We start from the raw sequence: 230,084 nt of genomic DNA on the forward strand, positions 1-230,084 counted from the left end.
CCGCGGGCGCGCTGGTCGCCGGCGGCCCAGGCCAGGTCGCCGAAGCGCTGGAAGCCGAAGATCGAGTAGAAGATGAAGAACGGGATCATCGGCTCGCCGTGCGTGCTGTATGACGTGGCCGCGGCGATCCAGTCGGCCATGGCGCCCGCTTCATTGATGCCTTCCTGCAGGATCTGTCCGTCCTTCGACTCCTTGTAGAAGCTCAGTTGCGACGCGTCCTGCGGTGTGTAGGTTTGACCCTGCTGCGACCAGATGCCGATCTGCCGGAACAGGCCTTCCATGCCGAAGGTGCGCGACTCGTCCGAGACGATCGGCACGATGCGCCGCCCCAGAGCCTTGTCACGCAACAGCACGTTGAGGATGCGCACAAAGCTCATGGCGGTGGAGACTTCGCGGCCCTCGCCGCTGGCCTTGAGCTGGGTGTCGAATGCCGACAGCGGCGGCACCGGCAGTTCGGGCCCGGTGCGCCGGCGTGACGGCAGATAGCCGCCCAGTGCTTGTCTGCGCTGGTGCAGGTAAACATGTTCGGGCGAGCCTTCCTCGAATTTCAGGTAGCTGAGATCGGCCAACTGCTCGTCGCTCAGCGGCAGGCGGAAGCGGTCGCGGAAACGCGCGAGTGTTTCTACACGCATGTGCTTTTGCTGGTGCGTAATGTTCTGTGCCTCACCGGCCTCGCCCATGCCGTAGCCCTTGATGGTCTTGGCAAGGATCACAGTGGGCTGGCCCGTGTGGTTAGCGGCGGCCTGGTAGGCCGCGAAGACCTTGTGCGGGTCGTGGCCACCGCGGTTGAGCTGCCAGATATCGTCGTCGGACCAGTCGGAAACCAGCGCCTTGAGCTCCGGCGTATTGAAGAAGTGCTCCCGTACGTAAGCGCCATCTTTCGACTTGAAGGTCTGGTAGTCGCCATCCACGCACGTCATCATCCGCTGCGCAAGGATGCCGTTCTTGTCGCGCGCGAGCAGCGCATCCCACTTGCTGCCCCAGACGACCTTGATCACGTTCCAGCCGGCACCGCGGAACTCCGACTCGAGTTCCTGGATGATTTTGCCGTTGCCCCGCACAGGACCATCCAGCCGTTGCAGATTGCAGTTGATCACGAAGACCAGGTTGTCGAGATGCTCCCGCCCGGCCATGCCCAGCGCGCCGCGCGATTCGGGTTCATCCATTTCCCCGTCGCCGCAGAACACCCACACCTTGCGCGCGTGGTGATCGCCAAAGCCGCGATCCTGCAGATACTTCATGAAGCGAGCCTGGTAGATGCCCATGATCGGACCCAGGCCCATCGACACCGTCGGGAACTGCCAGAAGTCCGGCATGAGCCACGGGTGTGGATAGGACGAGATGCCCTGGCCGCCGACTTCCTGGCGGAAGTTGTCCATCTGCGCTTCGCTGAGCCGGCCTTCGAGGAACGCGCGCGCATAGAAGCCCGGTGCGGAGTGTCCCTGGAAGAACACAAGGTCGCCGCCATGCTGTGAGGACGGCGCGTGCCAGAAGTGGTTGAAGCCAACTTCGTACAGCGTGGCCGCCGATGCGAAGCTGGCGATATGGCCGCCTACGTTGGTATCGCGTCCCGCACGCAGCACCACTGCAATGGCATTCCAGCGAATGTAGGAGCGGATGCGGTGCTCCAGTTCCTGGTCGCCGGGGCTGCGGGCCTGGGTCTCGAGCGGAATGGTGTTCAGGTAGGCCGTGTTGGCGCTGAACGGCAGGTAGATGCCGGCGTCATGCGCGCGCCGGATCAGCTGCTCGATCAGGAAATGCGCGCGCTCCGGACCCTCGTGGGCGATCACGCCTTCCAGCGCGTCCAGCCATTCACGGGTTTCCTGCGCATCGATGTCGTTGTCGGAGGAGGGGATGGGCATTACTGACGCCATGGTGGTCTCCTGTCAGCCCGGCATGGGGCAAGAAGCGCGGGCAACGCCGCGGCAAAGAAGGGGAGGACAGCCGGAAAAGACTAGCACCGCGACGCCGCCAGGGTAAGGTGTGCCGCGGCGAACATGGTGTTCGGCGCCCGGGAACATCGTTGGTTGGGGTGACGGGTTGTTCGGGACTGGGAGGTGCCGCCACGCGCCATCGGCAAACGTATCGACCGGCTTCGCTGCGCGATCGGTGAACAGCCTCCTGACATTCCTGCGGCTGATCATTGCCGAGGCGCGCCGGTTCCCGGAGATCGGGCAAGTCTGGTACACGCGCGGGCCGCTGGCTGCCTGTCAGTACGTGGCCGCATACCTCGCGCAACAGCAGGCCTCGGGCACGAAGCTGAACGCCGCGCCCGAGGTGGCAGCGCAGCATTTTCTGTTCGGTAACGTCGAACGGCGGGTTCTGCCACTGGCTATCACGCTCCCGGCTGTTCCTCACCTATGCTGCAAGGGCTCGCTGCAAGCCGTAGTTGACCAGCGGCGCCACGCGCACCGCATGGCGAGCGTTTGCCCAATTTCCCGGAGACCACCATGGCCAGCGAACCCATCCGCGATCCCCTCAAGGACCACCTGCTCACCCCGCAAAACGCAGCTTTCGTCATCATCGACTATCAGCCGGTGCAGGTGAACTCGATTGCCTCGATGGACCGGCAACTGCTGATCAACAACATTGTCGGCACGTCGAAGGCGGCCATTGCCTACAAGCTGCCGATCATCCACTCGACCGTGAACGTCAAGACCGGCCTGAACAAGCCGCCCATCCCGCAGCTTGCCAAGGTACTGAAGGAGTATCCGACCTACGACCGTACCACCATCAATTCGTGGGAAGACGTGGAGTTCCGTGAGGCCGTGAAGGCGACGGGCCGCAAGAAGCTCATCATGACTGCGTTGTGGACCGAGGCGTGCCTGACGTTCCCCGCGCTCGATGCGCTGGCCGAGGGCTATGAAGTGTATGTCGTGGCCGACGCCGTAGGCGGTACGTCCGTGGTCGCGCATGAAGCCGCGCTGCGCCGGATCGAGCAGGCCGGCGGCAAGATGATCAGCGTAGCGCAATTGTTCTGCGAACTGCAGCGCGACTGGTCGCGTAGTGAAACCGTGCCCGCATTCATGAACCTGTTCATCGAGACCGGCGGCACGGCCGGCATCCAGTTCTCGTACGACCGTACCGAGTAAGTGCCTGCGGGCGGAGCCCGGCGCATCCGTTCCCCGAAACGATGGGGCCGGCTCCCCCACGGGAGTGGGTCCGTGTTATCTCCGTGGTCATTCCCATTTCGCCTGTCAGGTCAGACAGGGGCTTCGGCCGCTGCCCTGCGTTTGCGCGTCGGCGCGGCGCCGCCTTTCTGCCGGGCAAGGTACTGGAGCACCAGGTCGGTGGTGTGCTGGAAATGGTCCGACAGCAGTTTGCAGGCGCGGTCAGCGTTGCGTGCGACCACGGCGCTGACGATGGCCTCGTGTTCCGCCGCCACGTCCCGGCTCCGTTCGGCCTTGGGTACGGCGAGCGAGAGGAACCGATAGCGCGCCGTCTGGTCGCGCAGTACGGCCGAGAACCGCCGCAGCCATGGGGAGTGGCAGCCCCAGATCAGCGCATCGTGAAAAGCCACATGTGCGGCTTCCCACTCTGGGTTCAGCGCGCCGCGTTGGTCGCGCAACACCATCGGGATGCGCGTCAGGCGATGGTGCGCCGCTACCACATCGCTTTCCCAAGCGATGTCCGCGAGCCTGATGGCGTCGCGCAGAGCCTGGCATTCTATCTGCTGGCGCACGCGCGTGACGTCGAGCAATTCCTCGGGGGACAGCTCCGCCACCCGGAAGCCCTTCTGGTCGATTGCCAGTACAAAGCCGGTCGTGCACAACCGGGACAGGGCCTCGCGCAGTGGGATCACACCGGCCTGGTAATGCTCGGCCAGTTCCTTCAGGCGCAGTTTGCTGCCCGCCGGCAGACGCCCGCTGATGATGTCTTCGCGAACCGCCTGTTCGAGGACGGATGCCCACGTGCGCCCGCCGAGGTCCGGCGACTCCTGGACGGCAGTATCAATGGTGACGGGCTTGGCGGGTTTGGCTGGCACAGGGCGCTCGTGGAAATGATAGATGGTTTGCATCATTATATATTTTCACGAGACCCAGACGCCGGGCCGCGGCGCCCGCCCGGTTATGCCGCCTGACGGCGGTCGGCGCTGCTGGACTGCCGGCCCAGGATGCCCCGCATCGCTTCCGACAGCGCGTGCTCGGCATCGGTGCTGCAATCCTGACGGCGCCAGCAGACGAAACGGTCAGGGCGTACCAGGACGGTACCGGCGTCCGTGGTGCCGCGCAGGCTTTGCCAGGTGCCGTAGACGTCGTGGGCATCGCAGTTCGGGCCGCCGATGCTCACCACGTCGATCTCGATGCCCAACTGCTTGCCGACGCGCGCCGCGATGCCGCGCCAGGCCTCTCCGCCCACCCCGGTCAGCAGCGTGAAGCGGCCGTGGCCGACCAGATCCAGCGTGGAGACGCGCTGCTTGTGATGCTCCAGCCATGCATGCGGCACCACGCTGCCCGGCGCAGAGCTCGGGTGATAGTACAGTTCGGGATCGCGCGTGAAGGGTTCGCGTGGGCGTTCGTCCGGCACCACTGCCGCAGACTCGTAGAACTGGCCGAGTTCCACGCCATGGCAGTTGAACTGGTACTTCTGCAGTTCGACGGCTTCCTGCAGGGCGTGCCGGCGCTCGCGGCCGCGTTCGGTATCGCTGAACAGTTCATCGACGTTCTCCCATCCCTGTGCTTCGCTCTGGCCTGGCTCGAACCCCAGCGCCTTCGCGATCGGCAGCATGTTGCGCACCGACTTCATGGCGCGGTCCACCACCTTGCGTGCTACCGGCTGGCGTTCGGCGGAGTAGCTGTCCAGCAGGGCGTCGTCCGCATTGCCGCGGATGACGTGCGCGAGTTTCCAGGCCAAGTTGAAGGCGTCCTGGATCGACGTATTGGTGCCGAGCCCATTGGCGGGCGGGTGCCGGTGGGCGGCATCGCCGGCAATGAACACGCGCCCCTTGCGCATGGTCTTCGCCGCGACATGGTTGATCTGCCACTTGCTGACCGCCTTGACCTTGATTGGCAGCGAGTCGTCGCCGATGGTGGCCCGCGCGCGGCGGATCACGGCCTCTTCGCTCAGGTCGGGTTCGCCTTCGGCGGGGTCGTACATGAACAGCAGCACCCATTCATTCCACGGGCGCACGCAGATGTATGTGCCGCTGCCGACCCAGTAGTTATTGCCGGGCTGCGTCATCCAGTACAGGGTGCCGGGACGTTGTTCGCAGTACTGGGCCAGGTCGACTTCCAGCCAGCAGTTGACCGCTGCGCCCAGCCCCATTTCCCCTTGCATCTCGAAGCCGCATTGGGGCACCACGGTGCTGGCGCCGCCATCGGCGCCAATAGCATAGAGTGCTTTCACCTGAATGGTCTCTCCGGTGATGCGGTCCTGCAGGATGGCGGTGACGTGATTCGCGTCCTGCGAAATCTGCTTCAGCTCCGTGTTGAAGAGGAACTCGGCCCCGCGTTCGCGTGCGCAGGCAAGGATCTCGGGCTCCATCAGGTGCTGCGGCGCATTGCACATCTGCGACGGGCTGGCCAGTGCATAGTCGGCCTGTCGCTGTTCCGAGCCGCCCCAGGCGTGCAGGCGGGCAATCTCTGTACCGGCAAAGCTGGTGGCCCAGATGCAGTGGCTCATCAGCGCATGGGGCGTCGCCACTTGCCGCACGCGCTCTTCGATCCCCAGGTCCCGAAACACTTCCATGGTGCGCTGGTTGGTGATGTGGGCACGCGGGGAGTTGGCGGTGCCCGCGTACTTGGTGATCGTCAGGGTTCGCACCCCATACGTGGCAAGCAGGGCCGTTGCGGTAAGGCCAGCCGGCCCGGCGCCGACCACGAGAACTGGTACTTCAATCGTCTTCATGGATGTCTCCTCCAGATTCGCGTTGCGCGCGGCGCCTTATTGCGCCTGCTCGTCGGCAATCGGATTGGACAGCGTGCCGATCCGTTCAATGCTGACTTCGCACACGTCGCCATGGCGCATCAGCAGCTTGGGCTCGCGCGCCCAGCCGATACCGGACGGCGTGCCGGCCACGATCACGTCGCCGGGTTCGAGCGTGATGGCTTCGCTGATGATCGCAATCAGCGAAGCCACGTCGTACAGCATGTCCGACGTGCTGGCGGACTGGACCACCTGGCCGTTGAGCCGCGTTTCCAGCCGGAGTCCGGTGGCCCCCGGGGGCAGTTCGTCCGCCGTCACGACATAGGGACCAAAGCCGCCGGTTGCGTCGAAGTTCTTGCCGACCGTCCATTGCGGGGACTTGAACTGGTACTCGCGTACCGAGCCGTCGTTGAAGACGGAGTAGCCGAACACATGGCTGAGGGCGTCTTCCCGTGCGATATGCTTGCCACCCTTGCCAATCACGACCGCGAGTTCACCCTCGTAGTCCAACGTGTCGCTGGCGAGCGGGCGCACGATCGCGCCGTCATGTCCCACCATGCTGGTCGGCACGCGCAGGAACAGCGTGGGGTAGTCGGGCTGTTCGTACGGAGACTCCTTGGTATGGTCCGCATAGTTCAGCCCGACGCAGAGGATCTTGCGCGGGCTGATGACCGGCGGCAGCCAGGTCAGCGCGGCGGTGTCCCGCACTGGCACTGCCTGGGCCACCAGGCTGTGCCACTGCTGCGGGCCGAGTCCGGCGTCGATAAGGGCGCCGACGTCCTTGCCCGCAACCGGCGGCAAGGCGAAGACGCCTTCGTCGGATACCAGGCCCACTCGTTGCTGGCCATCCAGCAGAAACGTTGCCAACTTCATTTTCCAGCTCCAGTCGGAATTGATGCCGCCATGCGCGGCGGGAATTGTTGAAAGGTACGGTAGCGGTGCGGGCTGCGGGCGGTGCCGCTCAGGCCTCGGTATTGCGGACGAAGTACTCGGGCACGTCCGGCCCCCACTGGTACAGGGAGTCCTCGGCCGCAAAGTCGCCTGCCGGCCAGGCCTGTCCGGCGGGGATATAGTCGATGTCCGCCGAGTACTCGCAGAACGAGCCCCATGGGTCGAGTACATAGAAGAAGTAGTTCGAGCCGAGCACATGGCGCCCCGTACCCCAGCCCTGCGTGTAGCCCGCCTTCGCCATCTGGCTGGCGCCCTGGCCGACCTCGTTGACGTCCGCGACGTCCCATGCGGCGTGGTGCCAGCCTCTGGCCGAGCTCTTCACGAGCGCAAGCAGATGGTGATCGCTGCCATAAGGGGCATGCGTGAACGCAATGACGTCATCGGATCGGTCGGAAAGGCGCAGTCCCAGCGCGTCGCGGTAGAAGTCGAGCGCACGCTGCACGCTCGGGGTGAACAACAGTACGTGCGACAGGCGGCGTGGCAGCACGCGCTGCACCTGGCTACGCACCACCGCGCCACGCTGACCACCGGGCGCGCCTTCCAGCCGCGCCGGAGACTTGCTGCTCGGCGAAGTCTTGGGGCCGATCTTCACCTGGACCAGGTTACCGTCGGGATCGAAGAACCAGACTCCCGACTTGTCGCCATAGCGCGGGTCCTCGACAAGAGTCGCCCCACTGGCGGCCAACTGCTGCCGGATGCCCGCGAAATCGCCTTCGAAGCAACTGAAGCTCAGGTAGGCGAGGCGCTTGCGTTCGCCTTCGTAGAACCGAGCCCAGCAGCGCTGGTCAGCGGCATAGACCTCAAGGCATTCCGGCGTACGTGCCACGGTCAGCCCGAAGGCGTCGAGGAAGCGCTCGGCCACTGCCAGGTCTGGAACCTCCAGCGCGTAGTGGTCGATCGAGTGCACGGCATGGCGCGGTCTAGCCGCGGGCGCTTGCGAACGCTGGCTCGCATCGGCGCGATGAGTGTCCATGTTTGTCGTCTCCTGCGGTTTTCTGTTTTCTGTAACCGGCCCGCACGCGGCGGGCCGGTTCTTCCGGCTAGGTGAATCTGCCCGTTGGCAGAACTTGGTTAAAAGCTATACTATCCAAAAATATATATAAAAACAAGATTTGAATATTTATCGTGTGTGTGACGGAGAGAGCATCATGGAGTCACCACTGCGCGGGGCTGGGTCCATCCGTGCCGGTGTCGTGACCGGCTTCCGCGCAGCGCGGCGCGGGCCGCGGCGGTGATTGCCTTCTTTCCAACGCGACGTTGCGTTTTCGCATACGTACATTTACGTAATGCTGCAACGCGACAATTCCTTTGCTACAATCAGGGAAAACCCCATGAGGGTAATCCCTGTAAGGAAGGACGCCATGAACACCCAATCCGATATCAAGCTGACCGACCAACTGGAACGCGACCTCATCGATCGTGAACTGGGCTACCGTGGCCTGGGCATTGGCAATGATGTGAAGCGCGCGATTGCGTTTGTGCAGTCGGTGCTGACGCGTCTGCAAATGCAAGCCCGCAAGGCCAAGGTCAGCTACGCCAACGGCTGAGAGATCGCTCCCTGAGCGTGCTGGTCTCCTGATCGAGACCGGAAAAAAGCCGGCTGAAGCCGTCCCTCGGGGCGCTCTTGCCGGCTTTGCCATTTAAGGCCTGGTGACTTCAAGTGATGTGCCCTTGACTTGTGAGCTGCATTCGCAAGCGTTGCCAGACCTTTTCGTTTTGAGCCGGCGTGGCGGAAGGCTATCGTGGAGGCCTTTCCGCAGTTGCCCACACGCCATGCCGCCGCTCGTCCTGTGCTGCCTGCTGATCACCTACGTGGTCTGGGGCACGACTTATCTCGCTATCCGGTTCACGCTGGAGAGCTTCCCGCCGTTGCTGATGATGGGCTCGCGCTTCCTCTGCGCGGGGCTGCTGCTGGCCGCCTGGCTGGCCTGGCGACGCACGCCGATGCCGACTTGGCGCCAACTGCGCAACTGCGCGGTACCTGCGGTATTCCTGCTCGTCGGCGGGATGGGACTGACCGCCATTGCCGAGCAAACCATCTCTTCGGGGGCGACCACGGTGATGATCGGGTCGATGCCGATCTTCGGCCTGTTCTGGAGCGCGTGTTTCGGCACGCGTCCGCGCTGGTATGAGGGGCTGGCGATTGCGATCGGTAGCGTCGGCATACTTGTGCTGACCGCCGGCGCCGAATTCCGCGTCAGCACCGCAGGCGTGGTGGCGCTGTTGCTCGCTGTGGCGAGCTGGTCGTTCGGGTCGCAGCTTGCGCGCCGGATTGAACTACCGGACGGTGCTTCCGCGTTCGCCGCTGAGATGCTGATCGGCGGAGCGATCCTGCTGGTGTTGTCGGCGCTGCGCCAGGAGCCTTGGCCGGCCACGATCAGCACGCAGGCGTGGTGGGCGTGGGGTTATCTCGTGGTGATTGGCTCGCTGGTGGCGTTTTCCGCTTACATGTACCTCGTCGCGAACGTGGGCCAGACGCTGGCCACCAGCTATGTCTATGTGAACCCGCCCGTGGCGCTGGCCGTGGGCGCGTGGCTGGGCGGGGAGCAGGTTGCCCCCCAGACGATATGGGCGATCGTGCTGATTCTTGCGGCGCTGGCGGTGTTGAGCGTGGGCAGCCTGCGCACGGCGCGTGCGGCAGCGGCTGCCTGAGCCGCGCCCGGGCGTCAGGATGACGACTGTTCTTCGATCCAGAGTGACAGCCGCACCTTGTAGGCCTGCTGGATATGGCGGCGCGTGATCTGCTCGGCCAGCGCGGGGTCACGCTTTTCCAGCGCTTCAACCAGGGCAAGGTGTTCCTCGTAGGAGCTGCGAGGCCGGCCCGGTACTGATAGTGTGGTGCGGCCGAGAAGCGCCATGGACTCGTGCAGCGACCGCAGCGTCTTGAGCAGGTAGCGGTTGTGCGCGCAACGATGCAGCGTTTCGTGGAACAGTCGGTTGTTGGCGGCCAGCCGTTCGGGATCGTCGATCATGGAAAGGTCGCGCTCGACGATATCGCGCAGCAGCGAGATCTCGACATCGGTGGCGTGGCGTGCGGCCAGCGCGGCCGCGGTGCCTTCCAGCACTTCGCGCATGACATAGAGTTCGCTGACCATGCTGGCGTCGAGCTGGGTCACCATCATGCCGCGGTTCGGCTCGTTGACGACGAGGCCCTCGGATTCCAGCCGCGACAGCGCTTCGCGCACGGGCGTGCGCGACAGGCCCAGCGATTCCGCCAGTTCGACCTCGCGCAGGCGCGTCCCCGGGGAAAGCTGTCCAGCCTGGATGGCCGCACGCAACTGCTGGTAGGCGCGCTCGGAGCGCGGCAGGGACGAGGCCTGGCCGGCGTCGGTGCCGCCGGCGAATTCGGTGGAGATCATGTGAAGCTGGCTGATTGACCCATGTAAGCGGTCATCATACCCGCTCGCAAGCCGCTGACATCACTGCGCCGCAATACTGTGCAACGCGGCCGGACGCTTGCCAGGCCCCGCAAGCCGGGGCTGCGGCGTGCGGCGCGTCAGGCGCCGTAGGCCGTCTGCGACTGGAACGGGTGGTACTGGTAGAGCCACGTCTCGGACAACGGCTTGCCATCCAGCCGCAGGAACAGCCGCAGATCGACCGGCTCCTTGCCGTCGGCCGTCAGGTCGAACTGGGCGCGCCAATGGCCCGGTACGCCGTTGGGCACGGCCTCGGTGAAGACATAAGAGAACTTGCCGCGCGAGGCGGTCAGCACCGCTTCGGGCTTGACGCCGAACGGTAGCTTCTCAAGCGGGGCGCCCTTGAATTCCACCATGAACTTGCGCACGCCCTTCGGGCGCGGCTGGCCCGGCTGGCCGCCGTTGCCCATGCGCGTGGCGACGCAGCGGGCCAGTGGCGAGGGAAACGGCTCGTCGGCCAGCCAGTGGAGCCGGTAGCGAAGCCGATAGGTGTTGCCCGCGCGCGCGGGCGCCTTGGGCACCCACATGGCGACGATGTTGTCATGGATCTCGTCATCGGTGCGCAGCTCGACAAGCTGCACCGCGCCCGCGCCCCAGCCGTCGCGCGGCTCGACCCACAGGCTTGGTCGGCGTTCGTAGTTGACGCCGTCCTGGTAGTGGTCGAACAGGCGGTCGCGCTGCAGCAGGCCGAATCCGCGCGGGTTGTCGTCGCCGAACGCGGATGCCATGGTCTGCGGCGGGTCATTGAGCGGACGCCAGATATGCTCGCCTGCGCCGTTCCAGATCGCCAGGCCGTCGGAGTCGTGGACTTCGGGGCGCCAGTCCACGGCGGTCCCTTTCATGGTCTCGGAGAACCAGTACATCGACGTAAGCGGTGCGAGCCCGAGCCGCGCCACGTCCTTGCGCAGGAACAGCGCGCATTCGACGTCCATGACCACGGCCTTGCCACGCTGCATGACGAACTTGTAGGCGCCGGTGATGCTCGGTCCGTCGAGCAGCGCATAGACAGTGACCGTGTCGCCCTTGCCCTCGGGCGGTTCGAAATAGAAATGCGTGAAGTTCGGGAATTCCTCCGACTTGCCGGCCTCCGCCACGTCGATGGCGATGCCGCGCGCCGACAGGCCGTACTGGTACAGCTCGCCGATCGCACGGAAGTACGACGCGCCGAGGAAGGCGACCCAGTCGTTCTTCTTCCAGTCACGCACCTTCTGGTCGCCCAGCCGGCTTTCCTGGAAGCGGAAGCCCGCGAAGCCGCTGCCGCGCGGCAGCTTGTGCGCTGGACTGTCGGTGGGCATGTCGAAGTAGCTCTCTTCGTAGACGATTTCCCGTGCGTTGCCCTTGCTGTCCTTGCCGCGCTCGATCACGTGCATGCGCACCGGCGTGCGGAAGTAGGTGCCCAAGTGGAAGAACGTCACCGGGAACTGGCCCGGGCCGTCGGCAAACAGCGCGTTTTCCGGACGGAAGCGAATCTTGCCGTGGGCATCGTAGTCGATGCGATCGAGGATCTCGGGTGGCGGCGCGGGCGGGGCGGCATAGGGTTTGCCGGCCAGCGCGCGCGCCTGGTCGATGAGAGCGTCGAAGCTGAACGGGCGGGCGTCGCCCAGCTTGATCCCGCTGGCGGCCAACGCCGAAGGGGGGATGCCCAGTGCGGCCAGGGCAGCCGAGGCGGTGGCGGAAACCAGCAGGGTGCGGCGGTTCATCATGTGGCGTCAGCGTCCTTCTTCTCATCTTCGGATCAGTGCAGAACTGTAAGAGACGCCATCGCCGGGCGAAAGTTCGGACACCGACTGTTACAGCAGGTGGTTCAGCCGTCACTGTCCGGCGCGTGCGCGGCGCTGCGCACGCCGCTTCCTGGAAACCATGTTCAACCCTTCAACTGCGGCCGAGAACGCCATCGCCGTATAGATATAGCCCTTGGGCACGTGCGTGCCGAAACCTTCGGCAATCAGCGTCATGCCGATCATCATCAGGAAGGCCAGCGCCAGCATCACGATGGTCGGGTTGCGGTTGATGAAGTTGGCCAGTGGCGTGGCGGCAAACAGCATCGCCGTGACTGCGGCGATCACGGCGATGAACATGATCTCCACATGCTCGGTCATGCCGACCGCGGTGATGATGCTGTCGATCGAGAACACGAGGTCCAGCACCAGGATCTGGCCGATGGCGCTGGCAAAGCTCTGCGATGCCCGGGCCTTGCCCGTGTCGTCGCCTTCCGCCTCCCCCGAAACGTGGTGATGGATTTCCCGCGTCGCCTTCCACATCAGGAAAGCACCGCCTGCAATCAAGATCAGGCCGCGCCACGATATGCCGCGCCCTAGTACGGTGAAGAGCGGCTCGGTGAGCGTGACGATAAACGCGATGGTGGCCAGCAACGCGAGCCGCAGGATCAGCGCCAGGCCGATGCCGACGCGCCGCGCCTTTTCGCGCATGTCTGCCGGCAGCTTGTTGGTGAGGATGGAGATGAAGATCAGATTGTCGATGCCAAGCACGATCTCCATGACCACCAGCGTGGCCAGCGCCGCCCACGCGGCGGGATCCTGCAGCAATGCGAGGGACGATTCCATGTCAGCTCCGTTCGAGAGTGGGGCCGATGGAACCGGGCCCGCAAGCGCAGTGTTGCCGACATGTTAGCAACTGCCTTGTGACGAAGGAAATCTAGTTCGCTTGCGAGCGAAAATTAGGGTTGTCGTTCGGCCTTGTGGAATATAGTATGTGATATATCAATGAATACTATCGAGCCATCAAGGAGACAGGCAATGAAAGTGTGCATCTATGGGGCAGGGGCCATCGGCGGCTATGTGGGCGCCCAACTGGCGCGCGCGGGGGCCGAAGTCAGCTTCGTCGCGCGCGGTCCGCACCTGGCGGCCATGAAGGCCAACGGCGTTCGCCTGCTGATCGACGGCGAGGAGCGGGTGGCCAGGGTCAACTGCACGAGTGATCCGCGCGAACTCGGTCCCCAGGATTATGTGTTTATCACGCTCAAGGCGCATTCGGTGCCCGGCGTGGTGGATCTGATGCAGCCGCTGCTGGGACCGCAGACGGCGGTAGTCACGGGCGTCAACGGTATTCCTTACTGGTATTTCTACAAGCATGGCGGCGAACTGGCGGGCAGCACGCTCGAAAGTGTGGACCCGGGCGGCAAGCAGTGGCGCGGCTTCGGCCCCGAGCGTGCGATCGGTTGCGTCGTCTATCCCGCCGCGGAAATCATCGAACCGGGCGTGATCAAGCATGTGTATGGCAAGAAATTCCCGCTTGGCGAGCCGGATGGCAGCCAGTCGGACCGCGTCACACGACTGAGCGAGATGATGATGGCGGCTGACCTGGAAGCGCCGGTGCGAGAAAACATCCGCGATGAAATCTGGCTCAAGCTGTGGGGCAACCTCTGTTTCAACCCGATCAGTGCGCTGACCCACGCCACCTTGGACGTCATCACGGCAAATCCCGCCACGCGGGCCCTGTCGCGCCAGATGATGCTGGAGGCCCAGAGCATTGCCGAGTCATTCGGCGTGAAATTCCGCGTGGACGTCGAGCGCCGCATCAACGGCGCGGGCGCCGTGGGCGCCCACAAGACGTCGATGCTGCAGGACCTGGAGGCGGGCCGCGCGATGGAAATCGACCCGTTGCTCACCGTCGTGCAGGAGATGGGCCGCCTGGTCGGCCATCCGACGCCGATGTGCGATGCAGTACTGGGCCTCATCAAGCAGCGCGACGAAATGGCGCGCCTGGCGGCCTGATCGTCGGCATGACCTACGCCCCGTGCCACAGCCCGCGTGGCCGGGGTGCATTTGATGCATGCAAGTCCGCCGGGAAAGTCACCTTTTCGTGGCTTACCGCCCGGAATGGATATCCATTGTGATATACCATATACGACAGGCCGGGCACCGGGTGGCACGCCGGACTTATAACCGATCGGGTTTGATGCGATCCGGGAATGAGTCCAGATGATTTTGCTAAGCTGTGCAGGAATGCGGAGGGCAGCCATTGTGGCCGCCGCGCCACCGGTCTCACACGAGCTCATTCATGTCTGCGCAAACCCAACCTATCGTCCAGTCACCGGGACTGACCCTCTCCGTGCAACCGATCAACGCCGGCGCCAGCCTGCGCGACCAGGCCTATGCCATGTTGCGCCAGGCCATCGCCGACGCGGATATCTACCAGTCGCGCGACGAGATCCGGCTCGATGAACGCGTGCTGAGCGAGGCCATGGGCGTGAGCCGCACGCCGATCCGCGAAGCCATGACACTGCTGGAGCAGGAAGGCTTCCTGCGCACGGTGCCCCGCCGCGGCATCTACATCATGCGCAAGACCAAGCGCGAGATCGTCGAGATGATCCAGATGTGGGCGGCGCTGGAAAGCATGGCGGCGCGCCTGGCCACGCTGCACGCCACCGACGCGGAAATCGCGCAACTGCGCAGCATGTTCGACAGCTTCCGCGATTCGACGCCGGCCGAGCATATCGAGGAATACTCCGACGCCAATATCGTGTTCCACCAGGCGATCGTGCAGTTGTCGAAGTCGCAGATCATCATGGACACGATCCGCAACATCTTCATCCACGTGAGGGCGATCCGGAAGATGACCATCTCACAGAGCGACCGCGCGGCGCGTTCGATCGTGGATCACTTGCGCATCATCGAGGCGCTGGAAAAACGCGATACGGAACTGGCAGAGCGCCTGGTGCGCCAGCATTCGCTGGACCTGGCCGACTACGTCGAAAAGCACTGCGACTTCCTTGACTGATCGGCTCATTTTTACAGCTTACCGATAAGAACGGCGGACCGAGTCCGCCGTTTTTTGTTTCTGAACGCGGACGTGGGCCGGCTTCACCGTTGGTATGTGATATATCAAGTAGACTGGCGGAAAGGCACCGCCCGGTTGGCCCGATACATCACTTAGTAGCGAGTCAGAAGCCGCCGCTTCAGTGCTGGCAAGGCTCGCTCGGGTGGGGCGTGGTCCGGACGGCGTCGTAATTGTTGCGGTGCACCGACGAAAGTTGAGGCCGAGGTGGGAAAAGAGCTTGCCGTTCTCTGATATATCACATACCGTATGTCATCAAGACGGTCGAAAACGATCGGCAAGAGATAGAAGCATCCAGCGGGCCACCCGCCACCGAATTCAAGTCAAACGAGGAGACCAAGCATGTCCGAAGTCCACGCGAAGCGCGCCGAAAGCCGTACCGCGGAAAACACCCTGAAGACCCTGTACCAGTAAACAGACGCCATCGGAACCGAGGAGACATCGCCATGGAACGAAAAGCACTGGATGGCATCCGTGTTCTGGACATGACGCACGTTCAGGCAGGCCCTTCCGCCACGCAGCTGATGGCATGGATGGGCGCCGACGTGATCAAGGTGGAAATGCCGGGCCGCGGGGATATTACCCGCAGCCAGCTGCGCGACGTGCCCAACGCCGACAGCCTGTACTTCACCATGCTCAACAGCAACAAGCGCAGCCTCACGCTGAACATGAAGACGGCGGAAGGCAAGGCGTTGCTCGAAGACCTGATCCAGCGCAGCGACGTGCTGATCGAGAACTTCGGCCCTGGCGTGCTCGCACGTGCGGGTTTCGACTGGGACCGCATGCAGGACCTGAACCCGCGCCTGATCTATGCATCGATCAAGGGTTTCGGCCCCGGTCCGTACCAGGACTGCAAGGCCTATGAAAATGTGGCCCAGTGTATGGGCGGCTCGGCCTCCACGACCGGCGATGCCGCAGGCGTGCCGACCGTGACCGGTGCGCAGATCGGCGATTCGGGTACCGGCGTGCATTGCGTGGTCGGCATCCTGGCTGCGCTGCTGCAACGCGAGCATTCGGGCCGCGGCCAGCGCGTGGAAGTGGCCATGCAGGATGCGGTGCTGAACCTGTGCCGCGTGAAGCTGCGCGACCAGCAACGGCTCGATGCGGGCCCGCTGCGCGAGTACCCCAACGAGCAGTTCGACGACCACGTGCCCCGCGCCGGCAACGCATCAGGCGGCGGCCAGCCTGGCGCCGCGCTGCGCTGCTCGCCCGGCGGCCCGAACGACTATGTCTACGTCATCATCCAGCCGCAGGGCTGGGAGCCGCTGATGCGCCTGTGCGGCCGCGAAGATCTGATCACCGATCCGGAGTTCGCCTCGCCCGAGGTGCGCCTGAAGAAGCTCGGCGAATGCTTCGGCATCATCGAGCAGTGGACCATGGGACTGACGAAGTTCGAGGTGATGAACGCGCTCAACGAGGTCGATGTGCCGTGCGGTCCGATCCTGTCGATGAAGGACCTGATCGAGGACCAGTCGATGTACGACCGCGGCTATCTGGTGGAGCTGGAGCACCCGACGCGCGGCAAGTACGTGCAGCTCGGTTCGCCGATTGCACTGTCCGATTCTCCGGTAAAGGTGGAACGTGCCCCGCTGCTGGGCGAGCACACCGAGGAAATCCTCGAGTGGCTGGGCCGCACGCCAGCCCAGATCGCCGCGATGAAGCTGGCCGGCGCCGTCTGAGCGTCCGCCTTCCTCTCCTCTTCTTCCCCTGTTTCTCACACCGAGCGGGCGCGCCTGGCGCGTGCCCGCCGGAGGAGTTCGTGCTGTGAAATCCTGGATTCGTTTTCGCCGTCCCGACGGCAGCGTCGGCTACGGCCGCACGGAAGGCGACGGCAGCGACTGCGTCATTGAGTTCGATGGCCCCGGCTATGTCGATCCTCAACCCGCGGGCGCCACTTACAAGCTTGGCGAACTGCATCTGCTCGCCCCGTGCGAGCCCGGCAAGGTCGTGGCGCTTTGGAACAACTTCCACGCTCTGGCACGCAAGCTGGAAAAGCCCGTGCCAACCCATCCGCTGTTCCTGATCAAGCCGGCCACTTCGCTGGCGGGCCCTGGCGATGCCGTGGAGCGGCCGCGCAGCTATGACGGCAAGATCGTCTACGAGGGCGAGCTTGGCATCGTGATCGGCAAGAAGGCGCGCAACGTGTCGGTGACCGAGGCGGCATCGCACATCTTCGGCTACACCGTCGTCAACGACGTGACCGCCGCCGAGCTGATCGCTGCCGACCCGAATTTCCCGCAGTGGACCCGTGCCAAGGGCTTCGACACCTTCGGCTGCGTCGGTCCGGCCATCGTGCCCGGTTTCAACTGGCGCGCGGCCAGCGTAAAGACACGCCTCGACGGCGTGGAGCGGCAGAACTACCCGCTCTCGGACATGATCTTCACGCCCGAAGAGCAGGTCAGCCGCATCTCGCAGGACCTGACGCTGATGCCGGGCGACGTGATCGCTGTCGGCACCTCGCTGGGCGTGGGCTCGATGAAGGATGGCGCGGTGGTGGAGGTGAGCATCGAAGGCATCGGCTCGCTGGTGAACCACGTTCGCGGGTAATCGCGCAATAATCAAAGGGAAAGCCATGCCAATGACAATTGGTGTCCCCCGGGAGGTCCATCCCGGGGAGCGGCGCGTTGCCGCGACGCCCGATTCGGTCAGGGAGCTGACCAAGCTCGGTTATGAGGTGGCAGTGGAATCCGGCGCAGGCCAGCAGGCCTCGTTCTCGGACGAAGCGTATCGTGCCGCCGGCGCAGCCATTGTCGATGCCGCCAGCCTGTGGGCGTCGGTCGACGTCGTCATCAAGGTGCGCCCGCCGCAGGTCCACCCGAGCCTCGGCGTGGAAGAGGCGGCGCTGCTCAAGAAGCACGCCACGCTGATCAGCTTTGTGTGGCCCGCGCAGCAGTTGACGCTGCTGGAGCGGCTGTCGCAACGCGGCGCCACGGTGCTCGCGATGGATTGCGTGCCGCGCATTTCACGCGCGCAGAAGCTCGATGCGCTCAGCTCGATGGCCAATATGGCGGGCTATCGCGCAGTGATCGAAGCCGCGCATGCCTTCGGCCGACCGTTCGCAGGCCAGATCACGGCCGCGGGCAAGATTCCGCCCGCGCGCGCGCTGGTGATCGGCGCTGGCGTGGCTGGCCTTGCCGCCATTGGCGCAGCGCGCAGCCTCGGTGCCGTGGTACGCGCGTTCGACACGCGACCCGTGGTGCGCCAGCAGATCGAAAGTCTCGGCGCCGAATTCCTGACGGTGGAAATCGAGGAAGACGGCAGCGGCAGTGGCGGCTACGCGAAGGAGATGAGCCCGGCGTTCATCGAGGCCGAGATGAAGCTGTTCGCCGAGCAGGCGCGCGAAGTGGACATCATCATCACGACCGCGCTGATTCCCGGCAAGCCCGCACCCCGCTTGCTGGAGGCCGACACGGTGGCGCTGATGCGTTCCGGCAGCGTGGTGGTCGATCTCGCCGCGGAGCAGGGCGGCAATTGCGTGCTGACCGTGCCTGGTGAATCGGTGACGCACAACGGGGTCACGGTGGTCGGCTACACCGACCTGCCCAGCCGCATGGCCGCACAGTCGAGCCAGCTCTACGCCACCAACATCCGGCACCTGCTGACGGAGCTGACGCCCGCCAAGGACGGCCAGCTCGTTGTCGATATGGATGACGAGATGATCCGTGGCGCCACGGTGCTGCACCAGGGCGACGTGACCTGGCCGCCGCCACCGCTGAAGACCTTGCCGCCACCGGCACCTGCAGCGGAAGTGCAGGCGCCCTCCGAACCCGTCGCGCCACCGAGCCGCACGGGCACGACGCTGGCGGCACTGGCTATCGCCGTCATTGCGTTGCTGGCGCTCGGTGCCGTGGCACCACCAGCGTTCATGGCGCACTTCACGGTGTTCGTGCTCGCCATTTTTGTCGGCTACCAGGTCGTGTGGAACGTGACGGCAGCCCTGCACACGCCGCTGATGAGCGTGACCAATGCGATCAGCGGGATCATCGTGGTCGGCGCGCTCGTGCAGCTCGGCAAGCCGTCGCTCGTTACCGCCATCGTCGCCGGCGCGGCGGTGCTGATCGCCACCATCAACATCGCAGGCGGCTTCCTCGTGACGCAGCGCATGCTGAAGATGTTCCAGCGGGACTGAGGAGACAGACATGCCTTCGGGAATCAGCAGTATTGCTTACCTGGGCGCGAGCGCGCTCTTCATCCTCAGCCTGAGCGGGCTGAGCCATCCGGCCAGCGCGAAGCGCGGCAACCTGCTCGGCATCGCGGGTATGGTGATCGCCGTGCTGACCACGGTGCTGGCCGGCAGCCCGGACGGGGTGCCCATCATCATCGGCGCGATGGTGCTCGGCGCGGCGGCCGGCGCGGTGCTGGCCCGACGCGTGGAAATGACGCAGATGCCGGAGCTGGTTGCGGTGCTGCACAGCTTCGTCGGCCTGGCTGCGGTGCTGGTGGGCTATGCGAACTATCTGGACGCGCATGCGCTGACCGGTGCGGAGAAGGCCATCCACGAGATCGAAACCTACCTTGGCATCCTGATCGGCGCGGTGACGTTCACGGGTTCGGTGATCGCGTTCCTCAAGCTGCGCGGCACGCTCGGCGGCAAGCCGACGCTGCTGCCGGGCCGTCACGTGCTCAACGCGCTGGCGCTGATCGTGTGCGTGGTGCTGGCCTACCAGTTCCTCAATGCGCCATCGGTGCAGGACGGGCTGGTGCCGCTGGGCGTGATGACGGTGATCGCGCTGCTGGTGGGTGCACACCTGGTCGCGGCGATCGGTGGTGCCGACATGCCGGTGGTGGTGTCGATGCTTAACAGCTACTCGGGCTGGGCCGCCGCGGCGACTGGCTTCATGCTCGGCAACGACCTGCTCATCATCACCGGTGCGTTGGTTGGCTCGAGCGGCGCGATCCTCAGCTACATCATGTGCAAGGCCATGAACCGCAAATTCCTGTCGGTGATCCTGGGCGGGTTCGGCGTCACGCAGGCCAAGGGCGCGGCGACAGAGCAGGGCGAGGTGTTGCCGGTATCGAGCGACGAGGTCAGCGCGCTGCTGAAGGACGCGAACGAGGTCATCATCGTGCCCGGCTACGGCATGGCGGTGGCGCAGGCGCAGGGCACCATCAGCGAGATCGCAAAGCGGCTGCGTGCGCAGGGCGTCAATGTGCGCTTCGGTATCCATCCGGTCGCCGGCCGTTTGCCCGGGCATATGAACGTGCTGCTGGCTGAGGCGCGCGTGCCGTATGACATCGTGCTCGAGATGGAGGAGATCAACGACGATTTTGAGCACGCCGACGTCGTTCTGGTGGTTGGCGCCAACGATATCGTTAACCCGGGGGCGCTCGAAGACCCCGCCAGCCCCATCGCCGGCATGCCGGTGCTCGAAGTCTGGAAAGCGCGCACCGTGGTGGTGTCCAAGCGCAGCATGGCCGCCGGCTATGCGGGCGTCGACAACCCCTTGTTTTACAAGGAAAACACGCGGATGTGGTTCGGCGATGCCAAGGGCAGCGTAGACGCGTTGTTGCGCCAGCTCGAGGAGGTTCCCGCGTGATTGGCCGCGTTCGTCCGCCGCAAAGCATGACTACGACTTATGTATTAACTTGCAGTCATGCGGCGGATGGCGGCCCAATTGATGCGGAATTCGCAATATATAAACGATCATAAATACATACGATAAAAAAGTTTAAGACTCATCAAATTAAGCATCGGTTAGCATCAATCCCCAGATTTACGTGCCGCAATGACAGGCGCCGATCCCGTTGTGAATAGGGATGCCGAAATAGAGCACCCCAAGCAGTCCCGGCGAGGACGCAGAAAAGCACTAGGAGACAGGTAGATGGCGCATCAAGAAGCGGGAGCCACGTCCGGCAATGGTCGTGGCCTGCAGAATCGTTGGTTTCAGCTGGCCGTAGGCGTGGTTTGCATGGGGCTGGTAGCGAACCTGCAATATGGCTGGACTCTCTTTGTGTCACCGATGGACGCCAAGCATCACTGGGGCACGTCCGCGATCCAGGTGGCATTTTCGATCTTCATCGTCACCGAGACCTGGCTGGTGCCGCTTGAGGGCTGGCTGGTGGACAAGTTCGGCCCGCGGCCGGTGGTGGCGGGCGGTGCACTCTGCGCCGGCCTGGCGTGGGTGATGAACGCGTATGCGACGACGCTGCCGGAGCTGTACGCAGCGGCGGTGATCGCAGGCATCGGGGCCGGTGGCGTGTATGGCACGTGCGTGGGCAATGCGCTGAAGTGGTTCCCGGACAAGCGCGGCCTGGCGGCCGGCCTGACGGCGGCGGGTTTTGGCACGGGCGCGGCGATCACGGTGATTCCCATCGCGAACATGATCCACAGCGCCGGGTACGAAAGTGCGTTCCTGTTCTTCGGCATCCTGCAAGGCGTGGCGATTTTCGCGCTGTCGCTGCTGCTGTTGAAACCGCGCGCGCCGAAGGGTGCCGTGGCGGCGAAGGCGGTGCTGACCAACAAGGTGGAATTCTCTCCCGGCCAGATGGTGAAGACGCCGGTGTTCTGGGTGATCTACGCAAGCTTCGTGGCAGTCGCCGCGGGCGGGATCATGGCAACGGCGCAGCTCGGCCCGATTGCAAAGGACTATGGCTTTGCCTCGATGCCGGTGACGCTGCTGGGCATGACGCTGCCGCTGCTGACGATGACGCTGTCGATCGACAATCTGTGCAACGGCTTCACGCGTCCGCTGTGCGGCTTTCTATCTGACCGCTTTGGCCGCGAGAACACGATGTTCGTGATCTTCATCGGCGAGGGGCTCGCGCTCTTGGGCCTGATGCAGTTTGGCCGCGACCCCTATGCGTTCATCTTGTTCGCAGCGCTGACCTTCCTGTTCTGGGGCGAAATCTTTTCGATCTTCCCGGCACTGTGCGCGGACACGTTCGGCAGCAAGTTTGCGGCGTCGAACGCAGGCACGCTATACACGGCGAAGGGCACGGCGGCGATGCTGGTGCCGCTTGCATCGATCCTGTCGGCGAATGGTGGCTGGGACGCGGTGTTCACCGTCGCGGCGGTCGTCACCATTGCAGCGGGGATATCGGCCAAGCTGTTGCTGGCGCCGATGCGCAAGCGGTTCATCACGGGCCATTCGGAGACGCCCATGCCGGTATCGGACGGGGCCTTCTTTGCGAGTGCATCGGCCAGGCGCGGCGAATAGGCAATAGGCAGAGAGCATTGCCATCGCCGTACTTGTAGCGATGCATTGAAAGATTGTAGAGGCCTGGCGCATGTCGCCAGGCCATCAGGCGCAAGCGTCTGGAGCAGGGCCAGTAAGAGACCTCGAGGACCTCGCAAAGCATTCCAGCGGGCGTCAAAGCGCCTGAAAGTCTGGTATGTAATATATCTTGGTGCCGAACTTCAAAGGCCGCTTGGCCTGTGCATTGGCTTCCTTGATCTGTGCGCGACGCGAATGAATGGCGCACATTGAGGAGTTGCGCTGATTTAGGCACAGATTCGAGCTCGTTTGCTGCAGTGCATCGACGAAAGTTGATGGATAGGTAGGAAAATAGCTTGCCGTTCTCTGATATATCACATACCGTATGTCATCAAGACCGGTCGAATTGATCGGCACAGATTGAAGCAGGGGGCCGAGCCTCATGCACCACGAAGAAAAGTCCAATAGGAGACCAAGCATGTCCGAAGTCGTAGCCAAGCAGCCCGATAGCACCACCGCGGCAGCCACGAAATAACACATTCCCACCCCAGTCAATTTGCATAGAAGGAAGCAACCATGGCAGAAGTCGGAAACGAGCTGCAGCGTCACGCCGCGGAAGAACAGCAGGCACAAACCGATGGTTTCCATCTGGTCATCGACGCGCTGAAGCTGAACGGCATCGAAAACATCTACGGCCTGCCCGGCATTCCGGTCACCGATCTGGCTCGTCTGGCGCAGGCCAACGGCATGCGCGTCATCAGCTTCCGTCACGAGCAGAACGCAGGCAACGCCGCAGCGATTGCCGGCTTTATCTCGCAGAAGCCGGGCGTTTGCCTGACCGTGTCGGCCCCTGGCTTCCTGAACGGCCTGACGGCGCTGGCGCATGCCACCACCAACTGCTTCCCGATGATCCTGATCAGCGGCTCGAGCGAGCGCGAGATCGTCGACCTGCAGCAGGGTGACTACGAAGAGATGGACCAGCTGGCCATTGCCCGTCCGCACGCGAAGGCTGCCTTCCGCGTGCTGCACGCCGAAGACATTGGCGTGGGTATCGCGCGTGCCATTCGTGCCGCCGTATCGGGCCGCCCGGGCGGTGTGTATCTCGATCTGCCGGCCAAGCTGCTGGGCCAGTCGCTGGAAGCAGAGAAGGGCAAGAAGTCGCTGATCAAGGTAGTGGATCCGGCCCCGCGCCAGCTGCCCGCACCGGACTCGGTCGACCGCGCCGTCGCATTGCTGAAGAACGCCAAGCGCCCGCTGATCCTGCTGGGCAAGGGTGCCGCTTACGCACGCGCCGACGAGGATATCCGTGCGCTGGTCGAGAAGACCGGCATTCCGTATCTGCCGATGTCGATGGCCAAAGGCCTGCTGCCCGATACGCATCCGCAATCGGCCTCGGCGGCACGCTCGTACGTGCTGGCTGAAGCCGATGTGGTGATGCTGGTCGGCGCCCGCCTGAACTGGCTGCTGTCGCACGGCAAGGGCAAGACCTGGGGCGGCCCGAAGCAGTTCATCCAGATCGACATCTCGCCGACCGAGATGGACAGCAACGTCGCCATCGCCGCGCCGGTGGTGGGTGACATCGGTTCGTGCGTGTCGGCGATCCTTGGCAAGGTAGGCAACGACTTTGCCAAGCCGCCCGCCGAGTGGTTGAACGCTGTGTACGAACGCAAGGACAAGAACCTGGCGAAGATGGGCGAGCTGCTGAACAAGGAAGTCTCGCCGATGAACTTCCACACCGGGCTGCGCGTGCTGAAGGACGTCATCAAGGCCAATCCGGGCATCTCGTTCGTCAACGAAGGCGCCAACACATTGGACTACGCCCGCGCCGTGATCGACATGTACGAGCCGCGCAAGCGCCTCGACGTCGGCACCTGGGGCGTGATGGGCGTGGGCATGGGCTACGCGGTCGCCGCAGCGGTCGAGACCAAAAAGCCGGTGCTGGCGCTGTGCGGTGACAGTGCATTCGGTTTCTCGGGCATGGAAGTCGAGACGATCTGCCGCTACAACCTGCCGGTGTGCATCGTCATCTTCAACAACAACGGCATTTACAAGGGCATCGACAAGAACCCCACCGGCGGCGCGGACCCGGCGGTCACCACCTTCGTGCCGGGTGCCCGCTACGACAAGATGATGGAAGCATTCGGCGGCGTCGGTGCCAACGTGACCACGCCGGCGGAACTCGAGGCTGCCGTGAACGAAGCGCTGCGCTCGGGCAGGCCCACGCTGGTCAATGCTGTGATCGACCCGTCTGCCGGCACCGAAAGCGGCCGCCTGACCAACCTGAATCCGCAAAGCTCGGCCAAGAAGTAATTCAACCGAATTTCAATCCCGAATTTCACCCGCTTATCCAATAGGAGAACGAAAGTGACCCTCCCACTCAACGGCATCAAGATCATCGACTTCACGCACGTTCAGGCTGGGCCCGCGTGCACGCAGCTTCTCGCGTGGTTCGGTGCGGACGTGATCAAGGTGGAGCGCCCCGGTTCGGGCGATGTTACGCGCACGCAGCTGCGCGACATCCCGGATGTCGACGCGCTGTACTTCACCATGCTCAACAGCAACAAGCGCTCGCTCACGCTGGACACCAAGAAGCCGGATGGCAAGAAGATCCTGGAGCAGCTGATCCGCGAATCGGACGTGCTGGTCGAGAACTTCGGCCCGGGCGCGCTGGATCGTATGGGCTTCTCGTGGGAACGCATCAACGAACTGAACCCGAAGATGATCGTCGCCTCGGTCAAGGGCTTCAGCGACGGCCACCACTATGAAGACCTGAAGGTGTATGAAAACGTGGCGCAGTGTGCAGGCGGCGCGGCGTCGACCACGGGCTTCTGGGATGGTCCTCCGACAGTATCGGCCGCGGCGCTGGGCGATTCCAACACCGGCATGCACCTGGCCATCGGCATCCTGACGGCACTGATCGGCCGCGACAAGACCGGCAAGGGCCAGAAGGTCGCCGTGTCGATGCAGGACGCTGTGTTGAACCTGTGCCGCGTGAAGCTGCGCGACCAGCAGCGCCTGGACCGCCTGGGCTACCTGGAAGAGTATCCGCAGTATCCGCATGGCGAGTTCAGCGACGTGGTGCCGCGCGGCGGCAACGCCGGCGGCGGCGGCCAGCCGGGCTGGGTGCTGAAGTGCAAGGGCTGGGAGACCGACCCGAACGCGTACATCTACTTCACCATCCAGGGCCACGCTTGGGAGCCGATCTGCAAGGCGCTCGGCAAGCCGGAGTGGATCACCGATCCCAACTACAGCACGGCCAAGGCGCGTCAGCCGCATATCTTCGACATCTTCAAGACGATCGAAGAATGGCTTGCCGACAAGACCAAGTACGAGGCCGTGGACATCCTGCGCAAGTACGATATTCCGTGCTCGCCGGTGTTGTCGATGAAGGAAATCGCCGCCGACGAATCGCTGCGCGCGAGCGGCTCGATCACCGAAGTGCAGCACAAGGAGCGCGGCTCGTACCTGACGGTGGGCAGCCCGATCAAATTCTCCGACCTCAAGCCGGAAATCACGGGTTCGCCGCTGCTCGGCGAGCACAGCGAGGAAGTGCTTGCGGGCCTCGGCTACGCTGCTGACGATATCAAGCGGCTGCGCGAAAGCCAGGTGATCTGATCCGGCTCGCCTGTGCCTGAACAGGACTGAGCTGAACCGGACGCCGGAGCGCCGCGCACGCGGTCTCCGGCGTTTTTACTGAAGCGCACAGCTGTGCCAAACTGCATTGCGGCACGTGCCGCGAATCTTTACCGCCAACCTTTACACCCTGCCGCAATGTCCGGCAAAGAGGGGATCCCCATGCAAGCCAGCATCGACTACGAGCAACTGGTTTCCGCCATCGGTGACGCCGTCATCATCTCCGACGCTAACGGCGCCATCACGCTCTGGAACCCGGCAGCCGAACGCATGTTCGGCTACACGCAGGCCGAAGCGATGGGCCAGTCGCTGGACCTGATCATTCCGGAGCGGTTGCGCGGCCGCCATTGGGAGGGCTACGACAAGACCATGGCCACGGGCATCACGCGTTACGGCCACGACCTGTTGAAGGTGCCGGCTGTCGACAAGAACGGCAAGTCGATGTCCATCGCCTTTACCGTGGCGCTGCTGCACGGTGACGATGGCAAGATTTCGGGCATTGTCGCCATCATTCGCGATGAAACCGTGCGTTTCCAGGAAGAGCGGGCGCTGCGCAAACGCATTACCGAACTTGAGGCGCAGTTGAAAGTCGGCGCCTGACGCCGGCATGCGCGGTCAAGTGCCACAACAGCTGGTTTGCGAGAGCCGGGAAGAGTATCTCGTTCTCGCAAGACCGGTGTCAGTCCAGTTCCGACCCAGAGATTTTTTTAGCAATAATGATTTAAATCAATTCATAACTATTCCTTGTTCGAGGGATGTGCGCATAACGCCCTTTCTGTGTGTGATTCGAGGTCCATTTTTCTGGGGAGTCCCTGTTCTATTGCTGCACGGTGCCGGGCAAATCCGTATGTGAAGGCTATGTCCCGCGTGACAGACTAGGTACGTCCGAATGTCAACGAGATGACGGCTCGTTTCGTTTACAAACAATTACGTGCTGAGTAGCGAAGGCGCCGCACGGAGACACAGTGCGGTACCTGGAATAAAGTGAATAGAACAGTGGATGGACAGTTCTTGGGTGGCGATGCTACGGGTTCTTGCAATACAGTTGCAGCCCTATTGATCCACGGTCTCGGCGGTACCGAACATGAGCTTCGGCTTGTCGAGAAGACGCTGAAGGCGGAAGGATACGAAACAAAGTGCGCCGTACTGCCCGGGCATGGTACACGCCCGGAGGATCTGGTCGGCGTAAGGTTCGAGCAGTGGCTTGAGGCCGTATCGGTCGAATATCTCGAACTGCGCGCCAGGCACGATACCGTCCACATCGTCGGCATGTGCATGGGTGCGTTGCTGGCGCTTGCGTTGAGCCAGTTGATCGGCGACAGGCGCGGCCGCGTCGTCGCACTGGCAGCACCTGTATTCCTCGACGGCTGGTCTCTGCCCTGGTATCGCGGCTTGCGGCATCTGGTGTACCGTCTGCCGCGAGCCCGCGACAAATTCCGCGTGAAGGAATCCGAGCCGTTCGGTGTCAAGAACGGCGTATTGCGCGCGGCAATCAAGGCTCGCTTCCTGCGAGGCGACACGTTTCACTATTCGTGGACGCCGCTCACCTGCATCCGCGAACTGGATCGCCTGCGCAGCTACGTCCGCAAGCGCGTACGGCGCGTTAGCCGGCCAGCACTGATTATTCACGCTCGCGAAGATGAGTTGACGAGCCTGCGATCGGCCTACTTTCTCAGCAAGCACATTCGCGCGGCCAAGTTGCTCGTCGTGGACGAGAGCTACCACATGCTGAGCATCGACAATGATCGCAGGCTGGTCGCCAGCACTGTCGCGCAGTTTCTCCGCGAAGACGAGAACAGTGGACAGAACTTCGGCACCGCGCTGAGGGGCGTCTTTGCCGAACCCGCGAACGAGCCATTCGAGGCATTGGTCGGTATCTCCCTGGCCGCCGAATAGTCACGAGTCGCGCAGCAATTGCCAAACGGCCGCCGCAGGCCGTCACCATTTTTCGGCCTCCGCACGTGCTTGGAACAAACTGATAATGATTCCTGTTTGCGTTTGAGGCCGCCTTTACCCTACAATCTTCGATCCCCGACCCGAAGGTAGGCACGAGCCATGATGCTGCAGATTCCGGACGTCCTGTCCAAGGCCCAGGTGGCGCAATGCCGGCAAATGATGGATGTCGTGGACTGGACCGATGGCAATGCCACGTCCGGACATCAGTCCGCGCTGGCCAAGCGCAACATGCAACTGCCAGAGGGCTCGCCTGTCGCGCGGCAAATCGGCGATCTGATCCAGGATGCACTGGGCGCCAACGCGACGTTCTTCTCCGCAGCGCTGCCGCTCAAGGTGTTCCCGCCGCTGTTCAACCGCTATGAGGGCGGCCAGGCGTTCGACAACCACGTCGACAATGCCATCCGCTACCTGCGCGGCACCGGCTTTCGCGTGCGCAGCGATCTTTCCGCGACGCTGTTCCTGACGGAGCCGCAGGACTACGACGGCGGCGAACTCGTGATCGAAGACACCTACGGCCAGCACCGCGTCAAACTGCCGGCGGGCTATATGGTGCTGTACCCGGCCACCAGCCTGCACCACGTCACGCCCGTCACGCGCGGCGCGCGCGTGTCATCGTTCTTCTGGATCCAGAGCATGGTGCGGGACGAAGGGCAGCGCGCCTTGCTGTTCGAACTCGACACGCGGATCCAGCAGGTTGCGGAAGAGATGGGGCAAAAGGATTCGGGCGTAGTAGGGTTGACCGGCGTCTACCATAACCTGCTGCGCCGCTGGGCCGACGCCTGACAGCAACGCAAGCGCCAAAGAGCCTGTTAAAACAACAAAAAACCGCGGGCTCCGGCACAAAAAGCCAAAACCCGCGGTTGCTCGCAACGCTTGAATCCATTCAGCCTCAGAACCTGAAGTTCGCCGTCAGCATACCAAAGCGGCCCGGCGCCAGAGCGCCGTAGTGCGTATGCGCCTTGGTGTAGTACGTCTTGTCGAACAGGTTCTGGATGTTCAACTGCAGCGTCAGGTTCTTGTTCACGCGGTACGCACCCATCAGGTCGAAGCGCCAGTACGACGGCACGTACAGCGAGTTGGCCGGGTTGGCGTAGACCTTGTCGACATAGTAGGCGCCTGCGCCGATCGTCAGCGGTGCCAGTACCTGGTAAGTCGTCCACAGGCTGAAGCTGCTTTTCGGCGTGTTGGGGAACTGGTTGCCGTTGTTGGCGGCGTTCGCGGCTTGCGGGCCGTTATCGATCAGTTCGCTGTCCAGGTGGGTATAGCCGCCGAATACGCCCCACTTGTCGGTCAGGTTGCCGGCGAAGCCCAGCTCGAAGCCCTTCACGCGCTGCTTGCCCGCGTTGACGGTAGTGTTGGCGTCAATGGCCACGCGCGCATTGTTCTTCTCGATCTGGAAGATCGCACCGGTCAGCGACAGGCGGCGCGACAGCAGGTCCCACTTGGTGCCGATTTCGAACGAGCGCGCGGTTTCAGGCTCGAGATTGCGCTGCGCCGCGGTGATGTTGTCCGCGCCGTCGCCATTGGTCGAACCGGGCGGCGTCGACGACGTGCCGTACGACACATAGATGCTGCCGTACTCGACCGGCTTGTACACCACGCCGGCCTGGTAGTTGAAGAAGTGCGACTGGTTGCGGATGTCCACCTGCGCCACGGCCGCGCCGGTGTTCGGGTTGGTGTACGCGTTGGTGAAGGAGTGCGTGTCGTAGTTGTCGTAGCGGATGCCGCCGTTGACCAGCCACTGCTTGGTGATTTCGATCGTGTCGAACAGGTAGACCGATTGCGTATTGGTCGTTGTGGTCTGCGTGTACGGCATCTTGGTGATGCTGCCGCGCCACGGATCGTTCGGGTTCGGATTGCCCAGCGGCGCGCAGTCGAAGCTCGCCAGTAGCGAAGCGTTGCAAGTGCCACCCGATGCGGCCGCGTTGGCCGACACCACGTTGTACGGGTTGTTGTCCGTGTTATCGCGGCTGAACTCGAAGCCGAACAGCAGGTTGTGCTTGAGGCTGCCGGTGTGGAATTCCGACGTCAGGTCGGTCTGGTTGGTCAGGGTCTCGGTGGCCGAGTCGCGGTTCTTGGTGTTGCGCCATACGAAGCCGCGCGGCACGTTGCCGCGGCTGTCGTCGGGATTCGTGACGACGTAGTCGTTCGTTGCACGGCCCCAGCGTGTCGTGTTGCGGAACACGAGGCCGTTGCGGAAATCATGCTGGACCGATGCGGTGGCAATGTCGGACTGCGTACGCTGGAAGTCGCGATCGGTCAGCCCGTAGAAGTTATTGCGGTCGACGCTGGCCGGCGCCGACGGGTTGGCCTTGGTCGCCTGGCTGGACGGGCGCGCGTACGGGATGCTGTAGTCAGGCATGCCGTCGCCCTGCAAGTGGTAGTAGGACAGCGTGACCTGCGTGGGCGAACTCAGGCCGAACGTCACCGATGGCGCAAAGCCCCAAGAGTGCTGGTCGACTTCGTTGCGGCCCGGCACGTCGAAGGACTGGCCCATCGCGTTCAGGCGCACCGCGGTGTTGTCGTTGAGCAGGTAGTTGCCGTCAGCCGTGGCGCGGAAGTACGAATCCGTGCCCACGCCGACCGAACCCTGCACGAAGTTCTCGGCGGTGGGCAGCTTCGACACGAGGTTGATCATGCCGCCGGCCGAACCCTTGCCGCCGAAGGCCGAGCTCGGTCCCTTGATGACTTCGACGCGGTCGATGTTGAACATGTCGCGCGTCTGCGAGGCCGTGTCGCGCACGCCATCGACGTAGATGCTCGACATCGAGTCGAAACCGCGGATGAAAGGACGGTCGCCGATCGGGTTGCCGCCTTCGCCGGCGCCGAACGTGATGCCCGGCGTGGTACGCAAGGCGTCCTGCAGCGAGTTGGAGCCGGTCTGCTGCAGCACTTCGGCCGGCACGACGGTGACGGACTTCGGCGTGTCGAGCAGCGGGGCGGTGAACTTGGACGACTGGGCTTCGTCCACCTTGTAGCCATCGTCCTTCGTGCTCGTCACCGTCACGCTTTGCAGCGTCACCGGCTTCGACGCGGCCGCAAGCTCGGCGGCCGGCTGGTTTTCCTGCGCGCCGGCGCTTTGCATGGCGAACGCCGCGACGGTACCGGTTAGCGCTGCGGCGAGCGGGTTCAAACGGAATTTTTCCTGTTTTCCTTCCACGGTTCTACCTTCCCTTTGTAGTTCTTGACGCGATCAATGCATCGTCATGAAGACAAGTTCAGGCAACGATGAAGCTATTGATGCAAGTCATCCATAACGAAAGGCGATTGTACGTAATTGAAAATAAAAATGCAAATACGAATCATTCGTAATCAATAAAAAAAGTAGACTTCTGTGCATATTGAGTGCTGCATTCCTAAGTCGACGTGCAGGTCCGCAGGTTTCTCGAGGGCCTTTTGTGATGTAGCCCCTGGCGCACAAACCAAAAAAAGCGAGCACGCCCCGTGAGCGCGCTCGCTTCAAGTGGAGATCGGCGTCTCAGCTGTTCAGTTGAGATGACCGACCGCTCGCAGGTATTCGTTTTTCTTGTCGAAGATCAGCTGGCTCAGGAATGCGGCGTCATACGCGGTGAGCAGATGCGTGTGGTGTTCCTCGATGTAGCGGGCCACGCGCTCCTTCTCGCATTCGATGCCGCACAGCCATTCGTACATCGCCTCGTCCCAGCGGAAGCGCAGGCCCAGTTCGATGAACGCCGCGTTGTAGGCGGCGAGCTGGGTGGCGCGCGAAAGCGGTTGGTTGTCACTGCCCAGCGTGGCGGCCGGCTGGCGTTCGATCTCGATCTGGTTCATGGTGTGCCTCCTGTCTTCTCTCTGGCGGTGCGGTAGAGGGAAGCATAGGGGCGGCCATGGATTTACGATAATTAAAGTTTCATCGATAAATCATAAGATATCGTTTATGTATCACGCGTGCCGGATCAGCCCCTCAACGCCTGTGATGCGCTGAATCAGGCCTGCGCCTTCCTCCATCAGGAACTGCTTGAACGCAAGCGCCACGGGCGGCAACCGCTTGTTCTTGCGGTGCACCACATACCAGTTGAGCATGACCGGGAAGCCTTCGATATCCAGGACGGCAAGCTTGCCGGTCTGCAACTCCAGGCCCACGGTATGGGCGGAAAGGAACGCAATGCCCATGTTCGCAATGACCGCCTGCTTGATGGTCTCGGTACTTTTGATCTCCATGGCGATGCGCATGTTCGACAGCCGCCCGGCAAAGCCTTCCTGCATGGAGTTCCACGTATCGGAGCCCTTCTCCCGTGCGACGAAAGCCTCATCGGTGAGCGCGGACAGCGGGATCTTGCGCTGTCCGACCAGGGGATGTGTCGGCGCGGCGACAATCACATAAGGGTGCGGCGCGAACGATTCGTTGATGGTGTCCATGCTTTCGGGCGGGCGCACCATGACGGCGAGGTCCGTGAGGTTGCCAGCCAGCTGGTGCAACAGTTCCTCGCGATTGTGCACCGCAAGATTCAGCGTGACGCCGTCGTGCCGTTCCATGAATTCGGCCAGCAGCCGTGGGAAGAAATAGTCGCCAGCGCTGATCACCGCTACGTTGAGCCGGCCGCCGGAGATGCCCTTGAGCTGCGACATGGCGTCTTCCGCTTCGCGGAATTGCTGGATGATGCTGCGGCTGTAGTGGAGCATCTCATGGCCCGCGGGCGTGAGATAGATTTTCTTGCCCAGTTGCTCGAACAACGGCAGGCCGACGTGGCTTTCGAGCTGCCTGACTTGCGTGGACACGGCCGGTTGAGTCAGGTGCAGTTCTTCGGCGGCACGCGAAAAGCTCATGTGCCGGGCCACGGTTTCAAAGACTTTAAGCTGGCGCAGGGTGGCATTCTTCATCAGTTGTTCCGTGCAATATATAAACGGTCGTCAATGCATATGATAAAAAACTTTAAGCCGTCTGAATCTTAGATTGAAGTAGCATCAATCCCACAGATTTGCATGCCGCAATGTCAGGCGCCGATCTAGTCGTTTAGGGCCCACCCCACAGAGGCCCAGGAAAGCGTCCCGTCGGGGACGCATCAGAACCGCACTAGGAGACAGTTAGATGGCGCAACATCAAGCGGCAGCCGTGTCCGGCAATGGACGCGGCGTGCAGAATCGTTGGTTTCAGTTGGCCGTAGGCGTGGTTTGCATGGGTTTGGTTGCAAACCTGCAGTATGGCTGGACCCTCTTCGTGTCACCGATGGACGCCAAGCATCACTGGGGCACGTCCGCAATCCAGGTGGCGTTTTCGATTTTTATTGTGACCGAAACCTGGCTGGTGCCGCTTGAGGGCTGGCTGGTGGACAAGTTCGGCCCGCGGCCGGTTGTGGCAGGTGGCGCGATCTGCGCGGGCCTTGCTTGGGTGATGAACGCGTATGCGACCACGCTGCCGGAGCTGTATGCGGCCGCGGTGATCGCGGGCATCGGCGCCGGTGGCGTGTATGGCACCTGCGTAGGCAATGCGCTGAAGTGGTTCCCGGACAAGCGCGGCCTGGCGGCTGGCCTGACGGCGGCAGGCTTTGGCGCGGGCTCCGCAATCACGGTGATTCCCATCGCGAACATGATCCAGAGCTCGGGCTATGAGCACGCCTTCCTGTTCTTCGGCATCCTGCAAGGCGTGGCGATCTTCGCACTGTCGTTGCTGCTGGTGAAGCCGCGTGCACCGAAGGGCGCGGTGGCAGCCAAGGCGGTGCTGACGAACCCGGTCGAGTTCACGCCTGGCCAGATGGTGAAGACGCCGGTGTTCTGGCTGATCTACGCGAGCTTCGTCGCAGTCGCTGCCGGCGGCATCATGGCCACGGCGCAGCTTGGCCCGATCGCCAAGGACTTCGGCTTCGCCTCGATGCCGGTGACGATGCTCGGTATGACGCTGCCGCTGCTGACGATGACGCTGTCGATCGACAACCTGTGCAACGGCTTCACGCGTCCTCTCTGTGGTTTCCTGTCTGACCGCTTCGGCCGCGAGAACACGATGTTCGTGATCTTCATCGGCGAAGGCCTGGCGCTGTTGGGTCTGATGAAGTTCGGCCACGACCCGTACGCCTTCATGTTCTTCGCGGCGCTCACGTTCCTGTTCTGGGGCGAGATCTTCTCGATCTTCCCGGCACTGTGCGCAGACACGTTTGGCAGCAAGTTTGCTGCAGCGAATGCGGGCACGCTGTACACGGCAAAGGGCACGGCCGCGATGCTGGTACCGCTGGCGTCGATCCTGTCCGCACGTGGCGGCTGGGATGCGGTGTTCACGGTGGCGGCAGTGGTGACGATCGCGGCCGGGCTGTCGGCGAAGGTGGTGCTTGCGCCGATGCGCAGGCGGTTCATCACGGGCCATGCCGAGGCCGCCGTGCCGGTGTCGGATGCCGCGTTCATGGTACGCACCCATAGGGAAGCCGAATAAACAGGAAGCAGGGAAGGACTGGGGGGGCCGGCTGCATCCGGACCCCAACGCCCCCGGCAAGCGGTCTGCGCACGGCGCAGGCCGCTTGGCATGTGGGCCACGGACACAACAACTCATAACAGGTGGCCTCGCCGCCAAGGAGACAGCCGTGCGCAGACTGAAACCATCCACGCTTGCCGCAGGAACTTCCGCTGCGACGCATCGCGGTACTGCGATGCCGTTGGCGCAACCGAAATGGGACGGAGGAGGAGGGCGGTCATGAACATTTCACTTCCCCAACTGAAGGCATTCGCCGCCGTTGCCCGGCACAAGAGCTTTACGCGCGCCGCGGCTGAGCTGGGCCTCACGCAATCGGCCGTGAGCCGCAGCGTGCGCGAGCTGGAAGAAGAAATCGACCAGCGCCTGTTCGACCGCACCACGCGCCAGGTCGAACTGACGGACGCCGGACAGCATCTGTCGCAACGCATCTGCCACCTGATCGAAGAGGTCGAGCAGACGCTGCGTGAAAGCCAGGGTGCCGCGCGGCCATCGCAAGGCATGGTGCAGATTGCGACGGACCCGGTGCTCAGTTCGATGTCCGTGCCCGCTTGGCTGGCCGGTTGCCGCAAGGCGTGGCCCGCGATCGCCATCCACCTGAAGGACCGTTCGCAGGAATCCGTATTGCAGAGCGTGCGCAGCGGCGAAGTCGACTTCGGCATTGCCACCGATCCGCAATCGAGTGATGACCTCTATTGCGAGCCGCTGTGCGTCGACCCGTATCACGCCGTGCTGCCCGCGCAGCATCCGCTCGCATCGCGTGACGCCATTGCATGGGGCGACCTGTCCAATGCCAACGTGTTCACGCTCGACCAGCAGTGCGGCGTGCAGCCCGTCGTGGAAAAAGCGCTCAGCCACCACCACGTGCGTGCCGGTTCGTTGCAATTGCTTGGGCATTTCGCTGCGGTGTTCGGCATGGTGGCGCTTGGGCTCGGCATCGGCGTAGTGCCATCGCGCGCGCAGGCGGGCGGTCTTCATCCCGCAGCCGTCATGCGGCCATTGCGGCCGCAGGTCACATCCACGGTCATGCTTGTGCGGCGCAAGAGCCGATCGCTGAAGCCCAACGCCGCGGCCATCTGGGATGCGCTGCGCGGACTGGAGTACCGCGATGCCGCCGAACCGGACCGGCAGCCGCCTGTCCCGGTGGAAGTCTAGGATTCAGGGCGGTTCCGGCCGCCGTTGACCGCTGTTGTATTGGAGCAAAACCACCACTGATATATTACATACAGGATATTTACACATACTGCGGCGCAGCATATAATGGAAACTCCTAAACACAAAGCAATGGGAGTTTTCAAATGGAAGTCGCTCTTCTCTTCGTTCTCGGTCTGGGCCTGATCGCTGCCGGTGTCGGCATGACGACCCTGCTGGCTACGCGCCTGCCGATGGACGTGCTGGTGACCGCGCAGGCACATGGCCGCTTCGCAGGGCTGGGTTCGAACCAGGAAAGCGATGGCGTTGGACGCGCTCGCCCGTCGCGTACCGTTGCAGCCGCCGGCGAACTCGCCTACGCCTGATGGCCGCTTGCATCTGGCGCCGTGCCTGACTGAGCGGCGCATCTGACAAGGGCTGTAGCGGCCGGCAACCCTTGGCGCAGTATCCGCATGACGTGTTGTCCCGCAGTTCGCGCTGGCGTTTCGGTACAGCGCTCGCAGCAGCGAAACACGATGAAGCGAAGCCTCGGCCGCCTTCCCTCAGTGGACTGCGTATTCCCCCCGCGCATTCTCTGCCACTGTCCGGCGAACCGCCGGTTCCAGGATGTACCGACGTCTTACTTGTGCAGACAAACGGGTAATGTCTTGATTGTCTCTATCTAGGGACTTTCCCCAGCCCAGCTGTTTTGCCATGTTCCCGTGCTGCGAATCGCGTCATGCTGACGCCTGTTCTGACGCGCGGGATTGATGCGGCAGGACACGGCAACTCCTTGATTTCCAAAGGCTCCGGAAACTTTCGTCTGCCACGTTGATGCGCGTTGCGCACCAGTCGATTCGCCACGCCGCGGCGTGGCGATTTTCCGTGCAAACCGGATGCTGCAGGGCCGCGAAGAATACGCTTGACTTGCGTGATATATCACATACCGTATAGCACTAGAACGGCTCAGCTGTTCGAGAAAGCGCAGTAAGCGAGAGGCGTCAGCAGGCGTCCGCATCTTCCACCACGGGTGGTTTCGACCGCCTAGAAGGAGACATCATGGAACTGCAGCACAAGGAGTCCACGTCGCGCTTTGCGTCGCCGTGGGTACAGCTGGTCTTCGGCGTCATCTGTATGGCGATGATTGCCAACATGCAGTATGGGTGGACGCTGTTCGTCAACCCGATCGATGAGAAGTACCACTGGGGCCGCACCGCGATTCAGGTCGCGTTCACGATCTTCGTCGTGACTGAAACCTGGCTCGTGCCGATCGAAGGCTATCTGGTCGACAAGTACGGCCCGCGTCCCGTCGTCGTAGGCGGCGGCCTGCTGTGCGCAGTGGCATGGGTGCTGAATTCCATGGCGTCATCGCTGCCGATGCTGTACGTTGCGGCGGCCATCGGGGGTGTCGGTGCCGGCGCGGTCTATGGCACCTGCGTGGGCAATGCGCTCAAGTGGTTCCCGAACCGGCGCGGCCTGGCCGCGGGCATCACGGCGGCGGGCTTCGGTGCGGGTTCCGCCATGACGGTGGTGCCGATCGCCAACATGATCAAGTCATCGGGCTATGAAGCCACGTTCCTGTGGTTCGGGCTGGGCCAGGGCCTGATCGTGTTCCTCCTCGGCATGGCCCTGTACCCGCCGTCGGCGAAGATCCTGAGCGAGGTCAAGTCCACGCTGAAGGCAGCCGCCACCTACAACGCCACGCCGCGCCAGGTGCTGAAGTCGCCGATCTTCTGGATCATGTACGCGATGTTCGTGATGATGGCCGCCGGCGGCCTGATGGCCACCGCGCAGCTCGGACCGATCGCCAAGGACTTCGGCTTGCATGACTCGCCGGTATCGATCCTCGGCCTGACGCTGCCCGCACTGACCTTCGCGCTGACCATCGACCGCGTGCTCAACGGCCTGACCCGTCCGTTCTTCGGCTGGATCTCCGACCATATCGGCCGCGAGCGCACCATGTTCTTCGCTTTCGCGGTGGAAGCAGTCGGCATCCTGCTGCTGTCGAAATACGGGCACAACCCGGTGGCGTTCGTGGTGCTGACCGGCATCGTGTTCTTCGCCTGGGGCGAGATCTACAGCCTGTTCCCGGCGACCTGCGGCGATACCTTCGGCCCGAAATTCGCTGCCACCAATGCCGGCTTGCTCTACACCGCCAAGGGCACGGCCGCGCTGCTGGTACCGTTCTCGAGCGTGATCACCGCCGCGACCGGCGACTGGCATGCGGTGTTCGTGCTGGCCTCGGCCATGGCCGGACTGTCCGCGCTGCTTGCACTCTTTGTGCTCAAGCCGATGCGTGAAGCGCATGCCCGCAAGTATGTGCATGCCAATACCACCAGCCCGATGGGATACCGCGCCGTGCCGGAGGACCTGACCTGATCTGATGCAACGATGAAGAGAGCCGTACGGCGTGGCGCTGTCATCACGCAGCACAGACAGCGCAGCCGGTAGCACAATACGAGGAAGACAAGAATGAGAGCGACAGGAAGGCTGCCCGCAAGGGCGTCTTCCTGAACGCCTTTATAGCGACGCCATGATCGCCCCCGCAGGAGACAGAAGACCCATGAATCAGGTTGTCATCCCGATCGAGGCCACCGGCCTTGGAAGGCTGCGCAAGCGCCGCCAGCCCAAAGGCAGGCAGGTGGACGCTGCCGCGCTGGCGGAAGTCCGCGCGGCGCTTGGCGACATGCCGCGCCGCCGAGACCTGTTGATCGAACATCTCCACTGCATCCAGGACCGTTACGGTCAGCTGGCCATGCCGCATCTTGTCGCGCTGGCGCAGGAACTTGGTCTGGCGATGACCGAGGTCTACGAGGTTGCGACGTTCTACCACCACTTCGACGTGGTGCGCGAAGATGCGGACGGCCACATCGCGCCGCCGCCGGCACTGACGGTGCGCGTATGCGAGGGCATTGCCTGCGAGATGGCCGGGGCGCAGGTGCTGATCGACAAGCTGCCCGCCGTGCTTGGCACGGACGTACGTGTGGTGGCCGCGCCGTGCATCGGCCGGTGCGAGAAAGCGCCGGCCGTGCTGGCCGGACAGAAGCCGGTCGATGGCGCGACGGTGGAGGCCGTCGCGAGTTGCGTGGCGGCGGGCACCGTTCGCGATGCCATCGCCGCGCAGAACAGCTATGGCGCGTACAAGGCAAACGGCGGCTATGGCCTGCTCAAAGCGCTTGTGCAGGAAGGCTCGCTCGATCCGGCAGCCGTGATTTGCACGATGGAAGACTCCGGCCTGCGCGGCCTGGGCGGCGCCGGTTTCCCGACCGGCCGCAAATGGCGCATCGTGTCCGGGGAGCCGGCACCACGGCTCATGGCCGTGAACATCGACGAAGGCGAGCCCGGCACCTTCAAGGACCGCGTCTACCTGGAGCGCGATCCGCACCGTTTTCTGGAGGGCATGCTGATCGCTGCCGCTGTGACGCAGGTTGCTGCGATCTATATCTACCTGCGCGACGAATACGCGGGCTGCCGCGCCATCCTGACGCAAGCGCTGCAGGAACTGCACGACGACCCGCCGGTACCGGACCTGCCGCGCATAGAACTGCGCCGCGGCGCGGGCGCCTATATTTGCGGCGAAGAGTCCGCCATGATCGAATCGATCGAAGGCAAGCGCGGCATGCCGCGCCTGCGGCCGCCCTATGTGGCGCAGGTCGGGCTGTTCGGCAGGCCGACGCTCGAGCACAACTTCGAAACGCTCTACTGGGTGCGCGACATCCTGGAGAAGGGGGCCGAGTGGTTTGCGTCGCAGGGCCGGCATGGCCGCAAGGGGCTGCGCTCGTTCTCGGTGTCGGGGCGCGTGCGCCAGCCCGGCGTGCACCTGGCGCCGGCCGGTATCACCGTGCGCGAGCTGATCGATGAATACTGCGGCGGCATGATCGACGGACACACGTTCTACGCGTACCTGCCCGGCGGTGCGTCGGGCGGCATCCTGCCTGCGTCGATGGGCAATATACCGCTCGACTTCGACACGTTGCAGCCGCACGGCTGCTTTATCGGCTCGGCGGCCATCATCGTGCTGTCCGACCACGACAGCGCGGTGGCCGCGGCGCGCAACCTGATGCACTTTTTCAAACACGAGTCGTGCGGGCAATGCACGCCATGCCGCGTCGGCACCGCCAAGGCGCTTGATCTGATCCGCCAGCCGCAATGGGACTTGCCCGCGCTGGAAGACCTGTCCGCCGTGATGCGCGACGCCTCGATCTGCGGGCTCGGACAGGCTGCGCCAAATCCCGTCGATTGTGTGATCCGTTACTTTCCCCATGAACTGCAGGCGGCGCCAGACCGCCCGGAGGCACAGGCATGAACGCGCTGACACGCGCCGAACGCGCGCTGGTGGAATCCACGGAACCATCCGTCACGTTCACGCTGAATGGCCGTGAAGTCAGTGCGCAGCCCGGCGAAAGCCTGCTGAAGGTCGCGCAGCGCGAAGGCTTCGATGTGCCGCATCTTTGCTACAAGGACGGGCTCGACACGGCCGGCAACTGCCGCGCCTGCATGGTCGAGATCCAGGGCGAACGCGTGCTTGCGCCGTCGTGCTGCCGCTATCCGTCGCAGGGCATGACCGTGCAGACGGAGTCGGAACGCGCGCTTCGCGCCCAGCGCACGGTGCTCGAGCTGCTGCAGTCGGACATGCCGGAAACCGACTACACGCGGCACAACGAACTGGACCAGTGGTCCGCACGCCTCGACGTTGGCAAGCCGCGCTTTGCGCCGCGTGAACGCCTGGCGGCGGATCTCTCGCATCCCGCCATCGCCGTCAACCTTGACGCCTGCATCCAATGCACGCGTTGCGTGCGCGCATGCCGCGACGAACAGGTCAATGACGTGATCGGCCTTGCGCTGCGCGGCGATGCTGCACGCATCGTGTTCGACATGGACGACCCCCTGGGCGCGTCCACGTGCGTCGCGTGCGGCGAATGCGTGCAGGCGTGCCCGACCGGTGCGCTGATGCCCGCGCGCGACGCCGCGCTCGCCGTGCCCGATCAACAGGTGGATTCGGTCTGCCCGTATTGCGGCGTGGGCTGCCAGCTGACCTACAACGTCAAGGACAACCGCATCCTTTACGTGGAAGGGCGCGACGGTCCGGCCAACCACGAGCGCTTGTGCGTGAAGGGCCGCTACGGCTTTGACTATGTCCAGCATCCGCAGCGGCTGACCGTGCCGCTGATCCGGCGCGAAGGCGTGCCCAAGCGCGGCGACTTCGTCATGGACCCGGACCATGTGATGGACGTCTTTCGCGAAGCGACGTGGGAAGAGGCGCTCGCCCTCGCCAGCGGCAAGCTTGCGCAGATCCGCGACACGCACGGCAAGCGCGCGCTGGCCGGCTTCGGCTCGGCCAAGGGCAGCAACGAAGAGGCCTATCTGTTCCAGAAGCTCGTACGCACGGGCTTCGGCAGCAACAACGTCGATCACTGCACGCGGCTTTGCCATGCGTCGTCGGTGGCGGCGCTGCTTGAAGGGATCGGTTCGGGCGCGGTATCGAACCCGGTGATGGACGTGGATCGCGCCGAACTCGTGATCGTGATCGGCGCCAATCCCACCGTGAACCATCCCGTGGCGGCGAGCTGGATCAAGAACGCGGTGAAGAACGGCACGAAGCTGGTCGTGGCCGATCCGCGCCGGTCAGACCTGGCGCGCTTTGCCTGGCGCTTCCTGCAGTTCACGCCCGACGCGGATGTCGCGCTGCTCAATGCGATGATGCATGTGATCGTCAGCGAAGGGCTGGTCGATCAGCATTTCATCGACAGCCGCACCATCGGCTTTGAAGAACTGCAGCGCAACGTGGCGGCGTTCAGTCCCGAGCTGATGGCGCCCATCTGCGGCATCGACGCGCAAACCATCCGCGAAGTCGCGCGCGCCTATGCCACGTCGAAGGCCTCGATGATCCTGTGGGGCATGGGCGTATCGCAGCATGTGCACGGCACCGACAACGCGCGCTGCCTGATTGCGCTGGCGCTGATGACGGGCCAGATCGGCCGTCCCGGCACCGGGCTGCATCCGCTGCGCGGCCAGAACAATGTGCAGGGCGCGTCCGATGCGGGTTTGATTCCGATGATGTATCCGGACTACCGCCGCGTGGACGATCCTGACGCCATTGCGAGCTTCGAGGCGCTGTGGGGCATGCCGCTCGACCGCCAGCCCGGCTTGACCGTGGTGGAGATCATGGATGCCATCGGCCGCGGCGAGGTGCGGGGCATGTACATCATGGGCGAGAACCCGGCCATGTCCGACCCCGACGCCGAGCATGCGCGCGAGGCGCTTGCCGCGCTGGACCATCTTGTCGTGCAGGACATTTTCCTGACCGAGACCGCCTATCTCGCGGATGTCGTGTTGCCGGCTTCGGCCTTCCCGGAAAAGACCGGCACCTTCACCAACACGGACCGCACCGTCCAGCTTGGCCGCCAGGCGCTGTTGCCGCCGGGGCAGGCGCGGCAGGACCTGTGGATCATTCAGCAGATGGCGCAGGGGCTCGGCCTCGACTGGCACTACGGCAATGTGGCGGAGGTCTTCGACGAGATGCGGCAAGCCATGCCGAGCATCGGCGGCGTGACGTGGGAACGGTTGGAACAGGACGGAGCGGTGACGTATCCCTGCCATGCCGAAGGTGATCCGGGCGAGCCGGTGATCTTCACCGATCGATTCCCGACTCCCACCGGGCGTGGCCGCTTCGTGCCGGCGGACATCATCCCCGCCGACGAGCGGCCGGATACCGACTACCCGATGGTGCTGATCACCGGGCGCCAGCTCGAACACTGGCATACCGGCAGCATGACGCGGCGCGCGGGCGTGCTCGACGCGATCGAACCTGACGCGGTGGCACTCGTGCATCCGCTTGATCTCGGCTTGCTGGGCGGCCAGCCGGGCGACGTCATCACGCTGGCTTCGCGGCGCGGCGAGGTCTCGCTGTATGCCCGCGCCGATGCCGGCACGCCGCGCGGTGCCGTGTTCGTGCCGTTCTGCTACTACGAAGCGGCCATCAACAAGCTCACCAACGCGGCGCTGGATCCGTTCGGGAAGATTCCCGAGTTCAAGTACTGCGCGATTCGGATGACGCTGGGCGGGGTAGCGCCCGCTCAGTCGAGCTATGGCGGAGGCAAGGTGCTTGGGGCCTGACGATCAGGCCCGGGGCTCAATACTTGATGTCGCGGGCTGTCTGCCGTCCCTGCTGCTTGGAATGCCGCTTGTCCTGGCGGCAGCCCGCGTTGCTCTGGTGGTCGGCAGCACGGCAATCCTGCTTGGTGTGCCGGGCATCCTGGCGCGTATCCTGCCGCACGTCGCGCCCTTCGCGGCGTTGCTGCGCCTGTTCCGTCGCCGAGGCCATGCCTGACCAGGCTGACAGCGCCATGGCAACGGCCAGTGCGGTGAATCGTGGGTTCCATGCACGCATGATGTGATCTCCTGGGAAAGTCATTGACCAGACAGACTCCAATCTAGTCCACCGCGGCCCGGAAATCGCGCCGGGTCTGCCCGGATTCGCGCCCGGCCCGCTTGCGCTTGGCGCGAACGGGCGGCCAATGTCATGATGGCAGGGACGCCGCTTGCGGCGGCACGTCGGCCAAGGCAAAAACCCGGGAGAGAGGTGACTATGCAAGGCAGGGAAACACAAGGAATGTCGCGCGAGCGGCTTGCGCGCATTGAACGTTTCATCGACGAATCCTATGTCGCGAATGGCAAGCTGCCCGGCGCGCTGGTCCAGGTATGGCGCCGCGGCGAACTGGCGCTGAACTCTGTCCTTGGCGTCGCTGACCGGGAACGGCAGGTGCCGCTGGCCGAGGATTCGATCTTCCGCATCTATTCGATGACCAAGCCCGTGACTTCCGTCGCGATCATGATGCTGGTCGAGCAATGCAAGATCGCGCTGGATGACCCGGTCAGCAAGTACATCCCGGCATGGGAGAAACTGGGCGTTCACGCAGGCGGCTTCATGGAGAGCTTCCAGACGAAGCCCGCCGCGCGACCGATGCTGGTGGTCGACCTGCTGCGCCACACCTCGGGCCTGACCTACGGCTTCCAGCAGAACACCAACGTCGACGCGGCTTACCGCAAGCTGAAGCTGGGCGAGCTTGCCACCGAAGGCACGCTCGACGAAATGATCGACAAGCTGGCGGGGCTCCCGCTCGAATTTTCGCCGGGCGAGGCCTGGAACTACTCGGTGTCGACCGACGTGCTTGGCTACCTGGTCGGCAAGGTCAGCGGCATTCCGTTCGAAACCTTCCTGAAGGAACGTATCTTCGAGCCGCTGGGTATGGTGGACACGGGCTTCCATGTGCCGGAAGACAAGGTGGCGCGCTTTTGCGCGTGCTATGCGATCGGCGTGCTCGGTTCGAAGGTCATATCGAACAAGGGGCCCATGCTGCAGGACGACCCGCGCGCCAGCCCATACCTGAAGCCGCCGAGCTTCATTTCCGGTGGCGGTGGACTGGTGTCGACCGCCGCCGACTACATGCGCTTCGCGCGCATGCTGCTGCAAGGCGGAGAACTTGACGGCGTGAGGCTGCTCGGGCCCAAGACGCTGAAGCTGATGACCGCCAACCACCTGCCCGGCGGAGTGGACCTGCCGGCCATGTCGCGCTCGATGTTCAGCGAAGCGACCTATGACGGCGTGGGGTTCGGCCTCGGCTTTGCCACCACCGTAACGCCCGCGTCCACGCTGATTCCCGGCAGCGCCGGTGATTTCTTTTGGGGTGGTGCGGCAAGCACTTTCTTTTGGGTGGACCCGCAGGAGGATCTTATCGGTCTCTTCCTGACCCAGTTGTTGCCGTCTTCGGCATATCCGGTGCGACGACAACTACGCACGCTGGTCTACAGTGCGATCACGGAGACGGGGGCTGCGCCGCGCTGAATGCCCGTGGGGCCGGTCAAAGCTAAAATATGGGTATGTGAACTAGCCGGAAACCGGACACATTGGCATGAGGAAGGCAAACACTCTGATCATCGCGATCACGCTCGCTGCGACGAGCCCGCTCGCGCAGGCGAGCCTCTCCGGGGATGCCCATGCATTCAAGGAAAACGTGAAGACCGCAGGCAAGAAGGGCGGCCATGCCGTGCGCGATGCCACTTTCGCGATCGGCCGCGGCACCAAGGCGGCCGCGCACGGGGTTGCTGATGCGACCAAGCACGGCTATCACGCCACCAAGCGAGCAGTGACTGGACACGATTAAGGCGGGCGTCCCCTATGCGGGGGCGTCGGTGGTTCTGCCTGCCAGCAACCACGTACGCACGTCACCGATCCCCCGGGCCGTAATCAACCCACGTTCTTCCAACAGGAAGGGTTCCGCAAGGCGTCCCCGCTGCAGGCCGTGGCCGCTGCGCTGGTTGAAACGGTCCAGTGACGCGATCATGTCCAACGCCATATGGGCCGCCTGAACGGCGGGGTCGGCTGCGGGAACGGGCAGGCCGGTCGCCCCCATGTAGGCATCGCCGATAGTCTTGATCTTCTCGAGTCCCCGGCGGTCGGCAATGTTGTCAAAGTCGGCAAATATCTCGTTCAGTACCGCCACCAGGCGCTCGGGGCCCATGCTCGGCGAAAAGCGGGTGAATTGCACGAGGTCCGCGAACAGCACCGACACGTCCTCGAACCTGTCCGCGATGACTGCCGGCGGGCCCTCGGCGACGAGATCGGCACGCAGCTTCAAACGCTCGGCGGCGGGAGCGGGCAGCACGTTGAGAAGCAGTTGCTCGGTGACCTGCTGCTCGCGTCCGTTCGCATGTCGGCAATACTGCGTGTTTGCCTGTGTAGTTGTGGCGTAAAGACAACATTTTGATGATTTTGAGTAGCGCGTAAAGCGCTTTATCGCAATGAATCCATAAACAATAACCGTTATCATTTACATTCATGACTTTGTACGTTTGTGCGCTGTTTGCTACAAGGAAGAGAAGTCATGAAGTCGAGCCGATGCGGCAACGAGCCCGCCGCACCCCAGATCGCCCTGCGCGCCACGGCGCTCGCCGTTTCGTTGCTGTGCATGGCGCCATTGGCGTTCGCCCAGAAGGTGGATGCGCAATCGGGGGAGAGTGGCAATGTCGAGCAGGTGCTCGATACCGTGCAGGTCACTGGCAACTGGCTCGGCACCGGGCTGCAGAACAGCGTGAAGACCTTCCCCGGCGCGCGCACCGTGGTGGGAGAAGAACAGATCGAACAGAGCGGCGCATCTAGCATCAGCGACGTCATGCGCCGCGTTCCCGGCGTGCAGTCGACCGATAACTCCGGCACGTCCGGCAGCGCCATTTCCCTCAACATCGGCGTGCGTGGCCTGACCGGCCGGTACTCGCCACGCTCTACAGTGTTGCTTGACGGCATTCCGATGGCAGTCGCCCCGTACGGGCAACCGCAGCTTTCATTTGCGCCGGTGAGCCTGGGCAATATCGACTCGATCGACGTGGTGCGCAGCGGTGGCGCGGTGCGATACGGCCCGCAGAACGTCGGCGGCATCATCAACTTCAACACCAGACCGATCCCCACCAGCCCGGGCATCACCGGGGATGCGTCGATCCGCGAAAACATCTACACCGAAGGCGGCGGCAGCAATACGCAGTACAACGCGTTCGTGGGCACCACGCTCGACAGCGGGCTCGGACTGGCCGTGCTGTACTCGGGCATGACCGGCCGCGAATGGCGCAAGGGCAGCGATGACGACGTCAACGATCTCGCCGTGAAGTTTGCCTACGACATCAACAACACCTCGCAGGTCTACGGCAAGGTCTCGTACTACGACGTGCGCTCGCGCACGCCGGGCGGCCTGACGGTCGCGCAATACAATGCCGACCCGTTCCAGAACACGCGGCCGAACGACTACTGGAGCGGCAACCGCACGGCGTTCGACCTCGGCTACGTGAACACGATCTCCGGCAACCAGGAATTCGAGATCCGCACATTCTTCAACGAGAGCTATCGCCAGAGCACGCTGCAGCAAAGCGCCACCGTGATCGCGCACCAGCCGCGCAACTACACCACGTTCGGCATCGAGCCGCGCTATACGCAGCGCCTGGCGCTGGGGCCGACGACGCATGACATCACCGTCGGCTACCGCTATATCCGCGAACGCGGCGATGACAACGCCTTCAACCAGAATCCGCGTACGGGCGTGGTCGGCCCGACCACCACGTTCGACAACGCCACCGATGCGCATGCCGTTTATATCGACGACCGCATCGCCGTCGGCAACTGGCGCATCGTGCCTGGTGTGCGTTTCGAACATATCGACACCACACGCCAGCAGCGCGGCACGACCACGCAGTTCGACAGCATGAACAACAAGGCACTGCCGTCGATCAACGTCTCGTACCTCGTCAACAATGCGTGGACTGTGTTCACCGACTACAGCACGTCGTTCGGCCCGGTGCAGAACACGCAGCTCAACTCGCAGACACCGAGCAATCCGCTGCAGCCGGAAGTGGCGCGCACGTTTGAAGTGGGTACCCGCTGGACCGACAACCGCATCAAGGCCGAGCTGACGGCGTTCAAGATCAAATTCGACAACCAGCTCCAGCAAGTGCCGGGCCTGTTCCCCGCCACGTTCCAGAACATCGGCGCGACTGACCACGATGGTGTCGAAACCGCGATCGACTACACGTTCGACCGCGCGAGCGTGCTTGGCGGCCTGAACGTCTACGCCAACTACACCTACACGCGCGCGATCCAGAAGTCGGGCGCCACGGCCGGCATGGACGTCCCGTTCTACTCGCGCAATACCGATACCATCGGCGCGCGCTACAACTGGCGCAACTGGACCTTCAACGCTTCGACCACGCACCAGAGCGCGCAGTACTCGGACCTGGCCAATACCATCGCCGAGTCGGCGGATGGCAGCGTGGGCCGCATTCCTGGCTTCCGCACCTGGAACCTGCAGGCGATGTTCACGGTTCCGCAGTGGAAACGTACCGACATCACCATCGGCATCAACAACCTGTTCGACAAGCGCTACTACACGCGTACGACGGACAGCAATGCGGGGCGTCTGGTTGGCGCGCCGCGCATGGTGTATATCCAGGCGCGCGCCGGGTTCTGATTGTCCATGCGGGGCCGGCCAGCGTGGCATACACCGCAGCCGGCCGCCGTCCTGCTAAGTCAGAGCTTGTGCCGCATGCCGAGCAGTACACCGGTCTGTTTGGAACCGGGTTGCACGGTATTCCAGCGCGGGCGCATTGGCGTAGCGCGCCTTCATGCCAGTACGGCGCTACTGTGGCGCCGGCGGAAGCCGTGAAGCAAGATCGCGCGATCCGAAACAACAGCAACTGTCCTGTTGCACTGCGCAATGCCGTGCGGGAGAATTCGTTCCATGGATGCCTTGCCGGCGTTCCCTGCGCGAAACCTTCCGAGAGAGCTTCAAATATGGACCACGCCCTGCGCGCGAGCCTTGCCAACGAGTTGCACGCCAGACCCTTCCTGCGTTTGTCAGGCTCCGTCGCCCTGGCGCACCTGGCAATCTACGCGGGAGACGACGCCTCGGTGCATGAACAGCTCCTGCGCGCATTGTGTGATCTCACCGGCATGCCGTCTCCTGAGCCGGGCAGCACCCACTATGCCGCGCAATGGAACGGCGAGCGCCAGCTCAAGTGGGAGCGCCACACGGAATTCTCCACCTATACGTTCGTCGCCAGCCGGCGCGATACCGAGTATTTCTCCGGCCTGGCGACCGATCACGTGCCCCAGGAATGGTTCGCGCAGATTGCCGGCATGCGCTTCGTGGCAATACGCATGGAGCTGGTTTCCGGCGAGCACGCCGTACAGGCGCGCAAGGACTACGGCCGCTGGATCGACGGCCCGATCAAGGTCGGCAGCCGCGTGCTCGGCAATGGCGAAGTCTATTGCGACTGGACCATCAAGCCTGATGGCTTTTCGCGCTTCCTGGTGATCGACGAAGGCTTCCGCGAAGCGCAAGGTGGCCGCCTTCTGCAGCGGCTGTACGAGATCGAGACCTATCGCATGATGGCCTTGCTCGCGCTGCCCGCCGCGCGCGAGCTCGGTCGTTCGCTCGATGGCCTGCAGCGCTCGCTGTCCGGGCTGATGAACCGGATGGACTCGGCGCCGAACGACAATGTGGACGCCGCCCTGCTGCAGGATCTCACACACCTGGCCGTGCGCGGCGAGGCGCTGGCCGAGTCCAGCCACCGCTTCAGCGCCAGCCGCGCCTACGAGCGCCTGGTCATGGCCCGCATCCAGGAACTGCGCGAGGAGCGCATCGAAGGCATCCCGACCATTGCCGAGTTCATGGAACGCCGGTTCACGCCGGCCATGGAGACATGCCGCGCCAACTGGAACCGGCTCGAGCAATTCACGGCGCGCGTGGCGCGGGCGGTCGACCTGTTGCGTACGCGGGTGAGCCTGGCGCAAGAGGGCAACACGATGCGGCTGCTCGCCGGCATGGACCGCACCGCGCGCACGCAGCTTCATCTGCAGCACGCGGTGGAGGGTCTGTCGGTCGCGGCAATCTCTTACTATGTGCTGTCGCTCACGGCGGTAGGGCTGCGCTCCATGCATGCCTTCCACCTGCCGCTGGATCCGGAACTGGTCGAAGGCCTGCTGATCGCGCCCGTAGTGTTGCTGGTATTTCTGGTGATCCGGCGCACCAAGCGATCCAACGGGCACGGGCAGGCGCACCAAGGCGCGACGCGCGCAGGCTGAGCGCTCAGTCCGCCGTGATCTTGCCCACTTCGATCACCTTCTTCCAGCGCGCGAACTCCGACGCCTGAAACGCGGCGAACTGCTCCGGCGTATTGGCGACGATCTCGAAGCCAAGGTCGAGCAGCTTCGCCTTGGTGGCCGGCTCATTGAGCGCGGCCACGGTGGCGCTGTGCAGCTTCGCCTTGATCTCTGGCGGAAGTCCCTTGGGCGCGGCCACTGCCTGCCATGAGTAGACGGTTACGCCCTTGACGCCGGCCTCATCCATGGTGGGCACATCGGGCAGGATGGGCGAGCGCGCAGTGCTCGTGATGGCCAGCGCGCGAAGCTTGCCCGCCTTAATATGCGGGACCGCCGTGTTGATGTTCATGAACGTGGCATCGACCTGTCCGCCGATCAGGTCATTCATCGCCGGCGCGCCGCCTTTGTAAGGCACGTGGATGCCTGTCGTGCCTGTTTGCTGCCAGAACAGTTCGGCGGTGAGGTGGTCGCTGGTGCCATTGCCGGCGGAGGCGAAGGTCATCTTGTGCGGGTTGGCCTTCTCGTAGGCGATCACATCCTGAAGCGTCTTGAATCGTGAACCCGCTGGCACGGCGAGGACATTCGGCGCCTGCACCCCGACGCTGATGTAATCGAAATCCTTGAGCGGGTCATAGCCGGCGTTCTTCGTGAGATGCGGGCCGATGACGAACGGCCCCAGCGACGAGACGAACACCGTGTAGCCATCGGCGGGCGCGCGCTTGACCATGGCGGCACCGATCATGCCGGCCGCGCCGGGCCGGTTGTCGACCACGAAGCTGCCGCCGAACTGGGTCTGGTACTTCGCGCTGAGGATACGCGCGACATTGTCCGTCGAGCCGCCCGCCGGGAAGGGCACCAGTACGGTGACCGGCTTCTCCGGCCACGCCGCGTGGGCCGCCATGGCAACGGTCATGGCAGTCGTCGTGAGTACGGACGCAATCAGCTTTTTCATCTTTTGTCTCCTTTCACCGTTCTGTGTATGCGGGATTCCGACGCCTGTCAGGCTTGTTGGCCGAATTCGGCCTGTTCGCGCGTCCACGCGCGGGCCTGCTCGCTGATGGTGAGTCCCAGGCCCGGCCGGGTCGGCACCACGATGCGGCCGCCGCGTATCTCCAGCCGTTCGTTGAACAGCGGTTCTAGCCAGTCGAAGTGCTCGACCCAGGGCTCGCGTGGATAGGCTGCGGCAAGGTGCACGTGCAACTCCATGGCGAAGTGCGGCGCGATCATCAGGCCCGCATGCTCGGCCAGCGCGCAGACCTTGAGAAAGGGCGTAATGCCGCCAACGCGCGGCGCGTCCGGCATCAGGTAGTCCGCGGCGCGGTGCCGGATCAGGTCCCAGTGTTCGGCCGCGCTGGTCAGCATTTCGCCGGTCGCGATCGGCGTGTCGAACTGCGTGGCGAGCGCGGCGTGCCCCTCGTGGTCGTAGGCGTCCAGCGGCTCCTCGATCCAGACCAGGTTGAAGGATTCGAACGTGCGGCACATGCGTTGCGCCGTCGGCCGATCCCATTGCTGGTTGGCGTCGACCATCAGCGGCACGGCATCGCCAAGCTGTTCGCGCACGGCGGCCACGCGCTGGATGTCCAGCGCACCATCAGGCTGGCCGACCTTCAGCTTGATCCCGCCGATCCCGCGCTCCACCGAGGCCGCTGCGTTGACCAGCAACTGGTCCAGCGGCGTGTGCAGGAAACCGCCCGAGGTGTTGTAGCAGCGCACGGCGTCGCGATGGGGCCCCAGCAGCTTGGCCAGCGACAAGCCTGCCCGCTTGGCTTTCAGGTCCCAGAGTGCCACATCGAACGCGCCCATTGCCTGTGTCGACAATCCGCTGCGTCCGACCGACGCGCCGGCCCAGCAGAGCTTGTCCCACAGCCGGGCGATGTCGCTCGGGTCCTCACCGAGCAGGGCCGGTGCGATTTCGCTGGCATGCGCGAACTGGCCCGGTCCTCCGGCGCGCTTGGCATAGCTGAAACCGATACCTTCGTGGCCGCCGTGGGTCCGGATCTCGGCAAACAGGATCGCGACCTCGGTCATTGGCTTTTGGCGACCGGTCAGGACCTTGGCATCGCTGATCGGTGTGGCCAATGGCAAGTAGCACGAGGAAAGCCGGATCGTGGCGATGGTGTCGGTGGAAGGAGCGGCAGGGGTGGTCATGGGCGTGGGGCAGGGAAATTTTGATCGGGCAGACATTGAGGTACGGAATTGCCCCTGGGCGTTAATGGTAACGTTATCATTTTTGGGTGTGCGTGACTGATATAATCCAAGCGTCATCTCCGCCGGGGTTCAACATCCTGGTTCCGCTCGGCTGCGACAGGTCGCTGACGAAGGAATGATGGAAATGCTAACGTTGTCATTCTCGATCGTCAATCGCCTTCAGGCGAGCAACCGGTAGCGAATTACCCTGACTCAGGATCCGCATGTCGAATACCACTGGGCCGAAATCCGTGACGCTGCACGACGTGGCACGTGAGGCTGGCGTCTCACTGATTACCGCCTCGCGTGCGCTTAGCAATCCCGGCATGGTGTCGGAGAAAACCATTGCGCGGGTCCGGCAGGCCGTCGAGGCGACCGGCTATATCCCGAACCTGCTTGCCGGCGGGCTCAAGTCGAAGCGCAGCCTGATGGTCGCCGCGCTCGTCCCGAACATTGCGGTGGCCCAGTTCTTGCCGACAGTCAAGGCACTCACCGATGCGCTCGACGCGGCAGGCTATCAGGTGATGCTTGGCCAGACAGGCTACGACCACGCGCGCGAAGACGCGTTGCTCGGCACGATGATCAGCCGGCGTCCGGACGGCATCGTCGTCACCGGCCTGATCCATTCGCAGGTGTCGCGGGAGCGCTTGCGGCGGGCGGGTATTCCTGTCGTGGAGACCTGGGATCTCAGCGACCGGCCCGTCGATATGGTGGTCGGCTTTTCACACCTTAAGGTGGGTAGCGCCGTCGCGGGTTATTTCCTCGGCAAAGGATGGCGCCGCCTCGGCATTGCAACCGGCGACGATCATCGCGCGTCGGTGCGGCGCGAGGGCTTTGTCTCGACGGTCGGCCACGACGTACCGACTGTGGTCGTGCCCGCGCCGAGCAGTCTGGCGCTGGGGCGCCGGGCCCTTGCCGATCTCCTCGAGAAAGATCCGCGGATCGAAGCCGTCTATTGCAGCTCCGACCAGCTCGCGCAGGGCGTCATGGTCGAGGCGCTCGCACGCGGACTGCGCATTCCCGGCGACCTGGCGATCTGTGGCTTCGGCGATGCCGATTTTGCCGCGCACCTGAATCCGTCGCTGACGACGGTACATGTGGATGGCGCGGCCATTGGGGCGATGGCCGCGCGCTTGCTGCTGGAGCGCTGCCGTGGCGAGTCGGTTCCAGAACCGGTCGTCGATGTCGGATTCCGCATCGTCGAACGCGGTTCGACCTGACCTGGCCTTCACTCCAGCTTGATCCCCAGTTCCCGAATCAGCTTCGCATAGCGCGTCGTATCCCGCGCGATCAACGCGGCAAACGCCTCCGGCGTGCTGCCGGATGGCACGGCACCTTGCTCGAGCAGCATCTGTTTGACCTTCGGATCGGCCAGCGCTGCGCGCACGTCCTGCGAGATCTTGCCGACGAGCGCCGGTGGCGTGCCCGCTGGCGCCAGCAGGCCGATCCAGGAGACCGCTTCATAGCCTGCCAGCCCAGTCTCGGCCACGGTCGGCACGTTGGGCATTGCCGCAGCGCGCTTGTCGCCGGTCACCGCTACCGCTTTGAGCTTGCCGCCCTTGATCATGCCCATGGTTTCGTACAGCGTCGCAAACGTGTAGTTCACGTGCCCGGCCATTACGTCGGCCACGGCCGGGCCGCCGCCCTTGTACGACACGTGCAGCATGTCGATGCCTGCCTGGCGCGCGAACATGGCACCGGCGAGATGCATCGAGCTGCCGCTGCCCGAGCTGCTGTACGTGATCTTGCCTGGCTCACGCTTGCCCGCTGCGATCGCCTGCGGCACCGTGGCCGCCGGGTTTCCGGGAGCGGTCACCATGATCTGCGGCAGCTCGGCCACCAGCGATACCGGCGCGAAGCTCTTCACCGCGTCATACGGCTGCGACTTGTACAGCGAAGGGTTGATCGAATGCGTGCCGATGTTGCCCATGAGCAGCGTATAGCCGTCCGGCTTTGCACGCGCCACGTAGTCGCTGCCGATCTGCCCGGCGGCGCCCGGCTTGTTTTCAATGACGACAGCCTTGCCCCACAGTTCGGTCAGGCGCTGCGCCAGCAAGCGAGCGCCGGTGTCGGTGCCGCCGCCGGGCGGGAAGGGCACGACGATGGTGACCGGCCGCTCGGGGTAGCCGCCGGCGTGCGCCGGTTGCTGGGCGATGGCGACGAGTGCGGCTGCAGCCAGCAGCGCCAGCACGGGAAATGCGCGATGTTGCATGGTGTCTCCTGAATTTTGTCCGGGCGCTCTATGACGGCGCCCTGATCCATGAAGGGGGATGCGATGACCGGTTGATGCGTGCTACGCCATCACCGTCGCAGGCGGGCGTTCGCCGGCAAGGCAGGCGCGCAGGTTGGCGAGCACGATCTCGCCCATCGCATCGCGGGTCTCCCACGTGGCGCTGGCACGGTGCGGCTGGATCACGACGTTGTCCATGGCGAGCAGGGCGGGTGGTACGGCCGGCTCGTCGGCGAACACGTCTAGCCCGGCGCCCGCGATGCGGCCCGCTTCGAGCGCACGCACCACCTCGGGCTCGTCCACGAGCCGGCCGCGCGCCACGTTGATCAGCACGCCGTCGGGTCCCAGCGCATTGAGCACGGCGGCGTCGACCACCGGCTTCGCGCCGTCGGCCGATGCGGCCAGTACCAGCGCGTCGCAATGGGAGGCAAGGGCGGCAATGTCCGGCAGGAAGGTGTAGGGCACATCGGGAATCGCACGCAGGTCGGTGTAAGAAACCGGGCAGCCAAACGCCGCGGCACGAACCGCAATCGCAAGGCCCACGCGGCCCAGTCCGACGATGCCCACGCGCTTGCCGCTGAAACGGTGCGCGAGCGGCAACGGCGCCTTGCCCCACTGTCCGGCGCGCACGTAGCGCTCTGCTTCGGTCAACCGGCGGTACACCGCGATCAGCAGCCCGATGGCCTGATCGGCGACATCGGCTGTCAGCACATCGGGCGTAGTGGTGACGTGGATGCCACGCCCGCGTGCGTAGGGCAGGTCGACCGCATCGGTGCCGACGCCGGACACCGCGACGATCTTGAGTGCCGGCAACCGTCGCATCACGGATTCCTTCAGGCCGAGCGAGCCGCCCGTGACGACGCCCTCGATGCGCGGCCCGACTTCGTCGATCAGCGCGTCGGGCGATGCGGCGGCATACAGGCGGTGGATCTCGTAGGCTGCCTTGAGGCCGGCTTCGAGACTGGGAACTACGGGCTGGGTGAGCAGGATGGCGGGTTTCACTGGCACGCGTCTTGGAGCGGTTGTCGATGGGCCGAGTATAGGAACGCCATCCATGCATGTCTAAGCTATAGTTTGCATCGATCAATCCAACTATTGGCATGATGCAATGATTCCGGATCTGAACCAATTGCGCTGCTTTATCGCCGTGGGCGAGGAGCTGCACTTTGGCCGTGCCGCCACGCGGCTTTTCATGACGCAATCGCCGCTGAGCCGGCAGATCCGCATGCTGGAGGAATCGCTCGGCGTACGGCTGTTCGACCGCAACAGCCGCGTGGTACGCCTGACCGCGGCCGGCAGCGCCTTGCTCGACGACGCGCGGCGCCTGCTGGCACTGGCCGGTCACGCGGTGGACGTGGCGCGGCGGATCGACAAGGGCGTCAGCGGCAAGGTACGCGTCGGCTTCACCGCCGTGGCCGGCTACGAACTGGTGCCCAACCTGATCGCCCGGGCCATGCAGGAGTTGCCGGAGATCGAGGTGACCCTGCATGAGATGGTGACCGTCGCGCAGATTGAGGCCTTGCAGGCAGGGACCATCGACCTGGGCTTCCTGCGGCCGCTGCCGGACGTGGATCCGGAGCTGCAATGGCGGCCCGCGGTCAGTGAGCCGCTGCTGCTTGCCATGCATGCGACACATGCGCTGGCGGCGCGGGAGCGCATCGCCGCCGAAGATCTGGCGGGCCAGACATTCATCCAGTACTCCGCCACCGAAGGCAAATATTTCCATGATCTGATCGGCTCGGTGCTCGCCGGCGCTGGCCGGCCGCCACGTGTGGTGCAGCAGATGAGCCAGACGCATAGCGTGCTCGCGCTGGTGCGCGCTGGACTGGGGCTGGCGCTGGTGCCGGCATCGGCGCGGCATCTGCATTTCCCGGGCGTCGTGTTGCGGCCGATCTGGCGCGACGATGTGCGAGCGGAACTGCGGTTGGTGTGGCGCGATGCGAACCGCAACCCGGCGTGCCGGGTGTTTGCGGATTTTGCGGCGATGCATCTTGCAAGCGCGAAGGAGCTCAGCCAGACGTTGACAGCCTCGGACTGAGGTGCCTCGCGGTGTCTACCATTCTTCAATCGATGCGGTGGTTCTTACACGCCGCATCGACGGGTGTGCGGTTTGTGTGACGTGACATGCTGGAACGAAAGTTGCGCGCCGATATTCATGGCCTCGATCCGTGGCCAATGCTTTCGGAGGCGTCATGAAACAGAGCAGACACGACACATCAGGGAACCCCGAACTCGACAAGCGGCAGGGGCTCGACGATCGGGAGTTGCGCGAGAACGCTGAAGCGAATCAACGCTCGCGCGAGCGCGCGGCGGCGGATTGGGAAAATGCCGCTTCGCACCGCAAGGGTCCGGCCGACAAGCCGCGCGACGAGCGCGCCGGAACGGGCGAATTTCCGCCGGGCGTCGGAAAGCGCGATCTGCATGACCCGGGCAGCCGCGATCCCGATGCGCCGCCCATCGTCAATCGCTCATGAGCCACGTTGCGGACCATGCACTCTCAAGGGCTGCGCCCGAAGCGAGAACGTGAGACATTAGGCATCCGCAAACGGCCTCCATGTCATTCACGCGGGAATAAGCGACTCGTCGCTTGCCGCCGTTGACCAGAAGATGCCGAGGCCGGTGTTCAATCCCTGCAGACCCTTCAGGAGACACCAGGATGATTAGCAAGAACACGATCTGCCTGTGGTACGACGGCGGCGCGCTCGACGCCGCGAATTTTTACGCTGCAACGTTTCCGGACAGCTCGGTTGGCGCCGTCCACCGCGCGCCGGGTGACTACCCCGACGGTCAGGAAGGCGATGTCCTGACGGTCGAGTTCACCGTCATGGGCATTCCCTGCCTCGGGCTCAATGGCGGGCCGCATTTCAAGCACAACGAGTCCTTCTCGTTCCAGGTCGCGACCGACGATCAGGCGGAAACCGACCGCTTGTGGGACGCGATCGTCGGCAATGGCGGCCAGGAAAGCGAATGCGGATGGTGCAAGGACCGCTGGGGTTTGTCGTGGCAGATCACGCCGCGCGCGCTGACAGCCGCGTACACCGATCCGGACCGCGCGGCGGCCAAGCGCGCCTTCGACGCGATGATGACCATGAAGAAGATCGACATCGCGAAGATTGAAGCGGCGCGGCGTGGCTGAGGCCCGCTTTTGATGGAGTGACACGGAATTGCCCGGACCCGCGTCAATCTGGCTGCGCTATCAGTCGGTGCTGCGGTGCGCCGGTTGTGTGCCAGCCGGAGTGCCGCGCTGCGATTCGCCTTGCGCTGGCGCGCCCAGGAACAGGCGCATGGCCAGGCGCTGCACCCACGAGCCGTAGGGCGGGTGGAACAGCTCGATCGGGAACCAGCGGCGCTCGGCGAATACGGACTTCGCGTGCGACAGCTCGCGGAAGCCTTCCGCACCGTGGTAGTTGCCCATGCCGGATGTGCCGCTACCGCCAAACGGCAGGTCATGGTTCACCACGTGCCAGCCCCAGTCGTTCAGCGTGACGCCGCCGGCGTGCGTGCGTTCGAGCAGCGGACCGGTTTCCGCCTTGTCATGGCCGAAGTAATAGAGCGCCAGCGGACGGGTGCCGCTCTGCACGTGCGCGATGGCTTCGTCGAAGCTGCGATAGGTGAAGACCGGCAGGATGGGTCCGAAGATTTCCTCTTGCGCGAGGCGCATCTGCGGCGTGACGCCGAGCACGACGTGCAGCGGCAGGCGCCGTCCGCCCGACGGCATGGCCGCCGAGAACACGCGCGCGCCAAGCGCGCGCGCGTCGTCGAGCAGTGCACGTTGCCGCGCAAGCGCCCCATCGTGGATGACAGCCGTGTAGTCGTCGCTGCCTTGCGGGTGCATCTGGCTGGCGGCATCCAGTACCGCTTGCGCGAAGGGCTCGGCATCTTCTGCCGGCACCAGCGCGTAGTCGGGGGCGACGCAGATCTGCCCGCCATTCACGGTCTTGCCATGGGCAATGCGGGTGGCGGCGGTCCGCAGGTTCGCGCTGCGCGACACGATGGCCGGTGACTTGCCGCCCAGTTCCAGCGTCACCGGCGTGAGGTTGGCCGCGGCGGCCCGCATGACATGGCGGCCGATTTCCGGGGAGCCTGTAAAGACGATGTGGTCGAACGGCAGGCTCGTGAATGCGCGTGCGATTTCGGCATCGCCTTCGACGATCGCGACCCTGTCTTCGTCAAACACTTCACGCAGCAGCGCGCGCAGTGCCGCCGACGTATGCGGCGCGTACTCCGAGGTCTTCACCATGCAGCGGTTGCCCGCGGCCAGTGCCGTGGCCAGGGGGCCGAGCGCCAGGTAGACCGGGAAGTTCCATGGCACGACGATGCCGACCACGCCCTTGGGCTGGTACATGACCCGCGCGCTGTTGCCAAAGAACAGCAGTTCGGTGTGCCGGCGCGACGGCTTCATCCACCGGCGCAGCCCGCGCAGCAGGTGGTTGATGTGCATCACGGACGGCAGGACGTCGACCATCAGGGTCTCGGCCTCGGCGCGCGCGCTGAAGTCGCGCTGGGCCGCCGCGGCGAGCCGGTGGGCATGACCGCGGATGGCGGTGCGCAGGCACCGCAACGTGTCTCGCCGTTCGCCGAGCGACGGAAACGGCGATGCCATGAACGCTGCACGTTGCTTACCAAGCCATCGCTGCAGATCCTTTTCCTGTGCTGTATTCGGCACCATATTAACCCTAAATTTATTCTGAACGGTCAGTACAATTTAGAGTTTGGTAAAGAGATGGTAGGCTGTCAAGGACAGGGCGCTGGCCTTAGGGCAAATCCCGAGAAGCGGAAAGGCGCCTTTTCCACACATCGCACGCACTGTGCCAACCGTGCCCCAACAGTGCCCCAACAGTGTCCAACAAGCAGCCATGAACTCCGCACAAGAGGGTGCCGCCGGCCCCGATCTCGCCCTGGACGCCGCCGCCCCGGAAGCGCGCACTGAAGCGCCGCCGGCACGTACCGGCGCGACAACTAAGTACCGCCGTGGTCTGGAAACCCGCCAGCGGGTTATCGAACTGACCAAGAGCCTGATCGCGGAACACGGATATGGCGAAGTGACGCTGGACCGGATTTCCGCGCACGCGGGCGTGGCCAAGAGCAGTCTGCTGTGGCATTTCGGCAGCAAGGAGATGCTGCTGGCCGAGGCGGCGGTCAGCCTGTTTCAGGAAATCGAGATTTCGCTCGGGTTGGGCGATCTGCAGGACATGCCCGTGTCGCAGCGCGTCGACGATCTCTTCGCGCGTGTGGCCGACTATTTCACGCGCCACCCGGAAACCAAGGGCATCGTGCTGTCGTTGCTGTTCTCCAGCAATACGCCGCAGACCGTGCGTGAGCATATTCGCGAAAGCTGGGCTGGCCATGTGCGTGTGATGATGGAGGCGCTCGGAACCGCTGACCGCCCGCTGTCGGCGGACATGGGCCGTGTGCTGCTGGCGCTGTTCCACGGCTGCTATTGCCACTGGTACGCCAACGGCGGACAGGAAGACATCGGTCTTTATCTCGGCCCCGCCAAGGAAATGTTCCGGCAATGGCTTATCGGCGCCGCGTAAGGTGCGGGACTGCCGATGTGTCCGACGACCCGGACATTGACATGAAAATCCGGCTTATCTAAATTTTCCGTTACGGGGTTCCAGTTCTTGCCCCGGAACGGATGCCCGAAACGATACTTTTCTCTCGGGCTTTTTTCGTTTGGCTGTTGTGGCCGTTGCCTTGATGCCCTGAATGCCCGGAGTGCACCATGTCAAAGGTTACGTTGCGATCAAGCCGGTCCATACCCAGTGGCTGGAGCGATCTCCAGCGCTCGATCGACGCTTCCCGGCGTCGCGTGCGCGAGCAGATACAGCGAATCCGTACGATCCGCGCCGAAGGCGGGGACACCCGGCTTGCCTGCCGCGTTCTCCAGTATCTGCTGGATGCGGTGGCGCAGATGCGGTGGAATCGCGACCTCCTCGTCGCCGCATACAGGATGTGCCCTGGCCGCCCGCGGCCGCCCGGAAAGGATCCGGACGGCAACGATGGTCGCGTCGCGCGCCGATCCGGTCGACGCGGCCGTGTACGCGCGAAGAATGCCAACACCGCAGGCAAACACGCCGCGGCGCGCGATGGTACAGGAGCGTAGTAAATATCCGCGACGGTCATGTTGAAATTTTCTTTTCGAGATACCCGGCGCGCAGGCATTGCGGCAGGATAGGCTGCGGGTCTGTCGCCACTTCTCCACTTTTGCGCCCAAGCCATCGCGAACGCACGTGGCGTATGCATCGGTGACGCGATAGCCCTGAACGTGGCTACCAACGGCAGTACTCTCTGACGGAGTTCACCATGGCACGCAAACTGGTTCTGAGCCTGCTCGCCGTCGCATTGACGGCGTGCAGCGGTACGCCTCTGACGCCGTCGAGTCCCCCGGCGAGTCAGCCTGGCGCGTCATCCACCAGCGCAAGCACTCCGCCGCCGGCGAGCACGGCGCAAGCGGACGCGAAGGCGGTGGACCCCGCGGCCATCAAGGCGCTACAGGATATGGGCGCGTACCTGCAGACCCTGAAGCAGTTCCAGGTCACCATCAACCTGACCGGCGAGCGCGTCCTGCAGGATGGACAGAAGCTCCAGCACACGGCGACGGCCGACCTGGACATCGTGCGACCGAACAGGCTGCGCGCGGAAATGCGCAGCGCGCGCTCGCAGCGCGACCTGATCTACGACGGCAAGACCGTCACGCTCTACCAGCCCGAACAGAAGTACTACTCGCAGGCCCCGTTCAACGACAACCTGGGCGCCCTGACCGAGCGGCTGAGGGAGCGGTTCGGCATTGAAGTGCCGTCAGCCGACCTGTTCCTGTGGGGCACGCCGGCGGCGCCCGTCGACAACATCCAGTCGGCGATGAACGCCGGGCAGGACATCATCGTGGGCGAGCTGTGCGACCACTACGCGTTCCGGCAGGGAGATTTCGACTGGCAGATCTGGATCTCGGCCAATGGGCGCCCGCTGCCGCGCAAGCTGGTCGTCACGAGCCGTGCCGACGAGGCACGTCCACAGTCGATCACCTACTACAAGTGGAACCTGAATCCGAAGTTCGGCAATACGACCTTCGCCTTCAAGCCGCCGGCTGGCGCCAAGTCCGCCGAGTTCGTTCCCATGAAGTCGCGCTAAGGAGCCCGCCATGAAATACGCAGATCGCAAGCTGTTCACGGTGTGCATGGCCGCGCTCGCGCTGGCGGCATCCGGCTTGGCGCCCACGGCGCAGGCACGTGTCGGTGGCGGTGGTGGGGGAGGCGGTGGCGGGCATATGGCGGGCGCGCGCGGTGGTGGTGGTGGTGGTGGTGGTGGTGGCGCCATGGCCAGCGGCGGTGGCGGTGGCCGGCAGGTCAATAACCAGCGCACTGACGCGCGCGCCAACAATGTGCGCAGCACCAGCGTCAACAACGTGAACAACGTCAATGCCAACCGGAACGTCAATGTCAATTCCAACCGCAACGTCAACGTGAACGTCGACAATCACGGCGGCTGCTGCGGCTGGGACAACGACTACCACCCGGTGGCGACGGCTGCTGCGGTCACGGCCACGGTGGCGGTGACGTCAGCGGTGATCGGCTCCATGGTCCGTACGGTGCCGCCGGGCTGCGTGCCGGTCAACTATGGCGGCATGGTGTACCAGCAGTGCGGCACCACGTGGTACCAGCCGCAGGGGTCGCAATACATCGTGGTGAACGCGCCGTACTGACGCCGGCCTGCGCATGACGGCGACTGCCTGCATCACGCGGTGGTCGCCGTCATGCTGTTTCTGAACGACGAGGCAAGTCAGGACACTTTCCTGTCAGGCGCCGCCGGTGCCTGATGCCAGTTCGCCGGCGGCACCACCACCGGCTCTTTCGGCTGGAGCACGAAGTGCGGCGACATGATCTGCACGCCGTGGCGGTTGAATTCGTCCTGGATGGCCTGGTGCAACGTGGATAGCGTAGGGAAACGCTGGCGCGGGTCCGTAATGCCGAAGAACAGCTCGTACTCGACATAGAAGTCCGACAGCCCACGCTGCAGCACGAACGGCGCCGGTTCATCGCGCAGGCCCGGCACGTTCGCCACGGCGCCGAGCAGCATCGCATGGACCTGCCGCCACGGCGTGTCGTAGCCGATCGTCACGGCTGTCGATAGCAGTGCGCCCGTGTCGCCATGCAGTGCGGCCGAGGCGCGGCCCCGGCGCGAGAAGTTGTGGACCGCGCTGCCGACCACCACCGCGTTGGGGAGCGTCACTTCCTCCTGCCGTACGTTTTCGATCTTGACCGACAGCGCGTCGAGCCCTGTCACCGTGCCGATCGTCCCGCCGATGTCGACCATATCGCCGGGCCGCAGTGCGCGTGAATACACAAGCACCATGCCGCTCATGATCTGGTTGACGATATTGGCCGAGCCAAGCGTCACCATGAAGCCGAACAGCACCGACAGGCCCTTGAACACGTCGCTCTGCGAACCCGGAATATACGGGTACGCGAAGGTCAGCCCGAGTGCCCATACGCCCACGGCGGCCAGCCGGCGCGTGGCGCCGACGGTTTCGGGATGGAGGCCCGGCACGTCGAGCTGGCCGCGCTGTACGGCGAGGAAGATGGTCGACACGAGCCGCTGCAGCGCGCGCGTGATCAACAGGATCACGATCACGGTGACGATGCCCGGAATCGCCTCCAGCATCGATTCGCCGATGCGTGTCAGCAGCGTGAACAGGAAGGTGCCCATGCGCTGGCCAAGCGGCTCAGTCAGCGGGAACTGTTCGAGCGCAAATTCCAGCCACAAGAAGATCAACAGCGCGGTCAGGCCGACGCCGACGATCTGCACGACGAGGCTGGCGAGCTGGAACAGTGCACCGGTCCAGTCGAAGCCGCTGCGCTTTACGCGATCGCCGACGCGGCGTTCCAGCGCCTTCAGCAGCAGCGCGCTGAGCCGGCGGCGTGCGCGGGCAACGCCCCAGACGAGCCCCACAAGTAAAAGCAGGCCCAGCGACGACAGCAGTGTGCCGCGGATGATGGTCGGCCAGCGCAACTGCTCGCGCCGCGCGGCGACGGCATTCTCGAGCGCATGGCTGGCCGCGTCGGCTACGGCCTCCACGGTCTGTCCCGGCTGCTCGGGATCGAGGTCGTCCTGGACGATGGCGAACATCACGCGGTCGCCGAGCCGAATCGCCACACCGGACTCCTCGCCGAGCCGCCCCGACACGCGCGTCAGCGGCTCGGCCAGTTCGGCGCGATTCAGGTTGTCGAATCGCTCCCTGGCGCGGGCCGCGCGCACGGCCGGCACCGCTCCCGCCACGGTCGCGCGGAACGTGGCGACGGGCCGGTTCATCAGGATCAGATCTGCAGGCTCGGAAACGGGGGCAGGTACCGGCTTGTCGGCCGCGTGGGCGGCGAGCGGCACGATGAGTGCCAGTATCAGCAACACCAGCAACACCAGCAACACCAGCAGCATCTGCAGCGCCAGGAGCTTGCGCCAGTCAATTGGGAGAAACCTCAGCCGGGAAGGCCTGATGGCGGCCGGGCGAAACAGCGAATGGGCGTGAGAGGCGATCATCCGGAGGCTCTGTAAGGCGGCTAGTGCTTCGCATGATCGGGTGTTTTGGGCAGGAATGCCAGTCGATGTGCGGATCGCAACGCGGCACCGCACAAGCTTGGCCTCAGACCCGGTTGAAGCGTTGCTCCGTCACCGTGGTCCCCCATTGGCTGCCCTCGAACTCTTCGCTCAGCCGGAAGCCATGCGACTCGTACAAATGGCGTGCCGCCTCAAGTCCCTTGAACGTCCAGAGATGCGTTTCGCGGAACCCCTGCGTCTCGACGAATCGCATGGCGCGGGCCATGAGTTCGCGTCCGATACCCGAACCGTGCAGCGATTCGTCGACGATGAACCAGCGCAAATGCGCGATGCCGGTGGTCTTGTCGCCGTCGATGGCGAGAGACGCCAGCGAGCGGCCATTCTCGACATAGAGCCAAAGCGCCTTGCCGTCGACTGGCAGCGACCCGGCAAATGCAGCAAGTTCCGTGGCGACCCGCTTCTCGAAAAAGGCACCGAAGCCCCAATGCGCCGCATAGAAACGCCCGTGCAGGCTGGCGATATCGCCAATGCAGCCGGGTTGGTAGCCCTCGATAATCTGCACCGCTTCCGGCGTGGCTGGCGGCGCATTGCCGGCGTTGTCCTGCGCCAACGCATTGGCATAGAGCGCGAGCGAGCGAAGCAGGGCTTGCTGGTCGGCGGGCGCCATGTGCCGAAGCGCGTTCGATACCTGGCTGGTCGCGAACTGGTCGATCCTTGCCCTGAGCGATTTCCCTTCCGCGCTCAAATACAGCTCGGACGAACGCGCGTCATCGCTGGACACCCGGCGCTCCACAAAACCAGCGGCTTCCAGCCGTGCGATTTGCCGGCTGGTATTCGACTTGTCGAGCCGCAGGATGGTGGCCAGATCTTTTGCCGTGATGCCGGGCTTCATGCCGATTTCCAGCACCGCGTGCACCGCGGAAGGCGCCAGATCGCTATTGGCCAGGGTGGAGCGCATGAACCCCAGTTCGCGGACGAGTTTGCGGGAAACATCGCGCAGCGACAGGATGGTGGCGTCACGGGTGACGGCAGGAACGTCGACGAAGTCCATGATCTCTCAGAAAGTTGCGAGTCGCAACCAATATTAGTTGCGACTCGCAACCTGGTCAAGGTGAGAGCGTCGGTCAGGCGGGTTGTCTGTCCAGGATGGCGCCGCGCACATTCTTCACATGCGCCGCACCGGCAGCCTCGGCCGCGTCGGGCTCGCCAGCGAGTACCGCCGTAGCGATGCGACGGTAATCGTCGAGCCGCATCTGCTGCAACGAAGCCAGCCGATGCTGCGCGTGGACGATCGGCATATGGATGGTCGGGAACAGCCGGCGCAGTTCGCGGTTGTCGCCCATTTCCAGCAGCGTGCGATAGAAATGGCGCCTGGCGTTAGAAAACGTCTCGCCGTCCTGGGCCTTCTCTGCTGCGACGAGCGCCTGGACCGACGCGCGCAAGGCCTGAACCTGCGGCTGGTTGCCGCTGCCGCGCGTGGCGGCGCGCGCGAGCAGGCCAGTCATGCGTTCCGCGACATCGAGTACATCGAGGGTTTCCTGCAGGCTCAGCCGCCGGATGACCGCGCCGCGATGGCGGTGCAGGTCGACGATGCCCTCGGCGGCCAGCCGCTGCAGCGCCTCGCGCACCGAGTTGCGGCCGACACCGAAGTGCGCGACCAGGTCTGTTTCCACGAGCCGCTGGCCGGGCACGAAGGTGCCAAGTTCCAGCCCGCTCATGATCCCGAAGAACACGGTGTCGGATGCGCTGCCGTCCGCCGGGCTGGCGTCGGTGGGCGTATCGATAGGCATGGCGGAGGCGGTGGAGGTCGGTCTTGGCACGGCGGCGATTCTAATCGATAGGCAGGTCCCGTCGGACCGGAGCCGTTGACATGGGATGAAATCATCCTACAATCGGATCCCATCTGCAAACGGTCCGCAAGTGGACAACCCCACCCAAATCGAGGGAATGGCACCCATGTTTACTCCTTGTCCCACTGAAAGAAGCCAGGAAATTGCGGACCGCGTCGAGCGCTTCGTGCGCGACGTGGTGGCGCCGTATGAAAGCGACCTGCGCTGCACCGCACATGGTCCGACCGCCGAGCTTGTGCATGAACTGCGCACCAAGGCACGTGCTGCGGGCGTCATGACGCCGCACATCCTGGCCGATGGTTCACACCTGACCCAGCACGAGACAGCCGCTGTGCTCAAGCGTTCGGGCCTGTCGCCGCTCGGCCCCGTGGCCGTCAATACGATGGCGCCCGACGAAGGCAATATGTTCCTGCTCGGCAAGGTCGGCACGCCCGCGCAGAAGGAGCGCTTCCTGGCGCCGCTCGTCCGTGGCGATGTACGTTCGGCGTTCTTCATGACCGAGCCCGCGGAAGAGGGCGGCGCCGGGTCGGATCCGTCGATGCTGAGCACCACCGCCGTCCGCGATGGCAATAACTGGGTGCTCAACGGCCGCAAGAAATTCATCACCGGTGCCGAAGGCGCCAGCGTGGGCATCATCATGGCGCGCACCGGCGACGGCGAACGCGCGCAGGCGACGATGTTCCTCGTCGACCTGCCGCATCCGGCAATCCGCACCGAGCGCGTGCTCGACACCATCGACAGTTCGATGCCCGGCGGTCATGCGCAGGTCCTGATCGATGGCCTGCGCGTGCCTGCCGACCAGGTGCTGGGCGAGGTCAACGAAGGCTTCCGCTACGCGCAGGTGCGCTTGTCGCCGGCACGGCTGTCGCATTGCATGCGCTGGTTCGGCACCGTCACGCGCGCGGACGAGATCGCGCGCGCCTACGCCACCACGCGCAAGGCATTCGGCAAGCTGCTGATCGACCATGAGGGCGTCGGCTTCATGCTGGCGGAAAACCTGATCGACCTGCAGCAGGCGGCGTTGATGATCGACTGGTGCGCTGGCGTGCTCGACACGGGTTCGGCGGGCACCACCGAGAGCTCGATGGCCAAGGTGGCGGTCTCGGAAGCGCTGTTCCGTGTCACAGACCGTTGCGTGCAGATCCTGGGCGGCAATGGCGTGTCGCGCGACACCATCGTCGACCAGGCCTTCCGCGAGCTGCGCGCCTTCCGCATCTATGACGGCCCGACCGAAGTCCACAAGTGGTCGCTCGCGAAGAAAATCAAGCGCGACACGCTCGGCACGCGTCAACATGGCTGATTGCGTTTGCTGAGCCCCGCATCATGGCGACACGCCCGTCCCCTGTGCAGCGCGCGCTGGCAGTATTGCGCGCGCTATCCGATCCTGAAGTGCGCCGCATGAGCGATGTGGCGCGCGCCACGGGTCTTGACCCCGCCACGACGTCGCGCATGCTCGACATGCTGGTGCAGGAAGGCTTCGCCACGCGCGACGACAAGCGTTGCTATGGCATTGGCCCCGAGGTGTTCCAGCTTGCCGATGTGGGGCAGCGGCGCGTCGACCTGCGCGAGCTGGCCCATCCGGCGTTGCAGCGGTTGCAGGAGACGTTTGAAGACACCGCGGTGCTCACCGAGGCCAGCCGCGGCGAGGCCGTGTGCTCGGACGTCGTCACCGGGTCGTTTCCTGTGCATGCGAACTATGTGACAGTCGGCACACGGCGACCGCTAGGCGTCGGCGCGGGCAGTCTCGCCGTGCTCGCGTGGCTGCCACCGGCGGAACGCACGCGCCGTCTGCAGCAGACGGCCCGCAAGCTGGCGAACTATCCGCGGCTGCATGCGCCGTCGATTGCCGCCGAGGCGGACGCGGCACGCGCGCGCGGCTATGTGCTGTTCCTGGACTGGGTGGTCGAAGGCATGGGCGGCATTGCCGTGCCGATTCTCGACTATGACGGTCGGCCCATCGGCGCGCTCAGCGTGGCGGCGCTGAGCGATCGCATTCGCAGCCGCGAGGCAAGCCTTGCGCGTCACCTCCTCCAGGAAGCGCGCCGCATCACCGGCGCGTGGACGCGCGTCGTGGTGCCGGCGGGCGGCCCTCAGTGTGCCGGGCCACGCAGCAGCGGCGAGAGCCCGTCGGGAATCTCCACTTCAAAGCGCAGCACGGCGCTGGCGAGCGCTTTGCCGTAGTTATCGATGGCGAGGCTTCGCGAGACGCCGCCGCCCAGTGCACCGTCGGCGACGAAATTGAGAACCTGCAAGCCATCAACGTCATAGCGCGTGACGGCTCCCGTAATCAGCGTGCCGTAGTGCGCCTTGAACGCATCTGCGGTGAGCTGCTGCTTGATATGCGGATAAAACTCCGGCGCATAGGCGATGACGGCTGTGTTTGAAGTATTGCCCTTGTCGCCGGAACGGCTGTGGGCAAGGCGGCGCAGCGGTACGCGCATGATGTGGTCTCCCCGTGAGGTAAGCGGTTGCGGATGGTCAGACGAACTGGACCTGCGACCGGATCAGCGCGCGCGGCACCAGCGCCGACCACACGCCGATGATCTCGCGCGTACGGTCCTGGTGCGGCACGCGCTTTCCGGTGGAGGCTAGTCCGCATACGGCCATGCTGTCGATCTCGCGGCCGACCTTGGCGGCTTCTTCCCGTGTGCGCGTGCGGGCCGCAACGCGCACTGCAATCTCGTTGGGCTCGCACGCGGGCTCGGGCGATGCCGCGCCGTGAACCGCATTGACGCCCAGGAAATCGATGCGCAACTCGTCGGCCCGCAACGCGGCCATGGCGAAGCGCTCCTCGAGAATGCGCTTCGCGAGCTTCGCTTTCTCCAGGCAACCCGGGCCGGCATAGAAGAACATATCTTCGCCGATATGGCCTTCCGTGCAGCCCAGCGACACCTTGAGCGTATCGGTGCGTGGCAGCCCGCTTACGCCGCTGATGCGCACGCGGTCTGGTGCGACCTGTTCCAGTACGGCGGTCGAAAAATCGACAATCACGTCGGGCGTGATGTAGCGGCGCGGATCGTGGACTTCATAGAACATCTGTTCCTTGACGGTCTGCAGGTCAATGCGCCCGCCGCTGCCCGCGACTTTCGAGATGACCGCGCTGCCATCGGCCTCGACCTCGGCAATCGGGAATGCGAGATTCCACGGCTCCGGCACGTCCTTGTAGCCGGGGTCGCCAAAGTAGCCGCCAGTCACCTGCGCGCCGCATTCGAGCAGATGGCCAATGGCACTGCCGCGCGCGAGCCGTGCAACGTCGTCCGCTTGCCAGCCGAAGTGATGGATCATCGGGGCCAGAAAGAGCGACGGGTCGGCGACACGCCCCGTGACCACGATCTGCGCCCCGGCGCGCAACGCTTCGACGATCGGGCCGACACCCTCGTACGGTTCCGCGCTGATCAGCGTTTCGCGCAGCGTCGATACGTGCTCGCCGCTTTCCAGCAACGTCAGGTCGAGTTCGCAGATGCTGCTCGTCAGGTCGGTCGTGGTGACGGCCGCGATCTTCACGTCGGGCAGGCCGAGTTCCTTGCATAGTTCGGCCACGCGCCGGGCCGCGCCCAGGGGATGGATCCAGCCCTGGTTGCTGATGATGCGCGTGCCGTGCGCAATGCAATGGGGCAGCACGGCTCGCATGCGGTCGTCGAGATACGTGTCGTAGCCGCCGAATGCGGGGTCGCGCCGCTTGCGTACCTGTGCGGCCGAAACGGTCGCTTCGGCCATGGTCTCGAAGCACAGGTAGTCGAGCTTGCCGAGACGTGCGGAGCGTTCGGCCGGTTCTACGCGGTCCCCCCACCAGCCCGATCCGGAGCCGATGCGCAACGTAGTGTTCTGGGTCATGACGTCATGTGTCCTGGTTTGGCGATGCGTATCAGTCATTGCGCCTTGATGCCGGCGCTCTTGATCACGCGTGACCACTTCTCGGTATCGGCCTTGATCTCGGCGGCGAATGCGGCGGAGCCTTCGCCGCCCGGCTCCGCGCCGAGTTGTTCGATGCGCTTGCGTACATCCGGCATTGCAAGGACCTTCTCGACCGCCTGCTGAATCTGGCGCACGCGCTCGGGCGGCGTGCCCGCCGGCGCGAGCAAACCGAACCACGAGTTGACCTCATAGCCGGGCAGCCCCGATTCACGCACGGTTGGCACGTTGGGCAGCACGGATGCGCGCTTGACACTGGTCACCGCCAGCGCTTTGATCTTGCCCGCCTGAATCTGCGCGAGTGCCGATGGCAGGTTGTCAAACATCAGGTTGACCTGCCCCGCGAGCAGGTCCGTCATCGCGGGCGCGGCGCCCTTGTAGGGCACGTGCTGCATGTTCACGCCTGCCATTGCGTTCAGCAGTTCGCCGGAGAGGTGAGGGGAACCGCCCGTGCTGGTCGAGGCGTAGTTGATCTTTCCCGGTTCTCGTTTCGCGAGCGCGATCAGGTCCCCAACCGAATTCGCCTGCAGCGTGCTGTTTACGAGCAGCACGTTCGGCGAATTTGCCACCAGCGTCACGGGCGTGAAATCGCGGGCGCTGTCGTACGGCATGCGCGCATAGATGAATTGGTTGGTGACCTGCGTGCCGAGCGTGCCCATGAGCAGCGTATAGCCATCGGGCGCGCTGCGCGCAACGGCCTCGGCACCGATATTGCCGCCGGCGCCGGGGCGGTTGTCAACAACGACCGACTGCCCGAGCACCTCGCCGGACTTCTGTGCGACAAGGCGCGCGAGGATATCGGTCGTGCCGCCGGGCGTGAAAGGCACGACGAGCCGGATCGGCTTGGATGGGAACGTTTCGGCGGCGCTTGCGGGCATGGCAAGCACGGCACAGATCAACGGCAGGGCGGCCAGCAGGGGCTGGCGCGGGAATGCAGTCATCGGCTGTCTCCTGGGCGCGATGTGCGCAGGTGGCGGTTTCATCGAGAGAAACTCTGTGCGCACATAGTAGGAAGCGGCCGAAAACGGCGTCAATCAAACGTGCTGAATTTTCATTGGATGAAAATTCAGCACAGAACGCGCCGCCACAAAAAAGAAGCGCGGTCATACCGCGCTTTCAACGGCCTTGAACAGAAACGGGGAGCGTTCTGCAGGGGTGGCCTTACTGGCAAGATAAGCCCGCTACGGGCTGAAGACAATTGAAACAATCTAAGGTCCGAATTAAGTGGCTTCTACGTAATCGTTTCGTCGCGTTGCGAGGTGGCTGAGTACACCTGTCGCCACGCCGGTATCTGCAACGGGCAACCGAACAGGCCGGCTGATATGTCGCGCGCCACCGGTGCAGTCAGGGCCTGGCAAATCAGACGCGGCCGCTCACGCCGGAAGAGCAGGCGCGCCTTGGCGGCGTGCTGCGGGATGAAACGACACCGAAAATATGGCGACAAGCCAGAGCCTGTTGGCTTCCATTCATAGAAGCGCAAAGCCGGTATCCCCTCACGCCGCTGCGGCCGGGGGGATAATGGCGACCTTTTATCCCAGCCAGCCAATGAAAGCAGGTGTCATGCAAAGCACGCGTAAGGCCACGTTGATCGGACTCATTGCGATCCTGTTGTGGAGTTCCATCGTCGGCCTGATCCGCGGCGTCAGTGAAAGCCTCGGCGCGACCGGTGGCGCCGCCATGATGTACTCGGTTGCCTCCGTCCTGCTTATGCTGACGGTTGGCTTCGTGCGTCTGCGCCAATTTCCGCGGCGCTATCTGGTCTGGGGCAGCATCCTGTTCGTCTCCTACGAACTGTGCCTGTCGCTGTCCATCGGCTATTCGCACAGCGGCAGGCAGGCGATCGAGGTGGGGATGGTCAATTACCTCTGGCCGTCTTTCACCATGTTGTGCGCCATCGCCTTCAACAAGCAGAAGGCGAACGTTCTGATCGTGCCGGGCTTCCTGATTGCGATCCTGGGTATCTGCCTGGTGCTGGGCGGCGAGCAGGGGCTGGATGTTGCAGGCATGGTGGCCAATGTCAGGGACAACCCGCTCAGCTACGGCCTCGCTTTAGCGGGCGCGCTGATCTGGGCGGCCTATTGCACCGTGACGAACAGGATTGCCGGCGGCAAGAACGGCGTCACGCTGTTCTTCATGTTCACCGCAATGGCGCTGTGGATCAAGTACTTCACCGGCGACCATGCGCCGATGGCGTTCACATACCACGCCGTCATCTACCTGGCACTGGCAGCGTCGGCGATGGGCTTCGGCTATGCGGCGTGGAACGTGGGCATCCTGCACGGCAACGTAACGGTGCTTGCGGGTGCGTCGTATTTCATCCCTGTGATTTCAGCCGCACTGGCTGGCTTGCTCTTGCATATACCGCTTTCGCTGGCGTTCTGGAAAGGCGCGTCACTGGTATGCGCGGGGTCCGTGCTGTGCTGGCTGGCGACGCGCGCACCGCGGCGCAAGGTGGCTGCAACGCCCGACCGTGCTCCGGTCCGCGACCGTGTCTGGAAGCAATGAGCTTTCGGCGGGTAATTTCAGGTCATCTGTCTTCCATGAAGTAGTCATTGCCTTGCGGCAGACGTGTCGTGCCCCAATTCCGATGCATTGCCCCATACTCCCCGGATACGCGGCAAAGGAGCAATGACTGCATGACCGAGTCCGATTCCACCACCGCTGCACCTGCCATCGGTCAGCATACGGACTACGGCAGTGCCGATCCGATCTGGGCGGCGCCCGGCGATCCGGAGGCGGCCGTATCGGCTGTCGTACCCGATGCGCCGTGGCGGAGCCTGACACTGCGCGGTGTCACGTGGCGCTACCCGGACGATGCGCGTGGTGGATTGCAGCGCGTCGGTGTCGGCCGGCTCGCCGAAGGTGAGGTTCTCCTCCACGCTGGCCTCGAACACCTCGGCCTCCTGCGGAATCAATGTGGCCAGCGAGCGCAATTCGGCCCAGTCTTGCGCCGCGCCGTCACGCCGAAGTTCGTCCTGCTGTGGATGATAGAGACCAGCAAGCGCACGCAGCAGCGTGCTCTTGCCACCGCCGCTCGGGCCGATAAGCGCGACGCGCGCTCCGCGCTGCAGCAGGAGGTCGATGCCATGCGTACCTCCTCGCGCGGACCAGCGTCGACCACGCGGCCTGCCTCCACTAGACGATGGTGTCAAGCCGGGGGAGCAGGCTTGGCCGATGCTTTCCGGTGGCCAGCGGCAGCGGCTTGCGCTGGCCCGCGGTGCACTGGCGGCGCGGGGAAGCTCGCTGCTGCTGCTCGACGAACCGACCAGCGCGCTAGACCCGCAGGCCGAAGGCCGCGTGTTCGATCGCATGTTTGCGGCGTTTCCGTCAGCGTGCATCGTCGCCTCGGTGCACTTGGCAGGCGGACGCATTGATCGCGATGCGAACGTCGTCTTTTGTCGGCCGGTATTGTCGACACCATCGTCCGAAGAATCGCATTGCCTGTGCGGATTCCCGCATCGTCGACTCGGTTGGGTGATGACAACCTTGCCGGCGGAGGCGCATAGTTTTCCGAATTCCTGGTATTCCAGTTCCCGGAATGTCGCCCACGGACTACTATGGGGCAAGTATTGAAGAGCGAAAGTCCACAACGTAGTCATCAAAATGATAAGAGACGTTCGACTCCGTGCAGCTTCAGGTGATGATACGGAAGGCATTGCACAAGTACTGCAGGCTTGCGGCCTGACGCTTGCCGAGGCAAGCGATGTGGGGCGGCTCTACCATGTGGCGGAGTTCGAGAGACGGATCGTCGGCTGTGCCTATGGTGAACAATACGGCCTTACCTTTGCCATCCATACGGTCGCGGTGTTATCGGAATTTCGTGGCCGCTGGCTGGGCACCTATATCGTCAGTGCGCTTCTGATGAGAGCCCGCGCCGGCGGCTGCCGCAATGCGACGGTGCTGACGAACGAGCATCCGGGCTTCTTCGCCCGCCATGGCTTTACCTTGACCTCGATAGACTGCCTTGTGCGTGAGACGCAGTTGTCGTTGAATCTGTTGCGCAGTTTTGGCGCCCGGACGCATTTCATGGCGCGCCAGTTGAACTGAGTGCGGATGCCGGGCATGCGGATCTGCGCCCCTTCGCGCACACCAATCGCCTGCTGATCCGCGGATTCAAAACTGAGAAATCGCGTGGAGGTTTCCTGATTTCAGGTTGAGTGAGCAGGATCGCCTGCCGGCACGCGATTCGCCTGCTGTCAGGCATTTCCTACGAGCGATTCAGTCCGTCCTGACGCCCGTTGTTGTCCCTTACCGAAGGCATCGGCGTTGCTGCGCATCTAGTCTTGAAATCAAGAGGTGCCGGCAGTTTATGCAGCGCCGCCAAGGGAGTGACAGATGCGAAATACCGATAATTCGCTACACGCACTGGTCGAGAAGTGGTTGTCGCCAAGCGAGGCAAATCCCGCTCGGGTCGCCTGCTTCAGGCACCTGGCGAACCGCAAGGGTTGCCTGGTTCAGGTCGAATCGACGCATCCCACCCGGCGCTTGTCCATTGCTTTCTTCCGCCACGGCGACGGCGCTTGGTACGTGTTTCCGCCAGTCGTTGGCTAGCCTCCGAGCCAAGAAGAGATCGGCTGCCATCTTCTGGCCATCAAAAGATGTGGCGAATCCCCACCACGGCGCCGATCTCGAATTCTTGCCACGCCAACGCGTCTCGTCCACGCCCTCGGCGTGGTACGGTCATCCAGTATCAGAGCCACGGCATCGTCTTTTGAGTGCAGGGCGCCCGAGTCGGAGGCGCTTGATCGAACGCATTCGGGATTCCCCCTAGTCCGCTTTGACGAAGTAGGCGCCGCCTCCAGCCCCTAGCATCCGGTCACAAGCCTGAAGACAGGCGGACGGAGACGGCGATGAAGCGTAGTCGGTGTTTAGCGGCTGTGGTGTTGCTCGGCCTTGGCGTGGCAGCCGGGGTGGCGTTGAGCCTGAAGATGGGCGCAACGGGAATTCCCGATGGTGACGATACGGTAGAGATCCGCTTCGCACCCGAGGCTGTGGTCGACTATTGCGATGACGTATGTGTGCGCGGGCGCGGCGCGGCTGCGCTGATCGTGTTCAGCCAGTGGCCGTCACCTTGATGATGCGTGCGCAGCGTGTGATACATGATTCGCCGGTGGCGCGCGCTTGCATCTGCCGGCGTTAAACCTTCGGCGGACGTCTCTTCACTACTTCATCCTCCTGGCTGCTGCCTGCAGTTTCTTCGGCAATCTCCCGGCCAGCAACGAACCCGCACGCAGCATTTCGCGCTTCTCGATACGGACGCCGCCAGGCGATCTAAGAGAAGCAGTGTCCGCTTTTCCGAAAGGCTCTGCGGAGGTCTATTCCGGTATGAGGCCGTGCATGTGGACACCAGCCGTCTGACTAATGGTTCGCGATCTGGTTCTGCGTAAGATCGGCGACGGACAAGAACAAAACTTGCAGAGCCAGACCAGACCCGCATGCATATTCGCGCTACGAAGTGTGTGGCCCGTGGGGGTTGTCACGCAAGACGGTCTCGTTTGAGGAGGCACCATGCCTTGGATTACGACATTCAACGCCGCGAGTGATGATGCGAAGGGCAACACCTCCGTATCCCCTGGTTTTACGGGGTTCAGTGCCGAACCCTTTCGGAAGGTCATCCTGTTTCGAATAGTGATCAACGGGCGAGGCATGTATTACGGATTCTTCTGTCATGCCTGCGATGCGATCGCGGATGCGCTGGACCATGGCGCCAACAGCGTGGCGGTGGCGAGGGCCTAGACTGCGGGCACACACGTGATAGAGTCGGTCATCCTTCTCTATCGAGTCGCCCTATGTCGCCGCCCGTTGATTGTGGATCCGTCGATTCGGCAAGCCATCGGCAGCACAATGAAGGCGCCGCCGATGCGGACAGCGTGACCACGCGGATTCCGGCGATTGTTCCGGCGCAAACCGCACTGGTGGTCATGCACTATCAGACCGACATCCTGCAGTTGTTCCCGTCGGTCGCACCTGCGTTGCTGACCAATACACGCAAGCTGTGTGATGCTGCGCGGGCCGGGGGCGTGGGCGTCTATTTCGCCAAGATCCACTTCAGCCCGGGTTATCCGGAAATCAGTCCCTTGAACCGGAACGGGCAGGGTATCCGGCAACTGGGTCTGTTTGTCGACGACCAGATCTCGCCGGAACTCGGCCGGCAGGCGTCCGAACCGCTGATCATCGCGCATCGGGCCAGCGTGTTCTTTGGTACCGACCTGCAGGTCCGGCTTTCCGCGCAGGGGATCGACACGCTGCTGATGGCGGGCATTGCGTCGACTGGCGTGGTGCTGTCTTCGGTGGCGTACGCGAGTGACGCGGATTTTCGGCTGTTCACGGTAAAGGACTGTTGCTACGACCCCGATCCGGTCGTCCACGAACATCTTTTTTCAACAGCGTTTGATTCGCGCACAACCGTGCTCTCGCTCGCAGATGCCTTGTCACTGCTTGCCTGACGGCGGCGGGGAATTCGCCTACGCAGCGTAGGGCGCGTTGCCAGACGGTTTCAGTCCGGTGGAACCCTCAGTCGTGCACGAAACTGGCCGATTGATAGACCGTTTCGCACCACGCCGGACTGGCGCCCAGCAACCGCGACAGCTTCGCCGCGGCGACGAGCTGCACGCGCGTGATTTCCGAGCGGTCCGCCGCTTCCAGGCGTGACGCCGGCCCGGACAGCGTGAGCGCGGCCACGAATTTGTCACCGGCACCGAACAAGGGCGTAGCGAACGCCGCCGTGTATACGTCCCGGACGCCGGACGTGAACCAGGGCAACGGATCATCGCGCTTCGCGGACGCTTCTTCCTTGCCCCAGTACTTCAGGACGGAGCCGATTGCCGTATCGTCGAGCGGCAATATCGTGCCCGGCAAGCGCGTTTCGCGCAGGCCTTCGCTGGGCTCGGCGCGATACAGGCACATGCGCTGCTCGTCGCCATGGAGCACGTAGTAGGACGCGCTTTCGCGCGTGGCCAGCGCAAGTTCCTGCAGGACGGGCTCGATGACCGAGCCGAGCTGGAACGACGACTCGTATAGCTTTCCCAGATAGAGCAGGCGCGGCCCCAGCGCGTACCGGCCGTCGGCCGTGCGCACCACGTAGCTCATTCGCTCCAGCGAATTCAACAGGCGGAAGACCGTGGTCTTGTGCATGCCCGAGGCTGCGGCGAGTTGCGCAAGCGACTGGATTTCGGCCCCGAGCCGAAAGCAGTCCAGCAAGCCGAGCGCCTTCTCGACTGCAGCGACACCGTGATTACTCATCGATCCATTCCTGGCTATGGTGTGAGCATTGTACATAGTACAACGGTGTTTTGACACGTACAGGGGTAAACGAGAAGTGGAACATCCGGGCGGACATACTATAGTTCCCACACGTTTATGAAACGATGTTGTACAGGGTACAACGACCAAATTGAGATAGATGTTGGTGAGCACCTCCGTCGTCACAGAGTTCTATACCTGGAGTAGTACATGAGCACTCAAGCCAAAGCATCCCCCGCCATTCGTCGCGATTTCGAGCGTGTCTCTCCCGAGCTGGTTGAGCGCGCCTCCAGGTTCCAGGCCGCCATCCTGGCCGACGTCGTTGGCCGTCGCGGCACGCTGAACGGGCGCGTGCAAGGCTTGTCGCCTTCGATGAAGGTCGCCGGCCCCGCGCTGACTGTGGAGGTCCGCCCTGGCGACAACCTCATGTTCCACGTCGCACTGGCCATCGCCAAGCCGGGCGACGTCATCGTGATCGATGCCAAGGGCGACCAGACCGCCGCCATGTGTGGCGAGATCATGGCAACCCAGGCTCAGGCTTCGGGCATTGCCGGCTTCGTCGTCGACGCCGCGGTGCGGGATTCGCGCGAGCTGGCCAACGGCAGTTTCCCGATCTTCGCTGCCGGCACCAATCCGTGCGGACCGACCAAGGCGCTCGGCGGCCTCGTCAATTGGCCGGCATCCGTGGCTGGCGTCGCCGTCAATCCTGGCGACCTGGTCGTGGGTGACGCCGATGGCGTGGTCGTGATCCCCCGCGAAGATGTGCCGGCGATCCTTGAACTGGCCCAGAAGAAGCTCGATTCGGAAACCCAGCGCATCGCCGCCATCAAGGCCGGCGACCTCCGCCCTGGCTGGCTGGAAGGCGAACTGCGCAAGGCCGGCGTGCTGGCCGAAGGGGAAGTGCTGTGAGCGAAGCCAGGAAACCCGTTCTGCTCGTCACGGGGAATGACCTGGCGCCGCAGGCGCTGGCGTTGCTCAACGACTTTGAAGTCTGCTTCGCGGGCAAGCAGTGCAGCGAAGAGACGGTGGTAGCCCTGGCGAAGGAAAAGGATCCCGTTGCCATCATCGTGCGGTACGGCAAGATCGGCGCCGCCGTCATGGACGCCGCGCCGTCTCTCAAGGTGATCTCCAAGCACGGCAGCGGCATCGACGTGATTGACCAGAATGCCGCGGCGGCTCGCGGCATTGCCGTGAAGGCTGCCGTCGGCGCCAACGCCGCCGCGGTGGCTGAGCACGCGTGGGCCCTGATTCTCGCGTGCGCAAAGGCAGTGCCCCATCTCAACGAGCGGATGCGCGCAAGTCATTGGGACAAGGCCGTCCACAAGTCCATCGAGCTGGAGGGGCGTACGCTCGGCATTGTCGGGCTCGGAGAGATCGGCCGTCGCGCAGCGGCCGTGGGCATCGCGATGGGCATGCGGGTCATCGCATTCGATCCGTTCGCCAAGACCGCGCCGCAAGGCGTCACGCTGGCCGAACTGCCGCGGATCTTCTCGGAGTCGGACGTCGTATCGCTCCACTGCCCGCTGACCGACGAAAACCGCGGGATGCTGAACCGGGAAACGCTGGCCACGTTCAAGGACGGTGCGATCCTTGTCAACACCGCGCGCGGCGGCCTGATCGACGAACCCGCGCTGGTCGAAGCCCTGAACAGCGGCAAGCTGTACGCCGCGGGGCTGGACAGCTTCGCCGTGGAACCGATGCCCGTGCCGCATCCGTTCCAAAGCGTGCCGAACCTGATCCTTTCGCCGCATATCGGCGGGGTGAGCGATGCCGCATACGTGAACATGGGCGTGGGCGCGGCGAAAAATGTACTTGCCGTGCTGGAAGCCGGCGTCGTGCCGGCCTGAATACCCCCGCCCGGTAGCAGGCCACAAACAACGATGCCGCAGGACCCCTCAGGGGCCTCGCGGCAAGGAGACAAAGATGTTCCACCGCACTTTCGGGTTCGTCGCCGCGGCGATGCTGCTGAGCCTCAATGCCTTGTCCGCCGCAGCGGCCTATCCGGACAAACCTGTGCGCATCGTCGTGCCGAATCCTCCGGGTGGGGCGGTAGACGTGATCACGCGAAAGATCGCGCAGAAGCTCAGTACGCAAACGGGGCAGAGCTTCGTCGTCGAAAACAAGCCGGGTGCGTCCGGCACCATTGGCACGTCGCAGGTGGTGAACGCGCAGCCCGACGGCTACACGCTGCTGGCAAACGACAGCTCGTACACGACATTGCCGTATGTCTTCAAGAAGCTGAACTGGGATCACCAGTCGGCGCTCATTCCCATCGCGCCATTCTCGTTTGCGCCGGTGGTGGTCGGCGTCAAGGCTGGCTCGCGATTCAAGGACCTGCCATCGCTGGTGGCCTATGCAAAAGCCCATCCCGACGAGGTGACGTTTGGCAGCGGTGGTCCGGGCAGCGCGCCGCATTTTGCCGCGGAAGCCTTCCAGCAGGCGGCGGGAATCAAGCTGATGCATGTTCCGTACAAGGGTGCGGGCGAGGCCATGGTGGGTCTGCTCGGCGGCAACGTCGATTTGCTCTTTGTGTCGACGCCGTCCGCGCTGGCACAGGTCAAGGGTAACCAGATGCGGCTGCTGGCCATCAGCGGGAAGAGCCGCGTTGACGCTTTCCCCAATGTGCCGACGTTCGCGGAAGGCGGTGTTCCTAGCTTCAGCCTGTTCAATTGGGCCGGCCTGGCTGCGCCGAAGGGCACGCCGAAAGACGTCATTGCGCGTCTGCAAGCAGAAATCCAGAAGGCGCTCCAGACGCCTGACGTGAAGGAATTCATTGCCCGGCTGGGCGCCCAACCGGGCAGTCTTGACAGCCCCGCGTTTGCGCAGCTGATCCAACGCGAGACTGCGCAGTGGGCACCCGTGGCGCAGAAAGCCAATATCGAGAAGCAGTAAGACAGGAGCGGATGATGTTTCTTCTCCAGCAACCAACCGTTCGCGATGCCAGCGTCTTCACGAAGCTGCCGGAATCACTCCGTCGGCAAGGTAGCGATAACGCATGGGTCCGCGCCAACCGCCCGGATCTGCGGACGGATTCGTTTCTGGAAGGGCCGGTATGGGCCGATGACCACCTGTGGGTGACGGACATACCTTTCGGCCGGATCTTTCGCGTATCGCTGCAAGGCGAGTGGGAAGTCGTGGCCGAGTATGACGGTGAGCCAAATGGCATGAAGCGCATGGCCAGCGGGGATTTCCTGATCACCGATTATCGCCTCGGCCTGATGCACCTTGACGCCAGCACGGGCAAGGTCACGCCGTTCCTGGAGCGCAGAAATTCGGAGCGCTTCCGCGGCGTCAACGACCTGACCTTCGATTCCAACGGCAATTTGTACTTTACCGACCAGGGCCAGACCGGCATGCATGACCCGACCGGGCGCGTATATAGGCTGAGCCCTGAGGGCAAGCTGGACCTGCTGCTCTCCAACGCTCCGAGCCCGAACGGCCTCGTGCTGTCGCCCGATGAGCGCGTGTTGTTCGTCGCCATGACGCGCGGCAACTGTGTATGGCGCGTACCGCTGCAGGCCGATGGCTCAGTGAGCAAGGTGGGACAGTTCTTTACATCGTATGGGCCCAGCGGTCCCGATGGTCTGGCCATGCGTTCGGACGGCTGCCTGCTGGTCGCCAATCCGGGACTGGCTTACGTCTGGGTCCTGAATCATCGGGCGGAACCGGTAGAGGTCATCCGCGGGCAAGCCGGCACGTCGCTGACGAACCTGTGCTTTGGCGGTGCCGAAAGGAAAACCCTGTTCATCACGGAGTCGACGACGGGCACGATTCTTTGTGCAGAGATGTCTGAGCCCGGCGCTCCGGTCCACGAAGGGCGCCGGGCATGACTTCCGCAAGCGGTTCCGTCATCGAATTCGTCGGCGCTTGCGACTGCCACATGCACGTGTATGGCAGCCGTTACCCGATTACACCGGGGGCCACGTTGCGCCCGGCAGACGCTTCGGTGGCCGATTACCGCCGCGTTCAGCAAGACCTTGGGACGCAGCGTGTGATCGTCGTGACGCCGTCGACCTACGGGGTCGACAACGCGAGCACGGTGGACGCGATTGCCGAGTTTGGTGAGAACGCTCGCGGCGTTGCCGTGGTGGACGGCACGGTGACCGATGCCGGGCTCGAGAGCCTGCACCAGGCCGGCATCCGCGGTATCAGGCTGAACCTGACGCTGCCTGCACCGGTGACACTGGATGAACTGCCGCAACTTGCCGAGCGGATTGCGCCAATGGGCTGGCATGCGCAGCTCAATGTGCCACCCGCCTGGCTTCCGGAGATCGCGGGCATGCTCGAACGCCTGCCGGTCCCGATCGTCTTCGATCACTACGGACACTTGCCGCCGGGCACGCCGGAGACAGAGGCGGCAATCCGCGTGATTGCCAGCCTGTTGGATTCCGGCAAGGCATGGGTCAAGCTGTCCGGACCGTACATCGAGTCGCTGGAGGGCGCGCCACACTACGCGGACATGCGGCCGCTGGCGCAGCGTTACCTGGCGCTCGCGCCGGAACGCACGCTGTGGGGCTCCGATTGGCCACACCCCACGCAACGGGCGAAGGGCAACGCCGTCGACGACGCAGGCCTGCTCGACACCTTCCTGGGCTGGTGCCAGTCGGGCAGCCTCGCGGAACAAGTGCTCGTGCGCAATCCTCAGAACCTGTATGGGTTCCAGGCATTGAAATAAGCAAGTCCCCTCACCGATTGACGGGGGCCTCAAAAAACATCAGACAGACACCGGAGACTACATGCTCAAGAGGATCCTTTCGAAAGGGCGTGCGCACAGGCTCGGCGCCGTCATGGCGCTGGCATCGTCGTTCGTGACAATCGGCGCACATGCCCAGTCGGACTGGCCGAATAAGGTTATCAACTATGTCGTGCCGTATCCCGCTGGCGGGACGACGGATATTCTTGCGCGCCTGATTGCCCAGAAGGTCGGCCAAGCCCTGCACACGACCATTGTGGTCGAGAACCGGCCCGGCGCAACGGGTGCAATCGGTTCCGCCTATGTCGCACGCTCGGCTCCTGACGGTTATACGCTGCTCGGCGCATCGACCGCGTCGCATGCGATCAACCCGGCGCTGAATCCGAAGCTGCCCTACGACGCGGTCAAATCCTTCACGCCGGTTGCCTTGTATGGAACGATCCCTAGCGTGCTGATCGTCGGGCCGAACAGTGCCTATCAGAGCGTCAAGGATCTGCTGGCAGCGGCAAAGAAGAAGCCCGGCGCCATTTCGTACGCGTCGGGTGGCAACGGCACCATCCTGCAGATGTCGGCAGAGCTGTTGCAGCAACAGCAGGGTGTGCGGATGACGCACGTGCCGTACAAGGGCGATGTGCCGGCGATCCAGGACGTCATGGCAGGCCATGTCGACTTCATGTTTGCCCCGACCGCACCAATCCTGCCGCACGTTCAGGCAGGCAAGCTGCGCGCGCTTGCCGTGGCGACGGCGGCACGTGTTCCGACGCTGCCCAACGTTCCGACCATGGCGGAAGCGGGCGTTCCGAACTTCGAGGCGGAGCAATGGCAAGGCGTCTATGTGCCGGCCGGCACTCCGGCCGCCATCGTGCAGCGCCTGAATGCCGAGATCAACCGCGCGCTGCAGGATCCCGAGGTCAGGCAGCAACTCGCCAAACTGGGCATCAGGATTGCTGGCGGACCGCCGGAGCGCCTGACCGAGATCCAGAAGGCGGATACCGCGAAGTGGGCGCGCGTCGGCAAGGCCGCCGGCATCCTGCTGGACTGAGCCATGACTGCGGCATCAGCCTGACACCTGGGGCCAGTTTCGCAGCGGAGCCATCCGCGGATCGCCCCACACGCCCGCACGGGTTTGCATAACCACTGGAAGCAAGATGTTGTACTCCGCAGTCACCGATCACAAAGAGCAGGACCTGGAAGCCAGCACGACGATCAGCAAGATTTCATGGCGTATCGCAACGCGTCGTCGAACCTGATTGGCGGCGGCATGGTTTCGCTGATAGGTCTCATTAAGGCATCGACTGGCAGCTACGCCTGGCGTTGCTGCCGATTGTCGCGCTGACGCTGGTCGGCAGCGCATCGCTGCTGTGGATCAGCCGAAACGCGCCGCAGCACAAGCCCTGAGCTGTCAAGCCCGATCCATTGCATCGCTGAGACCGCGGCATGCGGTTCAGCGAGGCGCATGAAATTCGCCCACAGAAGATTGCAGTGTTCGCCGCACCGCGTGGCGCGTTACGGCTGCGCACCCGGACTGAATGCCACGCAACGACGACGCAGATTCCTCTTTCACAAAGACACAGGAGACAGACATGCAGTTCATTCGACGCGGCCTATGGGCCGTGGCCGCAAGCCTTTTCGCGCTCACTGCTTTTGCCCAGACTTATCCCGCCAAGCCGATCCGCGTGTACGTGCCGTTTCCGGCCGGCGGCGGCACCGACGTCATTGCGCGGGAGGTGTCGAACCGGGTGTCGGTCACCCAGGGCTGGAACATCGTCATCGAAAACAAGCCCGGCTCGGGCGGAAACCTAGGCGTGGATGCAGCGGCCAAGGCGCCGGCGGACGGCTACACGCTGGCACTCGGCCAGACCAGCAATCTTTCCGTCAATCCGACGCTGTACGCCAGGATGCCGTACGACTCGGTGAAGGACCTGACGCCGATTTCGCTGGTGGCGAGCGCACCGCTGGTGATCGTGGTGGGCGCCGATTCACCCTACAAGACGCTGCAGGACATCATGGCGGCGAGCAAGGCAAAGCCGGGCTCGCTGACTTTTGCGTCGCCCGGCAACGGGACGGTGGCCCACCTGACCATCGAACTGCTGCAGAAGACCGCCAATGTCAAATTCACGCATGTTCCGTACAAGGGCGCTTCGCAGGCGACCACGGACCTGATCGGCGGCCAGGTGCAGCTGTATGCGGCGTCGATCCCGACGCTGCTCGGGCAGATCAGGAGCGGACGACTGCGCGCCATCGCCGTGACCTCGGCGCAGCGCACCACCGATCTGCCACAGGTTCCGACGGTGGCCGAGTCCGGCTACAAGGGCTTCGAGTCGGTCACGTGGTTTGGCTTCGTCGGACCCGCAGGCATCCCGCAGCCGATCGTCACCAGGCTCAACGCTGAAATCAACAAGGTGCTGCAGTCGCCCGAACTGAAGAAGAAGCTGAGCGAGCAGGGCGCTACCGTGCTCGGCGGCACGCCCGAACAGTTTGCTTCGCTGATCAGAAGCGAAATTGGCCGATGGTCTCCGATCGTCAAGGCATCCGGCGCGAAGCTGGACTGATCGGGAACTTGACCTGCGGCGTTGAAGATGGACGGTGGGTGGGGCGCGCGGACTGCACCGCGCTCCACCTGCACTTTCTACATGATGTCGACCTTCTGACATCCAACATCGCGCTCCGCGAGTGCCGTAGGCTGACCATGGGCACGCCCGGGCGGCGGCGGCGACGCCGGATTCGCCACCCGTGACGTCGACATGCGCGAATGGCACCAATCCTGCTAGTTGCCGGAAATGGACCACGGATGGACGACGGGCAACCGGTTTCGCTTACTGGAGAACGGGGAGGAATACTTCCCCAGGCTGATTGCGGCCCTGAACGCCGCGCATACCAGTGTGCTGCTGGAAACGTTCATCCTCGCCGAGGATGACGTCGGTTGCCGGCTCGCCGAAGCGCTGGCCGCCGCAGCGCGACGGGGCGTGCAGGTAGCGCTGACCGTCGATGGTTTCGGATCGGCCGATCTGTCTGCCGACTATATGGTGAGGTTGACGCAGGCAGGCGTTGCGGTGCGCATGTTCTCGCCGGGCCGCCGGCTGTTGGGCAAACGTGCCAATCTCTTCCGCCGGTTGCACCGCAAGCTGGTGGCCATCGACGCATCCGTCGCGTTCGTCGGCGGGATCAACCTGTGCGTCGATCATCTTGTCCAGGCAAGCCCCATCGCCAAACAGGACTACGCGGTGGAGGTACAAGGGCCCGCTGCAGAAGCCATCCACAGGTTCATGCTGGAAGCGATTGGCGCCGGGGCCAAATGGCCACAGGCCATGCGCTGGCGGCGTCCGGCGGCGCGCGGCAACGCGGCTTTTGACGCTGACTTGCCAGGTGCCGCCTTGCTTGTGACACGGGACAACCGGGCACATCGGAGCGACATCGAGCGGCACTACCTGATGGCGATCCGCGCGGCGCGGCGCGAGATCGTCATTGCCAATGCGTACTTCCTGCCCGGCTATCGCCTGCTGCAGGCGATCTGCGCCGCGGCGCAGCGCGGCGTCGATGTGAGGCTGATCTTGCAAGGCAGGCCGGACATGGTGTGGGTCAAGCGCACCGTCGACATGTTGTACGCCCACTTGCGTGAATCGGGTGTGCGGATTTTCGAGTACTGCGAGCGTCCCAACCATAGCAAGGTGGCCGTGGTGGACGATGACTGGGCCACGGTGGGATCGAGCAATCTCGATCCCCTGAGCCTGTCGCTAAACCTCGAAGCCAATCTCGTGATTCGCGATGGCGCGTTCGTCGCCACGCTAAAGGACACCCTGCGCGACCTGATGGTCCGCAGTTGCACGGAGATATCCGCCGTCGAGCGCGGACAGGGCGCGTGGTGGCATGGCATCGCCACGCCGCTGATCTTCCACTTCCTGCGCAAGTTTCCCGCCTGGGCCGGATGGCTGCCGGCCCATACGCCCCGGCTGGTGTCGCCGGAGATTCCGGCGGCCGGCGTTGCGCCGCCGGCAGACATGGCCGTGCACAACGTTCAACGGGATGGCTCATGACAAGCACTACCGCTCTGCGCCGTGCGTTTCGACGCGGCATCCGCTGGTCGACCATCAAACGCGTGAGCGGCATCTTATTCGCGGCGCTGGTCGTTTACCTGATCTATCACAGCCTGCGGGGCGTCGACTGGCCGCAGGTATGGCAGGGCCTGCAGCGCTACAACGCGGCCACGCTGCTGCCGGTCATGGCGCTGGCCTGTGTCAGCTTCTCGCTGCACGCCTCGTTCGACATCCTCGGGCGCCACTACACGGGGCATCACCTGTCCACGCCGCGCGTCATGCTGATCGCGTTCATCGCGTACATCTTCAACCTCAACGTTGGCGCGATGGTGGGCGGCCTGGGCATGCGACTGCGGCTCTATTCGCGTGCCAATGTCAGCGGGTCACAAGTGGCCGGCATCTACACCATTGCCATCATCACGAACTGGACCGGCTACATGCTCCTGGCTGGCGGCGTGCTCGCGGCGGTGCCGCCCGTGTTGCCGAAGGAGTGGGGTGTCACGCCGTGGATGCTCCGCGCCCTTGGTGTCCTGATGCTGGCTTGTGGGCTGCTCTACTGGGTGGCCTGTGCCAAGGCAAAGACGCGCAGCATCCGGTTCAAAAAGCGCGTGTTCCGGCTGCCGGGCATCCGCTTTGCATTGCTGCAGACCGCGTTGTCCGTCACGAACTGGATCGTGCTCGCCAGCATCATCAACCTGCTGCTGCCAAAGGAGGTGACGCTGTGGCAATGCCTTGCCGCCTTGCTGGTCGGCGCGGTCGCGGGCGCGCTCGCCCATATTCCGGCTGGCATTGGCGTGCTGGAAACCGTGTTCGTGGTGCTGTTGCGGCCAGTCGCCCCGGAACATGTCGTGGTCGCTGCCTTGATCGCTTACCGGGCGCTCTATTACCTGCTGCCGATGGTGGTCGCGTCGTCGATGTACGCGTGGATGGAGTTGCGCGGTGCACCCGCGCCGGCTCGCTAGCAAAGGGAGTTGGTGCCCAGTGGATCATCGTTGGTGGCAACGGCTGATGCGTCCCGGCCCCGGGGCGCGGTACAGGTCCTCAATACGCCGTAAAGCGCCAGGACTGGTGGATTGCCACCCCATTTCGCGCACCTGCGAAGGTCGCCTTGTATGTGCCGGGAGCGATGGGTTGTGTGGGGAGCAGGAAAACTACGCCTCGATACAGGCTCGCGTCCGCGATAGCCGAAGCAACCGAACCCGCCTTGGATTCTGCCGGCACCAGGATACGAGCCGGCACGGCATAGCCGCCTGGCCCCGTGAGGGTGAAGTCTGAAACCGTCAGTACGTCGGACGGCCTTTCCACGTTGACCCGGAACATGATGGGTGGACCGGCGGTGGCCAGATCGGGCGCCGGATTCGGGATCTCTTCCGCCGGAACGAACACGCCGTGGACGCTGGCATTGTTGGCCGGGTAATGGGCGCCAGTGCCGGGGGACAATTGCTGGCCGCCCCATTGGGCCAGGCCATAGCCGCCAGTGCCGTCCGCGGTCACTATGCCGAAGTTCGCCACGCAGTAATTGTCACGCATCGCGAGACCGATAGTCTCCTGGTTGCTGGTAATCCCCTGCAGGTGGTAAACCGAGTTCGCCATCGACGCCAGGCAGCGGCCGATGTCGCCGTTGTAGGCGTTCTGTCCGACCCATTGCTTGTGCGAGCCGCCCACGGCAAGTACCTGACGGTACGGGTCGGGGCTGGTGAAGCCGGGATTTCCCGGGATCTCCGTGTGGCTCATCGCCGCATTGAGCTTCATGTACTCCAGGTGGTTCTCGGCCGCCGCGTCCAGTGCAGGGTCTTGCCGCAATGCACCTACGCCGATTGCGAGGCGCAGGGCATTGAGCGCGTTGAAGAATTCGAGCCGGGGATCGGTTCGGAAGTAAGTCGATTTGTGGGTGCCGGTGGTCGGCGCGGAAGGAGAAAACTCATTACTGACGGTGGGTCTGTGTGGCAGGTTTGCGGCGATCGTCGAAGGGGCGGCAACGACGTTGTCAATGCGGGCGCAGACCGCGACAAGGACAAATGTCGCGGCGACTGCGAAATGGCTCTTTCTCACGTTCTTCGGGTTGTTATAGGTCTGTACACGCGGGGTTCAGGGCGGCGCCGGATCCTGGGGAGCCGCTCCCCCGAGCCATAACGCGAGATGACGGAGATTCGTGCACACGATTTGCGCCCGGCCGGTACGTCGGATCCCTGGCCATGTTCACGACAGGACAATCTGATATCGTATTGCGCCCCGGCCGTGTGCCCCAGAGACCAACCTGACAAGAGAGGCAAGAATGCCCAGGCCCAACCCAGCGCTCCGACGCAGCCATAAGGCGCCCATGACACCGATGCGCCGGCGCCTTGTCATCACCGGCGCGATCCTGCTGGTCGCCGCGCTGGCCTGGGGTGTGGCAGTCGTCGTCGAACCCGCCATCCAGCGCACCATCGTGATCACGACTGGCGCGGACAAGGGCATCTACCGCGGCTTTGCTGATCGCTATGCGCCTCTGCTCAAACGCGACGGCATCACGCTCGATATCCGCAACTCCGCCGGATCGGTCGAGAACTATGCAAGGCTGACGGATCCGAACAGCGAATTCGACGTCGGCTTCATCCAGTCGGGCACCACGACCCCGAAGGAAACCGACCACCTGCAAACCATCGCTGCCGTTTCATACGAACCGATCTGGGTGTTCTATCGCGGCAAGGCCACGATCGACCGGCTCGCACAACTGAGCGGCAAGCGGATTTCGATCGGCGTACCTGGCAGCGGCCTGCTGAATGTCTCGCGCGTTTTGCTCAGCCACAGTGGCGTCAACGCGAACAACAGCACACTGCTGGAAATGGACGCCGGCCAGGCTTATCAAGGCCTGCGCGATGGCCGGCTTGACGCCGCCTTTTTTATCGGCAGGCCGGATGCCGACATGCAGCAAAAGCTGCTGAACAGCGACCTGAAGCTGATGAATTTCGCCCAGGCCGACGCGCTGGTACAGCGGTTCCCTTCGCTGTCCAAGCTCACATTCCCGCGCGCATCGACCAGCATCGCCAAGGACCTTCCGCAGGCGGATGTCACGCTGCTGGCCGCGACGGCCCTGCTGGTGTCGAAGGACACCCTTCATCCCGCCCTGGTCTACCTGCTGCTGGAGGCTGCGCGGTCTGTGCATGGCGGGGAGGACTACTTCACGCGGCTGGGCACGTTCCCCAACCTGAATACGAGCGAGTTTCCGATCTCGGACGAGAGCATGCGCTACTTCAAGTCCGGACGGCCCTTTCTGCAGCGCTACCTGCCATTCTGGCTCGCCAGCTTCATCGAACGGCGCCTGCTGATCCTGCTGCCTTTCATGGCTTTGCTGCTCGGCTTGCTGCAGGCATTGCCGCGCATGATCCGGGCGCAGTACAAGAACCGGCTGATCGTCTGGTACCAGGAGATCAAGGCGCTGGAAGATGAAATCTGGAGAGCCGGCGAGCCGACCGCGGAACAGGTGGCGCAATGGCGCGACGAGATCGAGAATATCGATGCGCACGCCAGCCAGATACGGCTGCCGCAGCGCTACTTCCAGGAGGTCTACGCACTCAAGCAGGCGATTGGTGTCGTCAGGGACCGGATTTCCCACGCGGCCGGGAAAATCAAGAACTCCTCGGCCGCTTGAACTTCAGCACGGACTAGATGCCAGCGTCCTGCATCAGTGCGCCGACATGCGCCATCGAACTCGTGGCCAAGGCGTCCAGGCTATAGCCGCCTTCCAGAATCGATACGATGCGGCCGTTGCACGCCTCGTCGGCAATTTGCATCAGTTCCCGGGTGATCCAATGGAAGTCGCTGTCCTCCAGGTTCATGCCAGCGAGGGGATCCAGGCGGTGCGCATCGAATCCCGCCGAGATAATGAGGAGGTCGGGGGCGAACGCTCTTAGCGAAGGAAGCACGAGAGCGGAAATCGCCGCACGGAACTGCGCTGACTCGCAGCCGCGAGGCAACGGAACGTTGACGATATTGTGGTTCACCCCTGTCTCGGACCGCGCTCCGGTGCCCGGATAGAACGGCGACTGGTGGCTGGATGCGTAGAACAGTTCCGGGCGGTTGAAGAACGCTGCCTGGGTTCCATTGCCGTGATGCACGTCGAAATCAACCACGGCAACGCGCTCGAGTTTGTGGACCTCACAGGCGTAAGCCGCGGCGATCGCCGCCTGGTTGAAAATGCAAAATCCCATTGCCTTCGCCGGTTCAGCGTGATGGCCGCACGGCCGCGTCGCGCAGAACACGTTACGCGCGTCGCCGTTCATCACGGTATCGACACCCGCGCAAGCCGCGCCGACGCAGCGCATCACGGCTTCCCACGACCCTGGCGACATGACCGTATCCCCCGCGTCCAGCGGCACGTATCCGTGTGTGGGCGCGCGTTGTGCGATCTCGTCGATGTAGTCCGTATCGTGGATCAATTGCAACTGTTCGACGGTCCCCATCGGCGCATCGCGCCATTCCAGAGATGCGAATTCCGGCGTTCGCAACGCCTCCACGACGGCTTTCAGGCGTTCAGGCGATTCCGGGTGGTGCGGTCCGGGGCGGTGTTCGAGACACGCGGTGTGGGTATAGATGATTGTGGGCGTCATGTTCGGCTGGTCTCCGTTTCAACCGGTGGCGTTCTTTGAATCGCGCATTGCGTGCTACGTCGATCTTCACGGCAATCTCATCAGATATGTAATATATCAGGAGTTGTGGGCCGGAGCAGCCCGGTAACCAACAGATTGCGAGACGACGCAGGAGAGACCGCTCAGGACCTACCGCGGCCAGTGTCGCCCGCTCGCGGAGTCACGTCCCACTGACGTGCTGACAATGTTCGCGAAACCAGAGGTCCAGCCTTTGCTGCGCGCCGGCCCAGGTGGGCACCTCGCCGAATGCGCCCGGCGTCAGACCGAGGCTTTCCCACGCGGAGTGCAAGAGTTGATCGACAGGTTTCCAGGAACGTCCCCATGGATTCTGCGGCTCCAGGACAACGTCGTGTGCCGCAATCCACGCATAAAGCGCTTGCCGGTCATGCTCCGAGGGAAGGTCGGTCGACTGCATCGCCTGAGGCGCGACCCTGCCGATTGCCGCCGCTTCCAGCCACGAGGCCAAGGCTCGGCCCAGAGGCTGCTCGGCCAGCATGGCTGACAGCGCGACGCCCCGGCGCAGATCAGCAAGCAGGTACAGGCAGGCGCGCGGTGGCGTCTGCCCGCGAAAGCGTGTGCAGTGGAGGGCCCAGGTAGGGGCAAAAGATGAAGGGGGCGTCTGCAGGGACATGGCGATAACTGGAGAGCCACTTCCTATCGCAAGCAAAGCTTGTACCGGTCCCGATGTCAAGCGCTGGCAACTCTGGCGCCTGCGCGGGGCGCGTGTGCACCGAAGCAGGGACTGGCAACGATTACACCAACCGCAGATCCCACAGCACATCCAGAACGTGTTGGGTGGAGCGTTCAACGTACCCCGCACGATGCGCGATGCCGAGCCGACGCCATAGTGCAGGGCGCAGTGGACGCATGACGATGCGCTTGTCCGGCAACGGCGTGGTGGCCTCGTGGGGCAACAGCGCGGCGCCGTAACCCGCTGCGACGAGGCTCTTGATCGCGTCGTTGTAGTTGAGCTGAATGCGTGGGGCAGGATGGTGTCCCGCGGCCGCGAACCACTCCGCAGTCTGACGCGAGAGGCGCGTGGTCGCGTCATTGAGAATCAACGGCTGGGCGGCGAGCCATTCCGGCGTGACGCGGGCCGGGCACCGCCAATGTCCCGGCACGAAGGCCATCACGGGGTCGCGGCGCCAGGGCTTGATCACCAGTCCGGCTACCGGCGGCTGAGGCAGTGCCACCAGCCCGATATCGAGCGTACCGTCCGCCAGCCGTGACAGTGTTTCCTGCGAAGTCAGGACCGCGATCTGAATGTCGATGCCGGGATGCTGCTGGCGCAGCACCTCCAGCGCCTGCGGCAGCAGGTGCGCGATCGCGCCAGTCGACGCGCCGAGCCGGGCGCGCCCTTCGAGCCCTTCCACCTGTCGCTGTATATCGTCCAGCGCCTGCTCGGCATCGGCCAGCAGCCGGCGCCCGCGCTCCAACAGCACCTCTCCGATCGCCGACGGCCTTACCTGTCCGCGTTTTCGCGACAGCAGCGGCGCACCGATGCGGTGTTCCAGTTCCGCGATGTGGAGGCTGACCGTGGGCGGCGCAAGGTGCAAGGCGCGCGCCGCCCCGGCGAATGAGCCATGGTCGGCAATGGCGACCAGCGTGCGCAGGCGGTCCAGGCTGATCTCTCGCATGTCGGCTCCCGATTCAGGAAAACTGAACGTCAAGGTTGTGAAATTCAACTTTCCCTATTTTAGCGGTCGATGGAAGATTGGGGCTCCGTCGACGTCCTTCTACGTCCTTCGACGTGTTATTCCTTCAGTCACCGGAGTATTCCTGTCATGAACTCTCCCCTCGTTTTCATCGACGGCGACCAAGGCACCACCGGGTTGCAAATCCACGAACGGCTGCGCGGCCGGACCGACCTCCGCCTATTCACGCTTGCCGCCTCGGAACGCAAGGACCCACGGCGTCGTGCGGATGCAATCAATGCCTGCGACATCGCTATCCTTTGCTTGCCCGATGCCGCCGCGCGCGAGGCGGTGAACGCCATCGTCAATCCCGCCGTCAGGGTGATCGATGCAAGCTCTGCCCACCGCACGCATCCAGACTGGACATATGGTTTTCCGGAAATGGCACCGGAACAGGCCGCACGCATCGCGAACGCACGACGGGTCACCAATCCCGGCTGCTATCCGACTGGTGCGGTTGGCCTATTGCGTCCGCTGGTGCAGGCCGGGCTTGTCCCGGCCAACTATCCGCTCAGCATCCATGCGGTGTCCGGCTACTCCGGCCGCGGCCGTGCCGGCGTGGAGGAATATGAGGGGCAGGATGCCGTCAGCCCGCCGGCATTCCAGATGTATGGCCTGGGGCTCGCGCACAAGCACCCCCCGGAAATCCAGCAGCACGCCGGGCTCGCGGAGCGTCCCATCTTCGTTCCCGCGTATGGTGCGTTCCGCCAGGGCATCGTGCTGACGGTGCCTATCGCGTTGCGGCTGCTGGCCCTCGATGTGGATGGCGCCACGCTCCACGCATGTCTCGCGCGCCACTATGCCGGGGCGGCCCATGTACATGTCCTGCCGTTGCACGAATCGCGCGATTTAAAGCACCTGGATCCGCAAGTGCTGAACGGTACAAACGACATGCACCTGAGCGTGTTTTCCAACGGGGAGCATGGGCACGTGCTGCTGTCGGCGGTGTTCGACAACCTTGGCAAAGGTGCGTCCGGCGCCGCGGTTCAGAACTTGGACCTGATGCTCAGGCGGCAATAGTGGCGATGGCTGAGCTAAAGGTCGGTTGTCCGCGAGGCGCCGATGCGGCGGCGGTCGCAAACTTCGGGTTTCTGTGCCGCCGTGAATTTGAGCGATCGCTCGGGCGATCGTCAGGCCTAATCCGGTGCCTCCGGTATCGCGGCTGCGGGATCTCTCAATGCGATAGAAAGGCTCAAACACGCGCTCGAGCTGCGCCTCGGAAATGCCGGGCCCCTGATCCAGAACGCGTATTACGAGTTGCCTCTCGTCGTCCTCGACCAGGATTTCTGCGCGATTTCCAAACTTGCATGCGTTATCCACAAGGTTGCTAAGGCAGCGCTTGAGCGCTTGCGGGCGGCCAGGATATGGCCTGTCGGTGCTTCCTTCGATTGAAACGTGCGCACCGACCTCTTCCGCATCGGCCTGCAGGCTCTCGAGCAATGCCGTCACGTCAAGGGGCTGGATTGGTTCCGCGCTGTCCCCTCCGCGCATGAACGCGAGCGTGGCCTGCACCATCGACTCCATGTCATGCAAGTCCTGGGAGATCTCTTGTTTCAGCTCTCCGTCGTCAAGCAGTTCGGCGCGCAGGCGCAAGCGGGTGATCGGCGTCTTCAAGTCATGCGACATCGCCGCAAGCGTAGCACTGCGCTCTCGAAGGTAGCGGCTCAGGCTCGCTTGCATGGTATTGAAAGCGTGTGCCGCGCGCGCGACCTCCAGTGGTCCGTCCTCGGGCATGGGTGCGCGGTCGGAGGTGAGGTTGCGGGTTGCGGCATCGAGCACCCACCCGCTGAACTTGAACCACGCGGCTGCTTCGGGCTCCAGATTATCAGGTAGCGAGCGGGCGCGTCTCAGTACGCTTTTGATCCGGGCGAGTAATTCGCGCGGATTGAAGGGCTTCACAACGTAGTCGTCGGCGCCCATCTCCAGTCCGACCACGCGGTCGGTCTCCTCGTCGCGCGCAGTAAGCATGATGATCGGCAAATTGGAACGGGTGCGCAGGTCGCGGCATAGTTCCAGGCCATCCTTCCCAGCCAGCATCAGATCGAGGACGATGAGATCCGGGCGCGCCGTACCGAGGGCGGCACGCAAGGCGCGACCATCGGCTACGGCCGTCGCGCGATAGCCCTGCTTTTGCAGATACTCGCGCAGCAGCCTGCGGGTCTCCGCATCATCATCGACAATCAATACATGACCTGGCATGGCGAGAGCCTTACGATGCGCAATGCCAAGACGCCCGAGGATCGTCAAAATGTGGCAAAAACGGCACACGTCGAGGTGCAGAAGCGCACCAAGGAAAAAGGCATCACCCTGCCCGACCATCACGGACCGGGGGCGGTTTCTGGCCCCGGAATTGGCAGTCACACGGATTGAACGCAATGAAAAGAACATTGATAGGCGCGGCGGGCCCACTAATTTGCGGCATATCGATTGCCTTTGCGGCGCAACCGGGCGACGCGATGTTGCAACACGACATGCACTCGCGCCAGACTGAAGTCGCCCACCGCGGCGCGGCGGTGATGCCGTTTGATCTGGAGCGGACCACGCATTTTTTTGACGATACCGTGAGCGGGGGGATTGAGACGATCACGGCAAACGCCAAGAACGACACCGAGCAGATCGCGCTCATTCGCTCGCATCTGGCAACCGAGGCAAAACGTTTCGGTCGGGGGGACTTCTCTGATCCTGCAAGAATCCACGGTCATGACATGGCTGGACTGGCCGAACTGGCCGGCGCGGGCGACAAGCTTCATGTCGAATACAGGAGTATCCCGGCCGGGGCGAGCTTGACCTTTACCAGCACCGCCCCTGCTGTGATTGCGGCGATCCATGCTTGGTTTGCCGCTCAGCGCTCCGACCACGGGGCGCACGGCCATCGCGAGCCCTAGGTCGGAGTTCGTGCGCCACCTGTCCGTTTCTGCAGGTTGACCTGTATCAATGGCCGTCTCGACGGCCCTTCTATCCTTTTGTTATTGGCCATGTATCCACGCGCGCTGGGGAGATAAGCTTGCTTGCGATGGCATGTTCCTCATTAAAGCACGCGAGGACGGCAGGCGCATTCGCATCCGTGGAATCGCCAGCGCCTTCGCTGCATGTGGCACGGGCCCCTAGTATCAAGGTCGACAATGAATAGCCACCTCGCCGACGCCCATCCGGTTTCAGATCGCACGGCGCTGCAAACCTGGATCGCGAGGTGTTGTCGGATGCGCTGGATTCCGAGCTCGGAAGTAGGGACTTGGCGGAGCTGGTGCAGCAACGGTGTCCGTTCATTTTGGCTGCCCAGCCCGTCTTCATCCCACGCTAACAGTTGCCAGGTATGGCCGTGGTTGTGCACGGCGTTGAGTTGTTGAGCTGCTGGGCTATCGCGAGCAAGTGCAAGCTGGTTCACCCACGAGAGCGACTCACGGAGTCCGAATCATGAATGAATTTGTGATGCGTTTGCCACAACGAGGCCCGCGACTCTTCCTCGTGGCTGCCGCAGCAATCTGGTGGGCGCTGTACCAATCCCTTCTGCCCCTGTCCGAAGCATTGGTGGAGGCATTGCCGGTGGCGCGCGACAGCCGCCTTGGCGGCGCACTGCAGTTTTTTTTGTATGACACACCGAAAGTCTTGCTTCTGCTGACTGGCATCGTGTTCGGGATGGGCATGATTAACAGCTACTTCACGCCAGAGCGCACGCGCGCATTGCTGGCAGGGCGTCGCGAAGGCGTGGCCAACGCGATGGCGGCCAGCCTCGGCGTGGTCACGCCATTTTGCTCGTGCTCGGCGGTACCGCTCTTCATCGGTTTCGTGCAAGCCGGCGTGCCGTTGGGCGTAACCTTCTCTTTCCTGATTGCCGCGCCCATGGTCAACGAGGTAGCGCTCACCCTGCTGTTCGGGCTATTTGGTTGGAAAATAGCGCTGCTGTATCTCGCCTTGGGGCTGACGATCGCCGTGGCTGCAGGCTGGATCATCGGACGGCTCGGGATGGAGGCGTATCTTGAAGACTGGGTGCGCGACATGCCGAGAGCCGCCGCGCATTTCGAAGCAACCGGTGTCGATCTTAGCGATCGCATCGCAGCGGGCATGCGGAGCGTGCGCCAGATCGTCGGCAAGGTCTGGCCTTATATTCTCGCCGGCATTGCCATTGGCGCGGGCATCCATGGCTATGTGCCGGAGGATTTCATGGCCTCGATCATGGGCAAGGACGCCTGGTGGGCCGTGCCGATGGCGGTCATGATCGGCGTACCGATGTACACCAATGCCGCCGGGGTCATTCCGATCGTCCAGGCGCTTCTGGCGAAGGGCGCGGCACTGGGGACGGTGCTAGCCTTCATGATGAGCGTGATCGGGCTGTCGCTCCCCGAGGTCGTCATCCTGCGCAAGGTACTGAAGGTGCGCCTGATCGCCATTTTCCTGGGTGTCGTCGCCACTGGCATCCTGCTGGTAGGCTACATATTCAACTGGGCGCTGTAAGGAGGCCGTATGAAAGACATCAAGGTACTGGGCAGCGGCTGCGCCAACTGCAGGAACACCATCGCACTGATCGAGCAGGTGGCGCTGGACAATGGCATTGCCATCAGTATCCAGAAGGTGGAGGAAATGCGCGACATAGTGAGCTACGGCATCATGCGCACCCCGGGCGTGGTTGTCGACGGCAAGGTGGTGCACGCCGGCGGCATCCCCACCCGTGATAACGTCGAGGAGTGGCTATCGTCTTGACGGCATCATTCCCCATTGCCAAGGGCATGGCGAGACAAGTGAGGGGGGCTGAAAACTGGGCCCGCGAGTGCCGGCAGACCTGTCAGCCCAAAGCGCAAGCGGGAATCCACCATAGGCCCTTGTTTGAACGTTGGCTTCGCGCTCACTGAGGCGTTCTATGGCTGGCAAGCTATCTCTTGCGTTTCTCGCAGATGCTGGCCATAACCTCGGCGATGTCGGCGGCCTACTGCTGGCGTGGGCCGCCTTCGGTGCGGCGCGCTTGCGTCCGGACAAACGGCACACCATGTGCTCGGTCAGACTCCCACTGCTGCCAAAGCCGCCTGACCAGCCCTCGGAACCGCACGCGAACGTCGAAACGGAGCTCGTCGACCAGTAAACATCAATTCCATAGCGTGGAATTGCACTGCAGACCTTTTGACGCACCGCGCTTAACCTGTTTCTGCAGCCGGCACATCGTGCCGGCGACTCAGACGACAGGAGACCACCGTGGCAAGCTTCCCACTATGTGCCGTCCGCAAGCTGATGGCGCTCTTTGCGCTACTCGCAATGCTGGCAGGTATCGCAGCGCCGCCGGCGCAGGCCGCATATCCCGACAAGCCCATTCGCATCGTCGTGCCGTTTTCCCCGGGCGGCGGCACGGACCTGATCTCGCGCGCCATGGGCGTCGCGATGGGCCAGGACCTGGGCCAACCTGTGGTCATCGACAATCGACCCGGCGGCGGAACCATCATCGGTACGGATAACGTCGCCAAGGCTCCCCCAGACGGCTACACGCTGGTCATGGCGACGTTCGCGCATGCCGTCAACCCTAGTTTGCAGCCGAAGCTGCCTTACCAGACCGACAAGGCCTTCGCGCCAGTCATGCTGATCGGCCGGTCGCCCAATGTGCTCGTCGTGCGGGCCGACAGTCCGTACAAGTCAGTGCGGGACATCATCAATGCTGCCCGCGCAAAGCCGGGGCAGCTCTCGTTCGCATCCCAGGGCCCCGGCACATCAGCGCATCTGGCTGGCGAGTTGTTCAAAAGCCTGGCCAGGATCGACCTCAACCACATCCCGTACAAGGGGGCCGGCCCTGCCATCACCGATCTCCTCGGCGGGCAGGTGGACATGATGTTTGCGACGGCGTCGGCTGTGGGCAACCTGCTCGAATCGGGCAAGCTGCGTGCGCTCGGGGTAACCACGTCTCAACGCTCCACCAGCGCCGACCTGGCGCAGGTGCCGACCATCGCCGAGGCCGGCGTACCGGAATACGTCGCGGAGAGCTGGTATGGGCTGTTCGTCCCGGCCGGTACGCCCGCGCCCGTGATCGCCCGCTTGAACGCCGCGGCCCGAAAGGCTGTGACGGCTGATGCATTCCGCAAACGCGTAGCGTCGGAGGGTCTGATCGTCTCGCCCGGAACGCCTGAAGATCTCGCCCGCTACGTGCTCGGAGAGCAGGCGCGCTGGAGCAAGGTCGTCAAGGACGCCCACATCACCCTTAACTGACATCCTCCGCAACATCATCCAGGCACCCATCATGAGCGAATACCAACTGATCCATCTCGAAGACCGTGCAGGCATCGCAGTCCTGACGCTGAACCGTCCTGAAAAGCGCAACGCCATCAGCGACGACATGCGCACTGAGCTCATCCATGCGCTCGAGTCCATCGCCGCCAGCCGCGAAATCCGCGCGCTCGTGCTGACCGGCAACGGCAAAGGCTTCTGCGCCGGCGGGGACGTAGCGGGCATGCAGCGGCGCATGGATGCGCCGGCTGGCGAAGTCGGCTTCAACGGCTGGACGCGCCAGCAGCGCGTGCACCACTCGGTGGCGCTGCTGCACGATATGCCCAAGCCGGTCATCGCGGCGGTCAATGGCAGCGCCAACGGACTCGGCGCCGACCTGGCCATGGCCTGCGACTTCGTGATGGCCTCCGCATCGGCCAGCTTTGCCTGGTCCTACATCCATCGCGGGCTGATTCCGGATGGCGGCGGCATGTACTTCCTGCCGCGCCGAACCGGACTGTCCATCGCCAAGGGGCTGATCTTCAGCGGCCGCAAGGTAGAGGCCGATGAAGCGCTGACCCTGGGCATCGCAGACCGGCTGAGCACGTCGCCGGAAGCGCTGGTGTCCGAAGCGGTCGCGTGGGCGGTGGAGTTGTCGCAGGGCTCGGCCACGGCGCTGGCGCTGGGCAAGACGATCCTGAACCAGACCTTCGAGCTCACCGCGGATCAAGTGTTCGCGCAGGGCAGCCAGGCCCAAGGCATTTGCTACACGAGCGCCGAGCATCGCGAATCCGTGCTCGCCTTCCTTGCGAAGACAGCCACTCCAAACGCAGCGGCGAAGGGCTAAGACATCATGACGACATCCCATCAGTTTTCGCCGGCTGCCACGCGCCCGAATGCCGACGCGATCTCGCGCCTCTTCACGCCACGAAGCGTGGCGGTGATCGGCGCGTCGGCCGATCCCGCCAAGACAGCCGGACGGCCGGTTTCCTACCTGTTGCGCCACGGCTATTCCGGTGCCATCTATCCGGTCAATCCCAAGGTGGATGCGATTGCAGGCGTGCGCTGCTATCCGGATATCAGCTCGCTTCCCGAAGTCCCCGACGTGGGCATTGTCCTTCTCGGCGCCGAACGTGCGCACCACGCGGTACGCGAACTTGCGGCGCGAGGCACAGGGGCGGCAATCGTGCTGGCAAGCGGCTATACGGAGACCGGCGCGGAAGGCGCGCGCAGGCAGGCCGAACTCGTGGAGGCCGCCGGCAAGATGCGCCTGCTTGGGCCGAACACGATCGGGCTGGTCAATGTCACCGAGAGCATCCCGCTCTCGGCAAGCGGCGCGCTGGAGATGGATAAGTTTCCGGCCGGCGGCATTGGCGTGGTATCGCAGAGCGGCGGCATCCTGGGCGCGGTGTTGTCGCGTGCCGCGGCTCGCGGCGTGGGCTTGTCCAAGCTGGTCTCCACCAGCAACGAGGCAGATCTCGATTTATCGGATTTCATCGACTACCTGGCGGACGATCCCGCCACCCGCGTCATCGCGCTGTACGTGGAAAGCGTGCGGCATCCCGACAAGTTCCGTGCGGCGGCACTGAAAGCAGCAAGGGCCGGGAAGCCAGTCGTCGCGTTCAAGATCGGCCGTTCCGAAGCCGGCGCCCGGGCCGCCGTCTCGCATACGGGCGCCATGGCGGGCGCCGACCGCATGTACGACGCCTTGTTCGCACAGGTGGGCATCATCCGCGCACAAGCTTTCTCGGATCTGATCGACATTCCTGCCGCGCTCGCGACCGGCCGCCGTCTGAACGGCAAGCGGATTGCCGTGCTCACTTCTACTGGCGGAGCCGGCACGCTTGTGTCCGACAGCCTCGGTGTCTCCGGCTTCGAAACGCCACCGCCAGACACCGCTACCGCGCAACAGTTGCGCGCCTTGCAGAGGGGCGACCACGCGGCGTTGGATCGTAATCCCATCGACGTGACGCTCGCCGGCCTGCAGCCAGACCTGCTGCGCAGTGCAATCCGCATCCTGCTCGCCAGTCCTGCCTATGACGCCGTGGCGGTTATCGTCGGCTCGTCCGGGCTGGCGATGCCACACCTGATGGCTGATGCCATTACCGACTGCCTGCCAGAGAGCGACAAGCCCGTGCTGGCCTACGTCAGTCCCCATGCTCCAGAGGCCGCGGCCGTGTTGAACCAGCGCGGCGTACCCGCGTTCAGCGCGCCCGAAAGCTGCGCGGTGGCGTTCGGCGCCATGCTGTCGGTCCAGCGACTCGTGCGCAACGATGATGCTCCAACGCCGGAAGCTGAGTTCATAGACACCACGGACCTGCTCCCGGGTCCAATGGACGAGGCAGCGGCGAAGCAACTCTTCGCCCGTTTCGGCGTACCGGGCGTACGCGAACAAGAAGTCGGCGGCGCTGTACAGGCAGAAGCGGCCGCCCGGAACCTGGGCGGACAGGTTGTCCTGAAGTTGCTCTCTTCCACCATTACGCACAAGAGTGACGTGGGCGGCGTGGCGGTAGGCGTCGCGCCAGCGGAGATCGGCAGGCGACTGGAGAAGATGCGCGAGGACGTGCAGCGTCATACAGGCCATGCCGCCGAACGCTTCCTGGTCCAGGAAATGGTAAATGGTGGCGTTGAACTGATTCTGGGCATGCACCGCGATGCGCTCGGCACAGCGATCCTCCTGGGCATGGGCGGCGTCACGGCGGAACTGTTCCAGGACACGACCATGCGGCTGCTCCCCGCCACGGGCGGGCTCGCGCGTGACGAGGCGCTGGCCATGATTCACGACCTCAAGACCTGGCCGCTGCTTGACGGGTTCCGCGGACGGCCAAAGGCCGATGTGGCGGCGCTCGCGGATGCTATCGTAGCGTTCTCGGCCATGGCTGCGGCAATGGGCACCCGGCTGGCGGAGGCGGAGATCAACCCCATCTTCGTGCTGCCCGCGGGCCAGGGCGTGCGCGCGGCGGACGGCGTGGCGGTGATCGGCAGCCAATGACAACAAGCCCGCGGGAGACGGCACGGTGGATCCGCAAGATGCAAGTCGCCGGGCACGTGGCCGTCCGGCCAACCTGCAGGCCAATCGCTCGCTTGAGCGCGGCCTCGAGATCCTGCGGGCGTTCCGGCCGGGTTCCGAAATCCTGGGAAACAGCGAACTCGCCGAACGGACCGGCCTGCCGCGCTCGACGGTAAGCCGACTCACGCAGAGCCTGGTGGAGACCGGCTTCCTCCAGTACGACGCGGGACTGCGTGCCTACCGTCTCGGCGTCCCCGTGCTTAGTCTCGCGCATGCGATGCGCGGGGGCTCCGCTGTACTGCAGGTCGCGGCCCCGTTCATGCGTAAGCTTGCGGAAAGCGAACACCTGAACGTTGGCCTGGCGATGGCCGACCGCGACGAGATGGTCTACCTTGAATCGATCCGCTACAGCCGCAAGGCGTCCCTGCGCAGCGTCGTGGCGGGTCAGCGTGTGCCGATAGCCCTCACTTCCCTTGGACGCGCCTGGCTGGCCGTAGCAACCGAAGCTGAACGCGCTGGCCTGATGGCGGCCTTCTCGACACGCTTCGCCCACTGGCGAACGGTTGAAGCGGAAATCCGGCATGCCATTGCACATGTCCAGCGGCACGGATGGTGTGCCGCCAGTTGGCAACCTGAGGTCGTGGCGGTCTCCACCCCGCTACAGCCTGGATCGCATCCGGTTCACGCCCTCAACGTCAGCCTGTCGACCAAGTTGCCGGCCGCGGAAGCCGCCGCCCGACTTGCGCCGTTGCTGATGCGCCTGTCCTGCGATATCGGTTCAGCATTTCTTGCGGCGCAGCCGCCGTCTGTCTGAAGCTGTCCGACGTCACAACCGAACGGGCGAGACGCAGGCTTTTGTGTCCTGATGCGCCACCGTTCAGTTTGCAACCACCGGAGCATTACCATCGCTAACGGAGTAGAGCTCCGAGATGGCGCCAGCGTTTTTGATTCTCGTGCCGGTCAAAAGGGTGCTCTGGCGTTTCCCCTGCACATCTGCCAAGATTGCGGCCCCTCAATGATCGCCGGCAAGCAAGCGCAGTCCCACCATGGCTTCAAGCAAAGCACACCACGCCACCGGATGGGCAGCGGCCGTCATCGCCGCCGCGGTGATCGGGAAGAGCGGTGGTGGAGGGTGGCACTGGGCAAGCGCGCTTGGCTTCGTGGCGGCGCTGTTCGGCAGCACCGCGCCCGACTGGCTCGAAGTGGCCTGGTGGTCAAGGTCGCGCCGCCTGTGGATTACGCATCGAACCTGGACGCATTGGGGCATCGCCTGGATCGGCCTTCTCGCGTGGGCATACCAGGCACTGGGCGCCCATGCACTGGCGGCGCCGGCGTTCGGCTTTGCCTGCGGGGGCGTCATGCACCTGCTGGCCGACTGGCCAAATCCGTTGGGGATCCCGTGGATCGCAGGACGTCACAGCCTCAACTGGTGGAAAAGCGGCCGCTGCGATCTTGTCATCGTCGCCGCGTCATGGCTGATTGCCTTGTGGGTTTCCGATGAACTCTGGCTCCATGGAAGGCATGGCCTGGCGCTCATCCATCATTTCGGCTTCGGACCCGCTTACCTCTGACGGCTCTCGGGAAGCCGGGGCAATGCCGGAGCGCGGGAGGAAGGCGATGATTACCGCACCCGCAGCGAGGGGAGCATGACGGCAACCGCCATATCTGACAAGCCCATGACGCGGACGGACCGGATCGCCTAACCTGATGCATGGGGCGGAAGCATCGGGAGGTCGATATGCGCTGCACAAACTGCGGAACGGTGAGCCCCGCCACCGCCAAGTTCTGCAAGAGTTGCGGCGCGAGGCTGGTCTTGCATTGTCCGACTTGCGGTCATGCCGCCGATCCCGAGGACAGGTTTTGTGCGGAGTGCGGTACATCGCTGGTGCCCGCCATGGAGCCTTCGGCCGAGGTACAGCCCGCCGCCGTCCGCGCGCCCATCCACTACACCCCCAGCCACCTCGTCGACCGCATCCTTGCGGAACAGGCGGCGATGGAAGCCCGCGGCGCCAGCGCGGGCGAGCGCAAGACCATCACGGCCCTGTTCGCCGATATGGCGGGCTCGACGGCGCTGATCCATGATCTGGACCCGGAGGAAGCGCGCCGGCTGATCGATCCCGTGATCGACCTGATGATGGAGGCCGTGCACCACTACGAGGGCTACGTAGCGAAGTCGCTGGGCGACGGCATTCTGGCCCTGTTCGGCGCGCCGATAGCGCACGAGGACCACGCGCATCGCGCGCTGTATGCCGCGCTGCGGATGCAGGCGGCAATGCGCCGCCATAGCGACCGGGTCCGCCTGGAGCAAGGCATTCCGCTGCAGATCCGGGTGGGCATCCACACCGGCGAGGTAGTGGTGCGCTCCATCCGCAAGGATGACCTGCGCACGGACTACGACCCGGTCGGGCACACAATCCACATTGCCTCGCGCATGGAGAGCATTGCCACGCCGTCTTCGATTCTGGTCAGCGAGCCGACCTGTCGGCTGACGGAAGGCTATTTCGATTTCAAGGCGCTCGGGGCGACGCAGGTCAAGGGCATGCCCGATGCGTTTGCCGTGTACGAAGTGGTGCGCCTGGGTGCGCTGCGCACGCGCCTGCAGGTGGCGCAGCGCCGCGGGCTGGCGCGGTTCGTCGGCCGGCACGCGGAACTGGAGCAACTGCGCCGCGCGCTGGAACTTGCCGCAGCGGGACACGGCCAGATTGTCGCCGTGGTGGGCGAGGCCGGGGTGGGCAAGTCGCGCCTGTTCTATGAGTTCAAGGCGGTTTCGCAGCGCGGCTGCATGGTGCTCGAGACTTTTTCTGTGTCGCATGGTAAGTCGTTCGCCTATCTGCCGCTGATCGAACTGGTGAAGAACTACTTCCGGATCCAGGACCAGGACGACGAACGGCAGCGCCGCGAGAAGGTTGCGGGCAGGATGCTGATGCTGGACCGTACGCTTGAAGACGTGCTGCCCTGCATGCTCGACCTGCTGGGGATCAGTGAACCGGATTCGGCGTTGCCGAACATGGACCCGCAGATCCGGCGCCAGCGGACGTTCGATGCCATCGTGCGGCTGTTCATCTGCGAAAGCGCCAACCAGCCCCTTCAGCTGATATTCGAAGACCTGCAATGGCTGGACAGCGACACCGAGGCCTTCCTCGACGTGCTGGTCGACCGCATTCCAAGCGCCAGGATTCTCCTGCTGCTGAACTATCGGCCGGAGTACCGGCATGACTGGCACGCGCGTGGCTGCTACACCCAGCTTCGGCTCGACCCGCTCGGCCAGGCCGAGGCCGGGGAACTGCTGACTGCCTTGCTAGGCGACCATCCCTCGCTGGAGACCCTCAGGGCGCTGATCCTGGAAAAGACCGAGGGCAACCCATTCTTTATCGAGGAGGTGGTGCAGACGCTGTCCGAGGAGAAGACGCTCCTGGGCGAGAGCGGTCACTATCACATCGAGGCGACACCGGCGGCCCTGCATATCCCGACTACCGTGCGCGGCGTGCTGGCGGCGCGTATCGACCGGCTGCCTTCCGCCGAGAAGAATCTGCTGCAAAGCCTCGCCGTCATTGGCAAGGAGTTCTCGCTGAGCCTGATCGAGCAGGTGATCGGGCAGCCGGAAGATGTCCTGCGGCCGTTGCTGGCGCGCCTGCAGGCAGGCGAATTCATCTACGAGCGGCCCGCCTTCCCGGATGTCGAATACACGTTCAAGCACGGCCTCACGCAGGAAGTGGCCGGCAGCACGTTGCTCACGGAACAGCGCAGCGCCTTGCATGAACGTACGGCGCGGGCCATCGAAACGCTCTTTCGCGACCGGTTGACGGACTACTGCAGCGAGCTCGCGCGGCATTACAGCCTCAGCGGTAACGACCCCAAGGCGGTCGAGTACCTGCTCTGCACGGGGCAGCAGTTGCTGCAGCGCTCGGCCTACCGCGAGGCGGTCCGCCAGTTTGGCGAGGCGCTGGCCTTGCTTGCGCGCCAACCCGATACGCCGGCGCGCGCACGGCAGGAACTTGCGGTGCGGCTTGCCATCGGCCCGGCGCTCATCGCGGCGCGCGGCTTTGCTTCGCGGGAAGTCGAGGCGACTTACATGCGGGCCCTGGCGCTGTACGAGCAACTAGACGACATGTTGCAGAGCTTCCCGGCACAGGTGGGGCTGCGCACGTATTTCTCGATCAGCGCCGAACACGCCAAGGCCTACAGGCTTGGCAAGGGTCTGGTCAGGCTTGCCGAGCGGGCCGGCAACGCCGAATGGCTCGCCGAGGCGCATGTCTCACTGGCCACGACGCTGTATTACGCGGGGCGCTTCCGGATCGCCAACGTCCATTTCGATCATGCGCTGGCGCACTACCAGTCTGGCGCGCGCCAGATCCACCCGAACTTCCATGGCGTGGACCCTGAGGTACGGGCGCTTTCCTTGTCGGCGCTGGTACGCTGGAACCTTGGCGATGCGGCGCAGGCGCGCGCTCGAAGCCAGCGTGCAATCACGCTCGCGCGCGGGTTGTCCCATCCGTTCACCCTTGCGCATACGTTGTGCATCGTGGCCCATCTGCACGAATTCCTGCGCGAGGCGCAGACCACGCTCGATCTCGCCGAGGCCGCGATCGCGCTGTCGACGGAACAGGGCTTTCCGCACTGGTCGGCGTGGGCGACCGCACTGCGTGGTCAGGCGCTGGTCCGGATGGGGCGCCACGATCAAGGTATTGCCGACATACAGTCAGGTATGGCCGCGTATCTTGCCACCGGCGCGCGGCTGGGGCAGTCGCACTTCCTGACGCTTCTCGCCGAGTGCAGCGGCCAGATCGGGCAGGCCGAAACGGGACTGCGCGCCATTGCCGACGCCCGGGCCATGGCGTCGGCCTGCGGCGAGCGTCATGTCGAGGCGGAGCTGTCGCGGGTCGAGGGCGAGCTGATCTGTTCTGATTCGTCCCTTGAGTTGCCCGATGCCGACCGTTGCGCACGTGCACAAGCGTGCTTCGAGAAGGCGATCGCCGTCGCCCACCGCCAGCACTCTCGTCCGCTGGAACTGCGCGCCACCATCAGCCTGGCGCGGCTGTGGCAGCGGCAAGGAAACAGCCGCGGCGCCATGGAGCGGTTGGCTGCAGTCATGGGATCAGTGGGCGAAGCATCCGGAATCGATGAAATTCACGAGGCGAGAGTGCTGCTAGACAGCATCATGTAGGTTCGCTTTCCGTGACTCTACGGCCGCTCGATGCCGCGCCGCCGGTCCGGGCCCGAAACGGCGTCCTATGGTAAGGTTGCTGCGATACGCTCGTGGATTCCAAGGGCTTATGCATGAGCGGTCGTGACGTGCTGCAGGAGAGTGACGGCGTGAGTGATCTGAAACGAGGAGCGCGGCGCACGCTGGGGACTGAGAAGGTTTCAATCAGCAGGGCTCTGCGCCAGAGTGTGGCGGCAGAGGCCAGGCCTGCGCCGATCAACAAGAAAGACTGGCTGCGGCAGCGAAAGGAGCAACTGCGGGCTGCGCGTGCCGCTGCCAAGCAAAGGCGCGATCAATTGAGGGCCGAAATCCTGTCGGCCGCGCGCGATATCGCGCGGGAAGAGCGCAGCGCTGCGCGGCTGGAAACCGAACGCCTGAAAGCGGAGGCCAGGACCGCGAGTACCTACGCGCGGGAGGATGCTCGCGCCGCCGCCAAGTTCGAGCGCGGTCGGCCAACCCGCGCGGTGCCGGAAAGAAAGACGCTTGCGCAGGAAAAGCGCAAGCTCGTGTCTTACGCCGATTTGCTACGCATGCGCAAGGGGTGAACCGGCAGAAGCCAGGACGGGCGGAAGGCCGTATCGCTTCCCATCCGCCCCGACTGATTGCCGCCAGGCCCTGAATTCACCTTGTCCGGTGTACCCGATCAGCCCCGCCAGGTGCTGCCTGTCGTTTCGCCAGTGCCGGACAGCGACGACGTGTCGGTATCCCGGCGCACGCGAATGTCGTTGTTGACCTCGCTGACGCCATAGGTCGAATCGGCCAGGTCTTCGATGTAGTACTTCTGGCTGCGGCTTTTCACTGTGCCGGACAACGTCACCACACTATCCTTGACGTCGACACTGACATCGCTGATATCAACGCCGCGCGCGTAACTCAGGCGCTCGCAGATCTGGTCGCGGATCCGCTCGTCGGTGCGCTGGTAGCCGCGCGGCCCCACATGGCGCTCGTGCCGTTCCGAGGTGCCGAACAAATCGCCCACGGCTTCGCCGATGCGGCGCCCGAGGTTATAGAGCGCGCCATGGTCTTCGTCGCGGTCTTCATCGACTTCCCAGCCGCGCCGCTGTGCCGCTTCGCGGCTGTAGCGCCGTTCGTAGCGCTGGCCTTGCGCGCGGTCGTCGTCAGCCTCTGTCCAGTAGCGGGTATCGCTGCGGAGGTCATTGAAATAGGTGTCGCGGCCTGCCGTCTGGCGCTCCCGCTCGCGCGCGCGTTCCACGCTCTGGCGCCACTGGCGTTCGGCTTCCGCGTCGTCGCGCTGCCAGGCCCTCGGGTCGCGCCATTCCGAGGCCCGATCCCAGCCGTAGCCGCCGTTCATGCCATAGCGCAGTTCGCTGCCACGGTGACGGCCTTCGCCTCCGGTACTGCCTCCGCCGCGGTAAGCCTCTTCGGTGCGATAGCGGCCTTCGTCGCGGCCGCCATAGCGCTCGCCACCATAGCGGTCACCATATCGCTCTCGTCCTCGTTCGCGCGACGGATTGTCCTGGTAGCGCTCGGCGCCGTATGAGCCGTACCCCTGGTCGGGATCATCGTACCGGCGCTCTCCATACCGCTGGCCTGACGACCCTTGGTACGGATCACCATATCCGCCCCGCTGGGGCGCCGGGCCGCCATAGCTGGTCTGCCCCGGCGTCAGGCGCCGGCGTGCGCGCTCCGACTGCCACGCTTCGCGCCCGGATTCAGGTTGCCAGTCATCATCGTCTCGCCGCTTGCTGCGTTCGCGCCTGTAGCGCTCTTCGTCGTAGTAACTCATGCTGATGTCCTGAAGTAACATGGGGATGCCCGATTGCCCGCAGGCGCGATTGCACCCGCTCTGGCGTTGGGGCCGGTCTTCTACGAACGGCAAGATTCGTACCGCGTCACAGCGTCGCCGCGCGGGCGCTGGCGCGGCTTTGTGATCTTCGGGGCATTGCAACGATTGCACACCATGTAAGGGATGCAGGGTGACGGCTGTCGAGTTGCGTGCGGCCACAGGCGGTCGCGATGGCGGGCCACATGATGTACAAACCGATCCGCCTCTCCGAACAGCATTCATGCGCCTCCTTTCCAATGACCGCGCCTGTGCTATGGTTGTTATGACCTTTTCGTGGAGTTCGCCGGTGTGGCTTCGGGGTCGCCAGACGACGGGGGCGAAGATGGTGCGTTTGAGCATGGAAGGACGCGAGCTGGAAGCACCGCCCAATTGCTCGATCCTGCAGGCCTTCGTCCATGCCGGCGAAACGCTGGTCGAGGGTGTCGGCTGCATGGGGCAGGGCGTATGCGGGTCCTGCCGCGTCATGGTGCGCCGCAGCGGCGACCAGGAAGTCAGGACCGCGCTCGCTTGCGAGACGCTGGTCGAGGAGGGCATGCAGGTCGCCTTCCTCGATTACTTCACGGTGTCGGCGCGCCACGTGTATCGCATCGAAGAATTCAGCGACAGCTGGCAAGTCCTGGGTGCGATTTCACAGACCTTTCCCGAGGCCGCGCATTGCCGCCACTGCAGCGGCTGCGATCGCGCGTGTCCAAAAGGTCTGGAAGTCCAGCAGGGCGTGAACTTTGCGGTGGAAGGAAACCTGGCCGCGTCGAGCCGTGTGTTCGACGAGTGCGTCATGTGCAATCTCTGCACGCTGGCGTGTCCCGAGCATATCCGTCCCAACCACCTTGGCCTGTTCGTGCGGCGCGTGATCGCGGCGAACTCGCTGCGTCCGGCCAATCTCATGCGGCGCCTGCAGCAGATCGAGCGCGGCGAAATGGGCATCGATTTCGATGCGCCGGGCGCCCGCCCGCCGCGCTGACGGGGGCGAACCGTCATGCCAGCCGGCATCCCTTACGAAGACGCGCGCCAGCGCTATCGTCCGGGCGCAGAGCACGCGGTGCGCAGCGACGACATGCCCGTCGACGCATTGCTCAAGGCCTATCATCCGGACCATGGCGCGAACGCGCATGTCCCGCTGGCCGTTGGCGTCAACCGCGGGGAGTCGTGCCAGCCTGACCTCGCGCGCTATCTGCAGGCCAATGCGCTGATCGACGATGTCGACATCGCCGGCGCGCAACTGGCGACCACCGACGTGCTCGTCATCGGCGGCGGGGGCGGCGGGTGTGCCGCAGCGCTGACCGCGGCAAAGCAGGGGGCGCGCGTGATTCTCGCCACCAAGTTGCGCCTTGGTGACAGCAACACCGTCATGGCCGAAGGCGGCATCCAGGCCGCCATCGGCGACGACGACAGTCCCCAGCTGCATTTCGAGGACACGCTGCGGGCCGGGCATTTCTGCGGCGAGCCAGAACTTGTCGCTCAGATGGTGATGGACGGGCCCGACGTGATTCGCTGGCTGATCCGGCTCGGCATGATGTTCGACCAGGAAGAGGACCGGCTTATCGGCAGCAATCTGCTGCGCAAGAAGCCAGGCGGTGCGTCGGCCGCGCGCATTCTTTCGTATCGCGACTACACCGGGCTCGAGATGATGCGCGTGCTGCGCGAGGCGGTCGACCTCGATCCCGGCATCGACGTGTGGAACCGTTGCCCTGCGGTCGAACTGCTGTCCGACGAGCGCGGGCGCTGCGCTGGCGCGGTGATCTACAACCTGGAGTTGCGCACCTTCGTGCTGGTTCGCGCGCGGTCCGTGATCCTGGCCACGGGCGGCGCGGGGCGACTGCATCTGAATGCGTTCCCGACTTCGAATCACTATGGTGCGACTGCGGACGGTCTTGTCCTTGCCTATCGTCTCGGCGCGCGCCTGCGCGAACTCGATTCGTTCCAGTACCACCCGACCGGCATCGCGTATCCGTCCCACCTGGCGGGTGGGCTGATTTCGGAAGCAGCGCGTTCCGCGGGCGCAAAACTGCTCAATGGCAACGGCGAACGCTTCGTGGAGGAACTCAAGCCTCGCGATGTCGTGGCCTCGGCCATCTTGCGCGAATGCGCCGAGGGGCGAGGCATCGACCGCGATGGCCAGGTCGGCGTGTTCCTCGACACGCCGACGCTGGAAATGCAGAACCCGGGCATCCTTTCCAGGCGGCTCGTGACGCTGCGGCATCTCGCGCACAAGTGTGGGTTCGATGCGGCACAGGAGCCCTTCATGGTCTACCCAACCCTCCACTACCAGAACGGGGGCGTGGCGATCGGGAAGGACGGCGCGACGAGCGTGCCTGGCCTTTATTGCGTGGGCGAAGTCACGGGCGGCATTCACGGACGCAACCGCCTGATGGGCAATGCGCTGCTCGATATCCTCAGCATGGGCCGGCATGCCGGCGCCAGCGCCGCATCAGCGGGCGGCAACGCCATGGCCAACCGCGCCGGCATCGGCCACGTGCATGCCTGGCAGCGGGAACTGACGCTCGCCGGGCTGCCGCTGCACGTCCAGGCACCGCTGCTGTTCCCCGGCTACGCGCATTTCGATCTGCGCGTCGACGCGGCCCGCAGCCCGGGCGCGTGGGGCCGGGCGCCCGGTGGCATCCGTTAGCGATAGGGAGATAGCGATCGGCGGAGCGCGTCATGGAAAAGCGGATGGAAAAGCTGAATCAGGTCTTGCTTAAGGAGGACATCCGGGTCGGCGCAGACCTGCAGGCCTGGCTTGCGCGTGGTGGCGGAGAAGGGCTGGCCAAGGCTTTGTCCAATCCGGATGCGATCCTTGCGGAGATCGAACAGGCCGATCTGCGCGGCATGGGCGGCGCGGGGTTCCCGACGCACCGCAAGTGGAGGCCAGTTGCTGCTGCAGCCGCGGTCGACAAGTACATCATCTGCAATGGCAACGAAGACGAACCCGGCACGTTCAAGGACCGCTTCCTTCTGGAGCACACGCCGCACCAGGTCATCGAGGGCGCGCTGATCGCGGCGGCAGCCACGCGGGCCAATCATGTCGTGCTGTACGTCAATCCGCATCAGCCACTGTCGCTCGAAATGACGCGGCAGGCGGTGCAGCAGTGGCAAACACATGCGCAACTCGCCGAACTCGAGCGGCTGCTCGGCGGGCCGCTGACGCTGCGGGTCGTGCCGAGTTCCGGCCTGTACATCGGTGGCGAGGAAACGGCCGTGATAGCCAGCGTCGAGGGCACGTTCGCATTTCCCCGGCGCAAGCCGCCTTATCCCGCGGACAGCGGCGTGCACGGGGCGCCGACCATCGTCAACAACACCGAGACGCTCGCCCACGTGCCGGGGATACTTCGCCACGGCGCGCAGTGGTATCGCGCGCTCGGCGTCGCTCAGGCGGCAGGGACCAAGCTCTATTCGCTGTCGGGCGACGTCCTGCGCCCGGGGCTGTACGAGCTGCCGATGGGCACCAGCCTGGAGACACTGATCTTCGAGTTTGGCGGCGGCATGCTGCAGGGCAAGGAATTCAAGGCTGTCTTCACGGGCGGGCCGTCCAACACGCTGCTGACCAAGCGCGATCTCGACGTAGCGCTGGATTTCGACTCGGTGCGCAAGCGGCGCTCGCGCCTGGGGACCGGCGCGATGATCGTCGTATCGGAGGGCTCCAGCATCGTCCGCAAGGTGGCCGAGTATGTGAGCTTCTTTGCGCAAGGTTCCTGCGGCCAGTGCCCGCCGTGCAAGGGGGGCACATTCCAGCTGATGCGATTGCTCAACCGGATCGACACGGGCCGCGGCGTGCGCGCCGACCTGGAGGCGCTGGAGAACCTGTGCCGCATCCTTCCCGGCAGCGGTCGCTGCGGGCTGATCGACGGCGCTGTCACGGTGGTAGACAGTTCGCTTCACCAGTTCCGCGATGAATATGAGTCGCAGCTGATGGCATAGACGGCAGCGGCAATCAGCGGCCCGGCCGTTCACGGGACGGTCGGTCCGCACGCAGAGGAGTCCACCATGTCCTACAGGGCATCGTATGCGTTGTGCCTGGCAATGGTCTTGATGAGCGGATGTGGCCGGGAACCGGAGAAAAGCCCGGCCCCCCAGACGGGCGCGGCAGGGAGCAGCGATGCCAGCGCGGCCGCCGCGTCGCCACGCGCCGACGACCTGCCGCCCCTCGGACGGCCCGGTCGGTTCCAGATCGTGAGCAACGCCCAGGCCCGCGGAGGTGCCTTCCTGCTTGATACGCAGGCCGGCCGCGTCTGGCAGTTGAGGGACTTCCCGGGGTTGCAGGGGGCGCCGAGCGCGTGGCAGGAAATGACCATCATCGACGACAAGAGCGGGATGGGAGTTACGACTGCCCAGTTCCAGAAACTCTACCCGCAGCGCCAGTTACCGCCTTCCCGCCAAGGGGACCGACACCGCCGCTAAGCAGCGGCAGCGTCGGATCGACGCACCGGTCGGTGAGTGTCGAATGCCGCACAACATCGGGATAAAAACTTTGCTTATCTCGGCGATGGAAAGATTTCATTTCGGAATGCTCCGGCTGCACATAGAGTTGACACGAGGATGGATACTGAGCACTTGTGCCGCTGGAACGCAGCGGCTCGGGCGAGCATGTACTTGTCATATAGGTAATGCCTTTTCTTTCGGGCGCTGAGCCCGTCGCGGTGCCCGGCAAACGGGCGATTTGGGGGGATGGCAATGGATCCGTGGACAACGCGCTCGCTCCGCTGCGCCAGGGCTTGGCTGCTCGCAGTTCTGGCGTTGCTATCGTTTGCCGTCCATGCGCAGGACACGTCCGCGCCGGCTACTACGTTCAAGCCGGAGGAACTCGAGGCACTGGTCGCCCCGATCGCCCTGTATCCCGATTCGGTGCTGGCCCAGGTGCTGATGGCCTCCACGTACCCGCTCGAGATCGTGCAGGCGGCGCGCTGGGTCAAGGCCAACCCGAAGGTCAAGGGCGACGATGCGGTCAAGGCCGTCGCTGACCAGCCGTGGGATGTCAGCGTCAAGTCGCTGGTGGCGTTCCCGCAGGCGCTGGAGCCGATGAACGACAAACTCGACTGGACCCAGAAGCTTGGCGATGCCTTCCTCGCCCAGGAGAAGGACGTGCTTGCCGCGGTGCAGCGACTGCGGGCCAAAGCCCAGCAGACCGGCAACCTCAAGTCGAATGAACAGCAGAACGTGATTGTGGAGCAAGCCCCCGCGCAGGCGCCCGTGCAGGGTCCCGCACCGTCGCAGGCGGCGGCTCCGCAGACCGTCGTGCGGATCGAGCCGGCCAATCCTGAAGTCATCTACGTGCCGTCCTACAACCCGACGGTGGTCTACGGTTCGTGGGGATATCCATCCTATCCGCCGTACTACTGGCCGCCGTATCCCGCTTACTATCCGGGCGCCGCGCTGGCCACGGGCTTTGCCTGGGGCGTCGGCCTCGCGGCAGCGGGGGCAATCTTCGGCGGCTGCAACTGGGGCGGGGGCGACGTCAATGTGAACGTCAACCGTGCTACCAATATTGACCGCAACTTCGACCGGACCAAGGTGCAGAACGGCAAGTGGAACCACGATGCCTCGCACCGCAAGGGCGTGGCGTACCGGGACAACGCATCGCGTGAAAAATTCGGCGGCCGGAGTTCCGCCGGGGCCGACAGGCGCAATGATTTTCGTGGCCGCGACGGTCTTGGTGATCGCGGCGGCGCTGGCAACCGCGGTGGCGTCGGTGACCGGGGCGGCGTAGGCGATCGAGGCGGCGTAGGAGACCGGGGCGGCGTAGGTGATCGAGGCGGCGTCGGTGACCGAGGCGGCGTAGGTGATCGAGGCGGCGTAGGCGACCGGGGCGGTGTAGGAGACCGCGGCGGAGTCGGTGACCGCGGTGGCGCCGGCAACCGCGCAGGCGTGTCGGACCGTCAGGCCGGCGCTGGCGGGCGCGGAGGCGCTGCAGGCGGCGGACGCGACAACGCGTTCCAAGGCGTGGGCGGCGGCGGCGCTTCGCAGCGTGATGTCGACCGCGGCAGGTCCAGCATGCAGTCCACGGGCTATCGCCAGAGTGGCGCCAGCCATGGCGGCGGCGGAGGTTTTTCCGGCGGAGGCGGCCGTGGAGGTGGTGGCGGAGGCTCCTTCAGCGGTGGCGGCGGCCGTGGAGGCGGCGGCTTTGGTGGCGGCGGTGGCCGTGGCGGTGGCGGTGGCCGTGGTGGCAGGCGCTAAACGGAGGGGCCGGATCATGAACTCGATACTGCGACATACTCCGTATCCGCGCCACGCCAGGGGCCGCACGCTCGCCGTGGCGGTGGCCATGTTGCTCTGGGGCATGGCACCTGCGTACGCGCAGAAGGACTTCAGCACACCCGAGGCCGCGATGACGGCCTTTGGGAACGCCGTGGCCACCAGCGACGATACGGCGATGCAGTCCATCCTCGGCGCCAACTACAAGACCCTGATTCCGCCGGTCGGCGCAGATATCCGCTACCGGTTCCTGGAAGCCTGGAGCCAGTCCCATGCGATTCAGCCCGACGGGGACAATCGCGCACGCATCGCCACGGGCAAGGACGGCTGGACGTTGCCGATTCCGCTGGTCAAGACCGCGAAGGGCTGGCATTTCGACACGCGCGCCGGCGTAGAGGAAATGAAGGCGCGCCGTATTGGCCGCAACGAGCTGTCGGCAATGCAGACCTTGCTGGCCGTGTGCGATGCGCAGGACGACTATGCCCGGCTGAGCCAGCAGAAGACCGGCATATCGACCTACGCCCTGAAGCTTGCCAGTTCGCCAGGCAAGCGCGACGGCCTGTACTGGCCAAGCACGCCCGGGGAACCGCAAAGCCCGCTGGGCCCGGCGTTTCTCGAGGCTGGCAAGCAAAGCCTCGGGGAAAGTGGCTACCACGGCTATCACTACAAGCTGCTGACTTCGCAAGGCCCGCATGCTCCAGGCGGCAAGTATGACTACCTCGTGAACGGCAAGCTCTTTGGCGGCTTTGCCTTGATCGCGTGGCCGGCCCGGTATGGCGATACCGGAATCAAGACCTTCATGGTGAGCTACGACGGGCGGGTGTACGAAAGCGACCTTGGTCCGAACAGCGCTGCCAAGGGCGCGGCCATCAAGTCATTCGACCCGGGGCCGGGCTGGACGGAGGTAAAGCCTGAAGTTTTGACGCGTTGACAGCCATACACGCTGTCACCTCATCCCACGCTGCTGGCGCTTGTACTGGGCACGGGTAGGCGAGAGAGCGATCCCGCTATCTCCGCTAAACTTGTGCCCGGACAGCTTCTTCAGGGTTTTGCAGCGTGGCACTTCAACAGGGTTTCATCCTGACCCGGCATTGGCGCGATACGCCGGCGGGTACCGAAGTCGAAGTCTGGCTTGCCACCGACGACGGCCCACGCCTGTTGCGATTGCCGCCGCAACCGTCCGTAGCCTTTGTGCCGGAGGCCCAGCGGCAGCGCGCCGAGGCCGTGCTGCAGGGTGACGCGACTGTCGATCTGCGTCCGCTCCGACTCCAGGACTTCAACCAGAGGCCCGTGTCTGGCCTTTACTGTCGTCAGTATCGGCAACTGGGACAGCACAGCCGCGCGCTGCGCGACGCGGGCGTGGACGTCTACGAAGCCGATATCCGGCCACCGGAGCGCTACCTGATGGAACGCTTCATCACCGCCCCGGTCTGGTACGACGGCGATGCCGATGGCAGCGGCGTGGTGCGCAACGCGCAGATGAAACCCGCCACGGACTATCGGCCGACGTTGCGGTTGGTGTCTCTCGATATCGAAACCAATGCCTTCGGCGACCTGTACTCGATCGCACTCGAAGGGTGCGGCCAGCGCCAGGTCTACATGCTGGGCCCGGCACCGTCCGTGCCCGCGGACGTCGAATTCTCGCTCGAATACTGCGAGACGCGGCCGGCATTGCTCGAACGGCTGAACGCGTGGATGGGGCGCCATGACCCCGACGCCATCATTGGCTGGAACCTCGTCCAATTCGACCTGCGCGTATTGCACGAGCATGCGCGCAAATTCCAGGTGCCGTTGCGCCTTGGCCGCGGCGGCGCCGAGATGGAATGGCGCGAGCATGGCAGCCAGCAGCACTATTTCGCCGGAGCCGCCGGCCGCCTGATCATTGACGGCATCGAAGCGTTGCGCTCCGCCACGTGGACCTTCCCATCGTTCAGCCTCGAATCGGTAGCCCAGTCACTGCTCGGCGAAGGCAAGGCGATCGACAACCCGTATGACCGCATGGACGCCATCGACCGCATGTTCGAGCAGGACAAGCCGGCGCTGGCACGCTACAACTTGCGCGATTGCGAGCTGGTGACACGGATCTTCGACAAGACGGAGTTGCTGACCTTCCTGCTGGAACGTGCCACGGTGACGGGCCTTCAGGCGGACCGCAGCGGCGGCTCGGTCGCGGCCTTCACGCACCTGTACATGCCGCTGATGCACCGCCAGGGCTATGTGGCACCCAACCTCGGCGACAAGGCGCCCGAGGCGAGCCCCGGCGGCTTTGTCATGGATTCGCGCCCCGGCCTCTACGAATCGGTGCTGGTTCTCGACTACAAGAGCCTCTATCCGTCGATCATCCGCACGTTCCTGATCGACCCGATCGGCCTGGTGGAAGGGCTTGCTCATCCCGACGATGCCGATTCCGTGGCCGGCTTTCGTGGCGCGCGGTTCTCCAGGACGAAGCACTGCCTGCCGTCCATCGTGGCCCGCGTCTGGCAGGGCCGCGAAGCTGCCAAGCGCGACGGCAACAAGCCGCTCTCGCAGGCGCTAAAGATCATCATGAACGCGTTCTACGGTGTGCTCGGATCAAGCGGCTGCCGCTTCTTCGATCCGCGGCTCGCGTCGTCGATCACGATGCGCGGGCACGAGATCATGCAGCAGACCCGGACCCTGATCGAGGCGCGCGGCTACGAGGTCATCTACGGCGATACGGATTCCACGTTCGTGTGGTTGCGCCGGGCCCGGACGGAGGCCGACGCCAGCCAGATCGGCCGCAGCCTGGTGGCCTATGTCAACGACTGGTGGCGTGATCACCTGTGGCAGACCTACGGGCTCGAAAGCGCGCTGGAACTGCAGTTCGAAACGCACTTCCGGCGCTTCCTGATGCCCACCATCCGCGGCACGGACCTTGGCAGCAAGAAACGCTATGCCGGCCAGGTGCAGCGGCCCGACGGCCGGGTCGAGATGGTGTTCAAGGGGCTGGAGACCGTGCGCACGGACTGGTCTCCACTCGCGCAGGAATTCCAGCAGGTACTCTACGAACGGATCTTCAACCGCGAGCCGTACCAGGATTACGTGAGGGATATCGTGCGCCGCACGCTGGCTGGCGAACTGGACGAACAGCTGGTGTTCCGCAAGCGGCTGCGCCGCAAGCTCGACGACTACCAGCGCAACGTGCCGCCGCACGTCCGCGCTGCGCGGATTGCCGATGCCCACAACGAACGCCACGGCCGCCCGCTGCAATATCAGCATGGCGGCTGGATCAGCTATGTGATGACCGTGGCGGGGCCGGAGCCGCTTGAAGTTCGCTCGGCGCCCATCGACTATGGGCATTACGTGACAAAGCAACTGCAGCCTATCGCCGATGCCATTCTGCCTTTCCTCGATGAGGATTTCGAGACGCTGCTCACGGGGCAGATGGCATTGTTCCCGTCATAGGGAAAGGGTTGCCTATGCCCGGGCACACTTGATGACCGTATCGAGCGTGCGCGTGGTGATGTCCTTGCCGAACGTGCGTTCGAGCAGGCTCATGAACACGGGACCTTTCTTCGGATCCGGTATGTAGACGCTGAAGATCTCCGTGGCACCGGCCTTGACGATGCTTGCGCCATCACGCTCGATGGGCAGCTTCACGTCTGGCGGCACCGGCCCGCGCAGAAACGTGACAACCCGCTTGGCCGAAGACGCAATGCTGAACTCTGCATAGGGATCCGAATCGATCAGGTCTTGTAGATAGCCCGCCGGACGGACAAAGGTGTCGAAGCTGCGGCCCAGCTCCTCTTGCATGGCCTTCCCGGCGCGCCGCTCCAGGCTGGTGAGTGACGATGATCGCGCGTTGAACACGACGTTGCCGCTGGAGAGCAAGGTTTTCACTTCGAAGAAGCCCGCCGCCTCGAAGCAGCGCTTGAGTTCGGGCATCCGGGCGTTCATCGGGCTGACGCCGCGAAGAAAGGCAATGTATCGGGGCATTGGTGATCCGGTCATGGCTGGCGCGCCGCTATGCATGTCGCGGCCAATGGCAAATGAAGTTGGCGGCTCACCGCAGCGGCTGGTCAATGATAGAGGACTGGCGCGCTGGCGCACCAAGGCACGATCCAAGAAGCGGCATTGGCGTACAGGAAAACCCCTACAGCGAAGGACAGCGTGCGGCAACTATTATTGCCACGAGTGGAAATTAATGTCGGCGTGAGTCGATGGATGGAAGCAAATCATCACGCGTCGGTAATCGCCACTGCAGCACATGGGAACTGCGCCGAGGCCGTGGACAGGCAATCGGCGCGTCACACGGGAGGTTAGTCTTGATTCAGTTGGAGCAGGTATGAGCACATCAGGGACAGAAATCACGGGAAGCGGCATGGATGGATTATCAGGTCACGGAGGGTCGAGCGGAGCCGCGCACGATAGTGTGTGGCGGACAACGACTGAGCAGAACGAAGCCGCACGCATTGTGGCCGAAGTGGAGGCGCTTCCCCTTACGCCCTTGCACCGGCTTGCACGTGTCATCGTTGGGAGCGCCACCTTTTTTGATGGCTTCGATGTTCTCGCCATCGCTGCGGCGATGCCGGTGCTGATCAAGCTGTGGTCGCTATCTCCTGAGCAGGTCGGCCTCATTATCTCCATCGGCTATCTCGGCCAGCTTATTGGCTCGCTTTGCTTCTCGCACTTTGCGGACAAGTTCGGGCGCCTGCGTTGCGCCAGCCTCTCGGTGGCCTTGTTCGCACTTGGCAGCCTGGCCTGCGCGTTCGCGGGTAGCCCGATGAGCCTGATGGCATATCGATTCATTCAGGGTCTCGGGCTTGGGGGCGAGCTGCCGGTTGCGGCGACTTACATCAATGAACTGGCCAAGTCCGAGCATCGCGGACGCTTCGTGCTGTTCTACGAACTGATTTTCCCCATCGGCCTGTTTGCCGCGAGCCTGGCGGGCATGTGGGTGGTGCCCAATCTCGGTTGGCAGACGATGTTCTTCCTGGGGGCATTGCCGGCGCTGATCGCGCTTTGCATGCGTCGCTTCTTGCCGGAATCTCCAAGATGGCTCGCGTCGAAAGGCCGCTTCCATGAAGCCGATGCCGCACTGGAACGCTTTCGCAAGTACGCCAGGGCGGCGGGCGCCAACGGGCAGCCGGCTTCTCTCGAAACCAGGCACAAGACTGTGGCCAGGCAGGAGCCGCCAGCAACCTGGCAAAGCCTGTTCCGGCCGCCGTTGCTGCGCAGGACCTTTGTCCTGGTGTCGCTGTGGTTTGCCGGCGGCTTTGTGACAGCTGGTGTCACGTCGTGGATGCCGACGATCTATCGTGAGGTGTTCCACATCGACCTGGCCACGGCGCTCAAGTACGGCACCTACACGTCGTTGGCCGGCATTGTCGGCTCAGCAATGTGCGCGCTCGCGATCGACCGCTTCGGGCGCCGACTGTGGATGACCATGACCTGGATCTGCGCGGGCTTCGCGATGCTGGCTCCCGTCCTTTTCGCGCCAATGGCTCCGGCCACAACGGCGTTCTGCATGTCCCTCGCATTCGGATTCACGGCTGCCGCGTTCATCGGCTGCTATGTCTATACCCCCGAGCTGTATCCGACCGGGATCCGCACCTTCGGCGTGGGCGTGTCCAGCGCGATGCTGCGCCTGGCTTCCATCATCTGTCCTTCGATGATCGGTTGGTTCGTTGCCCGCGGTTCGCTTTCCACGTCTTACGTCGTGATCGCCGGCGTCGCCTTTGCCGCGGCGCTTGCGGTCGGACTATTCGGCGAGGAGACAACCGGGCGAACGCTTGAGGACGCATCCTCGACGCCTCAGTAAGCGACTTTTTTTGCCACTAATTGCCATATATGGAAATTAGTGGCCGGTGAACAGAAGACTCAAACCTAACGGTAAAGGCGGGCTGATCATGAAGCACAGGGTTATCTCTGCGTTGGCTGTCTGTTGTGCCAACACGGCGTTCGCGCAGAGCCAGGTGACGTTGTATGGGAGTGTCGATACGTCCGTTCCGTGGATCAGCAATATCCGCGGCAACAGTACGGTTCGCATGGACGGCGGGATCTCGCAACCCGATCTGTTCGGTCTGCGCGGTTCCGAGGACCTTGGCGGTGGCATGAAGGCAATCTTCCAGCTGGAGAATGGCTTCCTGACCGACAGTGGTTCCATGATCGCCGCGGGGAAGATCTTCAACCGGGCGTCATGGGTCGGCTTGTCGGCAAGCAGCGGTACCGTCAGGCTTGGCCGCCAGGTTGACTTCGTGGCCGACAAGCTGGGCCAGTGGAGCAATGGCTACCAGCTGTTCAATTTCTACCTGTATCACCCCGGAAACCTCGACGGGTTATCGAGTCAGTTCCCGGTGGACAATGCCATCTCGTATCAATCGCCGCGCTTTGGCGGGATGCAACTCAGTGCGATGGTCGGGCTGGGCGAGGTGCCGGGTAGCAGCAGCGCCAAGCGCACCTACAGCCTTGCCGGCACATACGACGCGGACCGGCTGAGCGTCACGGTCGCCTACACGGACGCCAACGGCCGGGCCTTCGACATTGGCGGTACTACCGGTCTTCCGAATGCCCTCGGCAGGGGGCTCACACCCGGTGCCGCCATGTTCATCGATGCATTCAAGGCAGGGGGCATTGGCGGGAGCTATCGCCTTGAATCCGTGCCGCTTTCCGTGAACGCCCTCTACTCGCGTTCGACGCTGCGAGCCGGTGCGGCGGAAGGCACGATGAACGCAGCCGATCTCGGCCTGACCTGGCAAGCCACGCCAGCGGCTGCGGCCACCGTTGGCTACTCGTTCAGCAAGTTCGAGAAGACCAAATGGCACCAGCTTCATCTCGGTGGCATGTATTACTTCTCGAAGCGGACCCAGTTGTATGCGTTCTGGACGTATCAGCACGCCGTTGACGGCCTTGCGGCGATGAATGTCGTCGGTGTGTCGTCTGGCCAGAACCAGTCAGTGGTCAGTGTCGGACTACATACGTCGTTTTGAGGTGGCAGCGACCGTCCACACATCAAACAGGAGACAGGAGGCGAAATGAGATTCTTGCTGAACGCCAGGCGCGTCACATTCGACGGCGATCCGCAAACACCTTTGCTATGGGTGGTGCGCGAACACTTCAAGCTCACCGGCACCAAGTTCGGATGCGGTATCGGCATGTGTGGTGCCTGCACGGTTCACGTTGACGGAGCGCCAATGCGGTCCTGCTCCGTCCCGGTAAAGGCCGTGGATGGAAAGCAGGTCACCACGATCGAAGGACTGTCCAGGGACAGGTCTCATCCGATTCAAAGGGCGTGGATCGACAAGGATGTCCCGCAGTGCGGATATTGTCAGTCGGGAATGATCATGTCCGCGGCGGCTCTGCTGAAGAGCAATCCGACCCCCACCGACGAGCAGATCGACCAGGCGATGACCAACCTGTGCCGCTGCGCAACCTATCATCGCATTCGGGAGGCTATCCATGGCGCCGCGGCAGGCAAATAGCGGTAACACCAGCGAGGTGCGGTCACCTCGGCGACGACTTCTCCTGAAGGGCGTGGCAGCCGCGCTGGCGCTGCCCGCTGCCGGGAGCCTGGCAATACGCGTGGTCTACCCGAAAAACGACGGAGGGGCCGATCAGGCATCCGCGGAAGTCGAGGTCAGCGACTGGATCTGGATCCAGCCATCCGGTCACACCATTGTCGGCGTGTCGCAATGCGAGTTCGGCCAGGGCATCTATACCGGCTTGCCGCAAGTGCTCGCCGACGAGATGGACGCTGACTGGAAGAATATCTCGGTCAGGTTCGTTACCGGACGGGACGCGTACCGGAACGATGCCGGGGAAGAGCCATTGCAGCAGTACACCGGCGCATCGATGTCGATGACGTTCTTCTATGAGCGCATGCGCCTGGCCGGTGCGCAAGCCAGAGACGTCTTGCTGCGCGCCGGCGCGAAGCGGATGGGAGTGCGGTCCTCTCAGTGCATCACCAGGACCGGTCGTGTCATTCATCCCGCCACCGGGCGAAGCCTGGGCTATGGCGAGGTGGTCGGGGATGCGGCAAAGCTGCGCATCAGTCCCCGGCCGCGGATGAAGGTGCCATCGGAGCAGACGCTGATCGGAAAGAACCTTCGCCGCGTGGACACCGCGGCCAAGGTCGACGGCAGTGCCATCTTTGGCATGGATATCGAGGTACCCGGGATGCTGGTAGGCGCGGTGCGCATGGCGCCAAGCGTGACCGGCAGCATCGTGCGCATTCGCAACGAAGCGGAGGTCCGCAAGAGGCCAGGGGTGAGCGCCATTGTGACGACGTCGCTGTGGCCGGTTGCGACACCCAATACCATCATCGTGGTGGCCGAGTCCTACTGGATCGCCAAACAGGCTGCTGATGCGCTCGAGATCGATTTCGATGCGGGTGTCGCCGGGCATGTCTCCTCGGAGCAGATCACCCGGCAGTTCCTCGCCGCGCTCGACAGCCCCAGTGCCCCGGTAGCGAGAAGGCTTGGCGATCCCGAATCCATTCTCGCGCGGAAATCCAGGCCATCCGTCATCACCGCGGACTACCAGTCTCCGTATGTCACGCATGCCACGATGGAGCCGGTCGTTGCCACGGCGCATGTCCGGGATGGCGAGATTGAGCTATGGGGGCCTTTCCAGGGACAGGATTTCCTGCGCGGCGAAGTGAGCCGGGCATTCGGCATTCCCGCGGACAAGGTGATCGTCAATACCGTCTATCTCGGCGGCAGCTTCGGGCGCAAGTACTTGCCGGATTTTGCGTTGCATGCCGCGACGGCGTCCAAGGCTGTGGGCAGGCCGGTCAAGGTGATTCGTTCCCGGGAAGACGACACGCGGCACTCCTACTACCGGCCCGGTGCGGCGGGGCGGTTCCGCGCGGTGTTGGACGAAGCCGGCATGCCGGCGGCCATGCACGCGCGAATATCCGGTCAATCGCTCTATGGCGTCATCAAGCAGGAAAAGATGGCGGCCGTGGGGGGATGGGATGAAACCATGGTCGAGTCGATCTACGACCTGATCTACCGCGTGCCCAACCTGCGGGTGGATGCCGTCGATGTCAAGCAGCCGATTCCGCTCAGCTTCCTGCGCAGTGTCGGCAGTACCTCCAGCGTCTTCTTCCTGGAAAGCTTTGTCAGCGAGCTTGCCTCGGCCGCGCACATGGATGACTACCAGTATCGGCGCAAGCTGCTCGCCGACCAGCCACTGGCTGTCAGGGTGCTCGACGCGGCCGCGCGTGCAGCGCAATGGGATCGCCCGCCAGCAAACGGCGTGTTCCGCGGCATGGCCTTCAACGTCTACACAGGACGGGGCGAGGGCTTCCAGACGTTTGTCGCGCTCGTGATGGAGCTTGAGTTGACGGCAGGAAAGGTCAGGCTCAGGCGCGCCGTTTGCGGCATCGATGCCGGCCGTCCGGTCAATCCCGGGCTGATCAGAGCCAACGTGGAGGGCGGCATCGGCTTTGCGCTGACCAACACATTCAAGAGCCAGCTGACCTTTGAGCAGGGGGCGGTCCAGCAAAGCAGCTTCCATGACTATCCGCTGCTGCAGTTGGCGGAGATGCCGCGCGTGGAGGTCGTCATTCTCGACAGTGACCGGCCGCCGCAAGGGTGCGGCGAGGTGGTGCTGGGTCCGACTGCGCCGGCTGTCGCGAGTGCCATGTTCCAGGCAACCGGACGGCGGTTCCGGTCCATGCCGCTCCCCCAGGCGGTGTAGTCCGGTGCCGGGGCGACAAATATGCACATCACGAAGTTGCTAGAATGCCGGGACGCCGGCCAGGCCGCGGCGACATGCATGCTGAAGTCAGTGTTCGTCCCTGGCCCTCGTTCTCCACCATCACTACCTGCGATATGGCAACGAAGACTCCCACCAAGCGTACATCCTCGGCTGGCAAGCCCGCGCGACGGCGCGTGAGCGGCAGGCCCACGGGAGAGGATACGGTGGGCAAACAGGTCATTCTCCAGACGACGGTGGAATTGCTGAAGACCCGGCTGCCGGAGCAACTGACCATCCTCGAGATCGCGGCGGCAGCCGGGGTCGCGAGGACATTGGTCCGGTACTACTTTGGCGATCTCCACGGCCTGCTGCGCGAGGTAACCGAACACCTGATGAGCCAGTTGCAGGATCGCATGGAAGTGGTGATGCGCATGCAAGGCACGGTCCGCGAGCGCGTCCATCAGCGCTTGCTGCTACGTCTGGAGTTCATGCAAGAGCATCCGCATTTCGAGCGGCTGGCGCTTAGCGAGATCTATCACGGCAAGGACGTGGCCGAAGAGGATGCGGTCGGCGATGCGCTGCAACGCATTACCCGACGCGCTCTGGAGCTGACCGACATGATCCTCGAAGATGCGCGAGGTGCGGACATCGATGCGAGGTACGTACACCTGCTGATACTGAGCGTGTCCGCGTTTATCCCCACGGCACAACCTTTGCTCCGACATCTTTTTGGGCCGGGCAAGGAATGTGAGCGACAGGTGGACAACTACCTTGAGTTCGTCTCGGGCATGATCGCTGATGCCATTGATGGCAAACGCGGGCCCGTCACCCCCCGCAAATAGAGACGAGCGCAAGGCTTCGAGATACCTCAATGCCTTCGGGCGGTCATTGGCGTGGGCCTGGAGGGTGATGCCAGCGCGCCCAACGACCCGATGCGCTTGACTCTGCAAGACCGATCCAACTAAACTGCCACAAATTGCCACTAGTGGAAATTAAAGGCAGTTCGAACAAACCAAGGAAGGACGACTCATGAAAATCGACAATCTCACACCTGCAATCGGTTCCGAGATTCACGGCATCAACCTGGCCGATCCGGATCAGGTGCTTCAACACGCTGAGGACTTGCGCGCCATTCTTGCCGAGCGCCAGGTCATCTTCTTCCGCGATCAGGATCTGACGCCGGAAGCACAAGTTCGCTTTGCGAAGATCTTCGGAAGGGTGGAGCCGGTTTCGTCGACGTTTCCCGCGCATTCGGAAAATCCGTATGTGGAGCTCCTCGTCAGCCAGGGAACCAGGACAGGCACGGACATCTGGCATGCGGATCTGACGTGGCAGACATCCCCGCCTGCCGGTGCATGCCTCTATGCGGTGGACGTGCCGGAAACCGGCGGCGATACGATGTGGGCAAGCATGACGGCGGCGTTTGATTCGCTTTCACCGGCAATGCAGGATCATTTGCGAGGTCTGCGCGCCGTCCACAACTGGGAGGCACCGGCCTTGACCGACAACCTCCGCAAGCGCGATGAAACGGGGGCGCTGTATCGGGCAGCCCGCGAAAAGTATGCGCCGATCGAGCAGCCCGTCATTCTTGAGCATCCCGTCACGGGCAAGCCGGTGACGTTCGTCAACTCGCTCTACACCACCCACATTCGCGATGTGACGAACGACGAAAGTTGCGCGCTCATTGGCTTCCTCAGCGGCCTGGCGAAGGTGCCGGAGTGGCAAGTCCGCTTCCGCTGGACCAAGGGGTCTGTCGCGGTCTGGGACAACCTCGCCACACAGCACTACGCCGTCAACGACTACCACCCCGAACCGCGTCGAATGCATCGCGTCGCCATTCGCTGACGGGCGGAGTATCAAGCCGATTCCTGCACCTGATCTTTCTCTGACCGACTAACCACATCCTCCGACTATGAAAACCAAAGCTGCCATCGCCTGGAAAGCCGGCGCCCCGCTGACCATCGAAGACGTGGACCTGGAAGGCCCCCGTGCTGGTGAAGTGCTGGTGGAAATCAAGGCCACCGGCATCTGCCATACCGATTACTACACGCTGTCCGGCGCCGATCCTGAAGGCATCTTCCCGGCGATCCTGGGTCATGAGGGCGCGGGCATCGTCACCGATGTCGGCCCGGGTGTGACCTCGCTCAAGCCGGGCGACCACGTGATTCCGCTCTACACGCCGGAATGCCGCCAGTGCAAGTTCTGCCTGTCACGCAAGACCAACCTGTGCCAGGCCATCCGCGCCACGCAGGGCAAGGGCCTGATGCCGGATGGCACCTCACGCTTCTCGATCGACGGCAAGCCGATCTTCCACTACATGGGCACGTCGACGTTCGCCAACCACATCGTGGTGCCGGAAATCGCGCTCGCGAAGATTCGCCCCGACGCGCCGTTCGACAAGGTCTGCTACATCGGCTGCGGCGTGACCACCGGCGTGGGCGCCGTCATCTTCACCGCGAAGGTGGAAGCCGGCGCCAACGTGGTGGTGTTCGGCCTCGGCGGCATCGGCCTGAACGTGATCCAGGGCGCGAAGATGGTCGGCGCGGACAAGATCATCGGCGTGGACCTGAACCCCGAGCGCGAAGCGATGGCGCGCAAGTTCGGCATGACGCATTTCATCAACCCGAAGGACGTGGGCAACGTCGTCGACCACATCATCCAGCTCACCGACGGCGGCGCGGACTACTCGTTCGAATGCATCGGCAATACGCAGGTCATGCGCCAGGCGCTCGAGTGCTGCCACAAGGGCTGGGGCAAGTCGATCATCATCGGCGTGGCGGAGGCCGGCGCGGAGATCTCCACGCGTCCGTTCCAGCTCGTCACGGGTCGCGAATGGAAGGGCTCGGCTTTCGGCGGCGCGCGCGGACGCACTGACGTGCCCAAGATCGTGGACTGGTACATGGACGGCAAGCTCAACATCGACGACCTGATCACGCACACGCTGCCGCTCGACCGCATCAACGAAGGCTTCGACCTGATGAAGCGCGGCGAGTCGATCCGCTCGGTGGTGCTGTACTGAGGAGCGCGCCGTGACCCTCGAACTGCTGTCCGAACACGGCTGCCATGGCGGCGTGCAGCGCTTCTACCGGCACGCATCGGCCACCATCGGGCTGCCAATGCGATTCTCGGTGTACCTGCCGCCACAGGCGCTGGCCGGTGGCGGCAAGCTGCCGGCCCTGTTCTATTTGGCGGGGCTGACCTGCACCGAGGAAACCTTCATGATCAAGGCCGGTGCGCAGCGCTTTGCCGCCGAGCACGGGCTGGTCCTGGTGGCCCCCGACACCAGTCCGCGCGGCGCTGGCGTGCCGGGCGAAGCCGATGCCTGGGACTTCGGCGTTGGTGCGGGTTTCTACGTCGACGCGACTGAAGCGCCGTGGCGCCAGCATTGGGGCATGGAAAGCTACGTCGCGCAGGAGCTGTTCGACCTCGTGAGCCGTGAGCTGCCGGTCGATCCGGACCGTGTCGGCATTTTCGGGCATTCGATGGGCGGTCACGGGGCACTGGTGCTCGCGCAGCGGCATCCGCAGCGTTTCCGCTCGGTGTCGGCGTTCGCGCCGATTGCCGCGCCGACGCGGTGCCGGTGGGGACAGAAGGCCTTCACCGGCTACCTCGGCGCGGACCGGGCAGTCTGGATGGACTACGACGCATCGGCGTTGATGAGCCAGCAAACGCGCCCGCCATTTCCGGAAGGCATTCTGGTTGACCAGGGTCTCGGCGATGAATTCCTTGAGGCGCAACTGAACCCCGCGGCATTCGAAGCCGCTTGTGCAAGCGTCGGACAGCCGCTGATCCTGCGGCGGCATGAGGCCTATGACCACGGCTATTACTTCATCAGTACGTTCATTGGCGACCACATCCACTTTCACGCCAGCATTCTGGCGGAGCGCAGTCGCCCAATGCTGACCCGGACATCAACGGTCAGGTAAATGCATCTGAACAGGCTGGCGCGACTTGCCGTGGCCTGGAATTCTTTTCTTCTTAACCAAGGAACTATGAGTATGACCATCTTTACCCACGTTGTGATTGGCACGAACGATCTGGAACGCGCCCGGAATTTCTATGACGAAGTGCTCGGCACACTCGGTGTCCAGCGGGTCATGAACCTGGAGACCGCATCGCTTTGGGGGGCGGATGTCCCGGCGTTCATGGTGACCAAACCGGGCAATGGTCTGCCTGCGACCTATGCCAATGGCGGCACCATCAGCTTTGCGGCGCCAAGCCGTGCCGCCGTCCATGCGTTTCACGAGACGGCACTGAAGCTCGGCGCGCTGGATGAAGGCGAGCCTGGTCCGCGCAGCTTTACACCCACCGCCTACGCGGCGTATGTGCGCGATCCGGACGGCAACAAGATCTGTACCTATTGCTTCGCGTCCGCTTAGTTTGCCTGCTGCTTGCGCGGCTGCGCTCTGGCGCCGGGACGGCAGGCACAGGGCGCTATGACTATCCCTGCCTTCCCGGCCCTTCGATGCTGATGCTCAGATCGACCGCTTCGACGGGCCGGTACCATCGTTTCTCGAAGCAGACGCCACAGGGTTGCGCTCTGCGCTGGCCGCCTGGCCAGCAGGCGGATTGCCGCTGCTTGCCTCGTACCTCGCAACGGCCAGGTCAATCGCGAAGAACATCCTTTCATGCGTCAGCGTCTCGCCGAGCGGCGAGCGCCGGACCATCTCCAGCACGTCCGGGTTCAGGCCGGCCAGCCACATCAGCACGCCGTTTTCCTCGCGCAGCAGCCTTTCGGCGTCGATAAGCATATGCAGCGCGGTGTACTCGAGGTCCGAGACGCCGGCCAGGTCCAACGCCAGGATGCGAGGGCTGGATTCCGCGACCAGCGCGCGCAGCTTGTGCCCGACGCGCCGTGCATTGGCAAAGTAGATGCGTCCTTCGGGCCGCAACATGAGCAGGCCCGGCAGCGTCTCGTCCTCGGGATGCCTGTCGGAACGCGGGCGAAATACGTTGGTCCCCGGTTTGCGAACCAGCACGTACACCGGCGGGTCGGAGGTCTGGTAGGCCAGCGCCAGCATGGAAATGATGATGGCGACGACGATGCCCTGCAGGGTGCCAAGCGCAACGACGCCAACCATGGCGATCAGCGCCCAGCTAAATTCCGTGCGCCGGACATGCAGGACCGCGCGGAATTCCGCGGGCTTGACCAGCGTGATCGAATAGACGATGACCACGGCGGCCAGCGTGGCTTCGGGCATCAGTCCGACCAGCGGGGCGAGTACCAGCATCGTGCCCAGCGACGCCAGCGCAGTCACCAGCCCGGCAAGCTGTGACCGTGCGCCCGCCATCTGGTTGACTGCGGTCTGCGTGGTTCCGCCGCCGGCCGCCATGGCGCCGAGAAACGCACCGGCCAGGTTCGCGAAGCCGGTCGCCAGCAGTTCCCGGTTTGCCGGCGGTGGCGATTCCCCGCTCTGCGCAAATGCGCGGCCGGCGGCAATGCTTTCGGTAAAGCTCATCAGCGCAACGCCAAGTGCCCCGGGCCAGAGCTGTTCCATCAGATCCGGATCGGGCAGCGTGAGCGGCGGCAGTCCGGTCGGCACCTTGCCCACGATGGCCACACCCAACGCAGGCAGGTTCAGCACGGAAACGCCGATGATGCCGATGGCCACCGCGATCAGCGGCGCCGGAGCGCGCGGCAACCAGTGCTCCATGGACAGCAGGATCGCAACCATCGCGATGCCGACGGCCGCGGTGGCCAGCGAGGCATGCGGAATCCCTTGCGCAATCCCCAGCACGTTGTGGAAGAACGAGCCCTTCTGGAAATGGATGCCAAGCAGCTTCGGGAGTTGGTCCACCACGATGACGACGCCGATGCCAGCCTTGAAGCCGATCAGCACCGGCTCGGAGATGAAGTCAGCGACGAAGCCAAGGCGCAGAAGCCTTGCAGCAATCAGCATGGCGCCAACCAGGAACGTCATCGTTGCCGAAGCCGCCACCAGTGTCGCAGTGCCAGGATTGGGACCCAGGGTGGAAAACGACGCGGCTACCAGGATCGCCAGCGTCGTCGTTGTGCTGACGCTGAGCAAGCGCGAGCTGCCGAGCAGCGCATAGACCAGCATGGGAACGAAAGCCGTGTACAGGCCGACCTCGACAGGCAGCCCCGCGATGGTGGCATAGGCCAGCGCCTTCGGGATGACTACCGCTGCGACGGTCAGCCCGGCGATCACATCGGGAGCTACCCACTCCTTGTGGTAGCCATGGAGCCAGCCGGGCAGCGGCAGGCTCGCGGTGCCGCGAGCCCAACGGCGTGGCATGAGGAGTTTCCGGTCGCCCGGCGCGCGATGCGGCATGGCTATGTACCTCCTTCCCTCAATCTTGGAATCCCGGGGCAGGACGTTTGCCGGATGCGCCCCTGCTCCTGGCGCTTGATCAGTTCCTGGTGCAAGGGAAGCAGGGCGTCCCTGTATGCCGTGAAGGACATGGGCGCCTTGACTCACCAGCAGGTCCCGGCACTCGGGCCGCGGCAGCGGTCAAACCTGCACTTGCCCGACAACAGAGTCTAAGCCTTCGACAGGAATTCACAAGTACGGTGAGGCATGCGAGTTCAAGGCGCCAGCCACAGCAATGCGGCATGGAGCAGCACACCCACCGTGCCGCCGACAACCGTGCCATTGATGCGGATGAACTGCAGGTCGCGCCCGATCTCCGACTCGATTTTCCTCGTGATCTCGTCGGGGTCCCAGCTCTTGACGACTTCGGAGATCAGCGCAGGCACCTGGTGGCGGTAGCGGATGACGGCCGCATGGACGAGCTGCAGCCACCACGCATTGAGCCGGTCTTGCTGGGCCGGATCATCGCGCACGCTCGCGCCGAGCGACGCCAGCATGTCGGCGACCATGGCGCGCATCCACGAATCCTCGCGTGCCGCTTCGCTGCCGAGCCACAGGCGCAGACGTTGCCACAGCATGCGATAGCTGTCTTCGCGCTTCAGGTAGCGGATGAAGTCGCGCATCCATGACCGGCCCGTACGGCGGTAGCGGGGGGACGTGCGCAGGCGGACGATCTGCACTTGCATGGCTTCGTCGAGTTGCTGCCGCAACGGGTGGTCCGGCGCGGAGCGGACTTCATGCAGCAGCGCGATGATGCCTTCGACGAACTTGTTGACGATGTAGGCGTCGAGCCGGACCGGTGTATAGCGCGATGCCTCGCTGAACTTGGCCTGTAGCACGCCGGCGTTCGCCGTGAGCCATTTTTCCATGGCGCGCAAGCCGCGATCGAGCAGCGGCTGGTGCCGCTGCTGCTCCGTCAGCACTTGCAGCAAGTTACCCGCCAGGGCCGAGACATCGAGCGTGCGAAGCCAGGGCAGGGCGCTGCGCTCGAACAGGCGGGCGACGTTGTCGTCGTCGAGCACCTGCAGCAGTGCCGGCAGCGAATCCACCACCGGGTCGGCCAGCGTCCGGCTGTTGGCTGGGCTGGCCAGCCAGCTGGCGGCCACCTTTGCCGTGTTGTGCGCGCGCAGCCGGTCGACAATCAGCTCGGGCGCGAGGAAATTCCGCTCGACAAAGCTCCCCAGGCTATCGGCAATGCGCATCTGGTTGCGCGGAATGATTGCGGTATGCGGGATCGGCAGGCCGAACGGGCGGCGGAACAAGGCCACGACCGCGTACCAGTCCGCGACTGCGCCCACGGTGCCGGCTTCGGCAAACGCGCGCACCCACGCAAGCCACGAGGCGTACGAAGGAAAGTAGGCCTGGCCCAGTGCGCTGAGCACCAGCAGCACCAGCATGGCCGCGAGAATAGCGGTTGCCGTCATGCGCATGCGCCGCAGGCCGTTCTGTGCTGGCGTGGCGGGCCGGTCGGGCGCGTCGTGCGGCAGGCGGGTGTCATCATCCGCGAATAGACTCAAGGCGAGGGCTCCTGCAGGAATCTGGATAACCTTGCCGCCGGCGACCCGCAGTGGACCCCGGCGAATGCGCATGGTACCGCGCAATGATTGCACGGGCTTGAACAGCGCCTTCATCGCCTCCGCATTCCCGGCCAAGGCCAGGCTCGCTGGCTTGCTGCCTCCGCGCCGTGACGCAATTACCCTGATCGTGCTATTCCCTTGCCCGCACCTTTGCTGGGATCATGGGGCTGCAAGCAGTGCAGGCGGTTGCACCAATCTCCATGGAGCCGTAAACAGGCTCGACACCATTGTGGCCGACACCGATCCCGATGCGCTGTTCAGGCGCGTCGGTTACTACGACTTCCGAGCCTGCACGGAGCTCACGTCGAGCGGACTGAACCAGGGGTTCGTGCTGGTACGCCATCACACCCTGATCGGCACCGTTCAGACGGTATTTCGTGCCGGCAAGCCGCAGGCGCAGCGCGATATGGCGCTGTTCATGGCGCTCGAAAAGCTCGGGCAACTGGCTGCGCTAGCCGCCCGGGACAGGTTGCCGAAACGGCACGGCTAGGTATCCTTCAAACCACGGCCGCTGCCTGATCGAGCGGCTTGCGTGCCAGCAGGTCCGCGAGCCGCTTCAGTGCCATCGACAGCTGCGTACGCTGCGCCGCGCCGCCGAGCGAGATGCGGATCATGTTGGGCGGCGTCGGCCCTTCATGGAATGCGTCAGAGGGCGTGACGCGCAGTTGTTCATCGAGCGCGGCACGGCTGAACCGCGCAGCGCTCCAGTAGCTCGGCAGTGCATGCCAAAGGTGGATGCCGGCCGGTGACAGCGCCCCGGAGCCAGGCAGCCACTGGCGCGCGATGGCCTGACGCGCGGCCGCTTCCGCGCGAATGCCGGCCAGCAGTTCGGTGGCCGAGCCGTCCTGTATCCACTGCATCGCGAGCGCCATCGATAACGGCGCCGCCATCAGGCTGAAGGCGCGCAGCGCGGACAGCATGGCTTCCTGCGTCTCCGGTCCACCGGGCATCACGACGTAAGCGGTGCGCAGGCCCGGGCTCAGGCACTTCGATAGTGTCGATACGTAGGCAACGCGTTCCGGTGCCAGTGCCGCGATGGGCGGGGGCGCATCGGGCGTGAGCAGCCAGTAGGGATCGTCTTCGATGATCAGCGCATCCCAGGCGGCGGCAATGCGCGCCAGTTCCAGCCGGCGCGCTTCGGGCATGGTGTGCGTGGTGGGGTTCTGCGAGGTCGGATTCAGATACACCAGCCGCACGCCTTCGTTGCGGCATGCGGCCTCAAGCAGGTCGGGGCGCATGCCGTCGGCATCGACGCCGATCGTCACGATGCGGCGGCCCAGCGTGGCGGCCGCGAGGCGCATGCCCGGGTAGATCAGCGGCTCGGCGGCGATGGCGTCGCCCGGTGCGCTGTGCGCCAGGACCAGCGCCGCCAGCGCGCTCTGCGCACCCGGATACACCACCACACGCGAAGGCTCGACCGCGCCCAGCATCGGCGCCAGCCATTGCGCGCCCGCGGCACGCTCGGACGCGCTGCCGCCGCCAAGCTGGTACGTCATCAGCAGGCTGGCATCGGTGCGCAGCGTGACCTGCGTCAGGCCACGGCGCATCACGTCGTTGAAATCGACACCTTCCGGCGGAGGCGGCACGTTCATGCTGAGATCGACGACCTGGGCCAGTTCGGCGGTCTGTGCCGCGACGAAAGTGCCAAGCGTTCCACGCGATTCCACCAGCCGGCGCCGCCGCGCCTCGTTCAACGCACGGGTGACGGTGGTCAGGTCCACCCCAAGGCGGGCGGCCAGTTCGCGCTGCGGCGGCAGCCGGTCGCCGGGCAGCAGCAGGCCGTCGGCCAGCGCCTGCTCGAGGAAGCCGACGATCTGCAGGTAGCGCGGGCCGGCGCCGGCCGAAAACCCGCGCGCCCAGGTCAGCACATGAGGGTTTTCTTGTAGGTTGATAGTCACCGAAAAGTTTGCCTTGTATGGATGTTGTCTTACCTTACCATCGCGACCGCCCCAGGTAAATCCATACAAAGGTTTGTCAAAGATGCGCAAATCCATCGCCGCCCTCGCGCTGTTGCTGGGCGGCTGTTCATTTGAACTGCTGTCCCCGAAAGGCCCGGTCGGCGCGCAGGAGCGCGACTTGATCCTGCTGGCGACCGGCCTGATGCTGACGGTCGTGATCCCGGTAATTGTCCTCACGCTGTACTTCGCCTGGCGTTACCGCGAGACCAACACCAAGGCGGAGTACGCGCCGCGCTGGTCCCATTCGACGGCGATCGAAGTGGTGGTGTGGGGCATCCCGTGCGTGATCGTGGCGGCGCTCGGCATCATCATCTGGGAGACGACGCACAGGCTGGACCCGTACCGGCCGCTCGAAGCGAAAGTCACGCCGGTCGAGGTCGACGTGGTGGCGATGGACTGGAAGTGGCTGTTCATCTATCCGCAATATGGCGTCGCCTCGCTGAACGAGCTGGCCGTGCCGGTCGGCACGCCAGTCAACTTCCGCATCACCGCGGAATCGACCATGAATGCGCTGTTCATCCCGCAGCTCGGCAGCATGGTGTACGCGATGAGCGGCATGCAGACGAAGCTGCATCTGCTGGCCGACACGCCGGGCGTCTACGACGGCCGCTCTGCTGCCTACAGCGGTGCCGGCTTTTCCGACATGCATTTCAAGACGTACGCCACGTCGCGCGAGGCCTTCGACGCCTGGATCGCGCGCGCCCGCGCTTCCGGCCAGGCGCTCGACGAACGCGCCTATGGCGCGCTCAAGCGCCCCAGCAGCAAGGACCCGGTCACCCTGTATGCCAGCGTATCGCCGCGGCTGTTCCAGGCCGTGGTCGATCAGTACATGCCCGGCATGGACGGCGTGTGCCGCTCCGACAACCCGGCCACGCTGCAAGCGGCGCTCTCTCTGCCCGCGCCGGCTACCCCTATCTCCGCGACCCCCGCGACCATTCGCTAAGCCATGTTTGGAAAACTCACCCTCGCGGCCATCCCCACCCACGAGCCCATCATCATGGGCACGCTGGTGGCGGTGCTGCTGCTCGGCGGCGCCCTGGTGGGCGCCATCACTTACTACCGCAAATGGTCCTATCTGTGGACCGAGTGGATCTGCTCGGTCGACCACAAGCGCATCGGCGTCATGTACATCATCATGGCGCTGATCATGCTGCTGCGTGGCTTTGCCGATGCCATCATGATGCGCACGCAGCAGGCCATTGCCGTGGGCGAGGCCGCGGGCTACCTGCCGCCGCATCACTACGACCAGATCTTCACGGCGCATGGCGTGATCATGATCTTCTTCGTGGCCACGCCGTTCATCCTCGGCCTGATGAACGTCATCGTCCCGCTGCAGATTGGCGCGCGCGACGTTGCGTTCCCGTTCGTCAACTCGCTGAGCTTCTGGATGTCGGCGGTCGGCGCCGTGCTGGTGATGATGTCGATGTTCGTCGGCGACTTCGCGGCCACGGGCTGGGTCGCTTATCCGCCGCTGTCAGGGCTCGGGTATAGCCCGACAGTCGGGGTCGACTACTACATCTGGTCGCTGCAGATATCGGGGCTGGGGACGACGCTCACGGGCATCAACTTCATCGCGACGATCCTGCGCATGCGCGCCCCGGGCATGAACCTGATGAAGATGCCGGTGTTCACGTGGACCGCACTGATCACCAACATCCTGATCGTCGCGATCTTCCCGGTGCTGACCGCCACGCTCGCGCTGCTGACGGCCGACCGCTACCTCGACATGCACTTCTTCACGAACGAGCTTGGCGGCAACGCCATGATGTACGTGAACCTGATCTGGATCTGGGGCCACCCCGAGGTCTATGTGCTGATCCTGCCGTGCTTCGGCGCGTTCTCGGAAATCATCGCCACGTTCTCGCGCAAGCCGCTGTTCGGCTACAAGTCGATGGTGTACGCGACTTCGTCGATCGGCGTGCTGTCGTTCTTCGTCTGGCTGCACCACTTCTTCACGATGGGATCGGGCGCCAACGTCAATGCGTTCTTCGGCATCATGACGTCGATCATCTCGATCCCGACCGGTGTGAAGCTGTTCAACTGGCTGTTCACGATGTACCGCGGGCGGATCCGCTTCCATTCGTCGACGCTGTGGACCATCGGCTTTATGGTGACCTTCGCCATCGGCGGCATGACCGGCGTGCTGCTGGCGGTGCCCGGCGCGGATTTCGTGCTGCACAACAGCCTGTTCCTGGTTGCCCACTTCCATAACGTGATCATTGGCGGCGTGGTGTTCGGCTGCCTGGCGGCCATGTCGTTCTGGTTCCCGAAGGTGTTCGGCTTCCGGCTCAACGAGTTCTGGGGCAAGGTGTCGTTCTGGTGCTGGCTGATCGGCTTCTGCCTGGCGTTCCTGCCGCTGTACGGCCTTGGCATGAAGGGCATGACGCGCCGGATGAACCACTACGTCAACCCCGAATGGCAGCCGTGGCTCATCGTCGCGATGATCGGCGCGCTCATCATCGGCGCCGGCATCCTGGCACTGCTGTGGCAGATCTACGTCAGCGTGCGCGACCGCGAGCAGAACCGCGACCTGACCGGCGACCCGTGGAACGCGCGCAGTCTCGAATGGTCGACGCCGTCGCCCGCGCCGCACTACAACTTCGCGATCGTGCCGAACATCACGTCGCTCGAGCAGCATTGGGACGACAAGGAAGCTGGACGCGCATGGCAGGCGCCGGCGCGCTACGAAGACATCCACATGCCGCGCCCGACGGCGGCGGGCTTTATCGTGTCGATGTTCGGGCTGGTGCTCTGCTTCGGCTTCGTGTGGCACATCTGGTGGCTGGCCGGGGCCGGTCTTGCCGGGATGATCGCCACCTTCATTGCGCGCTCGTATGACCGCGACGTCGACTACTACGTGCCGGCGGAGGAAGTCGAGCGCACCGAACGCGCGCGCTTCGAGCAGATGCGGCAAGCCACTCTCTGACAGACATGGAAACCACTTACAAGATCGGGACGGACGCGGTTGCCGTTCCCCACAGCGCCGGCGTCCATCACGCAGCACACACCGGTGCTGAGCACGACGCCCATGCCAGCGAAGGCCACACGACGCTCGGCTTCTGGCTCTACCTGATGAGCGACTGCCTCATCTTCGCCGTGCTGTTCGCCACCTACGGCGTGCTCGGCAACCACACGGCCGGCGGCCCGGCCGGGCGCGAGCTGTTCGACCTGCGTTTCGTGCTGGTCGAAACCATGCTGCTGCTGTGCAGCAGCTACACCTTCGGCATGGCGATGATGAGCATCAAGAATGGCCGTGGCGAGGTGCGCGACGTGATCCGCTGGCTCGCGATCACGTTCATGCTCGGCGCGTGCTTCATCGGCATGGAGATCTACGAATTCCGAGAGTTGCTGCATGAGGGCGCCGGCCCGCAGCGCAGCGCGGCGCTGTCGGCGTTCTTTATGCTGGTCGGCACGCACGGCATGCACGTGGCGGCCGGGCTCGCGTGGATCGTCGTGCTCGCGCACCAGATGCAGGCGTTCGGGCTCGACGCCATCGTGCGCCGACGGCTCGCGTGCCTGAGCCTGTTCTGGCACTTCCTGGACCTGGTCTGGATCTGCGTCTTTACGTTCGTCTACCTGAGGGCCTTCGCATGACGACTTCACATGCTTCGCACGCTAACCACGCTACCCACGCCGCGCATGATGCGGCTGCCCACGACGGCTCGCATGGATCGCCGCGCAGCTATGCGATCGGCTTCGCGCTATCGCTCGTCCTGACCTTTGCCTCGTTCGGCGCCGTGATGAGCGGCGCGCTGCCGCCCGGCATGGGTTTGCCGGTTATCGTCGGGCTGTGCGTTGCCCAGTTGCTTGTGCAACTGAGCTTCTTCCTGCATCTCGGCATCGGCAAGGGCCAGCGCGGCAATAGCGGGATCTTCGCGTGTACGTTCGGGCTGATCGTAATCGTCATCGCCGGCTCGCTGTGGGTCATGCATAACGCCGACACCAATATGATGCCGACGCAAATGACGATCGAGCGGGCGCGGGCGAAGGACTGAGCGATCAGGACGTTTGCAGCACGGATACGCCACGGCCCTGCATGGCCAGCACCGACCACGCAAACACGACGAGACCGCCCAAAGCGAGCAGGGCGCCGACCCATCCGGTCGACGTCCAGCCCAGCCCGGCGGCAATGCTTACGCCGCCCAACCACGCGCCCAAGGCATTGGCCATATTGAAGGCCGAGTGATTGAGCGCGGCGGCCAGTGTCTGGGCATCGCCCGCTACGTCCATCAGGCGGATCTGCAGCGCCGGGCCGAGCGCGACGACGGTCCCGATCAGCAGCACGTTGACCGCGGCCAGCCACGCATGCGGCGCGGTCAGCGTGAACGCCCCAATCACCAGTGCCGACCACACCAGCACGCCGCCGATGGCTGGCATCAGGGCCTTGTCGGCGAGCTTCGCGCCGGCAAGGTTCCCGCTGACCATGCCCATACCGAACAGTGCGAGCACAAACGGAATCGCGCTCGCCGGCATTTGCGCCACTTCAAGCATGGCGGGTTTGATATAGCTGAACACCGCGAACATGCCGCCAAAGCCGATCGCGCCAATGCCGAGCGTCAGCCACACCTGCGTGCGGCGCAGTGCGGTCAGTTCGCGCAGCGGGCTCGCCCTGCGATCGGCCGGGAAGAACGGGACCCAGCACCACACCAGCCATGCCGTCAGCGCACCGATTGCGCCGACGATCATGAAGGCGGCGCGCCAGCCAAGCCAGGTGCCGACCGTAGCGGCAATCGGCACGCCAACCAGCGTGGCGACAGTCAGCCCTAGCATGACCAGGCCCACCGCCTGTCCGCGACGTTCGCGGGGCACCAGTCCCGCCGCCACCAGTGCCGCCACGCCGAAGTAGGTGCCATGCGGAAAGCCGGTCAGCAGCCGCGCGATGAGCATGAAAGCGTAGGAGGGCGCAAATGCGCTGGCGAAATTGCCGATGGCAAAGGCCGCCATCAGCGCGATCAGCAGATTGCGCCGCGGCAAACGTGCGCCGAGCACAGCCAGCAGCGGCGCGCCGATGACCACGCCCAGCGCATAGGCGCTGATCAGGTGCCCGGCTTGCGGGATCGTGATGGCAAGGTCGCGTGCGGCGTCGGGCAACAGGCCCATGATGACGAATTCGCCAGTGCCGATGCCAAAGCTGCCCACGCCGAGCGCGAGCAAGGCGCGGCGGCTATGTGCCGTAGAGGCTGGGTTGTCGGTGGTGGAGGCGGAAAGAGAAAGCGAGTCGGGGGTTCCGTGCGGAGCCGTCATGGGGTGAGAGCGCGAGGGGTTGTTGTCCAGTCGCTGCTCGCTGGCGGGCGGGCATCTGCGTCCCGCCTCATCGGTTGCCAGCGCGCTCCGGCGCAGCGCGAGTGCGCATTGTGACGCAAAACGGCGAGCCTTGCAGGCGGTGCCTGATGCGCCGCCTGACCCGCGCGGTGCACGCCGGACGCGTGGCCGTCGCTGCACCCGCGAAGTCAGAACCCGCCTACGCATCGTTGCGCCGTCCTCCGATGCTGAGGCAGTGCGCGGGCAACTACATTGACTTTAGCCGACTCACTGCACGGAGGTGCCTTATGTCTTTCGCGCTCTACCTGATCGGATTGCTGGTGCTCGTAGGCGGGATCGCCTGGGGGCTGTCGATTGCGGGCCTGGCGCCGGTCTATATCGGCATTGCATGCCTGATAGTGCTTGGTCTCGGGATCATGGGCGCTGTCTCCAGGACCCGGACCAAGGATTCCTGATGGTCATGAGGGGATCTGACGCAGGTTCGACGTTCTGACCGTGTAACGACCGGACCTTCGGTCCAAGGCGCCCCGGCAGCGGGGCGCTGTCGTATTTCCGTACCCCATTTTTCCAGGGGAAACGGCCGGCGTTCTATGGCTTCCCGGCCCCGAAGCTGCTCAGCGTCGATCGCTCAAAACCTTGCGATGCTGGTGAGGCGTCGAACCCTTCCAGCGACGATAGGCGCGAATGAAGTTCGATACCTCTCCATACCCGAGCGCCTCGCCAACCTGCGTCAGCGGGAGGCCGCTCGCCAGCAGTTCGTCGGCGAGGGATTCGCGTACTTCCTCCTGCAACTGGCGGACACTGGTGCCTTCGCCCGCGAGGCGCCGGTGCAACGTGCGTGAAGTCATGTTCAGGTCCGCAGCAAGTGCCTCGGCACCGGGCAGCGAGCCGGGCTTCGCCACCAGCCGTGCGCGGACCTGTCCTGCGAACCCGCTGCGGGCACGTCGGCTTGCCAGCAGCGCCTCGCATTGCAACTCGCACTGGCGCGCGACTTCCGCGCTTGCGCCCGGCAGCGGCCGGTCGAGATAGTCCGCCGCGTTCTTGACGACGCGATTCTTGTCTGCGCCGAACACGGGCGAGCATCCGAACAGCACCTGCCAGGGACTCGCATCGGCGGGTTCGGGTCGACGCAGCGTCACGCTTTCCACCGGCAGCGCTGTGCCGATCAGGTCGCGAACGAAACTGACGGAACTGGCTATGTCGCGGTCGACGATGAAATCGCGCACGTCTTCGGGTAGCCCACTGTCGTCGATGGTGGTAACGACGCGGTCGCCCTCGAATGCCTCATTGATCTCGGATAGCGGATACGAAAGCTCAAGGAAACGGACTGCCATGTGAATGGCACTGCGCAGTGTGGGACAACTCAGCAGCGCGAAGCCCCAGATGCCGTAGTTGGCCAGCCGGTAGCGCAACCCGGCCTGTATGCCAAGCCCGGGAAGATGCCCGAGCGCGTTCACGAGGTTGCGGATCAGCTCGAGTTCCTGCCTCGCGTCGATGGCGAAGCCAGGTTCAGCCAGGCGTCGCCAGTCGAGCCCGGTGCGCGCAAGGCAACGGTCTCCGGAAAGGCCGTGGTCGAGGCCGAATTGGAGCAGCAGTTGCACGCTGGCGGTGTTATGGCGAGAAGCCTGCGAATTCGAAGTCATCAATCTGGTAAGTCGGCAATAGCCCGGCAGTCAACGGGATCACATGGGAACATCCCGTGGCTGTCTGAAAATGATTATTTTCTGTCTAAATATGCCATGGCGCCACCCTTTGCGCCAACTTAGCATTTGCACTCAATACAAGAGCTCCCAAAGCTCGGCTTCTGACCACAGAAGGAGACAGCCCTCCGGCAACCGACTCATTCCTGACGCTGCACGTCGACGTGCGGCGGGGGATCGTTCGTGCCCACGCCCGCGCGTCGCCCAAGTGTCAGTCGCCTGATCGGCGCCGGCATCGTTCCGTGTGCCGCCCATGACCCTTCGATTCAACAGGATTCAATATGCGGATGCAGGGCAAGATCGCGCTCGTTACCGGAGGTGCCTCCGGCATGGGTCTCGCCTTCACAAGGCGGCTGGCGCAAGAAGGCGCCCGGGTCTATTTCACGGACATTAACGGGGCTGCGGGGCACGCTACCGAAAGCGAACTGCAAGGCGCGGGCCTCGCGGTGGTTTTCCTGCGGCACGACGTCACGCAGGAAAACGACTGGCTGCGGGTGCTCGAACACATCGGCGCTGTCGACGGCCGGCTCGACGTGCTCGTGAACAACGCCGGCATTGCCATCTCGCACAACATCGAGACCTGCACGACCGAGGATTTCGACCGCACCCTCAACGTCAACCTGAAGAGCGTCTTCCTCGGCTGCAAGCATGGACTGGCCCTGATGAAGCAGAAGGGCGGATCGATCATCAACGTGTCGTCGATTACGGCCATTTGCGGCGAGCCCGTGGCGCTGGCCTACAGCGCCTCCAAGGCGGGCGTGCGCTTCTTGTCCAAATCCGTCGCGCTGCACTGCGCGGAAAAGGGCTATGCGATCCGCGTCAACAGCCTCCATCCGGGCTACATCGATACGCCGCTGCTTGCCGGCAGCAACGCCGGCGGCAGCCTGACCGCGGACGAGGTCACGGCGTCGCGCGTGCGCATCGGCGGCGAGATTCCGCTGAAGCGCAGAGGCACGCCGGACGAGGTGGCTGGCGCCGTGCTCTATCTGGCCAGCGACGAGTCGACCTATGTCACCGGCACCGAACTGGTTATCGATGGCGGCTACGCCTGCCACTGACCACTGACCACTGTCCACTGACGGTTCTGCCTTCACCGACACCCATACAAGATCCCTGCAACAAAGGAAACCCGCACCCATGACGCTCCCCGCCACTATCACGCACCAGGAAAAACTCCTGACCGTAGACACTACCGCCCATCCCTTCCTGAAAGCGCTTGGCGGGCATGAGGGCACCGACATCTTTCCGCTTTTCATGGACCCGTACAACGGCCTGATGGTGATGCGCGCGAGCTTCGCGCCCGGCCTCACGCTGCCGCTGCACTTCCACACCGGCACAGTGCACATGTACACCATCTCGGGCTGCTGGTACTACACGGAATATCCCGGCCAGAAGCAGACCGCCGGTTGCTACCTGTACGAGCCGGGCGGCTCGATCCACCAGTTCAATACGCCGCGTGATAACGAAGGACAGACCGAGGTCATCTTCATGCTGTCTGGCTGCAACGTGAACTTCACGCAGGACGGCACTTACCTCGGCCTGTCCGACGCAGGCGTGATCAAGAACTGGGTGGACCGCGCAATCCGCGAGCAGGACAACGGCTTGCGGTACATCGCCGCCGCGGTCCCGACGTACGCGGCCTGACCGCAGCACGCCAATCTTGACGGAGGCGATCTGTATGGTGCGTACGATGGGTTTTCCGGGGCAATATCTGCAAGGGCCTGGCGCCCTGCGGCAACTGCCCCCGCTACTGCAGCGCATGGGCTGGCGGCGCCCGTTGGCGATCTGCGACGCCATCGTCGCGGAGAAGGTCTGGCCCGCCGTGGCGCAGGCACTGTGCGAAGCCGGAGTCGCGGCAAGGCAACTGGCCTTTCCCGGGGAATGCACGCGGGCGGTGATCGCCGGGATGGTGGATCAGGCGTCGCAGGGCAGCCATGACGTGGTCATTGGCCTGGGCGGCGGCAAGGCACTCGACACCGCCAAGGGCGTGGCGCGCGCGCTTGACGTTCCCATTGTCATTTCTCCGACCATTGCGTCGAACGATGCGCCGACGAGCCGCGTGATTGTCCTGTACGACGATGCACACCGGCTGGAAGGCGCCGAATTCCTGAAGACCAATCCCGCAGCGGTGATCGTCGACACGCAGGTCATCGCGCAGGCGCCGGTGCGCTTCTTCGCCGCCGGCATCGGCGACGCCATCAGCAAGAAATTCGAGGCTGCGCAATGCAGGGCGACGGGACGCAACAACGCATTCGGAACGCCGCCGCTGGATACGGCATTGCTGCTCGCTGGCGCTACCTATGAAACACTGGTCAAACACGGACCTGCCGCCTGCGAAGCTATCCGGCGCCAGGAGCCCAATGAAGCCGTGGAACGTGTGGTTGAGGCGACCGTGCTGCTCAGTGGCCTGGGCTTCGAAGGCGGAGGACTGGCGCTTGCCCATGCGCTGACGCGCGGCTTCAGCGCGGTCCCCGGCATGGCGCAGGCGCTGCATGGCGAACAGGTCGCCTTTGGTGCGCTGGTCCAACTGGTGGCCGAGCAGCGAGACCAGGAGGAGATCGCAGAACTTGTCGATCTGCTCTGCGCGGTCGGCCTGCCTGTCACGCTGCAACAGCTAGGGGTGGCGCCCGAGAACCATCACGACAGCATTGCCACCATCGTCCAGGCCACGTTGGCGGGACAGACGAGCAACGTCATCAGCCCTTCTCTCAACCCTCAGCAACTGGCTGCGGCGCTCGCGCATGCCGACAGTATCGGCACGCTGGCGCTCAGCTGACCGGCGGGAAATCCTTCTCTGCAGGAGCAACTATCCATGATGCACACATTGAAGCGGCTGGTGGCCGTTACGGCCACCGTCGCCGCCATGAGTCCGTTCGCCGCCGGGGCACAGCAGGCGCGGCCAAATATCCTCGTCATCTGGGGCGACGACATCGGCTGGGAGAACGTCAGCGCGTACGGCATGGGCGTGATGGGCTACACGACACCGAATATCGACAGCATCGGCATGGAGGGCATCCGCTTTACCGACCAGTACGCCCAGCCTTCCTGCACGGCGGGCCGCGCGGCGTTCATTACCGGCCAGTATCCGATCCGCTCGGGCATGACCACCGTTGGCCAGCCCGGCGACAAGCTTGGCTGGCAGCCGGCATCGCCAAGCCTTGGCGAAGTGATGAAGCAAGCCGGCTACCGCACCGGTTTCTTTGGAAAGAGCCATATGGGCGACCGCAACTCGCACCTGCCCACGGTCCACGGCTTTGACGAGTTCTTTGGCAACCTCTACCACCTGAATACCGAAGAGCTTCCCGAGAACCACGACTACCAGGCTTATGCGAACGGCTACCCCGGTGGTGGCAAGGCCTTCGCGCAGAAATTCGCACCGCGCGGCGTACTGCACACCTATGCCACGGACAACGACGATCCGACCGACATGCCGCGCTTCGGTCCCGTCGGCAAACAGAAGATCGAGGACACCGGCCCGCTGACGAAAAAGCGGATGGAGGACTTCGACGCCGCCGAGGTCATTCCCAAAGCCATCGACTTCATGCAGGGCGCGAAGCAGAAGGACAAGCCTTTCTTTGTCTGGCTCAACACCAGCCGCATGCACCTCTATACCCACCTGAACGACAAGTGGCGGTACGCGGCGGCCAAGTACACGCATGAAGACGACATGCAGGGCAGCGGCATGCTGCAGCATGACCACGACATCGGCCTCGTGCTGGAATACCTCAAGCGCAGCGGCCTCGACAAAAACACCATCGTCTGGTACTCGACCGACAACGGGCCGGAACATGTCTCGTGGCCGCACGGATCGACCACGCCGTTCCGCGGCGAAAAGATGACGACCTATGAAGGCGGCGTGCGCGTGGTCTCCATGCTGCGCTGGCCCGGTGTCATCAAGCCGGGCCAGATCAAGAACGGCATCCAGGCGCACCAGGACATGTTCACGACATTCGCTGCGATTGCGGGCGTGCCGGACGTCGTCGGGCAGATGAAGCGCGAGAAGCATCAGTACATCGACGGCATCAACAACCTCGACTACTGGACGGGAAAGACCGCTGACAGTGCACGCAAGGACTTCCTGTACTACTACGAGAACAAGCTCACGGCCGTGCGCATGGGCCCATGGAAGCTGCACTTCTCGCTCAAGGAGGATTACTACGGCACGCTCCAGCCGCGCAGCGTCACGATGCTCTTCAACCTGCGCAGCGATCCGTTCGAAAGCTATGACAGCAAGGACGCCTATGGTCACCTGCTGCAAAAGGCCCAGTGGATCTCCGGCCCGATGAATGAACTGATCGCCAGTCACCTCAAGACCATCGCGGACTATCCGCCGGTGCAGCCTGCCAAGTCGTTCGACCGTTCAAACATGGTCCAGGACTTTCTGCAGCAGCAACAGCAGTTGCGGCAGCGGCAGCAGCAACAGGCGGCGATCAGGGAGTAAGGCGTGATCCAGCGCAGAACAGCGACGCGGGCGCTTCTCGTGATCCTGGCGGGCAGCGCGGTTGCGGTCGCGACTGGCTATGCCCGCTGGGGCGTGAGTGGGACCACGCCACCCGCGGCGGCGCCTGCCATCACGATTGGCGACGGTGTGAACGGGCCCGCCGGGATGGCGCACATTCCCGGCGGCGAATTCCTGATGGGCAGCGACAGCAACATGGCGCAGCCCAATGAGAAGCCCGCGCACAAGGTGCGGGTGCACGGGTTCTGGATGGACCGCCATCACGTCACCAATGCCCAGTTCCGGGATTTCGTGAAGGCAACGGGCTATGTCTCGACCGCCGAACGCAAGCCCGAGTGGGAAACCCTGAGGGTCCAACTGCCCGCTGGCACGCCGCGACCGCCCGACAGTGCGCTGGTGCCGGGCGGCATGGTCTTCGTTGGCACGTCACGTCCGGTGCCGCTGAAAGACTACTCGCAGTGGTGGCGCTACGTACCGGGGGCCGACTGGCGCCATCCGGGCGGGCCCGGCACGTCGATCGACGGCAAGGATGACCATCCGGTTGTCCAGGTGTCGTATGAAGACGCGCAGGCGTATGCACGGTGGGTTGGCAAGCGTCTGCCGACAGAGGCCGAATGGGAGTTCGCCGCCCGTGGCGGGCTGGAGCAGGCGACCTATGCCTGGGGCGGGACGTTCGCGCCGGAAGGCCGGCAGATGGCCAACGTCTGGCAGGGACAGCAGGCACAGCCTTTCCCGGTCGCCAGCCCCAAGGCGGGCGGCGCGCTGGGCACCAGCCCGGTCGGCACCTTCCCCGAGAACGGCTACGGACTCTATGACATGACCGGAAACGCCTGGCAGTGGGTTGCCGACTGGTATCGGGCCGACCAGTTCCGGCAAGAAGCCGCCGCCGGCCGGCGCGTTGACGACCCGAAGGGGCCCGTCTCTTCCTGGGACCCGGACGATGCCGGCGTGCCCACCGATGCGCCCAAGCGTGTCACGCGCGGTGGCTCGTTCCTGTGCAACGAGGACTATTGCCTCAGCTACCGCCCCAGCGCGCGGCGGGGCACGGACCCGTACAACAGCATGTCGCACCTCGGCTTCCGTCTGGTCATGGACGACAGCCGCTGGGCGGCAACACGCGGCCAGGCGGACCGCGCGAAGGACAGCATGGCTCGATAGCAAGGAGAAGCCATCGTGAGGGAACGTCCCAGGTTCGGGTGCATGTAGGACAACACCCGCGCCGCAACGAAAACAAATCCATACACAACGGAGGAGACAAATGACAGATACGCGCCCCATTGTCGACGTCAAGCGACTGATCGACGAAGAACGATTTTCCCCCTACCAGTGGCTGATCCTGGCGGTGTGCTTCCTGACGATCGCGGTGGATACCTACGATGCATTCGCCGTCGGCTTCGTTGTGCCGGCACTGATGCAGGAGTGGCACGTCGGCAAGGACGTGCTGGGCCCGGTGATGAGTGCCTCCATCTTCGGGATGGCCATTGGGGCGCTGCTGGCCGGACCGCTGTTCGATCGCACCACCCCGAAGACGGTGATGGTCTTCTCGATGCTGGTGTTCGGCATCTGCAGCCTCTGCAGCATTACGGCCACTTCGCCGTTGTCGCTTGGCCTGTGGCGATTGTTCACTGGGATCGGCATCGGGGCGGCGGTGCCGGGGGCGACGACGCTGGTGTTCGAATATGCGCCGGCACGGCGCAGTGCGCTGACCGTCAATGCCATGGGTTGCGGCGGCATGCTTGGCGCCGCGCTGTGCGGTGTCACAGCGGGCGTACTGGTGCCGGGCTATGGGTGGAAAAGCCTGTTCGTGGCCGGCGCCGTGCTGCCTATCGTTCTGGCACTGGTTGTCCAGTTTTCTCTGCCCGAGCCAATGCGCTTCATGGTGATGCGCGACTGGCCGGCGCAGCGGATCGCGGCGGTTTTGCGGCGCATCGCGCCAGGGCGTGACTTCGACGGCGTGCGCTTCGTCTTTTCCGAGGAGCAGGCGACGGACCGCAAGTCAGGGATGGCGGCAATGCTGTCCAGGCCGCTGCGTACCGGCACCATCATGCTGTGGGTCACGTACTGCGTCGGAACGTTCTCCTACTATCTGCTGATGGGGTGGATGCCAACGCTGGTCCAGGAATCCGGAGCGTCACTGCGCGAAGCGACGCTTGCTACGAGCCTGCTGTCGCTGGGCGGCATCGTGGGGGCGTTCGGTGTCGGCTGGCTGATGGACCGATTCGAGCGGAATGCCGCTGTGGCGGCGGCATTCGTCGTCGGTGGTGTGGCGGTGTGGATGATCGGCCAGCAGTCTGCCGGCACGGCATTGTTGCCGGCCATTATCTTTATTGCGGGCGTGGGCCTGAACGGCGCGATCTTTTCCATGGGCGGCCTTGCCGCGGCGTTCTACCCGACGAATGGGCGCTCCGCGGGCATTGCCTGGATGTACGGCATCGGCCGGATCGGCGGGATTCTCGGGCCGATTGCAGGTGGATTCCTGCTCCGTGCCAATTCAGGCACCGGCTTGTTCTATCTGATCGTGACGGGAGCCGTGCTGATGGCGGCTGCGGCGCTGTGGATCAAGCGCCGGGCCAGTGGCGGCCCGGCCGGCGTGAGTGCCATGGCGCCTGTGCGAAGCGGGTCGGAGGCAAGGTAGTGTCATTGGGCGTTTGCCATGGCCGATGTCGCGCAAACGCCCGTCTGCGCAGTCGGGTCAGAGCGGCCGGAACGTGGGCATCGGCGGCCCGTTGTCCGTCGGCGTAAAGGTCAGCTCGACCCGCTGGCCGATATGAACGGTATCGAGATCGCAGTCGACGATACGCGTCATCATCGTGACACCTTCGTCGAGCGCGACATAGGCCATGCAGAACGGCGTCGGCCCGGCACGGCGCGTAACGCTGTACGAATAGACCGTGCCGCGGCCGGCCGACGCCTTCCACGTGGTCTCGCCCATGCAGAACGGGCACAGCGTGCGCGGATACCAGTGCGGCTTGCCGCAGTCATTGCAGTGGCGTACCAGCAGGCGCGCTTCGCGGGCGGCAGTCCAGAACTCGGTGTTGTCCGGCAGCTCTTCAGGCGCCGTCAGGACTTGCGGGATAAAAGGAGTGCTCATGATGCGTTCTCGGTAATTCGATATGGATGCGGATTATTCGCGTTCGAGGATCAGCGTGGCGCTGCCATGGCGCGAGCCGAGCAGGCCGCCCATGCCCTGCGCCACGGCGAGGTCGCAGTTCTTTACCTGGACCGCGGGATGTGCCTCGCCACGCAGCTGGCGCACCGCTTCGATCACCTTGGTGATGCCGCCGCGGTTGGCCGGGTGGTTGTTGCACAGCCCACCGCCATCGGTATTGAACGGCAGCTTGCCGACGCCCGAAATCAGGTTGCCGTCCATCACGAACTTGCCGCCGTCTCCCTTCTTGCAGAAGCCGAGGTCCTCAAGCTGCATCAGCACGGTGATCGTGAAGCTGTCGTAGATCGAGGCGTATTTGATGTCGGCCGGCGTCACCCCGGCTTCGGCGAATGCTGCCGCGCCCGAGAACTTCGCGGCCGACCAGCTAAGGTCGACATGGCCGCCCATCTGCCCCTTCACGAATTCGCCGGCGCCGAGCACCTTGACCTTCGGCCGGTTCAGCATTGCCGCGATTTCCGGACGCGCGACGATCAGGGCGCCGCCGCCGTCGGACACCACGCAGCAGTCGAGCTTGCGCAGCGGGTCCGAGATCATCGGCGCGTTCAGCACGTCTTCCACCGTCACGACATCACGCAGCATCGCGTTGGGGTTGTGCTGCGCGTGGTGCGATGCCGCGACCTTGATCCAGGCGAGCTGTTCGGCCGTGGTGCCGTATTCGTACATATGGCGCATGGCGACCATCGCGTACGAATTGACCGTGAGCGGGCTGAACGGGGCCTCGAACGGCTGGTCGGGCAGGTTGTTGCCCCAGTTGCGCGGCTTGGTGCCGCTGGAGCCTTCCGAACGCGGACGGCCGGCCAGCGTGATCAGCGCGACGTTGCACTTGCCTGCGGCAATGGCCTGCGCGGCGTGGGCCACGTGCACCAGGTACGACGAGCCGCCCGTTTCGGTGGAATCGACATGGCGCAGCTTGAGACCCAGGTAGTCGACCATGTTGAGCACGCCAAGGCCCGGCGCGTCGCCGGCGCAGAAGTAGCCGTCGACGTCGGCGAGCGTAAGGCCCGCGTCTTCCAGCGCGCCCTTGGCGCTTTCGGCATGCAGTTGCGCGACCGACTTGTCCGGTGCCTTGCGGGTGGGGTGTTCGTATGCCCCGACGATATATGCCTTGCCTTTGATGCTCATGCGCGAACCCTCAGTTGGAAACGTTGTGCCGGCCGTCTGGAAACGGCGTTCGCCGTGATCTTCCGGCAAGTGGGGTGCAATTTCCAATACAGGCTATGTATTGGCCGAAATACCGAAAGTATTTCACGCGCAATCCGGCGATCCGTAGCATCGGCCCATCAGTTTCGAGGAGACACGCATGAATTCCGCGGTAGCAGAACAGGCAAGGGGCACAGCATGACGGGCCCGTTGCAAGGCATTCGCATCGTCGACATGACGACGGTCCTGATGGGGCCGTACGCGACGCAGATCCTTGGCGATCTCGGCGCGGACGTGATCAAGGTCGAGCCCCCCACGGGCGACACCGTGCGTGACGTAGGCCCGCGCCGCAATGACGGCATGGCGGGCATCTTCCTGCACGTCAATCGCAGCAAGCGCAGCATCGTGCTCGACCTCAAGCAGGCCGCGGGGCGCGAGGCGCTGCTGCGTCTGGTGGCGGACGCCGATGTGCTGATCTACAACGTGCGCCCGCAGGCCATGGCGCGCCTGAACCTGGGCTATGAAGAGATCGCGAAGGTCAATCCGCGCATCCTGTACGTGGGCGTTTATGGCTACGGGCAGGGCGGTCCTTATGCAGCGAAATCCGCCTATGACGACCTGATCCAGGGCGCGGTGGCGATTCCGTCGCTCGCCCATACCGCAGGCGCCGACATGCCGCGGTACGCGCCCAGCGCCATCGCGGACCGCATTGTTGGGCTCGCTGCCGCGAACGCAGTCACGGCAGGCCTGCTGCATCGGGCGCGCACCGGCGAAGGCCAGTGCGTCGATGTGCCGATGTTCGAGACCATGGCGCAGTTCGTGCTGGGCGACCACATGGGCGGCCTCACGTTCGACCCGCCGATCGGCCCGAGTGGCTATGCGCGCATCCTCGACCAAAACCGCCGCCCGCACCGCACCAAAGACGGCTATCTCTGCGTGCTGTTCTACAACGACAAGCAGTGGCGCAAGTTCTTCGAACTGGTTGGCCAGCCCGACCTGATGGACCGTGACCCGCGCTTTGCCACCATCGGCGAACGAACCAAGCACATCGACGCGCTATACCGCATGGTCGCCGAGGTGATGCCCACGCGCACCACCGCACAGTGGATCGAGGTGCTGGAAGCCGCCGATATGCCGGTGATGCAGCTTCACACCATCGATTCGCTGATGGCCGATCCGCATCTGCAATCCGTGGGCTTTTTCGACGTGGTGGATCACCCCACCGAAGGCGCTATCCGCTCGATGGCCATTCCGAGCGTGTGGTCCAAATCGTCGCCGCAGGTCTCGCGCCAGGCGCCGCGCCTGGGTGAGCACAGCGCCGAGGTGCTGGCCGAGGCCGGCTACAGCGCGGCAGAGATCCGCAAGCTGGCCGAGTCGGGCGCAACCGTGCTTGCCCCCGAGACCCGATAACCCGGTAACCCGGGTAACCCGCCCCGATTCAGGAGTCCTCACTTGACCACTAACCTTGAGTCCCTCCCGCTCGTCGCGATTCCGCCCGAGGACGAGGCGATGCGCGCGCCGATCCGCGCGTTCCTGCAACAGAAGCTCGCCGACGTGCCGACGCATATCCGGGCCCGCACGTGGATGGGCTATGACGCCGAGTTCAGCCGCGCGCTGGCAAAACAGGGCTGGCTCGGCCTTGCGCTGCCCGCCGAGTACGGCGGAGCAGGGCGCAGCGCGTTCGCCCGCTTCGTGCTCGTGGAAGAACTGATTGCCGCCGGCGCACCGGTATCGGCCCACTGGTTCGCCGACCGGCAGACCGCACCGCTGATCCTGAAGTTCGGCACGCCCGCACAGCGCGAGCACTTCGTGCCGCGCATGGTGCGCGGCGAGATCTTCATGTGCATCGGCATGAGCGAGCCCGATACGGGCTCCGACCTGTCCAGTGTGCGCACGCGTGCCGTGCGCACGGAAAAGGGCTGGCGCCTGAACGGCCGCAAGATCTGGACGACCAATGCGCACCGCACCCAATACATGTGCGCGCTGGTACGCACGTCGGGCCAGCATGGCGACCGCCACAAGGGCTTGTCACAGGTGCTGATCGACCTGAGCCTGCCGGGCATCCACTATCGCCCGATCAAGGACCTTGCCGGTGACGCCCATTTCTGCGAGGTGGTGTTCGAGGATGTCGACCTGCCCTCCGACGCGATCGTGGGCGAGGAAGGCTCGGGCTGGAAGCAGGTCACCGCGGAACTCGCATTCGAGCGCAGCGGCCCGGAACGCATCCTGACCAGCCAGCTGATCGCCGAGACGTGGCTGGCGGAAGTGCGTGCGTCGGGCCTGGCGGTACCGGATTCCGTCAAAGCTATCGCCGGTCGCATTGCTGGCCGTCTCGCGACGCTGCGCGCGATGTCGCTCGCCGTGGCGGACCTGCTCGACAAGGGGCAGAACCCCGAGACCGATGCCGCCTACGTGAAGGACCTCGGCACCGAGTTCGAGCAGACCGTGCCGGGCTGGATCGCCGCAGCCATGGAGCAGATGCCCGGCTTCGTTCCGTCGGAGTCGCTGCAACGCGCGCTTGCCTATATCACCCAGCTTTGCCCGAGCTTCTCGCTGCGCGGCGGTACGCGCCAGATTCTGCGCGGCATCATCGCGCGTCAGCTCGGCCTTCGCTGAATCCGGAGAGAGACACACCATGACCGATTCCCTGCTGGAAAGCTTTGAGCGCGCGCTCGCCGACCTCTGTACCGACGATGCCGTGCGCCGCAGCGAAGCGGGCGAGGGCGCTGCGCAGCAATGGGCCGCCATCGACGCGCTCGGCTACACCGATGCACTGGTTCCGACGGAATGCGGCGGTGCCGGGCTGACGCTGGCCGAGGCGTTTCCGTTGTTCCTTGCGGCGGGCCGAGCCGGCCTGAGCCATCCGTTCGCCGAGACGGCGATCGCCCGTGCCATGCTGGCAAAAGCCGGCCGCCAGAGCGGCGGCGAATGCATCGCCATTGCGCCCGCTGCTGCTGCCGGCGCCCGCATCGTGTGCCGCGACGTGCCGGGTGCCGCGGTGGCGGATCTCCTGCTGACGCGCGTGGGCAACGAATGGCTGCTGCTGCCGGTCAGCGCCGCGACGCATACGGCGGGCATCTACCGCGCGCACGCATCGGCGTCGCTGCAATGGCAGTCGGCCGATGCCGCCGTATTCCGCTTCCGCGACGATGACGCCGACATCCTCGCCATCTGCAACGCCGCGCACGCCGCCGGCATGGCCGGCGCCATGCAGCGCGTGCTGAGCATGAGCGTCGGCTACGTGAACGATCGCCAGCAGTTCGGCCGCGCGATCAGCCAGTTCCAGGCCATGCAGCAGGAACTGAGCGTGATGGCGGAGCAGGCCAGCTCGTCGGTATTCGCTGCGCGTATCGGCTGTGCAGCCCCCGGCTATCTGCCCGAGCCGCTGCGAGCAGCGACTGCCAAGCTGCGCGCATGCGAAGCCGGCGCCAGCGTGGCCGCCATTGCCCACGCCGTACATGGCGCCATTGGCATCACCGAGGAACTTGCGCTGGGCCTGTTCACGCGGCGCCTGCACGAATGGCGCAGCGTGGCCGGCAGCGAGACGTATTGCGCCACGCTGCTCGGCGACGCGCTGTTCGCCCAGGACAGCGCATCGAGCCAGGTGATCCTCGACTTCGCACGCAACCAGCTGGCCGTTCCGGCCTGAGGCAAGACATGCAAAACCCTGTGAAGGAATCTATCGTCATCGTCGGCGCGAAGCGCACGCCGATTGGCGCGTTCAATGGCTCCCTGGCCGCACACAGCGCGCCCGAACTCGGCGCCATCGCCATCCGCGCGGCCGTGGCGCAGGTCGGCGTCGATCCGGCGTCGGTCGATGAAGCGATCATGGGCCTGTGCCTGTTCGCGGGCGTCGGCCAGGCTCCGGCCCGGCAGGCTGTGCTTGGCGCCGGCCTGCCGACCTCGACACCGGCCACGACCCTGAGCAAGATGTGCGGCTCGGGCATGAAGTCGGTGATGCTCGCGCATGATCTGCTGCTCGCCGGCACGTGCAATGTGGCAGTGGCGGGCGGCATGGAATCGATGACCAATGCGCCGCACATCGTTCCGCGCGGCCGTCACGGCTACCGGCTCGGCCATGGGCAGTTGCTCGATCACATGTACTGCGATGGCCTGGAGGACGCCTACGAAGGCCACCTGATGGGCCATTACGCGGACCTGGCCGCGGCGGAGCGCGGCATCGGCCGCGAGGCGCAGGACGCCTATGCCCGCGAAAGCCTGCAGCGTGCGCAGGCCGCAGTGGCCGAAGGGCGCTTCAGCGACGAGATCGCGCCGGTCGCGCTGAAGCGCGGCGGCGAGCTGGCACAGGACGAGACGCCGGGCCAGTGCGACGCCGAGAAGCTGCCTAAGCTGAAGGCAGTGTTCCGTTCCGGCGGCACGGTGACGGCCGGCAATGCGTCTTCGATCTCCGACGGCGCTGCGGCGCTGGTGCTGATGCGAGAAAGCGACGCTCGCCGCCAGGGCCTGGCGCCGCTGGCCCGCATCGTTGCGCACGCTACGCACGCCAACCCGCCGCAGCAGTTCGCCGATGCGCCCGTGCATGCGGCGCGCCGCGTGCTCGATAAGGCGGGCTGGACCGCGCGCGATGTGGACCTCTACGAGATCAACGAGGCCTTCGCCGTGGTGACGATGATCGCGCTGGACGAACTTGGCATTGGCCATGACCGCCTCAACGTCAACGGCGGCGCCTGCGCGCTCGGTCATCCCGTCGGCGCCACCGGTGCGCGCCTGCTGGTCACGCTGCTCCATGCGCTGAAGCAGCGCGGCGGCCAGCGCGGTCTCGCGAGCCTGTGCCTTGGCGGCGGTGAGGCCGTGGCAGTCGGCGTGGAACTTTGCTGAGGGATATGCCATGAGCCTGCAATCCCGTATCGAAGGCGCCGTCGGCTGGATGACCATGGACCGCCCGGCGGCCATGAACAGCCTGAACCGCGAGATGGCTGCGGCCATGACCGCGCAGCTCAAGGCCTGGCGCGAGGATCCGCAAGTCCGAGCAGTGGTGCTGACCGGCAACGGCCGCGCGTTTTGCGCGGGCGCCGACCTCAAGGAAGTGGCCGAGCCCGTCGTGACGGGAGAACCCGATTTCCTCGATGTGGTCGTCGGCTTCGTCGACACGCTGCGCGTGTTTCCGAAGCCCGTCATCGCCGCCGTCAACGGGCTGGCGCTTGCTGGCGGGCTGGAAACCGTGATGGCCTGCGACCTTGTGCTCGCCGCGGAATCCGCGAAGCTAGGCGATGCCCACTCGAACTTCGGCGTCTTTCCCGGCGCAGGCGGCGCCGCGGTGCTGCCGCGCAAGATTCCCGCCAACGTGGCGCGCTGGCTGCTGTTCACGGGCGCCACGTTCACCGCTGCGCAGATGGAGCGGTACGGCCTGGTCAACGAGGTGGTGGCCGATGCCGAACTGCTCGCCCGTGCGCAAGCCGTCGCGGAACTGCTGGCCACGAAGAGCCCCTTGGTGCTGGCGCGCATGAAACGCGTGGTGGCCGAAGCCGCCGACAAGTCGCTGGCCGATGCCCTGCGGCATGAACTGCTCGAACTGCGCAACCACCAGCGCTCCCATGACATGAAAGAAGGCCTGACAGCCTTCGCCGAAAAGCGGCAGCCGGTCTTCAAGGGCTGCTGACGCGAGACGAGGAATCCGATGGACCTGTTCTACTCCGACGAACACAAGGCGTTCCGGCAGGAAGTGCGCGATTTCATCGCCGCCAACCTGCCTGACGACATGCGCGAGCGCCTGCGCGCCGGTGGCTTCGCCTCCAAGACCGACACCGAACGCTGGCAGCGCGCGCTGAACCGGCGCGGCTGGGGCGCGCCCGCCTGGCCGACGGCCTTCGGCGGCGCTGGCTGGGACGCGGCGAAACAGCAGATTTTTGCCGATGAATGCGCCGCCGCACCGGCGCCTCCCCCGCACATCTTCAACATCACGATGCTCGGCCCGGTGATCATCCACTTCGGCTCCGATGCCCAGCGTGAGTATTTCCTGCCGAAGCTGTTGAATGCCGATATCCAGGTGTGCCAGGGCTTCTCCGAGCCGGGCTCGGGCTCCGATCTGGCGTCGCTGAAGACCTCTGCCGTGCGCGAAGGCGACGAGTACGTCGTCAACGGCCAGAAGATCTGGACCAGCCAGGCGCATTACTCCGACTGGGTGTTCGCGCTCGTACGCACCGATCCGGAAGCCGTGCGCAAGCAGGCCGGCATTTCGTTCCTGCTGATCGACCTGAAATCGCCGGGCATCACCGTGCGCCCGATCATCAGCATCGACGGCCGCCACAGCCTCAACGAAGTCTTCTTCGACAACGCCCGCGTGCCGGTGACCAACCTCGTCGGCGAGGAAAACAAGGGCTGGGACTACGCGAAGTTCCTGCTCGGACACGAGCGCGCGTACATCGCCGGTATCGGCCGCAACAAGGAACGCGTGGCCTGCGCGAAGGCGCTGCTGACGAAGCTGGCAAGCGAAGGCCATCCGGAGCGTGAGTTGGCCGGCTGGCGCGGCCGCATCGCGCTGATCGAGGCCGATCTGCACGCGCTCGAGGTGACCCAGTTCCGCATGCACGGCGGCCACGCCGACATGAAGCTGTCGCCGATGTTGAAGGCGCGCGGCAGCGAGATCTTCCAGGCCATTACCGATGTGATCTGCCGCATGAGCGGCCCCGCGGCGCTGCGCGCCGATGGCATCGGCGGCCCCACGCTGACCAAGTCATACCTGTACTCGCGCGCCGTATCAATCTTCGGCGGCAGTACCGAGGTGCAGAAGAACATCCTGTCGGCCACCGTGCTGAGCCTGCCATGAATCTCCAATGGAACGATGTCCAGCAGCAACTGAAAGACAGCCTGTCCCGGCTGCTGGCGAATGAATACGACTTCGAACACCGGCAACGCTACGTGGCCGCGGCGGAAGGGCACGCGCCCGCGGTCTGGGCGAAGCTGACCGAACTTGGTGTGCCTGCTGCCGCGATTCCCGAAGCATGGGGCGGCTTTGGCGGCGATGCCGTGGACCACATGATGGTCTCGGAGGCGCTTGGCCGACACTTGTCCCTGGAGCCGTACCACGGCACCGCGGTCATGGGCGCGACTGCCATCGCGCTGGCGGGCAGCGACGCGCAGAAGGCTGCCTTGCTGCCGCGCATCGCGGATGGCACCGTTCAGGTGGCGTGGGCGCATGACGAGGCGGTGGCGGGGCGCGTCACCGTCCAAGCGGGTGGTGGCACGCTGACCGGCGCCAAGCCGTGCGTGCTGCATGGCGCATCGGCCGATTACCTGCTGGTGACGGCGAGAGTCGGCGACGGTGTCGGTCTCTTCCTCCTCGATGGCCGCGCTAGCGGCGTGCGCCGCGACGGCTACCGCCTGATCGACGGCACGCCGGTGGCGGATGTCCATCTCGATGGGGCAGTGGCCGAGCCGCTGCCCGGTGCGAACGCGGAGATCCTGTCCCGCATCCTGGCCATCGGTATCAACGCGGCCTGCGCCGAAATGGTTGGCGCGATGGATGCCGCCGTCGCACTCACTGTCGAGTACCTGAAGACCCGCAAGCAGTTCGGCAAGTTCATCGGCTCGAACCAGGCGCTGCAGCATCGCGCGGTGGACATGCTCACGGCGCTGGAGCAGAGCCGCAGCCTGTCGCTCTCGCTGGCGCTCGCCTTGGCCGGGCGCAACGACCTGGCCGGCGGCGATATGCAGGCGCACGCGGCCAAGGCGTATATCGGCCAGGCAGCGCGGCAGGTTACGCAGGAAGCCATTCAGATGCACGGCGGCATCGGCATGACCGAGGAGTACGCGGTGGGCCACTACCTGCGCCGCGTGCTCGTGTTCGACCGGCTGCACGGCGATATCCACTACCACACCCGCCGCCTCGAAGGCTGGCAGGACTGACGCTACACATTGCAAGCCTTCCCACATCGTCACGCGGGAAGGGAAGCCACTACGACCAAGGAGACCTTCAATGTCCGAAATCATGTCCCTCAAGGGGAAAGTCATTGTCATCACCGGCGCCGCGCAGGGCGTGGGCCGTGCCACGGCCGAACTGGCGCTGAATCTTGGCGCCAAGGTATGCGTCGTTGACCTGCAGCGTGAACCGCTGGAAGCATTCGCGGCGGCCAATCCCGACCACGTGCAGGCTTACATCGGCAGCGTGTCCGATCCTGACTTCGTCGCCGCTTCCATCGAACACGCCATCTCGCGCTTTGGCAAGCTGGACGGCCTGGTGAACTGCGCGGGCATCGTGCGTGCCGCGATGATCGAAAACATGACACTGCAGACCTGGAACCAGGTCCTTGAATGCCACCTGACCGGCGCGTTCCTGTGGCTGCAAGCCGTGGGCTCGCACCTGGTCGAGCGCGCCAAGTCCGGCGAGCAGGTCAAGGGATCGATCGTCAATATCTCGTCGGAAGCGGGGCGTCGCGGCTCCATCGGCCAGATCAACTACGCGTCGGCCAAGGCCGGCATGCTGGGCATGACCATGAGCGCGGCGCGCGAGTGGGGCAAGTATGGCGTGCGCACCAACACCGTCTGCCTGGGCATGGTCGAGACGCCGATGACCGAAACCATCCGCAGCGAACGCTTCCGTGATACCTACCTCGCGCAGATTCCGATGGGCCGCTGGGCGCAGCCCGAAGAAGTGGCGGGTCCGATCGCGTTCCTGTTGTCGGACGCTGCGGGCTACGTGCTCGGCCAGCACCTCGGCGTGAACGGCGGCTTCCACCTGGCGAGCTGAAGCACTATGTCGTCGCGCAAGCTCTATACCCATGACCAGCTACGGCGCGCGCTGCACCCGCGCAGCATCGCCGTGGTTGGGGCCACCTCCAACGAACGCTCCTTCGCCGGGCGTTCGATGGCGAACCTGAAGCAGTTCCAGGGCACGGTGCATCTGGTCAATCCCCGCTATGCGGAAGTGAATGGCCAGGTCTGCTATCCATCGCTGTCAGCGCTGCCCGAAGTGCCGGACTGCGTGCTGATTGCCACCGCACGCGACACGGTCGAGCCAATCGTGCAGGAATGCGCGCGGCTTGGCGTCGGCGGCGTCGTGCTGTTCGCGTCGGGCTATGCCGAGACCGGCAATCCGGAAAAAGCGGCAGACCAGGCGCGGCTGACGGCAATTGCCCGCGAAGGCGGCGTCACGCTGCTGGGCCCGAACAGCATCGGCTATGCAAACTACGTGACCAACGCGCTGGTGTCGTTCACGCCGTTGCCGGCCCGCACCGGCGAACTGCCACCGCATGCCATCGGGCTCGTGAGCCAGTCCGGTGCACTGGCCTTCGCGCTGCAGCAGGCCGCCAACCACGGCACCGCGTTCAGCCATGTGTTCTCGTGCGGCAATGCGTGCGATATGGACGTTACGGACCAGATCGCCTACCTGGCCGGCGACCCCGCGTGCGCAGCGATTGCTTGCGTGTTCGAGGGCCTGTCGGATGCGAGCCGCATCGTCCGCGCGGCCGAGTTGTGTGCCGCCGCAGGCAAGCCGCTGGTGGTCTACAAGATGGCACGCGGCGCGCTTGGTGCCGCGGCAGCCATGTCGCACACCGGATCGATGGCGGGGTCGGACCGTGCCTATTCCACGGCGTTGCGCGAGGCTGGCGTGATCCAGGTCGATACGCTGGAACAGCTGGTGCCGACGACGGTGTTCTTCGCCAAGGCTCCCGCGCCGGTTGCCACGGGCGTAGCGATTGTGTCGGGCTCGGGCGGCGCAGGCATCGTGGCGGCCGACGAAGCGGAACGGTTCAACGTGCCGCTGCCGCAGCCAGCCGACGACACGCGTGCCATTCTTGAAGCCCACATCCCGGACTTTGGCGCGGCGCGCAATCCATGCGACCTGACCGCACAGGCCACCAACAACTTCGATTCGTTCATCCGCTGCGGCGATGCGGTATTTGCCGATGCACAGTACGGCGCAGCCGTCGTGCCGCTGGTCGTGACCGGCGACGGCAATGGCCGCCGCTTCGAAGTGTTCAACGAACTGGCGGTCAAGCACGGCAAGATGGCTTGCGGTCTGTGGATGTCGAACTGGCTGGAAGGTCCCGACGCGCAGGAGGCGGAAGCCCTGCCGCGGCTCGCGCTGTTCCGCTCGGTGTCGCACTGCTTCGCCGCGCTGCGCGCATGGCATGAGCATGAGGCGTGGCGCATGAGCCGGCAAGCCGCGCGGCCGGATCGTCTCACCACCGCGTCTGTCGCCACGGCCGCGCGCGAACGCATTATTGCCGCGCCGGCCGATACGCTGACCGAACGCGAAGCCAAGGATGTACTGGCTGCGTACGGCGTGCCCGTGGTCGGAGAGGCGCTGGCGACCAGCGAACAGGATGCCGTGCGTGCTGCGCAAACCTGCGGCTATCCGGTGGTGCTCAAGGTTGAAAGCCCGGCTATCCCGCACAAATCGGAAGCCGGCGTGATCCGCCTCGGCCTCAAGAATGCCGATGAAGTGGCCGCCGCCTGGCGCGACGTCATGGCCAATGCCCGCAAGGTCACCACCGATGACCGCATCAACGGTGTGCTCGTGCAAAGCCAGGTGCCAGCCGGCGTCGAGATCCTGGTGGGTGCGCGCGTCGATCCGCATCTGGGCCCGTTGCTGATCGTCGGGCTTGGTGGCGTGATGGTCGAGCTGATGCAGGACACAGTGGCTGCAATGGCTCCTGTGTCGGCACAGAAGGCGCGAGACATGCTGGAGCAATTGCGGGGCGTGGCCCTGCTGAAGGGATTCCGCGGCGCCGCGGGTGTGGACATCGCTCGGCTGGCGGAAGTCATCGCCGCGCTGTCCGAGTTCGCGCATGACCAGCGCGATGCGATTGAAGAGTTTGACGTCAACCCGCTGATCTGCACGGCCGACCGCATCGTGGCCGTAGATGCGCTGATCTCGCGGCGCGCGGCGAAGCGCTGATCCGTCAGGAAGCAGGCCGCGTGACGGCCTGCGCCAGCGCCACGAAGTTGCGTGTCGTGGCGATGCTGGTATCGCCCAGCGTCGCCAGCGCCAGCCCGAAGTTCAGCTTGTCCGGCAGGCCCGTCAGTGGCACCAGCCTAGTCCCGTTCCCAGCATAGCCCGCCGCCGTGGCCGGCACCAGCGCTACCCCCAGCCCGCTTTCGACCAGCGCGAGCAACGTCTGCACCTGCACGGCTTGCTGCGCGATCGGCGGGCGGATGCCGGCCTGGTGGAAAGCCGACATCGTCATCGCATGCATGGCCGGGACGCGCGACTCCGAGTAGACAATGAAGGGCGTCGTGCCCAGTTCCGACAGGTCGATGCTTGACCGACCGGCCAGTGCCGAATCGGCGCTGACGGCCAGCACCAGTGGGTCAGGGCGCAGAAAGGTGATCTGCGCACTGGTCTGCGCGAGCACGGGGTAGCGCACGAGCGCCACGTCGAGCGAGTGTTCCTCGACCGCGCGCAGCAGATCGACGGTCGTCGATTCCTCGATGATCAGTTCGACTCGCGGATACTTGAGACGAAATGCACGGATCAGTTGGGGCATGACCGAGTAGACCGACGAGCCAACGAATCCCACGCGCAACGTACCCTGTTCGCCACATTCGCCCTCACGCGCTGCGCGGCGGATTTCATCGGCGAAGAAGAGCGTACTGCGCATCTGCCGCAGGACCACCTCGCCCGCGGACGTGAGCGACAAGCCGGATGGCTGGCGGTCGAACAGGGTGACACCCAGTTCTTCTTCCAGCTTGCGGATGGCGGTGGAGAGTGGTGGCTGCGCCATGTGCAGCCGTTCGGCGGCCCGGTGGAAGTTGAGTGTCTCGCTCAGCACCAGGGCCTGCTTCATCTGGCGGAGATCCATCTCCGTACTCCGTGTTCTTGTATTACGTTGGGCGGTAGGTTACTCCGAACGGTCGGATTAAACAATCAGGGATTGTCCGGCGGTGCAAAGCAAAAGGCCGGCATGATGTGCCGGCCCTTGCGCCTTGGGTGAAGTGCGCCGCGCTGAATTACTTCGGCTGCATCCGAATCGCCCCATCCAGCCGGATCACCTCGCCATTGATCATCGGATTCCCGATGATCGCCGCGGCCAGCTTCGCATACTCCGGGGGCCGCCCCAGGCGAGACGGAAAGGGCACCATCTTGCCGAGCGCATCGCGCACGGTTTCCGGCAGGCCGAGCAGCATCGGCGTCTCGAACAAGCCCGGGGCGATGGTCACGCAGCGCACGCCGTCGCGAGAGAGGTCGCGCGCGACGGCCAGTGTCATCGCGGCCACGCCGCCCTTGGAGGCCGCGTACGCAGCCTGTCCGATCTGTCCTTCGAACGCCGCTACCGACGCCGTGTTGACGACCACGCCGCGTTCGCCGTCGGCATCCGGTGTGTTGTTCACCATCTGTGCAGCGGCCAGCCTCACCATGTTGAACGTGCCGATCAGGTTGATGCGGACCGTGCGCTCGAACACGTCGAGCGGGTGGGGACCATCTTTGCCTACGGTCTTGCAGGCCGGCGCGACGCCCGCGCAGTTGACCAGCCCGGCCACGCGGCCCAGTGCTGCAGCAGCGTTGACGACCGCCGTGCCGTCGGCCTCGCTTACGACATCGCAGCGCACGAAGCGTGCGCAGATCTCCTCGGCCACGGCTTCGCCGGCCGGATTGATGTCGGCAATGACCACCTTGCCTCCGGCGGCGGCCAGCATTCGGGCCGTGGCCTCGCCAAGTCCCGACGCGCCGCCGGTGACAATGAAGACGTTATTGCGAATTTCCATGGCGTTCCTCAGCCTTTGATGCGTGCCAGGAAGCCATCGAGTGCGGCTTCGTGTTCGGCGGTATGGTGCGCCAGCGCCTGGAACCCGGCCGACATTTCGAGAATGGTGTCGAGCCGCGCATGCTGGGCTTCTTTGAGCAGGCGCTTGCACATGCGCAGCGCATGCCCCGGATTGGCGGCGATGCGGTGCGCGAGTTCCAGCGCGGTCGGCAGCAGTTCCTCGTGCGGTACCACGCGCGAAACCAGCCCGTACTCGCGCGCCGTGGCGGCGTCGATGGTGTCGCCGGTGAAGCACAGCTCGGCCGCGCGCGATGCACCAATGGCACGCGGCAGCAGCCATGCGCCGCCGTCGCCGGGGATCAGGCCCAGCTTCACGAACGTGGCGGCGAAGACGGCCTTCTCGGAAGCGATGCGGATGTCGCAGGTGCAGGCGAGGTCGTTGCCGGCACCGAGGGCCGGGCCGTTCACCGCGGCAATCACCGGCACTTCGAGGTTGGCCAGCGCGAGCGGCAGGCGCTGAATGCCTTCGCGATAGGCGTAGCGTGCGCTGACCGGCTCACCGGATTCGCTGCCGAACGTCGCACGCAGCGTCTTGAGGTTGCCGCCAGACGAGAACGCTGTGCCGGCCCCCGTCAGCACGACGACGCGCACGGAATGGTCGCGGTTGAACGCGTCGCACATGGCGACCAGTGCATCGACGGCGTCGTTGTCGGAGACCGCGTTGCGCGTCTCCGGGCGGTTCATGGTGACGATGGCGACGTGGCCATCGCGGCGGATATCAAGAAAATTGCTCATGGTCTTTGGTCGTGAAAACAGGTTGGCCGGTATTCAGTCCCGGTCGGCTTTCTCGGCGAGCGCGCGCACTTCGGCAATCCGCGCGGCAGGCAGCCAGCCCGCAAGCGTGTGGGCGTAATCGCGAACGTCGGGCGCGCGCGGCGCCGTGGGCAGCGCCGATGGCGTGCGGCTGAAGCGCGGGGCGGGGGCGGGCTGCACGATGCCGTCGATCTCGACGAAGGTCTCGCGTGCCTTGAGGTGGGCGTGCTGCGGCGCTTCCTCATAGCTGAGTACCGGCGCGAAGCAGGCGTCGGTGCCCTCCAGCAGTGCGCACCACTCGTCCCGCGTGCGCGTCCGGAACAGCTCCGCCAGGCGATTGCCCGCGGCTTCCCAGTTGGCCGGGTCGAGTTGTTCGCCAAGGCTGGCGGGGTCGATGCCAATGCGGTCCAGCAGGTCACGATAGAAGCGCGCCTCGATCGGGCCAACCGAAATCCAGCCGCCGTCCTTGCACTGGTAGACGTTGTAGTAATGCGCGCCCGAGTCGAGCACGTTGGTGCCGCGCTCCGGGTTCCACTGACCTGCGGCTACCAGCCCGAAGAACACGCTGCCGAGCGCGGCGGCGCCGTCGACGATGGCGGCGTCCACCACTTGTCCCTTACCGGACTTGCCCGCTTCCACCAGCGCGGCGAGCACGCCGGCCAGCAGGAACATGCCGCCGCCTGCGAAGTCGCCGAGATAAGCCGGCGGAATCGCGGGTCGCTGGCCGCGCTGGCCGATCGCATTGAGCGCGCCGGTCAGCGCGATGTAGTTCACGTCATGCCCGGCAGTGTGCGCGAGCGGACCCGTCTGGCCCCACCCGGTGATGCGGCCATAGACCAGCTTCGGATTGCGCGCGAGGCAGGCATCGGGGCCAAGCCCCAGCCGCTCCGTGACGCCCGGGCGGAAGCCCTCGATCAGCGCATCGGCCGACTCGACGAGGTCCAGCACCGCAGCCACGGCCTGCGGGTCCTTCAGGTCCAGCGCAATGGACTTGCGTCCGCGCAGCATCAGGTCGAAGCGGCGCTCGCGCCTGACGCCGAGATCCGTCTCGCCGGGGCGCTCGATGCGCAGCACTTCGGCACCCATGTCGGCCAGCATCATGCCGGCCAGCGGGCCCGGGCCTATGCCGGCCAGTTCGATGATCCTGACACCGGCCAGCGGTCCCTTCTTTTGCTCTTGCATGCGGTTTCTCTCGTCCTTTTTGTCTCCGGTCGCTTACTCGACCGGAATGGTTGCGCTCTTGACGATCTCGCGCGTGCGCGCGATCTCGGCAAGCTGGAACTTGCGCAGTTCGCGCGGATTGCCCGGATCCACGGTGCCGCCGAGGCCGGCGATGAATTTCACGCTGTCAGGCTGCTGCATGGCCTGGCGCACCGCGTCGGACAGTGCCTTGATGATGTTCTCCGGCACTTTGGCGGGAGCGAAGACGCCAGTCCACGCCGTCACCTCGAAACCGGGTGCGCCGCTTTCGGCCACGGTGGGCACCTGCGGCAGATCCTTGAGCCGCTGCGAATCGGTCACGGCGAGCGGACGGATGCGGCCTGCGCGGATCAGTGGCAGGACCGAGCTGATCTCGCCAATCGCGTAGTCCACGTTGCCGGCGGCTACGTCGGTCATGGCGGGCGCGGTGCCCTTGTAGGCGATCGCATTGCCTTTCAGGTGGAAGCGTTCGTGGAACATCTCCGTGTAGACCTGGTAGCCCGCGCTTCCGCTCGCGTAGTTCAGCTTCCCGGGCGCTTGACGGATGCCTTCAATAAGTTCGCCCAGGTTCTTGAATCGCGATGTCGACGGGACAACCACCACCATCGCAAAGCGGGCCAGGCGCTCCACCGGCACGAAGTCCTTCACCGGGTCGTACGGCAGGCTCTTGAACAACGCCGCATTGGTCACCATGGTCGAGTTGCTGCCGACGAACAGCGTGTAGCCATCAGGCGCGGCCGATGCCACGGCACGGGCGCCGATGAAGCCGTTTGCGCCGGGCCGGTTCTCGACCACGAAGGGCTGCTGGAACGTCTCGCTCAGGCGCTGCGCGATAAAGCGCGCGGTGGAGTCGGCACCGCTTCCCGGCGGCAGCGAAACGATGATCTTGACCGGATGGGTCGGGTAAGCGGTCTGGGCCGCCGCTGGCAGAGTGAGAAGTGCCAGTGACGCCAGCATGAGGCGCCGCCTCAACTCGTCGAATGCCATGGAGTCTCCTTGCTGTGGTGCCACGTTGTTGTCGGACACTAGTGGGTGTGGCCCGATCCTACGGAAGCTGCGGCAAACGGAAAAATACTTTTGGTATGTCGAGCAATACAGCTCGTGTATCGAAACAGGACGCTGCGTGGGCGAAGGCAGCGCGGCACGGCATATCGTGTCACCGGCCGCGCGTGCCACCGCGCTATTCGCGTGGGATATTGGCGGTCCTGACAACCTTCTGCGCGCGTTCGTACTCGGCCGCCTGGAAGGACTTTAGTTCGGCGGGTCCACCGGGATAGACGACGCCGCTCATCGCGTCGATCACGGCGGCAGTCGACGGCTTCCTGAGGACGGCGTCCGCAGCTTGCGCCAGCGCATCGACCAGCTTCGGCGGCATCTTTGCGGGCCCGTACAGCGCAATCCAGCCGTCGAAATCGAAACCTGGGGCGCCGCTCTCGGCCACGGTCGGCACGTCGGGCAGGTCTTTGAGTCGGCGCGCGCTCGTGGTGGCCAGAATCCGGACCTTGCCGCTGCGCACGAGAGGCAGTACCGCATTGATCTCGCCAATCGAGTAGTCCACGTTGCCGGCGGCCAGGTCGGTGATGGCGGGCGTGGTGCCCTTGTACGGGATGGCGTTGGCCTTGACGTGGTGCTGCTCGTTGACCAGTTCGAGCACGACGCGATACGTCGCGGACCCGCTTGCGTAAGTCAGCTTGCCCGGTGCGGCGCGGCCTGCGGCCATCAGGCTTTCCAGCGTCTTGTGCGGCGACGTGGACGGGACCACGATGACAAGGGGCAGTCGCACGAGTCGCGCGATCGGCGTGTAGTCATTGACGGGATCGTAGGGCAGGTTGAGGAACACCGCCGGATTCGTCACCATCGGCGAATTCGAGCTGAGCCAGAGCGTGTAGCCGTCGGGCGTCGCTCCCGATACCGCCTTCGCGGCGATGAAGCTGTTGCCACCGGGCCGGTTCTCGACCACGAATGGCTGGCGGAATCGCTCGGACAGTTCCTTGGCGATATATCGGGCCGTGGTGTCGAGGCCACCGCCCGGCGGCATGGCCACGATCAGCTTGACCGGACGGTTCGGGTAGTCGCTGTCGGCTGCCGCCGCCGTGGCGGGTTGCGTGGCCGCGAGTCCTGTGCAGACCAGCAGCGAAGTGGCCGTCCAGCGCCGTGCAATGCATCTCCAATCCATGTGTCTCCTCAGCCTTCTTTTCGTGGTGATCGCCAGCGCCGTCGAGGGCGCGGCCGGCCAATGCTATGACAGGCGATTCGGCATCGGAAATACATTCGCTGTCTCGCCCGATATAGCGCGTGTATCTGCTGCCGAGCGACGTATCGACGTTGCCGCCAATCATCTGGCTCATATGAAATGCGCGGGCGACACGCCACCCGAGACGGGTGGGACGAACCGGCGCGGTGTCGGGAAACCATGGTTGATTCCTGCCATATCGAGTTCCGAGATACCCGACAAAAGCCGCGCCAGGCAGGGTGCCTGGCGCCTACAAAGTGAGGAGACAGCCAATGACAGCCACGGAACATACCCTGCGGAACACCACGCTAAGCATTCGCGATGGCATCGCCGAGTTTACGCACCAGCGACCCGAGATCCGGAACGCGCTGACACCTGAACTGAAGCACGATTATGTCGATATGCTCGATATCGTCGAAGACGACCGCAGTGTCCGGGCGCTGATCCTTACGGGATCGGGCGGAAGCTTCTGTGCGGGCGGAGACCTGAAGTCTTTGCTGGCCATGCGCGACGATCCGTCCCTGGCGGCGCACCAGCCGGAAGCCATGCGCCGGCGTGTGAAACGTGGTCAGGGCTGGCTGCGGCGGCTTCGCGACCTCGAGGTTCCTGTCGTTGCCGCGGTGGATGGTCCGGCTGCCGGAGCCGGCTTCTCGATTGCGCTCACCGCGGACTTCGTGCTGGCTTCGGAACGCGCATCGTTCTCGATGGTTTTTGTGAAAATCGGGCTGGTACCGGACATGGGAGCGATGTACTCGCTGCCGCGAACGGTGGGCTTAAGCATGGCGAAGGAGTTGATGCTGACCGGGCGCCGCGTTGGCGCGGCGGAGGCGCACAAGCTCGGCATCGTGCATGCGATCCACTCGGCCGATGCGCTGGCCGAAGACGCGCGCCGGTTCGCCGCGCGCTTCGTTGACGGGCCCCGGGAAGCCATGGCTTTGACCAAGAACGCGCTCAATGGCACGTTCGAAGCGCCGTATGACACGATGCTGGCGGTGGAGGCCCATGCGCAGGCCGTGGCCGCAGCGGCGCCGTATTACGGCGAGGCGGTGCAGGCCTTCCTGCGCGGCGAGCCGGCGAAGTTCGACTGGGATCGTCGACGCTAACGTCGATTCACGCAACGCCGATATCGACGATAACGTGCCTTGCCTGACGCTGAACGTGGCTACTCCGCCCTGTACCACAACCCCGAGTCGGGGCGGACGCTGACCCTCACGCCATCGCGTCGAACCTGCTCCTCATCGAGTCGCATTGCTGCCGAAGGATCGATGTCGAACGAGATATCGAGTGCCTTGGTGACGCGGGCATCTTCGATGGGAAGCTCCCAGGTCAGGAATAGCTGCGTGCAATCCTGGTCGTCCGGAAACTCCGCCGCATCGAAAGCATTGCTACCGCGTGGAATCACCGCATGCGGCTGGCAGGTATCGAAGATCAGGACGGTACCGCGTCTCAGCGGAATGCGGAGGCCCAGCGACGGGAAATGTACGTCCTGCCCCTTGTCCTCGCTCAGGAAGAGGTTGCAGAACGCCGCGCCGCCATACTGCTCGCCGTCATGGTGATATCGCGCGCCGCGGCAAACCATGAGCGCCACGTCGCTGGAGGCAAGGACTCCAGGTAATCCAAGCGTGCTCGTCCAGTCGTCGGCCGCCCGTACGCATTGCGAATACTCCGGCCAGCGGGTTCGGGCTCGCGCCAGCGGCATGGCTTCGACGTCGCCGGCTTCCAGCGTCATGCGGGACAGCTCGCGTGTCCAATCGGCGACGAGACGCGCCGGTGGCGGTGGCACGTCGACAGCGCCGACCAGCACCACGTCGCTCACGCTGCGGCTGCGGATGGCGTCGCCACTCCAGAAGAAGGAGGTCAGGGCATTGGAAGCGGGGCTTTGATCGATGCTATGGGTCATGGGTAACCGTGCCGTTCGGCTGTGCAGTTGGGCTGGCCGTGGTGCCTGCGAACGGTGAAAGAAGCGCGGTCCGCGCAGGATAACCGATGTTTCGTTGTCTGCCGGCCACGAGGACCGGATGTAAGTCTGGGCGGCGACACAGGCAAAAAGCGGGAATCGGCCCGTACTGCCCACGGCGTGCGCCAACTTTCGAACGGCACGGATATTGCTCGGGAACGAAGATACTGTCGCCGAACGCCCATGCCCGAGACGCTGCCGCCAGACATCATGGAGATCCTGCGGGATCAGTTTGGCGTCGCACGCCTGCGCCCCGGGCAGGCTGACGTCCTGGCCAGCGTGCTGCAGGGCCACGACACGATCGCTGTCATGCCGACCGGGAGTGGAAAGTCGCTGTGTTTCCAGCTGCCTGCCCGCGTACTGGACGGCCTGACGGTGGTGATATCGCCGCTGATCGCATTGATGCAGGATCAGGCCGGCAAGCTGGACCAGCTCGATTTGCCGCCCGCGGTGGTCAACAGTGCCGTGGGCGACGCGGCGCTGGACAGTCTCGCGCGCGGCGGCGAGCGCATCCTGTTGACGACGCCCGAGCAGCTCGAAGGCAAGGCCGTCATTGAAGCGCTGCGCCGCAACCGCGTTGCATTGTTCGTGGTCGACGAGGCGCACTGCATTTCGCAATGGGGCCACGATTTTCGGCCCGCATACCTCGGATTGCGGGAGGTCGTGTCGGCGCTGTCGCGGCCGCCGGTACTGGCGCTGACCGCCACGGCGACCGACGCCGTCGTCAAGGACATCGCGCACCACCTCGGCATGCGCCATCCGCGTGTCGTGCGTGCGCCGCTGTTTCGGCCCAACCTTGTCTATGCCGTCGAGCATCTGTCGGAGGCGCCCACGCGGCCTGATGCGGTACGCCGCCTGGTTTCGGCCGAAAGCGGTGGAAGCGGTGGAAGCGGCAGGAGGGGTGCAGGCATCGTCTACACTGCGACGGTCGCGCTGGCGGAACAGTTGTACGATGCACTGCGGGGTGCAGGCATGAACGTCGCGCTGTATCACGGCCAGCGCACCGCGGTGCAACGCCGCGACGCGCAGGACGCTTTCATGGCGGGGCGCGCGGACGTGATGGTGGCGACCAATGCCTTTGGCATGGGGATCGACAAGCCCGACGTCCGGTTCATCGTTCATGCGCAATGTCCCGGCAGCCTGGATGCCTATTACCAGGAGTCCGGAAGAGCAGGGCGCGACGGCGGGTTGGCGCGCTGTACGCTGCTGTTCGACGAGAAGGACAAGCGCATCCACCAGTTCTTTCTTGCTAACCGTTACCCGGCCGCGACGGACCTGCGGCAGATGGTGACGGCGCTCAGGGGCACGCCAACGGTCCTGCCGGCGTTGCGAGAGGCACTTCCCCACATCGGTGTGCGGCGCTTGCAGTCAGGCATGCGGATGCTTGGCGATTTTGGCATCGTGCAGCGCGATCGCCGAGGGCGCTTCTCGCTGCGCGATGGCAGTGCCGACAGCATCGAAGACATCGCCGCCCTGTACGAGGCCCGCAGTCGTGAGGACCGCGAAACCCTGCAGGCGATGCTCGATTACGCGCGCAGCGGGCGTTGCCGCTGGATGCTGCTGCTCGAGTACTACGGCGAATCCGAGGACCTGGAACCATGCGGCATCTGCGACAGTTGCCGGCGCTTGGCGGAGGCTGCCACACATGAGGCTGACGGCGAGAAGACGGTGGCTGCCAGCGCGACAGCCGTGCCGTTCGCCGAAGGCGACACGGTAAAGGCGCGCCGGTTCGGCAAAGGCACGGTGGTGTCAGTTACCAGTGAATGGGTGGAAGTCCGCTTCCCCGATGAGAGCGTGCGCCGCTTTCTGCCGGATCGCCTGCTTCGCATGGGCAAGCGCCGTGGCGCCGCGTAGCGGCCCCCTCGCAGCCTTGGCTATCAGGCAGGCCACGCCACCTGCTTCCAATACGCATCTTTCATCTGCATCTTCCCATCTGCCACGCGAAACAAGTCCAACCCCATTGCGTCAACGGGCCGGCCATCCTCCATCGTCCCCTTGACGCGGTAGTGCAGAAGCACGGCGTCGCCGCAGATTTCCATGCGGCTGTCCGAGAAGACCACGTCGCCATGGCTCCCGGCCGCGCGCGCGAAGCGTTCGAGCAAGTAGCGGCGAACGTCTTCTTTGCCCTGCAGCACCTCGCCTTGCGGATTGCCGGTCCCTGTGGGAAGGCGCCACGTGAAGTCGTCTGCCAGGCAGGCGGCTACGCCATCGGCGTCGCCGGCACGAAAGGCACTGGCGAAGGCGGCCATCAAGGCGCGGATTTCCATGTCGGTCATGCTTGATCTCCTTGTCGGGTCGGGGATGAGGCGCGCGGCGCCCACAGTGGCCACCGGCACGTCGTTTCGAAAGCGCGCGCAGCGCGCAACACCATGGCGTCGGCGTGGCTGGGGCCGACGATTTGAAGGCCAATCGGCAGCCCGGCGCGTGTGACACCACATGGCACGCTGGCGGCGGGCTGGCCCGTCAGATTGAACGGCAGGCAATGCGGCGCGGACCAGGGCTGTCCCACTCGCGGTGGCGCCGACGCGAGCGTGGGCGTCACCAGCAGGTCATACCGCTCATGGAAGCGCCGCATCGCCACGCCCAGTTCGCGCCGGCGCTCGGTCGCGTCGAGATAGGCCAGGGCGTCCACATTGCGGCCCCGTGCGGCGGCTTCGTGCAGGAGCGGATCCATCAGCGCGAGGCGATCGGGCGTGATGTCGCGCAGAAAGCGCGCGACGCCGGCATCCCACAATACGCGGAACGTCGGGGCCGGGTTGTCGAAGCCAGGGTCCACGTCTTCGACCATGGCACCGAGCGCCATCAGGCGCCGGACGGCGGCATCGCACAATGCGCTTACCTCGGGATCGACGGGAAGGTAGCCAAGGGTGCGGCTGTAGGCGACGCGCAGGCCTGCGATGCCATCGTCGAGGCCGGTGCGCCAGTCGCGATCCTCATAAGGCAATGCGTGCCAGTCGCGGCTGTCGGGGCCGCTGATCGCGGTGAGCAGCAGTGCGGCGTCCGTGACGGTGCGCGCCATCGGCCCGACGTGGAACAGCGTGCCGGAATGCGCGGGCGGATAGCAGGGCACGCGTCCGCTGCCCGGCTTGAATCCAAACACGCCACAGGCTGCCGATGGCGCGCGGATGGAACCACCGCCGTCGGTCGCGACATGCAATGGCCCCAGCCCGAGCGCGGTGGCGGCGGCCGCGCCGCCGCTGCTGCCGCCCGGTGTGTGCGCCGTATTCCAGGGATTGCGCGTGATGCCGGCCAGCGCGCTTTCGGTGATGCCCTTCGTGCCGAACTCCGAAGTATTGGTCTTGCCCAGCAGCACGGCGCCGTGCTCGCGCAGGCGCGCTGCGGCCGGGCAATCGTCGGGCTGCGGCGTATCGGTAGTGGCAAGGCTGCCCAGACGCGTTGGCCAGCCGCGCACGTGGAGCAGGTCCTTGAACGACACCGGCACGCCGTCCAGCAAGCCGCACGGCTTACCGCGCCGCCAGCGTCGTTCCGACGCGCGCGCCTGTTCGCGCGCGTCGTCTGCATCGATGAATCGGAACGCATTGCAGGCAGGATCGCGTTCGGCCACGCGATGCAGGATGGCGTCGAGCGTCTCGACTGGCGACAGTTCGCGCCGGGCGTAAAGCGCCAGCAATGCGGTGGCGGACAGATCTGCGGGATTCGACATGATCAGGTCGTTCATCGGACGGCGTACCACGCGGCCACGGCGAGCAGGCAAAGCGATGCACTGCCGCGCAGGGCCCGTGCCGGCATCTTGCGGGCGAGGAAGCGTCCCGCCAGGGCACCGGCGGTCACCAGGGCGCCTGTCTTCAGGCCGAGGGCCAGCGGCAGATGGCCACCAAACCAGTGCGCGGCGCTTGCGGCAAGCGCAATCGGAAGCTGGATGGCCAATGCCGCCGCAAGTGCCGGCGCCGTCGCCGTGCGCCGAAGAAGCAATAGCGGCAGCAGCAGCACGGGGCCACCTGTGCCGGACAGCGCGGAACCGAGTCCGACAGCGAACCCGACTACGGCAAGCATCGCCGTAGCCGGCATCGGGCGCTCGCCCTGTGCCGCCATGAGCGATGCCAGCCCGTACAAACCAGAGACTGCCGCCAGCGCAGCCAGCCACAGGTCAGCACCGTTGGTCGGTACCACATGGACCAGCAGCGCACCGCACACGGCGCCGGACAGCGCCGTGGCATGGAGCGCCCACGGCGTGGCATGGAGCCCGGCCTGGACGCGCGCCGCACGCCAGCCAAGCAGCCCGGCCGGCACGAACGCGAGGCTAGAGGCGGCCACCGCTTCGGCCAGCGGCAAGCCCGCGATGCCGGTCAGCACCGGCACCACGAGCACGCCGCCGATCGATGTCGCGCCGATGGCCGCGCCGGCCAGAACGATCAGCCCGTCAGCCAGCCACGTCATTCGACTTTTGCGCCAGACTGGCGGATCAGCCGTTCCATGACTGGCAGCATCACATCGAAGTCCCGCCGGAATGCGGCCGAGGTCGTGCCCTGCGCATACATGCCGTAGAGCTGGAAGCGCGCCTTCATTTCCGGGGTCTGCACCGCTGCGCGCGCTTCCTGTTCAAGCCGGCTCAGGATGGCCGGCGGCAAGTTGGCAGGGCCGAGCAGCACGGCGCCGCCGACCGGCCGGTATTCCGGATCGGGGAAGCCCGCCTCTGTCATGGTCGGCACGTTGGGCAGTTCGGCAGGCCGCCGGTCCCCCATCACGGCCAGCGCGCGCAGGCGTCCGTTCTGCAGGTAGGGGGCCATCACCCCGACGGTGCCGATCGCCCAGTCGATCTGCCCGCCGATCAGGTCCTGCACCATCAGCGATTCGCCCTTGTACGGCGCGTGCGTCATGTCGAGCTTCTGGGTCTGGCTCAGATACGACCCCATCAGGTGCGCCGACGAGCCCACGCCATAGGAACCATACGTCACGGCGCCCTTGTGCTGCTGGGCCCACGCGATGAACTCCTTGACCGTTTTTGCCGGCACCTTCTGCGGATTGACCGCGAACACGAGTTGGCCCGTGCAGACCTGGGAGATGAAGCTGAGATCGCGCTTCGCGTCATACGGCAGCTTCGCGTACAGGAACGGCGCGGTCAGGATGGGCGCCGACGTCGCAAAGAGCACCGTGTAGCCGTCAGGCGCGGCGCGCGCGACGGCCTGCGTGCCGATTGTGCCACCCGCTCCCGGCCGGTTGTCGACGATGATGGGCTGGCCCATGCTCTTGCTCATCGCCTCGGCCATGGTCCGTGCCAGCGCATCCGTCGCACCGCCCGGCGGCACCGGCACGATGAACGTGATCGGCTTGCTGGGGTACGTATCGGCCCTGGCCACCAGGCTCAATGCCATGGCGGCGATACCAACGAGCAGCTTCCATTTCATATGAGTCTCCCGGTTGATGCGTTGGCTCAGAACGGACGATCGCCGATGATCGTGGCGCGCATCATTCGGCGTACGGCAGGAAAGTAGTCCTGGATAGCGTAGTGCTGGGTCGAGCGGTTGTCCCAGAATGCGATGGTGTTGGGCCGCCAGCGCAGGCGCATCTGGTACTCGAGGATGGCAGGCTGACGCAGCAGGTACTCCATCAGGTCATGCTTCTCGGACTGGCCTTCGAACGCCCCGCGCACCGCGTTGCGCGAACGGAAGTTCAAGAAGTGCGTGACGAAGGCGCCGTTCACGTAGAGGATCTTCTCGCCGCTTTCCGGATGCGTGCGCACGACGGGATGGATCGCGGGCGGAAACTGTTTGCGTTGTTCCGGCGTCATCTTGTCGCCGAATGCGGGCAGGATGTCGTGCGCGGCGAAGAGTCCCTCGATCTGCTGCTTGCGGTGCTCCGGCAACTTCTCGTAAGCAAGCGCCATGTTGACCCAGACCGTGTCGCCGCCGATCTCCGGGCATTGCACACAACGCAGCATCGACGCCATCGACGGGATCTCGCGCCACGACACGTCGCTGTGATAGCCGTTCTCCATCGCCGGCTTCTTGTCGTCGCCCCCGAGCAGCACCAGTTCCGGGAACTCCTCATGGTGCGGAAAGGCGGGATGCACTTCCAGTTCGCCGAAGCGCCGCGCCAGCGACACATGCTGTGACGGCGTGATGTCCTGATCGCGGAACACCAGGACCTTATGCTCGACCAGTGCGCGCCGCAGGGCCGCGATGGTGTCGTCGTCGAGCGGTACGTTGAGGTCGATATTGCCGACTTCGGCACCCAGTGCCGGTGAAATGCGCGTCAGCGTGAAGGCGGACTGCAGGGCGCTGCGGGACACCACGGCCGGGGCTGTGATCGTCCCGTCTGCTGCGTGAATCGTTTTCATGCCTTGTCTCCAATTTATATTAGCGAGTATATTTTTGGCTGACGATGCACCGAGGCGCAACCAATGCGTTGGGTGGCTAGGGAAAACCATGTCGAAACTTATGCCTCAGGACCCACTTGCCGCGCTGGAAGGCCAGCAAGGCTTCAAGCCGCCCCGGTACGGCCGTGCCGGCCGTACCACCGAAGCGCTTCTTCAGGCCGGCCGCGAATTGCTGCGCGAGCGCGCGCTCGACAGCATCACCAACCAGGAAATCTGCGCCGCCGCCCACGTCACAACGGGCGCCTTTTACGGCCGGTTCCAGAGCAAACAGGCCTTTTTCGAGGCCTTGCAGGCCGTGATGGCGGAAGATATCGACACCCGGATGGGGGCGTGCCTGGCCGTGGTAGGAGCGTCCGATGGCGATCTGCAGACCGGGGTTCGAGCGCTGCTGTCGGAAGTGCGGCGCGGCGCGCTCCGTCATCAGGGCGTGCTGCGCGCGACGATCATGGAGATCAACGGGAAAGCGTGGCAGGGCGTCAAGCAGCGGCGCGCGGGCTTTGTCGAGCGCGCTGTGCCCGTGCTCGAAGCCCTGTATGCCGAGGGGCAGGGCGATCCCGACGCATTGCGGCGGCGGATCCGCATCGCGTTTCAGTTCGCCATCGGCAGCATCATCAATGCGATCCTGAACAACCCTGGACCGCTGCGCCTGTCGAGCGCGGAATTCGACGAGGAACTGACCCGGGCCTTTTGCGCGTACCTGAGGGCCTGATCCAGTTCGATCAGACCCGCAGTCATACGCGATGAAGCTACGGCTGAAACCAGACCAGCATGCCGTAGAACAGCACGGCGAGGAACACCGTCTCCAGCACCATCAGCACGATGGGCTTCCAGCCCACCGTGAGGACTTCCCTCAGGTGCGTCTTCATGCCGATCGCGGCCATGGCCATGACGAGGCACCACTGAGACGCCGTCTGACCGGCCTTCACGACCACCGGCGGCAGCCAGCCGGTGCTGTTGATCGCCACCAGCACGGCGAACGCCACGGCGAACCAGGGCAGCAGCGGGGGGCGCGGACCGGTGCTGGTTTCGCCTTGCGCGCGCTGGTGGCGCTGCGAAAGCCACGCGGCGAGCGCAATGACGGGCAACAGCATGGCGACGCGCATCAGCTTGATCAGCGTGGCCGCGTCGCCGGCTTCATGCGAGATGCTGTAGCCGGCGCCCACCACCTGCGCCACGTCGTGAATCGTTCCGCCGAGAAAGGCGCCGGCCTGCACGGAGTTCAGCGCCAGAAAATTGGCGAGCATCGGGTAGAGCACCATCGCCAGCGTGGAAAGCGTGCTCACACCGATCACCGTGAACAGGGTCGCCCGCTCCTTCATCGGGTGCTGCGGCATGGCAGCCGACAAGGCCAGCGCCGCGGAAGCGCCGCAGATGGCCACGGCGCCGCCGGTCAGCAAGCCGAAGAACATCTGGAAGCCCATCAGCCGTGCCAGCAGGATGCCGCAGACGATCGTCAGCGCGACCGCCAGCACGATCATGGCTACGGATTGCCACCCGAGCGCCACGACCTGCGCGCCGGTGATGCGCAGCCCGAGCAGGGCCACGCCGAGGCGCAGCACCTGCTTGGCACTGAATTCGATGCCGATCGCGCTCGAGGCTTCCTGCGACAGGAAGTTGAGGGCCATGCCAAGCAGCAGCGCGAACAGCATCACGGGGGCATGGTAGTGCTCGGCGAGAGACATCGCCGCCACAGTCACCACCGCGCTGATAAGCACGCCCGGCAGATACGGACGCACTGCGGGCCAACTCATGGGCTTGCGGATAAGCACGGCCATGGCGATCTCCGGTGGATCAATGCTGCGCTGCGATGGGTATCTGGCTGATGCGGGCAGTCCGAGTCCAAGTATCGGCGAGACGCCCCGGATTGCAAGAAGCGTTGGAACGCGGCAACTTGTCCAGCTAACCTGCCGCGGAATCCCTGCGCCGCTGCAGCAGTCCCAGCAGGGCATCGAGGTCGACGGGCTTGACCAGGTGGGCGTCGAAGCCCGCTTCGTCGGACCTGCGGCGGTCTTCTTCCTGCCCCCATCCGCTCACGGCAATCAGTACGATGTCCACGCCCCACGATTCGGCGCGGATCCGGCGCGCGGCTTCGTGGCCGGTGATGGTGGGCAGGCCGATATCCATGAGGATCACATCGGGACGGTATTGTTCGGCCGTTGCAATCGCCTCGAAGCCATCGTGGGCGGTTTGGACCCGATGGCCGCACGTGTCGAGCAGCGCCGCCAGCGACCAGGCCGAGTCCTGGTCATCGTCGACGACCAGTATCTGCAATGCCGCGGTGGCGGCCGCGTTCGCGGCGGGCGGATGGATCACCGTTGCGCCGCCGACGGCGCCGACCGGCATTGGCAGCCGCACCACGAACTCGCTGCCGCGCGACGGGCCGTCACTGAAGCCTTCGACCTGCCCGCCGTGCATGTCGACCAGGCGCTTGACGAGCGCGAGGCCGATGCCCAGTCCGCCGCGTGCCCGGTTCAGCGATGAGCGAACCTGCATGAAAAGGTCGAAGATCGACGGCAGGGCGGCGGCAGGGATGCCGACGCCATCGTCCTTCACGCGCAACAGCACTTCGTCGCCGCGCGGTTCGACGCTGAGCCACACGTGTCCGCCATGCTCCGTGTACTTGTACGCGTTGCTGAGCAGATTGCCGATTACCTGCGCAAGGCGCACCGGATCCGCATCGAGCCAGATGGATTCCGCGGGGACGTCGAGCGTCACCTCGCGCTCGAGTTCTTCGGCCAGCGGCCTGCACGTCTCGATCGCGTCGCGAATGGCGGCCTGCAGTTCCACGCGTTCGATGTGCAGTTGCAGCTTGCCCTGCGTAATGCGGTTGGTGTCGAGCAGATCGTCGACCAGGCGCACGAGATGCCGCAGTTGCCGCTCGATCCTCTTCTGCGCATCGCGCGCCAGTTCGGTGTCCGTGCGGGACTGCCCGAGGATATGCGCGGTATTGCTGATGGTCGCCAGCGGCCCGCGCAACTCGTGCGCGAGGATGTTCAGGAACTCATCCTTGCGCCGGTCTGCCTCGCGCAATGCCTTGCCGCGATGGCGCAGCGCCTCCAGCGCTTCGCGGCGGAAGCGCGCCATCTTCACGTGCGTGCCGACTCTAGCGAGCAGCTCGCGCGCACTGAACGGCTTGGTCAGGTAATCATCGGCACCGGCTTCGACGCCCTCCGCCAGGCTTTCTTCTCCAGCTCGCGCCGACAGCATGATGATGGGCAGGTCGGCGGTTTTGGGATCCGTGCGCAGGGCGTGCAAGAGGCCAAGGCCATCCAGGCCCGGCATCATCACGTCGGTGAGAAGCAGTTCGACACTGCGAGCGTGGATGCGCGCCAGGGCGTCCTGCCCGTCGTTGGCCAGTTCGACCTCGTAGTCCTTGGAGAGCAGGCGAGCCAGATATTGCCGCATGTCGGCGTTGTCGTCGGCCACCAGGATACGCGGGCGGCCCGCGCCGGGCGCGTGCGGCAGGGCCTCCGGGGCCCTGTCGGCAGCCGGCGCATGGGCCGGGGCTGTGGCAGGCGCACCGTGCGGCAACCAGCGCAGGGCTTCCTCGACGAACGGCCGCGGGTCGGTCGACGTCCCGATGGCGTCGTCATGGGCGCCGATGCGGTCGGCCGGCAGGTGCGCCTTGCCCATCGGAATCTCGACAATGAATGTGGTGCCGGCACCAGGGGTGCTGTCGGCGCGTATCGTGCCGCCGTGGAGTTTGATAAGCTCCAGCGTCAGCGCCAGCCCGATCCCGGCGCCTTCGTGCGTGCGGCCGTGGGTGCCTTGCACGCGATGGAACCGTTCGAAGATGCGTGGCAGTTCGTCCGCCGGGATGCCCGTGCCCGTATCGGCAACGCGCAGTTCCGCCTTGTCGCCAATGGTCCGCAGGCTGACCGCGATGCGGCCTGCCTGCGTGAACTTGAACGCGTTCGACAGCAGGTTCAGTACGATCTTTTCCCACATTGCGCGGTCGACGAAGGCCGGTTCGGGCAAGGTGTCGCAATCCACGGTCAGTGTCAGCCCGGCACGCTCGCATGCCGACCGGAACAGGCTGGCGAGTTCCTCCGTGAAGCGTGCGAGGTCAGTCGGTTCGTACGTGGCCTGCATGCGGCCTGCCTCGATGCGCGAGAAATCGAGCAATGAGTTGACCAGCCGCAGCAGCCGCAAACCGTTGCGGCCGACAACAGCAAGATCCTCCTTCGCCGCTGCGGAAAGCTCATCGCTCCTGCGCATCAGCAGGTCTTCGACCGGCCCGAGCATGAGCGTCAGCGGGGTGCGGAACTCATGGCTCACGTTGGAAAAGAACGTCGTCTTGGCCCGGTCGAGTTCGGCCAGCTTTTCGGCCCGCTGCTTTTCTTCCTCGTAGGCGCGCGCATTGTTGATGGCGGAAGCGATCTGGGCTTTCGCCAGTTCCAGGAAGTCCTGATAGTGCCGGTCCCATTTCAGTCGCGCACTGAGGCCCGCCACCATGAAACCCGCGGGCTCCCTGAGCCGGCTCGCGGGAATCGTGGTGACAAACGCGGAATCCGGCGGATCGTCCCACGGTCCCGCCGGCACGGCTGCGAAGCTGGTGCGCAGATCCGTGAAGACCACGGCACCGTCACGCATTGCCTCGCGAAGCGGCCAGCCTCCCGGTAGTGCGTTGCGCAGGTCAACAGTCAGCGGCGAAATATCCTTGCCTGGTTCGATTCCCGTCGCGCCCGCGAGCGTGGCGACGTGCGTGGCAGGATCGGTCAGGTACAGCAGCACGAAGGGCACGTCCTTGTCGTGCGCGGCGAAAACCTCGGCCGCGATCGCACAAGCGTCGTCGGCTGTCCTTGCGTCGGCCATGCGCGCGCCCAGATCGCGCAGCACGGTGAGCCGCCGTTCTCCAATGACCTTTTCGGTGATCTCGTGAACCGTCGCGAGCACGCCGCCGATGCCGCTGGCCACCGTGTCGTCGGGAACAGGGCTGTACGCGATCGTGAAGTGGCTCTCCTCGCGGAAGCCATGGCGATTGACTTCCAGGAAGATGTCGTCGTCCCAGGTCGCGGGGCCACCATGGAACGGACGGTCGATGAGCGGCTTGATGACGTGCCAGATCTCCGGCCAGCACTCGCTGGCGGCTATGCCCAGCGCGCGTTCCGGGTGCTTGGTACCGGGAATCGGACGATAGGCGTCGTTGTAGAACTGGACGTAGGAGGGGCCCCACCAAAGGATATGGGGAAAGCGGTTGGCCAGCATGATGCGAATCATGGACCGCAAGGTCGGCGACCATGACTCGATGGCGCCGAGCGGTGTCGCAGACCAGTCGAACGTGCGGATGCGCTCGGCCATTTCGCCTGACGCCCAGTCTGCACCCGAAGACGGGCCGCCGAGGTTCGTATCGATCATTCGTTCTCCGCGAATGGAAGCGGCCTGCGCGATGAGCGGCTGCAGCGGTCGCACGCTTGCGCTCGCTATCGGCGCAGGAGCGAGGTGTGCTGATTTTAGCGTACCTTGGCTGACTCGACCGTCAACGGAGTTCGGGCCACATCGGGCGTGGGACCCGTTCCGGATGACTGCGGCACCACATCCCTGTTTTCAGGGAAGAGAAGTGATGTGCACCTCGAGCCTTGCGCGCTCGGCAACGTGGCACATGGCGAGCGCAGCCGGCGTCGGCCGACGCCGGCGCGTATGTGCCAATGCCTTAGGGGTTTGTCGCCAGCGCGGCAGCTTCTGCGGCACAGTCCCGGTTCGGCGGCAGTCCTTGGGCGTGCACCTTGGCCAACTCATCGCGCGCGGCTGACAGGTCGGCCTCGAATACCGGGTCGGCATGCATACGCGCTACCGTGGCCGCCGCGATCATGCGGCCTTCGTTCACGTCGCTCTGCCAGTGCACGTTGCAGGCGATGCGGCTTTGCCCGAAGGCACGCCCGCGCATCAGGATGGCGTCGGCGCGATCGGGAGCGATTTCCGTCAGCACGAGGGCCCATGCCCATCCGGCGGCGCTATGTCCCGAAGGGTAGGAACCGTCCTTGGCCAGCTTGGCTTCATCAGCGGGCGTGCACGATGACGTGCTCGTCGCCACGAACGGGCGCGTGCGGTTGTAGCGGTCCTTCGCGCGGTAGGTCGCCAGGCCTGCGTCGACCAGCGTGCGCCGCAGCATCATGTACAAGCGCGGCGTCTGCGTCTCGCTGATGGGCGCGTTCACTGCGCAGGAAAAGGCGCCTGCTGCGGCCGGGAAGCTAAGATCCGCGTCGAGTTGCGCCTGCTTCCAGCGCGCCGAGCCGGACTTCGCCCACTGGGTCTGGGCCAGCTTTGCCGTGTCCTTGTCCAGCGCGAAGGCCGCCGACTCGGCCGCCGGCGGCTGCGGCACCAGCGCCAGGCTGTCGGGGCGGGCATCCGGCGCCAGGTAGCCTGCGGGAATGCCGGGGCGTAGTTCGGGCACCTTGGCCGACTGGCCGGGCAGATTGGCTGCGCAGGCGGAGAGCAGGCCGGCCGTGGCCGAAATCGTCAGAGCAAGCAAGGCAGGGCGTGATGAGCGCGGTGACTTCATGGGACGGGAACGGCCGGGCATTGGGATCTTCTCCTGTGTGGTGTGCCAAGAGGGCAGGCTACTGCTGGCGCGGATGTCCGGGAATCGGGTACCTCCCCAATGCACATTGAGATGGTTTTTCGTAGGATTGGGGAATCAGTTATCGCATCTCGGCAGATGCGGCTGTTTCGCCGGCGTAGTCGGTGGAAGCTTCTGGTCGGGGGCCAGGTTATCGCTCTTGGCGGGCGCTGCGGCCCAGCCGCTTTCACCAGGGCGGGGGATGACGCGGCGCTTCATGCAAGCGCCGCGCGCCATCACGCCATCTCCAACACCAGGTTGCGAAAGATCTCCCGCGCACCATCCAGCTGTTCAAGCGCGATTGATTCATCGATGGTGTGCGCATCCTCTTCACACCCCGGACCGAGTCCGATGGTCGGAATCCGGCGCCGCCCCGCAGACTCGGACCCGTTCGTGCAGAACGCCCAGGTGCCGACTTGCGGGGAGCGGCCGGCTTGCGTGACGGCTCGCGTGGCGGCCTGCACGAGCGGCGTGCTGTCCGGTTGCTGCCACGCGGGCAGCCAGCGCGTCGGCCGCGCCGATTCGCCGGTGAACGTCCGCACCTCGTCATCCGACACGGCCAGCGTGAAATCGTGCAGGCCCGCTGTGCGCAGGCAGGCGTCGATCTGCCCAAGCACGTCCTCGCGCGTCTCGCCATCGAGCGTGCGGCGATCGAAGCGGATCGTGGTCGAAGTCGGGATCATCGAGATCGAAGGATAGGGCGCCGAGACGATATCGGTCGGCACGAGCAGTGCGGCGCCGAGCACGCGGTCGGTCGGCAGATTCAGCCTTTCGAGCGCCGTCAATGCGCGCGCGGCAGCCTGAAGCGGATTCACGCCAAGGTGGGGCGTCGCCGCATGGGCGGGTTTGCCGTGGAACGTCAGCAGGATCTCAAGCCGGCCCTTCTGCCCGCGCTTGATCTGCAGCTTCGACGGCTCGCAGATCACCACGGCCGCCGGCTGGCAACGGTCGAGTACCGATGCCAGCGCGTGCCCCTCGATGATCTCCTCGAGCACACTGGCGGACACGGCGATGCGGCGGCGCAGCGGCCGTTCACGCGCGGCGGCCGCCACGCCGCAGATGGCCGCGGCGATGCCGCCTTTCATGTCGGTGGTGCCGCGCCCGTACAGCCGGCCGTCATGGATCGTGCCGCCGAACGGGTCGAAGCGCCACTGTCCTGTGACGGGGACGACGTCCATGTGGCCGTCGAAGAGCAGGGCCACCTCGGCGTCCTCCGGGCCGATCAGCCCGAGCACGCTGCCGTTGCCGTCTGTCGTGACCGATGTGAAGCCGGCTTCGGTCATGCGGCGCGCCAGAAGCGCGGCCACGTCGCCTTCGCGGCCGGAGAGGCTCGGAATGCGCACCATCTCGCGCGTCAGCGCAATGACGTCGCTGAGATTGTCTGTCTGGTTGTTCATCGTGGTACGTCCTGTGCAATCAGCGGTTGACCAGCGTTGCCGGCACGCGCAGCACCAGCAGCGCGCCGATCACGGTGAAGGAGGCGAGGAAGTACATGCCCCAGTCGGTGGAGCCGGTCAGGTCCTTGATCCAGCCGATCGCGTAGGGGCTGGCGAAGGCGGCCAGACCGGCGAACGAGTTGATCGCGGCGATGCCGGCAGCGGCGCTGCGGCCTTCGAGGAATGCGGTCGGCAGGCTCCAGAACAGCGGCGAGCAGACCATGCAGCCAGCGGCCGCGACGGACAGCATCGCCACCGCGAACGTGGGGTTGTGGCTGAACAGCGTGCTGAGCGTCAGGCCGGCGCCGCCGACCAGGAACGGGATGACCATGTGCCAGCGGCGCTCTCGAGTGCGGTCAGAGTGCCGGCATACCAGGATCATCGACACGACCGCACAGGCGTTCGGGATCGCCGTCAGCAGCCCCACGTCCAGCAACGACACCACGCCCGTCGAGCGGATCACCGACGGAATCCAGAAGGCCAGGCCCGACAGGCTCGATACCGTGCAGTAGCAGATCAGCGCCATGTGGATCACGCGGCGGTCACGGAACAGCGTCAGCAGCGATACGTGATCGACCTTGGTCGTCTTCTCCGCCGCAATGTTGTGTGCGAGCCGGTTCTTCTCGGCGGTGTCGAGCCAGCGCGCGTCGGTGATGCGGTCGTCGAGATACCAGAGCACGGCCAGGCCCAGCACGATCGACGGAATCGCTTCGATCAGGAACATCCACTGCCAGCCGGCGAAGCCATGGTGGTCGTGCAGGCTCTCCATGATCCAGCCCGACAGCGGGCCGCCGAGGATGCCGGCGAACGGCACGGCTGTCATGAAGACTGCGATGACCTGCCCGCGGCGGTGCGACGGGAACCAGTACGTCAGGTACAGGATGATGCCGGGATAGAAGCCGGCCTCGGCCGCGCCCAGCAGGAAGCGCAGGATGTAGAACTGAGTCGGCGTCTTGGTCAGCGCCATGCAGGCCGAGATGCAGGCCCAGAGGATCATGATGCGCGCGAGCGTCTTCTTCGCGCCGATGCGGTGCATCAGCACATTGCTCGGGACTTCGAACAGGAAGTAGCCGATGAAGAAGATGCCGGCGCCAAGGCCGTATATCGTGTCGCTGAACTTGAGCTGGTCCAGCATCTGGAGCTTGGCGAAGCCGACGTTGACGCGGTCCAGGAAGGCCGCGATGTAGCAGGCCATCAGGAATGGCAGCAGTCTCCATGCCACCTTGCGATAGAGCGCGTTGTCGTACGCCTGCATCGTGTCCGTCGTCGCAGTGTTCGTTGCGGGATTGCGCAGGGTCTGCGCGGAATGCATTGAATCGCTCACTATGTTCCTCCTTTGGATTTGGTGAGACAAAAACGCCCCCCTGCGGGCGCCCGGAGGCGCCTGCATCGTGTTCTTCTTTCTAGATTTGGAGAGGGGCGACTAGCGCGTGCGGCTATGCGGCCACGGGCTGCGGCGGCGTGGCGCCGCGCTGGCTCGTGATGCGGCCGTAGGCCTCGGGGCGGCGGTGCCGGTCGAAGTTGAAGGTCGTGCTCTTGTACGACTGGCACAGGTCCAGGTCGCAGCGGGCGATTGCCAGTTCATCGCCCTTGGTCGAGCAAGCCGCGACGATCTCGCCGGACGGCGCGATGATGCTGGTGCCGCCGATCATCTCGCAGCCTTCTTCCTTGCCGGCCTTCGCCACGCCGACCACCCATGTGCCGTTCTGGTACGCGCCGGCTTGCATGACCAGGTGGTTGTGGAACATCGACAGGTCGTCGTGCTCGGGGGCCGGCGGGTTGTGAACCGGTGTGTTGTAGCCGAGCAGGATCATTTCCGCGCCTTGCAGGCCCATCACGCGATAGGTCTCGGACCAGCGGCGGTCGTTGCACAGCGCCATGCCCATCACGCCGCCGAAGGCCTGCCAGACGCCGAAGTCGTCGCCGGGCTCGAAGTAGCGCTTTTCCAGGTGCTGGAAGGCGCGCCACGGTTCGTGCTGGTCATGGCCGGGCAGATGCACCTTGCGGTACTTGCCGACGATCTTGCCGTCGCGGCCGACCAGGATCGCGGTGTTGTAGCGGCGCTCGACGCCTTGCTCGACCGCGAGTTCCGCGTAGCCGAGATAGAAGCCGATGCCGAGCCGTGCTGCCGTGTTGAACAGGATGCGGGTTTCCGGGCCGGGCATTTCGCGCTCGTAGAACGCATTCAGTTCCTCGGGATCATCCATGTACCAGCGCGGAAAGAAGGTGGTCAGCGCCAGTTCGGGAAAGACCACCAGATGGCAGCCCATCTCATGGGCGTGGTGCAGGTGGGCCAGCAGGCGGGCGACGACATCGCGGCGCGAATCGCTGCGCTGGATGGGGCCGAGCTGCGCTGCGGCGACGTGGACAAAGCGGGACATGGTGGGTTGTCTCCTGTTATGCGGTGAATGTCAGGCGGCCAGTTCGAGCATCAGGTCGAGCAGCACGTCGGCGCCCGCCTGGATGTCGTGGTCGTGGGTCAGTTCGGCGACGTTGTGCGAGAGGCCAGCCACGCTCGGCACGAAGACCATGCCGGCGGGGCACATGCGGGCAAGGATCTGGGCGTCATGCCCGGCGCCGCTCGGCATGCGCCGCACGCTGTGGCCGTGGCGGCGCGCGATGGATTCGACGCTGGCGACCACGCCTTGGTCGAACGCCACCGGGGCAAAGTCGGCCAGCGTTCGGTGGGACACCTGCACGCCTTCGGCCTTTGCCACGTCCAGCGCGTAAGCGAGCGTGCGCTGTACGGCGTCGGCCAGTACGGTGCCATCGGTATTGCGCAAGTCCACCGTGAACACGGCGCGATTGGGTATCACGTTCACGAGATTCGGGAAGAACTTCACCTGGCCCACGGTCGCGAGCTGCGCGCCACCGAGTTCGCGCGTCAGGTCGCGCACGAAGCATGCGATGCGCGCGGCGACGATGCCCGCGTCGTGGCGCAGCCGCATTGGCGTCGTGCCCGCGTGGTTCGATGTGCCTTCGACGGTGAACTCGGTCCAGTGGATGCCCTGCACGCCGGTGACCGCGCCAATGGTGACGTCTTCGTGCTCCAGCACCGGGCCCTGTTCCACGTGCAGTTCGACAAATGCATGCACACGGTTTTGACCCACCGGCGCGGGTCCGGCATAGCCGATGCGGGCAAGGTTCTCGCCGACCGTGGTGCCGTCGATGCCGCGCGTGTCCAGCGCCTGTTGCAGCGGGAGATCGCCCTGGAAGACGAGGCTGCCCATCATGTCGGGTGCGAAGCGTGCGCCTTCTTCGTTGGTGAAGAAGGCCACCGCTAGCGGGCGGCGCGTGACGATGCCGGCATCGTCGAGCGCGGCCATCACCTCCAGGCCGGCAAGCACGCCGAGGTTGCCGTCATAGCGCCCGCCGGTACGCACGGTGTCGATGTGCGAGCCAGTCATGACGGGCGGCAGGTCTTCCTGCCCGGCGCGCACGCCGACCACGTTGCCGATGCCGTCAATGCTGACCGACAGGCCGATTTCGCGCATCCACGACACCACGAGATCGCGCCCCATGCGGTCTTCGTCGGTCAGCGCGAGCCGGCAGACACCACCGCCGTCGATGGCGCCGACTTCGGCGAGCGCGGCGATCCGGCGCAGCAGGCGCGGCAGGTCGATCCGTGCGGGTCGCTGGAGAGTGTGATCTGGCTTCACGCCGCTTTCCTCACGTCTTCAGGCAGGCGGCCGACGATGCGCTCGTAGAGGGCCACGTCGGTGGCGCCTTCGCTGCCGAACACCAGGATGCGGCTGTCGGCATTCAGGCCGAGCGCGTCGCGCACTGCAGGGGCGGCCAGCGCGCCGAGACTGCCAGCCAGTCCTGCCACAGCGGATTCGCCTGCGACGACGGGCGCATCACCATAGGGACTGTCGGCGAGCAGACGCACGCAGTCGAGTGCCGATTCGTCGTCGATGGTCAGGAACGCGTGGGCGCCGGGATGCAGGATCTCCCACGCGAGCAGCGAGACCTCGCCGCAGGCGAGGCCAGCCATCACCGTGTCGAGGTCGCCATGGACTGCCACCGGCTTGCCAGCACGTGCGCTCTCGTACAGGCAGGCCGCCTTGTCCGGCTCCACCACGATGAAGCGCGGACGCGCGTTGCCGAGCACTTCCCAGAAGTGCGCCGACACCGCTGCGGCAAGGCCGCCTACGCCGCCCTGAAGGAACACGTGGGTCGGAAGCTCGCCCTGAGGCATCTGCTGAAGCGCTTCATCGGCCATCACCGCGTAGCCTTGCATGACGTCCTTTGGCACTTCCATATAGCCTTCGTAGGAAGTGTCGGACACCACGAAGCGGCCGAGCCGTGCCGCGTCTTCCGCCGCCTGGCGCACGGAATCGTCGTAGTTTCCGGCGGTGCGGATCACCTGCGCGCCGTATTGTTCGATGGCCGTCTTGCGGCCCTCGCTGACCGTGGCGTGGATATAGATCACGCACTGGCAGCCAAAGCGCTGCGCGCCCCAGGCGACCGAGCGGCCGTGGTTGCCGTCGGTCGCGCACGTCACGGTGATGTCGCGCACCACGTCGGCGTAGCGGCCCGCGAGCATGTCATCGACCGATACGTTGCTGACGCCGAGCCGGCTTTCGATCTCGCGCAACAGCAGGCGGCTGACCGCGTAGGCGCCCCCGAGTGCCTTGAAGCTGCCCAGCCCGAAGCGGCCGCCTTCGTCCTTGTAGAGGATGCTGGCAACGCCGGCGGCGCGTGCCAGGCCGTCGAGCGCAACCAGCGGCGTCGGCGTATAGCCGGGCCAGCGGCGGATCTGCGTGGCTGCGCGGGCAAAGGCTTCGCCGCCGAGTACGGCTCGCTGGCGGGTGCCGTATGGCGCGCCGGGCGTGGCCGCCGGGTTCAGCGCGCACTGCAGCTTCAGGTTGGGGAGCGGGTGGTTCAAGACAGTCTCCTTGATCAGGTTTCGTTCACTAGCGATGAAGGTCGCCGTAGTGGTCGTGTAACGACTCGATTTCTTCGAGCCGCTCGCGCGCCGTGTCGCCAAGGACCAGCGCTAGGTTCGTACAAAGGTGGTTGATCAGGCTGACGGCGGCGACATAGGAGTCGAACACCGCCGCGCCGTGGTTGACGCAGCGAAGTACCACGTCGGAGCGCGCCGGCAGGTCCGTCGCGCTCGGATCGGTCAGGATCACGACCTTGGCGCCGACGCGGTTGGCATGGGCGACCATCGGCCACAGCAGCGTCACGCGGCGGCGGAAGTCCATGACCAGCAGCACGTCGCCGGCGCCGAGGTCGGCCAGGTCTTCGGCCAGGTTCAGGCCGGCGCCCGGCACCAATGTCACGCCCGGCCGCAGTTGCGTCAGCAGCGCCCACGCGTATTGCGCGAGCACGCGGCCGTTGCGGAAGCCCGCGATGAACACGCGCTTCGTGTCGGCAAACAGAGCAACAGCACGTTCCACGTCGGCCGGGTTCAGCCTGTCGAAGGTCTGCGCCAGGTTCTGCAAATCGTTGGCGAGGTGGCGCGCCAGCGGCGTCTGGTTCTCGGTGGGTGCCTGGACGCCAGCCAGTTCATACAGCGGCGAGCCGCGGTCTGCTTCGTCGCGCACCAGCGCCCGGACCTCATTGAAGTTCTCATAGCCGAGCCGGCGGAAGAAGCGGCCGGCCGTCGCTTTGGAAACGCCAGCTTTCTGCGCGAGCTCGGTCGCCGAGTAAGCGGCCAGGTTGCCGATGCACTCCAGGGTGACGGCAGCCAGGCGGCGCTCGCTTTCGGTGAGCTGGTCGTTCAGGGCGAGGATCTTGTCTTGCAACGATGCGGTCATGATTGGATCCGAATGAAGCTTCGGTTTCAGAAATATAGGTGAATGAAACTTTGGTGTCAAACATTGAGGCGAATGAAACCAAAGTTTCATCATATGCGCTTTTGTCCACGCGACGCAGGAGCGCGGCTTTTGGAGACACTTCCTCGGCCGTATCGAGCATCCGGGTTGCGCTCTCAATCTCCTTCGATTACATTAACCAAAACGTTTTGGCTAATAAAAAACGTGCGGATTGACGCCAACAGCGCACAGACGCAGGGCCCCTCCGCGAGGTCACCGGTGCAACGACTGACCCACCAATCGAGGAGCAACGACATGTCCCAACCCGCCCCCGCCCCGGTGGATGAACGCCTGCCATGGCGGCAGCTGTTCGTCTTCGGCCTCCAGCACGTGCTGGTCATGGCGGCATCGCCCATTGCGGCGGTGTTCCTGATGAGCAAGGCCCTGAATCTTCCGTCCGCGCTGTCGGTGCAGTTGTTGAGCGCGACTTTCGTGGTCTGCGGGCTTGGCACGTTGCTGCAGTCGCTTGGCCGTCGCGGCATTGGTGCGCGGCTGCCATTCGTGATGCTTCCTGGCGGCGCACCCATCGTGCTGTTCATCCTGATCGCCCAGCAGACCAGCGTGCAGACCGCGGCCGGGGCGGTAATCATCACTGGCCTGTTCTACTTCTGTGCGCTGCCGGTGTTCCGGCGCTGCCTGCGCTATTTCCCGCCGGTGGTGGTCGGAACCATGCTGCTGCTGGTGGCGATCAACCTTGCGCAGGTTTCGGGGCGGCTGATTGCCGGACATCCTGCGGCAGGGGCATCGGTCGATCCGATGAACCTGTTGCTGGCCTTCGTGACCATCGCCTGCACCGTGGCGGCGTCTCGGTGGTTCGGCGGCACGCTGGCACGGCTGGCGATCCTGATCGGACTCGTTGGCGGTGCGTTGTCGGCCATGGCGCTCGGCGTATTTCATGCCGGGCAGGTGTCGGCATCGCCGTTGCTGGCCTTGCCAACGCCTTTCCCATTTGGCTGGCCGCAGTTCGATGTCGTGGCCGCCATTCCGCTGGTGGTGTTTGCCGTGATCTCGATGGTCGAGGCCACCGGCCAGACCCTCGCCATCAGCGATGCCGTGGGACGGCCGGTCGACGGCGAGCGCGATGTGCCGCGCACCATCCGCGCCGATGCGCTGGCGTCGCTGCTTGGCGGCGTGTTCGGGACATCGCTGATTATCACCAGCGGGGAGAACATCGGCATCGTGCGCGCCACCGGCGTGCGTTCCCGCTATGTCACCGCGGTATCGGGTCTCATCCTTGTGGCGTTCGGCCTGCTGGTACCGGTGTCGTCACTAATCAGCGCGATCCCGGAAGCGGTGGTCGGCGGCACGGGTCTCGTGGTGTTCTGCATCGTGGGCACCATGGGCATTGACGTGCTGCGCCGTGTCGACCTGCGCGACCACGCCAATATGTATGTGGTGGCCGTGGCGCTCGCGGCCGGACTGCTGCCGATCCTCGTTCCCGGCATCTACGGCGCACTGCCGCCCAACCTGCGCATCCTGCTGGGCAATGGCGTGGCGATGGGCGCCTTCACTGCCGCCTTGCTCAACTTCCTGTTCTTCCACACGGGCGCCAGGCGCGTCGCCGACGTGGCGCCTGTTACGCACTGAAACCGTATCCGGAAATCCGAATGACACATCGATCCGCATTCCAGCCAGCGTGGCCTGGCGATCTGGCGCCGCCCCTGGACCCGGCACGCCTTGCCGAACCCCATATCCTCCAGCCCGAATGGACGCTGTTGCGCCACGGTGCCGTGCGCGATCACGCGGTGGTGGTCGAGGGCGGCCGCTTCACGGCGGTAGGCCCGGTCGACGACGTTGCCGCGCAGTTTCCGTCGCTGAAGCGGCTTTCCCTGCCAGGCATGCTGCTGATGCCCGGCATGATCGACACCCATCACCACCTGACCCAGTCGTTCGGCAAGTCGCTGGTGTTCGGCGAGCCCTCAGAGATTTTCCGTCGCGTATGGGTCCCGCTGGAAGGCAGTCTCAACGCCGAGCATCTCTACCTGTCGTCAAAACTCGCGGCGCTGGAGGCGCTGCGCGGCGGCTTCACGACCGTCGTGGATGCGGGCACGCGCAGCGACGCGGGGCTCGACGCCATTGCGCGGGCCGTGTCCGATGCCGGCGTGCGGTGCGTGCTGGGGCTGATCTGCAACGACCGCCCGGGCGCCGAGACGCTCGATGCCGCTCCCATCCAGCGCCGCGCATCCGAGCATCTTGGCCGCTACGATCACCACGCACTGGTCACGCCATCGCTGGCGATCTCGATTCCCGAAGTCGCCAGCGATGCGATGCTGCATTACGTACATCGCATGTGTGCCGAAGCGGGTCGAATTTTCCAGACGCATGCCAACGAGCACCTGGTCGCGGTGGAGCGTTCGCTCAACGCCTGCGGCCGCCGGCCGATCGAACATCTGGCAGCCGTAGGAGCGCTTGGCCCCGCGGCGCTGCTGGCGCATGCCACGCTGGTCACGCCGCATGAGATCCGCCTGCTGGCCGACACTGGCGCGGCCGTTGCCTACAACCCGGTGGCCAGTGCATGGAAGGGCAATGCCGTGGCACCGGCTGAAACCATGGCCACCTTCGGCGTTCGGCTCGGATTGGGCACCGACGGTACGCGCAGCGACGGCTTCCGTCTGCTCGACTATGCCGAAGCGGCGCAGCGTTTTGCGTTCGGCATCGGCGTGGGCGACTCATCGTGCGGGGCCGGCTGGCGCTGGCTCGACATGGCGACGCATGATGCTGCCGACGTGGCCGGTCTTGGTGCGGTGACCGGCGAGATTGCCGCGGGCAAGCGTGCGGATTTCCTGCTGGTCGATCTCGACGTGCCGGAGCTGACGCCTTCGTGGGACGTGACGTGGGAGCTCGTGCGTCTTGCCAATCGCGACCAGATCCGCGCTGTGTTTGTCGATGGCAAGTTACGGCTGTGGGAAGGATGGCCGCCGGACTGGGATGCACGTGCGCTGATGCGTGATATCCGCGCGATGGCCGCCGACACGATTGCCGGCGCGCCGATCCGCAAACTGCACGACTACGCCGATGCACATCGCGCGCGGCACGCGCAAACGGTGCCGCACGCCGGCACGCCTGGAGCATGACGATGGATCTCACGGTTTTCAGTGTCTGCGCCGCGGTGTTCACCGGTGCGCTGATCCAGGGCGCGACCGGCATGGGTTTTGCGCTGATCGTCGTGCCGGTGCTGGCGCTTGCGGCGCCGGCAATGTTGCCCGGCGCGCTGCTGCTGGCCATGCTGCCGCTCAATGCCTATGTAGCGTGGCGCGAGCGGCATGCGATCGACATGCACGGTGCCGGCTGGATCAGCGCGGGACGCGTCGCTGGCACGTTCGGCGGCCTTTGGGTGCTGGTGGCGATGCCGATGGCGTGGCTCAACATGATCGTAGGCGGAAGCACCATCGCGGCGGCGCTTGTGTCGCTGCTGGCGCCGGCTTTTACACCGGGGCGGCTGACGTTCGCGTCGACCGGGCTGATCACCGGCGTGACGGAAACGGCCACCGGGGTCGGCGGGCCGCCGCTGGCGCTCGCCTACCAGCATGCGCCCGTGGCCACGCTGCGAGCCACGGTGGCGCTGTGCTTCCTGGTGGGCGAAGTCATCTCGCTCGTGGTGCTGGCAGCGAGCGACCGGCTCGGCATGACGCAGATCGTCTATGCGATGGGTCTGTTGCCGGTGCTGGTGGCCGGCATGGTGGCGAGCCACCTCGTCCATCGGCGCATCAACCAGCGCATGCTGCGCGTGGGCGTGCTGGCGTTCGCGCTGGTTTCGGGCGCGGTCGTCCTGCTGCGCGGTTAGGCTGACGATGCGCGCACAATGAGTTCCGGCGCCGGGCCCACCACGGTTTGCCGGCTGCGATCGCCGGACAGGTGCGCAAACAGCAGATCCACGGCCAGCGCGGCGACGCGCTCGAGGTGCAGATTGACGGCGGTGAGCGGCGGGTGCGCGGTACGCGCGCGGATGCCGTCGTAGCGTGTCACGACCTGCACATCGTCCGGCACGCGCTTGCCGGACTTGTTCAGATGCTCCATCGCGCCCACGGCGAAGGCGTCCACGGGCGCGCACAGTGCATCGAGACTGGGCAGCTGTGCCAGCAACTGCGCGCAGGCCTCGGCACCGGCAGCTTCGCCTTGCGCCTCGGGCGCCTTGACCAGTGTGCAGGGCAGCCCGTTCGCTTGCGTGAATTCGCGGTAGACGCGCTCGGTTTCCACATATGATTGCCTCGCAGCGTCGCCGATCATCAGGCCAATCTGCTTACGGCCGTGCGTATGCAAGTGTTCCAGCAGCATGCGCGCGGTGTCTGCCGATTGCAGGTCCACGTAGGGCACCGGGCTGTCGGTAAGCGGTTCGCGGCCGATCGACACGATGCTCACACCGCGCTCGCGCAGGCGTGCGATATGCGGGTCGCCGGCCAGTGGCTCGATCACGATCGCACCATCGATGTCGAGCGTTTCCAGCAAGCCCCCGGCGCCTTCCAGCGGCGGCACCAGCACGACGCCGAGCCCGCGCGCCATGGCGGCTTCCGCGGCAATGGCTGCGACTTCCATCATGAATCCGAGCCGCGACGTGCCGCCTGCCACCGCGAACGGCATCGATGACAGCAGCGCAATGCAGTTCGCGCGGCCGGACTGCAGGCGCTGCGCACGCACGCTGGGCCGGTAGCCGAGTTCTGCCGCGATGCGCTTTACACGCGCCCGCGTGGCGGGATCTACGACGCCACGGTCATTCAGTGAATGCGATACGGTCGTCAGCGACACCCCGGCCGCGCGTGCCACGTCATGAATGGTGATGCGGCGCGGTTTGCCGGTGCGTTCGGATGGAGGGGGGCGGATGGAGTCGGACATGCCATTTCGGGAAGCAGTGCCGGGAGGATACAACAGGGGCAGAATCCCGGCACAGGGCCGCGTGATAACATTCGCGTGCGAATGAAATGACAGCCCTGACCAGATCCGACATGGAACATCGACTCGTCTATCTATTGAATGTCGGCCAGCGCCGCCTGCAACGGTGGTCGCAAGCGCGCACGGCCCTGGGCGGTGCGACGGCAGCCCAGTCGGGGTTGCTGTTTTTCCTGGGCGAGAACGACGGTGCACTGATGAGTGAGGCCGCCGCAGCGCTGGACCTCGGCGCCCCGGGAATGAGCGGCCTTGCCGATCGGTCGGAAAAGGCAGGCCTTGTCGAGCGCCGGCCGGATGAATCCGACCGCCGCATATGGCGCCTGTGGCTGACCGACGAGGGGCGCGCGGCGCGCCGGCGTTCGAAGGCCGGCTTGAAGGATCTGAATGCCCGGCTGACCGAAGGTTTCAGTGAAGCGGAGATCGACGTGGTGGCAAGGTGGCTCACCAGCCTGCAGACGAAGTTCCCCGCTACTGACGAGGGCGAGGTCTAGTCAGTTCACTGGGACTTATTGCTGGGCGATCTTGACGAAGTCCGGCTTGCGCTTCTCGGCGAACGCGGAGAATGCCTCTCGCGCTTCGGCGCTGGCCAGCCGTGCTTCGAATTGGGCGCTTTCGCTGGTCATCTGCGCGACCAGTTTTTCTGCGTCGCGCATGAGTGTCTTCATGGCGCTCAGTGAACCGGCGGGTTTGCTGGCAAGCTTCTCGGCCATTCGACGCGCGTCTGCACGCAACTCGCCGCTGGCGCTGACCTTGTTGGCAATGCCCCATGCCACGGCGGTTTGCGCATCAAGCGGCTCGCCCAGCGCGAACATCTGGAACGCCCGTGCGTGGCCGATGCGCAGCGGCAGCAGGTAGCTCGAAGCCGCTTCGGGAACCAGCGCGAGGTTGACGAACGGCGTGACCAGTCTGGCATCTTCGCCAAGCACGACGTAGTCGCAATGCAGCAGCATGGTGGTGCCCACGCCCACGGCATTGCCGTGCACCGCGGCCACGACCGGCACGGTCGAATTGGCCAGGGCGCGCAGAAAGCGATGGACATGACGTTCGCTCGGGCCCTTGCCGGCAGCAATCGCCGCGAACTCGCCCAAATCGTTGCCCGCCGTGAAGCTGTCCCCATCAGCCTGCAGCAGCAATACCCGGATATTGCGGTCCTGCTGTGCGCGCTCGATCGTATCGGCGAGTGTGCCGTACATGTCGTTCGTGAGAGCGTTCATCTTGTCCGGGCGGGAAAGCGTAATCGTCTGGATGCCGTGGTCGAGTTCGGTGCGGATTTCGGAAGACATGGTTGTTCTCCAAGGGGATGTGCGATGCCAGGCGGCGTCAAGATTAATTTCGTGTGCGAAGTATATAGATAATTCGCGTGCGAAGTAAACCGGGGCTCGGACGAGAAATCGGGTACGGGCGGCATTGCGGCTTGATCACATTCCATCTCCCCCTTGCACAACCGCGAATACTGTATAAATATACAGTTATCGTAAAAACCTTATTCGCCCCTTCGGCGAGACTCAAACCTCACATGACCGCACCCGCAGCCTCCGCCGCGGAGGCCTTCGCTTTCTCTTCGCTTGCCCAGCAACTTCCACCAACCCGGGAGGAGGCTGTGGCTGCGCTCGAACATCGCTACCCGGGCCTGTGGCGCGCCGGACAGCTTGGCCGCGCGGGCACCCAGCCGGTGTGGCCCGCCGGCTATGCCGAACTGGCGGCCGAACTGCCCAGTGGCGGCTGGCCTGTTGGCGGGGTGACGGAGCTGCTGACCACGCAGGGCGGGGCGGGCGAGTTGCGCCTGCTGCTACCGGCGCTGCGCGCGCTGGCAGCGGCGGGGCGGCGCATCGGGCTGGTGGGGCCGCCTTACCTCCCCAATGCGATGGGGCTGGCCGCGGCGGGTTTGCCGGCGCGGCAGCTTTACTGGGTGCGCGCGGCCGCTGGTGCCGGCAAGAACGCGCAGCAGGCCGATGTGCTGTGGGCGGCCGAGCAGATGCTGCGCAGCCAGGCGTTCGGGGCGGTGCTGGTGTGGCTGCCGGCCGCGCGGCCCGAGGCGGTACGCCGCCTGCAGGTGCTGGCGCAGGCCGGCGATGCCGCGGTGTGGGCCATGCGCCCCGCCGCGGCACTGCGCGAGTCGTCGCCGGCGGTGCTGCGGTTGCTGTTGTCGCCGCTGCCGGGCAATGAATTGTCGATCGTCTTTCACAAGCGGCGCGGGCCGGTGCGCGAGGCGCCGCTGCTGCTGCGGCTGGAGGGCATGGACGCCGCCAGGCGCAGCAGTGGCCATGCAGCGCCTGCGCCGGCTGTTTCACCTGTATCTGTTGTCGCGGGAGGTTCCGCCCATGTCGTACTGGATCGCGGTGCATCTGCCGCGCCTGTCGCTGGACGCGCTGCAGCCGAACTGGCCTGAACTGGTTCCGGCAATTTCCTCCCCGGCATCTTCTGCCATCGGCACGCTGCACCACGCGGTGCCAGTGGCGGTGATGGAGCGCGAACGTGTGATTCTCGCCAATACACCGGCCATGGCGCTGGGCGTGCGCTTCGGCATGCGGCGCGGCGGCGTGCAGGCGCTGTCGGCCGAGGTGGTGCAGCTTGAGCGTGACCCGGTCGCAGAGGCTGAATTGCTGCATGCGGCGGCGCTGGCGCTGCTCCGTTTCACGCCGCTGGTGACGCTGGATGAAGACCCGGAAGCAGCCACGCTGATGCTCGACGTCACCGCCAGCCTGCGCCTGTTCGGCGGCTATCGCGCACTGTGCCGCTCGGTACGCCTGTGCGTGCGGCAGCTCGGCACGTTTGCGCAGGTGGGCAGTGGCGTCACGGCCCATGGCGCGGCATGGCTTGCGCGCCAGCCCATGCGGCGCACCCGGCGCGGCATTGTGCGGCCGGCGCGGCGGGCGGTGCAGGGCGAGCGCATGGGCCGGCTGCTGGACCGCTTGCCGGTCGAGGTGCTGCACCTGCTTGCGGATCCGGCGTGGCTCGACGGCATCGGCTGCCGCACGCTGGGCGAGGTGCGGCGCCTGCCGCGCGCGGGCCTGGCGCGCCGGCTGGGCCCCGGATTACTGGCACGGCTGGATCAAGCCTATGGCGATGCGCCGGCCAGCTTCACCTGGTTTGCCGCACCGCCCGCGTTCGCGCAGCGCATGGACCTGCCGGGCCGCATCGAATCGGCCGAAGGCGTGCTGGCCGGCGCGCAGCGGCTGCTGCTGGCGCTGGCCGGCTGGCTGTCGGTGCAGCAGGCCGGCGTCACGCGCTGCGTGCTCGTGCTCGAACATGAGCGCTACCGGCTCGGCGTCGATACCGTGGGCACGCCCGTGACCGTGGGGCTGGCCCAGCCGAGCCGTGATCCCGCGCATTTGTCGCGACTGCTGCGCGAGAAGCTCGACAAGCTCAATTTCCACGCCCCAGTCACGGGTCTGGCGCTGCGCGTGGAGGCCATGGCCGAACACCTGCCGCACAGCGACGCGCTGTTCCCCGAGCCCGGCGGCACGCCGGCCGAGCTGGGGCGCGTGCTCGATACGCTGGTGGCCCGACTGGGCCGCGATAACGTGCTGCAGCCGCAGCCGCTGGCGGATCACCGGCCCGAATGTGCCAACCGCTGGTGTCCGCTCGACGAGGCCACGGGCAAGGCGTCCGGCGCGCCGCTGCCGCCAATGCCCGAGCGCCCGCTGTGGCTGTTGCCGCAGCCGCTGCCCCTGCCGGTACGCAACCATCGCCCGAACCACGGCGGAGCACTGAGCATGCTGACCCGGCCGGAGCGCATCGAGGCCGGCTGGTGGGACGGCGCGCTGGCCACGCGCGACTATTTCATCGCCGAGCGCACCGATGGCCTGCGTTGCTGGGTCTACCGCGAACGCCCCGGCCATCCGGGGCGCGACGGGCACGAGGACGACGGCGAATACCGCTGGTTCCTGCATGGGTTGTTTGCATGAACCCGTCTGAATTGTCAGGGCTGTCCGCGTGGCTGCCCACGCTGCCCGACTACGCGGAGCTGCACTGCATCTCCAACTTCACGTTCCTGACCGGCGCGTCGCATCCGGTCGAGCTGATCGAGCGTGCTTTCCAGCTTGGCTATCGTGGCATCGCGCTGACCGACGAGTGCTCGGTGGCCGGCACCGCGCGCGCGCACGATGCCATCAAGACCTTGCGCCAGCGCCTGACGGATGCGGTGAAACGCTGCGAGGCGGACGCCACCGAGGCGCAGGACGAGGGCGAACTCAATGTGCTGAAGGCTCATGCCGCGGCCGCCGATGCCTTCAGGCTGCTGATCGGCAGCCGCTTCAGCCTGACCGCACCATCTGGCACGGATGAGCGACCGCCGCTGCGGCTGATCCTGATCGCGCAGCACCGTGAAGGCTTCGGCAACCTGTGCGAGCTGATCACGCTGGGCCGCATGCGTGCGCAGAAGGGCAGCTACCTGTTGCATCCCGAAGACCTGTCTGCGCCCGAGGAAGAGCAGAAGCACTTGCGCGGCATGCCGGGTTGCCTGGCGTTGCTGGTGCCCGATTACTGTCCCGATCCGGCGCAGTTGCTGGAACAGGCGCAGTGGTGCCGCGAGGCCTTCGGCGAACGCGCATGGATCGCGCTCGAGCAGTTGCAGGGCCACGCCGATGCGCTGCACCGCGCTCGGCTCGAAAGCGTATCGGCGCAGGCCGGCGTGCCGCTGGTGGCGGCGGGCGCGGTGACCATGCACGTGCGCTCGCGCAAGCCGTTGTCCGATGTGCTGACCGCGATCCGGCTCGGCAAGCCGCTGCCCGAATGCGGCATGGCGCTGGCGCCCAATGCCGAGCAGCACCTGCGCATGCGCCAGGTACTGTCGCGCCTGTATCCGCGCGAGGCGCTGGCGCAGACCCTGAAGATTGCCGGGCTGTGCGATTTCTCGCTCGATACGCTGCGCTACGAGTATCCCGAGGAGCTTGTGCCGAAAGGCGAGACGCCGATCAGCTACCTGCGCAAGGAAGTGGAGGCAGGCAAGCGCATGCGTTTTCCCCACGGGCTGAAGCCGGAATGGGAGAAGCAGCTCGAAGGCGAACTGGAACTGATCGAGGAAAAGCAGTACGAGCATTTTTTCCTGACCGTGCACGACATCGTGCGCTTTGCACGCCAGGAAGGCATCCTGTGCCAGGGCCGTGGCTCCGCGGCCAATTCGCTGGTCTGCTACTGCCTCTACGTCACCGAAGTCAGTCCCGAACAGGCCAACCTGCTGTTCGGGCGCTTCCTCTCGCGCGAGCGTGACGAGCCCCCCGATATCGATGTCGACTTCGAACACCAGCGGCGCGAGGAAGTCATCCAGTACATCTACCGCAAGTACGGCCGCGACCGTACCGCGCTGGCCGCCTCGCTGATCACCTACCGCTCGCGCAGCGCGCTGCGCGACGTGGGCCGCGCGCTGGGCATCGACGCCAGCGTGGTAGAGCAGGTGGTGAAGGGGCAAGCGTGGTGGGAGAGCGGGCAGGGCTTCCTGGACCGTATCGGCCGCTATGGCCTCGACCGCGAATCGCCGGCGGTGCAGCAGTGGGCCAGCCTGACGACGCAGCTGCATGGCTTTCCGCGTCACCTGTCGCAGCACGTGGGCGGCTTCGTGATGGCGCGCGGCAAGCTGTCGCGGCTGGTGCCGATCGAAAACGCGGCCATGGCCGACCGCAGCGTGATCCAGTGGGACAAGGACGATCTGGAATCGCTGGGCCTGCTCAAAGTCGACGTGCTGGCGCTCGGGATGCTGTCGGCCATCCGCCGCGCGCTCGCGATGATCCCGAATCCGGACGAGAGTCTGGCCGAGGCCGGCGTGCCGGCGCGCATGGAAGACGTCCCGAAGGAGGACAAGGCAACCTACGCGATGATCTGCCGCGCAGACACTATCGGCGTGTTCCAGATCGAATCGCGCGCGCAGCAGTCGATGCTGCCGCGCCTGCAGCCGCGCGTCTATTACGACCTCGTGGTAGAGGTGGCCATCGTGCGGCCGGGGCCGATCCAGGGCGGCATGGTCCACCCGTACCTGAAGCGGCGCGAAGCGTTCCGGCGCACCGGCAAGCCGCCGGTCTATTTCAACGACGTGATCAAAAAGGTGTTGGGCCGCACGCTCGGCGTGCCCATTTTCCAGGAACAGGTCATGCAGCTTGCCATCGACGCGGCCGGCTTCACGGCGGGGCAGGCCGACAAGCTGCGCCGCTCGATGGCGGCCTGGCGGCGGCGCGGCGACTTGCGCCAGCACCAGGAAGCGCTGATCCGGGCGCTGACCGAGCGCAAGTATCCGGAATCGTTCGCACTGGCCATCTGCAAGCAGATCGAGGGCTTCGGCGAATATGGCTTCCCCGAAAGCCACGCGGCCAGTTTTGCCAAGCTGGTCTATATCAGCGCCTGGCTCAAGTGCCACCATCCGTCGGCCTTCCTGTGCGCGCTGCTGAACAGCCAGCCGATGGGTTTCTATTCGCCGTCGCAACTCGTGCAGGATGCGCAGCGCCATGGCGTGGTGGTCTTGCCCGTCGATGTCACGGTCAGCAACTGGGACAGCACGCTGGAGCCTGCGCCCGGCCAGACTGGCGCCGGCAAGCCGCCGGTGCGCATGGGGCTGGGCCGCGTCAAGGGCATGCGTGAAGCGGCCGCGTTGCGCATCGAAGCCGCGCGTGCGCAGCGTCCGTTCGACAGCGTGGAAGACCTGGCCTTGCGCGCCAGCCTGGATCGGCACGATATCGACGTGCTGGCGGCCGCCGACGCGCTGGCGGCACTCGCCGGCAACCGGCGCCAGGCGCGCTGGCAGGCCAGCGCCGCCGCGCTGCAGGTCGCGCACCGGGACCTGCTCCACGAAGCGCCGCTCATCGAACGCCAGTTGACGTTGCCGGCACCGCGCCTCGGCGAAGAGGTGGCGGCCGACTACGCCAGCACGGGGCTGTCGCTCAAGTCCCATCCGCTCGCGCTGCTGCGCGCGAAGCTTGAGGCCATGGACTACGCCACCGCCGAACAGCTTTCCCGTTGCCGCAATGGCCGGCGCGTGCGCACCTGCGGCATCGTCACGGTACGCCAGCGGCCGGCCACCGCGAGCGGCACCATCTTCGCGACCATCGAAGATGAAACCGGCACTGTCAACCTGATCTTCTGGCCCGACCTGATCGAGCGGCAACGCAAGGAGGTTCTCGGTGCGACGCTGCTTGGCGTGGTTGGCACCTGGCAACGGCAGGGCGAGGTGCGCCATCTGGTGGCGCAGGAACTGATCGACCTGAGTCCGATGATGGGCCGGCTGATGGTGGGCAGCCGGGATTTCCACTGAAGCTACGGCCACGCGGCATACAGGGCTACACTGAAAGACTTCCCCCCCGCAAGCCCGTCCAACTTCACTTTGCCCGCCAAGCGCCGCTCCCCGCTCGACATCCTCCTCAACGACATCACCGCCTGCCGTGCCTGCGACCTCCCATACGGACCGCGGCCGGTCGTCCGGGCCGCGCCTACCGCCCGCCTGCTGATTGTGGGCCAGGCGCCCGGCCGGCGCGTGCATGACACCGGCATCCCGTGGAACGATCCGTCCGGAGACCAGCTTCGCGCCTGGCTGCAGATGACGCCCGACGAGTTCTACGACACCAGCCGGATCGCCATCGTGCCGATGGGGTTCTGCTACCCCGGCAAGGGTGCGAGCGGTGACCTGCCGCCGCGAACCGAGTGCGCGCCACTTTGGCATGCGCAGCTGCTTGCCACCATGCCGCATATCCGGCTTACGCTGCTGATCGGCCGCTACGCGCAAGGGTATTACCTCCAAGGGCGGCTCAAGCCGACGCTGACCGACACGGTGGCCGCGTATGCCGATTACCTCCCTCAGTTCCTGCCGCTGCCGCATCCGAGCCCGCGCAACCGCCTGTGGCTGCGCCGCAATCCCTGGTTCGAAGCAGATGTGGTGCCCTTGCTGCGCCAGCAGGTGGCCATGGCGCTAAGCGGTTAATGATTCCGCCGGCACCCGTCACCGGTGTAAACCCGCAAACTGGCGCTTTCGGTCTTGTCTCATAAATTCATGGTGATAAACTTAAATTCATGCACATGAATAGCGGCCGATTCGGCTCTTCGAAGAAATGCCCCAATCCCCTGTCTATTTCGTTTCCACCAAAGACACCCCGGGCTACCACCCCGCCAACCACACCGGCACCCTGAACCGCCGGCTGATCTCCCCCGAAACCGTCGGCGCCCGCCACCTTGAAGTGCTGCACGGCACGATCGAGAAGGGCAAGGGCGCGCTGCCGCATGCGCATCCGGGTATCGAGCAGGTTTGCTATGTGCTTGAAGGCCGCGCCATTGCTGAAGTAGGTGGCCAGAGCAAGGAACTGGGTCCCGGCGATTGCTGCTTCTTCCCGCCGGACACCATGCACGTGTTCACCGTCGTGAGCGACGAGCCGGCCAAGATCCTCGTCATCTATTCCCCGCCTTACGAAGAATCGCCGGAACGTGTCGTGCGGCCCGCATAGCGCGGCCGTACACGCTTCCGATCCCCCGTCAAGACAGCCGGCGCCGCAGACCGGCAATGACACGCTGAAACTGGAGACCAGCATCGTGAAGTTCGCAAAACAGGCTTTGCTCACCGTGGCGGTGGGCTGTGGTGCCATGATGGCCATGATTTCCCCCGCAGGCGCGGCGGATCCGTATCCGACCAAGCCGCTTCGCCTCGTGGTGCCGTTCGCCGCGGGCAGCGGTACCGACGCCGTGGCACGGCTGACGGCCAAGTACCTCGGTGAATCGCTCAAGCAGCCGGTCGTGGTCGACAACCGGCCCGGCGCCAACGGCACCATTGCCGCCGAGTTCGTCGCCAAGGCGCCGGCCGATGGCTACACGCTGTTCATGACGACCAACACCACGCATTCGGCCAACCCGTCGCTGATGAAGCAGCTGCGCTATGACCCGGTGAAGGACTTCACGCCGGTCTCGCGCATGGGCAACCTGCCGTTCATGCTGGTGGTCAGCCCGACGCTGCCGGTCAAGACGCTGCCGGAGTTTGTCGCGTATGCCAAGGCGCATCCGGGCATGTCCTATGCGAGCGGCAACAGCACCGGCATCGTGGCCGGCGCGACGATGTCGAAGATGGCGGGACTCAAGATGCTGCACGTGCCGTACAAGAGCACGCCCCCGGCCATGACCGATGTGATCGGCGGCCAGGTGCAGGTGATGTTTGTCGACTTCGCAGCGGGCATCGCCAACGTCAAGGCCGGCAAGCTGCGCGCGCTGGCCGTGACCACCGCGCAGCGCAGCGCGCTGCTGCCAGACCTGCCGCCACTGGCAAGCGAGCCCGAGTTCAAGGGCTTCGATATCACGTCCTGGAATGGCGTGTTCGCGCCGGCAGGCACGCCCGCGCCGGTGGTCGAGCATCTGAATCACGAGCTGGTCGCCATTGCCTCCAACAAGCAATACGCGCCGCAGTTTCATGCCTTCGGCTTCGAGCCGTTCGGCAGCACGCCGGCCGAGCTGGGCCAGTTTGTCACGGCGGAACTGCAGAAGTGGTCGCGTCTGGTGAAGGATGCGGGAATCCAGCCGGAATAAGAAAGCACAAGGAACACCGATATGAATTTCGATCTCTCCGCCGAACAGCAGTCGATCGTTGAAGCCGTGCAGCAGGTCTGCGGCCAGTTCGACATGGAATACTGGAACAAGCTGGACGTCTCCCACACCTATCCGCACGAGTTCTACAAGACGCTGTGCGAAGGCGGCTGGCTCGGCGTTGCCATGCCGGAACAGTATGGCGGTGCGGGTCTGGGCATCCTGGAAGCAGCCCTCGTTATGCAGACCATCTCGGAGTCCGGCGCGGGCATGAGCGGCGCTTCGGCGGTGCACATGAACGTGTTCGGCCTGAACCCGGTGGTGGTGTTCGGCACCGACGAGCAAAAGGCGCGCTTCCTGCCGCCGCTGATCGCCGGCAAGGAGAAGGCCTGCTTTGGCGTGACCGAGCCCGACGCGGGCCTCGACACCACCAAGCTCAAGACCTTCGCGCGCAAGGTGGAGGGCGGCTATTCGGTGACGGGACGCAAGATCTGGATCTCCACCGCTCAGGTCGCGGACCGCATGCTGCTGCTGGCGCGCACCACGCCGCTCGAATCGGTGAAGAAGCCGACCGAAGGCCTGTCGCTGTTCTATACGAAGGTCGACCGCAGCAAGATCGAAATCCGCGAGATCGACAAGATGGGCCGCTCGGCCGTCGATACCAATATGCTGTTCATCGACGACCTGTTCATCCCCGAGGAAGACCGTATCGGCGAGGAAGGGCGTGGCTTCGAGTACATCCTGCACGGCCTGAACCCCGAGCGCATCCTGATCGCCGCCGAGGCCATCGGCCTGGGCCGCGCGGCGCTGGCCATTGCTACGCAGTATGCAAAGGAGCGCGTGGTGTTCGGCCGGCCTATCGGCATGAACCAGGGCGTGCAGCACCCGCTCGCACAGGCGTGGATGCAGCTTGAAGCGGCCAACCTGATGATGTTGAAGGCTGCCGCGCGCTACGACGCGGGCGAGTCCTGCGGCGCCGAGGCCAACACTGCCAAATACCTCGCAGCCGAAGCTGGCCACAATGCTTGCCAGACTGCCATCCTGACGCTTGGCGGCATGGGCTATTCGCGCGAATACCGCGTGGAGCGGTTGCTGCGCGAGTCGTATATCCCGCGCATCGCGCCGGTGAGCCCGCAGCTCATCATGTGCTTTATCGCCGAGCGCGTGCTGGGCTTGCCGAAGTCGTACTGAGCGAGGGATAGCGATGACGATGCAGAACGCAGGCACAACGCCCAAGGCCACCGGACCGCTCGCGGGCGTGCGTGTGGTCGATATGACCTCGGTCGGTATGGGGCCGTACGCGACGCAGATCCTTGGCGATATGGGCGCCGAGGTGATCAAGGTGGAGGCGCCCGCAGGGGATGTCTTCCGCCACGCCGAACCTGCGCTGCATCCCGGCATGGGCGCCACGTTCCTGAACCTTAACCGCAACAAGCAGTTCATGGTGCTCGACGTGAAGCGCGCGGAAGACCTGGCCCGGCTCAAGGACCTGATCGCGGGCGCGGATGTGTTCATCTCGAACGTGCGGCCGCAATCGCTGCGCAAGCTCGGGCTCGATTATGAATCGCTGCGGACGTCGAATCCGCGGTTGATCTATTGCGGTGCCTACGGCTACTCGGAAACCGGTCCTTACGCCGGCATGCCCGCGTTCGACGACATCATCCAGGCGCGCAGTGGCCTGGCGCAGTTCCAGGGCGCGAACAGCAGTGACGGTCCGCAGTACGTCAACACCATCCTGGCCGACAAGGTCGCCGGCCTGACGGTGGCCTATGCGATCCCGATGGCGCTGTACGAGCGCGAGCGTTCGGGGCAGGGACAGGCCATCGAGGTGCCGATGTTCGAGACGCTGGTGTCGTTCCTCGCCCCGGAACAGCTTGCCGGACACACGTTCGTGCCGGAGCAGGGTGCATGCGGGTATCCGCGCGTGATGTCGCCACACCGCAAGCCCTACCGCACGCTGGACGGCCATATCGCGCTGCTGCCGTACACCACGCCGCAGTGGGCGCGCTTCTTCGCGCTGTCCGGCCACCCGGAGCTGGCGGAGGATCCACGCTATATCGACCCGGCCGCGCGCAGCGCCAATATCAACGAGCTGTACGCAACGCTGGCCGACATCGTCAGCTGCAAGACCACCGCGGAATGGCTCGCGCTGCTGGCCGACGCCGATATCCCGCACAGCGAGGTGCCGGCGCTCGAAGACGTGGTGCAGGACCCGCACCTGCGCGCGACCGGCATGGTGTTCGAGTACGAGCATCCGACCGAGGGACAGCTGCGCGGTATCGGCATCCCGACGCGTTTCTCGCGCACGCCAGGCAATATCCGATCGTGGGCGCAAGGGCTGCCGTCGTCGGACGAGGCTTGAAGACGCGTACAATCCGCGCACGGCAAGGCTGACAGGAACAGGAGATGGCGGAATCCGAGACGGGCGACAAGGCAGGGCAGGCCAGCGTGAAGACGGCGCTGCGCGTGATCGAGATCATGGAGATCTACGCGCGCGAAGGGCGCTCGCTCACACTGACGGAACTCGCGAAGCTGCTCGGCGCGCCGATGTCGAGCTGCCTCGGCCTGATCCGCACGCTCGCATCGCTCGGCTATCTCTACGAGACCGGACGGCGGCAGGGCTACTATCCGACCAGCCGGCTGCTCAATATCGCCCAGCGCATCTCGCGCAACGACCCGCTGCTCGAACGCGTGCAGCCCGTGCTCGAAACCCTGCGCGACGCGACCGGAGAAACCGTGATCTTCGGCAAGCTGCAGGACGACGGGCGCGTGCTGTACCTGGAAGTGCGTGAATCACAGAACCCGGTGCGCTATACCGCGACGCCGGGTGAATTGCGCGACGTGCATATCAATTCGATCGGCCGCGCAATCCTTGGTGCCATGACGGACGCCGCGCGCGATGCCGCGTTGGCGAAGGTCTCGTTCCAACCCCGCACCGGGCGCACCGTGGCCTCACGCGAGGCGCTGGAGCGCGAGATTGCAATGTGGCAGCAGCAGGGCTGGTATCCGAACTTCGGTGAATCATTCCCGGACCTGGGGGCGATTGCTGTGCCTGTTGAAATCGGGGGCGCTGTGTACGGGATGTCGGTGGCCGGGCCGATTCACCGGGTGGAGTCCAGTGTGGACCCCATTGTCGCCGCCTTGCTGCGCGGGCAAGACGCCTTGCGGACATAGCTCTCCGTATTCCTGAATATTCCAGTTGAGAGGCGGTCACCCGCCGCACTTGGTTTGCCGATAATTTCCCGTTGACACCGGAGAATGATCGTTCTACCATTGTTTCTATCGGAGAACGATCGTTCTCCCTGGAGTTGCCACTATGTCCGACGAATCCTCCATCGAAGCCCGACTGCTCGAAGCCACCGAGCAACTTATCTATTCCGGCGGTATCCACGCCACCGGCATGGACGCCATCGTCAAAGCGTCGGGTGTGGCCCGCAAAAGCATCTACCGGCTCTATCCCACCAAGGAAGCGCTGGTCGCGGCAGCGTTGCTGCACCGCGATGCGCGCTGGATGGCATGGTTCATCCGTTCGACGCCGCCCACGGACGATCCATTTGAGCGCGTGATGTCGATCTTCCCGACGCTGCGGCAATGGTTCGAATCAGAGGGGTTCCACGGCTGCGCCTTCATCAATGCGGCAGGCGAGACGGAAGATCCGGACAGCGAGATCCGCGCCGTGTCGCGGTTCCACAAGCAGCGGTTACTGGACTACCTGAACGAACTCACACAGGCGTGCGGCCTGCCCGATTCGAAGGAAACCGCGCGGCAACTGCTTGTATTGATCGACGGCGCCACTGCCGTCGCGCTGGTCAGCGGCGATGTCAGTGCCGCCGACAGTGCCGGCAGGGCCGCGGCCCTGCTGCTCGAAGCTTCCCGGTCCGCCAACGGGCCATCTTCCTCCCACCACTGAGGTGCTCCCATGTCTTCCAACGCCGAAACCCGTCCGCCACTTCCGCCGTTCACACGCGAATCCGCCATCGAGAAGGTCCGTCTTGCCGAAGATGGCTGGAACACGCGCGATGCCGCGAAGGTGTCTCTTGCCTACAGTCTCGACACGCGCTGGCGCAACCGCGCCGAGTTCGCCAATGGCCGCGACGAGGCGCGCGCGTTCCTGGAGCGCAAGTGGAAGAAGGAACTCGACTACCGGCTCATCAAGGAACTGTGGGCCTTCGGCGGCAATCGCATCGCGGTGCGCTATGCCTATGAATGGCACGATGATTCGGGCAACTGGTTTCGCTCGTATGGCAACGAGAACTGGGAATTCAGTGACGATGGCCTGATGGTTAATCGCTACGCCTGCATCAACGACATGCCCATCAAGGAGTCGGAGCGCAAGTTCCGCTGGCCGCTCGGCCGCCGTCCGGATGATCATCCGGGGCTGTCGGATCTGGGGCTCTGAGGGGGGTTCCTGCTCAGTACCCGGCCGAGCGAGGCGGCGGACAGAAATCAGTTTCAGGCAACATAGGGAAACCCGGTATTGAGAATGGTTCCCGTTTCAGGTTACGATTAGTCCGTCGCCGCCCATACCGGGCGCCTATGCCGGAGATTTCCATGTTCAAGATCCTTGCTTTCGCCGTGGCCGCCGCGTTTTCCACCGGTGCGCTCGCCAGTGCCAAATGCGTAGCGCATCCCAAGGCCGAGTGGATGAAGGAAGCCGACGCGCGCGCCAAGATCGAGGCGCAGGGCTATGTCATCAAGAAGTTCAAGGTCGATGGCAACTGCTACGAGATTTACGGCACCACCAAGGAAGGCAAGAAGGCAGAGATCTACTTCGATACCAAGAGCCTGGAGATCGTGAAGTCGGAGATCGAGAAGTAACAGTAACGGTTCCGTCGTTTCCGGTACCGCCATGCAGGACCACGAGTCGGTCCGCGTCTGGGACGTGGCCGTGCGCATCACGCACTGGAGCGTGGCGGCCATCGTCTTCTGGAACCTGATCGACGATTCCGGCGGCCGTCTGCACCGCATGCTCGGCTATGTGGCTGCTGGTCTCGTGGTGTTACGCATCGTGTGGGGGTTTGTCGGCAGCGAACATGCGCGTTTCCGCGCATGGGTACCACGGCCGGCCGGCGTGCTCGCCTACGCGAAGGCGCTCGCGCAGCGCCGCGCGCCACGCTTCCTGAGCCACACGCCGCTCGGCGCCGTCATAATGCTGCTGATGTGGGCGCTGATCCTCGCGCTTGCCGTCACGGGCTGGATGTCGCGGCTCGATGCACTCTGGGGCGAAGACTGGCCAGTCGATATCCACGCCGTGCTTGCCGATATGCTGACGGCGCTGATCGTGCTGCACGTGCTGGCCGCCATCGTGTTCAGCGTGGCGGGCAAGGAGAACCTTGTGCTGGCCATGGTGACGGGGCGCAAGCGGCGGGGCCCTGACGCCTAGCCGCTGGCCGCCTCCGTGGCTTACCCCACTTTTTCCATCGATTCCTGCGCTGCCTCGTACTGTCCCTGACACGCCTGGCCGTTAAGAAGCGACCTTTGCAGCAGCGCCTGCTGCGCCTTCCCGACATTTGCGGCCTGCCCGCGCCATGCCGCCAGCGGCGGCTCCTGCAGCGCGCGCCCGTAGGAAAAGCTCAGCGGCCACGGCAGCGGACCCAGCCGGTTCATGGCATCCAGGTTTGCTGTCGCCTGTTCCGGTGTCTGTCCGCCGGACAGGAAGAAGATGCCGGGTACCGCGCCGGGGACCGTGCGCTTCAGCACGCGCACCGTTTCGGTCGCGACGTCTTGCACGGATGTTTGCTGCGCGCTTTTCTTGCCTGCGATGACCATGCTCGGCTTGAGCACCATGTGTTCGAGCACGACCCCATAGCGATGCAACGCGTGAAACACCGCATGGAGCACGCGCTCCGTCACCGCAGCGGAGCGCGCCAGCCCATGATCGCCATCCATCAGCACCTCGGGTTCCACGATCGGCACGATGCCTGACGCCTGGCAGATTGCCGCATACGCTGCGAGCACCTGCGCATTGGCCTGCACCGCCAGCGCGCTCGGCAGCGTGTCCGACACGTTGAACACCGCGCGCCACTTTGCAAAGCGCGCGCCTTGCTGGCGGTAGGCCTCCAGTCGCTTTGGCAGTCCGTCCAGACCTTCGGTGATCTCGTCACCGGGCGCATTCACGAGTGGAACCTTTCCCTTGTCCACCTTGATGCCGGGCACGATGCCCTGGCGCGCGCAAAGCTCGGGCAGCGGCGTGCCGTCGTCGGCGCGCTGGCCCAGCGTTTCCTCATACAGGATCACACCGCTGATATGCGCGCCAAGCCCTGGTGTGGACAGCAACAGGCTGCGCCACGCGCGGCGGTTCTCTTCGTTCGATTCCACGCCGATCGTGGTGAAGCGCTTGGCGATGGTCGGGCCGCTCTCATCGGCGGCGAGCAATCCCTTGCCCGGCTGCACCATTGTCCGGATCGTGGCCTGCAATTCGCTTGCGGTATCCATGGATTCTCCTCTCTGCGGTCACGCGGTGCGGCCGAGCGCCTCGCGCAGCTTGCCCTTGGCGCGCTGCAACGTGGCGCGCTGCGTCTTGGACAGGTTGCGGCCCGCGCGGTTGATGTAGAAGTTGAGCATCGACATCGCCGACTGGTACGCCGTGCCTTTGCGCCGGCGGCTGTGTTCGGCCGAGCGCTTCAGCGAAGCGGCAATCTCTTTCGGGTCGGTGTGCTTGAATATGTCAGGTTCGAGGTCGAGCGAGTCACTGCGTTCGCTTACCTGCTTTGACCAGCGGCGCACATGGCGGCCGTGGCGGCGATGCTTGCTGGTTTGTCGTGCGGATCGGGCGGCTGCCACTGTTCATCCCCGGGATAAGTGCCTGTTTTTCAGACTAGGCGATTTCGGAAACGGTGGCGGTGGCGGACCGCACCTTTGTCCAAGAGCGGTCACATCCGAGAGCCTGCGATGCAGGTTAAACGCTGGCAATCAGTGCGGCGAGGCGATGGGTCAGCCCATCACCAGGCTGCCCACCACCTTCTTCTCGTCGCTGGTGAACTTGCGCGTGGCCTGAGCAAGGTCGGCGCCGACCTTGTTCATGGCAGCCGTCAGCGCGCCGACTTCGGCGCGCAGCGCTTCCATCCGCATGCGGCGCTGCTCGGGACTGCCGGCCGTGCTGTGGCTGAGCTCCTGCAGTTCCTGCGCTTTCTGCTCCAGCTTCTCGCGCAGCTCGCGCATGCGCTTGATCAGCTTCTTGACGTTGTCGGGCAGGTTGCTGTTGTCGATGTCGCTGTCCTTGGAGGCAGTCTCCTTAGCGCCGCGCGTGCCAGACAGGGCGTTGCCCGACATCGAGATATGGACTTCGGAGCTTGGTCGCGCGGCGGCGATGCCCGGCATGCCGGTGGCATCGCTGCTGGTGGCTGCCGCCACGTCATCGGCGCTCGCGGGGAGGGTGGCATCCTGGGTGAGCGGGATAAGCGGGCTTGCCGCAGTGGCTTCGATCGTACTCATGGTGGTTCTCCGGTTGACGGATTAACTAGCGGATTGCCGCACGTCACGGGGGGCCACGTTCGTACGATTCTTGAATATCGGGATGCTTCCTTTATCGGCAGGGCGCTGCGAGCTTTAAGTCACATTGACTTAGATTTGCGGCATCGCAATCTTGATATCTGGCAGAAATAATCGGTTACACAGTCCCACGCGGGACGCGTCAACAGCGCGTGCGCGCCCCGCGTTTTTACAGGCAACGCGCAATATCGCGCGTCCTTCCGGGAGACCGACAATGAAGAAAGTACTTGCCATCCTGACCCTGGGCCTGTTCGCCGCTGGAGCGTATGCGCAAGCGCCTGCCGCCGCGCCAGAGTCGAAGGAACCCGCCAAGGTGCAGAAGAGCGCCCACAAGGACAAGACGCACGCGCAGAAGCACACCAAGAAGGCAATGCCTGACAAGGCCGCAGCACAGTAAGCGTCGCCAGGATGGGCTATCGCGCGGCACCGCCTCGATGGGAGGCCGTGCCGCGTCTTTTTTATCGGTCTGTGGCTCAGAACTGATAGTTGACCGACACGTCGAACACGCCGTTTGTCGAGCTCTGCGTGAGCGGGCTGCGCTTCGCGTCACCAACCAGTTGCATGACGGCCACGTCGGTCGTGGCAAACCAGTGCTTGTCGAAGAACCAGACCGCGCTGACGCCGAAGCCATAGGAGCGTACGCCGCCAGATGGGCTGAATTGCGGCCGTCCCGGTCGCGCCTGCGAGGCGCTCACGCCGTACCACGCATTCATGTACCGCGAGTCGGCGAGTGTCATCGTCGGGCCCGCGAACCAGAAGAACTTCTCGGAGCTGCCCGGCATGGGCATGTAGGCGCCAATGTCGCCGATCCAGCCGTCGGAGCCGCCCAGGCTGCGACGCGCGTCGACACGCATCACCAGCGGGAATTCCTTCGACACCGCATATTCAGCGAACAGCTTCGCTTCGGGCGCCGGATTGATATTCTCCATGCCATCGAGCAGCGGCGACGTCTCCTTGGCGCGCCTGCCGAGGTTATAGGAGAGCGCAATGCCTGCGCGCCAGTTCTTGCCGCGCAGCACATTGACGCCGAGACCTTCGCCGATCGAGGCAAACGCAATATCGCGATAGCGGATATCGATGCTGGGGCCGCCCACCACGATGTAGTTTGATGAACCGTCGTAGCGCGGCCGCACCATGGCCGCGCCACCGAGGCGGACTTCCCAGTCCGGAATGGTGTCCTCGAACAGCTTTTCGAGCGGTATGCCGGCCGAAAACTGCCATTCGGCCAGCGGCGCCGGCGTTTGCGCCCAGGCCGGCGCTGCTGCAAGCGCGCACAGCCCGAACAGCCATGGCTTTGCGCGGCGTGTGCGCAAGCGGCCCGTAGGACTGAAGGTTTGCGGCTCTGACAATGGGTTCTCCCGTTTCTTCGTTGTTCATTTTGGCTACTGCGGGCTACTGCTGGCTATTGCGCTTCAGGCGACCAGCTTGTCGACCGTCAGCGGCAAATCGCGGATGCGTTTTCCCGTTGCGTGATACACCGCGTTGGCCAGCGCCGCGGCCACGCCGACAATGCCGATCTCGCCGATGCCCTTGGTGCCAAGCACGTTGATATGCGGATCATCCTCGTCCAGCACCGCAATGTCGATAGCGCCGACATCAGCGTTGACCGGCACATGATATTCGGCCAGGTTGCCATTGGCGATACGGCCGCTAACCAGATCCAGTTCGGACTGCTCGTGCAGCGCCATGCTCAGGCCCCATACGATACCTCCCATGAGCTGGCTGTGGGCCGTCTTGCGGTTCAGCAGCCGCCCCACGCCATAGCTGGCCACGATGCGCTGCATGCGGATCTCGCCCAGGTCCGGGTCGACGTGGACTTCCGCGAACACCGCGCCAAAGCTGTGCATCGAGAATTTTTTGCGCTCGTCGCCAGGCCGCGCACTCATGCGCGCTTCGACAGGCTGGCCGCCGCGCCGCGCAATGGGCGCCGCCACGGGTTCGCGGCGCGATGGCTCGGACCGCCGCTGCAGCCAGCCGTCGACGACATCGACATCCTCGGGCGGCGCGCCGGATAGCGGCGAGGCCGCGTCCGCAACGGCCAGCTTCACCAGCGCCAGCCGCGCCGCCATGCATGCCGCCTGCACCGCAGGGGCGACGCTGGCGACCGATTGCGATCCACCCGATACCGGGGCTTCGGGGAAATTGGTGTCGCCGAGCTCGAAGCGGACCTTGTCCGGTGGCAGGCCCAGGGCGTCGGCAGCAACCTGCGTCATCACGGTGAAGGTGCCTGTTCCCAGATCTTGCGAGCCCGACTGCACCAGCGCCGTGCCGTCAGGCAGGATGCGCGCCAGTGCGCTGGCGGCCGAGCGGTTGGCAGGATAGGTCGTCGTGGCCATGCCCATGCCGACGAGCCGGCCATCTTCAGTTCGCATGGAACGCGGTGCCGGATTGCGCTGCGCCCAGCCAAAGCGCGCGGCAGCGTCGCGGTAGCACTCCCGCAGCGACTTGCTCGAGAATGGCAGTTCCTTGCCGGGATCCGCGTCGGCGTAGTTGCACAACCGCAGCGCAACCGGGTCCATGCCAAGCTTGTACGCCAGCTCATCCATCGCGCATTCGAGCGCAAAGCTGCCCGACGCCTCGCCAGGCGCGCGCATGAAGGTCGGCGTACCGATGTTCAGCTTGAGCAGGCGGTGGCTGGTCTGCTGGTTCGGTACGGCATACAGCATGCGCGTGAGTAGCGCACACGGTTCCAGCCAGTCTTCCATGAACGAGGTGCAGGCCGTCACCTCGTGGCGCATGCTGGTAAGCGTGCCGTCGGCGCGCGCGGCCAGTACGACATGTTGCTCGGTGCGTGGCCGTCCGCCCACGGGGCCGAACATCTGCGGGCGGTCCAGCACCAGCTTGACCGGATGCCCGGCTTCGCGCGCGGCCATGGCGGCGAGCACCACGTGCGACCACGTCGAGCCCTTGCAGCCAAAGCCACCGCCCACGAAGGGGCAGACCACCCGCACGTTCGATGGCTGCACGCCCAGGGTTTGCGCGACGGTCTTGCGCACGCCGCTCACGTACTGCGTGGCATCGTACAGCGTGAGCATGTCGCCTTGCCAGGCCGCAACCGTGGCGTGCGGCTCCATCGGGTTGTGGGTTTCAAGTGGCGTGGAGTAGGTGGCGTCGAGGCGCGCCGCCGCGCCGTCGGTGGCGGACATGTCGCCGCGCGAGCTGTCCGCCGGCTCATCCTTGGCTTCCTTGGGCTTGTACGCGCTCGCGCGGGCCGCGGCGAAGTCGAGCACCGGCGTCTTCGTCCTGTAGCGGATGACGATATGCGCAGCGGCGTCGCGCGCCTGTTCCAGCGTATCGGCAACGACCACGGCCAACGGCTGGTTGTTGTAGTGGACTTCCGTCTCCTGCAGCAGGTTCAGTACGCGCCCGGCCGGTGGCTTGCCCGCTGCGGCCTTGCCGGCCTGCGGCAGCCGCGGCGCGTTGAACGGCGTCATCACCTTGCGTACGCCGGGCATGCGCTCGGCTACGGCAGTATCCATGGACGCGATATCACCGCTGGCAACGGTGCTGGTCACCAGTACCGCGTGCAATAGTCCGGGCAGCGGATTGTCCGCGGCATAGCGTGCGCGGCCGGTGACCTTGAGGGCACCGTCGGTGCGGTCTAGCGGGGCGCCGATCACGTTCATGCCAGGCCTCCGGCTGCGATGCCCAGCGCGCGCACCACGGCATGCTGCGCCAGGGTGAGCTTGTAGGCGTTATTGGGAAGCGGCCGCGCGCCGTCCAGCAGCAGGCGTGCCGCTTCGCTGGCGGCTGGGGTGCTGAGCGGGCGTCCCACCAGGACTTGCTCGGCCGCCGGCACGCGCCATGGCTTGTGTGCGACACCGCCCAGCGCCAGTCTTGCGCTGCGTACGTTCCTGCCATCGAGTTCCAGCGCCGCGGCCACGGACACCAGTGCAAACGCATAGCTCGCGCGGTCACGGACCTTGAGGTAATGGCAATGTCCTGCCAGCCGCGACGGCGGCAGGTCTACCGCGACGATCATTTCGCCGGGCCGCAGCACCGTGTCGAACTGCGGCGTGTTGCCCGGCAGGCGGTGGAAGTCAGCGATCGCGATGCGGCGTTCGCCGCCATCGCTGCGCACCACGACAACGGCTTCCAGCGCGGCCAGTGCCACGCTCATGTCGGAAGGGTTGACGGCGATGCAATGCTCGCTCGCGCCAAGGATGGCATGCATGCGATGCACGCCCTGCAGCGCCCCGCACCCCGATCCCGGCGCACGCTTGTTGCACGCGCTGAAGCCGGTGTCGTAGAAATAGTGGCAGCGCGTGCGCTGCATCAGGTTGCCGGCTACTGTCGCCATATTGCGCAGCTGGCCGGAAGCCCCGGCAAGCAGCGCCTGCGACAACAGCGGGTAGCGCTCGCGGATCAGCGCGTGGTTGGCGGTGTCGGTATTGCTGGCCGTGGCGCCGATGCGCACGCCGCCATCGGAAAGCGATTCGATCGTGGCAAGCGGCAGCCATCCGACATCGACGAGATGTATTGGGTGCTCCACGCCTGCCTTGGCGAGATCGAGCAGGTTGGTGCCGCCGCCGATATAGCGGGTGCCGGGCTGGCGGCCCAGCTGCAGCGCTTCCTCCACGGTAGTGGCACGGTGATAAGTGAACGGGGTCATCGTTGCGCCTCAGCTGCGGCGCATCGCGCCAGTGGCATCGCGCACCGCGGCCACGATATTCTGGTAGGCGCCGCAGCGGCAGATATTGCCGCTCATGCGCTCGCGGATCTCTGCGTCGCTGAGCGACTGCGGCAACGCAGCAGGTGGAGGCTGCACGGTGCTGGCAGCGCCGGCCCGTGCTTCCGCGAGCATCCCGACCGCCGAGCAGATCTGGCCCGGCGTGCAGAAGCCGCACTGCAGTGCGTCGCGTGCGACAAACGCGGCCTGCATGGGATGCAGGGTTTCGCCATCGGCGAGCCCTTCGATCGTGGTGATGTGGCGGCCTTCCTGCATGACTGCAAGCGTCAGGCAGGCATTGATGCGCCGGCCATCGCTGAGTACGGTGCATGCGCCGCACTGGCCATGGTCACAGCCTTTCTTGGCGCCGGTCAGGCCGACCACCTCGCGCAGCGCGTCGAGCAGCGTCACGCGCGGTTCCAGCGACAGGGCGTATTCCTTGCCGTTGATATGCAACCGGACTGGCCTGGCGGGCACGGGCGGCGGCACCTGAGCCGGGGCGGACGCGGCGGGTTGCTCGGCCGCATAGGCAGCGGGCAGCGCGGCCGCCGACGCTGTCAGCGCGGCGGATTGCAGGAAGCGGCGCCGGGTCGGGCGGTCCGGGCCGTCTGGATGGTGATGGGGCATGCGCGATCCTTTCGCGGCGCACTGCCACGACGGCTTGCGCCTGCGCTGTTGCGCCAGAGCGAGCAAGATCGGTGCCGATGGCGCGGGAGCACCCGCGCCACGCACATGCTACGTTGCGTGCCTCAAATTTTCAGCACACATGTAGAAATTACGACAGCTTCGTTCATGCGATTACGCGATGGTGTCGACCACGCCGCCATCGACGCGCAGCGCGGCGCCCGTGGTCGCGGATGCCTGCTTCGAGCACACATAGACGACCATATTGGCCACCTCGTCGACGGTCGCCGCACGCTGGATGATGGATGTGCTGCGATGGGTCCTGACGAAATCGGCGGCCACTTCCTCCACGGGCTTGCCGGTGCGCCTGACTTCGTCAGCAAGCATTTCCTCGACGCCTTCGGACAGCGTCGGCCCGGGCAGTACGGCGTTCACTGTCACGCCGGTGCCAGCCAGCCGTTTAGCCAGCCCGCGCGAGACCGCGAGTTGCGCGGTCTTGGAGAAACCGTAGTGGATCATCTCGACCGGAATGTTGAGCCCCGATTCGGAGGAGATGAACACGATGCGGCCCCACTTGCGCTGCACCATGCCCGGCGCATAGGCGCGGGACAGGCGCACCCCTGACATCACATTGGTTTCGAAGAACCGCGTCCATTCGCTGTCGGGCGTTTCGAAGAAGTCCTGCGGATTGAAGATGCCGAGGTTGTTGACCAGAATATCGACCGCCGGTACCTGCGCGAGCAGCGCATCCACGCCTTGCTGCGTGGCCAGATCGCCCGCGAAGGGAATCAGGTCCGCGTCCAGCGCCTCTGCGCGCAGCGTGTCCGCCGCCTTCGCCAGTGCATCCGCCTTGCGGCCGTTGAGGACGACGCGCGCGCCGGCTTGTGCGAGGCCGCGCGCGGTGGCGAAGCCGATACCTGCAGTGGAGCCCGAAACCAGGGCGGTCTTGCCCGACAGATCAATGTTCATGGCGATACCCTTCAGGATGGTTTGCCTGCATCAGGGGCAGGCACTTCACGGAATGGCGTAGCCGGCACGCGACGTGCCACTGCCCGCCGACCCTGCGTTTGTACTACGAACGGGCGACGTGTGCAGAAGCGGTGGCGAAGGGAGCGCGCTGAACCGCGCAGAGGAAGGGAAGGGACGGGCGAAAGAAAAGCGCGGTCCGGGGGAGTGCCCGGACCGCGTTGTGGCGCGCGGCTTACCTGCCGCCGAGCACCGCGGCGATGGCCTTGGCCACCACGGTCACATTGCGTTCATTGAGACCGGCGACGCACATGCGGCCCGAGCGCAACAGGTACACGCCGTGGTCTTCGCGCAGGCGGTCGGCCTGCTCCGCGGTGAGGCCGGTGTACGTGAACATACCGCGCTGGGTCAGGTAGCGCGACAGCGCTTCGCCGCTGACGTGGTCGCGCAGGTGGTGGTGGATGGCCTCGCGCATGCGGGTGATGCGGTTGCACATCGCGGCCAGTTCCTGCTGCCACAGCGTGCGCAGTTCGGGCGTGGTCAGCACCTTGGCCACCACGCGCGCGCCGTGCGTCGGCGGGTTGCTGTAGTTGGCGCGCACGGCACCGGTCAGCTGGCCCAGCACATTGGCCGCTTCGGCCGCGCTGTTGCACACCACGCTCAGGCCGCCGCAACGCTCGCCATACAGCGAGAAGTTCTTCGAGAACGAGTTCGCGACCAGGCACGGCACGCCCTGGCGGTCCAGCTCGCGGATGGCGAACGCGTCTTCGTCCAGGCCTTCGCCAAAGCCCTGGTAGGCCATGTCGACGAACGGCAGCAGTTCCTTGGCCTTCAGCACGCCGATCAGCTGGCGCCACTGGTCCTGGTTCAGGTCCACGCCGGTCGGGTTGTGGCAACACGCGTGCAGCAGGACGATGCTCTGCTTGGGCAGCTTGCTGATCGCATCGACCATGGCGTCGAACTTCAGGCCGCCGGTGGCATCGTCGTAGTACGGATACGTGTTGACGGTGAAGCCCGCGCGCTCGAACACCACGCGGTGGTTTTCCCAGCTCGGGTCGCTGATCCACACCTGCGACTGCGGGAAGTAGCGCTTCAGAAAATCGGCACCCACGCGCAGCGCGCCCGAGCCGCCCAGCGTCTGCAGCGTGGCGACGCGGCCGGTCGCGCGGGCCGCGCTGTCCTCGCCGAACACCAGCGCCTGCACGGCATTGCGGTAGGCCACCAGGCCCGACATCGGCAGGTAGGGGCGCGGGCCCATGTCGGCCAGCAGCGCGGCCTCGGCCTTTTCGACAGCTTCCATGACCGGCAGCCGGCCTTCGTCGTCGAAATAGATGCCGATGCTCAGGTTGACCTTGTCGGTGCGCGGGTCCTTCTGGAAGTCTTCGTTGAGCGAAAGGATCGGGTCGCCAGGAAAGGCCTCGATATGTGCAAACATGGGATTCTCAGGATTCTGGAGTCGGGGCTGGGAGCGCGCCGCAGGCCTTGCACCGGGCGCACAGACTGAAGTGTAACCGGCGGCGCGCCATGAAGCGTCGTGAACGCGCCGCCGGGAGGCTTACTGGGCCGAGACGCTGCCCTGCAGGGCCGGCACGGCATTCTTCTGCCGCAGGCGGTAGCTGATGCCCAGAACCGCCAGCCACACCGGGATCAGGTACACCGAGATGCGCAGGCCATCGGTCAGGTACATCACGACCAGGATGCCGCCCAGGAAAGCCAGGCACAGGTAGTTCGTGAGCGGGTAGCCGAAGCTCTTGAAGCGCGTTTCCTGACCAGCCTTGCGCTTGTCGGCGCGGAACTTCAGGTGAATGATGCTGATCATGGCCCAGTTGATGATCAGGGCCGAAACCACCAGGCCCATCAGCAGTTCAAACGCCTTGCCCGGCATGAAGTAGTTGATCAGCACACACAGGCCGGTGGCCGCCGCCGACACGCCCAGCGCCGTCAGCGGAATGCCGCGCTTGCTGACCTTGAGCAGCGACTTCGGCGCATTGCCCTGCTGGGCCAAGCCGAACAGCATGCGGCTGTTGCAGTACACGCCGCTGTTATAGACCGACAGCGCGGCCGTCAGCACGACAACGTTCAGCACATTGGCGACCCAGTTGCTGTTCAGCGCATGGAAGATCAGCACGAACGGGCTGCCGCCGGTCACGACGTTTTCCCACGGGTACAGCGACAGCAGCACGGCCAGCGCGCCAACGTAGAAAATCAGGATACGGTAGATGACCTGGTTGGTCGCCTTCGGGATGCTCTTTTCCGGTTGATCTGCTTCCGCCGCCGTGATGCCGACAAGCTCCAGTCCGCCGAACGAGAACATGATCACCGCCATGGCCATGACCAGGCCGCCCAGGCCGTTCGGGAAGAAGCCGCCGTGCTGCCACAGGTTCGTGATGCTGGCCTGCGGACCGGCATTACCGGACATCAGCAGGTAGCCGCCGAAGCCGATCATGCCGATGATGGCGACGACCTTGACGATCGAGAACCAGAACTCCATCTCGCCGAAGGACTTCACGCTCGACAGGTTGATCGCGTTGATGATCAGGAAGAACGCCAGCGCCGAGATCCAGGTCGGGATGCCGGGCCACCAGTACTGGACATAGATGCCGACCGCCGACAGCTCGGCCATGCTGACCAGGATGTACAGCACCCAGTAGTTCCAGCCCGACATGAAGCCGGCGAAGTGGCCACAGTACTTGTTGGCGAAGTAGCTGAACGAGCCCGCCACGGGTTCATCGACGACCATCTCGCCGAGCTGGCGCATGATGAAGAACGCCACGATGCCCGCTACCGCGTAGCCGAGCAGCACCGAGGGGCCGGCCATCTTGATGGTCTGGGCGATGCCCAGGAACAGCCCGGTGCCGATCGCGCCGCCGAGCGCGATCAGCTGGATGTGCCGGTTCTTGAGGCCACGCTTCAGCGTGCCGTCATTATTGCTTTCAACCATGAATTGTTTCCTCTACCCACTCTTATGGAATGGCATGCGGAGCCTGGCGTCTCTTAATGTGAGGAGGGTGGGACGCCTGGGCCTTGAAGACCGCCGGGAACGGGGTACCGCGCCCGGCGACGGTGACGGTCAGAGCCGGATCAGGCTTCGACCTTGAGGGTGCCACGCTCGATCTGGTCGCGTTCCAGCGACTCGAACAGCGCCTTGAAGTTGCCTTCGCCGAAGCCGTCGTCGCCGCTGCGCTGGATGTATTCGAAGAACACCGGGCCGAGCACAGTCTTCGAAAAGATCTGCAGCAGCAGGCGCGGCTTGCCGCCTTCGGTGGTGCCGTCCAGCAGGATGCCGCGGGCCTTGAGCTGGTCCACCGGCTGGCCGTGGCCCGGCAGGCGATTTTCCAGGGCCTGGTAGTAGTAGTCGTTCGGCGCGGTCATCAGTTCGACGCCGGCGAGCTGCAGGTTGTCGATGACTTCGATCAGGTTGTCCGTCAGGAAGGCGATGTGCTGGATGCCCTCGCCGTTGAAGGCCATCAGGAATTCCTCGATCTGGCCCGCGCCCTTCGACGACTCTTCGTTCAGCGGAATGCGGATCTTGCCATCCGGCGCGGTCATGGCCTTGGAGGTCAGGCCGGTGTATTCGCCCTTGATGTCGAAGTAGCGGATTTCCCGGAAGTTGAACAGCTTCTCGTAGAAGTTGGCCCAGTAGGCCATGCGGCCACGGTAGACGTTGTGCGTCAGGTGGTCGACCAGCTTCAGGCCGTGGCCCACGGGGTGGCGGTCCACGCCTTCGATGAATTCGAAGTCGATGTCATAGATCGACTTGCCTTCCTCGAAGCGGTCGATCAGGTACAGCGGCGCGCCGCCGATGCCCTTGATCGCGGGCAGGCGCAGTTCCATCGGCCCGGTCGGGATTTCAACCGGCTGCGCGCCCAGTTCCAGCGCGCGGGCATAGGCCTTGTGCGAATCCTTCACGCGGAACGCCATGCCGCAGGCGCTCGGGCCGTGCTCGGCGGCGAAGTAGGCGGCGTGGCTGTGGGGCTCGCGGTTGACGATGAAGTTGACCTCGCCCTGGCGATACAGCAGCACGTCCTTGGAACGGTGGCGGGCGACCAGCGTGAAACCCATCTTCTCGAACAGCGGCTCGAGCACATTGGGGGTGGGCGAGGCGAATTCGACGAATTCGAAGCCCATCAGTTGCATCGGGTTGTCAAAGAGGTCGGCCATGGTGTGTCTCACAGGGGAAGGTAAGTATTTCGATCTCACGCGCCGCGCGGAGTGCCGCGTGGCGGCGTGGAATCAGGGAAGGCGGGCAAGCGCCGGGAGCAGCGGCCGGGCGTCGTGTCGGCAGACGTCGCTTTGGCGATCGGCAGGCAGCGGAGACGGCAGGCAGGTGGTCATGGGGCGCTTGCTGTACCGGCCGGGTGGCCGGGAAATAATATTGCGAACCGTGCGCCGCGATCCTGACCTGCGGCGCGCTCTGGCAACCGCTGGAAGTCTCTGCGGCTCCTCATCGGCATTGCCAATCTGGGATGCAGTGTATATTCTGGCCGACAAAATTGGATTTCATTAATGACGCAGGGAAACCCTGAATTACGAAATCGGATTGTGCAAAAACTTGCTTAGGGGAAACAAAAGTGCAAGCCATTGAGCTGGACCGTACGGATCGGCGCCTGCTGGGCGTTTTGCAGGAGCAAGGCAGGGCTTCCAACCTGGAACTGGCCGAAGCGATTGCGCTGTCGCCGGCACAGACTTTGCGACGCCACCGCCGCCTGGAGGAGAGCGGCATCATCAAGCGCTACGAGGCGCGGCTCGATGCCGCGGCGCTCGGCCTTGGCGTGGTGGCCTTTATCCACGTGACCATGGAACGCGGCCATATCCGCGACCTGTCGAACTTCAAGAGCCTGGTGGCGGAACTCGCGCAGATCCAGGAGTGCTTCTCTGTGACGGGCGATATCGACTACGTGCTGAAGGTCGTCGCCAAGGACCTGAAGTCGCTGTCGGACTTCCTGCTCGACACGCTGATGCGCATTCCGGGCGTGAGCGGCGTGAAGTCAAGCGTGTGCCTGGACGAGATCAAGTGCACCAGCGCCGTGCCGCTCGATATGTAAGGCGGGGCTATTGCCGGTACTGGAATACACTCGGAAGCAATGCCCCTACGTGGCCCCCGGCCGCCGCCCAAGATGTCAAAGCCCCACATCCTGACCTACATCGATGCCGGCGCGTCCGACTGGACCGCCTGCCTGATGCGCACCATCGGGCAGCAACTGCAGTCCGGCACATATGAGATGCGTGCGGTCATGGCATCGGATATCCGGCATGACCCGACGCTGTTCGACGACGCGGTCATGTTCGTCATGCCCGGCGGCGCCGACCTGCCATACTGCGCGAAACTCAATGGCGCGCCCAATGCGCGCATCCGGCGTTTTGTCGAAGAGGGCGGCGTCTACCTGGGGATCTGTGCGGGCGCCTACTACGCGTGCCGGGAGCTGGCGTTCCACGCCGGCACGCGCGGTGCGATCTGCGGTTCGCGCGAGCTGAGCTTCGTCGACGCTGTCGCGGTGGGCTCGCTGCCCGAACTGACCGGCGGGCGGCTCTATGACGGGACGCCGCGCACGGCCGCGGCGGTCGAATTGCGTACCACGGGCCAACTGGCGGGTGCGCCGATCTCGGCCTACACGCATTACCACGGCGGCTGCCGCTTCGATTTCGGTAAGGCGCCCGGTGCCGGTACGGAAGTACTGGCCGTCTACGCGGATATCGAAGACGCGCCGCCAGCCATCGTCAGTTCGCGTGTCGGCCGGGGCCGCGCGATCCTGACCGGTGTTCACCTCGAAATCTCCGAGCAGGAATTCGAGGAGGTGCTGCGCGGGCACAGCGACATGGAGCAGCATATGCACGTGTGCCGGAAGCTGGCCGAGACGGGCGATGCGCGGCTGGAAGTGTTTCGGCAAGTGCTGGCGCATGGCGGACTGACGCTGGCATAGCGCTTCCGCCATGCAGGGGGCGGCCACAACGTGCCTATGCCACGGTGGCGTATTCGAGAGTCTTCGGCGTCTTGACGATCACTTCCGGCCTCTCTCCGACGATGACGGTGTCATCGAGCCGGAATCCACCTAGCCCGTAGACATACAGCCCCGGTTCCGATGAGTAGACTTCGCCCGCCAGCAGCGGCCGGGTATTGAAGGCCATGTCCTCGGGATACTCGTGCAGCATCAGCCCGACCGCGTGGCCGGTCCGGTGGAAGACATACTGCCCGCAGCCGGCGGCTTCGATCACGGCCTGCGCCGCGGCGTCCATGTCGCACACGCGCTTGCCAACAACTGCAGCGGCCACCGCAGCGTCGGTCGCTTGTGCCGCGACCTGGTAAAGCCGCGACTGCTCGCTGTCGGGCCGGCCGCAGAACCATGTACGTTCGTTCTCGACATGGAGGCCATTGAGGCGCGGCAGGATCAGGTTGACGATGGTATCGCCGCGCGCAATGCGCGACCCGCAGGCGGCACCGTCGCCGTGCGGCGAGGCTGACGCGGCGCCCGCCAGCGTCCAGCATTTCAGGATGTCGAAGTCCTCGCCGGGGAAGCGGTTCGCTGCTTCTTCCACCATCAGCGCGGCCATCGCGTGATCGAGTTCCTGCACGAGCCGGCCGGGGCGGATGTTTTCGCGGTAGCGGTCCTGCACCCAGTCGGTCAGCGACGCGAGGTCGCGCATGACCTGATGCTCCTCGGCATGCTTGACCCAGCGCAGGCTACGCATTTCCGCAAGCGACGGGCGCAAGGTCAGTTCGGGCAGGTAGCGCTGCGCGCCGACCAGAATCGGGTGCTGCGTGTCGACCGCGATGCGCGACATGCCCAGCCCCTTGGCGCTGAGCAGCGCGGCGACGACCTCGGGCAGTTGCGCGGGCAACGGCAGCCGATTCGACACGCGCGGGTGCTCGGCGTAGAACGTGACGTCGGTCATCCACACAGTGTCCTTGCTGGTGGCGAAGCGCAGGTGGTTCGTCGACAGCTCGTTCATGACCGCGAAGGTTTCGCCGTTGCGCGGCACGATAACGAATACAGGCCGCTCCCACGGCCAGACATCGAGCTGGTAATTAGTCGCGTACTGGAAGAAGTCGGGCGTGCCGAAGACCAGCGCATCGACGCTCAGGCGGTCCATCAGCCGGTGCATGGCCGACAGGCGATAGTCGTGTACTGCCTTGCTAAGGTGTGCCATATCAATCTCGATACTCAGAGGGAAATGTTCAGGCGCCGGATGATCGGGCCCCAGGCGTCGGCATCGCGCTTCATGTAGCGCTCGACTTCGGTCGGCGGCCCCTTGATCGGGTCAAGGAACTGGTAGCCGAGCTTTTCGCGGAAGCCGGGATCGTCGAGGACCTGGTTGATATCAGCATTGACCTTCTGGACCACGCTCGCTGGCGTGCCCGCGCGCGCCACGATGGCGTACCAGCCGGGCACCTGCACGTCATAGCCGAGTTCCTTGAAGGTGGGCACCGTTGGGAGTGCCGGCAAACGCTTGTCGCCGGTCACGGCCAGCGGGACCAGCTTCTTGCTCGCGAAGAAGGGCTGCACGCCGGCAATCACGTTCATCATCACCGGCGTCTGCCCGCTCATCAGGCTCGTGGAACCGCCGGTGCCGTTGAACGGCACATGCTGCATGCGGATGCCGGTGCGCTCGGCCACCAGTTCCATGGCCAGATGCGTAGAGTTGCCGATGCCGCCCGACGCAAAGCTGATCTCGCCCGGACGCGCCTTCGCCATGCGCACGAAGTCCTGGAACGTGCTCACGTTCAGCGACGGGGCCGCAACGAACACGAACGGCGAACTGGCAAGCATTGCGACACCGGTGAGGTCGCGGGTCGGGTTATACGGCAGCTTGGGATAGAGGAACGGGTTGAAGGCCAGGTTGGAGACACCGGCAAAGAACAGCGTATGCCCGTCCGCCGGCTGTCCCAGCACGTAGCCGATTGCCAGAGTGCCGTTGGCGCCCGGCTTGTTCTCGACGACGACAGGCTGCTTCCACGCCTGCGCGAGCTTTTCCGCGAGGGCACGGGCCAGCACGTCATTGCCGGTGCCGCCGGCTTGCGGCACCACGAGCCGCACGGGTTTGGAGGGAAAAGTCTGCGCCTGCACGATACCCGGCAGCGTCATCGCTACCGCAGTACCAGCCGCCCAGGCAAGTAGTTGTCGCCGGTCCATATTCCACCTTGATTCATTGCGAGAGACACCCTGACAACCAGGGTGTAGGACGCAATGTACCATGTGGTACATCGGTGGGCGGAATCGGGGTTTACGAGCAGAACATCAGTAAAAAGGAGGCTTAGACGGAGGGTTTGCCGGAGGCGGGACTCAGCGCCATCTTGCCGGCGAAATATTTCAGGGCCGCCGTAGTGCCTTCGCGATCACCGGTAGTGACAAGATCGAGCAACAACCCCCGCATCATGGCGACCTCAACACGCGCTCTCAGGCGTGCCTCGGCCTCATCCAGTCCCATGCTTTCCCGGAAGCGCTCGGCGAGCATTGTGGCCCAGCTTCCGATCACGTCGTCGAGAAAGCCGCTGAAGCGTTCGCGGTCATGGATTGCCTTGCCGTAGATCTCGAACAGCAGTTGCATGATCGGCAGGTAGGCAGGCGCCGAGTAGCGTTCCCACGCGGCTTCCATCGCGGCTTGCGGATCCATGCCATCGACGATTACGCGTTGCCGCGCATCCTGTTCCGCATGGCGGATTCGGTGCAGCAGCGCCTGCCAGAAGCCATCGGCGGAGCCGAAGTAGTAGATGAGCATCCGGTGGCTGGTGCCGAGCGCATCGGCCATGTTCCGGAGAGACAGGTCGCCGAGGCCATTGGCAAGGACTTCGGCGGTGGCGGCATCGAGCAATTGCAGCGCTTGCTCGCTGGTGGACCGGTCAATGGTGGCTTTGGGTGTTGGCATGGCAGGCGGGCAATCATGCCCTGGCACGAAAGCGGGCAGGGCGGCAGCCCGGAATTCTACGTGATCGAATCCCGACGCCGCACCCGCAGACTTTCACCCTGCCAGTTCGGTGTGCAGCGCCAGATACTCCTGCGACAGCTTGTGGCGCGGATCCAGGTGGATCATCGGCGTGGCATGCTGGTGCGATTCGCGGATCTTCACAGACGACGACAGCCGCGATGCGAGCACCGGCAGCCCTTCGCTGACCAGTTCCTCAACGAGCTTGACAGGCAGGCTCGCGCGCGGCTGGAACTGGTTGATCACAATGCCTTCGACCTGCAGCGCTTCGTTGTGGTCCTGCTGGATTTCCTTCACGTTGTCGAGCAGCGTATAGAGCGCGCGGCGCGAGAAGTCGTCGCAGTCGAACGGAATCAAGCAGCGCTCCACCGCGATCAGCGCGGAACGCGTGTAGAAGTTCAGCGCCGGCGGCGTGTCGATGTAGATCGCGTCATAGACCGATTCCAGTTCGATCAGCGCGTCGCGCAGCTTGTAGATCTTGTAGCGCGATTCCAGCTTGCTATGCAGGGAGTCCAGGTCAGGGTGCGCCGGCATCACATCGAGATTCTCGAACGGCGTCGTGTGGATGAACTCGCTCAGGTCCACCGGCTTGAAGCTGTAGGTCAGCGACGACTCGAAGAAATGCGCCGCCGTCGGCGTGGCTTCGGCTGCCTGCGCGCCCATCAGGTACTGGGTCGAATTGCCTTGCGCGTCCAGGTCGACGACAAGCGTGCGCAACCCTTCGCTGGCGCTGATCGCCGCGAGATTGCATACGATGGTCGACTTGCCCACGCCACCCTTCTGATTGAACACGACGCGCCGCATTTGCCCCTCTGGAGAAGATCGTTTCGGAGGCGAAAGCATACCTTAACAAGGTAGGGTGCGGGGGCAGCGGGACGGGGCTGTGGTTCGCACTTGCGCAGGCTGGCGATCACTGGTACTCGAGTGGACAGTTATCAAGGACGCCGGGACCGGCTAGCGGAGCGGTCACGCGTCAGTCTCCCGGATTTCGAATGCATTCAGCAATGCTCTTACCTTGGGTGGTACAAGCCTTCGGGCCGGAGTCAGCGCATATACCCTGAGCGGAGACGAAAGAAATGCAGGGAACAACCGCACCAGTTCTCCTCGCTTGACCTGATCTTCGATGTATGCCGGCATCAGCCGTACGACGCCAAGACCTTCGATGGCGGTGCGCACGCGAATCTCAACATTCGGCGTCCGGATGGCCGGGCATACGGCTACCCGCCCGACTTCCCGCCCGTTTTCAAACAGATCCCAATAAGTATCGTCACCGTCCACGATCATGGGCCACGACCCGATATCGGGGAGTTGCCGCGGGAGCCCGCGCCTGGCAATCATCTCCGGCGCTGCGTAGAAAGCGCGTTCCATTGCCACAACGTGTTTGCTGACCAGCGAACTGTCGGGCAGTCTTGCATCGGTCTTGACGAACGCAATGTCGTATCGGTGCTCCAGCAGGTCGGGAATCCTCCGCGTATCGTCAATCTCGACCTTCAAATCCGGATGCGCCCTGAGCAGCTTCACCAGTGCCGGCGCCAGATGAATCCTGCCTGTTTCATACGGCGCTGCCAGTCGTAGCGTGCCTGATACCTGCTGCCGTGTTGACCGCGCATCGTTATCCGCTTCCCGAAGTTCATTCAGCAAAGGCGTGATCCGGTCATATAGCGTCTGACCCAGATCCGTTACGCGAATCTTGCGCGTGGTCCGGTCAAGCAGCCGATTGCCCAGCCGGGCTTCCAGGCGGGCCAGCGACAGGCTGATCGACGACTTCGGAACGCCGCTACGGTCACTCGCGGCAGTAAAGCCCCCGGCCTCGACGACCCGGCAGAAATTGTCCCAGTCGCCCCAGTCCACGATCTCATCAGGTTTCTTGTGCAGCATGGCCCCGTGCGGCACAGAGGGCCGCTCTAACTCCGACACATCCCGGAGGCATCACCCTCCGGTATTCCATGAATCCTATGAAGCGTCGCGCCTTTTCTGAAGGGGAACCAGTGCATGGATTGGGCCATTTTATTCGTGAATCTTGCCAAGGTTGCCGCGGGAAATCCTCCGCCTTGCCGAGTCCGTCGATTGGCCCGTATCTCGCAAACATTGGCCAGAGACTGGCCCATTTGCGTCGACCTGCGCGCGCTCGCTTCACTACCATTTGGATCAGCGATGCACGGTTGTGATGCATTGCATCGCGATCGAACTTGCGCGTGCCATCCCGTCAGGAAGGCATCGGATCGACGCCGTCGATTCCGATTCCCATCCCCCGGGCGCACATCCGTGTCCGCTCAAGGAACTTCAGGAGAGCAACATTGAATACGCCAGATAAAGGAGCCCGCAGCTGGATCTGGGCGCTCCTGTTTGCCCCCTACATCGGCCTCTTGTGGCTGCCGTTTTATAACAGCGCTCAACCGGAATGGCTGGGCTTTCCATTCTTCTACTGGTATCAGTTCCTCTGGGTGCCGATTACCTCCTTGTTGCTGTACGTCGTCTATCGGAGGATGAAATGAGCGAGACACCCGCAGTCAATAGCGTGGCAATGGCGGTGTTCATTGCTTTCTTCGTCCTCGTCACAGTGCTGGGATTCGTCGCGGCGCGGTGGAAGCGGGGGGATTTGTCACAGCTTCATGAATGGGGACTTGGCGGCCGGCAATTCGGCACGGTGATCTCATGGTTCCTTGTAGGCGGGGACTTCTATACGGCCTATACCGTCATCGCGGTCCCTGCGCTGGTCTATTCGGTGGGCGCGTACGGCTTCTTCGCGATGCCCTATACGATCATCGTCTATCCGTTCGTGTTTGCAGTCATGCCCAGGCTGTGGGAGGTGTGCCATCGCAAGAACCACATCACGGCTGCCGACTATGTGCAGGGCGAGATCGGAGGACGATGGCTTCCGGCGGCAGTAGCGATCACCGGGATCATCGCCACGCTGCCTTATATCGCGCTGCAGCTGATTGGCATGCAAGTGGTGATCAAGGGGCTGGGCGTCGATGGCGAACTGCCGCTGATCGTTGCCTTCGCCATTCTCGCCGTGTACACCTATTCGAGCGGGCTTCGTGCGCCCGCGATGATTGCCTTCGTGAAGGACATCATGATCTATATCGTGGTCATTGCCGCGATCTCGGTCATCCCCAGCAAGCTTGGCGGCTACGGTGCGTTGTTCCATGCTGCCGACACCTACTTCAACGCCAAGGGCGGCGCCACCGGCATCATCCTCAAGCCATCGCAATTCACGGCGTACGCGACGCTGGCACTCGGGTCGGCGCTGGCGGGGTTCATGTATCCCCACACCATGACGGGGATACTGTCTTCGGGTTCCGCAAACACTGTGCGCAAGAATGCCATCGCGCTGCCGGCGTACACATTGTTGCTGGGCCTGATTGCCGTGCTCGGCTATATGGCGATTGCCGCCGGCGTGCATGTGTCATCCGCTTCGGATGTGGTGCCGGTGCTGTTCCTCAAGTTGTTTCCGTCCTGGTTCGTGGGTTTTTGCGCAGCCGCGATCGCCATCAGTGCGCTCGTGCCGGCGGCAATCATGTCGATCGGCGCGGCAAACCTGTTCACGCGCAATCTGTACAAGCCGCTGGTCGCGCCGAATGTGAGCCCCGAAAAAGAGGCTAAGAGTGCCAAGCTGTTTTCGCTGGTCGTGAAGTTCGGCGCATTGCTCTTCATCATCGTGCTGCCCACACAATACGCGATCGACCTGCAACTGCTCGGTGGCGTCTGGATTCTTCAGATCTTTCCAGCGGTGGTGTTCACGCTATACACACGACGCCTGACCGCGACCGGGCTGCTTGCCGGCTGGTTTGTCGGCATCGTCACCGGAACGGGACTCGCCATTTCCCTGGGCCTCAAGCCGGTGTATGCGCTGCATATTGGCGATGGTGTGTATCCGACCTACGTTGGCGTGATTGCGCTGCTGGTCAACATCGTCGTGTCGGTAGCCGTGTCGGCGCTGACACAAGCGCGTCGTGTTGCAGGCGAAGTTGGCACTGTTACGACGAGGTAGAGCATTTGCTTATGAGTCTGGATTGAAGTGAAGGCATGCCTTGGGCAGCGCCGTTCTGTTTCCTGTGGAACGGGGCTCAGGCAACCGGCGCTGCTCTTTTCGAGTTTTTCTGCGGTGTTTCGATAAAACGAAGTGGGGTTTGATGAAGAAGGTCTTTGCGGTACTGGCAGCATCCTTTGCCGCCAACGTCGTCTATGCCGAGTCCGGCGTGGCGCTCTATGGGCTGGCGGACGCGGGTGTCGAGTACGTCGACAATACCGGGCGTAACGGCAGTGGTCTCTTGCGGGTGACATCGGGAAATCTCTCAGGCTCGCGCTGGGGCCTGCGCGGCGTGGAGGACCTCGGCGGCGGGCTGAGAGCTGTACTCCAGCTGGAAAGTGGCTTTGATATCGATACCGGAAACTCCGGACAGAGCGGGCGCCTGTTCGGCCGTGACGCGCATGTGGGCCTGGAAAGCCGGTATGGCGCGGTGCATCTTGGGCGACAGCAGACATCCATGCGCGAGTTCGGCATTGTCTACGATCCCAATGTCATCGCCGACCGCTATGGCATGCTTTCGATTGCTCCTGAGTTCGGCGCGCGCGCCGACAATGCCATCAAGTATGTGGGCGCATTCGGAGGGCTGACCGCCCAGGCCTTCTATGCTTTCCAATCCAATGGCACCGAGGTGGCGGGCAGCAACGTCTACGGCCGTGATTTCGGCGCGTTCGTGAACTATGCCACCGGACCTTTCTCGGTTGGCGTGGCCTATGATGACGCCCATGTCGGCACGCCGGCAAACCAGGCGCCACTCATCAGGCGCGCTTCCGTGGCTGGCACCTATGCCGCTGGCGCCGCCAGGTTGTATGCGGGATATCGCCTGGCAAAGGCGTACGGCGGTGCGGCACTGCCTGGCGCGCAGACGGCCAACGCCGGCTCGAACTTGTATTGGCTGGGCATCGTGTACAAGCTGACGCCCGCCTTTTCGCTGACCGGTACCGCTTACTACCAGGACTTCCGGAAGACCGGATCGGACCCGTGGCAGTTCGCGCTGAATGGGGACTATTCGCTGTCCAAACGCACAGACCTGTACGTGTCGATGTCCTACGCGCTCAACAAGGAAAACTCGCAACTGGGCGTCAATGGCTTTAACAGTGGCACCGGCGCGAACGCGGTCTTCAATGTGCAACCAGGCAAGGACCAGTTCGGTGCGGTGATGGGTATTCGTCACCGGTTCTGACTGCCTCGCCCCGACAGCGGGGCGTGTCCACGGCCAGTGCTTTCTGGGGAGTGGCTGACGGACGGGCAGGTGGCAAGTTCCTGCGGGTTCCGTTCTGTTCCACTTCCCATGGTCCGCGCAGGCGGCTAGAACATATCGGCGGCAGGGAGATGCGGCGCCCCATGTTCCGCCCCTTCCGGCCC

General features: G+C 64.7%; 203 protein-coding genes and 3 pseudogenes (2 of these 206 only partly in view). 125 read left to right on the plus strand and 81 right to left on the minus strand.

Translation table 11 applies throughout. The features are described from left to right. Positions 1-1,874: the 5' portion of a pyruvate dehydrogenase (acetyl-transferring), homodimeric type gene (gene aceE / locus K2O51_RS10320; RefSeq protein ID WP_220630172.1), read on the minus strand. 802 nt of this gene lie to the left of the window's left edge; only the first 1,874 of its 2,676 coding nucleotides appear in the window; its start codon is at positions 1,872-1,874; its stop codon lies off the left edge, out of view. Between the two features lie 235 nt (positions 1,875-2,109). Between aceE and K2O51_RS35150 the strand changes: the two genes are divergently transcribed. Together K2O51_RS35150 and K2O51_RS10330 are read left to right on the plus strand one after the other, a co-directional pair. Further along, positions 2,110-2,547, plus strand: coding sequence for a TetR/AcrR family transcriptional regulator C-terminal domain-containing protein (locus tag K2O51_RS35150; RefSeq protein ID WP_235679734.1), 438 nt, complete (start codon positions 2,110-2,112; stop codon positions 2,545-2,547). Beyond that, on the plus strand, positions 2,451-3,092 hold the full coding sequence (locus K2O51_RS10330; protein ID WP_140951506.1) for a hydrolase: 642 nt from the start codon (positions 2,451-2,453) through the stop codon (positions 3,090-3,092). Before K2O51_RS35150 ends, K2O51_RS10330 begins: the two co-directional genes overlap by 97 nt. A gap of 110 nt (positions 3,093-3,202) precedes the next feature. On the opposite strand, the gene K2O51_RS10335 is transcribed toward K2O51_RS10330, so the two are convergent. The 4 genes from K2O51_RS10335 to K2O51_RS10350 all read right to left on the minus strand — a co-directional run bounded on the left by K2O51_RS10335 (position 3,203) and on the right by K2O51_RS10350 (position 7,789). Further along, entirely contained in the window at positions 3,203-3,985 is a 783-nt protein-coding gene (locus tag K2O51_RS10335; RefSeq protein ID WP_011300795.1) for a GntR family transcriptional regulator, read from the minus strand. Positions 3,986-4,068: 83 nt separating this feature from the next. After that, entirely contained in the window at positions 4,069-5,847 is a 1,779-nt protein-coding gene (locus K2O51_RS10340) for an FAD-dependent oxidoreductase (RefSeq protein ID WP_220630173.1), read from the minus strand. Positions 5,848-5,883: 36 nt separating this feature from the next. Next, positions 5,884-6,738, minus strand: a complete 855-nt coding sequence (locus K2O51_RS10345) for a fumarylacetoacetate hydrolase family protein (RefSeq protein ID WP_220630174.1) — start codon at positions 6,736-6,738, stop codon at positions 5,884-5,886. Positions 6,739-6,826: 88 nt separating this feature from the next. After that, a complete protein-coding gene (locus K2O51_RS10350; RefSeq protein ID WP_220630175.1) occupies positions 6,827-7,789 on the minus strand; it encodes a VOC family protein in 963 nt (320 codons plus the stop codon). 388 nt (positions 7,790-8,177) lie between these two features. On the opposite strand from K2O51_RS10350, the gene K2O51_RS10355 reads away from it, so the two are divergent. Then, positions 8,178-8,363, plus strand: a complete 186-nt coding sequence (locus K2O51_RS10355; RefSeq protein WP_041680250.1) for a hypothetical protein — start codon at positions 8,178-8,180, stop codon at positions 8,361-8,363. A 226-nt stretch (positions 8,364-8,589) separates the two neighbouring features. Continuing rightward, complete coding sequence (yedA, locus tag K2O51_RS10360) at positions 8,590-9,468, plus strand: drug/metabolite exporter YedA (RefSeq protein ID WP_220630176.1); 879 nt, start codon at positions 8,590-8,592, stop codon at positions 9,466-9,468. Positions 9,469-9,482: 14 nt separating this feature from the next. Here the strand turns inward: yedA and K2O51_RS10365 are convergent, their stop codons facing one another. From K2O51_RS10365 to K2O51_RS10375, 3 genes are all read right to left on the minus strand, one after another. Then, positions 9,483-10,175, minus strand: coding sequence for a GntR family transcriptional regulator (locus K2O51_RS10365; RefSeq protein WP_011300789.1), 693 nt, complete (start codon positions 10,173-10,175; stop codon positions 9,483-9,485). Between the two features lie 137 nt (positions 10,176-10,312). Next, positions 10,313-11,935, minus strand: a complete 1,623-nt coding sequence (locus K2O51_RS10370; protein ID WP_220630177.1) for an OpgD/OpgG family glucan biosynthesis protein — start codon at positions 11,933-11,935, stop codon at positions 10,313-10,315. 108 nt (positions 11,936-12,043) lie between these two features. Continuing rightward, positions 12,044-12,796 (minus strand): TerC family protein, encoded by a 753-nt coding sequence (locus tag K2O51_RS10375; RefSeq protein WP_011300787.1) that lies wholly within the window; start codon positions 12,794-12,796, stop codon positions 12,044-12,046. Positions 12,797-12,988: 192 nt separating this feature from the next. On the opposite strand from K2O51_RS10375, the gene K2O51_RS10380 reads away from it, so the two are divergent. The 12 genes from K2O51_RS10380 (at position 12,989) to K2O51_RS10435 (ending at position 28,555) form a co-directional block, all read left to right on the plus strand. Further along, positions 12,989-13,966: a 2-dehydropantoate 2-reductase gene (locus tag K2O51_RS10380; protein ID WP_011300786.1), complete on the plus strand. Its 978-nt coding sequence runs from the start codon at positions 12,989-12,991 to the stop codon at positions 13,964-13,966. 286 nt (positions 13,967-14,252) lie between these two features. Then, entirely contained in the window at positions 14,253-14,972 is a 720-nt protein-coding gene (locus K2O51_RS10385) for a GntR family transcriptional regulator (RefSeq protein WP_011300785.1), read from the plus strand. Positions 14,973-15,475: 503 nt separating this feature from the next. Continuing rightward, complete coding sequence (gene frc / locus K2O51_RS10390; RefSeq protein WP_011300784.1) at positions 15,476-16,708, plus strand: formyl-CoA transferase; 1,233 nt, start codon at positions 15,476-15,478, stop codon at positions 16,706-16,708. An 85-nt stretch (positions 16,709-16,793) separates the two neighbouring features. Continuing rightward, entirely contained in the window at positions 16,794-17,576 is a 783-nt protein-coding gene (locus K2O51_RS10395; RefSeq protein ID WP_011300783.1) for a fumarylacetoacetate hydrolase family protein, read from the plus strand. A gap of 25 nt (positions 17,577-17,601) precedes the next feature. Beyond that, on the plus strand, positions 17,602-19,158 hold the full coding sequence (locus K2O51_RS10400) for a Re/Si-specific NAD(P)(+) transhydrogenase subunit alpha (protein ID WP_220630178.1): 1,557 nt from the start codon (positions 17,602-17,604) through the stop codon (positions 19,156-19,158). 10 nt (positions 19,159-19,168) lie between these two features. Further along, positions 19,169-20,566: a Re/Si-specific NAD(P)(+) transhydrogenase subunit beta gene (gene pntB / locus K2O51_RS10405; RefSeq protein ID WP_011300781.1), complete on the plus strand. Its 1,398-nt coding sequence runs from the start codon at positions 19,169-19,171 to the stop codon at positions 20,564-20,566. Between the two features lie 285 nt (positions 20,567-20,851). Then, on the plus strand, positions 20,852-22,186 hold the full coding sequence (oxlT, locus tag K2O51_RS10410) for an oxalate/formate MFS antiporter (protein WP_220630179.1): 1,335 nt from the start codon (positions 20,852-20,854) through the stop codon (positions 22,184-22,186). A gap of 573 nt (positions 22,187-22,759) precedes the next feature. Then, positions 22,760-24,493 carry an oxalyl-CoA decarboxylase gene (gene oxc, locus K2O51_RS10415; protein WP_220630180.1) on the plus strand — a complete coding sequence of 578 codons (1,734 nt, stop codon included), beginning with the start codon at positions 22,760-22,762 and terminating at the stop codon, positions 24,491-24,493. Positions 24,494-24,547: 54 nt separating this feature from the next. Then, positions 24,548-25,798: a formyl-CoA transferase gene (frc, locus tag K2O51_RS10420; protein WP_011300778.1), complete on the plus strand. Its 1,251-nt coding sequence runs from the start codon at positions 24,548-24,550 to the stop codon at positions 25,796-25,798. Positions 25,799-25,978: 180 nt separating this feature from the next. Further along, the gene (locus tag K2O51_RS10425; protein WP_011300777.1) at positions 25,979-26,416 is read left to right on the plus strand and encodes a PAS domain-containing protein; all 438 of its coding nucleotides are present in this window, start codon (positions 25,979-25,981) and stop codon (positions 26,414-26,416) included. 456 nt (positions 26,417-26,872) lie between these two features. After that, positions 26,873-27,712, plus strand: coding sequence for an alpha/beta hydrolase (locus K2O51_RS10430; RefSeq protein WP_235679735.1), 840 nt, complete (start codon positions 26,873-26,875; stop codon positions 27,710-27,712). Positions 27,713-27,871: 159 nt separating this feature from the next. Continuing rightward, entirely contained in the window at positions 27,872-28,555 is a 684-nt protein-coding gene (locus K2O51_RS10435; RefSeq protein WP_140951522.1) for a Fe2+-dependent dioxygenase, read from the plus strand. Positions 28,556-28,661: 106 nt separating this feature from the next. Here K2O51_RS10435 and K2O51_RS10440 read toward each other — a convergent pair whose 3' ends face one another. The 3 genes from K2O51_RS10440 to K2O51_RS10450 all read right to left on the minus strand — a co-directional run bounded on the left by K2O51_RS10440 (position 28,662) and on the right by K2O51_RS10450 (position 32,611). Continuing rightward, on the minus strand, positions 28,662-30,905 hold the full coding sequence (locus K2O51_RS10440) for a TonB-dependent receptor (protein WP_011300774.1): 2,244 nt from the start codon (positions 30,903-30,905) through the stop codon (positions 28,662-28,664). A 353-nt stretch (positions 30,906-31,258) separates the two neighbouring features. Further along, positions 31,259-31,561, minus strand: coding sequence for an HAD family hydrolase (locus K2O51_RS10445; RefSeq protein ID WP_011300773.1), 303 nt, complete (start codon positions 31,559-31,561; stop codon positions 31,259-31,261). A 111-nt stretch (positions 31,562-31,672) separates the two neighbouring features. Continuing rightward, positions 31,673-32,611: a LysR family transcriptional regulator gene (locus K2O51_RS10450; protein WP_011300772.1), complete on the minus strand. Its 939-nt coding sequence runs from the start codon at positions 32,609-32,611 to the stop codon at positions 31,673-31,675. A 208-nt stretch (positions 32,612-32,819) separates the two neighbouring features. On the opposite strand from K2O51_RS10450, the gene oxlT (K2O51_RS10455) reads away from it, so the two are divergent. The 6 genes from oxlT (K2O51_RS10455) (at position 32,820) to fdhF (ending at position 42,434) form a co-directional block, all read left to right on the plus strand. Then, positions 32,820-34,151, plus strand: coding sequence for an oxalate/formate MFS antiporter (gene oxlT / locus K2O51_RS10455; RefSeq protein WP_011300771.1), 1,332 nt, complete (start codon positions 32,820-32,822; stop codon positions 34,149-34,151). A 258-nt stretch (positions 34,152-34,409) separates the two neighbouring features. Continuing rightward, positions 34,410-35,342 (plus strand): LysR family transcriptional regulator, encoded by a 933-nt coding sequence (locus tag K2O51_RS10460; RefSeq protein ID WP_011300770.1) that lies wholly within the window; start codon positions 34,410-34,412, stop codon positions 35,340-35,342. Between the two features lie 143 nt (positions 35,343-35,485). Next, positions 35,486-35,704, plus strand: coding sequence for a hypothetical protein (locus K2O51_RS10465; protein ID WP_011300769.1), 219 nt, complete (start codon positions 35,486-35,488; stop codon positions 35,702-35,704). A gap of 673 nt (positions 35,705-36,377) precedes the next feature. Next, positions 36,378-37,697: an oxalate/formate MFS antiporter gene (gene oxlT / locus K2O51_RS10470; protein WP_011300768.1), complete on the plus strand. Its 1,320-nt coding sequence runs from the start codon at positions 36,378-36,380 to the stop codon at positions 37,695-37,697. Positions 37,698-37,881: 184 nt separating this feature from the next. Next, positions 37,882-39,624 (plus strand): NADH-ubiquinone oxidoreductase-F iron-sulfur binding region domain-containing protein, encoded by a 1,743-nt coding sequence (locus tag K2O51_RS10475; protein ID WP_011300767.1) that lies wholly within the window; start codon positions 37,882-37,884, stop codon positions 39,622-39,624. Then, a complete protein-coding gene (gene fdhF, locus K2O51_RS10480; RefSeq protein WP_220630181.1) occupies positions 39,621-42,434 on the plus strand; it encodes a formate dehydrogenase subunit alpha in 2,814 nt (937 codons plus the stop codon). The genes K2O51_RS10475 and fdhF overlap by 4 nt, the downstream gene beginning before the upstream one ends. A 16-nt stretch (positions 42,435-42,450) precedes the next feature. Here the strand turns inward: fdhF and K2O51_RS10485 are convergent, their stop codons facing one another. After that, positions 42,451-42,666: a hypothetical protein gene (locus K2O51_RS10485; protein WP_049796501.1), complete on the minus strand. Its 216-nt coding sequence runs from the start codon at positions 42,664-42,666 to the stop codon at positions 42,451-42,453. 240 nt (positions 42,667-42,906) lie between these two features. On the opposite strand from K2O51_RS10485, the gene K2O51_RS10490 reads away from it, so the two are divergent. Further along, positions 42,907-44,163 carry a serine hydrolase domain-containing protein gene (locus K2O51_RS10490; protein ID WP_373460965.1) on the plus strand — a complete coding sequence of 419 codons (1,257 nt, stop codon included), beginning with the start codon at positions 42,907-42,909 and terminating at the stop codon, positions 44,161-44,163. A gap of 67 nt (positions 44,164-44,230) precedes the next feature. After that, complete coding sequence (locus K2O51_RS10495; protein ID WP_140951536.1) at positions 44,231-44,482, plus strand: hypothetical protein; 252 nt, start codon at positions 44,231-44,233, stop codon at positions 44,480-44,482. 12 nt (positions 44,483-44,494) lie between these two features. On the opposite strand, the pseudogene K2O51_RS10500 reads toward K2O51_RS10495, so the two are convergent. Beyond that, positions 44,495-45,016: pseudogene (locus K2O51_RS10500) on the minus strand (adenylate/guanylate cyclase domain-containing protein); the annotation flags it as partial. A 186-nt stretch (positions 45,017-45,202) separates the two neighbouring features. On the opposite strand from K2O51_RS10500, the gene K2O51_RS10505 reads away from it, so the two are divergent. Continuing rightward, positions 45,203-47,329 (plus strand): TonB-dependent receptor family protein, encoded by a 2,127-nt coding sequence (locus K2O51_RS10505; protein WP_220630184.1) that lies wholly within the window; start codon positions 45,203-45,205, stop codon positions 47,327-47,329. Between the two features lie 323 nt (positions 47,330-47,652). Then, positions 47,653-48,945: a DUF3422 family protein gene (locus tag K2O51_RS10510; protein WP_011300761.1), complete on the plus strand. Its 1,293-nt coding sequence runs from the start codon at positions 47,653-47,655 to the stop codon at positions 48,943-48,945. A gap of 4 nt (positions 48,946-48,949) precedes the next feature. Here the strand turns inward: K2O51_RS10510 and K2O51_RS10515 are convergent, their stop codons facing one another. Together K2O51_RS10515 and K2O51_RS10520 are read right to left on the minus strand one after the other, a co-directional pair. Next, complete coding sequence (locus tag K2O51_RS10515; protein ID WP_011300760.1) at positions 48,950-49,915, minus strand: Bug family tripartite tricarboxylate transporter substrate binding protein; 966 nt, start codon at positions 49,913-49,915, stop codon at positions 48,950-48,952. Positions 49,916-49,962: 47 nt separating this feature from the next. Further along, a complete protein-coding gene (locus K2O51_RS10520) occupies positions 49,963-51,111 on the minus strand; it encodes an L-talarate/galactarate dehydratase (protein WP_220630185.1) in 1,149 nt (382 codons plus the stop codon). A gap of 263 nt (positions 51,112-51,374) precedes the next feature. On the opposite strand from K2O51_RS10520, the gene K2O51_RS10525 reads away from it, so the two are divergent. Next, positions 51,375-52,370: a LacI family DNA-binding transcriptional regulator gene (locus tag K2O51_RS10525; protein WP_220630186.1), complete on the plus strand. Its 996-nt coding sequence runs from the start codon at positions 51,375-51,377 to the stop codon at positions 52,368-52,370. Between the two features lie 8 nt (positions 52,371-52,378). On the opposite strand, the gene K2O51_RS10530 is transcribed toward K2O51_RS10525, so the two are convergent. Both K2O51_RS10530 and K2O51_RS10535 read right to left on the minus strand, forming a co-directional pair. After that, the gene (locus tag K2O51_RS10530; RefSeq protein WP_220630187.1) at positions 52,379-53,362 is read right to left on the minus strand and encodes a Bug family tripartite tricarboxylate transporter substrate binding protein; all 984 of its coding nucleotides are present in this window, start codon (positions 53,360-53,362) and stop codon (positions 52,379-52,381) included. A gap of 81 nt (positions 53,363-53,443) precedes the next feature. Next, entirely contained in the window at positions 53,444-54,436 is a 993-nt protein-coding gene (locus K2O51_RS10535) for a 2-hydroxyacid dehydrogenase (RefSeq protein WP_425332968.1), read from the minus strand. Between the two features lie 52 nt (positions 54,437-54,488). Here K2O51_RS10535 and K2O51_RS10540 point away from each other — a divergent pair, with 52 nt between their 5' ends. The 3 genes from K2O51_RS10540 (at position 54,489) to K2O51_RS10550 (ending at position 56,516) form a co-directional block, all read left to right on the plus strand. Beyond that, complete coding sequence (locus K2O51_RS10540; RefSeq protein WP_011300755.1) at positions 54,489-55,418, plus strand: LysR substrate-binding domain-containing protein; 930 nt, start codon at positions 54,489-54,491, stop codon at positions 55,416-55,418. Between the two features lie 154 nt (positions 55,419-55,572). Beyond that, positions 55,573-55,854: a hypothetical protein gene (locus K2O51_RS10545; protein ID WP_140953594.1), complete on the plus strand. Its 282-nt coding sequence runs from the start codon at positions 55,573-55,575 to the stop codon at positions 55,852-55,854. A 182-nt stretch (positions 55,855-56,036) separates the two neighbouring features. Next, positions 56,037-56,516 carry a VOC family protein gene (locus K2O51_RS10550; protein WP_011300753.1) on the plus strand — a complete coding sequence of 160 codons (480 nt, stop codon included), beginning with the start codon at positions 56,037-56,039 and terminating at the stop codon, positions 56,514-56,516. 60 nt (positions 56,517-56,576) lie between these two features. Here the strand turns inward: K2O51_RS10550 and K2O51_RS10555 are convergent, their stop codons facing one another. Further along, positions 56,577-57,983 (minus strand): coniferyl aldehyde dehydrogenase, encoded by a 1,407-nt coding sequence (locus tag K2O51_RS10555; protein ID WP_235679736.1) that lies wholly within the window; start codon positions 57,981-57,983, stop codon positions 56,577-56,579. A 253-nt stretch (positions 57,984-58,236) separates the two neighbouring features. On the opposite strand from K2O51_RS10555, the gene K2O51_RS10560 reads away from it, so the two are divergent. After that, positions 58,237-58,917 (plus strand): TetR/AcrR family transcriptional regulator, encoded by a 681-nt coding sequence (locus K2O51_RS10560; protein ID WP_220630189.1) that lies wholly within the window; start codon positions 58,237-58,239, stop codon positions 58,915-58,917. A gap of 209 nt (positions 58,918-59,126) precedes the next feature. Here the strand turns inward: K2O51_RS10560 and K2O51_RS10565 are convergent, their stop codons facing one another. Then, the gene (locus tag K2O51_RS10565; RefSeq protein ID WP_166487089.1) at positions 59,127-59,597 is read right to left on the minus strand and encodes a hypothetical protein; all 471 of its coding nucleotides are present in this window, start codon (positions 59,595-59,597) and stop codon (positions 59,127-59,129) included. Between the two features lie 89 nt (positions 59,598-59,686). Here K2O51_RS10565 and K2O51_RS10570 point away from each other — a divergent pair, with 89 nt between their 5' ends. Then, positions 59,687-60,511 carry a DUF2092 domain-containing protein gene (locus tag K2O51_RS10570; protein WP_011300749.1) on the plus strand — a complete coding sequence of 275 codons (825 nt, stop codon included), beginning with the start codon at positions 59,687-59,689 and terminating at the stop codon, positions 60,509-60,511. Positions 60,512-60,521: 10 nt separating this feature from the next. Continuing rightward, the gene (locus K2O51_RS10575; protein WP_220630190.1) at positions 60,522-61,082 is read left to right on the plus strand and encodes a hypothetical protein; all 561 of its coding nucleotides are present in this window, start codon (positions 60,522-60,524) and stop codon (positions 61,080-61,082) included. 77 nt (positions 61,083-61,159) lie between these two features. Here K2O51_RS10575 and K2O51_RS10580 read toward each other — a convergent pair whose 3' ends face one another. From K2O51_RS10580 to K2O51_RS10590, 3 genes are all read right to left on the minus strand, one after another. Then, on the minus strand, positions 61,160-62,914 hold the full coding sequence (locus K2O51_RS10580) for a mechanosensitive ion channel family protein (RefSeq protein WP_220630191.1): 1,755 nt from the start codon (positions 62,912-62,914) through the stop codon (positions 61,160-61,162). 103 nt (positions 62,915-63,017) lie between these two features. Beyond that, a complete protein-coding gene (locus K2O51_RS10585) occupies positions 63,018-63,983 on the minus strand; it encodes a helix-turn-helix domain-containing GNAT family N-acetyltransferase (protein WP_140953559.1) in 966 nt (321 codons plus the stop codon). Positions 63,984-64,056: 73 nt separating this feature from the next. After that, complete coding sequence (locus K2O51_RS10590; protein ID WP_220630688.1) at positions 64,057-64,722, minus strand: GntR family transcriptional regulator; 666 nt, start codon at positions 64,720-64,722, stop codon at positions 64,057-64,059. Between the two features lie 166 nt (positions 64,723-64,888). On the opposite strand from K2O51_RS10590, the gene K2O51_RS10595 reads away from it, so the two are divergent. Both K2O51_RS10595 and K2O51_RS10600 read left to right on the plus strand, forming a co-directional pair. Beyond that, positions 64,889-66,082 carry an acyl-CoA dehydrogenase family protein gene (locus K2O51_RS10595; protein WP_220630192.1) on the plus strand — a complete coding sequence of 398 codons (1,194 nt, stop codon included), beginning with the start codon at positions 64,889-64,891 and terminating at the stop codon, positions 66,080-66,082. A gap of 23 nt (positions 66,083-66,105) precedes the next feature. Continuing rightward, the gene (locus tag K2O51_RS10600; RefSeq protein ID WP_011300743.1) at positions 66,106-66,963 is read left to right on the plus strand and encodes an IclR family transcriptional regulator; all 858 of its coding nucleotides are present in this window, start codon (positions 66,106-66,108) and stop codon (positions 66,961-66,963) included. Here the strand turns inward: K2O51_RS10600 and K2O51_RS10605 are convergent. Genes K2O51_RS10605 through K2O51_RS10615 form a run of 3 tightly spaced genes read right to left on the minus strand, consistent with a single transcriptional unit; the run spans position 66,873 to position 69,635 of the window. After that, a complete protein-coding gene (locus K2O51_RS10605; protein ID WP_140953345.1) occupies positions 66,873-67,223 on the minus strand; it encodes an AtuA-related protein in 351 nt (116 codons plus the stop codon). The genes K2O51_RS10600 and K2O51_RS10605 overlap by 91 nt on opposite strands. Positions 67,224-67,260: 37 nt before the next feature. Then, entirely contained in the window at positions 67,261-68,616 is a 1,356-nt protein-coding gene (locus K2O51_RS10610; protein ID WP_011300741.1) for an acyclic terpene utilization AtuA family protein, read from the minus strand. A 35-nt stretch (positions 68,617-68,651) separates the two neighbouring features. After that, entirely contained in the window at positions 68,652-69,635 is a 984-nt protein-coding gene (locus K2O51_RS10615) for a Bug family tripartite tricarboxylate transporter substrate binding protein (protein WP_220630193.1), read from the minus strand. A gap of 619 nt (positions 69,636-70,254) precedes the next feature. Here K2O51_RS10615 and yddG point away from each other — a divergent pair. Next, a complete protein-coding gene (gene yddG / locus K2O51_RS10620; RefSeq protein WP_041680244.1) occupies positions 70,255-71,199 on the plus strand; it encodes an aromatic amino acid DMT transporter YddG in 945 nt (314 codons plus the stop codon). 44 nt (positions 71,200-71,243) lie between these two features. Here the strand turns inward: yddG and K2O51_RS35155 are convergent, their stop codons facing one another. Beyond that, a complete protein-coding gene (locus K2O51_RS35155) occupies positions 71,244-71,846 on the minus strand; it encodes an ATP-binding cassette domain-containing protein (protein ID WP_011300738.1) in 603 nt (200 codons plus the stop codon). Here K2O51_RS35155 and K2O51_RS35765 point away from each other — a divergent pair. The 5 genes and pseudogenes from K2O51_RS35765 to K2O51_RS10650 form a co-directional block, all read left to right on the plus strand. Further along, a pseudogene (locus tag K2O51_RS35765) lies at positions 71,818-71,982 on the plus strand (ATP-binding cassette domain-containing protein); the annotation flags it as partial. The gene K2O51_RS35155 and the pseudogene K2O51_RS35765 overlap by 29 nt on opposite strands. A gap of 315 nt (positions 71,983-72,297) precedes the next feature. Continuing rightward, on the plus strand, positions 72,298-72,741 hold the full coding sequence (locus tag K2O51_RS10635; RefSeq protein WP_011300736.1) for a GNAT family N-acetyltransferase: 444 nt from the start codon (positions 72,298-72,300) through the stop codon (positions 72,739-72,741). An 803-nt stretch (positions 72,742-73,544) separates the two neighbouring features. After that, positions 73,545-73,769, plus strand: a complete 225-nt coding sequence (locus K2O51_RS10640; protein ID WP_011300735.1) for a hypothetical protein — start codon at positions 73,545-73,547, stop codon at positions 73,767-73,769. 433 nt (positions 73,770-74,202) lie between these two features. Then, the gene (locus K2O51_RS10645; RefSeq protein WP_220630194.1) at positions 74,203-74,430 is read left to right on the plus strand and encodes a hypothetical protein; all 228 of its coding nucleotides are present in this window, start codon (positions 74,203-74,205) and stop codon (positions 74,428-74,430) included. A 53-nt stretch (positions 74,431-74,483) separates the two neighbouring features. Further along, the gene (locus K2O51_RS10650; protein WP_011300734.1) at positions 74,484-75,140 is read left to right on the plus strand and encodes a cysteine hydrolase family protein; all 657 of its coding nucleotides are present in this window, start codon (positions 74,484-74,486) and stop codon (positions 75,138-75,140) included. 67 nt (positions 75,141-75,207) lie between these two features. On the opposite strand, the gene K2O51_RS10655 is transcribed toward K2O51_RS10650, so the two are convergent. Beyond that, a complete protein-coding gene (locus tag K2O51_RS10655; protein WP_011300733.1) occupies positions 75,208-75,936 on the minus strand; it encodes an IclR family transcriptional regulator in 729 nt (242 codons plus the stop codon). Positions 75,937-76,146: 210 nt separating this feature from the next. On the opposite strand from K2O51_RS10655, the gene K2O51_RS10660 reads away from it, so the two are divergent. The 9 genes from K2O51_RS10660 to K2O51_RS10700 all read left to right on the plus strand — a co-directional run bounded on the left by K2O51_RS10660 (position 76,147) and on the right by K2O51_RS10700 (position 85,625). After that, positions 76,147-76,845, plus strand: coding sequence for an RraA family protein (locus K2O51_RS10660; protein WP_011300732.1), 699 nt, complete (start codon positions 76,147-76,149; stop codon positions 76,843-76,845). Further along, positions 76,842-77,783: an NAD(P)-dependent oxidoreductase gene (locus tag K2O51_RS10665; protein ID WP_140948928.1), complete on the plus strand. Its 942-nt coding sequence runs from the start codon at positions 76,842-76,844 to the stop codon at positions 77,781-77,783. Before K2O51_RS10660 ends, K2O51_RS10665 begins: the two co-directional genes overlap by 4 nt. A gap of 76 nt (positions 77,784-77,859) precedes the next feature. Then, positions 77,860-78,828: a Bug family tripartite tricarboxylate transporter substrate binding protein gene (locus K2O51_RS10670; protein ID WP_011300730.1), complete on the plus strand. Its 969-nt coding sequence runs from the start codon at positions 77,860-77,862 to the stop codon at positions 78,826-78,828. Between the two features lie 14 nt (positions 78,829-78,842). Then, the gene (locus K2O51_RS10675; RefSeq protein WP_011300729.1) at positions 78,843-79,766 is read left to right on the plus strand and encodes an SMP-30/gluconolactonase/LRE family protein; all 924 of its coding nucleotides are present in this window, start codon (positions 78,843-78,845) and stop codon (positions 79,764-79,766) included. Next, positions 79,763-80,611, plus strand: coding sequence for an amidohydrolase family protein (locus tag K2O51_RS10680; protein ID WP_140948927.1), 849 nt, complete (start codon positions 79,763-79,765; stop codon positions 80,609-80,611). Before K2O51_RS10675 ends, K2O51_RS10680 begins: the two co-directional genes overlap by 4 nt. Before the next feature lie 61 nt (positions 80,612-80,672). Continuing rightward, complete coding sequence (locus K2O51_RS10685) at positions 80,673-81,671, plus strand: Bug family tripartite tricarboxylate transporter substrate binding protein (protein WP_011300727.1); 999 nt, start codon at positions 80,673-80,675, stop codon at positions 81,669-81,671. Between the two features lie 541 nt (positions 81,672-82,212). Beyond that, complete coding sequence (locus K2O51_RS10690; protein WP_220630195.1) at positions 82,213-83,181, plus strand: Bug family tripartite tricarboxylate transporter substrate binding protein; 969 nt, start codon at positions 82,213-82,215, stop codon at positions 83,179-83,181. A gap of 228 nt (positions 83,182-83,409) precedes the next feature. Further along, positions 83,410-84,663: a cardiolipin synthase ClsB gene (clsB, locus tag K2O51_RS10695; protein WP_011300725.1), complete on the plus strand. Its 1,254-nt coding sequence runs from the start codon at positions 83,410-83,412 to the stop codon at positions 84,661-84,663. Beyond that, complete coding sequence (locus tag K2O51_RS10700) at positions 84,660-85,625, plus strand: lysylphosphatidylglycerol synthase domain-containing protein (protein ID WP_220630196.1); 966 nt, start codon at positions 84,660-84,662, stop codon at positions 85,623-85,625. The genes clsB and K2O51_RS10700 overlap by 4 nt, the downstream gene beginning before the upstream one ends. Before the next feature lie 79 nt (positions 85,626-85,704). On the opposite strand, the gene K2O51_RS10705 is transcribed toward K2O51_RS10700, so the two are convergent. Then, positions 85,705-86,715, minus strand: coding sequence for a CAP domain-containing protein (locus tag K2O51_RS10705; RefSeq protein WP_140948923.1), 1,011 nt, complete (start codon positions 86,713-86,715; stop codon positions 85,705-85,707). Positions 86,716-86,983: 268 nt separating this feature from the next. Between K2O51_RS10705 and K2O51_RS10710 the strand changes: the two genes are divergently transcribed. Beyond that, a complete protein-coding gene (locus K2O51_RS10710) occupies positions 86,984-88,294 on the plus strand; it encodes a TAXI family TRAP transporter solute-binding subunit (protein WP_140948922.1) in 1,311 nt (436 codons plus the stop codon). A gap of 13 nt (positions 88,295-88,307) precedes the next feature. Here K2O51_RS10710 and K2O51_RS10715 read toward each other — a convergent pair whose 3' ends face one another. The 3 genes from K2O51_RS10715 to K2O51_RS10725 form a co-directional block, all read right to left on the minus strand. After that, positions 88,308-89,252 (minus strand): histone deacetylase family protein, encoded by a 945-nt coding sequence (locus K2O51_RS10715; protein WP_011300721.1) that lies wholly within the window; start codon positions 89,250-89,252, stop codon positions 88,308-88,310. 199 nt (positions 89,253-89,451) lie between these two features. After that, on the minus strand, positions 89,452-89,922 hold the full coding sequence (locus K2O51_RS10720) for a hypothetical protein (RefSeq protein ID WP_140948920.1): 471 nt from the start codon (positions 89,920-89,922) through the stop codon (positions 89,452-89,454). A 121-nt stretch (positions 89,923-90,043) separates the two neighbouring features. Then, the gene (locus tag K2O51_RS10725) at positions 90,044-90,928 is read right to left on the minus strand and encodes a LysR family transcriptional regulator (protein WP_140948919.1); all 885 of its coding nucleotides are present in this window, start codon (positions 90,926-90,928) and stop codon (positions 90,044-90,046) included. A gap of 147 nt (positions 90,929-91,075) precedes the next feature. On the opposite strand from K2O51_RS10725, the gene argC reads away from it, so the two are divergent. After that, a complete protein-coding gene (gene argC, locus K2O51_RS10730) occupies positions 91,076-92,005 on the plus strand; it encodes an N-acetyl-gamma-glutamyl-phosphate reductase (RefSeq protein ID WP_011300719.1) in 930 nt (309 codons plus the stop codon). A 117-nt stretch (positions 92,006-92,122) separates the two neighbouring features. On the opposite strand, the pseudogene K2O51_RS35555 reads toward argC, so the two are convergent. Next, positions 92,123-93,373 (minus strand): annotated as a pseudogene (locus K2O51_RS35555) (response regulator); the annotation flags it as partial. On the opposite strand from K2O51_RS35555, the gene K2O51_RS10740 reads away from it, so the two are divergent. From K2O51_RS10740 to K2O51_RS10785, 10 genes are all read left to right on the plus strand, one after another. Continuing rightward, on the plus strand, positions 93,361-93,870 hold the full coding sequence (locus tag K2O51_RS10740) for an aspartate carbamoyltransferase (RefSeq protein WP_220630197.1): 510 nt from the start codon (positions 93,361-93,363) through the stop codon (positions 93,868-93,870). The pseudogene K2O51_RS35555 and the gene K2O51_RS10740 sit on opposite strands and share 13 nt — an antisense overlap. Before the next feature lie 529 nt (positions 93,871-94,399). Next, complete coding sequence (locus K2O51_RS10745; protein ID WP_011300716.1) at positions 94,400-95,437, plus strand: permease; 1,038 nt, start codon at positions 94,400-94,402, stop codon at positions 95,435-95,437. Positions 95,438-95,446: 9 nt separating this feature from the next. Further along, positions 95,447-95,683 (plus strand): thioredoxin family protein, encoded by a 237-nt coding sequence (locus K2O51_RS10750; protein WP_011300715.1) that lies wholly within the window; start codon positions 95,447-95,449, stop codon positions 95,681-95,683. A gap of 522 nt (positions 95,684-96,205) precedes the next feature. Then, on the plus strand, positions 96,206-97,168 hold the full coding sequence (locus K2O51_RS10755) for a tripartite tricarboxylate transporter substrate binding protein (RefSeq protein WP_041680524.1): 963 nt from the start codon (positions 96,206-96,208) through the stop codon (positions 97,166-97,168). A gap of 31 nt (positions 97,169-97,199) precedes the next feature. Next, the gene (locus tag K2O51_RS10760) at positions 97,200-98,012 is read left to right on the plus strand and encodes an enoyl-CoA hydratase/isomerase family protein (RefSeq protein ID WP_140948916.1); all 813 of its coding nucleotides are present in this window, start codon (positions 97,200-97,202) and stop codon (positions 98,010-98,012) included. A 6-nt stretch (positions 98,013-98,018) separates the two neighbouring features. Beyond that, on the plus strand, positions 98,019-100,157 hold the full coding sequence (locus K2O51_RS10765; protein ID WP_220630198.1) for an acetate--CoA ligase family protein: 2,139 nt from the start codon (positions 98,019-98,021) through the stop codon (positions 100,155-100,157). A gap of 25 nt (positions 100,158-100,182) precedes the next feature. After that, entirely contained in the window at positions 100,183-100,989 is an 807-nt protein-coding gene (locus K2O51_RS10770; protein ID WP_011300711.1) for an IclR family transcriptional regulator, read from the plus strand. Positions 100,990-101,221: 232 nt separating this feature from the next. After that, complete coding sequence (locus K2O51_RS10775) at positions 101,222-101,746, plus strand: metal-dependent hydrolase (RefSeq protein WP_220630199.1); 525 nt, start codon at positions 101,222-101,224, stop codon at positions 101,744-101,746. 167 nt (positions 101,747-101,913) lie between these two features. After that, positions 101,914-105,339, plus strand: coding sequence for an adenylate/guanylate cyclase domain-containing protein (locus tag K2O51_RS10780; RefSeq protein ID WP_220630200.1), 3,426 nt, complete (start codon positions 101,914-101,916; stop codon positions 105,337-105,339). Between the two features lie 149 nt (positions 105,340-105,488). Beyond that, on the plus strand, positions 105,489-105,923 hold the full coding sequence (locus K2O51_RS10785; RefSeq protein WP_220630689.1) for a hypothetical protein: 435 nt from the start codon (positions 105,489-105,491) through the stop codon (positions 105,921-105,923). Between the two features lie 98 nt (positions 105,924-106,021). Here K2O51_RS10785 and K2O51_RS10790 read toward each other — a convergent pair whose 3' ends face one another. Next, entirely contained in the window at positions 106,022-107,125 is a 1,104-nt protein-coding gene (locus K2O51_RS10790; protein ID WP_140948913.1) for a BON domain-containing protein, read from the minus strand. Positions 107,126-107,507: 382 nt separating this feature from the next. Here K2O51_RS10790 and K2O51_RS10795 point away from each other — a divergent pair, with 382 nt between their 5' ends. From K2O51_RS10795 to K2O51_RS10825, 7 genes are all read left to right on the plus strand, one after another. Beyond that, entirely contained in the window at positions 107,508-108,146 is a 639-nt protein-coding gene (locus K2O51_RS10795) for a 4Fe-4S dicluster domain-containing protein (RefSeq protein WP_011300706.1), read from the plus strand. Positions 108,147-108,161: 15 nt separating this feature from the next. Then, positions 108,162-109,811, plus strand: a complete 1,650-nt coding sequence (locus K2O51_RS10800; RefSeq protein ID WP_220630201.1) for an FAD-binding protein — start codon at positions 108,162-108,164, stop codon at positions 109,809-109,811. 44 nt (positions 109,812-109,855) lie between these two features. Next, positions 109,856-111,100, plus strand: coding sequence for a complex I 51 kDa subunit family protein (locus tag K2O51_RS10805; RefSeq protein WP_220630690.1), 1,245 nt, complete (start codon positions 109,856-109,858; stop codon positions 111,098-111,100). A 66-nt stretch (positions 111,101-111,166) separates the two neighbouring features. Continuing rightward, positions 111,167-111,580, plus strand: a complete 414-nt coding sequence (locus tag K2O51_RS10810; protein ID WP_011300703.1) for a hypothetical protein — start codon at positions 111,167-111,169, stop codon at positions 111,578-111,580. Positions 111,581-111,853: 273 nt separating this feature from the next. After that, entirely contained in the window at positions 111,854-113,353 is a 1,500-nt protein-coding gene (locus K2O51_RS10815) for a DUF3300 domain-containing protein (RefSeq protein ID WP_140948911.1), read from the plus strand. Between the two features lie 16 nt (positions 113,354-113,369). Next, on the plus strand, positions 113,370-114,302 hold the full coding sequence (locus tag K2O51_RS10820) for a DUF2950 domain-containing protein (RefSeq protein WP_011300701.1): 933 nt from the start codon (positions 113,370-113,372) through the stop codon (positions 114,300-114,302). Between the two features lie 125 nt (positions 114,303-114,427). After that, positions 114,428-116,794 (plus strand): DNA polymerase II, encoded by a 2,367-nt coding sequence (locus tag K2O51_RS10825; protein ID WP_220630202.1) that lies wholly within the window; start codon positions 114,428-114,430, stop codon positions 116,792-116,794. A gap of 12 nt (positions 116,795-116,806) precedes the next feature. Here K2O51_RS10825 and K2O51_RS10830 read toward each other — a convergent pair whose 3' ends face one another. Then, positions 116,807-117,286 carry a DUF1697 domain-containing protein gene (locus tag K2O51_RS10830; protein ID WP_041680239.1) on the minus strand — a complete coding sequence of 160 codons (480 nt, stop codon included), beginning with the start codon at positions 117,284-117,286 and terminating at the stop codon, positions 116,807-116,809. Between the two features lie 475 nt (positions 117,287-117,761). Between K2O51_RS10830 and K2O51_RS10835 the strand changes: the two genes are divergently transcribed. From K2O51_RS10835 to K2O51_RS10875, 9 genes are all read left to right on the plus strand, one after another. Next, positions 117,762-119,150, plus strand: a complete 1,389-nt coding sequence (locus K2O51_RS10835) for an MFS transporter (RefSeq protein WP_220630203.1) — start codon at positions 117,762-117,764, stop codon at positions 119,148-119,150. A gap of 88 nt (positions 119,151-119,238) precedes the next feature. Continuing rightward, positions 119,239-120,318, plus strand: coding sequence for a porin (locus K2O51_RS10840; protein WP_220630204.1), 1,080 nt, complete (start codon positions 119,239-119,241; stop codon positions 120,316-120,318). Positions 120,319-120,363: 45 nt separating this feature from the next. Then, positions 120,364-120,810 (plus strand): (2Fe-2S)-binding protein, encoded by a 447-nt coding sequence (locus K2O51_RS10845; RefSeq protein ID WP_220630205.1) that lies wholly within the window; start codon positions 120,364-120,366, stop codon positions 120,808-120,810. Then, complete coding sequence (locus tag K2O51_RS10850) at positions 120,788-123,031, plus strand: xanthine dehydrogenase family protein molybdopterin-binding subunit (protein ID WP_220630206.1); 2,244 nt, start codon at positions 120,788-120,790, stop codon at positions 123,029-123,031. The genes K2O51_RS10845 and K2O51_RS10850 overlap by 23 nt, the downstream gene beginning before the upstream one ends. Before the next feature lie 224 nt (positions 123,032-123,255). Further along, the gene (locus K2O51_RS10855; RefSeq protein WP_245001805.1) at positions 123,256-123,873 is read left to right on the plus strand and encodes a TetR/AcrR family transcriptional regulator; all 618 of its coding nucleotides are present in this window, start codon (positions 123,256-123,258) and stop codon (positions 123,871-123,873) included. Positions 123,874-124,060: 187 nt separating this feature from the next. Next, entirely contained in the window at positions 124,061-124,876 is an 816-nt protein-coding gene (locus K2O51_RS10860; protein WP_220630207.1) for a TauD/TfdA dioxygenase family protein, read from the plus strand. Between the two features lie 67 nt (positions 124,877-124,943). After that, on the plus strand, positions 124,944-126,050 hold the full coding sequence (locus K2O51_RS10865; RefSeq protein WP_220630208.1) for an S-(hydroxymethyl)glutathione dehydrogenase/class III alcohol dehydrogenase: 1,107 nt from the start codon (positions 124,944-124,946) through the stop codon (positions 126,048-126,050). A gap of 10 nt (positions 126,051-126,060) precedes the next feature. Next, complete coding sequence (fghA, locus tag K2O51_RS10870; RefSeq protein ID WP_220630209.1) at positions 126,061-126,957, plus strand: S-formylglutathione hydrolase; 897 nt, start codon at positions 126,061-126,063, stop codon at positions 126,955-126,957. 72 nt (positions 126,958-127,029) lie between these two features. Continuing rightward, on the plus strand, positions 127,030-127,410 hold the full coding sequence (locus K2O51_RS10875; protein WP_220630210.1) for a VOC family protein: 381 nt from the start codon (positions 127,030-127,032) through the stop codon (positions 127,408-127,410). Positions 127,411-127,506: 96 nt separating this feature from the next. On the opposite strand, the gene K2O51_RS10880 is transcribed toward K2O51_RS10875, so the two are convergent. Continuing rightward, the gene (locus tag K2O51_RS10880; protein WP_220630211.1) at positions 127,507-129,288 is read right to left on the minus strand and encodes a SulP family inorganic anion transporter; all 1,782 of its coding nucleotides are present in this window, start codon (positions 129,286-129,288) and stop codon (positions 127,507-127,509) included. Positions 129,289-129,578: 290 nt separating this feature from the next. Next, a complete protein-coding gene (locus tag K2O51_RS10885) occupies positions 129,579-130,880 on the minus strand; it encodes a DUF445 domain-containing protein (RefSeq protein WP_235679737.1) in 1,302 nt (433 codons plus the stop codon). Positions 130,881-130,950: 70 nt separating this feature from the next. Here K2O51_RS10885 and K2O51_RS10890 point away from each other — a divergent pair, with 70 nt between their 5' ends. After that, complete coding sequence (locus K2O51_RS10890; RefSeq protein ID WP_011300697.1) at positions 130,951-131,430, plus strand: hypothetical protein; 480 nt, start codon at positions 130,951-130,953, stop codon at positions 131,428-131,430. A 7-nt stretch (positions 131,431-131,437) separates the two neighbouring features. Here the strand turns inward: K2O51_RS10890 and K2O51_RS10895 are convergent, their stop codons facing one another. Further along, positions 131,438-132,838, minus strand: a complete 1,401-nt coding sequence (locus K2O51_RS10895; RefSeq protein ID WP_425332969.1) for an aminotransferase-like domain-containing protein — start codon at positions 132,836-132,838, stop codon at positions 131,438-131,440. An 82-nt stretch (positions 132,839-132,920) separates the two neighbouring features. Here K2O51_RS10895 and cyoA point away from each other — a divergent pair, with 82 nt between their 5' ends. The 4 genes from cyoA to cyoD are packed head-to-tail and all read left to right on the plus strand — an operon-like array spanning position 132,921 to position 136,893. After that, positions 132,921-133,841 (plus strand): ubiquinol oxidase subunit II, encoded by a 921-nt coding sequence (cyoA, locus tag K2O51_RS10900; RefSeq protein ID WP_220630213.1) that lies wholly within the window; start codon positions 132,921-132,923, stop codon positions 133,839-133,841. 3 nt (positions 133,842-133,844) lie between these two features. Beyond that, positions 133,845-135,824 (plus strand): cytochrome o ubiquinol oxidase subunit I, encoded by a 1,980-nt coding sequence (gene cyoB / locus K2O51_RS10905; RefSeq protein ID WP_011300694.1) that lies wholly within the window; start codon positions 133,845-133,847, stop codon positions 135,822-135,824. 5 nt (positions 135,825-135,829) lie between these two features. Then, entirely contained in the window at positions 135,830-136,492 is a 663-nt protein-coding gene (gene cyoC, locus K2O51_RS10910) for a cytochrome o ubiquinol oxidase subunit III (protein ID WP_011300693.1), read from the plus strand. Further along, positions 136,489-136,893 carry a cytochrome o ubiquinol oxidase subunit IV gene (gene cyoD, locus K2O51_RS10915; protein ID WP_140948905.1) on the plus strand — a complete coding sequence of 135 codons (405 nt, stop codon included), beginning with the start codon at positions 136,489-136,491 and terminating at the stop codon, positions 136,891-136,893. The genes cyoC and cyoD overlap by 4 nt, the downstream gene beginning before the upstream one ends. A 4-nt stretch (positions 136,894-136,897) precedes the next feature. Here the strand turns inward: cyoD and K2O51_RS10920 are convergent, their stop codons facing one another. After that, positions 136,898-138,142, minus strand: a complete 1,245-nt coding sequence (locus K2O51_RS10920) for an MFS transporter (protein WP_220630214.1) — start codon at positions 138,140-138,142, stop codon at positions 136,898-136,900. A 305-nt stretch (positions 138,143-138,447) separates the two neighbouring features. Between K2O51_RS10920 and K2O51_RS10925 the strand changes: the two genes are divergently transcribed. After that, positions 138,448-138,615 carry a hypothetical protein gene (locus K2O51_RS10925; RefSeq protein ID WP_041680237.1) on the plus strand — a complete coding sequence of 56 codons (168 nt, stop codon included), beginning with the start codon at positions 138,448-138,450 and terminating at the stop codon, positions 138,613-138,615. Positions 138,616-138,774: 159 nt separating this feature from the next. On the opposite strand, the gene K2O51_RS10930 is transcribed toward K2O51_RS10925, so the two are convergent. Beyond that, the gene (locus tag K2O51_RS10930) at positions 138,775-139,803 is read right to left on the minus strand and encodes an AraC family transcriptional regulator (RefSeq protein WP_011300689.1); all 1,029 of its coding nucleotides are present in this window, start codon (positions 139,801-139,803) and stop codon (positions 138,775-138,777) included. 338 nt (positions 139,804-140,141) lie between these two features. Between K2O51_RS10930 and K2O51_RS10935 the strand changes: the two genes are divergently transcribed. The 6 genes from K2O51_RS10935 (at position 140,142) to K2O51_RS10960 (ending at position 146,954) form a co-directional block, all read left to right on the plus strand. Then, positions 140,142-140,918, plus strand: a complete 777-nt coding sequence (locus tag K2O51_RS10935; RefSeq protein ID WP_011300688.1) for a glucose 1-dehydrogenase — start codon at positions 140,142-140,144, stop codon at positions 140,916-140,918. 79 nt (positions 140,919-140,997) lie between these two features. Then, the gene (locus K2O51_RS10940; RefSeq protein WP_011300687.1) at positions 140,998-141,504 is read left to right on the plus strand and encodes a 2,4'-dihydroxyacetophenone dioxygenase family protein; all 507 of its coding nucleotides are present in this window, start codon (positions 140,998-141,000) and stop codon (positions 141,502-141,504) included. A gap of 34 nt (positions 141,505-141,538) precedes the next feature. Continuing rightward, positions 141,539-142,636 (plus strand): glycerol dehydrogenase, encoded by a 1,098-nt coding sequence (locus tag K2O51_RS10945; RefSeq protein ID WP_220630215.1) that lies wholly within the window; start codon positions 141,539-141,541, stop codon positions 142,634-142,636. 36 nt (positions 142,637-142,672) lie between these two features. Next, a complete protein-coding gene (locus K2O51_RS10950; RefSeq protein WP_219916577.1) occupies positions 142,673-144,301 on the plus strand; it encodes an arylsulfatase in 1,629 nt (542 codons plus the stop codon). A 3-nt stretch (positions 144,302-144,304) separates the two neighbouring features. After that, positions 144,305-145,477, plus strand: a complete 1,173-nt coding sequence (locus tag K2O51_RS10955) for a formylglycine-generating enzyme family protein (RefSeq protein WP_140948901.1) — start codon at positions 144,305-144,307, stop codon at positions 145,475-145,477. A gap of 100 nt (positions 145,478-145,577) precedes the next feature. Next, complete coding sequence (locus K2O51_RS10960; protein WP_140948900.1) at positions 145,578-146,954, plus strand: MFS transporter; 1,377 nt, start codon at positions 145,578-145,580, stop codon at positions 146,952-146,954. Positions 146,955-147,011: 57 nt separating this feature from the next. Here the strand turns inward: K2O51_RS10960 and K2O51_RS10965 are convergent, their stop codons facing one another. Together K2O51_RS10965 and K2O51_RS10970 are read right to left on the minus strand one after the other, a co-directional pair. Next, on the minus strand, positions 147,012-147,410 hold the full coding sequence (locus tag K2O51_RS10965) for a Zn-ribbon domain-containing OB-fold protein (RefSeq protein WP_220630216.1): 399 nt from the start codon (positions 147,408-147,410) through the stop codon (positions 147,012-147,014). A gap of 33 nt (positions 147,411-147,443) precedes the next feature. Continuing rightward, positions 147,444-148,610, minus strand: a complete 1,167-nt coding sequence (locus K2O51_RS10970) for a thiolase domain-containing protein (RefSeq protein ID WP_220630217.1) — start codon at positions 148,608-148,610, stop codon at positions 147,444-147,446. A gap of 216 nt (positions 148,611-148,826) precedes the next feature. On the opposite strand from K2O51_RS10970, the gene K2O51_RS10975 reads away from it, so the two are divergent. The 9 genes from K2O51_RS10975 to K2O51_RS11015 all read left to right on the plus strand — a co-directional run bounded on the left by K2O51_RS10975 (position 148,827) and on the right by K2O51_RS11015 (position 159,489). Next, the gene (locus K2O51_RS10975; RefSeq protein ID WP_011300680.1) at positions 148,827-150,038 is read left to right on the plus strand and encodes a CaiB/BaiF CoA transferase family protein; all 1,212 of its coding nucleotides are present in this window, start codon (positions 148,827-148,829) and stop codon (positions 150,036-150,038) included. A gap of 42 nt (positions 150,039-150,080) precedes the next feature. Further along, positions 150,081-151,244: an acyl-CoA dehydrogenase family protein gene (locus K2O51_RS10980; RefSeq protein ID WP_220630218.1), complete on the plus strand. Its 1,164-nt coding sequence runs from the start codon at positions 150,081-150,083 to the stop codon at positions 151,242-151,244. Positions 151,245-151,263: 19 nt separating this feature from the next. Then, positions 151,264-152,277, plus strand: coding sequence for an acyl-CoA dehydrogenase family protein (locus tag K2O51_RS10985; RefSeq protein ID WP_220630219.1), 1,014 nt, complete (start codon positions 151,264-151,266; stop codon positions 152,275-152,277). 8 nt (positions 152,278-152,285) lie between these two features. Continuing rightward, positions 152,286-153,467: a thiolase family protein gene (locus tag K2O51_RS10990; RefSeq protein WP_011300677.1), complete on the plus strand. Its 1,182-nt coding sequence runs from the start codon at positions 152,286-152,288 to the stop codon at positions 153,465-153,467. Positions 153,468-153,477: 10 nt separating this feature from the next. Beyond that, positions 153,478-154,248, plus strand: a complete 771-nt coding sequence (locus K2O51_RS10995; protein ID WP_140948896.1) for an enoyl-CoA hydratase/isomerase family protein — start codon at positions 153,478-153,480, stop codon at positions 154,246-154,248. Between the two features lie 18 nt (positions 154,249-154,266). Continuing rightward, on the plus strand, positions 154,267-155,415 hold the full coding sequence (locus K2O51_RS11000) for an acyl-CoA dehydrogenase family protein (protein WP_011300675.1): 1,149 nt from the start codon (positions 154,267-154,269) through the stop codon (positions 155,413-155,415). Further along, positions 155,412-156,494, plus strand: coding sequence for an acyl-CoA dehydrogenase family protein (locus K2O51_RS11005; protein ID WP_011300674.1), 1,083 nt, complete (start codon positions 155,412-155,414; stop codon positions 156,492-156,494). Before K2O51_RS11000 ends, K2O51_RS11005 begins: the two co-directional genes overlap by 4 nt. 70 nt (positions 156,495-156,564) lie before the next feature. After that, positions 156,565-157,335, plus strand: coding sequence for an SDR family NAD(P)-dependent oxidoreductase (locus tag K2O51_RS11010; protein WP_011300673.1), 771 nt, complete (start codon positions 156,565-156,567; stop codon positions 157,333-157,335). A gap of 6 nt (positions 157,336-157,341) precedes the next feature. Further along, the gene (locus K2O51_RS11015) at positions 157,342-159,489 is read left to right on the plus strand and encodes an acetate--CoA ligase family protein (protein WP_011300672.1); all 2,148 of its coding nucleotides are present in this window, start codon (positions 157,342-157,344) and stop codon (positions 159,487-159,489) included. A gap of 4 nt (positions 159,490-159,493) precedes the next feature. Here the strand turns inward: K2O51_RS11015 and K2O51_RS11020 are convergent, their stop codons facing one another. From K2O51_RS11020 to K2O51_RS11045, 6 genes are all read right to left on the minus strand, one after another. After that, the gene (locus K2O51_RS11020) at positions 159,494-160,393 is read right to left on the minus strand and encodes a LysR family transcriptional regulator (RefSeq protein ID WP_220630220.1); all 900 of its coding nucleotides are present in this window, start codon (positions 160,391-160,393) and stop codon (positions 159,494-159,496) included. A gap of 148 nt (positions 160,394-160,541) precedes the next feature. Continuing rightward, positions 160,542-161,297 (minus strand): 3-hydroxyacyl-CoA dehydrogenase, encoded by a 756-nt coding sequence (locus K2O51_RS11025; RefSeq protein ID WP_220630221.1) that lies wholly within the window; start codon positions 161,295-161,297, stop codon positions 160,542-160,544. A gap of 8 nt (positions 161,298-161,305) precedes the next feature. Beyond that, positions 161,306-162,091: a crotonase/enoyl-CoA hydratase family protein gene (locus tag K2O51_RS11030; RefSeq protein ID WP_220630222.1), complete on the minus strand. Its 786-nt coding sequence runs from the start codon at positions 162,089-162,091 to the stop codon at positions 161,306-161,308. A gap of 33 nt (positions 162,092-162,124) precedes the next feature. Continuing rightward, entirely contained in the window at positions 162,125-163,291 is a 1,167-nt protein-coding gene (locus K2O51_RS11035; RefSeq protein WP_220630223.1) for a CaiB/BaiF CoA transferase family protein, read from the minus strand. 33 nt (positions 163,292-163,324) lie between these two features. Beyond that, complete coding sequence (locus tag K2O51_RS11040; RefSeq protein ID WP_220630224.1) at positions 163,325-164,296, minus strand: Bug family tripartite tricarboxylate transporter substrate binding protein; 972 nt, start codon at positions 164,294-164,296, stop codon at positions 163,325-163,327. Between the two features lie 193 nt (positions 164,297-164,489). Further along, positions 164,490-165,485, minus strand: coding sequence for a Bug family tripartite tricarboxylate transporter substrate binding protein (locus K2O51_RS11045; RefSeq protein ID WP_011300666.1), 996 nt, complete (start codon positions 165,483-165,485; stop codon positions 164,490-164,492). 329 nt (positions 165,486-165,814) lie between these two features. On the opposite strand from K2O51_RS11045, the gene K2O51_RS11050 reads away from it, so the two are divergent. After that, positions 165,815-166,645: an enoyl-CoA hydratase/isomerase family protein gene (locus tag K2O51_RS11050; RefSeq protein WP_220630225.1), complete on the plus strand. Its 831-nt coding sequence runs from the start codon at positions 165,815-165,817 to the stop codon at positions 166,643-166,645. Between the two features lie 59 nt (positions 166,646-166,704). Here K2O51_RS11050 and K2O51_RS11055 read toward each other — a convergent pair whose 3' ends face one another. Further along, positions 166,705-167,442, minus strand: a complete 738-nt coding sequence (locus tag K2O51_RS11055; RefSeq protein WP_220630226.1) for a hypothetical protein — start codon at positions 167,440-167,442, stop codon at positions 166,705-166,707. Between the two features lie 240 nt (positions 167,443-167,682). Here K2O51_RS11055 and K2O51_RS11060 point away from each other — a divergent pair, with 240 nt between their 5' ends. Then, the gene (locus tag K2O51_RS11060; protein WP_220630227.1) at positions 167,683-169,353 is read left to right on the plus strand and encodes a RecQ family ATP-dependent DNA helicase; all 1,671 of its coding nucleotides are present in this window, start codon (positions 167,683-167,685) and stop codon (positions 169,351-169,353) included. A 23-nt stretch (positions 169,354-169,376) separates the two neighbouring features. Here K2O51_RS11060 and K2O51_RS11065 read toward each other — a convergent pair whose 3' ends face one another. Genes K2O51_RS11065 through K2O51_RS11085 form a run of 5 tightly spaced genes read right to left on the minus strand, consistent with a single transcriptional unit; the run spans position 169,377 to position 173,797 of the window. Continuing rightward, a complete protein-coding gene (locus K2O51_RS11065; protein ID WP_140948884.1) occupies positions 169,377-169,775 on the minus strand; it encodes a nuclear transport factor 2 family protein in 399 nt (132 codons plus the stop codon). Further along, positions 169,772-171,163 (minus strand): amidase, encoded by a 1,392-nt coding sequence (locus K2O51_RS11070; protein WP_245001806.1) that lies wholly within the window; start codon positions 171,161-171,163, stop codon positions 169,772-169,774. The genes K2O51_RS11065 and K2O51_RS11070 overlap by 4 nt, the downstream gene beginning before the upstream one ends. Before the next feature lie 11 nt (positions 171,164-171,174). Beyond that, entirely contained in the window at positions 171,175-171,897 is a 723-nt protein-coding gene (locus tag K2O51_RS11075) for a sulfite exporter TauE/SafE family protein (RefSeq protein WP_140948882.1), read from the minus strand. Beyond that, on the minus strand, positions 171,894-172,865 hold the full coding sequence (locus tag K2O51_RS11080; protein ID WP_011300659.1) for a Bug family tripartite tricarboxylate transporter substrate binding protein: 972 nt from the start codon (positions 172,863-172,865) through the stop codon (positions 171,894-171,896). Before K2O51_RS11080 ends, K2O51_RS11075 begins: the two co-directional genes overlap by 4 nt. A gap of 26 nt (positions 172,866-172,891) precedes the next feature. Beyond that, positions 172,892-173,797 (minus strand): TauD/TfdA dioxygenase family protein, encoded by a 906-nt coding sequence (locus K2O51_RS11085; RefSeq protein ID WP_011300658.1) that lies wholly within the window; start codon positions 173,795-173,797, stop codon positions 172,892-172,894. A gap of 34 nt (positions 173,798-173,831) precedes the next feature. On the opposite strand from K2O51_RS11085, the gene K2O51_RS11090 reads away from it, so the two are divergent. Next, entirely contained in the window at positions 173,832-174,545 is a 714-nt protein-coding gene (locus tag K2O51_RS11090) for a TetR/AcrR family transcriptional regulator (protein ID WP_181184351.1), read from the plus strand. Between the two features lie 37 nt (positions 174,546-174,582). Here the strand turns inward: K2O51_RS11090 and K2O51_RS11095 are convergent, their stop codons facing one another. The 9 genes from K2O51_RS11095 to K2O51_RS11135 form a co-directional block, all read right to left on the minus strand. Next, on the minus strand, positions 174,583-175,611 hold the full coding sequence (locus tag K2O51_RS11095; RefSeq protein WP_220630228.1) for a YeiH family protein: 1,029 nt from the start codon (positions 175,609-175,611) through the stop codon (positions 174,583-174,585). A gap of 124 nt (positions 175,612-175,735) precedes the next feature. Continuing rightward, the gene (locus K2O51_RS11100) at positions 175,736-179,194 is read right to left on the minus strand and encodes an ATP-binding protein (protein WP_220630229.1); all 3,459 of its coding nucleotides are present in this window, start codon (positions 179,192-179,194) and stop codon (positions 175,736-175,738) included. A gap of 295 nt (positions 179,195-179,489) precedes the next feature. Then, entirely contained in the window at positions 179,490-180,359 is an 870-nt protein-coding gene (locus K2O51_RS11105) for an acid phosphatase (RefSeq protein ID WP_011300654.1), read from the minus strand. Between the two features lie 272 nt (positions 180,360-180,631). Further along, on the minus strand, positions 180,632-181,792 hold the full coding sequence (locus K2O51_RS11110; RefSeq protein ID WP_220630230.1) for a YgeY family selenium metabolism-linked hydrolase: 1,161 nt from the start codon (positions 181,790-181,792) through the stop codon (positions 180,632-180,634). Between the two features lie 19 nt (positions 181,793-181,811). Next, positions 181,812-183,086 carry an MFS transporter gene (locus tag K2O51_RS11115; RefSeq protein WP_235679755.1) on the minus strand — a complete coding sequence of 425 codons (1,275 nt, stop codon included), beginning with the start codon at positions 183,084-183,086 and terminating at the stop codon, positions 181,812-181,814. Positions 183,087-183,267: 181 nt separating this feature from the next. Further along, entirely contained in the window at positions 183,268-184,212 is a 945-nt protein-coding gene (locus K2O51_RS11120) for an N-carbamoyl-D-amino-acid hydrolase (protein ID WP_220630231.1), read from the minus strand. 30 nt (positions 184,213-184,242) lie between these two features. Next, positions 184,243-185,490, minus strand: coding sequence for a M20 family metallo-hydrolase (locus K2O51_RS11125; RefSeq protein WP_140948877.1), 1,248 nt, complete (start codon positions 185,488-185,490; stop codon positions 184,243-184,245). Next, positions 185,487-186,719 carry a diaminopropionate ammonia-lyase gene (locus tag K2O51_RS11130; RefSeq protein WP_011300649.1) on the minus strand — a complete coding sequence of 411 codons (1,233 nt, stop codon included), beginning with the start codon at positions 186,717-186,719 and terminating at the stop codon, positions 185,487-185,489. Before K2O51_RS11130 ends, K2O51_RS11125 begins: the two co-directional genes overlap by 4 nt. Positions 186,720-186,747: 28 nt before the next feature. Beyond that, on the minus strand, positions 186,748-187,596 hold the full coding sequence (locus tag K2O51_RS11135; protein ID WP_041680234.1) for a MurR/RpiR family transcriptional regulator: 849 nt from the start codon (positions 187,594-187,596) through the stop codon (positions 186,748-186,750). Between the two features lie 312 nt (positions 187,597-187,908). Between K2O51_RS11135 and K2O51_RS11140 the strand changes: the two genes are divergently transcribed. Genes K2O51_RS11140 through K2O51_RS11150 form a run of 3 tightly spaced genes read left to right on the plus strand, consistent with a single transcriptional unit; the run spans position 187,909 to position 191,437 of the window. After that, positions 187,909-189,240 (plus strand): uracil-xanthine permease family protein, encoded by a 1,332-nt coding sequence (locus K2O51_RS11140; protein WP_011300647.1) that lies wholly within the window; start codon positions 187,909-187,911, stop codon positions 189,238-189,240. 20 nt (positions 189,241-189,260) lie between these two features. Then, complete coding sequence (locus K2O51_RS11145; protein ID WP_011300646.1) at positions 189,261-190,727, plus strand: amidohydrolase family protein; 1,467 nt, start codon at positions 189,261-189,263, stop codon at positions 190,725-190,727. A 2-nt stretch (positions 190,728-190,729) separates the two neighbouring features. Continuing rightward, a complete protein-coding gene (locus K2O51_RS11150; RefSeq protein ID WP_220630232.1) occupies positions 190,730-191,437 on the plus strand; it encodes a sulfite exporter TauE/SafE family protein in 708 nt (235 codons plus the stop codon). On the opposite strand, the gene K2O51_RS11155 is transcribed toward K2O51_RS11150, so the two are convergent. Then, positions 191,434-192,483, minus strand: coding sequence for a LacI family DNA-binding transcriptional regulator (locus K2O51_RS11155; protein WP_049796499.1), 1,050 nt, complete (start codon positions 192,481-192,483; stop codon positions 191,434-191,436). The two genes, K2O51_RS11150 and K2O51_RS11155, sit on opposite strands and share 4 nt — an antisense overlap. 110 nt (positions 192,484-192,593) lie before the next feature. On the opposite strand from K2O51_RS11155, the gene K2O51_RS11160 reads away from it, so the two are divergent. Beyond that, on the plus strand, positions 192,594-193,028 hold the full coding sequence (locus K2O51_RS11160) for a MarR family winged helix-turn-helix transcriptional regulator (RefSeq protein ID WP_041680233.1): 435 nt from the start codon (positions 192,594-192,596) through the stop codon (positions 193,026-193,028). Positions 193,029-193,043: 15 nt separating this feature from the next. Here the strand turns inward: K2O51_RS11160 and K2O51_RS11165 are convergent, their stop codons facing one another. After that, positions 193,044-193,820, minus strand: a complete 777-nt coding sequence (locus K2O51_RS11165; RefSeq protein ID WP_140950638.1) for an enoyl-CoA hydratase — start codon at positions 193,818-193,820, stop codon at positions 193,044-193,046. A 233-nt stretch (positions 193,821-194,053) separates the two neighbouring features. Here K2O51_RS11165 and imuA point away from each other — a divergent pair, with 233 nt between their 5' ends. The 13 genes from imuA to K2O51_RS11230 all read left to right on the plus strand — a co-directional run bounded on the left by imuA (position 194,054) and on the right by K2O51_RS11230 (position 207,403). Next, on the plus strand, positions 194,054-194,926 hold the full coding sequence (imuA, locus tag K2O51_RS11170) for a translesion DNA synthesis-associated protein ImuA (RefSeq protein WP_041680232.1): 873 nt from the start codon (positions 194,054-194,056) through the stop codon (positions 194,924-194,926). Next, positions 194,859-196,445 (plus strand): Y-family DNA polymerase, encoded by a 1,587-nt coding sequence (locus K2O51_RS11175; protein ID WP_011300640.1) that lies wholly within the window; start codon positions 194,859-194,861, stop codon positions 196,443-196,445. The genes imuA and K2O51_RS11175 overlap by 68 nt, the downstream gene beginning before the upstream one ends. Beyond that, on the plus strand, positions 196,442-199,777 hold the full coding sequence (locus K2O51_RS11180) for an error-prone DNA polymerase (protein WP_011300639.1): 3,336 nt from the start codon (positions 196,442-196,444) through the stop codon (positions 199,775-199,777). Before K2O51_RS11175 ends, K2O51_RS11180 begins: the two co-directional genes overlap by 4 nt. Positions 199,778-199,846: 69 nt before the next feature. Next, positions 199,847-200,440, plus strand: coding sequence for a uracil-DNA glycosylase family protein (locus K2O51_RS11185; RefSeq protein WP_011300638.1), 594 nt, complete (start codon positions 199,847-199,849; stop codon positions 200,438-200,440). Between the two features lie 127 nt (positions 200,441-200,567). Beyond that, complete coding sequence (locus K2O51_RS11190) at positions 200,568-200,957, plus strand: cupin domain-containing protein (protein WP_011300637.1); 390 nt, start codon at positions 200,568-200,570, stop codon at positions 200,955-200,957. 85 nt (positions 200,958-201,042) lie between these two features. Beyond that, complete coding sequence (locus tag K2O51_RS11195) at positions 201,043-202,023, plus strand: Bug family tripartite tricarboxylate transporter substrate binding protein (protein WP_011300636.1); 981 nt, start codon at positions 201,043-201,045, stop codon at positions 202,021-202,023. 21 nt (positions 202,024-202,044) lie between these two features. After that, positions 202,045-203,211, plus strand: coding sequence for an acyl-CoA dehydrogenase family protein (locus K2O51_RS11200; protein WP_011300635.1), 1,167 nt, complete (start codon positions 202,045-202,047; stop codon positions 203,209-203,211). 13 nt (positions 203,212-203,224) lie between these two features. Continuing rightward, positions 203,225-204,382 (plus strand): CaiB/BaiF CoA transferase family protein, encoded by a 1,158-nt coding sequence (locus K2O51_RS11205; protein ID WP_220630233.1) that lies wholly within the window; start codon positions 203,225-203,227, stop codon positions 204,380-204,382. A 44-nt stretch (positions 204,383-204,426) separates the two neighbouring features. After that, a complete protein-coding gene (locus K2O51_RS11210; RefSeq protein WP_011300633.1) occupies positions 204,427-205,194 on the plus strand; it encodes an IclR family transcriptional regulator in 768 nt (255 codons plus the stop codon). A gap of 142 nt (positions 205,195-205,336) precedes the next feature. Beyond that, complete coding sequence (locus K2O51_RS11215) at positions 205,337-205,930, plus strand: TetR/AcrR family transcriptional regulator (RefSeq protein WP_140950635.1); 594 nt, start codon at positions 205,337-205,339, stop codon at positions 205,928-205,930. A 9-nt stretch (positions 205,931-205,939) separates the two neighbouring features. Then, positions 205,940-206,419 carry a nuclear transport factor 2 family protein gene (locus K2O51_RS11220; RefSeq protein ID WP_140950634.1) on the plus strand — a complete coding sequence of 160 codons (480 nt, stop codon included), beginning with the start codon at positions 205,940-205,942 and terminating at the stop codon, positions 206,417-206,419. Between the two features lie 152 nt (positions 206,420-206,571). Further along, positions 206,572-206,838 carry a PepSY domain-containing protein gene (locus K2O51_RS11225; RefSeq protein ID WP_011300630.1) on the plus strand — a complete coding sequence of 89 codons (267 nt, stop codon included), beginning with the start codon at positions 206,572-206,574 and terminating at the stop codon, positions 206,836-206,838. 31 nt (positions 206,839-206,869) lie between these two features. Beyond that, positions 206,870-207,403 (plus strand): cytochrome b/b6 domain-containing protein, encoded by a 534-nt coding sequence (locus K2O51_RS11230; protein ID WP_220630234.1) that lies wholly within the window; start codon positions 206,870-206,872, stop codon positions 207,401-207,403. Between the two features lie 20 nt (positions 207,404-207,423). On the opposite strand, the gene K2O51_RS11235 is transcribed toward K2O51_RS11230, so the two are convergent. From K2O51_RS11235 to K2O51_RS11245, 3 genes are all read right to left on the minus strand, one after another. Next, positions 207,424-208,455 (minus strand): class I fructose-bisphosphate aldolase, encoded by a 1,032-nt coding sequence (locus tag K2O51_RS11235; protein ID WP_220630235.1) that lies wholly within the window; start codon positions 208,453-208,455, stop codon positions 207,424-207,426. 18 nt (positions 208,456-208,473) lie between these two features. Continuing rightward, positions 208,474-208,803: a DUF3175 domain-containing protein gene (locus tag K2O51_RS11240; RefSeq protein ID WP_220630236.1), complete on the minus strand. Its 330-nt coding sequence runs from the start codon at positions 208,801-208,803 to the stop codon at positions 208,474-208,476. Positions 208,804-208,953: 150 nt separating this feature from the next. Continuing rightward, the gene (locus K2O51_RS11245; protein WP_220630237.1) at positions 208,954-209,454 is read right to left on the minus strand and encodes a hypothetical protein; all 501 of its coding nucleotides are present in this window, start codon (positions 209,452-209,454) and stop codon (positions 208,954-208,956) included. Between the two features lie 271 nt (positions 209,455-209,725). Between K2O51_RS11245 and K2O51_RS11250 the strand changes: the two genes are divergently transcribed. After that, a complete protein-coding gene (locus K2O51_RS11250; protein ID WP_011300625.1) occupies positions 209,726-209,908 on the plus strand; it encodes a hypothetical protein in 183 nt (60 codons plus the stop codon). Positions 209,909-209,984: 76 nt separating this feature from the next. On the opposite strand, the gene K2O51_RS11255 is transcribed toward K2O51_RS11250, so the two are convergent. The 8 genes from K2O51_RS11255 to hppD form a co-directional block, all read right to left on the minus strand. Continuing rightward, the gene (locus K2O51_RS11255; protein ID WP_041680231.1) at positions 209,985-210,824 is read right to left on the minus strand and encodes a MipA/OmpV family protein; all 840 of its coding nucleotides are present in this window, start codon (positions 210,822-210,824) and stop codon (positions 209,985-209,987) included. A 99-nt stretch (positions 210,825-210,923) separates the two neighbouring features. Beyond that, positions 210,924-213,137, minus strand: a complete 2,214-nt coding sequence (locus tag K2O51_RS11260) for a xanthine dehydrogenase family protein molybdopterin-binding subunit (RefSeq protein ID WP_220630239.1) — start codon at positions 213,135-213,137, stop codon at positions 210,924-210,926. Further along, the gene (locus K2O51_RS11265; RefSeq protein ID WP_220630240.1) at positions 213,134-214,123 is read right to left on the minus strand and encodes an FAD binding domain-containing protein; all 990 of its coding nucleotides are present in this window, start codon (positions 214,121-214,123) and stop codon (positions 213,134-213,136) included. Before K2O51_RS11265 ends, K2O51_RS11260 begins: the two co-directional genes overlap by 4 nt. A gap of 9 nt (positions 214,124-214,132) precedes the next feature. Beyond that, entirely contained in the window at positions 214,133-214,807 is a 675-nt protein-coding gene (locus K2O51_RS11270; protein ID WP_011300621.1) for a (2Fe-2S)-binding protein, read from the minus strand. Positions 214,808-214,978: 171 nt separating this feature from the next. Continuing rightward, positions 214,979-215,773: an SDR family NAD(P)-dependent oxidoreductase gene (locus K2O51_RS11275; RefSeq protein ID WP_011300620.1), complete on the minus strand. Its 795-nt coding sequence runs from the start codon at positions 215,771-215,773 to the stop codon at positions 214,979-214,981. 232 nt (positions 215,774-216,005) lie between these two features. Further along, complete coding sequence (locus K2O51_RS11280; RefSeq protein WP_140950631.1) at positions 216,006-217,205, minus strand: amino acid aminotransferase; 1,200 nt, start codon at positions 217,203-217,205, stop codon at positions 216,006-216,008. A 120-nt stretch (positions 217,206-217,325) separates the two neighbouring features. Then, a complete protein-coding gene (locus K2O51_RS11285; protein ID WP_140950630.1) occupies positions 217,326-218,711 on the minus strand; it encodes an amino acid permease in 1,386 nt (461 codons plus the stop codon). Between the two features lie 140 nt (positions 218,712-218,851). Next, complete coding sequence (gene hppD / locus K2O51_RS11290; protein ID WP_011300617.1) at positions 218,852-219,931, minus strand: 4-hydroxyphenylpyruvate dioxygenase; 1,080 nt, start codon at positions 219,929-219,931, stop codon at positions 218,852-218,854. Positions 219,932-220,341: 410 nt separating this feature from the next. Between hppD and K2O51_RS11295 the strand changes: the two genes are divergently transcribed. Next, positions 220,342-220,815, plus strand: a complete 474-nt coding sequence (locus tag K2O51_RS11295; RefSeq protein ID WP_220630241.1) for an Lrp/AsnC family transcriptional regulator — start codon at positions 220,342-220,344, stop codon at positions 220,813-220,815. Between the two features lie 72 nt (positions 220,816-220,887). Next, the gene (locus K2O51_RS11300; protein ID WP_140950629.1) at positions 220,888-221,691 is read left to right on the plus strand and encodes a BPL-N domain-containing protein; all 804 of its coding nucleotides are present in this window, start codon (positions 220,888-220,890) and stop codon (positions 221,689-221,691) included. A gap of 34 nt (positions 221,692-221,725) precedes the next feature. Here the strand turns inward: K2O51_RS11300 and K2O51_RS11305 are convergent, their stop codons facing one another. From K2O51_RS11305 to K2O51_RS11325, 5 genes are all read right to left on the minus strand, one after another. Further along, positions 221,726-222,916, minus strand: coding sequence for a M24 family metallopeptidase (locus K2O51_RS11305; protein ID WP_140950628.1), 1,191 nt, complete (start codon positions 222,914-222,916; stop codon positions 221,726-221,728). Positions 222,917-222,930: 14 nt separating this feature from the next. Further along, positions 222,931-223,899, minus strand: coding sequence for a Bug family tripartite tricarboxylate transporter substrate binding protein (locus K2O51_RS11310; protein ID WP_220630242.1), 969 nt, complete (start codon positions 223,897-223,899; stop codon positions 222,931-222,933). A 121-nt stretch (positions 223,900-224,020) separates the two neighbouring features. Beyond that, complete coding sequence (locus K2O51_RS11315) at positions 224,021-224,632, minus strand: TetR/AcrR family transcriptional regulator (protein WP_011300612.1); 612 nt, start codon at positions 224,630-224,632, stop codon at positions 224,021-224,023. 93 nt (positions 224,633-224,725) lie between these two features. After that, positions 224,726-225,493: a ParA family protein gene (locus K2O51_RS11320; RefSeq protein ID WP_011300611.1), complete on the minus strand. Its 768-nt coding sequence runs from the start codon at positions 225,491-225,493 to the stop codon at positions 224,726-224,728. A 162-nt stretch (positions 225,494-225,655) separates the two neighbouring features. After that, complete coding sequence (locus K2O51_RS11325) at positions 225,656-226,567, minus strand: LysR family transcriptional regulator (protein ID WP_041680229.1); 912 nt, start codon at positions 226,565-226,567, stop codon at positions 225,656-225,658. 419 nt (positions 226,568-226,986) lie between these two features. On the opposite strand from K2O51_RS11325, the gene K2O51_RS11330 reads away from it, so the two are divergent. The 3 genes from K2O51_RS11330 to K2O51_RS11340 all read left to right on the plus strand — a co-directional run bounded on the left by K2O51_RS11330 (position 226,987) and on the right by K2O51_RS11340 (position 229,902). Next, positions 226,987-227,184, plus strand: a complete 198-nt coding sequence (locus tag K2O51_RS11330) for a DUF3311 domain-containing protein (protein WP_220630243.1) — start codon at positions 226,987-226,989, stop codon at positions 227,182-227,184. After that, positions 227,181-228,683 carry a monocarboxylate uptake permease MctP gene (gene mctP / locus K2O51_RS11335; RefSeq protein WP_011300608.1) on the plus strand — a complete coding sequence of 501 codons (1,503 nt, stop codon included), beginning with the start codon at positions 227,181-227,183 and terminating at the stop codon, positions 228,681-228,683. Before K2O51_RS11330 ends, mctP begins: the two co-directional genes overlap by 4 nt. Before the next feature lie 142 nt (positions 228,684-228,825). Beyond that, positions 228,826-229,902: a porin gene (locus K2O51_RS11340; RefSeq protein WP_011300607.1), complete on the plus strand. Its 1,077-nt coding sequence runs from the start codon at positions 228,826-228,828 to the stop codon at positions 229,900-229,902. A 125-nt stretch (positions 229,903-230,027) separates the two neighbouring features. Here K2O51_RS11340 and ilvB read toward each other — a convergent pair whose 3' ends face one another. Next, a protein-coding gene (gene ilvB, locus K2O51_RS11345) for a biosynthetic-type acetolactate synthase large subunit (RefSeq protein WP_220630244.1) crosses the window boundary here: on the minus strand, positions 230,028-230,084 show its 3' end. The gene runs 1,809 nt beyond the window's last position; 57 of the gene's 1,866 nt are visible here — the last part of the coding sequence; the start codon falls outside the window, past its right edge; the stop codon is at positions 230,028-230,030.

Origin of the sequence: Cupriavidus pinatubonensis, from assembly GCF_019602855.1 — a bacterium.
Lineage (GTDB): Bacteria > Pseudomonadota > Gammaproteobacteria > Burkholderiales > Burkholderiaceae > Cupriavidus > Cupriavidus pinatubonensis.

Coding starts and splice junctions, on each gene's coding strand:
- K2O51_RS10330 (WP_140951506.1), top strand. CDS start 2,451: ATGGCCAGCGAACCCATCCGCGATCCCCTCAAGGACCACCTGCTCACC.
- K2O51_RS10340 (WP_220630173.1), bottom strand. CDS start 5,847: ATGAAGACGATTGAAGTACCAGTTCTCGTGGTCGGCGCCGGGCCGGCT.
- K2O51_RS10345 (WP_220630174.1), bottom strand. CDS start 6,738: ATGAAGTTGGCAACGTTTCTGCTGGATGGCCAGCAACGAGTGGGCCTG.
- K2O51_RS10350 (WP_220630175.1), bottom strand. CDS start 7,789: ATGGACACTCATCGCGCCGATGCGAGCCAGCGTTCGCAAGCGCCCGCG.
- K2O51_RS10355 (WP_041680250.1), top strand. CDS start 8,178: ATGAACACCCAATCCGATATCAAGCTGACCGACCAACTGGAACGCGAC.
- yedA (WP_220630176.1), top strand. CDS start 8,590: ATGCCGCCGCTCGTCCTGTGCTGCCTGCTGATCACCTACGTGGTCTGG.
- K2O51_RS10365 (WP_011300789.1), bottom strand. CDS start 10,175: ATGATCTCCACCGAATTCGCCGGCGGCACCGACGCCGGCCAGGCCTCG.
- K2O51_RS10370 (WP_220630177.1), bottom strand. CDS start 11,935: ATGATGAACCGCCGCACCCTGCTGGTTTCCGCCACCGCCTCGGCTGCC.
- K2O51_RS10375 (WP_011300787.1), bottom strand. CDS start 12,796: ATGGAATCGTCCCTCGCATTGCTGCAGGATCCCGCCGCGTGGGCGGCG.
- K2O51_RS10380 (WP_011300786.1), top strand. CDS start 12,989: ATGAAAGTGTGCATCTATGGGGCAGGGGCCATCGGCGGCTATGTGGGC.
- K2O51_RS10385 (WP_011300785.1), top strand. CDS start 14,253: ATGTCTGCGCAAACCCAACCTATCGTCCAGTCACCGGGACTGACCCTC.
- frc (WP_011300784.1), top strand. CDS start 15,476: ATGGAACGAAAAGCACTGGATGGCATCCGTGTTCTGGACATGACGCAC.
- K2O51_RS10400 (WP_220630178.1), top strand. CDS start 17,602: ATGCCAATGACAATTGGTGTCCCCCGGGAGGTCCATCCCGGGGAGCGG.
- pntB (WP_011300781.1), top strand. CDS start 19,169: ATGCCTTCGGGAATCAGCAGTATTGCTTACCTGGGCGCGAGCGCGCTC.
- oxlT (WP_220630179.1), top strand. CDS start 20,852: ATGGCGCATCAAGAAGCGGGAGCCACGTCCGGCAATGGTCGTGGCCTG.
- oxc (WP_220630180.1), top strand. CDS start 22,760: ATGGCAGAAGTCGGAAACGAGCTGCAGCGTCACGCCGCGGAAGAACAG.
- K2O51_RS10425 (WP_011300777.1), top strand. CDS start 25,979: ATGCAAGCCAGCATCGACTACGAGCAACTGGTTTCCGCCATCGGTGAC.
- K2O51_RS10435 (WP_140951522.1), top strand. CDS start 27,872: ATGATGCTGCAGATTCCGGACGTCCTGTCCAAGGCCCAGGTGGCGCAA.
- K2O51_RS10445 (WP_011300773.1), bottom strand. CDS start 31,561: ATGAACCAGATCGAGATCGAACGCCAGCCGGCCGCCACGCTGGGCAGT.
- K2O51_RS10450 (WP_011300772.1), bottom strand. CDS start 32,611: ATGAAGAATGCCACCCTGCGCCAGCTTAAAGTCTTTGAAACCGTGGCC.
- oxlT (WP_011300771.1), top strand. CDS start 32,820: ATGGCGCAACATCAAGCGGCAGCCGTGTCCGGCAATGGACGCGGCGTG.
- K2O51_RS10460 (WP_011300770.1), top strand. CDS start 34,410: ATGAACATTTCACTTCCCCAACTGAAGGCATTCGCCGCCGTTGCCCGG.
- K2O51_RS10465 (WP_011300769.1), top strand. CDS start 35,486: ATGGAAGTCGCTCTTCTCTTCGTTCTCGGTCTGGGCCTGATCGCTGCC.
- oxlT (WP_011300768.1), top strand. CDS start 36,378: ATGGAACTGCAGCACAAGGAGTCCACGTCGCGCTTTGCGTCGCCGTGG.
- K2O51_RS10475 (WP_011300767.1), top strand. CDS start 37,882: ATGAATCAGGTTGTCATCCCGATCGAGGCCACCGGCCTTGGAAGGCTG.
- fdhF (WP_220630181.1), top strand. CDS start 39,621: ATGAACGCGCTGACACGCGCCGAACGCGCGCTGGTGGAATCCACGGAA.
- K2O51_RS10485 (WP_049796501.1), bottom strand. CDS start 42,666: ATGGCGCTGTCAGCCTGGTCAGGCATGGCCTCGGCGACGGAACAGGCG.
- K2O51_RS10490 (WP_373460965.1), top strand. CDS start 42,907: ATGCAAGGCAGGGAAACACAAGGAATGTCGCGCGAGCGGCTTGCGCGC.
- K2O51_RS10495 (WP_140951536.1), top strand. CDS start 44,231: ATGAGGAAGGCAAACACTCTGATCATCGCGATCACGCTCGCTGCGACG.
- K2O51_RS10505 (WP_220630184.1), top strand. CDS start 45,203: ATGAAGTCGAGCCGATGCGGCAACGAGCCCGCCGCACCCCAGATCGCC.
- K2O51_RS10510 (WP_011300761.1), top strand. CDS start 47,653: ATGGACCACGCCCTGCGCGCGAGCCTTGCCAACGAGTTGCACGCCAGA.
- K2O51_RS10515 (WP_011300760.1), bottom strand. CDS start 49,915: ATGAAAAAGCTGATTGCGTCCGTACTCACGACGACTGCCATGACCGTT.
- K2O51_RS10520 (WP_220630185.1), bottom strand. CDS start 51,111: ATGACCACCCCTGCCGCTCCTTCCACCGACACCATCGCCACGATCCGG.
- K2O51_RS10525 (WP_220630186.1), top strand. CDS start 51,375: ATGTCGAATACCACTGGGCCGAAATCCGTGACGCTGCACGACGTGGCA.
- K2O51_RS10530 (WP_220630187.1), bottom strand. CDS start 53,362: ATGCAACATCGCGCATTTCCCGTGCTGGCGCTGCTGGCTGCAGCCGCA.
- K2O51_RS10535 (WP_425332968.1), bottom strand. CDS start 54,436: ATGGATGGCGTTCCTATACTCGGCCCATCGACAACCGCTCCAAGACGC.
- K2O51_RS10540 (WP_011300755.1), top strand. CDS start 54,489: ATGATTCCGGATCTGAACCAATTGCGCTGCTTTATCGCCGTGGGCGAG.
- K2O51_RS10545 (WP_140953594.1), top strand. CDS start 55,573: ATGAAACAGAGCAGACACGACACATCAGGGAACCCCGAACTCGACAAG.
- K2O51_RS10550 (WP_011300753.1), top strand. CDS start 56,037: ATGATTAGCAAGAACACGATCTGCCTGTGGTACGACGGCGGCGCGCTC.
- K2O51_RS10555 (WP_235679736.1), bottom strand. CDS start 57,983: ATGGCATCGCCGTTTCCGTCGCTCGGCGAACGGCGAGACACGTTGCGG.
- K2O51_RS10560 (WP_220630189.1), top strand. CDS start 58,237: ATGAACTCCGCACAAGAGGGTGCCGCCGGCCCCGATCTCGCCCTGGAC.
- K2O51_RS10570 (WP_011300749.1), top strand. CDS start 59,687: ATGGCACGCAAACTGGTTCTGAGCCTGCTCGCCGTCGCATTGACGGCG.
- K2O51_RS10575 (WP_220630190.1), top strand. CDS start 60,522: ATGAAATACGCAGATCGCAAGCTGTTCACGGTGTGCATGGCCGCGCTC.
- K2O51_RS10580 (WP_220630191.1), bottom strand. CDS start 62,914: ATGATCGCCTCTCACGCCCATTCGCTGTTTCGCCCGGCCGCCATCAGG.
- K2O51_RS10585 (WP_140953559.1), bottom strand. CDS start 63,983: ATGGACTTCGTCGACGTTCCTGCCGTCACCCGTGACGCCACCATCCTG.
- K2O51_RS10590 (WP_220630688.1), bottom strand. CDS start 64,722: ATGCCTATCGATACGCCCACCGACGCCAGCCCGGCGGACGGCAGCGCA.
- K2O51_RS10595 (WP_220630192.1), top strand. CDS start 64,889: ATGTTTACTCCTTGTCCCACTGAAAGAAGCCAGGAAATTGCGGACCGC.
- K2O51_RS10600 (WP_011300743.1), top strand. CDS start 66,106: ATGGCGACACGCCCGTCCCCTGTGCAGCGCGCGCTGGCAGTATTGCGC.
- K2O51_RS10605 (WP_140953345.1), bottom strand. CDS start 67,223: ATGCGCGTACCGCTGCGCCGCCTTGCCCACAGCCGTTCCGGCGACAAG.
- K2O51_RS10610 (WP_011300741.1), bottom strand. CDS start 68,616: ATGACCCAGAACACTACGTTGCGCATCGGCTCCGGATCGGGCTGGTGG.
- K2O51_RS10615 (WP_220630193.1), bottom strand. CDS start 69,635: ATGACTGCATTCCCGCGCCAGCCCCTGCTGGCCGCCCTGCCGTTGATC.
- yddG (WP_041680244.1), top strand. CDS start 70,255: ATGCAAAGCACGCGTAAGGCCACGTTGATCGGACTCATTGCGATCCTG.
- K2O51_RS10635 (WP_011300736.1), top strand. CDS start 72,298: ATGATAAGAGACGTTCGACTCCGTGCAGCTTCAGGTGATGATACGGAA.
- K2O51_RS10640 (WP_011300735.1), top strand. CDS start 73,545: ATGAAGCGTAGTCGGTGTTTAGCGGCTGTGGTGTTGCTCGGCCTTGGC.
- K2O51_RS10645 (WP_220630194.1), top strand. CDS start 74,203: ATGCCTTGGATTACGACATTCAACGCCGCGAGTGATGATGCGAAGGGC.
- K2O51_RS10650 (WP_011300734.1), top strand. CDS start 74,484: ATGTCGCCGCCCGTTGATTGTGGATCCGTCGATTCGGCAAGCCATCGG.
- K2O51_RS10655 (WP_011300733.1), bottom strand. CDS start 75,936: ATGAGTAATCACGGTGTCGCTGCAGTCGAGAAGGCGCTCGGCTTGCTG.
- K2O51_RS10660 (WP_011300732.1), top strand. CDS start 76,147: ATGAGCACTCAAGCCAAAGCATCCCCCGCCATTCGTCGCGATTTCGAG.
- K2O51_RS10670 (WP_011300730.1), top strand. CDS start 77,860: ATGTTCCACCGCACTTTCGGGTTCGTCGCCGCGGCGATGCTGCTGAGC.
- K2O51_RS10675 (WP_011300729.1), top strand. CDS start 78,843: ATGTTTCTTCTCCAGCAACCAACCGTTCGCGATGCCAGCGTCTTCACG.
- K2O51_RS10680 (WP_140948927.1), top strand. CDS start 79,763: ATGACTTCCGCAAGCGGTTCCGTCATCGAATTCGTCGGCGCTTGCGAC.
- K2O51_RS10685 (WP_011300727.1), top strand. CDS start 80,673: ATGCTCAAGAGGATCCTTTCGAAAGGGCGTGCGCACAGGCTCGGCGCC.
- K2O51_RS10690 (WP_220630195.1), top strand. CDS start 82,213: ATGCAGTTCATTCGACGCGGCCTATGGGCCGTGGCCGCAAGCCTTTTC.
- clsB (WP_011300725.1), top strand. CDS start 83,410: ATGGACCACGGATGGACGACGGGCAACCGGTTTCGCTTACTGGAGAAC.
- K2O51_RS10700 (WP_220630196.1), top strand. CDS start 84,660: ATGACAAGCACTACCGCTCTGCGCCGTGCGTTTCGACGCGGCATCCGC.
- K2O51_RS10710 (WP_140948922.1), top strand. CDS start 86,984: ATGACACCGATGCGCCGGCGCCTTGTCATCACCGGCGCGATCCTGCTG.
- K2O51_RS10715 (WP_011300721.1), bottom strand. CDS start 89,252: ATGACGCCCACAATCATCTATACCCACACCGCGTGTCTCGAACACCGC.
- K2O51_RS10720 (WP_140948920.1), bottom strand. CDS start 89,922: ATGTCCCTGCAGACGCCCCCTTCATCTTTTGCCCCTACCTGGGCCCTC.
- K2O51_RS10725 (WP_140948919.1), bottom strand. CDS start 90,928: ATGCGAGAGATCAGCCTGGACCGCCTGCGCACGCTGGTCGCCATTGCC.
- argC (WP_011300719.1), top strand. CDS start 91,076: ATGAACTCTCCCCTCGTTTTCATCGACGGCGACCAAGGCACCACCGGG.
- K2O51_RS10740 (WP_220630197.1), top strand. CDS start 93,361: ATGAAAAGAACATTGATAGGCGCGGCGGGCCCACTAATTTGCGGCATA.
- K2O51_RS10745 (WP_011300716.1), top strand. CDS start 94,400: ATGAATGAATTTGTGATGCGTTTGCCACAACGAGGCCCGCGACTCTTC.
- K2O51_RS10750 (WP_011300715.1), top strand. CDS start 95,447: ATGAAAGACATCAAGGTACTGGGCAGCGGCTGCGCCAACTGCAGGAAC.
- K2O51_RS10755 (WP_041680524.1), top strand. CDS start 96,206: ATGGCGCTCTTTGCGCTACTCGCAATGCTGGCAGGTATCGCAGCGCCG.
- K2O51_RS10760 (WP_140948916.1), top strand. CDS start 97,200: ATGAGCGAATACCAACTGATCCATCTCGAAGACCGTGCAGGCATCGCA.
- K2O51_RS10765 (WP_220630198.1), top strand. CDS start 98,019: ATGACGACATCCCATCAGTTTTCGCCGGCTGCCACGCGCCCGAATGCC.
- K2O51_RS10775 (WP_220630199.1), top strand. CDS start 101,222: ATGGCTTCAAGCAAAGCACACCACGCCACCGGATGGGCAGCGGCCGTC.
- K2O51_RS10780 (WP_220630200.1), top strand. CDS start 101,914: ATGCGCTGCACAAACTGCGGAACGGTGAGCCCCGCCACCGCCAAGTTC.
- K2O51_RS10790 (WP_140948913.1), bottom strand. CDS start 107,125: ATGAGTTACTACGACGAAGAGCGCTACAGGCGCGAACGCAGCAAGCGG.
- K2O51_RS10795 (WP_011300706.1), top strand. CDS start 107,508: ATGGTGCGTTTGAGCATGGAAGGACGCGAGCTGGAAGCACCGCCCAAT.
- K2O51_RS10800 (WP_220630201.1), top strand. CDS start 108,162: ATGCCAGCCGGCATCCCTTACGAAGACGCGCGCCAGCGCTATCGTCCG.
- K2O51_RS10805 (WP_220630690.1), top strand. CDS start 109,856: ATGGAAAAGCTGAATCAGGTCTTGCTTAAGGAGGACATCCGGGTCGGC.
- K2O51_RS10810 (WP_011300703.1), top strand. CDS start 111,167: ATGTCCTACAGGGCATCGTATGCGTTGTGCCTGGCAATGGTCTTGATG.
- K2O51_RS10815 (WP_140948911.1), top strand. CDS start 111,854: ATGGATCCGTGGACAACGCGCTCGCTCCGCTGCGCCAGGGCTTGGCTG.
- K2O51_RS10820 (WP_011300701.1), top strand. CDS start 113,370: ATGAACTCGATACTGCGACATACTCCGTATCCGCGCCACGCCAGGGGC.
- K2O51_RS10830 (WP_041680239.1), bottom strand. CDS start 117,286: ATGAACGCCCGGATGCCCGAACTCAAGCGCTGCTTCGAGGCGGCGGGC.
- K2O51_RS10840 (WP_220630204.1), top strand. CDS start 119,239: ATGAAGCACAGGGTTATCTCTGCGTTGGCTGTCTGTTGTGCCAACACG.
- K2O51_RS10845 (WP_220630205.1), top strand. CDS start 120,364: ATGAGATTCTTGCTGAACGCCAGGCGCGTCACATTCGACGGCGATCCG.
- K2O51_RS10850 (WP_220630206.1), top strand. CDS start 120,788: ATGGCGCCGCGGCAGGCAAATAGCGGTAACACCAGCGAGGTGCGGTCA.
- K2O51_RS10860 (WP_220630207.1), top strand. CDS start 124,061: ATGAAAATCGACAATCTCACACCTGCAATCGGTTCCGAGATTCACGGC.
- K2O51_RS10865 (WP_220630208.1), top strand. CDS start 124,944: ATGAAAACCAAAGCTGCCATCGCCTGGAAAGCCGGCGCCCCGCTGACC.
- K2O51_RS10875 (WP_220630210.1), top strand. CDS start 127,030: ATGACCATCTTTACCCACGTTGTGATTGGCACGAACGATCTGGAACGC.
- K2O51_RS10880 (WP_220630211.1), bottom strand. CDS start 129,288: ATGCCACGCCGTTGGGCTCGCGGCACCGCGAGCCTGCCGCTGCCCGGC.
- K2O51_RS10890 (WP_011300697.1), top strand. CDS start 130,951: ATGGTACCGCGCAATGATTGCACGGGCTTGAACAGCGCCTTCATCGCC.
- cyoA (WP_220630213.1), top strand. CDS start 132,921: ATGCGCAAATCCATCGCCGCCCTCGCGCTGTTGCTGGGCGGCTGTTCA.
- cyoB (WP_011300694.1), top strand. CDS start 133,845: ATGTTTGGAAAACTCACCCTCGCGGCCATCCCCACCCACGAGCCCATC.
- cyoC (WP_011300693.1), top strand. CDS start 135,830: ATGGAAACCACTTACAAGATCGGGACGGACGCGGTTGCCGTTCCCCAC.
- cyoD (WP_140948905.1), top strand. CDS start 136,489: ATGACGACTTCACATGCTTCGCACGCTAACCACGCTACCCACGCCGCG.
- K2O51_RS10920 (WP_220630214.1), bottom strand. CDS start 138,142: ATGACGGCTCCGCACGGAACCCCCGACTCGCTTTCTCTTTCCGCCTCC.
- K2O51_RS10925 (WP_041680237.1), top strand. CDS start 138,448: ATGTCTTTCGCGCTCTACCTGATCGGATTGCTGGTGCTCGTAGGCGGG.
- K2O51_RS10930 (WP_011300689.1), bottom strand. CDS start 139,803: ATGACTTCGAATTCGCAGGCTTCTCGCCATAACACCGCCAGCGTGCAA.
- K2O51_RS10935 (WP_011300688.1), top strand. CDS start 140,142: ATGCGGATGCAGGGCAAGATCGCGCTCGTTACCGGAGGTGCCTCCGGC.
- K2O51_RS10940 (WP_011300687.1), top strand. CDS start 140,998: ATGACGCTCCCCGCCACTATCACGCACCAGGAAAAACTCCTGACCGTA.
- K2O51_RS10945 (WP_220630215.1), top strand. CDS start 141,539: ATGGTGCGTACGATGGGTTTTCCGGGGCAATATCTGCAAGGGCCTGGC.
- K2O51_RS10950 (WP_219916577.1), top strand. CDS start 142,673: ATGATGCACACATTGAAGCGGCTGGTGGCCGTTACGGCCACCGTCGCC.
- K2O51_RS10960 (WP_140948900.1), top strand. CDS start 145,578: ATGACAGATACGCGCCCCATTGTCGACGTCAAGCGACTGATCGACGAA.
- K2O51_RS10965 (WP_220630216.1), bottom strand. CDS start 147,410: ATGAGCACTCCTTTTATCCCGCAAGTCCTGACGGCGCCTGAAGAGCTG.
- K2O51_RS10970 (WP_220630217.1), bottom strand. CDS start 148,610: ATGAGCATCAAAGGCAAGGCATATATCGTCGGGGCATACGAACACCCC.
- K2O51_RS10975 (WP_011300680.1), top strand. CDS start 148,827: ATGACGGGCCCGTTGCAAGGCATTCGCATCGTCGACATGACGACGGTC.
- K2O51_RS10985 (WP_220630219.1), top strand. CDS start 151,264: ATGACCGATTCCCTGCTGGAAAGCTTTGAGCGCGCGCTCGCCGACCTC.
- K2O51_RS10990 (WP_011300677.1), top strand. CDS start 152,286: ATGCAAAACCCTGTGAAGGAATCTATCGTCATCGTCGGCGCGAAGCGC.
- K2O51_RS10995 (WP_140948896.1), top strand. CDS start 153,478: ATGAGCCTGCAATCCCGTATCGAAGGCGCCGTCGGCTGGATGACCATG.
- K2O51_RS11000 (WP_011300675.1), top strand. CDS start 154,267: ATGGACCTGTTCTACTCCGACGAACACAAGGCGTTCCGGCAGGAAGTG.
- K2O51_RS11005 (WP_011300674.1), top strand. CDS start 155,412: ATGAATCTCCAATGGAACGATGTCCAGCAGCAACTGAAAGACAGCCTG.
- K2O51_RS11010 (WP_011300673.1), top strand. CDS start 156,565: ATGTCCGAAATCATGTCCCTCAAGGGGAAAGTCATTGTCATCACCGGC.
- K2O51_RS11015 (WP_011300672.1), top strand. CDS start 157,342: ATGTCGTCGCGCAAGCTCTATACCCATGACCAGCTACGGCGCGCGCTG.
- K2O51_RS11020 (WP_220630220.1), bottom strand. CDS start 160,393: ATGGATCTCCGCCAGATGAAGCAGGCCCTGGTGCTGAGCGAGACACTC.
- K2O51_RS11025 (WP_220630221.1), bottom strand. CDS start 161,297: ATGGAAATTCGCAATAACGTCTTCATTGTCACCGGCGGCGCGTCGGGA.
- K2O51_RS11030 (WP_220630222.1), bottom strand. CDS start 162,091: ATGAGCAATTTTCTTGATATCCGCCGCGATGGCCACGTCGCCATCGTC.
- K2O51_RS11035 (WP_220630223.1), bottom strand. CDS start 163,291: ATGCAAGAGCAAAAGAAGGGACCGCTGGCCGGTGTCAGGATCATCGAA.
- K2O51_RS11040 (WP_220630224.1), bottom strand. CDS start 164,296: ATGGCATTCGACGAGTTGAGGCGGCGCCTCATGCTGGCGTCACTGGCA.
- K2O51_RS11045 (WP_011300666.1), bottom strand. CDS start 165,485: ATGGATTGGAGATGCATTGCACGGCGCTGGACGGCCACTTCGCTGCTG.
- K2O51_RS11050 (WP_220630225.1), top strand. CDS start 165,815: ATGACAGCCACGGAACATACCCTGCGGAACACCACGCTAAGCATTCGC.
- K2O51_RS11055 (WP_220630226.1), bottom strand. CDS start 167,442: ATGACCCATAGCATCGATCAAAGCCCCGCTTCCAATGCCCTGACCTCC.
- K2O51_RS11060 (WP_220630227.1), top strand. CDS start 167,683: ATGCCCGAGACGCTGCCGCCAGACATCATGGAGATCCTGCGGGATCAG.
- K2O51_RS11065 (WP_140948884.1), bottom strand. CDS start 169,775: ATGACCGACATGGAAATCCGCGCCTTGATGGCCGCCTTCGCCAGTGCC.
- K2O51_RS11070 (WP_245001806.1), bottom strand. CDS start 171,163: ATGTCGAATCCCGCAGATCTGTCCGCCACCGCATTGCTGGCGCTTTAC.
- K2O51_RS11075 (WP_140948882.1), bottom strand. CDS start 171,897: ATGACGTGGCTGGCTGACGGGCTGATCGTTCTGGCCGGCGCGGCCATC.
- K2O51_RS11080 (WP_011300659.1), bottom strand. CDS start 172,865: ATGAAATGGAAGCTGCTCGTTGGTATCGCCGCCATGGCATTGAGCCTG.
- K2O51_RS11085 (WP_011300658.1), bottom strand. CDS start 173,797: ATGAAAACGATTCACGCAGCAGACGGGACGATCACAGCCCCGGCCGTG.
- K2O51_RS11095 (WP_220630228.1), bottom strand. CDS start 175,611: ATGGCCGTGCTTATCCGCAAGCCCATGAGTTGGCCCGCAGTGCGTCCG.
- K2O51_RS11100 (WP_220630229.1), bottom strand. CDS start 179,194: ATGATCGATACGAACCTCGGCGGCCCGTCTTCGGGTGCAGACTGGGCG.
- K2O51_RS11105 (WP_011300654.1), bottom strand. CDS start 180,359: ATGCCCGGCCGTTCCCGTCCCATGAAGTCACCGCGCTCATCACGCCCT.
- K2O51_RS11110 (WP_220630230.1), bottom strand. CDS start 181,792: ATGAACAACCAGACAGACAATCTCAGCGACGTCATTGCGCTGACGCGC.
- K2O51_RS11115 (WP_235679755.1), bottom strand. CDS start 183,086: ATGCAGGCGTACGACAACGCGCTCTATCGCAAGGTGGCATGGAGACTG.
- K2O51_RS11120 (WP_220630231.1), bottom strand. CDS start 184,212: ATGTCCCGCTTTGTCCACGTCGCCGCAGCGCAGCTCGGCCCCATCCAG.
- K2O51_RS11135 (WP_041680234.1), bottom strand. CDS start 187,596: ATGACCGCATCGTTGCAAGACAAGATCCTCGCCCTGAACGACCAGCTC.
- K2O51_RS11140 (WP_011300647.1), top strand. CDS start 187,909: ATGTCCCAACCCGCCCCCGCCCCGGTGGATGAACGCCTGCCATGGCGG.
- K2O51_RS11145 (WP_011300646.1), top strand. CDS start 189,261: ATGACACATCGATCCGCATTCCAGCCAGCGTGGCCTGGCGATCTGGCG.
- K2O51_RS11150 (WP_220630232.1), top strand. CDS start 190,730: ATGGATCTCACGGTTTTCAGTGTCTGCGCCGCGGTGTTCACCGGTGCG.
- K2O51_RS11155 (WP_049796499.1), bottom strand. CDS start 192,483: ATGTCCGACTCCATCCGCCCCCCTCCATCCGAACGCACCGGCAAACCG.
- K2O51_RS11160 (WP_041680233.1), top strand. CDS start 192,594: ATGGAACATCGACTCGTCTATCTATTGAATGTCGGCCAGCGCCGCCTG.
- K2O51_RS11165 (WP_140950638.1), bottom strand. CDS start 193,820: ATGTCTTCCGAAATCCGCACCGAACTCGACCACGGCATCCAGACGATT.
- imuA (WP_041680232.1), top strand. CDS start 194,054: ATGACCGCACCCGCAGCCTCCGCCGCGGAGGCCTTCGCTTTCTCTTCG.
- K2O51_RS11175 (WP_011300640.1), top strand. CDS start 194,859: ATGTCGTACTGGATCGCGGTGCATCTGCCGCGCCTGTCGCTGGACGCG.
- K2O51_RS11180 (WP_011300639.1), top strand. CDS start 196,442: ATGAACCCGTCTGAATTGTCAGGGCTGTCCGCGTGGCTGCCCACGCTG.
- K2O51_RS11190 (WP_011300637.1), top strand. CDS start 200,568: ATGCCCCAATCCCCTGTCTATTTCGTTTCCACCAAAGACACCCCGGGC.
- K2O51_RS11200 (WP_011300635.1), top strand. CDS start 202,045: ATGAATTTCGATCTCTCCGCCGAACAGCAGTCGATCGTTGAAGCCGTG.
- K2O51_RS11205 (WP_220630233.1), top strand. CDS start 203,225: ATGACGATGCAGAACGCAGGCACAACGCCCAAGGCCACCGGACCGCTC.
- K2O51_RS11210 (WP_011300633.1), top strand. CDS start 204,427: ATGGCGGAATCCGAGACGGGCGACAAGGCAGGGCAGGCCAGCGTGAAG.
- K2O51_RS11215 (WP_140950635.1), top strand. CDS start 205,337: ATGTCCGACGAATCCTCCATCGAAGCCCGACTGCTCGAAGCCACCGAG.
- K2O51_RS11220 (WP_140950634.1), top strand. CDS start 205,940: ATGTCTTCCAACGCCGAAACCCGTCCGCCACTTCCGCCGTTCACACGC.
- K2O51_RS11225 (WP_011300630.1), top strand. CDS start 206,572: ATGTTCAAGATCCTTGCTTTCGCCGTGGCCGCCGCGTTTTCCACCGGT.
- K2O51_RS11230 (WP_220630234.1), top strand. CDS start 206,870: ATGCAGGACCACGAGTCGGTCCGCGTCTGGGACGTGGCCGTGCGCATC.
- K2O51_RS11235 (WP_220630235.1), bottom strand. CDS start 208,455: ATGGATACCGCAAGCGAATTGCAGGCCACGATCCGGACAATGGTGCAG.
- K2O51_RS11245 (WP_220630237.1), bottom strand. CDS start 209,454: ATGAGTACGATCGAAGCCACTGCGGCAAGCCCGCTTATCCCGCTCACC.
- K2O51_RS11250 (WP_011300625.1), top strand. CDS start 209,726: ATGAAGAAAGTACTTGCCATCCTGACCCTGGGCCTGTTCGCCGCTGGA.
- K2O51_RS11260 (WP_220630239.1), bottom strand. CDS start 213,137: ATGAACGTGATCGGCGCCCCGCTAGACCGCACCGACGGTGCCCTCAAG.
- K2O51_RS11265 (WP_220630240.1), bottom strand. CDS start 214,123: ATGACCCCGTTCACTTATCACCGTGCCACTACCGTGGAGGAAGCGCTG.
- K2O51_RS11270 (WP_011300621.1), bottom strand. CDS start 214,807: ATGCCCCATCACCATCCAGACGGCCCGGACCGCCCGACCCGGCGCCGC.
- K2O51_RS11275 (WP_011300620.1), bottom strand. CDS start 215,773: ATGAACATTGATCTGTCGGGCAAGACCGCCCTGGTTTCGGGCTCCACT.
- K2O51_RS11280 (WP_140950631.1), bottom strand. CDS start 217,205: ATGTTTGCACATATCGAGGCCTTTCCTGGCGACCCGATCCTTTCGCTC.
- K2O51_RS11285 (WP_140950630.1), bottom strand. CDS start 218,711: ATGGTTGAAAGCAATAATGACGGCACGCTGAAGCGTGGCCTCAAGAAC.
- hppD (WP_011300617.1), bottom strand. CDS start 219,931: ATGGCCGACCTCTTTGACAACCCGATGCAACTGATGGGCTTCGAATTC.
- K2O51_RS11300 (WP_140950629.1), top strand. CDS start 220,888: ATGTCAAAGCCCCACATCCTGACCTACATCGATGCCGGCGCGTCCGAC.
- K2O51_RS11305 (WP_140950628.1), bottom strand. CDS start 222,916: ATGGCACACCTTAGCAAGGCAGTACACGACTATCGCCTGTCGGCCATG.
- K2O51_RS11310 (WP_220630242.1), bottom strand. CDS start 223,899: ATGGACCGGCGACAACTACTTGCCTGGGCGGCTGGTACTGCGGTAGCG.
- K2O51_RS11315 (WP_011300612.1), bottom strand. CDS start 224,632: ATGCCAACACCCAAAGCCACCATTGACCGGTCCACCAGCGAGCAAGCG.
- K2O51_RS11320 (WP_011300611.1), bottom strand. CDS start 225,493: ATGCGGCGCGTCGTGTTCAATCAGAAGGGTGGCGTGGGCAAGTCGACC.
- K2O51_RS11325 (WP_041680229.1), bottom strand. CDS start 226,567: ATGCTGCACAAGAAACCTGATGAGATCGTGGACTGGGGCGACTGGGAC.
- mctP (WP_011300608.1), top strand. CDS start 227,181: ATGAGCGAGACACCCGCAGTCAATAGCGTGGCAATGGCGGTGTTCATT.
- K2O51_RS11340 (WP_011300607.1), top strand. CDS start 228,826: ATGAAGAAGGTCTTTGCGGTACTGGCAGCATCCTTTGCCGCCAACGTC.